Raw genomic sequence first — 197,233 nt, 5'->3', positions numbered from 1 at the left:
GATGGAAGCCCGCCTGCGTGGGGCGCAGCCGCCGGCCCCACCGAGCACGCCGCCCATTGGCCCGGCACCGCGCCCGACACTGCCAAATCCACCCGCAGGACCGGCGCCAACCGCTCCGCAGCAACCTGCTCAGGCTCTCCCAGACGGGAGCGGCGCAGCGGTGATGGAAGCCCGCCTGCGTGGGGCGCAGCCGCCGGCCCCACCGAGCACGCCGCCCATTGGCCCGGCACCGCGCCCGACACTGCCAAATCCACCCGCAGGACCGGCGCCAACCGCTCCGCAGCAGCCCGCTGAGGCTCTCTCAAACGGGAACGCCGCACCGGTAATGGAGGCGCGCTTGCGAGGGCCGCAGCCGTCGGCACCACCTACTGCGCCCACACCGCGCCCAACGCTGCCAAATCTACCCCAAGGACCGGTGCTGACCACCCCACAACAACCCGCGCAGGCTCTCCCCGACGGGGACGCCGAACCGGTAATGCAAGCCCGCCTGCGGGGAGCACAGCCGCCGGGCCTGCCGACGGCCACGCCCATCAGTCCGGCACCCTCCCCACCCTCGCCACCGGCCCCCTTGCGACACGGACAGAACCTGTCCGTGCGCATTCTGGCGGTGGCTGAGCCGGTTCTGGAGCAACTGCCGCCAAATGCCCTGCCCGCCACCCTGATGGGCAGCACCAGCCAGGGGCAACCGGTATTGTCCACCCCACAGGGAATGCTGGTGCTGAAAGGGCAGACGAACCTACCGCCCGGCACTGCGCTGACAGTGTTGCTGGATGTCCCGTCGACCGTAGAACCGGGGCCGGCTATGCTGCCACCGCTGGACCCGCGCCAGGGCCAGGATTGGCCGGCGATGAAGGAGGTGATGGCCATGCTGGCGGCAACCGATCCGGTGCTGGCCCGCCATCTGGCACAGACGATCCTGCCACAGCCGAACAAGCGGCTGACCACCAATCTGACCTTCTTTCTGGCGGCATTGCGTGGTGGCGATGCGGCCGGCTGGTTGGGGGGCGACGCGGTGGACAGCCTGGAACGGCGTGGCGGCGGCCGACTGCTGGCCCAGTTGCGGGAGGATTTCCAAGCCGTGGCCCGTCAGGCGGCGGAACCGACGCCGGAGGGCTGGCGCAGCATGGTCATCCCCATTGGCCCGCCCGAACAGATCAGCCGGATGCAGCTTGCCGTGCGCCATGCCCTGGATGGTGAGGAAAAGACGGGGGATGGTGGGGAGGAAAAGGGCAAGGCGCAGCGCTTCCTGCTGGATCTCAGCTTTTCCCGCCTGGGGCCGATGCAACTGGACGGGCTGGTCCGGCCCGGTCGTCTCGACCTGATGATCCGCACCCTGGATCTGCTGCCGGCCGAGCTGCGCCAGGGCATTGGCGAATTGTTCCGCGACAGCCTGGAAACCGTGGGCTTTGCTGGCACCATTGGCTTCCAGACCGGGGCGCATCGCTGGGCAAAGGTGCAGACGGGCCGGCAAGGCCCGTCCCGCCGGGTATGACCAACCCCGTCAAATCCCCTCGCCCTGCTCCACATAGTCATAAAGGCGGGTGCGGATTTCGGCCGCCGTATGGCGAGCGGCTTCATCATCGCGCTGGCGTGGGCGGGCGGACATGATCCGGTCGGCAGAACGCACGCCGGCCGGGCTGCCTGCCAGCAGCACCACCCGGTCGGCCAGATAAACCGCCTCCTCAATATCATGGGTGACGAACAGGATGGTCTTGCCTGTCCGCTGCCAGAGATCGATCAGCTCGTCCTGCAGCGACTGCCGGGTGATGGCGTCCAGCGCGCCGAACGGTTCATCCATCATCAGCAGATCGGGATCAACGGCCAGGGCGCGGGCAATGGCCACGCGCTGGCGCTGGCCACCGGAAAGCTGGTGCGGCCAGCGGTCAGCCTTGTCGGCCAGCCCGACCAGGGCCAAAGCCTCCGTGGCGCGGCGGCGTTTCTCCTCCGCTGTCAGGCCCAGCCCTTCCAGGCCGAACTCCACATTCTTCACCACCCGCCGCCAGGGCAGCAGGCGGGCATCTTGAAACACCATGGCATAGGGCCGGCGGCCCGGCCGTTCGGGACTGTCCCGCTTCACCGTGCCGGATGTCGGCCGTACCAGCCCTGCCACCACCCGCAACAGGGTGGATTTGCCGACACCCGAAGCGCCGACAATGGCAATGAATTCCCCATCGGCAATATCCAGATGGAAATCCTTCAGCACGATGGTGCGGCCGCGGTCGCTGTCGAAGGACAGGGTCAGATCGGAAATGGTGATCATGCTTTCCACGCCAGCAAACGGTCACGCACAAGAACGAAACTGGTATCGACGATGCCATAGAGCACGGCCATAGTGATCATGTAGACCACCACCACATCGGTCGCCAGCAGGGAGGATGCCTGCATCATCCGCTGGCCCAGGCCCGACACGCCAAACAGTTCTGCCGCCACCACCGCCATCCAGGCCTGTCCCAGGCCGGTACGCAAGCCCGACATGATGGGCTGGATGGAGGCCGGCAGCACCACCTTGAACAGGCGGGCGATGGGGGAGCGGTGGCCAAAGGCGTTGGCCAGTTCGATCAAATCGCGGTCAACCGCCTGCACCGCCCCCAGGGCGGCGAAGTAATTGATCCAGAACACGCCGATGATGATGATGAAATTGGCTGCCGCCGGGCTGACCCCGAACCAGATGATGGCGAACGGCACCCAGGCCAGACCGGGGATCGGGCGCAGCAGCCGGACCACCCAGTTGGTCATATCCTCCAGCACGCGCGACATGCCGGTTAGCACGCCCAGCGCCACCCCCAGAAAGGAGCCCAGCACCAGCCCGGTGACATAATGTTTCAGGCTTTCCTGCACGGCGGAAAGCCAGGCGCCCGACTGCACCTCCCGCCAGAAGGTGGCCGGAATCTCGCTGGGCGGCGGCAACAGCATAGGCTTCACCAGCCCAAACCGGGGCAGCGCCTCCCAAAGACCCAGGAACAGCACCACACCGGTGATCGCCAGCAGCAGGCGCTCGGCCTTGTTCGCTTGTTTCATCTCATCAAACCATAATGGCCGGGCACCCGTGATCCACGGCTACCCGGCCCAACGAAAACAATTGGAATGGAAACCAAGCTTCCAAAGACAGTTACTTACCGGCAACCGCCTTCTGGTAGTAGCTGAGATTGAAGATGTCTGCCACCGGCTGGGCTTCCTTCACCGTCCCCAGCTTCACCTGATAATCCTGCACCGTCGCGGTTTGTGCCACGATGGCATTCGGGTCGGTGGAGAACTGCACCGCCTTGGATGACAGGGCCTTGTCCAGAATGGCGCGGTCGATCAGGCCTTTGCCGATGGCGCTTTCCACCGCATCGATGGCGACCTTGCGGTCACTCTTCAGCACCTCGGTGGCCCTGGCGGTCAGTTCCACCAGCTTCTGGACAATCTCCGGGTGCTTGGCGGCAAACTCATCCGTCACCGCAACCACATTGCCGGGCTGATTCTTCAGAATATCGCCGCCATAGGCCAGCACCTTCACATCGGAATTGCGCCCGGTGATGATGGTCAGGGCCGGCTCCCGCAGGATGGCGCCATCAACGGCACCGGCCAGCAAGGCCTGCTGGGTGGCATCGATGCCCTGCGGCACCAGTTCCACATGGGCCTTGTCCACCTTGGCCACTTCCCACAGCCAATATTGCAGCATGGTGTTGGGCACCGAACCGGCCGGCTGGGTGGCCAGCTTCAGCGGGCGGCCTAGCTTTTTGGACAGGGCGGCAATGGACTCTGCCGGGCTGCCCGGCGTCTTGGCCAGTTCGGGACCGGCGGCAACCACCAGTTCTTCCACCGCTGTGGCGGCCACCACCTTGACGCCGATCCCCTTGCCGCGGGCCACGATCACCGGGGCGATGCCGGCGACATAGACATCCAGCGTGCCCGAGACCACCGCCTGAATCATGTTCGGCCCGCTGTCAAACTGCTTCAGCTGCAGGTCAAAGCCGTTCTGCTTGTCCCAGCCCTGGCTGTCAATGACGAAGGCCTGAGCGGCCCCCAGCACCGGGATATAGCCCGCCCGCACCACCACCGGATCGGCCGCCTGTGCGGCCCCGACGGAAGCGAGCGAGAGGAAGGCGACAGTCGCGGTGGCGGACAGGCGGCGGACAAAGGACATGGGGTTGATCCCTTATGTGAATGGCAGGAGCGGTTGCCCTGGACAGAAGGTTGGGCATTCGCTGAATTTCGTCAATCTGATTTGTTGTTTTCCTAAATTCACACCAACTATGCGTGATTAGCTGAACCAGCACCGGTACCAATTTACAGGAAATCAAAAAAACAGGGTTGACAGTGACCCCAGCAACACCAAATGATGGGTTCCAAGGCAGCAATGCCCCATTTTATCCAGCCACCCGCTGGGGGCCCGTCAGGGGTTCTTTCGGTGGGCGGACGGATACGCGGGAATTTGACGAACAGCAGCTTGCGCCGCGTCAACAAACGCTAAAGCGCCACGAAGTCCCTTCGTGGTTTGTCCGCAAACCTTGTTGAAGGAAGGGCTTGGGTCCATGAAGACCAGCATATCCAAACGAAAACCGGCTTCCCCCCGCAAAAACCAACAGCGCTGTTGTTGACGCGTCAACAGACGCTCTCAGCAGCCTTCGGTCCATTTTGATATTTCACACCCGGATGATGTTGTTCATCTGGGCAAGGGGTAAGCCATGTCCATTGCCTATAGCATCGAAACCCGTCAGCGCAGCGCCGGTATCGCCGTTTATGATGAAGGGGCCTATCGCTTCTTCGCTGCCGATAACCAATTCAGCAGCATGGAATCACGCCGTTATGCCAGCGTGGCGGCCGTGGAACGCGCGGCCCGCCTGCTGGAACAGACGGCCAGCCAGCGGCCCGGCAAACGCCGCCAGGACAGCCGGGGGGAGATATTCCGTTCCTGGGGGCTGGCCGCCCCGGCGCGCGAACTGGCCTGACGCTGTGGACCGGCCAGCCGGGATTGGGGGCGGGAAAGATCAGTCCCGCCCCTGAAAATACTGATCCTCGAAATCGGCGATCAGTTCCTTGGCATCGGCAATCAGGGCGCGGATGACCCGCCGGTCCGGCTCCGTGCACAGGGTTTCATTCACCGCTTTGCCCAATTGGGCCGATGCCTGGGCCAGCAGCTTCACGGCCAAACGGTCTTCCAGCTTCATCACCGCCTCGAACAGGGAAACATCGACAGATAGTCGGGTTTAGCCGATCAAGGCCCCCTGTTGCGAGGGTGAAGAAAATTTTCGACAGGTTTGTCGTTTTGGCCGAGGCTTCTTCGTCAGTGGGGGAGAGGGGGAATTCCAGCCCCCTCCACCGACCAGAGGAGCCGCGACCATGCCCACCTTCATCATGATGCTGCATGAAGACCCCGCCACCTTTGCCGCCATGTCGCCTGACGAAATGCAGGCCACCATCGCGCAATATATGGCCTGGGGACAGAAGATGGAGGCTTCCGGCCGGCTGCGCGGCGGGCAGAAGCTGAAGGATGAAGGCGGGCGCCGGCTGACGGCCCGGGATGGCAAGCTGCTGGTGACCGACGGCCCCTTTGCGGAAGCCAAGGATGTCATCGGCGGTTTCTTCATGATTGAAGCCGCCAGTTATGCGGAGGCCGAAGCCCTGATCGCCGACTGCCCCCATCTGCGCTATGGTGAGATTGAGCTGCGCGAAACGGATGAGTGCGGGGCCTGAGAACGGCCCCTTGTCGTGATGCCGCCGGGCGTGACCACGCCCGGCCCCCTCCCCGTCGGTCGGTGGCAAAAGGGGTAGTGGACGCATTCATGGCAGTGCCACCGATTAGGCTTGCGCGTGCGGCGCAACATCGCGTTCCCTATATCGGCCCGATGCGTCGATGCACGGGCCATCAGCCCAGCCGGGGAGGAGATCAGCGATGCATGTTTCCGTGATCCTGAAAACCAAGGGCTCTACCATCATTACCAGCAAACCGTCCGACACGATCGGCGCCATCGTCCATATCCTGCATGTCAACCGCATCGGCGCGGTAATGATTGTGGATGAGGCGGGGGGGATCGCCGGCATTCTTTCTGAACGCGATGTGGTGCGGGCTCTGGCCGTTCATGGGCCGGCGGCCCTGGAAAAACCGGCCTCTGCGGTGATGACCACCAAGGTGATCAGCTGCGACCCGCGTGACACAGTGGCATCGGTGATGACAAGGATGACGGAAGGCCGTTTCCGTCACATGCCCGTGGTGGATGAGGGCCGGCTGACCGGGGTGATTTCCATCGGCGACGTGGTGAAATCCCGTCTGGCCGAATATACACATGAGGTGGAAAGCCTGCGCGATTACGTCGCCGGCCGCGTTTAGTACCCATTGAATGCCCTGAACACCCCCCTGCCCGCGGAAAGACAGGAGGAAACCATGTTCATGAGCCTGACCGGTGCGTTTCGCGGCCGGCAAGATACTGTTGTGGCCAACGCCATTCAGACCAATCCCCAGGCGGTGGCAGCGCAAACCCTGGCAGCCCTTGACCGGGGGAGTGCGATCACAGGGCTGACCGCGCCACCAAAGGCGGCGCCGGGAACGGAACCGTTCAAATTCCTGGTCTGTGTCGATGGCAGCCCGCAATCCCGCGCCGCCTTGCGCTTTGCCGCCCTGCGGGCCCGCAATACCGGCGGTCTGCTGGCCCTGTTGCATATCAGCGAGCCCATTGATTGCCGGGAATGGATCAGCATTGCCACCGCCATGGAGGAGGAGCAGCGGGCGGAGGCGGAATTGCTGCTGCATGATCTGGCCGGGGAAGTGAATGGCTTGACCGGCCTGTTACCGGAAATCCAGATCCGGCGAGGGCCGATTGGCAGTGAAATCCTGGCGGCCATTCGGGAAGATGGCGACATTCACGCCCTTGTTGTGGGGGCAGCACCCCCGTCGCAGCGGCGCGGGCAGTTGATTTCCTGGCTGGCTTCCGAGCTGGCGGGCAGCCTGGATATCCCGCTGGTGGTGGTCCCCGGCAACCTCACGGCCCGGCAGATCGACCGGTTGGCTTGATCGCCACCGGTCACATGATCAACAGCCCCCAATCCGTCTCCGGCAGGGCTGCGGCAGCGCCGGGTGCGGCGGGAGAGGCCGCCACATCATTGGCCGTCTGCGCAACCGTCACCTCATAGGTGCCGACATAGGCATTATTGGCCTTGATGGAAACGTAAACCTCCTCGGCTTTCTGTGTATAAAAATCAATGGTGGCGTGGCCGTTCCGCAGGGCCGTGCTCACGATGACATCGTTCTTCTCATCGCGCAGCTCAACCAGGGCATTGCCGGCACCCGTGCCGCCGACAAGATCAACCTTCAAGGTAAGGCTGGTTCTGGCGTCAGCGCGGAACAGGTACCAATCCATGTCGCTGGCATTGAACAAACTATCCCGGTGTAGCTGATTGTGCGTCAGCAGATGTGCCTGTGGCGTGCCCTCAGTCGCATAATTGTCGGTCATTGTGGCGCCGGATGCGGCCTGGCGCACAAGTTTCTCCCGCCAATCCTGTCCGCTGGTGCCGGATACGCCCATGCTCATCGCCACCCCCACCACGTCCAGGAGATGGGTGGCGCGGCCCTCTGCATAGCCAAGGCTGAGATAGTGTGCGGTCCATGCCCGCGCATCGATGCCATAGACCCTGACGAGATCGGGGTTTGAGAGGGCATAGGAATAGGGGTCAAAGCCAACCTCCCGCCCCTCCGCCCGGCCAAAGCGGATATAATGCTGGGCCGCCAGCGTATCATCCGCCCCGAAAGCCTGGATCAGGTCGGCATAAGAGGCGGTGTAGGCCAGCGGATCGAACCAGACACGCCGTTCTTCTGGATAACCGAAGCTGAAATAATGCTGCATCCCGGCATCGGCATTGGGGCCGAAAGCCGCGCTTAAATCCGCATATGACGCGATGTAGGATAAGGGATTGAAGCTGATCCCTGCCCCCTTGGCATAGCCATCGCTGACATAATCCAGCATCCCGCCTCGGACGCTGAGCCCGATCGTATCCATCCGCACCGGGTCGCTGGCAATATAGGCCAAACCGTCAAAGCCGTCGGTCTTGCGCCCTTCCGACCAGCCATAGCGGATATAATGCAAGGTGGCGGCCGTGAAATCCTTGCCGTAGGCGGCGATCAGGTCCTTGTTGCTGGCCAGATAAGACAGGGCATCAAACCGGGTCAGGCTGCGCCCTTCCTGGCGGCCAACGGTCAGCCAATGCTGTTCAGCCGCCGCCAGATTATCGCCGAAAAGGGCGATGAGATCAGGGTTGGAGGCGAGATAAAACAGCCCGTTGAAGCCCGAACCCGCCAGCTGGTCCCGCGTCAAGCTGTCCCCACCGCCGGCGAAGCTGAATTGCTCAACATTGCTGACCAGCAGGTTCCCCGTCGGCCCAAGCAGTGACAGGGAACCGTCGGCATTGGCATTGACCAGATAATCGGCACGGCGCCCCAGCAGCACCAGCGTGTCATTGCCAGCCCCACCATTCACCGTGTCATTGCCACCGGCCCGCAGGGTGAACACATCATCCCCATCCCCGCCCGACAGCAGATTGGCCAGCGCATTATCAGTGAATTGATCAGCGGCGCTGCCCCCCACCGCCTCCTGCATGAAGGTGCCATAGGCGATGGAGAGGTTGCGCGTCAGCCCCGCCACATCGGAGAAGGAACCGGGCCGCAGATCGACGGAAAGCGCCATGCTGTAACCGGAAAGATCCAGCCGGTTCCAGCCGCCGCCGTCCCAGATGGTCACCACCGGGGTGCTGTTCTGGCTGAAATTGAACGCCTGCCGGTCAGCCGTGCTGTTAAAGCCATAGGTCGTATTGCCGCTGCGCGTGGTGTAATTGCGCCCATAGGCATCCTGAACAGCCAACACATCATAAAGCAAAGGGGTGGAGGCATAATTGCCCGCATGGCTTGCCCCGGTATTGCGGGCGCCGAAATAGGACATCACCGTATATTGCAGACTGTCCTGCTGGAACTCCGCATTGGCAGTATAGCTTATGCTGCCATTATCGCTGGCATTATAGGCCCCTGGATGACTGAGGGAGAGGGTGTGGCCGATTTCATGAATAAGGGCCAGAAGATCATATTGGCCCGGTGCAGCATTCCAGCTGTCATTGGGCGCCTGGTTGACCCAGACCGGGCGATTGACCCCATCGGTGAACGCAAAACCCCAGACACCATTCTCTATCGTATTGGAATTGGCAAAGCTGATGCGTCCATCCACCCCGCTAATGCTGGTGGTTTCGACGAAGTTCAACCTTGTGACATCGGACCATAAAGACAGGGCCAGCCGGGCCGTTTCCTGTTGGGCCGGTGAGAAGCTGTTGAAGCCGGTATAATCCGCACCGACAGCGGAGGCCGGCTTGCTGGTTGGAAAGCTGAAGGCGATCCGGGCCCCCGATGACCAAAGGCCATTCATATAGACCAGCTGGTCCACAATCTGGCGATCAGTCCAGACCGGCTTGCTGCCACCGGCCGCGGCCGCGGCCAGTTCCGCGGCCGTCACCGCATGGGTTTCACCCGGAATTCCACAGAGAACGCACATTCAGCACCCCACGGCCCAAAACCGGATCAGCATAATCTCCTTTGCGCGGTCATGATCAAGGGAGATCGGTAAAGGTGGGCTTACTATCTGAAATCCACTATGAAATTTTACAGGTCCAGGTCAGGGCAAATTGTTTGTGCGAAATAATATAGAAATATCAACATTCCTCTCATCTCCACCATTTCGTATAAAACGCTTATGACTGCCAAAAATGCAACTTTTTTCGTGTGTGATCGCATTCAGGGCGTTATTATCCATCATCTGGACGGCATTCTCGCTTTCGTCCACGGTTTCATAGAAGGCGATTTTGTCTGGCAACCAACCCGAATTATTTAAAATGAAGACGCTGATCCAATGCATAAGCGTTGGTTTTTGTTCGGATTTCTGAATCTGTACTGGAACGGGACCGGTAAAGTCGGTTGAAGACGTAGACGCCGAATCCGGGTCACGACGCAATGCCACCGCTGCTCCACGGTAAAACCGCAGGCGCTAAACCCTATAACCCCAAAAGAAAAAAGGCCGCGTGAGCGGCCCGGTTCCTGGTCTCTATCAGGTAGATGGCGGAGGGGATGGGATTCGAACCCACGATACCAGTTTCCCGGTATGACGGTTTAGCAAACCGTTGCCTTCAGCCGCTCGGCCACCCCTCCGCACCGTGTGCCGCCCGTTCCCTTTCGGTCACTGGCGTCGTCGGTGGAGGCGTGTTTAAGGGTATGAAGCGGGCTTGTCAACGCCTCTAACTCACCCCATTGTAAAAAGATGTTCCGCACGGGCTTGCGGACCATGCCGGGACGGGGGCGACCCGGCGAAAAGCCGCCCAGAAGGCTGTTCGGCGGGGTTTCCGCCGCCAAATCATGGAGATCGAACGATGTTCGGACATCATGCCCCGGGTCCGGTAATGCCGGCCACCCCCATTCCTTCAACAATGATTCGTTCCGGCAACACCATGGCACGGCTCGCCGGGGTGCTGGGGCTGTCGCTGATGCTGCTGGCCGGCACGGCGGCACATGCCGCCAGCGCCTGGGATTCGGTGAAGTCAGAGAAAGCCCCGCCCCTGCCCAATGAAGGGTTGGTGGAACAGGACCATGATACGCTGGATAAGCTGATGGTGCGCCCCGGCGTTAATCTGGCTGGCTATGGCAAGGTGATGCTGGCGCCCATCGGGCTGGCCGTGGAACGGCGATTCGATGAGGTGCTGCTGTCCAACCGTGACCGCGACCACGCCATCGAGTATCTGACCGAGAAGCTGCAGAAGGCCATGGGGCCGGCCCTGGTGGATCAGGCGGGCCCTGGCGTGTTGAAGCTGGAGATCACCTTCACCGATTATGTGCCCAACCGCGCCTATAATGCCCGCAAGGCCAGCGGCACCATGGTGGACCGGGTCTATTCCGTCGGCAGTGCCGCTTTCCAGGCCGTTATCCGCGACAGCCAGTCCGGCCAGGTGCTGGCCACCATCGCCGATGCGGATATGGGGCTGCCTTTCCCCGATAATGTGAATACCTACACCTTCTATGGTGATGCGGACCGATTCAGCAGCCGCTGGGCCAAGCAATTGACCAAGTTGCTGGTACCGGCTGCCAACCAGGGCAGTTGATCCGTACGCATCCCCTGGATGCAGAAAAGGCCCCGGCGTCACCGCCGGGGCCTTTTTACTGAACCGACAGGGCTGACTGTTGATCAGCCTTTCAGCTTCTGCGCCAGAATGTCGTTCACCATGGCCGGGTTGGCCTTGCCCTGGCTGGCCTTCATCACCTGGCCGACGAAGAAGCCGAACAGCTTGTCCTTGCCGGAGCGATATTCTGCCACCTTGTCGGGGTTGGCTTCCATCACCTGGGCGATGACGGCATCAATGGCGCCGGTATCCGTCACCTGCCGCAACCCCTGCTCATCGACGATCACCGCCGCCGGCTTGCCGGTTTCCAGCATCAAGGCAAACACATCCTTGGCCAGACGGCCAGAGATGGTGTTGTCGGTGATCAGGTCGATCAGCCCGCCCAGATCAGCGGCGGAGATCGGCGATTCGCTGATATCCTTGCCGGTCTTGTTCAGGGCGCCCAGCAGATCGCCGATGACAAAATTGGCCGCCATCTTCGGGTCGCGGCCCTTGGCCACTTCCTCATAGAAATCGGCACGCACCCGCTCGGCCACCAGCACGCCGGCATCATAGGGCGTCAGCTTGTACTGGTCGATGAAGCGGGCCTTCTTGTCGTCCGGCAGTTCCGGCAGGGTGGCCTTGATCTGGTCGACAAAACCCTGTTCCAGCACCAGCGGCAGCAGGTCCGGATCGGGGAAATAGCGGTAATCATGCGCCTCTTCCTTGGAGCGCATGGAGCGGGTGATATTCTTGCCAGGATCCCACAGCCGGGTTTCCTGCACCACCGCGCCGCCTTCCTCGATCAGTTCCACCTGGCGCTGCGCCTCATACTCAATGGCCTGCTGCACATAGCGGATGGAATTGACGTTCTTGGTCTCCGTACGCGTACCCAGCGGGCCGCCCGGCTTGCGCACCGACACGTTGATGTCGCAACGCATGGAGCCTTCTTCCATGTTGCCATCACAGGTGCCGAGATAGCGCAGGATGGTGCGCAGCTTACGCAAGTAAGCCGCCGCCTCTTCCGGTGCCCGCATGTCGGGCTTGGAGACGATTTCCATCAGCGCCACGCCGGCCCGGTTCAGGTCGACATAGGTTTTGGACGGGTGCTGATCATGCAGCGACTTGCCGGCATCCATTTCCAGATGCAGCCGCTCAATCGCTACCTCCCGCGTGGCACCATCGGCCAGATCCAGGATGATGGTGCCTTCGCCGACGATCGGCTGCTTGAACTGGCTGATCTGATAGCCCGACGGCAGATCGGCATAGAAATAATTCTTGCGGTCGAAGACGCTGCGCAGGTTGATCTGCGCCTTCAGGCCCAGGCCCGTGCGGACCGCCTGTTCGACGCAATATTCATTGATCACCGGCAGCATACCGGGGAAGCCGGCATCAACGAAGCTCACTTGGCTGTTGGGCGCGGCACCGAATTCCGTGGCAGCGCCACTGAACAGCTTCGCCTTGGAAATGACCTGGGCATGAACCTCCAGCCCGATCACAACCTCCCACTCACCCGTCTCGCCCTGAATGCGGTAAGCCATCGTCTCTGCGCTCTGAGTAACGGAAATAGACAAGGTTGTTTTCTGGCGGGATTCGCCGCAAAGGGCAAGGGGCTTGCCACGCTTTATGGCTGTATCAGCGCTGCTGTGATGCCAATCAGACAGATATTTGCACCAGCGAACCCGCCGGCAAGGCGATCGTACCCGGGCCGGCGGCATCATTCAGCATCTGCTCCCCCTCCGCCATGTCGCGGGAGGCCTGATCCATCTGGGTTGCTGTCCCCGGCTCCCCATCACGCCGGGCCAGCCTTTTCATCTGATCCAGCAGGGACCGGAGCTGGGCCATGCTGCCGCGCACATCGTTATAGAATTCGCCGGCGGCCTTGCGCGCGGCACCTTCCTTCATGATGGCTTCGCGCTTGGCATCCAGCTCGGTCCGCGCGGCAGTGGTGGGATTATTCGGGGCGGCCGTGGCTCCCGCCTTCGCCCCATCAGCCGGCGCTTTATCCGTGGCCGCTTTATCGGTGGCCGCTTTATCGGTCGCCGCTTTACTGGCACTGGTGGGGTTACTCGCAGCGGCTGTGGCTCCCGCCTTCGCCCCATCAGCCGGCACTTTATCGGTCGCCGTTTTATCGGTTACCTCAGGGGCGGCTGTATCCGCACCCTTCGCTTCCGTGTCGGTATCGGCGGAGCTTTCACTTTCAGCGGTAACCGGCGCCTCCGCCCCTTCCGCCTCGGCGGTAGCCTTTTCCGAGGCCTCTGTCTGCGCAGGAGGCGGGGCAACCGCCGCCGTTGAAGCAGCAGCAGCCTGGGCCTTAGCAACGTCCCCGGCCGTTGCGGCGGGTGCTGTGGCGCCCGGCTGAACAGTGGCTGCAACAGGTGTTGCCGCAGTAGCCGCAGCGGCAGCCTCCCCTTTGGCCGCACCCGCTGTCGCGGCAGCCGCGGAATGGGCACCGGTAACGGCCGTTACCGCATCGGTACCGCCGCCGCCATAATCCTTGGCCGCCTGCCCCAACTCTTTGGCCAGCTGGGAAACCTCGCGCGCAATGCGGGCGGCGGCCTTTTTGTCACCAGAGGCAGCCGCCATCTGCGCTTGCAGTTTCAATGCCTTCAATTTGCGCTTGGCCTCATCAGCCTTGCGCGTGGCGGCTTCCTTTTTCGATTCCCCGCCGCTGTCAGAGAGTTTCTTGACCAGGGAATCGGTGTCATTCTGCATCGCCTGCAGCTTCTTCCGCGTGGCGGGGTCAACCCTGTCCAGGATCGCAGCGGTCGCGGCACTCTGCGGGGTTTGCTTATTTGCCGCACCTTGCAGGCTGGCCGCCTTGTTGGCGTCAGCGATCTGCTTCCACGCGGCCTGTGCCTTGGCCTGGAACAGTTTCTGGGTGGCACCCAGAATGCTGGAAACGCTTCCAGAAAGCGCCATGACAAAGCCCTCCCCTACCGGCCGCGCAGCCTAAATCATGCGACCGGCAGGGCATTTTGTCCAGAACCAATATATCCGATAGGGGTTACACCCGGATGTCATGCTACTTTCTATCGATGCGCACCAGCTTGCCTTCCGGCCCCGGTGCCTCGATCAACGCGTAAAGCCGGCCATCCGGCCCGACCGCCACATCGCGGGTGCGCGGCAATTCCGCCTCCAGCAGCCGTTCGGTGGCCACCACCTTGTCACCCTCGACATCCAGCCGGGCGATGCCACCCGCCAGCAGGCCGACAATCAGATCGCCACGCCAGAAGGGCAGTGTGGCCCCCTCATAAAACGTCATGCCCGAGAGGGCGAGCGAGGGCACGAAATACAGCACGGGCTGCGCCATGCCTTCCTTCTCCGTGCCTTCGCCGATCTTCATCCCCAGCCCATAGGTCTTGCCATAGGTGATGACCGGCCAGCCATAATTGGTGCCGGGGCGGATGATGTTGATCTCATCGCCGCCCTGCGGCCCATGCTCGCTTTCCCAGATCAGGCCGCTGCCCGGCTGGGTGGCCAGCCCCTGGGGATTGCGGTTGCCATAGGTGAAAATTTCCGGCAGCGCATCGGCGCGGCCCACAAAGGGGTTATCCGCCGGCACGCTGCCATCACGTTCCAGGCGGAAGACCTTGCCCGCCGCATCCAGCAGATCCTGCGCCCGATCCTGCTGCCCGCGTTCCCCAATCCCGAAATAGAGCCGCCCCTGCGGATCAAAGGCGAAGCGGCTGCCGAAATGCAGCCGGCTGCTGACCAGACTGCCACGGTACAGCACCTTCATATCGGTGAAGGATGCACCGTCATCGGTGAAACGCGCCACCACCGTACGATTGCCCTTGTCCTGATCGCGCGGCTTGGCGTCGGCACCCTTCTCTGCCTTTTCCATATAGGAAAGGTAGATATAGCGATTGCTGGCATAATCGGGGTCTAGCGCGATATCCAGCAGACCGCCTTGGCCAAACTCCTCAATCACCGGCAGACCCTTCACCGGGTCGGGCAACAGCTTGCCATCTTTGATCACCCGAAGATGGCCCGTCCGTTCCGTCACCAGAATGCGGCCATCGGGCGTGAAGGCGATGGCCCAGGGCGTATCCAGCCCTTCTGCAACCACCGTCACCTTCACATCATGCCGGGCCTTGGGGACGGGAAAACTGGTGAATTCCTGGGGCGCCGCCGAGGCGGTCAGGCTGAAAAGGGCAAGGGCACTGCCAAGCAAAGCGGCGCGGATGAACATGGGGTTCCCATCTCCGGCTGGATTATGATTGCAGGCCTAGATAGGGGGTAACCAGTGCCACACCAAGGGGCGAAGGCGGCAAAAAAGCCGCTCAGTCGCCCCGCAACCACATGGTCACGTGCGGAATGCCCCCATCATCATAGGGCGGCCCGTCGGTGACAAACCCGAAGCTGGCATAAAACCCTTCGAGATGAAGCTGCGCGCCGATACGGACGGGGTCAGCAGGATAATGCCGGGCCAGATGGTCCAGGCCAGCGGCCACCAGATGCCGCCCCAGCCCGGTGCCACGCCAGGAAGGGGCCACGACGATACGGCCGATAAAGGCCGGCTCCCCCTCAGCGGGACCACGGGCCCGCAGATAGGCCGCCAAATCCCCTGCCCCATCCGTCACCAGCAGATGGTCACAGACAGGGTCCAGCCCATCCAGATCAGCATAGGCGGAATTTTGTTCAACGATGAAAATATCCTGCCGGAACCGCAGCACCCGATAGAGGGAAGCTGCATCGAAGGCGGCAAAAGGTTGCCAGGCGAAACGCAACCCTGCCAGGGCGGGCGGGCTCAACGGCGAACCCCCAGCAGCACAGCCAGTTTGTCCCGCAGGCCAATAACGGTCACCGGCTTGGCGATGAAGGCGTTGACGCCCAGATCGCGGGCTTTCAGGACAATGTCCTTTTGGGCATGGTTGGTCAGGAAAATCACCGGCGTCCGCCGCCCCAGCTCTTCCTTCTGGCGCAACTGCTGCAGGAAGGTCAGCCCGTCCATCGGCTCCATCTCAATATCGCAGATGATGACATCGGGCCGCCGCTCCAACGCGATATCCAGCCCGGCTGTCCCCTCCTCCGCTTCCCAGATATTGTTGAAATCAAGCTGCTTCAGGATGCGGGATACGACGGTCCGAATGAAGGACTGATCCTCCACAATCAGGGCGTTCATGCGTGAGAAGCTGACAAAGCCGACCATCTACCCCTCGCGGCGCGTAATAGATCGCGCGGATACTAACGTGACAAGATTGATATGGCTATAATTGTGCAATCGCGCTGATCACCCGGCCAACCATATCGGGCAGCGCTGTGGCTAGGCGGGAGGCTTCCGCCCCATCGCCGGCCCGCAGCGCCTGTTCGATCCGGTCAGCTAAGCGGCCCAGCGGATCGGCCCCGCCATTCTTGGCCACACCGGCCAGCGCGTGGATGCGGGCGCGCGCCGTTTCCAGATCGCCCGTCGCCAGGGCCGACAGGCTCTCGTCCCGCAGCGGTTGCAGGCTGTCCACAAAGGTTGCCAGGAAATCCCGGGCATCGGCATCTAGGCAGCCGAACAGGGCCAGCGTCATGGCAGGATCGAAATCGGCATCCGGCAGCCGGTCATCGGCCGCCGCCGGTTCCTCCCCCCTCCGTCCCCAGCGTTCCAGGCATTCCTGCAGCTGTTTCAGGTCCAGCGGCTTGGACAGGAAACCATCCATACCGGCATTGATGCAGCGCTGGTCCTCCCCCGCCATGGCATTGGCCGTCAGGGCCACGATGGGCAGACGTTGACGGCCTTCCGCCACCTCCGCCGCGCGGATGGCAGAGGTCAGTTCGTACCCGTCCATCTCCGGCATGTTGCAATCGGTCAGCAGCAGGGCGTGGCCACCCTGGCGCCAAGCGGCCAGCGCCGAGCGGCCATCCGAATGCATGTCACAGGCATAGCCCAGCAGCGCCAGCTGCCGGCTGATCACCATCTGATTGACACGGTGATCCTCCGCCACCAGCACCAGCCGGCCGCTGGCCGCTGCCGCATCCCGCCCCGGCGGGGCCGTCGGGGCGGGCCTTGCCGGCTCCGCCACCTCCTCGGCATAGAGGCCCTGTGCCTTGGCCAACAGCCGATAAAGGGCCGCACGCCGCACTGGCCGGCTCAGAAAATAATCCACCCCCGCCGGCCGACCGGCTTCGCCATCCACCAGCAGAATGGCCTTGCCAGGGCCGGACAGGGCCGATGCCGTATCGGCGATGGTGATATCCGGCAGCGCCCGATCATCATCATTCAGCACCACCGCGCCGACATGCGTCAGATAGGTCTCCAGCGTCTGGCGCAACAAGGGATCAGACAGCCGCAGAGCGACACAAAGGCCGGGGAAGGACAGGGACTCCTCCCCCTCGCCCGGCCCTTCCTCCAATTCCAGTTCCACCCAGAAGGTGGAGCCCTGGCCGACCTGGCTTTCCAGGCCGATGCGCCCCTGCATCAATTCGGCCAGACGCCGGGTGATGGACAGGCCCAGCCCGGTACCGCCGAACCGGCGGCTGGTGGAACTGTCCGCCTGGGTAAAGGGCTGAAACAGCTTGGCCTTCAACTCATCAGGAATGCCGATACCGGTGTCAGTCACCGTCAGGCGCAGGGCCAGCCCCTTGGAAGCGGCACCCGCCACCCGTTCCAGACGGATGGCAACATGGCCCCGCTCGGTGAATTTCACCGCATTACCGGCCAGATTGAACAAAACCTGCCGCAGGCGGACCGGATCGCCCAGTAAAGATGGGGGAATGGTCGGGCAGATATGCAGGTGAAGGGCGATGCCCTTCTTGCGGGCAGCCGGGGCCAGGGTTTCCGCAACACCTTCCATCAGCGCATGGATATCCAGCGGCTGCCGCTCAATATCCATGCGGCCGGCTTCAATCTTGGAGAAATCCAGGATGTCGTCGATGATATGCAGCAGGGTGCCGGCCGAATCGCGCGCTGTTTCCAGCATTTCCCGCTGTTCAGCTGTCAGGCTGCTATGGCCCAGCAGTTCCAGCATCCCCAGCACCCCGTTCATCGGGGTGCGGATTTCATGGCTCATCGCCGCCAGGAAGGCAGATTTCAGACGGCTGGCGCTTTCCGCCTCCCGCGCGCTGCGAATATTGTCATAGGCACGCAGGCCGGTAACGATGGTGATGAACAGCTTTTCCGAGGTCAGTTCGGTCTTGGATTTGTAATCGTTGATGTCATAGCTGACGATCACCTCCCGCACCGGTGCCTGTCCGGGCTGGCCGGTGCGCAAGATGATGCGGATGTCGCTGTTAGCGATCTCATTGCGGATGCAGCGCGCAAGCCGCAGCCCGGCATCATCGGTTTCCATGACGATATCAACCAGGGCGACAGCGATGTCATCGCGCCGCCGCAGAATCGCTTCCGCCTCTGCGGCGGAACGGGCGGTCAGCAATTCCAGCGCCCTGTCCTTGTAACGCAGCCGGCCCAGCACCAGCCGCGTCATCACATGGACTTCCTCATCATCATCCACCACCAGGACAGGCCAGGGGGGCAAGGGGGCAAAGGAATCCGATCCATTGCCGGCAGGACCGGCATCCGGCTCCTCCGGCGCGAACAGATCGTCGCCGTCCTCCCCCTCCATCACAGGCCCCTTCCTCTTACCGGACTTCAGCCCTGTCGCCGGTATATTGGTGCTGTCTGGTCATCTGACCATTAAAGCATATCAAAGTAGCCACACAACTCAACCTTCACCCGTTCCTCGCTGCTTTCAACCGTCGCACGGCATAGCCACACAAAACAGGCTTGCCCTCCGGCCTCAGTTCGTTTAGGCGTTTCGGCCAACATCCGCATTGCCGGGCGATAGCCTGGGCGGCTGTGCAGGAAGAGTGGCCGAGTGGTTTAAGGCACTGGTCTTGAAAACCAGCGACGGTGCGAGCTGTCCGTGGGTTCGAATCCCACCTCTTCCGCCATCTCAGGCGCCTTTCCCGCGCCATATGTCGCGCCCTTGTCGCCAAAACAGCGCTGATTGCCACACGGTGCAACCGCACTGAGGCCGGCGATGTTTCAGCCTCCCCCTGACGCATTGCCGCAAGCCATCACTCTCCCTTTCCACCATAGACGGCGTCACGGATTTCGATGGGAAATGCGCCTGACATGCCTTCAAAGGCGGTATTGGTGAGGGCGATGACGGTTAGCTTTCGAGCTGGATCGACGAACCAGCTATGGCCATAGGCGCCACCCCACTGGATCGTGCCGGCGGATTGCGGTGTGCCGGCGCTTGCCGGGTCATTGAGGACCGCCCAACCATAGCCGAAGCCCCAGCCGGGGCCCTGTGTTTGTGCCTTTGGCCCAACCTGATCGCGCATCATCGCGGCGACGGTGGCCGGCAGAAGAATACTGCCGCCGCCGGTGCGGATCGTTTCCAGAAACCGCAACACATCGCCAGCGGTACCGACCATACCCGCACCACCCGACGCATATGACGCGAGATTGAGCGCCCGGCTCGGCGCAAAGTTGGCACCAGCATTCCACAGTGCCACGAAAATGCCGTCGGTCATCCGAATCGGTTCCGGCGCGCCATCCGCATAAGGTGTGGCCAGCCTCGATGGATCGGTGACGACAAAGCCGGTATCGCGCATCTCAAGCGGGCCTGTCACCCTCGCCCTTACCAAGTCTGGCAAGCGCTCTCCCGTCGCCTTTTCAATCACAGCGCCGAGCACGTCGATCCCCAATGAATAACGCCAGCCGTCGCCTGGATGAAAGGCGAGCGGTGCTTGGCCGAGACGGTGCAGATTTTCGTCGAGGCCAAGCCCTGGTTGATCCATACCGTCGGAGACGTTCAACCGGTGATAGGGGCTACCCGCCGGCTCCAGGAATCGGTAGCTGAGGCCGGACATATGCGTCAGCAACTGCCGCAGGGTGATTGACGGCTCATCCCCGTTCGCCATGCGCGGCCGAAAGTCCGGCAACCATTTCGTCACAGGATCGTCGAGATCGACGGTCTGGTCTTCGACCAACCGCATGAATGCCGCCGAGACGATCGGCTTGGAAATCGAGGCGAGGCGGAAGATCGCATCCTCACGCATTGACCTTGCTGCTTCGCGGTCAGCGAAGCCCGCAGCGCGATGATAGATGATCTCCCCCTCGTTTGCGACCAGCACGACCGTGCCAACAATTCGCTTGCTGGCTATGGCCTGGTTGATCGCCTGATCCAGTCGGGCCGTCATCGCCGGATCGGCAGCGGGTGCTGCCGTCGCGGCAAAGGCGAGGGTCAGGGAGAGAAGGCCAACAAAGGTCCTCCGCATGGCAGCTCTATTCCGATATATAATGAGTGATCGATCCTGAATACAGGATCGCCAGGAATATTTCTAGAGTGATCGATGTGATAAATAACAAATCTGCCGCTCCGCGCCCGCGCGGACGCCCACGGGCTTTCGATCGCGAAAAGGCGGTGGCTATCGCGGGGCATCTTTTTTGGCGGCTTGGCTATGAAGGCACATCCATTGCCGACCTGACGGCGGCAATGGGGATCACGCCCCAGAGCCTTTACGCCGCCTTCCGCTCAAAGGCCGACCTCTATGCCGAAGCGCTGCGCTGGTATCAGGCCGAGATCGGTGCGGCCACCGCCGAAGCCCTAAGCAATAGCGACATCATGGTTGCCTTCGAGCGTGTTCTGCTCGATTCGGCGCGGGAGTTCTGTAAGCCGGGCCGGCCGCCGGGCTGCATGATCTCAACAGCCGTTCTTACCTGCGCCATCGAGAATGATACGGTAGCGGAGATTGTCGCCGGTTTGCGGCGTGCGACACTGATCGCCTTCCGCGACCGACTGCAGCACGCTGTTGATGAAGGCGCGCTCCGACCGGATGCAGATGTCGCGGCACTTGCCCGTTTCATCGGCGCTCTGGTTCAGGGCATGTCGGTACAGGCGCGCGATGGCGCGACGGAAGCCGAGCTTACAGGCATCGCTCATCTTGGCATTGCGGAACTGCACCGCCATCGGATGGATGGTGGGCGGTGATCCCTCGCCGTGACGGATTGGTCGGTGTGCCTTCGTAGAGGGCTGTGGCTGGTTGCATAAAAACCTGTCGTCTGCCCGCACAGGCGGATGTAGCATCAGCCTCTGTGATGATTCGCTGGATGGAGGCCGGGATGCCTTTCCTGATCCGTTTCATGCTGCGCCATGCTCTGGCCGGTTTCACCCTGGGCGTGGTATCGGCGGCTATTGCTGTCGGCTTCGATTTTGCCCATCTGCGCAGCCTGGCCCAGGCGACCTCGCTGGGCTGGATCGGCCTCAGCGCCTTCTGCTTCCTGATCGGGTTGACCTTCGGCGGGCTGCAGATCGGTTTCGCCGTCATGCTGCTGCCCTATGATGATGAGGGGAAGCCGCCGCGCGGCCGGCCCCGGCGTGTGGAACTGGTGCCGGTTCCCATTGCTGTCCGCCGGCGCGGCTGAACCAACGCCCTTCCTTTAATCCGCGTAATGGATGGGGCCGGGTGGTCGCCATCGACAGTATGGGGCCGTGATGATAGGGGGAAGCATCCGTTCCCCGACAGGTCGCCCCATGTCCGACAAGGTGTTGTTGATCCGCCAAGCAGGGGGCATTGGCCGCCTGATCCTGAACCAGCCGGAAAAGCGCAACGCGCTGAGCCAGGAAATGTGGCAGGGCGTGGCGCTTCGCGTTGCGGAAGCCGAGGCCGATCCGGCCATCAAACTGCTTCTGGTGCAGGGGGCGGGCGGTTGTTTTGCCGCCGGTGCCGATATTTCCGAATTTGAGAGCGCCTATGCCACCCGGCAAAGCACGGCCGCCTATGCCAGCGACATTGCCGCCGCCATGGAAGGGCTGGCCGCCTGTACCAAGCCGACCCTGGCCATGATCCAGGGGGCCTGTGTGGGCGGCGGCATGGGGCTGGCGCTGGCCTGCGATCTGCGTTTTGCTGCCGATGATGCGAAGCTGGGCATCACCCCCGCCAAGCTGGGGCTGGTCTATCCGCTGGGCGATACAAAACGGCTGGTTGAGACGGTGGGCCCGGCCCATGCCAAGGATCTGCTGTTCACCGGCCGGTTGCTGGACGCAGCCGGGGCTCTGGCCATCGGGCTGGTGAACCGGGTGGTGCCGGCGGCTTCCCTTGAGCCCGCCGTGCTGGATTATGCCGCCCAGATCAGTGCCAACAGCCAATGGTCCATCCGCGCCATAAAGAAGATGGTGGCCCGCGTCCTGGCCGGGCAGCAGCAGGATGACAGCGAGAGCCTGGATGCGTTTCTGGATGCCGTGGAGTCAGCCGATTTCACGGAGGGGCGCAATGCCTTCCGCGAAAAACGCAAGCCGCATTTCCCCTATTCCTAACCCCGTTCCCGACAACAGAGGATGGAGGCTTGCGCCCGGTCGCCATCCTGGGGCATCTTCATGCCTGCGGTGGCGCCGCTCCCGACCTTGGGATAAATATCCATGCCCCTTATCCGTACAGGTGAACGGAAAACAGGGGATATGGATCATGCGCACGACCGAACAGGCCTCCCACGACCATCGCCAGACCAATATTGACGGTTATGACCGTTGGGCCGGCTTTTACGACCAGTATCCCAACCCAACCGTGGCGATGGATGAACTGGCCTTTCCTGACTTCTGGAAAGGGTTTCCGGGCCAGAACATATTGGAAATTGGCTGCGGTACCGGCCGCCACACCGCGCGGCTGCTGGCGGCTGGAAAACAGGTGACGGGGGTTGATCAATCCCCCGGCATGTTGGCCATGGCCCGGGCCAAGCTGGGACCCGCCCCCACCCTGCTGCAAGGCGATTTCCTGGCCCTGGAGCTGGCAGAAGCCGGCTTTGATGCCGCCCTGACGGCCCTGGTTCTGGAACATATCGCCGATTTGCCCCGCTTCTTCCGCCATCTGGCCAGAAGCTTACGGCCTGGCGCGCCTTTCTTCATCTCAGAGATTCATCCGGCGCGGACAGAAGCCGGCACCTTTGCCCATTTCAAGGATGCCGAAACCGGGATGGACGTGTCGCTGGCCAGCTATCCGCACACGGCCGAGCAACTGGCGGCAGCGGCCACAGGGGCGGGTTTTCAGGTGCGGGAGCGGCACGATGTGGCCGGCGATGACAGGCTGGCCGCCTTGAACCCGAAATGGGCCCGGTATCAGGGGCAACCGATGCTGCAGCTCTGGCAGCTTATCCGCCGCTGAACGCGGCCCCGATCATAGCATGAAGCCGCCGACACTGGTGTGTTCGGGGCGGACAAGCTGTCGAACACCACTATACGTTATGAGTAGCATGGTTAACGTACCCCTGCCGTAAGTCCTACCGGCTCGACCAAGCGGACGGCTTGCCCTTGATGCGGGTTTGGCGGTAACAGGTGGTCATGGGGCAACTGACAGCGGATGACCGGCCTTGGCAATCGGTTTCCGCAGCGGTCTCCTGCGCCCGTATTAAAACGGGCGTCCGCTGCAAATGAACCTGATTGGCTTTACCTGATGTCAGACACCGGTATCTCCGACGACAGGAACACCCAGGCAGCGCCCCTATCGGCCCTGCCCCCCCGGATTCTTGTGGTTGAGGATGATGCGCTGGTGGCCCTGGGTATCCGCCTGACGCTGCTGGAACTGGGGTATGAGGTGGTGGGAATCGCCGCATCGGAGTTGGAAGCCATCGCCCTGGCACAGGCGGAAAGACCCGATCTGGCCTTGATGGATATCCGCCTGCGCGGCCCCGTGGATGGGGTGGATACCGCCCGCCGCCTGCGGGCGGATTATGGTGTCCGCAGCGTCTATCTCTCCGCCTATGCAGATGAACAGACCATGGCGCGGGTGGCCCAGACCTATCCGCTGGGATTCGTGCAGAAGCCCTATGCCGCCAGCCAGTTGCGCGCCGCCCTTGATCTCGCCTGTCGGCGTTTGCACCAAAACACGGAAACGTCAGGCTGAGATCACGGCTTTGCCGCATTTGTGTCGTTAGGTGAAACAAAGATCGGGTCTTGAAAGACCGGAATGCTGAAATTAAGTGCTTTTTGGCTTTTCCTGACCCGAATGGACCCTTACTCTGTTGTTACAGGGGAAAACGGCCGTGCAACGGCCGGTTATGGGTGGAAAATCCACCCGCACCTGCGGGAATGGACCACCGGTTTATATGAAGGAGCGAAGAACATGCGCGTGCTTCCTTGGGTTTTCTCTGGTTTGATGGTGCTGGGGCTGGCCGCCTGCGGCGACAAGGCAAAGAACCAGTCGGAAACCACCCCGCCGCCGGCGACGTCCAATCCGCCGGAACCGTCGGGCACCACCGCGCCGCCGGCCACCCCGGCTCCGACCACGCCCCCGGCTGACAGCACGGCCACGCCGCCGGCTGACAGCACCACCACCACCCCGCCGACCGAGGGTGCAACCCCGCCGGCCGAAGGCACCACCACCACCCCGCCGCAGAGCGGCACCAGCAACTGATCGGTTGCCGGTCAACCGGGTTGAACGGTTGATGAAAAGGCCGGGGCATTGCCCCGGCCTTTGTCATTCAGTTGTGATCGTTGCGTTGGGAACTATTCTCAACGTGTCGCGCGCCATGCCTTGGCCAGCGCGACAAATCCGTCAATATCCACTTCCTCCGCCCGCGCGGTGGGGGCGATCCCAACCGACAGCAGCACGGGTTCCGGCTCCCGCATCAAGGTTTTCAGGCTGGCGCGCAACATCTTGCGACGCTGCCCGAAGGCGGCGGCCACCAACGTTTCCATGGTGGAGAAGTCCGGATCGTCCGCCGGTCGCACCCGCGGTGTCAGCCGGACAACGGCGCTGTCGATCTTGGGCGGCGGGGTGAAGGCGCGGGCCGGCAGATCCATGATGGTCCGGCATTCAGCCAGCCATTGGCACATAACGGACAACCGACCATAGGCCGATGTACGGGGCCGGGCGACAAGGCGATCGGCCACTTCCTTCTGGAACATCAGGGCCAGGAAACGATATTCGCTGATCCGCTTCAGCCAGCCGATCAGCAGCGGCGTGCCGACATTGTAAGGCAGGTTGGAAACCACGGCGCGCGGTGCGGGCACCAGATCGACCGGATCAACCGTCAGCGCATCGGCCTCCACCAGCTGCAACCGGCCGGCCGAGGCGGTAATCACATCGCCCAGCGCCGCCGCAAAACGCGGATCGCGTTCCACCGCCAGCACCTGCACAGCGGCACTTTCCACCAGCGCGCGGGTCAGGCCGCCGGGACCGGGACCCACCTCCACCACATGCAGATCGTTGAAATCCCCCGCCTCCCGCACGATGCGGCGGGTGACATTCAGGTCCAGCAGGAAATGCTGGCCGAACGCCTTCTTGGCGGCCAGATCATGGGTGGCGATGACATCCCGCAAGGGCGGCAGATGCGACAGGTCACGCCCGTCATTACTTTTCACGTCAGTCACAGGAAAGCCCTAAACGGCGGCTGGCAATGGATCGGGCGGCATGAAGGGCGGCGATCAGGCTGGTAGGGCTGGCCTTGCCCGTGCCCGCCAGCGACAAGGCCGTGCCATGGTCGGGTGAGGTGCGGACAAAGGGCAGCCCCAGAGTGATGTTGACACCCTGGTCAAAATCCAGGGTCTTCAATGGAATCAGCCCCTGGTCATGATACATGCAGACCACAACATCATAGGCGGCGCGCGCGCCGGCATGGAACAGGGTATCGGCCGGGAACGGCCCCTTGGCATTGATGCCTTCGGCCTGCAGTGCGGCCACAGCGGGGGCGATGATCTCCATCTCCTCCCGCCCCATGGCCCCGCCCTCCCCTGCATGGGGATTGAGCGCAGCGACGGCCAGCCGGGGGCTGGCAATGCCGAAATCGCGCCGCAGGGCGGCATCGGTGACGCGCGCGACATGCAGAATGGCATCGGCTGTCAGATGTGCTGCCACATCCTTCAGCGCCAGATGGATGGTGGCCAGCACTACCCGCAGCCCGCCGCCTTCCAGCAACATCACCGTTCCATCATCGGGCAGGCCGGCCAGATGGGCCAGATATTCCGTATGGCCGGGCCAGCGGAAGCCGGTGGCGTACAGCGCGCTTTTCTGAATCGGGTTGGTGACGACACCCGCCAGCAACCCGCGCCGCGACAGATCAACCGCCCGGTCAATGCTGGCAATGACAGCGGCCCCATTGGCCGGGTCTGGCTGGCCCAATTGCACCGGGTGCGACAGGGGCACCGGCAGCACCGGCAGGGCATCGGCGAACAGGGACGCAACCGAAGCCAGCTCCCCTTCCGCAACCACACGCATCGGGACTTTGAGCCCCAGCCGTTCCGCCAGGGCGGCAAGCCGCTGCGGATCGTCCAGCATGACAAAGGGCGGCACGGGCCGCCCTTGCCTTCCCGCCCAGGTCATCAGGGCAATGTCGCCCCCGATGCCGGCCGGTTCGCCCATGGTCAAACCAAGGGGGGCTGTCACCATCGCCTTACAGCCTCGTCTCGATCGTGGCCTGACGGCGCAGGTCGCGCAGATAGCGGCGCTGCTGCAGGTCCATCCGTTCCTGGAACAGGGCGGAGCGCACCTGATCGGGCGGCGGCAGGCTGCCTTCCGGCACCACCCGGTCGCAGACCATCAGCAGCATGGTGCCCTTGTCGGTCACCAGCGGCTGGGTGGCATTGCCCACGCCCAAACCCGCCACCAGACCGGCGATCTGTTCGGGAATGTCGCCCAGCTTGGTCAGCGGCTGGGTGAAGACCTGGGCGCCATGGATCTTGGAGGCCGCCTGCTGCAAAGCCTCACACCCCTTCACCCCTTCCCCCAGCTGCTTCACCGCATCGAACAGCGCGCCCTGCTGGTTGGGATCGGAAGGGGCCGGCACCACGAACTGGCCCAGGCTGATTTGGATATTCTTCGGGTCGCCGGCCGCCACCGTGCGCTGGTCGCGCAGCCAGAGGATATGATAACCGGCGGCCCCCCGGATCGGGCGGGAGAACTGCCCGGAATGCAGCTGTTGCAAGGCGCGATCCAGCGCCTCTTCCAACTGGCCCTGCTGAATCCAGCCCAGATCACCGCCGGTGGCCGCGCCGGCAGACTGGGAGAATTGCTGGGCAACGGCGGCGAAATTCGCCCCCTTGCCGATCTGGTCGACCAGCCGGTCCGCCAGATTCTGCACTTCCTGTTCATTGGCCGGGTTGTCCACCGCCAGGAAGATTTCCGCCACCTGATATTCCGGCTTACCGGCATTGGCGCGGATACGCTCGATATAGGCGTTCACTTCGCTGTCGGGGATATTCACCTGCTGGCGCACCACGCGCTGTACCACCTTGCTCCAGGCCAGCTGGGCCAGCATCTGCTGGCGCATGGTGCTCCACGGCACGCCGGCCTGCTGCAAGGCCTGCTGCAGCTGATCCCGCGTCATGCGGTTGCGTTCCGCCATGTCCGACAGGGCGTTGTTCAGCTCATCCTCGGTGACGGACAGCTTGCGTTCCCGCGCTTCCTGCACCTGCAGCGCCTCATCGGTGAGGATGCGGATCACCTGGGGCAGCAGACGCTTGCGCGTATCCGGCGTATCCGGCAGTCCCGAAGAGACGATGGCCAGCTGCAACCGGCCTTCGACATCGGCCTGGGTAATGGGCGATTCATTGACGACGGCGGCAATGCGGCCCAGCGGTGCCGCCTGTTGTGCATGGGCCAGCCGGCCCGCCGGAACCGTCACAGCAACAAGGGCGAAGGCGGTGGCACCCAGAAGGGCTTTGCGCAGGAAGCTGGTCATGGTCCGTCGGGTCAAAGAATGCATCATGGGGGCTTCTTATAGAGAAGGAACGGCGCGAAGGCAAAGCGTACCGGCAGAGGCCATCAGCCATCTTCCGTATGCAACAGGGCGGCGACGGACAGCATCACCGTCACCCCCGCCGGGGCCCAGGCCGCCAGCACCACCGGTACGGAGCCGGAGAGGCCCAGCGCATGGATCACGTCCTTGACGATGAACAGCACCAGGGCCGACACCACCCCCGCCCCCAGCAGCGCCAGCGTGCCGCCGCCGCGCATCTGCCGCAGGGAGAAGGCGGCCGCCAGCAGCACCATGGCGGCGAACAGCACCGGCTGGGACAGCAGCGTGTGCCAGTAAAGCCGGTGACGCAGCGGCGACAGACCGGTCAGTTCCAGCGTGCGGATGAAATCCGGCAGAGCCCAGAAAGAAAGCGTGTCGGGCGAGGAGAAACTGTCCTGAATCCGCTCTTCCGTCAGGTCGGTCGCCAGCCGGTAACGCGGCAGGAAGCGCGCCGGTTCCCCCGGCTGGTTATACCAGACTTCCGACAGATCCCAGAACCCGTCGGCCAGCACGGCAGAGGCGGCGTCCAGCCGGGCCGCCAATTTGCGTTCGGGGGTGGAGATCAGCACCATCACCCGCCGCATCTCCATCCGGCCCGGCACCAGGCTGTCGGCATGGATGCGATAGCTGCCATCCTTGTTCACCTGCCGCAGCCAGAGACCGGAGGAACCGATATCCAACGAGGAGACCTGACCGCGCAGATAGCGGTTTTCCAGCGTCTCATAGCGTTTCATCATGGCGGCGAAGATCGGGTTCAGCACCATGATCAGCACCAGCCCGATGATGACGGCCCAGCCCAGTACCGGCGTCATGAATTGCCAGACACTGATACCGCTGGCCCGCGCCACCACCAGTTCCTGGGTGCGGGTCAGCCGCCAGAATGTGTACATGCCGGCAAACAGGATGACGAAGGGGAACACCTCCTGCCCGATCTCCGGCAGTTTCAGCAACCCCATGGAAATGACGATATCGAAGGTCGCTTCCGGCCGGTTAGCGGCGCGGCGCAACAGTTCCACCGTATCCAGCAGGTAGATCAGTGCCAGCAGCGCCGCCAGCCCGGCCACGAACCAGAGCAGGAACTGCCGGCCGATATAATGGGAAAGGGTCGCGGAAAGGCGCATGGCTCACCCCCTTTCCGGCGCGGTGGCGACCGGCCGGCGGCCACCGATGCGGTTACGGTTCACGTACCAGAGCCCCAGCGGAATGGGCAGAATGGCCACGGCATAGAGCAGCGGCGTCATGGCCGGTAATTTGCTGATCAGGTTGGCTATACCCATGACGGACGCTTGCAGGACCAGGGCCCCGACGGCAGCGGCTGTGATGCGGCCGCCCCGCCCCCGGCGGGAAAATTCGCCCGGCAACAGGGCCGCAAGCGCGATGATGGTGAAGCTGAGCGCCAGGAACGGGCTGGCGAAACGGTTATGCAGTTCCGCCCGCAGGCGGCCGGCAAAACGGATATCTTCAGGCGAATTATTGGGGTGCAGCAGTTGGGTCAGCGTGCGCTCCCGCGGTTCGACCCAGCGATCCGTCAGTTCCTTGCGCAGGGACTGCAAATCCACCGCATAGCGTTCAAATTCCAGCCATTCGGTCTTGCCGGTGGCCATTGTGTATTTGCTCTGCGTGCCATCATGCACCAACACGCGCGGCTGGCCATCCAGGTCAGCCAGGGTTCCCCGCTCCGCCACCACCGTGTTGATGATGCCCGGCTGGCGAGCATCATGGATCAGCAGATCGATCAGGGTGCCGTCCGGCAGACGATCACGGACATAGACGGTCAGCCCGTCCCCCAGCTCGTTGAAGGTGCCTTCCCGCAGCAAGGCGGCAGACATGTCGCTGCGGACCGATTGCCGCAGGGCCACCAGTTCACGCTGCGCCGACGGCCCCAGGAACAGGGTCAGGGCAAAGCACGCCGCCATCACCCCGCCGCCCAGCAGCAAGGCCGGTTTGGACAGGGCCAGCGGCCCCAGCCCGGCCGCCCGCATCACCACCAGTTCGCTATCGATGGTGAGCCGGTGATAGGTGAACAACACCGCTGCCAGCAGGCCAAAGGGCAGCACCAGCGCCAGAAAGGTGGGGAAAGTCAGCATGGCCAGACGGAAGAAGGCCATCAGCGAGGCCCCCCCCTCCACCACCAGCGCCACCAGCCGCAGGGACTGGGTCAGCCAGATGGCAGCCGACAGCCCGCTGGTCACGACCAGCGTGGCAATCAGAAGGTTCCGGAACAGATAGCGGTTGATCTGGTTCATCTTGCCCTGAAACGATGGCGGGCCCGCCGGCCTGTCGCCCAAACTACCCTTTAGGGACGGCAAGCCCCCTGTCAAATGCCGAGGGGTAGCCGCTGATTGCGTCGCCATCGTGGCAGGCCGCTTTATCGCCTGCCATCCAAGTTTAATGTGCCACTGCCCTTGACACCACAACGCTGCTGTTCTTTATCGACTCTCTGCCATACACACAACCACCGGAACCGGTGGAGCAGGGTTCATCCTGCCCGGACAGCCAACCAGAGAGCCATATCCATGAAGATCGCCTTCTCCGCACCGGACCTGCCGAAATCGGGTCATCTGGCCATCACCGTTGCCGCCGACCGCGCACTGGGCAGCATCGGCGCCAGCCTGGACAAGGCCAGCGGTGGCCAGATCACCCGCGCCATGGAACAGGGCCGCTTCACCGGCAAGGCCGATGAAGTGCTGGCTCTGGTGGCCCCGGCAGGGCTGGAACTGGGCCGTCTGGTGCTGGTGGGCATCGGTGGGGCGCCGGGTGCGCTGGCCGCCAACAATGCCGGCGCTGCCGCCCTGGCCGCTGTGCAATATGCGGGCGAGTCTGAGCTGACCCTGGTGGTGGATGATCATGCCGGTCTGGCGATCGAGGCCGGGCCGTTTGCCGCCGAAGTGGCCTTCGGCGCGCTGCTGCGCAGCTACCGTTTTGACAAGTATCGCACCACGCTGGCCGACGACAAGAAGCCGTCGGTGAAGAAGGTCACCGTGCAGACCGCCGCCAAGGGCGCCAAGAAGGCCTGGGAACGGCTGGAAAAGATCGCCGACGGCATCTTCCTGACCCGCGATGTCGTGTCGGAGCCGCCCAATGTGATCTATCCGGAAACGCTGGCCGACCGCTGCGTGGAGCTGGAAAAGCTGGGCCTGGAAGTCGAGGTTCTCGACGAAAAGAAGATGAAGAAGCTGGGCATGGGCGCGCTGCTGGGCGTCGGCCAGGGCTCTTCCCAGCCGCCGCGTCTGGTGGTGATGAAGTGGAATGGCGGCAACAAGGGTGACGCCCCGGTTGCCTTTGTCGGCAAGGGCATCACCTTCGATACCGGCGGCATCTCCATCAAGCCGGCGGCCGGCATGGAGGATATGAAGTGGGACATGGGCGGTTCCGGCACCGTCATCGGCCTGATGGCCGCCCTGGCCGGCCGCAAGGCCAAGGTGAATGTCGTCGGCGTCGTGGCGTTGGCGGAAAACATGCCCGATGGCAATGCCCAGCGTCCGGGCGACATCGTTTCCACCATGTCCGGCCAGACGATTGAGGTGCTGAACACCGACGCCGAAGGCCGCTTGGTGCTGGCCGATGCGCTCTGGTACACGCAGGATCAGTTCAAGCCGCAATTCATGGTCAATCTGGCCACGCTGACCGGTGCCATCATCGTCAGCCTGGGCAATGAACATGCCGGCCTGTTCTCCAACAATGACGATCTGGCCGCCAAGCTGACCGAATCCGGTCTGGCGACGGGGGAGAAGCTGTGGCGTCTGCCGCTGTCGCCCGCCTATGACAAGGATATCGACAGCGACGTGGCCGATGTGAAGAACATTGGCCGCCCGATGACCGCCGGTTCCATCATCGGGGCGCAGTTCCTGCAGCGCTTCGTCAATGGCACGCCCTGGGCGCATCTGGACATTGCCGGCACCGCCTGGACCAAGGAAAACAAGGGCGTGGTGCCGAAGGGCGCCACCGCCTTCGGTGTGCGCCTGCTGGATCATCTGGTCGCCACCCATTACGAAGGGTAAGTTTAAGCCCTATATAAACAGGGGCTGGCGGGCAACCGCCGGCCCCGCCTTTATCGCTGACGGAGCCCGCCCGCCCATGGCCCAACGCCGCTTCTCCCTTCCGCTGGTCCTTGGCCTGCTGGCCGCCCCCCTGGCGCTTTCCACCCCCGTGGCCCTGGCGGCCCCGGCGCAGGAAGCCAAGGTCAACCGGTCGATGAGCAAGGCCCTGCCGGATGATCCGGATGGCTGGGAGATGGGGGAAATCCGTCCGGCGCGCGGCGCCCTGCCCATGTATTCCGTCGCCACGGCGGAGGCGGTCTATAAGAAGGGCAATGTGGAAGTGACGGTCGGTGCCGCGCGCAGCCCAACGCTTTTCAAGGCGGTGATGGGGTCGGTGAAGAATACCGGTACCCTGCCGCCTGACAGCAAGGTGGAAGTGATCGCCGATCATTACGCCATCGTTGCCCGCTTCCCCAATTCCACGCCCCCGCTCTACACGATCCAGTTGCTGGCCGGCACGGATGGCATTGTCATGCTGACTACCCGCAACGGCACCTATGAACATCTGGTGGAACTGGCCAAGCAGGTGGATTTCGACCATTTCCCCCTGCGTTGATCCGGCCAGCGGGCGAGAGGGACCATGACGGAACTCCGCTTTTATCACCTGACGCGCCGCACGCTGGAACAGACCTTGCCGGCGCTGCTGGAAAAGTCGCTGGAACGCGGCTGGAAGGCCCTGGTGCTGACCGCCAGTGATGAGCGGGCGGAGATGCTGTGCCAACATCTCTGGACCTACAAGCCGGACGGTTTTCTGCCCCACGGCACCCGCAAGGATGGCCATGCGGCGATGCAGCCGGTGCTGATCACCGAAACGGATGATCGCGCCAATGCGGCCCATGTGCTGTTCCTGACCGATGGGGCGACCAGCCCGCTGCTGGGTGATTATGAACTGGTCTGCGACCTGTTCGATGGCAACGACCCGGACGCCGTGGCCGCCGCGCGCGCGCGCTGGCGCCACGCCAAGGAAGGCGGCCACGCGCTGACCTATTGGCAGCAGAACGAAAAAGGCGGTTGGGAAAAGAAGGCCTGAGTGCTTTCTGGCCTTTGGGAGCGGTCATGAAAGTTATCTTGTTTTTTTCAACCTTGCTATCTCACCACCGTCATTCCCGCGAAGGCGGGAATCCAAAATCCGCGCTGTCGTATGGATTCCCGCCTTCGCGGGAATGACGGTTATCTTACTGAAAAATAATGAAAAATTCTGATCTTACATTTACGCCGCCGCCTGCCGCACCCGTTCCACATCCCTCGCCGGCGGCGCACCATAGAGCCGGCTGTAATCCCGGCTGAACTGCGACGGGCTTTGATAGCCGACGCGCAGGGCCGCCGTACCGGCATCCAGATTTTCCATCAGCATCAGGCGTCGCGCCTCATGCAGGCGCAATTGCTTCTGGAACTGGATCGGCGTCATTGCCGTCACCGCCTTGAAATGATGGTGCAGGCATGAAACGCTCATCCCCACATGGTCGGCCAGCATTTCCACCCGCAGCGCCTCGGCAAAATGGGTGCGCATCCAGGCCATGGCGCGCGGAATACGCCCGGCATGGTGGCCCGTTGACAAAGCCAGATGCAGCAGACGCGGCCCGTCCGGCCCCGTCAGCAGGTGGTAGAGGATTTCCTGGCGGAACAGCGGGGCCAGGGCCGGTATGTCCTGCGGCCGGTCGGCCAGCCGTACCAGCCGTGTGGCGGCATCCAGCAGGTCCGGCGTTGCGGGGGTGACGGCGACACTGCGCATCCCGTCGGCATCCAGGCCCGGCGGTGTGCCGATGCGGGCCAGCAGTTCCCCCATCGCCTCGGTATCGATGGGGATGAACAGGCAGAAATGCGGCGCCTCCGGGCTGGCCATTGTCACCTGCGTCACCACCGGCAGATGCAGGGACGTCAGTAAGTATTGGCCGGCGGCATAATCAAACCGCTCCGTCCCCGCCGTCAGCCGTTTCGCCCCCTGGATCACCAGGGAGAAACCGGGCCCGCATTCATAATGCTGCGGCAGGGTCGGCGTGTCGCGGCGATAAAGCCGCACCCCGCCGAAATCCAGCGGCCGGTCCCGGTCCTGTTCGGTGAAACGGGCAAACAGGTCCGACAGTTCCTGCAGCCTTCCTGTGATGCCCATCACACAAACCCCTTATCCTGCCTGATCTATTGCCGCAGCCCCAGGATAGGGGGCCTTGTCGGGCAAAACATCACCCAATTTGGGCATTTGCAGGATCAGGCAAGAAGCTTGCAGGATCGGTCTACCGGTTACGGCGTTACCTGGGGGATAGTCGGCCATCCCATTTCGCCGTTGCGAAGGAAAAAAGCCATGAGTCTCGCCAAAGCCTATGCCGTCCTGGACGCGCAATCCCCGCTGATCCCCTTCACCGTCGAACGGCGGGAGCCGCGCGAGGATGATGTGGTCATCGCCATCAAATATAGCGGCATCTGCCATTCCGACATCCACCAGGCCCGGAATGAATGGGGGGCGTCGCGCTATCCCATGGTGCCGGGCCATGAAATTGCCGGTGTCGTCACCGCCGTCGGTTCAAAGGTGACGAAGTTCAAGGTCGGCGATCATGTTGGTGTTGGCTGTTTCGTGCATTCCTGCACCCAATGTGAAACGCGTGACGAAGATCTGGAGCAATATCTGCCCGGTCTGGTGCAGACCTATAACGACGTCGAAGCCGATGGCGTGACGCCGACCTATGGCGGCTATTCCGACCATATCGTCGTGCGCGAAGGCTATGTCCTGTCCATCCCGGATAATCTGCCGCTGGATCGCGCCGCCCCGCTGCTCTGCGCCGGTATCACGCTCTATTCCCCCCTGCGCCACTGGCAGGTGGGGCCGGGCAAGAAGATCGCCATCGTCGGCATGGGCGGTCTGGGCCATATGGGCGTGAAGCTGGCCCATGCCATGGGGGCCGAGGTGACGGTGTTGAGCCAGACCCTGTCGAAGGAAGCCGATGGCCGCGCCTTCGGGGCCGACCATTATTACGCCACCCGCGATCCTGAAACCTTCCGGAAACTTGCCAGCAGCTTCGACCTGATCATCTGCACGGTCTCGAGTGATATCGACTGGAACGCCTATCTGAACCTGCTGAAGGTTGACGGTACCCTGTGCCTGCTGGGCGTGCCGGAAAAGGCGGTACCTGTCCATGCCTTCTCCCTGATCCCGACACGGCGCAACCTTGCCGGCTCGATGATCGGCTCCATCAAGGAGACGCAGGAGATGCTGGATTTCTGCGGCGCACACAATATCACTGCCGACATCGAGAAGATCGAGATGAAGGATGTGAATGACGCCTATGAGCGTGTGCTGAAAAGCGATGTGCGCTATCGCTTCGTCATCGATATCGACGCGTCGTTCTGATGTAAAAAAAGGGGGCCAAGACCGGCCCCCTTTTTCTTTAACCCAATGCCATCCGGGGGCGGTACGGCACCCGGTCACCATTTTCATCCGCTTCCAGATGCAGCAGCGGGGCATCTACGTGGCCCAGCACGCGGGCACCGGCAGGCGTCAGGCGGATCAGCTCCGCCTCTTCCGTCACCAGCGCTGCCTCCACCCCGGCCTCGCGGGCCAGACGGGCATGGGCCGTCAGGTGCATTTCCGTGCCATGCACCGGCAGGGCAAACCGCGGACGCACCAGTTCATAGAGTTCCCGCAGCTCATTGGCCCCGGGATGGCCGGAGACATGCAACGGCAAGCCGTTCAGCAGATCCGTGCCCATCAGGATTTCCACCCCGCGATGCCGCAGCTTGGAGACGACCTTTTCCACCGCCTCCTCGTTGCCAGGGATGATGCGGGCGGAGAGAACCACCGTGTCGCCCGCGCCGAAGGCGGGGAAACGACGGTCACCACGGGCCAGACGGGCCAGCGCCGCACGCTCTTCGCCCTGCCCACCAGTGCAGACCAGCGCCACTTCGGACTTGGCCAGACCCTTCAGATGGGACGGCTCGGCCAGGAAGTCCGGCACACCATCCAGCAGGCCCAGGGAACGGGCCACCGCCTCGGAATTGCGCATGGAACGCCCGGCCAGCGCCACCTTGCGGCCAGCGGCCACACCGGTGACGGCAGCAGAGGCCACGCGGGCCACATTGGTGGCAAAGCAGCAGATGGCGATCTGCCCCTTGCGGGTAGCGAACAACCGGGCGAAGGCGGCGCGGACCTGCGCCTCCGACGTGACCGGCATATCCTTGTGGGCGTTGGTGCTGTCGCACAGCATGGCCAGCACGCCGGCATCGCCCAGACGGCGCAGTTTTTCCTTGTCGGTCGGCTGGCCGATCATCGGATCGGGATCGAACTTCCAGTCGCCGGTATGCAGCACCGTGCCCACCCCGGTCTGGATGGCCAAGGCCACCGGCTCGGGAATGGAGTGGGTCAGCCGCACCGTATCAATGGTGAAGGGACCAACCTTGAAGCTGGAGCCGACAGTGAACACATGCCGGGTCACCGCATCCAGATTGTCCTGTTCTTCCAGCCGGCGGGAGATCATGCCCATGGCAAAGGGCGTAGCCCAGATCGGCACGTTCAGCGCAAAGGGCCACAGGCGGTCAATGGCGCCGATATGGTCTTCATGCGCATGGGTGACGATCAGGCCCAGCAGCCGGTCACGGATGGGGGCCAGGAAGGTGGGGTCGGGAACGATGGCGTCCACGCCCTCATGCCCTTCATCGGGGAAGCTGATGCCGGCATCCACCAGCAGCCAGGCCCCATCATGGCCATAAAGGGTCCAGTTCATGCCGATGCGGCCCAAACCACCCAGGGGCACAACCAGCACTTCGCCACGGCCGGGAACCGGCCAGCGCGAACCGAAATCAGTATATCGGTTTAAGGGAATAACCTTGGACGTGGTGGTCCCAACATCTTCCCGACGGTCCGCCACGGACCCGATGGGGGCGTTGGCGGTTTGGTCCGCATATGCGGAGCCTAGCAAATCTTTATTCATAGGTGGCTTAGGTATGCGGGACCGTCGGCGAACTGTCAATCAACCAAACGGTCCCGCATCCCTGCCCCGCCATGGGGGCGGGTATCACGCCGCGGAGGAGGCCACCGACCAGCAGACCCCGAACGGGTCGCGCAACTGGCCGTAGCGATCCCCCCAGAACTGCCGTTCCAGCGGCATGACCACTTCGGCCCCGGCGGCGACCGCCCGGTTCCACCAGCCATCCACATTATCGGCAACATGGATATGCAGGGTGAAGCTCTGCGGCGGCTGCAATGGATGGCCATATTCGGGGAAAGCATCGCACAACAATAAAGAGCCGCCATTGATGTAGAGATGGCAATGCATCAAGCGCTTGCCATCCTGGGCCGGCATCCGCGCCACCTCTTCAGCGGCAAAGGCCCGCTTGTAGAAATCGGCCGCCGCACTGGCATCACTGACCACGATATGCGGCACCACGCCCCCATATACAGGCGGGTTCTGCGGGGTTTTATCCTGCTCGCTCATCGATCCATCCTCCGGCTACGCCCCCTTCCCTTCGGGAGGCGTTCCAAGGACGGCAGACATCCTATCGGGCCGACAGGGTGCCGCAAATATTTTCAGGAAGTCGCCAACTGATCCAGATATTGCCGAATTTGCGCAGCCTCTGCCGGGGTACGGGCGCGGGCGATGGCGCGGTCGAAGGCGGTCCGCGCCTCCCCCCGCCGTTCAAGCTGCATCAGAAAGGCGCCCCGCACCCCGTGATAGTGGAAATAACTGTCCAGCCTTTCAGCCAGCGGGTCGATCAGGTCCAAAGCCGCCGCCGGCCCCGCCACCTTGGACAGGGCCACCGCCCGGTTCAGCGTCACCACCGGCGACGGCTGGATCTGTTCCAGCCCGCGGTACAGCAATTCGATCTGCGTCCAGTCGGTTTCCGGCGGGCTGGCGGCACTGGCATGAAGGGCGGCGATGGCCGCCTGAAACTGATAGGGACCGCGTCGGTGATGGCGCACCGCCTTGTCGATCAGCGCCGTCCCCTCGGTGATCATGGTGCGGTTCCATAACCGCCTGTCCTGTGCCTCCAGCAGGATGATACCGCCATCGGCATCGAACCGCGCTTTCTGGCGGGCATGTTGCAGCAGCATCAGCGACAGCAGCCCCATGATCTCCGGCTCGGCCGGGAACAGGCGCAGCAGCAGCCGGGTCAGGCGGATGGCCTCAGCACATAGCGGCGCCCGGTCGCGCAGTTGCTCCCCGCTGGCCGAATAGCCCTCGTTGAACAGCAGGTAGAGCATGGCGGCTACGCTTTCCAGCCGCTCCGCCCGTTCCAGCGGGCCGGGAGTCTCAAAGGGCGCATCACCGGCCCCGATGCGGCCCTTGGCGCGGGTGATGCGCTGTTCCATGGCGCTGTCGGACACCAGAAAGGCGCGGGCGATCTGGCTGACCGACAGGCCGCAGACAATGCGCAGGGCCAAGGCGATCTGCTGCGTGGCCGGCAAATCCGGATGGCAGCAGATGAACAGCAGGCGCAGCACATCATCCCGGTAATCGGCATTGTCCAGCCGGTCGGCCAGCGGCGTTTCCGCATCCTCCAGCTCCGACAGCAGTGCCTCATCCGGCAAGGGTTGCTGGCGGGCCTGGCGCCGCACATGATCCAGCGTGACATTGCGGCCCACCATGATCAGCCAGGCCACCGGGTCGCGCGGCGGTCCATGGCGCGGCCAGTGCCCCAATGCCCGCAGGCACGCTTCCTGAAAGGCTTCCTCCGCCTTTTCCAGATCGCGGAAATAACGCAGCAGTGCACCCACCACCTGCGGCCGGGCACAGACCAGGGTGCGGTCGATCCAGGCGGGATCGGGTGGTTCGGCGTTCATGGCCCGGCGACCGCCCCCGGCATGAACAAGGACAGCGGCCGCAGCTCATAGCAACCGTTGGTGCTGCTGGCGCGGGCCAGTTCCTGGGCGGTTTCCACCGCCTCTTCCAGCCCCTCGCAATCGACGATATAGACGCCCAGCAACTGCTCCTTGGTTTCTGCGAACGGGCCATCCAGCACCAGGGCTTCCTTGCCCTTGCGCACCGTGGTGGCCGCCGTGGTCGGCAACAGGCGGAAGACGGGGCCCAGCCGCCCGGCCTGGGCCAGTTTCTCTGTCACCACGGCAAGCTTGCCGATAACGGCATCGTCCTCCTCCTTGCTCCAGGAGCCGACCACATCCTCGTTATCGTAGCAAAGAATGGCGTACAGCACGGCGCAGCCTCCCTCGTTCTTGTCGCTTCCAAGGACGCTGGATTATGCCGGATGCCGACAGCAGGTTGCGGGATTTTTTATCGAAACAGGCCGCACACACCGCTGGCCTGCACATGGAAACGGCCCGATCCGCCAGGATCGGGCCGCATGAAGAAGCAATTGGGTAAGCTGCCGTCTCAGAACGGGATTTCATCATCCAGATCGGCGGCCGGGCTGGGCCGGCTGGCACCACCGCCCCCACCACTACGCGGGGTGGAGCCACCACGGCTGCCGCCACCATAGCCACCACCGCCGCCGCCACGATCCTCGTAGCCGCCGCCGTAACCGCCACCACCGCCAAAGTCGCCGCCACGGTCATCATAACCGCCGCCGCCAGCAGCGGCCCCCATGCCGCCGCCTTCACGGCCATCCAGCAGGGTCAGTTCACCACGGAACTGGCGCAGCACCACTTCCGTCGTGTACCGTTCCTGCCCCTGCTGGTCCTGCCACTTGCGGGTTTCCAGCTGGCCTTCGACATAGACCTTGCTGCCCTTGCGCAGATAGCGCTCGGCGATGCCGGTCAGGTTCTCATTGAAAATGACGACGCTGTGCCACTGGGTCCGTTCCTGACGTTCGCCGGTGGCGCGGTCTTTCCAGCTCTCCGACGTGGCGATGCGCAGGGTACAGACCTTGCCGCCATTCTGCAGGGAACGGACCTCCGGGTCTTTACCGAGATTGCCGATCAGGATGACCTTGTTGACGCTGCCCGCCATGTGTCGCTCTTTCGCAAAATAGGATCAGGCCCCGCATGACCGGGGCCGTTCGTGCCGCACACTATAAGACCAGCCCCGTTCATTGCCACTGGATTAAATGCAGAAAACGGCGAACAATACAAGAACATTGCATTGCGATGCGGAAGCGTGCATCCTGACCATCATCGTATGCCAACCGCCAGCGCGGAGGTTTAACCATGACCGGCACGCCCCCTTCCCCCGCCTTTCCGGAGGTGGAAAGCGCGCTCCTTGCCGCCGCTTTGGCCCTGCCGGAAGCGGCGGAGGATTTTCCCTGGGGCGAACGGGTCATCAAGGTACGGGGCAAGATTTTTCTGTTTCTGAACCAGCAGGAAGGGGCATTGCGCCTGTCGATGAAACTGCCCTTCTCCCGCGATTTCGCGTTGGAGCGGGCGGAGGCGCGCCCCACCGGCTATGGGCTGGGCAAGGCCGGCTGGGTCACCTTCATCTATGGTGACGGTACGGTACCGGATGCCGACCACCTGATCCATTGGATGAAGGAAAGTTACCGCGCCGTGGCGCCGAAGAAGCTGGTGGCCCAACTCAGCCTTCCCGCCTAGCAGCATCGCGGTGGCTGCACCTTGGCAAGCCGGCCAACTTCCTTATCTTCTCCGCCTGACATTGATCGTTGCCCGGCAAGCCACGGGCCTGGAGCCAGACCGACCGCCATGAACAAATATATCTCCGTCCGTGGTGCCCGCGAGCATAACCTGAAGAATGTCGATGTGGATCTGCCGCGCGACAGTCTGGTGGTCATCACCGGCCTGTCCGGTTCCGGCAAATCCTCGCTGGCCTTCGATACAATCTATGCCGAGGGGCAGCGGCGTTATGTGGAAAGCCTGTCGGCCTATGCGCGCCAGTTCCTGGAACTGATGCAGAAGCCGGATGTCGACAGCATCGAAGGGCTGTCGCCCGCCATCTCCATCGAACAGAAGACCACCAGCCGCAATCCCCGTTCCACCGTCGGCACGGTGACGGAGATTTATGATTATATGCGCCTGCTCTATGCGCGCATCGGCATCCCCTATTCCCCGGTTACCGGCCTGCCCATCGAAAGCCAGACGGTCAGCCAGATGGTGGACCGTATCCTGACCATGCCGGAGGGCACGCGGCTTTACCTGCTGGCCCCCATCGCGCGCGGCAAGAAGGGGGAGTTCAAGAAGGAACTGGCGGAGCTGCGCAAGCGCGGTTTCCAGCGCGTCAAGATCGATGGCGAGCTGATGGAGATCGAGGATGTGCCAGCGCTGGATAAGAAGCTGAAGCACGATATCGAAGTGGTGGTCGACCGGTTGAAGGTGCAGGCCGATCTGGGCAACCGCTTGGCCGATTCCATTGAAACCGGGCTGGAACTGTCCGACGGGCTGATCTTCGCCGAAAATGCGGATAGCGGCGAACGCACGGTGTTTTCCGCCAAATTTGCCTGCCCGGTCAGCGGCTTCACCATTGAAGAGGTGGAGCCGCGCCTGTTCAGCTTTAATAACCCGTTCGGTGCCTGCCCGGCCTGCGATGGTCTGGGATCGAAACATTATTTCGACCCGATGCTGGTGGTGCCCGACGAACGGTTGAGCCTGCGGGAAGGGGCCATCGCCCCCTGGGCCGGTTCCACCTCGCAATATTACCTGCAGACCCTGGAAAGCATCTGCCGCCATTTCAACAGCACTGTCGACCTGCCCTGGGAAAAGCTGCCCAAGGAAGTGCGGGACACGGTGCTGTTCGGGTCCGGCAAAAGCCCGATCACCATGCGCTATGATGACGGTATGCGCGCCTATGAGACCAAGAAGCCATTCGAGGGCGTGGTCAATAATCTGGAACGCCGCTGGAAGGAAACCGAAAGCGCCCTGGTGCGGGAAGAACTGGGCAAGTACCAGTCTTCCCAGCCCTGCGAGGTCTGTAGCGGCGCCCGCCTGAAGCCGGAAGCGCTGGCCGTGAAGGTACGCGGCCAGAACATCGCCGAAATCACCCGCCTGTCCATCCGCAAGGCAGGGGAATGGTTTGGCGAACTGGATGCGCACCTGACGCAGAAGGAACGCGATATCGCCACTCGCATCCTGAAGGAAATCAACGAACGGCTGGGCTTCCTCAATAATGTCGGGCTGGAATATCTGGCGCTCGACCGCGCGTCCGGTACCTTGTCAGGCGGGGAGAGCCAGCGAATCCGTCTGGCGTCGCAGATCGGTTCCGGCCTGACCGGCGTGCTGTATGTGCTGGACGAACCTTCCATCGGCCTGCACCAGCGCGATAATGACCGGCTGCTGGCTACGCTGAAGCGCCTGCGCGATATCGGCAATACCGTCATCGTCGTCGAGCATGATGAGGATGCCATCCGTGAGGCCGATTATCTGGTGGATATGGGGCCGGGGGCCGGCGTGCATGGCGGCACCGTCATTGCCCAGGGCAGCCCGGCGGAGGTGATGCAGCACCCGACCAGCCTGACCGCGCAATATCTTTCCGGCCGCCGTCAGATTGAGGTGCCGGCGGTGCGCCGCCCCGGTCATCCGGGCCAGTTCCTGGAGGTGGTGGGCTGCCGCACCAACAATCTGCGCGATGTCACCGCCCGCATCCCGCTGGGCACCTTCACCTGTGTCACCGGCGTCTCGGGCGGTGGCAAATCCACGCTCGTCATTGAAACGCTCTACAAGGCGCTGGCCAAGAAGCTGATGGGTGCGCGCGAGCATCCGGGCGACCATGATGCCATCCATGGGTTGGAAAATGTCGACAAGGTGATCGATATCGACCAGTCGCCCATCGGCCGCACCCCGCGATCCAACCCGGCAACCTATACAGGCTGCTTTACCCCCATCCGCGACTGGTATGCCGGCTTGCCGGAATCGAAGGCGCGCGGCTATGGGCCGGGGCGCTTCAGCTTCAACGTCAAGGGCGGGCGGTGTGAGGCGTGCCAGGGCGATGGTGTCATCAAGATCGAGATGCACTTCCTGCCCGACGTCTATGTCACCTGCGATGTCTGCCACGGCAAGCGCTATAACCGCGAAACCCTGGAAGTGCTCTACAAGGGCAAGAGCATCGCCGACACGCTGGATATGACGGTGGAGGAAGGGGCGGAGTTCTTCCGCGCCGTGCCATCGATCCGTGACAAGCTGGAAACGCTGGATCGGGTGGGGCTGGGCTATGTGAAGATCGGCCAGCCGGCCACCACCTTGTCAGGGGGTGAAGCGCAGCGCGTGAAGCTGGCCAAGGAACTGGCCCGCCGTTCCACCGGCCGCACCATCTATATCCTGGATGAGCCGACCACCGGCCTGCATTTCGAGGATGTGCGCAAGCTGCTGGAGGTGCTGCACACGCTGGTGGACCAGGGCAACACGGTGCTGGTGATCGAACATAATCTGGAGGTCATCAAGACCGCCGACTGGATCATCGATATGGGGCCGGAGGGTGGGTCCGGCGGCGGCCAAGTGGTGGCCGCCGGCACGCCGGAACAGGTGGCCCAGTCGGGCGCCAGCCATACCGGCCATTATCTGGCCCCCTACCTGAAGGCCAAGACCCAGGCCGCCAAAGCGCCGGCGACCAAGGGGCGCAAGAAGGCGGCGGTATAAAGCCTGCGCGCGTCACCACTGCAGAGAAAAAACCCCGCGCCACTGCTGGTGCGGGGTTTTTCTAAACTGCTCACCTTCGGGGCCGAGAACCGGCCCCGAAGGGACAGCGCCTGATATCAAGCGCCCTTGTTACCCAGCTTCGAGAGCGTGGTCTGCAGCTCTTCAATGCTTTCCTTGACGCGCTTGGACAGCACTTCAGCGGCTTCGGTATTGGACTTGGCCACCAGCTCCGACAGTTCCTTCATATTGGCAATCGCCTTTTCGAAGGAGCCCTTCACCAGTTCGGCCTGCTTGGCCACCTTGTCTTCCGGCGTGCCGGCGGAAACCAGTTCCTTAATCAGCACAGAGGCTTCTTCGAAGGACTGGCGCAGAATTTCAGCCTGACGACGGGCAATCGTCTGATAGCCTTCAACCGCCAACTGGTTGGCGGCAACCACCGCTTCCACATTGCGGCGCTGGGTGGCCAGCAGACCTTCAAAGTCCGGCGACAGCAGCTTCACGTCGCTGAAACCCTTCTGGAAGTCGGCGAAGCCCTTCTGAAAATCGGCAAAGCCCTTCTGCATATCCGTGAAACGGGAAGCATCGAAGAACTTGGACGGGTCGAAGAACTTGGACGGGTCGAAATCCAGGAACGGATTCTTGATCGGGCTGGCCATACGTCGAGTCCCCCAGGGGCTGTTCATCCATGGCACAGATTGGTGCCATTGGTGGTTATAAACTGGTTCTCGCCGCTATTGCATTGCAGCAAAACCGTGGATAACTATCGCATTTGCCCGTTTTTTCGTCAACTTTTTTGTTGCGCCGCACAAAATCACAATAAAATCAATTCGCTGGATGTTTCGATCCGATAGACGAGCGTAACGCGAGGGGCAAACTGTTCCACAGCTCATGCGCGCGTTTCAAATGGCGATCAAGGGCCGCCATGGTTGTGGACTTGTCCGGGCTCTCATCCTCCAGCCACACCCGCAGGGTCGCCAGCCAGACGGTGGCAAGCCCGCGTCGCTGCAACGCCCCTGCCACACCGCCGCGCCCCAGCCCGGCCGCTTCCAGCATCCATCCCATGGAACGAAGCAGGCCGGGGGCCAAGGCGGGGGCGGCCAGGATGGCAACCCCATTGCGGGCCAGCACACGCAATCCCGGCCGAAACGGCTCCAGCACATCGATCCGGCGCATCAACACGTCGAACAGCCGGTCATGCGGCGGATCGTCCGGATCGGGAACCGGTTGCGCCAGCACCAGCTCATCGGCATGGCGGTCCAGGGCGGCCAGCAAATGCAGCCGGCTGGGGAACAGGCGATAGAACTGGTCGAGCGGCAATCCCGCCTGATCCGCCATCGCCTTCAAACTGGTCTCCCGCCAGCCCTGGCGGGCAATCAGTTCCATCGCCGCCGCCAGGGCGGCCTGACGATCATCCCTGGTCGATACCGTCTGCGTGCCATTCGCGGTCTCGTCCGACATGTCGCGTTCCCTTCTCCACCACGTCAATATTCAGGGCCTGACGGCACAGGCCGCTCACCCCCTATCAATATGGAAATGGTCCTGATGCCGGGAATTGAAAGCCGGCCCCGGACTGGTGGGGAAAATTTCACGCCACACCCGCCAGGGGCATAGCGACCACCCCATCGGATGAGGCAGAAAACCCACAGGGCGGCCCCATGGCGCGCCCCGTCATACAGCCTTGTTGCGCTGCACTCCACGACGGGGAAACGAAAGCGATCCTTGCAAGGGGCAGACGGTCCTAAACTTTTGCACATGGCCATCGGGGATGGCGCTACGGACCCTCAGCCGCAAATGTCAAGCCATTCAATTGCAGATGTGACAGCCGCGTGATAGCTTGACTTCCGGATATGCATTAAAAATCAAAGACATAAGTTTATTGCCCAATTTTTGGGCAAAGAGGGGAAAGCCGCAGCTTCGCTAGGGTCGCACAGGAAAGCCCGGCACTTCCCCCCAGACTTATCCACAGATTCCGTGGAAGAATTCTCTGACCCAGCAAAAGCCGCAGGAAGCCGCCGCTCTCCTTTCCGTCAAGTGTGAAACGGCGCTGCCACATATCTCTTTCGGGCAGCGCCGAACGGGGAGATGCTGGCATCGACAGCAGCAAGATTGACCGGGACGGGCTTATGCGCCACATGCTGGGCCATGAGCGACCCATCCGACCAAAATCCGCTCGGCAGTTCCGCCGACGCCCAGCCGGTACCCAGCCGGCCGAAACGCACCGTGGCCGATCTCAACCGGGGTGTTGAGACGATCAAGGGCTATTTGCGCACCCTGCCCGACCGTCCCGGCGTCTATCGGATGCTGAATGATCATGGCGATGCGCTTTATGTCGGCAAGGCACGCAGCCTGAAACGGCGCGTGACCAATTATACGATGCCGGTCAAGCTGCCGATCCGGCTGCAACGGATGATCGCCGAGACGACGCAGATGGAGTTCGTCACCACCCATACGGAGGTGGAGGCGCTGCTGCTGGAATCGAATCTCATCAAGAAACTGATGCCGCGCTACAATGTGTTGCTGCGCGACGACAAGACCTTCCCGCATATCCTGATCAAAGGCGACCATGCCTTCCCGCAATTGACCAAGCATCGCGGCACCCGCAGCGAGCCCGGCCATTATTATGGCCCCTTTGCGTCGGCCGGGGCCGTCAATCGGGTGCTGACGGCGTTACAGCGGGCCTTCCAGCTCCGCACCTGCGCCGATACGGTATTTTCCACCCGCACCCGGCCGTGCCTGCAATATCAGATCAAGCGCTGCACCGCGCCTTGTGTGGAAAAGGTCAGCCCGCCCGAATATGCCGATCAGGTGAATGAGGCGCGCGCCTTCCTGGAGGGCAAGAGCCGGGATATCCAGGCTGAACTGGCCCAGGCCATGCAGGAAGCGGCCGAGAATCTGGAATTCGAACGGGCAGCCAAGCTGCGTGACCGTATCCGGGCGCTGACGGCCATCCAGGCCCATCAGGATATCAATATCGAGGGTGTGGATGATGCCGATATCATCGCCGCCCATCAGGATGGCGGCTTGACCTGCATCCAGGTGTTTTTCTTCCGCGGCGGGCGCAACTATGGCAACCGCGCCTATTTCCCCAGCCATGACAAGGCGCAGGAGATTGACGAGGTTCTGGCCGCCTTCATCGCCCAGTTCTATGACAATAAGGCCGCCCCCGGCCTGGTGCTGGTCAGCCACGAGCTGACCGAGCATGACCTGTTGCAGGAGGCCCTGTCGGTGCGGGCGGGGCACAAGGTGGAGCTGCACCTGCCCAAGCGCGGCGACAAGAAGCGGCTGATCGACCATGCCGTGACCAATGCGCGGGAAGCGCATGGCCGCCGGCTGGCCGAAAGCGGCAGCCAGACCAAGCTGCTGGCCGGGGTGGCGGAAGTGTTCGGCCTGAGCGAGCCGCCCAAACGGATCGAGATTTACGATAACAGCCATATCCAGGGCACCAACGCCATTGGCGCCATGGTGGTGGCGGGGCCGGACGGCTTCATCAAGAACGCCTATCGCAAGTTCAACATCAAGGTGCCCGGCGCCGCCGGCGACGATTACGCCATGATGCGGGAGGTGCTGACCCGGCGGTTCGAGCGCGTCATCAAGGAAGATCCCGAACGCGCCGGTGAGAATTGGCCCGATCTGGTGCTAATCGATGGTGGCGAAGGACAATTGGCTGTGGTGGCGGAAGTGTTCGCCGAACTGGGAATCGAGGATGTCTGTCTGGCGGCCATCGCCAAGGGACCGGACCGCGATGCCGGACGGGAACGTTTCTTCATGCCCGGCCGTCCCCCGTTCGGCCTGGATCATAAGAGCCCGGTTCTTTACTACCTGCAGCGGCTGCGCGATGAGGCGCACCGCTTCGCCATCGGCACCCACCGCGCCCGGCGGGAGAAGGCGATCAGCGCCTCACCGCTGGATGAGGTGCCGGGAATCGGCCCCCGCCGCAAGAAGGCCCTGCTGCTGCATTTCGGTTCCGCCCGCGCCGTCTCCCGCGCTGGGCTGGCGGATTTGGAGGCGGTGGAGGGCATCAACCGAACTGTCGCTAAAATCATCTATGATCATTTCCATCCCGAGGGCTAGGATGCGGCCCGCCTCCCCTGCCCGACCCGCCGGCAAAGAACACCCATCACAATGCTGACCAGCCTGCCGAATATCCTCACCCTGTCGCGCATCGCCATCATTCCCGTTGTGGTGGCCTTGTTCTTCTTTCCCGGCCCCTGGCCGGCCTGGGTGGCGGCCGGGCTGTTCGCTGCCGCCTGCATCACCGACTGGTTTGATGGCTATCTGGCCCGCGCCTGGCAGGAAGAAAGCCTGATCGGCAAGTTCCTGGACCCGATCGCCGACAAGCTGCTGGTGGCCGCCGTGCTGATCATGCTGGTGGCCAACCAGCATATCTCCGGGCTGGCGGTACTGCCGGCCGTGGTGATCCTGCTGCGCGAGGTGATGGTCTCGGGCTTGCGCGAATTCCTGGCGGGCTTGCGCGTTGGCGTGCCGGTCAGCCGGCTTGCCAAATGGAAGACCGGTATCCAGATGCTGGCCATCGGCTGGCTGATCGTCGGGGATCATGGGCCGGCCGCCTGGCCGGTGACCTTCATCGGGGAGGTCGGGCTGTGGATCGCCGCCGCCCTGACCCTGGTGACGGGGTGGGATTATCTGCGTGCGGGCCTGCGCCACATGCTGGCCCCGCAAGGGGGGAAGAGCGAATGATCAAGCTGCTGTATTTCGCCTGGCTGCGCAGCAAGATCGGGCAAGCGGAAGAGGAACTGGCCCTGCCCCCTGGCATCAGCGATGTTGCCGGCCTGATCGCCCATCTGCAGACGCGCGGCGGCGGCTATGCCGATGCCCTGTCCAATCTGGCCGTGGTCAAGGTGGCGGTGAACCAGGAATATGTGCCCTTCAGCCATCCGGTGGTGCCGGGTGACGAGGTGGCGCTGTTCCCGCCGGTGACGGGGGGCTGATGGCTGTCCGGGTTCAGCAGGCGGATTTCGATATCGGGGCGGAACTGACCGCCCTGACCCAGGGCAATCCCGGCATTGGCGGTGTCTGCTGCTTCACCGGGCTGGTGCGCGATCTGCACCCGCAGGCGGGCGAACAGGCCGGCACCGTCCGCGCGCTGACGCTGGAACATTATCCCGGCATGACCGAACGCCAACTGGCCGCCATCGAGGCAGAGGCGCGGGCGCGCTGGCCGCTGGAGGCCTGCCTGATCATCCACCGCCATGGCCGGATGGAACCGGGGGAAAAAATCGTGCTGGTCGCCTGTGCCAGCGCGCACAGGGAAGCCGCCTTCGATGCCTGTCGTTTCCTGATGGACTGGCTGAAAAGCAAGGCCCCCTTCTGGAAGCTGGAAGAGACAGGCCACGGCACGCGCTGGGTCGACAGCCGCCACAGCGATGAGGAAGCGGCCCGCCGCTGGGACCAGCCGGCGGGTTGAACAGTCAATAAACAGTGTCGGTGCTGGATAATTGTCCACCACGCGTCCCCTTCACTGTTTCGTCCCAATATAACGCCTATTCTGACAATCAGATGAAGGGATGAAGACGGCAACCGACGGTGTCGCCGACATACACCCTCACGCCATAAAATCTCAACATGTTGATATTGAATAAAATTTTTTCGCCCCACCTTTTCCAGTCAGGCATCGTGGAAACCAACTCGCATACAACTGATTAAAAATTAGGCAAATTGCCGAGACCCGCAGGGAACCGCCAACCAGCGGAGTTACCAGGGGGTTAATCACATACTTATCCACAGAATCTGGGGATTGGTCCCCGAACCAAATGCATCCTGCCTGTGCGGCAACGCACTTCCACCGAACCATTCTGTTGACTAGGTTTCACCCCATCCGGCCGGTTCTGAAAACCGGGCTGGCATCTTCCATTCCCAGAGGGATCCGGTAATGAGCATCGAACTCCATGTCTGGCCGACGCCCAACGGCTACAAGGTTTCCATCGCCCTGGAGGAAATGGGGCTGCCCTACACTGTACATCCGGTGAATATCGGGGCTGGCGACCAGTTCAAGCCTGATTTCCTGAAGATCGCCCCCAACAACCGGATGCCGGCCATCGTCGATCCTGACGGGCCGGGCGGCAAGCCGCTCAGCCTGTTTGAATCCGGCGCCATCCTGATCTATCTGGCGGAAAAGACCGGCCAGTTCCGCCCCAGCGACAGCGCCGAATGGTTCAGCCATCTGCAATGGCTGATGTGGCAGATGGGCGGGGTCGGCCCGATGTTTGGCCAGGCCGGACACTTCATCCTTTATGCCGCAGAAAAGGTGCCCTATGGTATCGAACGGTACCGCAACGAGGCCAAGCGCCTGTTGAAGGTGGCCAATACGCGGCTGACGGAAACGCAATATCTGGGCAGCGATGCCTATGGCATTGCCGACATGGCGACTTTCCCCTGGGTCCGCAATGCCGGAAAATATGATATCGATCTGGCGGAATTCCCCCAGGTGAAGCGCTGGTTTGACAGCATCGCCACCCGCCCCGGCGTGCAGCGCGGTCTGGCCCTGCTGGCCGACAAGGTCCGCCCGGCCGGTCAACCGATGAGCGACGAGGAGCGGGCCAATCTTTACGGCCGCAAGCCCTGACCAGGGCTGTTCGGTATCCGTAAAATGAGCCGGGAATAATTCCCGGCACCATGCGTTATCCCAGCATGTCCATCGCTCTGGCATCCACTGGCCCCAGGGATGCCGAAGCGGTGGACGGATGGGGCAGGCCCGCCGACGCGTGACGGCAAAGGGCCTGTGACAATCCCGCCCGGATGCCCCTCCGGGCGGGAATATCCGGGGCCGTGTGAATGAAGGCGGTGGGATGAGCGGGGATGGTTTCGCCAAGGGGCTGGAAAGCCACCTGGGATCGTTGCAGCGCTATGCGCTGCTGCTGACCCGCAACCGGGTGGAGGCCGAGGATCTGGTACAGGATTGCCTGACCAAGGCCATCGCCTCGTCCGGACAATGGCAGCCGGGGACCGATCTGCGGGCCTGGCTGTTCCGCATCCTTTACACCTGCCATGTCAGTGACCGGCGGAAATGGCAGGTGCGCGCCCGCTATGCCGAACAGGCCACCATGCCGGACAGTGTAGACGCCAATCAGATGATCCGGGTGGAAACCCAACAGGTATTGACGGCCCTGGATGAATTGCCGGAACCACAGCGGGAAGCGATCCTGGTGATCGCCCTGGATGATGTGAAATATGAGGAAGCGGCCCGGCGGCTGGGTGTGCCGCTGGGCACCTTCATGTCACGTCTGGCACGCGGGCGCGATGCGCTGCGGCGCCGGATGGAAGCGGGTGGGGATATCACCAAGCTGCGTCTGGTAAAGGGGGGACGCGATGCGTGACGATGGGGATGAACTGGACCTTCATGCCTTTCTGGACGGGCAACTGGACCCGCGCCAGGAAGCCCTGGTGCTGGCCCGGCTGGATGCTGATCCCGATCTGCGGGCACGGATGCGGGCCATGGCGGAACAGGATTTGCTGGTGAAAATCGCCGCCGCAGAGGGGGCCTTGCCCGTGGCCAACCTGCGGCCAATGCACCAGCGCCTTTTACAGGGGATGCGCCGCCATGCCATCTGGCGGCGCACCGGGCGGATGGCGGCGGCCATCGGCCTGTTCATCCTGGGCTGGGGGGCCCGGGATGCCAGCGACCATTGGCTGCAGACCCCCTTGCCCGGCTATGCGCGGGAAGCGCTGGCCAACCATGAGGTCTTTGCCGAGAACGGGCCGGCCAGCGTGGAGGCGGCGGGCAGCAGCCAGGATGATCTCCGCCGCCTGCTGGCCAGCCAGCTGGGCATGGCTATGGAACCGCCGCAGCTGCAAGCCATTGGCCTACGGCTGATCGGTGCCCGGCGGACCGTCACCGATGATGGCCCCGGCAGTCAGTTGATTTATGAGGATGGGCAAGGGCGCCGTATCACCCTGCTGGTCGCCCCCAGCGAGGATGAACCGGATGCCGAAACCCTGGCCGTGACAGAAGCGCAGGGCTATGTGATCGGCTTCTGGCGCGGCCAGCATTTCGGCTATGCCCTGATCGGGCGGGAACCGGAAGGCCAGCTGTTACAGGTGGCCGCCGCCCTGGGCGTGCCGCGGGAATAGAAAAGTCTTGATGCGGGGGGGCTCCACAGTGCCCGGAAATACCAAGGGTCATCTCCCATGACTCTTGGGGGCCAGCGACCACTGGCACGCTCACCCATGTGCGCGTAAGCCAAGTGGCCGGAGGCAGTGCCCGCCAACTGAGAAAGAGTGGTATCAGCGTCTGCTTTACCGGATCATATTGGGGTTCAGCAGCAGGTTGGTATTATCCGGCTTGCGCGTGCCCAACAGTTCGATGGTGAACAGCAGGGTGGCCCCGCCGGGGATGCTGCCCGGCTGACCCCGTGCACCATAGCCCAACTCCGACGGAACCGCCAATTCCCAGGTCTCCCCCACCTTCATCATCGGGATGGCTTCCTGCCAGCCGCGAATCAAGCCCGACAGCGGGAAGGAGGCGGGGCGGCCCCGGTTATAGGAACTGTCAAACACGGTGCCATCGATCAACACGCCGCGATAATGCACCGTCACTTCATCCGTCAGGGCCGGGCGGGGCGCGTTGCCCACCGCCTGCTTGATGACGCGGAACTGCAGACCGCTGGGGGTGGTCCGCCAGCCGGGCTTCTTGGCATTTTCAATCAGATACTGCTTCTGCGGATCAATGCGCGGCAGGGTCAGCGCCGCATCAGCGCCCGCAGCCGGGGCCGCCGGCTGCTGGGCAGCAACAGGCAGCGCCTGGAAGGTCAGCAGGGCAGCGGCAAGCAGGGCGGACTTGGACAGGACGGACATGTGGGCGACGGCTCCGTTCCGGCGACAACGGGGAAAGACAGACACTGCGCACGGGGTTAGCACGGAAGCGGGCGCAGAGCCATCCCCCTTGCCGCCGCAACCGCATCACCCCGGTATCAACCACCGCCACCGATCTCGCTGCTCAGCTTCGGTGCCTCCAGCCCCAGCAATTCGATGGTGAACAGCAAGGTGGAATCGGGCGGCACCTTGCCGGTGGATGATCCACGCGCGCCATAGCCCAGCTTGGCCGGCACGGCGATTTCCCACTTGTCGCCGACATGCATCAGGGGCAGCACTTCCTGCCAGCCGGCAATCACCCGCGTCAGCTGCAGACGGACAGGCTTGCGCCCCTTGGCCGTGTCGTCGAACACGGTGCCGTTCAGCAGGCTGCCACGATAATGCAGGGTGGCATAATCGGTCAGCAGCGGGCCCCTGCCCTTGCCGGGGCCCGCCTCCACCACCCGGTAGCGCACGCCGCCCGGCGTGGCCTTCCAACCGGCAGCATCAAGTGACAGGAGATATTCAGCCTCCGGCAAGGGGGCCGCCCGCGCCAGCGACGGCACCAGCGGGGACAGCAGAAAGGCGAACAGGGCCCCCAGAACGCGCAACATCCTCACTTCTTCTCCTCCTGGAAGGCGGGCGGCACCCGTCCCGCCTCCGGCCCCATGTCCATCATGCGCAGGCCGGGCGGCGGGGTGAACAAGGCGGCATCCTGCGGCCCGCGTTTAATGTCGGACAGGCGCATGGCCATGTCGATCGGGCCGGCCGCATCGCTGACCTTGCCTTCAATCCGCACATAGATGCCGTCAGGCGTGGACCAGACGGTGCCGTCAAAGGCGCCCCCTTGGGGAAAACTATCCTGCACACGGTAGCGCGTGACCTTTTCGCCGGCCAGCGTTTCAGTCCCCTGCGGCTTGGCCTCCAGCCGGGCGAGCGCGGCTGGCACCACGCCGACTTCCGGGTCGGTCAGGTCGATCTGCATGGCCATCCGGCTTTCCGGCTGAATGACGATGGCCTTTTCCTGATCCGGTCGCACGATCAGCAGATTGTTCAACCCATCCACCCGGCTTTCCCGGCGTTCCTTGCCATGGTCATGGTGGATCACCGCTTCCAGCACCGCGCCATTGACGGTCAGGCTCTGCCGCGCCTGATATTGCGCGGCAGGGGCCGGCAGATGGTCGGCCAGCGCAGGCGCCGCCGGCGCCAGCAACAGGCCGGCGGCAAGAAGCCACCCGATCCGGCGATTGCACATAGTCATGGTCACAAGCTCCCTGTCTCAAGCCCAGAGCGGGCAGCCCTTCCCGGCGCGAGGGTACGGCGGGGACGGAAGCGGGGCAAGCCGGATGAAGCGCCGCTTGTCGGCTTGACCCCTTATGCTCCACCGGAGCATAAGGGATTTGCCCGGCCCGATTCTCCATCCCAGCGGCCGGAACGGGACCGGAAGCAGAATGACCGATCAACTGACCATCGCGCTGGCGCAGATCAACCCCACCGTCGGTGCGCTTGACCATAATGCGGGGCTTATCCTGGCCGCCCGTGATGAGGCGGCGCGATCCGGCGCCGATCTGGTGGTTTATCCCGAATTGTCGGTCTGCGGCTATCCGCCCGAAGATCTGGTGCTGAAGCCCTTCTTCCTCGACAAGGTGGAAGATGTGGTGCAATCCCTGGCCGCCCGCACCGCCGATGGTGGCCCCGCTTTGCTGGTGGGGGCCCCCTGGCGGGTGGAAGGGCGGCGGCATAACGCAGCGCTGCTGCTGGATGGTGGCAAGATCCAGGCGATCCGCCTGAAACATGACCTGCCCAATTACGGCCCCTTTGATGAAAAGCGGGTGTTCGATGCCGGCCCCCTGCCCGGCCCTGTCAATTTTCGGGGCGTCAGGCTGGGCGTGCTGGTCTGCGAGGATATGTGGAAGCCAGATGTGGCCGAAACCCTGGCAGAGACGGGGGCCGAGCTGCTGGTGGTGCCCAATGGCAGCCCGTTTGAGCTGGGAAAGGCTGATAATCGCCTGTCGCTGGCCGTCGCCCGCGTCACGGAAACCGGTCTGCCGCTGATCTATCTGAATCAGGTCGGCGGGCAGGATGAGCTGGTGTTTGACGGGGCCAGCTTCGCCATCAATGCCGATAAGGGGCTGGTGGCGCAGATGCCGGCCTTTGTCGAATGTGTCGCCATAACCCGCTGGACACGCGGTGCCGATGGCTGGGTGGGCCGGTCCGATGAAATGGTGCCGCCGCCGGAATCACTGGCTGCCATCTATGGGGCCATGGTGCTGGGCCTGCGCGATTATGTCGGCAAGAACGGCTTTCCCGGCGTCATCCTGGGCATGTCGGGCGGCATTGATTCGGCCATTTCCGCGGCCGTGGCGGTGGATGCGCTGGGGCCGGAGAGGGTGCATTGCGTGATGATGCCCAGCCCCTATACCAGCCAGGACAGCCTGGATGACGCGGCGGAATGCGCCGGGCTGCTGGGCTGCCGCATTGATACCATCTCCATTGGCCCGGCCATGCAGGCCTTCGATACGATGCTGGCCCCCAGTTTCAGCGGCCGGGCGGCCGACATCACGGAAGAGAATCTGCAAAGCCGATCACGCGGGGTCACCCTGATGGCGCTGTCGAACAAGTTTGGCGGCATGGTGCTGTCCACCGGCAACAAGTCGGAAATGTCTGTCGGCTATGCCACGCTCTATGGCGATATGTGCGGTGGCTATTCCGTGCTGAAGGATGTTTACAAGACCACCGTTTACCGGCTGTCGCACTGGCGCAACCAGAATCACCCGGCCGGCGGACTGGGGCCGGCCGGCCGGGTGATTCCCGAACGCATCATCACCAAGGCCCCCACGGCCGAGCTGAAGCCTGATCAGAAGGATCAGGACACCCTGCCCGATTATGCCGTGCTGGACGATATCCTGGAATGTCTGGTCGAACGTGACATGGCGCTGGCCGATATCGTGGCACGCGGCCACGATGCCGAAACGGTCAACCGCGTCTGGCGGATGCTGGATCGGGCCGAATATAAGCGGCGTCAAGCCCCGCCGGGTGTGAAGATCACCTCACGCAGCTTCGGCAAGGACCGCCGCTACCCGATTACCAGCGGTTTGCTGTCCCTCCTGCGCCGCACTTGATGAAAAGGTTCAAAAGGTCAGTTCCACTAAGCTTGACAAGGGGCGGCACGGAAACCAAAGTGCGGCCTGATCCGCCGGTAGGGTTATGATTGTTGGCTTGTTTCAAACGATCAGTTACCCTCTGGTGGTATCATCATACGGTAGGTCAGGAAGACCCGATCAGGGTGGATCGACCATATGGTGAGTAATGTATTAAAACGATACATCTTGGCGCAACACGTTCAGGTGGGGGTTCCGCAGTGTCCTTGAACATTCAAGTGCTGGTTGTCGATGATTATGCGACGATGCGGCGTATCATCAGGAACCTGCTTACCCAGATCGGGTTCACGAAGATCGAAGAGGCGGCCGATGGCGCCGAAGCGCTGGCCAAGCTGCGTGCTGCCCAGTTCGGTCTGGTGATTTCCGACTGGAACATGGAACCGATGACCGGCCTGCAGCTTCTGAAGGAAGTGCGCGCCGATGTGCGGTTGAAGGCGACGCCCTTCATCATGGTGACAGCCGAATCGAAGACGGAAAATGTGATCGCCGCCAAGGAAGCCGGCGTGAACAATTATATCGTCAAGCCCTTCAACGCTGACACGCTGAAGAAGAAGATCGAAAGCGTCCTCGGCGCGCTCGGGTGATCGGCCGTGTCGGAGATCATTGATCTTTCCGACGCCGAGTTTGATCAGATCGAAGACGCGTTGCTGTCCAGTCCCCGTGGTCGCGCATTCCTTCGGGTGCGTGACCGCCGGCACCGGGCCGTATCGCTCGACGATCTCCGCCGCATCGTGCGGGAGCGGCGGGACCCTCCAGAGGTCGATCAGCGCTCGCATATCAAGATTCTGCGGCGGGAGCTGCAGGAGCTTTCCTCCCATATCGCGGAGACGCGGCGTGAAATCGCCGCCCTGAAGCCGGATGATCCGTCCGCCAATCGCATCATGCGGGCGACGGAAGAGCTTGACGCTATCCTGCAATCCACCGAGCACGCGACGACCGAAATCCTCAACGGGTCGGAGCGCATCCAGTCGGTCGCTGACCGGCTGCGGAAAGATCACCCTGACCTCGCCCAGATTCTGGATGCAGAGGTGACGGAGATCATGACCGCCTGCTCCTTCCAGGATATTACCGGCCAGCGAATGACCAAGGTGGTTAACACCTTGCGTTATATCGAACGCCGCGTCCATGCGATGATCCAGATCTGGGGTCTGGAAGGGGTGGAAGAAGGCGACCTGTCCGCCGTCTTGACGGAGGACAAGGATACCAGACCCGATGCGGACCTGATGCACGGCCCACCCCTGCGTGATGCCATCAATCAGGATGCGGTGGATATGCTGCTGGCCGGGGCTGCCTCGGCCTTAAAGCAGGTCAATGATCCCCTCACGGCTAAACCGGCTGTTGCAGTGGCATCGTCCCCTGCCCCGGTGGCGCGCCCGCCGGTGTCTGCCATGGCAGAAGAAGATGCGGTTGCCGGGGATGCAACACCCATGTCCCAGTCGGCCGTGGACGACCTCTTCCCCTGACGGGCCGCCCCCATCTGCGCACCCAGAGAACTCTGTCGATGCACAAAAGGCCCAGGTTTCACCCTGGGCCTTTTGCTTTATATACCCGCCGGCTCCAAGCCTTCAGCTGCCCTGCTGGGCCATCTGTTCGTCGCGGCGGCGCTGCCTTTCCTGCCTGGCATTATAGAAGCCGGCAGCAAGGATACCCAAAGCGACGATCGCCACCACAATCGTGGCCAGCGCATTGACCTTGGGGCTGAGGCCGAGGCGCACGCTGGAGAACACCACCTGCGGCAAGGTGGTGGAACCGGGGCCGGAGACGAAGCTGGTAATGACCAGATCGTCCAGCGACAGGGTGAAGGCCAGCAACCAGCCCGACACGATGGCCGGTGCGATCAGCGGTAGGGTGATGACGAAAAACACCTTGGCCGGCCGCGCGCCCAGATCCATGGCCGCCTCTTCCAGGCTGGCATCCATCGATACCAGCCGCGATTGCACCACCACGGTGACAAAGGACATGGTGAAGGTGATATGGGCCAGGATGATGGTCAGCATCCCGCGGCCTTCCGGCCAGCCGAACATCTGCTCCATGCTGACGAACAGCAGCAGCATGGCCAGCCCCATAATCACTTCCGGCATCACCAGCGGCGCCGAGACCATGCCGGAGAACAGGGCCCGGCCCTTGAACATGCCGAATCGCGCCAGCATCATGCCGGCCATGGTGCCCAGCACCACGGCAAAGCTGGCGGAAATGAAGGCGACCCGCACAGAGAGCCAGGCCGCCGAGAGCAGCTGATCATCGCGCAGCAATTCCCCATACCAGCGGAAGGAGAATTCGCTCCACACCGAAACAGACCGGTTGTCATTAAAGGACAGCACGATCAGCAGGGCGATGGGGATATAGAGGAACAGCAGCCCTGTCAGCAGGCCCGCCCGCAGAAACCAGGATTTCGGCATTACGGGTGCCCCCCCTGTTTGCCCTGCACATTCTGGAACAGCATGATCGGCACCACCAGGAACAGCAGCAGGGCCACCGCGACGGCAGAAGCCAACGGCCAGTCGCGGTTATTGAAGAATTCCGTCCAGAGCGTGCGCCCGATCATCAGCGTATCCGGCCCGCCCAACAGCTCGGGAATGACGAATTCACCCATGGCCGGGATGAAAACCAGCAAGGCACCAGCAATCATGCCGGGCACCGACAAAGGCAGCGTAATGGTCAGGAACGCCTTCCAGGGCGGGCAACCCAGATCGGCCGCCGCCTCCAGCAAGGTATTATCCAACCGCTCCAGGGTGGAATAGAGCGGCAGGATCATGAAGGGCAGATAGGAATAGGTGATGCCGATATAGGTCGCCATGGGCGTGTAGAGAATGTGCAGCGGCTGGTCGATGATGCCCAGCCACATCAGCACATTATTCAGCACCCCATTATCGGAGAGGATGCCGATCCAGGCATAAACGCGGATCAGGAAACTGGTCCAGAAGGGCAGGATGATCAGCATCAACAGCGGCGCACGCCATTTCGGATCGGCCTTGGCGATGGCATAAGCCACCGGATAACCCAGCACCAGACAGCACAGGGTGGAGATGAAGGCGATCTTCAGGCTGTTGAGATAGGCCAGAATATACAGATCATCCGCGACCATGCTGTGGAAATTATAGAAGGTCACGGTGATCTGGTATTTCAGCTCCTCCGTCATCTCCACCAGCGGGGTGAAGGGCGGGATCGCCATCTGGCTTTCGGCCAGGGCGATCTTCAGCACAATCAGGAACGGAATCAAAAAGAACAGCAGCAGCCAGGCATAGGGCACCGCCATGACCAGCGCCCGGCCGGACAGGCCGAGGCGCTGCAACAGGCCCAGAAAGCCGGTATGGCGCATTTCGCTCCGGGATATCTCCGCCATGCGTCAGCCCTCCGCTCAGCTGGTCAGCACGCTGCCGGCGAAGGGCCGCCAGCTGAGATAGACCCGGTCTTCCCAGGTGATGGGCATTTCGGTGCGGCGCGTCACCATCGGCGCCGTCACCCGCACCCGCTTGCCGGTATCCAATTCGATCTCATAGATGGAGACATCGCCCAGATAGGCGATTTCCTTCACCGTCCCCATCGCCTGATTGCGCCCACCCTCGGTGGCCGGCGGCTCCTTGGTGATGGCGATCTTTTCCGGACGCACGGCAACCCAGCATTCCGTCCCCGGCGCCACATGGCCCGGATGGCTGACATAAAGGTCGCAATTGGCCTCGTCAGAGCGGATCAGCGAATGATCAGGCTCCGATTCCAGGATGCGGCCATGGAACATATTGACCGAACCGATGAACTCCGCGGTGAAGCGGCTGTTGGGATATTCATAGATTTCCGTCGGCGTGCCGATCTGGGCGATGTAACCCCGGTTCATCACCGCGATGCGGGACGACATGGTCATCGCCTCTTCCTGGTCATGGGTGACCACGATGAAGGTGATGCCGACCTTTTCCTGAATATTCACCAGCTCGAACTGGGTCTGTTCCCGCAGTTTCTTGTCCAGGGCGCCCAGCGGTTCATCCAGCAGCAGCAGCTTGGGCCGTTTCACCAGCGCGCGGGCCAGGGCGACGCGCTGGCGCTGGCCACCCGACAGCTGGTGCGGCTTGCGCTTGCCGAATTGGGAGAGCTGAACCAGGTTCAGCGCTTCGGCCACCCGCTCCTTGATCTCCGCCTTGCCCACCTTGTCTTGATGCAGGCCAAAGGCGATGTTGTTTTCCACCGTCATATGCGGAAACAGGGCGTAAGACTGGAACATCATGTTCACCGGCCGCTCATAGGGCGGCACGTTGGACATATCGACGCCATCGATGAAAATCTTGCCCTCGGTCGGGCGTTCGAACCCGGCCAGCATACGCAGCAATGTCGTCTTGCCGGAACCGGAGCCCCCCAGCAGGGAAAAGAACTCCCCCCGATAGATAGAGAGGGAGACATCATCCACAGCGGTGAAGTCACCAAATTTCTTGGTGACCTTCTCGATGCGGACATAGGGCTTCTCATCCGGATCCCGCCAAGGTTCCAACCTCGTCTGGGTCCGCGAAGGCTGCGCAGTGGCCATGTCCGTATCTATTCCTGTCCGGTTGGCAATATCGGTTAGGGCGCGTGCTTGTTCACGCAACGCACAATTCTACACGCGGGACGGCGAAAAGGGATAGGGGGTGCATGTAAATCCAGCACGATTTTACGGCCCACGACCGACAGTTTACCTGTACCGAAGCATTTGATCAGGAAGCGGCCCTGCCACCCTGGATAATGAAAAAGCCCGACCATGCAGGCCGGGCTTTGCGGGTAGATCAGGCTGGTAACCTGACCCTGATTTTTGGCGACCCCTGCTGGATTTGAACCAGCGACCTACCGCTTAGAAGGCGGTTGCTCTATCCAACTGAGCTAAGGGGCCGTCATGCCGGGGCGCGTCTCCATGACGGCCCAGGCGTCAGTCAAAATCAGAAGCGGCCGATGCGCGGCCGGTCGGTGCGGAAATTATCCGCATAATTACGCGGGATCACCCGGCGCTCATGCAATTCAGCAACATCGGCGTCCCAGCCCTTCTTGGCGCAGAAGGCCAAAGCCTCTTCCTTGGTCGGGAAGGACACACGCACCTGATTGAGCGTATCGCCGGAGCTGGTCCACCCCATCAGCGGTTCCGGCCGGCGCGGGGTGGCCAGCTCATATTCCAGAACCCAGGCGCCCGTCTTGGCGCGGCCAGACTGCATCGTGGTCTTGGCGGGCTGATAGATGCGGACCTTCATGATGTGCCTGCTGTAATCAAGGGTGGCGTCCATCGGGGGGATGGTCGGAGCGAGAGGATTCGAACCTCCGGCCTGCTGGACCCAAACCAGCCGCGCTACCAGGCTGCGCTACGCTCCGTAACCAGGGGTGGGGAATACACCACCCTTTTGCCGGGAGCAAGCCCGGGATATCGCCTACGCGTCTTATGCATGGCCTTTTGCGGATTGTCGGGCAAACAAGCCGGGAGGGGCCATCACCAGCAGGTTGCCGGCCAGGGCAAGAACCAGCCCGGCGATCCCGGCGGGCGTCCAGTGATAGCCTTCGAACAGGGTGGAAATCAGCAGCGCCACCACCGGCGTCATAATCGAAACATAACCGGCCCGATCGGCCCCCATCCGCCCCAGCAGGGTGAAATAGCAGAGAAAGGCGGCGATGGAGCCAAACAGCGCCAGATAGAGCAGCGAGAGCAGATAGGGTGCCGTCAGGCTGACACTGAAATCAGCACCCCGCACCGCCGCCAGCCCCAGCATCAGCGCCGCCCCGGTCACCATGCCCCAGCCGGTCAGCGCAATCAGCGGCATCCCGCCACGGCGGGCGGTGGAGACCACCATATTGCCCAGCGACGCGCTGTAATTGGACAGCATCATCAATCCCAGCCCGGCCAGAGCACCGCTGACCAGCGCCCCACCCTCCAGTTCGGGGGAGAAGAGCAGCAGCACCCCGACCAGCCCCAGGCAGCCCCCCAGCAGCACGGCGGGGCGCAGGGGCTGTTTCAGGAACAGGCGGGAATTCAACACATTCATCAAGGACAGAGCCGACCCGGCCACGGCCACCAGACCGGAGGGCAGCAGCACCGTGGCCTTATAGACCAGCAGATAATTCAGGGAGAAATTCAGCAGCCCCGCACCGGCAATCAGCGGCCAGGTTTTGCGCGCCGGCCATAGCGGCTGCCGACGCAGCACCAACCATCCGAGCAGCACCGACCCCGCCAGCAGGAAACGATAACCGATGGAAACGGACGGATCGACCGCGCCCAGCTGAAAGGTGATGGCGTACCAAGTCGATCCCCAGATGAGAATCGTGGCAAGGAAAAGGGCAATGTTCAATGGCATGACAAGACAAGGTCCAAGCGGCACCGCCAGATCGCGGCTGCCCTGTCCTGGCTATAGACCCGGCCGCCGCCCGTACCAATCCGATACTTGTCGCCGGGACATTTTGCTTCAGGCTTCCAGAGTCAGCTGATGTGTCTCCGGCACCATGGCCTGCAGGGCATGGATATAGGAGGCGATCTTCTTCGCCTGCTCGGAATGCAGTTCCAGCAGCCGGCGCATCTGTTGGGCCAGCTTCACCGCCTCCGCATTGCCGGGGTTGCTGGCTTCGTCCCCATCGCTGATGGCGGACAAGGTAACCGCCAGCGGATCGGCCGGCGGTTGCGGCACGGGGGGCGACGATGGGGTGTCCGGCGGGGGTTGCTGGGATGTTTCCTGTTGCCCGCCGGGTGCGGGCTGCCGATCAGCAAAGCGGTCCAGATTGCCACGAATCCTGTCGCGCTGTTGCTGGGTGAGGTCGGGGAATTCCTCCACCTCATCCATCACCATGTCGATCAGACGCTGGCGCAGGCTGCGGCCCTGTCGGGCGTCACGCTCCCCCGTCGCCTGCGCTGCCACCTTGGATATACCGGCCACCCGCCGCTCCCGCGTCGGGGGCGTCGCACTGACCGGCAGGCGCTGGATCGGTGGCGTGTATAGAACCATAAGTGATTCTACCACGTCGCAAAGGGGCGCAGTTCCGCCCTTTCGAGTCAGATGCCCGCCATCCTTCCCTTATCCACGCATGGCAAGGGCCGGAATCAGCTGGGACGCTTCACCCCAAAGGCCGGGTGCAGCAGCCGGTCACCGGCACGGATACCCAGCCGGGCGCACAGGCCGCCATTCAGCTCCAGCACCGCCAAGGCCGGGCGGGAGGATGGCAGCGGCGTGGTATTGCGCGGCTTGCCATGCTGGATATTGATGATCACGCCTTTCTCATCAATGAAGATGATATCCAGCGGGATCAGCGTGTTCATCATCCAGAAGCTCAGCGGCTGTTCCACCTCGTAAAGGAACAGCATCCCGCGATCATCATCCATATGCTCGCGGTACATCAGGCCACGCGCCTGCTGTTGCAGGGTCAGCGCCAGTTCAACGGTGAATTTATGGCGGGTGCCGCCCGCTGTTTCCACCACCAGCGTATCTTCCTGCAGGCCGGTCTGCGGCCCCTGTTCCGCCAGGGCCGTGGTGGGCAAGCTCAAGACCGGCACAGCCAGCGCCAGCAGGAGGGCGGACAACAGGCGAAGAAGCAGACGCTGGATCATGGTGTCTTTCCAAAAAGGCGGCTTTCCCGCCTGATATCACAGATCGCGGGTCGCGGCTGCGACCATCCTGATCTCCTCGCGGACCGGCCCTTCGCGGGGGGCATCGTGCAACCGGTCGAACCAGTGGGCGGGCGGATTACGCCCTTCCCGCCGGTCCCAGGTCAGGCCCCGCAGCACCGATACCGCTTCCGGTGTCAGCGGCGTGCCGGCCGGATCAATCCCGCACAGCACCGCCCAGATGCCGGCCCAGGCCCGCCCCACCGACCAGGGGTTATAGCCGCCGCCGCCCACCACCAAGGTACGCGGTGCCAACCCCAACAGTTCCGATACCGCGTGCCAGAGCGCGCGGTTGGAGAGGCTGAGACGGGACAGCGGATCGTCCGCCAGCGCATCCGCCCCGGTCTGGATAACCATGGCCTGCGGACGGAAGGCGCACGCCAGCGGGATCAGCGCCTCTTCCACCAGATAGCGCAGCTCGCTGTCATGGAAGCCGGCGGGAACCGGCAGGTTGCGGGCCATGCCGCCGGCCCGATCCTCCAGCTTGCCCGTATAGGGCCAGCGCCCGCCTTCATGGATGGAGACGGTCAGCACCCGTTCGTCATCATGAAAAGCATCCTGCACCCCATCACCATGATGGGCGTCCAGATCGATATAAAGGATGCGGTCCAGCCCCTGATCCAGCAGGGACAGGATGCCCAGCACGGGGGCATTGAAGAAACAGAAACCACTGGCCCGGCCGGGCCGGGCATGGTGGGTGCCGCTGGCCGGGCTATAGACGACACCGCCATCGCGCAGCAGCTCAGCCGCCTGGATGGCGGCACCCACGGCGATGGCGGGACGGCGATACATTTCCGGGAAGACCGGGTTTTCCAGCTTGCCCAGCCCGTAACGCTGGGCGGTCTCCAGATCGACCCGCTGGTCGCGCTCCGCCTGCTGCACCGCCGCGATATAATCGCGCTCGTGAAAGCGGGCGAGCTGCGCCTCTGTCGCCATCGGGCTGTCCAGATAGCGGGATTCGTCCAGCCAGCCCATGGCGCGGGCCAGATCCATCGCCACCGTCACCCGGGGGATCGACAGGGGGTGTTTCTTGCCATAGCTGGAATGGCGATAAATCTCCCCACCCAGAAACAACGGACGCAACGCCGCCGAGGGTTTCGGCAGCGGTTCGGGCGCGGCATCAACAGCCGCAGGCGGGGCGACGGGTGCATCCAGCATCATGGGCATAATCCTATGCTGCGCCGCCGCAGGATGACAATGGTGGCCGTTACCCTGCCGCCTAGGCCTAGCCCATCGTTCAAGTCGCTTGTTCCCCTGTCACGGCAATGCAATAACCCAACATTCACTGGGGGGAGCCGATGGGCGGCTGAGAGGTTCCGTGCCGGAACGACCCCTGGAACCTGATCCGGCCAAGACCGGCGTAGGGACAGTGAGACAAGATGCCGCCGGGCGCCGATCCGCATTCTCCCCCCTCTCCCGCCATCCAGATCCGTCAGGCAAGCCTGGAACTGGGCGGACGTCTGCTGTTCGACGGGCTGGAACTGCACGTGCCGGCGGGCCGATTCTGTTGTCTGCTGGGCCCCAGCGGGGTGGGCAAGACCACGTTACTGCGGCTGGTGGCCGGGCTGTCGGCCCCTCAGGGCCGGACAAGCATCAACGCCGATGATGGCCAGCCGCTGGCCGGTCGCATCGCCTGGATGGGGCAGCAGGATCTGCTGCTGCCCTGGGCCAGCGTGCTGGACAATGTGATGATCGGCATCCGCTTGCGCGGGGGCCGGCCTGACAGCGCCGTGCAGGCGCGGGCCTTGTATCTGCTGCAACAGGTGGGGCTGGAAGACCGCGCCAGCGACCGGCCGGCCGCCCTGTCCGGCGGGATGCGCCAGCGGGTGGCCCTGGCCCGCACCCTGTTTGAAGATCGGCCAATCGTGTTGATGGACGAGCCTTTTTCCGCCCTGGACGCCCTGACAAGGCTGCGCCTGGGCGGGTTGGCCGCCCGGCTGCTGGCAGGTCGCACCGTCCTGATGGTGACGCATGACCCGATGGAGGCGTTGCGCCTGGGCCATCAGGTGCTGGTGCTGACGGGGCTGCCGGCCAGCCTGTCGGCCCCGATCACCCCCCCGGATGCCCCGCCGCGCCCGCCCGACCTGCCGGAACTGCTGCATTTGCAAGGACGGCTGCTGGCCGAACTGGCGCGGGAGGTCGGGCCATGAAGGCGGCCTTGCGCGCGCTGATCACCTTTGCCGGCCTGCTGCTGGCCTGGGCTTTCCTGGTCCGCTGGGCGGAACTGCCACATTACATCTTGCCCGGGCCGGATCGGGTGGCCGCCCGGCTCTGGTCCGACCGGGCGCTGCTGGCCGATCATGCGTTGATGACCCTGGCGGAGGTGGTACTGGGCCTGTTGCTGGGGACGGTGTGCGGGGTGCTGGCGGCCCTGGCGTTGATGGCCTCCACCGTGGCACGGCGCTGGCTGCTGCCGCTGCTGCTGGTCAGCCAGGCCGTGCCCGTCTTCGCCATTGCCCCGTTGCTGGTGCTGTGGCTGGGCTATGGCATGGCGTCCAAGGTGGCGATGGCGACGCTGATCATTTTCTTCCCCGTCACCGCCGCCTTTTACGATGGTCTGCGCCGGACCGATCCCGGCTGGCTGGATCTGGCACGCACCATGGGCGCCAGCCCCTGGATGCTGCTGCGCCATATCCGGGGGCCCGCCGCCCTGCCCGCCCTGGGGGCCGGGCTGCGCGTGGCCGCCGCTGTTGCCCCCATCGGGGCGGTGGTGGGGGAATGGGTAGGGGCGTCTTCCGGGCTGGGCTATCTGATGCTGCACGCCACCGCGCGGGTTCAGACCGACCTGACCTTTGCCGCCCTGTTCCTGTTGGCCCTGCTGGCTGTCGCCCTGTGGCTGCTGGTTGATCTTCTGCTGCGCCGGGCCCTGCCCTGGCTTCCCGATTCCCACGGTTTTGAAGGATGAGAACGATGCGACACTGGTTGCGCGGGGCGGCGATGGCCGCCGCCCTTTCCCTGGCCGCCCTGCCCGCCATGGCGCAGGATAAGATGACCGTGCTGCTGGACTGGTTCGTCAATCCGGACCATGGGCCGCTCTATGTCGCCCAGGAAATGGGCTACTTCAAGGATGCCGGTCTGGCGGTGGAGATGATCGCGCCGGCCGATCCCAATGATCCACCGCGTCTGGTCGCCGCCGGTCGTGGCGATGTCGCCATTTCCTATCAGCCGCAACTGCATTTGCAGGTGGATGCCGGCCTGCCGGTGGTGCGCATCGGCACCCTGGTGGCGACGCCGCTGAACAGCATCATCGCCCTGAAGGACGGGCCGGTGAAAAGCCTGAAGGATCTGAAGGGCAAGAAGGTCGGCTTCTCCGTCGGCGGGTTCGAGGATGCGCTGCTGGGGGCCATGCTGGAAAAGCACGGGCTGTCGCTGAAGGATGTGACGCTGGTGAACGTCAATTTCTCCCTGTCGCCGGCCTTGTTCGCGGGGCAGGTGGATGCCATCGTCGGCGGCTTTCGCAATTTCGAACTGAACCAGATGGCGATCGAGGGCAAGCCCGGCCGCGCCTTCTTCCCCGAAGAGGAAGGGGTGCCGGCCTATGATGAATTGATCTTCATCGCCGCCCGCGACCGTGCCAATGATCCGCGTCTGGGCCGTTTCCTGGACGCGGTGGAGCGTGGCACCGCCTATATGATCAACCACCCGGATGAAGCCTGGGCCCTGTTCATCAAGGGCCGCCCGGACCTGGATACCGACCTGAACAAGCGGGCCTGGCGTGACAGCCTGCCGCGCTTTGCCCACAGCCCCCGCGCCCTGGACCGTGCCCGCTATGCCCGCTTCGCCAATTTCCTGAAGGAGCGCGGGCTGGTGAAGACAACCCCGGACGTGGCGAGCTACGCGGTGGAATTGAAGTAACCGTATTCACGACAGGGGGCGGCGATCACCGCCGCCCCCCTTCCCTCTTCTCAAGCTGCCTGCGCCAGAATGGCCCCCAGACGGGAGCGCAGTGACTCCATTTCATCGGTCACCTGACGCGCCTTGTTCGCCAGATTATCCGCCAATGTCCGTGTCTCACTGGCATCGGCCGCCACAGTCTGGATGCGGTCAGACACTTCAATCGTGCCGCCAGCGGCGTTGGCGGCGCTGTGGCTGATGCTCTCCGTGGCGCTGCCCTGTTCCGTCACAGCAGCGGTGATGGCGCCCGCGATCTCATCAATGCGGGCAATCACCTCGTGCAATTGATGGATATCACCAATCACCCGTTCAGTGGCACGCTGCACGGCCGTGATCTGGGAACTGATCTCTTCCGTGGCCTGCCCCGTCTGGGTGGAAAGGTTTTTCACCTCTGCCGCGACCACAGCGAAACCACGACCGGCCTCACCAGCCCGTGCCGCCTCGATGGTGGCATTCAACGCCAGCAGGTTGGTCTGGCCGGAAATATCGCCGATCAGTTGGGCCGCCTGGCCGATATTCTGCGCCGCGTCGGCCAGTTGCGCGATCATGGCGCGGGTTTGTGCACCACGGGCCACCGCCTCATGCACCATATCCGCCACTTCGGTCACTTGCCGGCCGATTTCGCGGGATGAAGTGGCCAGTTCCTCCGTGGCAGCGGCCACCGTCTGCACATTGTTGGTGGCATCCTGGGCCGCACCGGCCACACCCTGGCTCTGTTCCCCGGTGCGCTGGGCGGCGGAATTCATCTTGCCGGCCAGATCGGAAATGCCTGCCGCCTCGGCCAGCACCACTTCAACGCGGCGCGTCACCTCCTGCTCCAACGCCTGGGCCAGACCGCCCAGCCGGTCGGCGAAGGCCTGCTTATGCGCACGTTCACGTTCCTGCTCTTCTACCTTCAGCCGGTCCATCTCTTCCGCATTGACGCGGAAGACATCGATGGCGCGGGCCATGTCACCGATCTCATCACGGCGGGCAGTGCCGGGGATGAAGGACAGCCGTTCACCCCGGGCCAATGTTTCCATGGCCCGTTCAATCTGCGCCAGCGGCCCGGTGATCGACCGTACCAGCAGCAGGGAAAGGCCGCAGAACATGGCCACCAGGGTACCGCCGATCAGCAGCGTCATACGCTGGGTCTGACGGCGGATGGTGGCCTCCGCCGCACGGGCCTGCTCCAGCCCGGCGGTGGTGAAGGTAAACAGCTCATCGATCAGCGGCGTCGTTTCAGCCACCACCTGGGCAAAGGCGCTGATCGCATTGCGCTGCGCCGTCGTCGCGTCGGCCAATGCCACCATATCCTGGCGATATTTACGCGACAGCGTGTCGATGGCCGTCTTGGTTTCCGGGTCCAGCTTGGATTCGGGAATGAAGAAGGAGAATTCGTTGAAGGCCTTGCGATGCTGGCCCAGATACTTGTCCTCCCCCGTCAGCAGGAAGGATTTCTCGGCATTACGCATCTCTGCCATGCCGATGAACAGCTCAGCCGCCTGGGCCGCTGGCCATTTCTTCAATTCGGTTTCGGTTGCCGTCACCGATTTGAACATCTGGCCGCGCAAGCCGTCCTCGTCGGTGAAGCCCACCGCGCGGGTGGCATCATCCACCTTGTTGAAGGCGTCGGCCAGCACCACCAGCTTGGCCTGGATGGCTTTGACCGTGTCAGCCTTGTCCGTCGCGGCAGGGTGGGCGGCGATGCGGGCGGCCGCCTCCTTCACCTTGGCCAGACTGGTGCGGAAGGCTTCCCCCTCGGCGGGGATACGTTCCCGCAGGAAGCGCGTGGCATGAAGCTGCAAGGCCGTGGTCTGGCGGTTCAGTTCGGCCGCCGTTTCGGCCACCACGGACAAACCTGTCATGCGGTCAGAGGCATCGCCCCGCCGTGCATCGCCCAGCAGGAACAGGCCCGCCGTCATTGTCACGGTTAACAGGGCCGCCCCCACCAGCAGACCGATACGGGTGACGATGGACAGCTGGGCCAAAACCCCGCCTTCCCCACCATCACCCCCACCTTCGCCCTTGCCGCGCAGCTTCTGCCACAATTCACCCAGGCCCCAACGCCCGGTCCCCGTTTCCAAATCGGCATTCAACGGGGCGGTCAGCGTAACATCGGTCATGCCAGTATCCCGGTGTCTGGAATTTATTTAAAATCCAACACATACGTGAGGCGCAGCGGCCGATAGCGGCACTGTTTCCACAACGCCCCACCGGCCTGTCCTGAAGTGATATGGGCCGCCGATATAAAGTCTGTGGGTCAGTTTTATTAATTTTGGGTGACGCTCGCTTTAGCTGCAAAATCACGTTTGCATATTCACCAGCGCCCATAGAGTTGTTAATCTGTATCCCCGCCGCCTTGGTGGAAGTTTTGCCAGGACATCATGGTCATTCTGACACCGGAATTATTGTTAAGGGCTTATGCCAATGGGGTTTTCCCGATGGCGGAGAATGCCCGTTCCACCGATTTGATGTGGTTTGACCCGCCGCATCGGGGGATTCTGCCCCTGAACGGCTTTCATGTACCCCGCCGGCTGCGCAAAACCGTGCGCCACTTCCCCTTTGATGTGCGGGTCGATACAGCCTTTCGGCAGGTCATGGCGGGCTGCGCCGGCGGTGGTCCGCAGCGACCGGAAACCTGGATCAATGCGGAGATTACTGACGCCTATTGCCAGCTCCATGCCGCCGGCCATGCGCATTCGGTCGAATGCTGGCAGGAGGGGCAGCTGGTGGGCGGGCTTTACGGCGTCTCCATCGGCGGCGCCTTTTTTGGGGAGAGCATGTTCTCCCGCGCCACCGATGCCAGCAAGGTGGCCTTGGTGCATCTGGTGGCGCGCCTGACGGCAGGCGGCTTCCGCCTGCTGGACACACAGTTCATCACGGAGCATCTGGCCCAGTTCGGAGCGATGGAAATTCCCCGCCACCGATACCGGGCGCAACTATCGCAGGCGACCCGGATTGAAGCCGATTTTTACTGTTTGGATGATGAACGGGCCTTGGTTTCCGACTTTTTGCAGTCCTTGACCCAGATATCGTAAACTGGGTGCTCCATAGCCGACAGCGCCGGGCTGGAGGCAAACATCCAGCCGACGAAAACCGGCACCGGCGCCGCACCGGCCGTGGTGGGGATTTCGGCGATATCCAGGAAGGCGGCTGATTCCGGCGGATCGATCGGCGGTGCCTTGCGGCAGGCCTTGACCTGGATCGACAATTGACCGAACTGCACCATATCGCCCACCTTGGCCTCGAAGGTGGAGGTACGCGCCGTCACCTTGTCCAACCCCTGCAGCACGACAACAGGCATCGCCTCGAAACTGCGTTGCGGGGCGGGCGGGGGGGCCGGGCGCTGCACGGCCGGGGCCCCGGCAGCGGGATCTTGTTGAACGTCTGGTGCCGACGATGGCTCCGGCACCGTCGGCACCGTGGCATCCTGTGCAGTGGCAACAGCAGCGGCGCCAACGCAGGCCCCCAGCAGCAGCGCACGAACGATCTTCTTCACCAGCATCGAACCTGTCCGGTCAGCGTAACATCATCCTGCCGATCAGGCCCACCGAAGCGGGCCCTTTCATGGCAGTCTCACTTACCGCCCAGCAGGCCACCGGGGGCCGGCGCCGGCGCACCCTGATTGGCGGCTGCAGGCGGGGTTTCCGCATTGCCACCGGAACCGGCTTTGGAACCGGAACCGCCGGAATTGAACATGAAGCGCCCCAGCAGATCCTCCAGATTGACGGCGGACTGCGTATATTCGATCAGATCGCCTTCCTTCAGCTTCTCCTCTTCCCCGCCGGGATCAAGCTGGAGATAGCGGCCGCCCAGCAAGCTCTCGCTGGCGATGACGGCAGAGGTATCACGGGGCAGCTGGATATTGCGGTCAATTTCCATCTGCACCACGGCCTGGAAGGTCTGCTTGTCCAGGAACTGGCTGGTGACGGTGCCGACCTTCACCCCGCTGATGCGCACATCCGACCCGGCCGACAGGCCGCCCGTGCTGCTGAACCGTGCTTCCAGCTTATAGCCGCCGACGGCCCGCACGGAACTGCTGGTATAGGCGAAGAACAGGAAGAAGCCGGCCACCACCAGCACCACCGCGCCCAGCACGGTCTCAATCACATTCCTGCGCATGGACAGAACCACTCCCGACTAAACCCCGAAACGGACATGGCGGCGCTGGATCAACGCCGCCATGACGATGATGAACCCTAAATGGTGCCGATCAGTTCGGAGTCCATGCCTCATAATCGCCGGTCGCCTTGTCGCGCTTGCCCCCTTCGAACAGGTGGCCGGGCGGACGATAGGCCTGCAACGTCCCGGTGGGGTTCGGCTGGTGTTCCTTGATCCACGGCTTGTGGAAAACGCTCTGCTCCGGCAGGGGGTCCGCCATCACATAATGCAGCCAGCCATGCCATTCCGGCGGCACATTGGTTGCCTCCGGCTCACCATTATAGATCACCCAGCGACGGGCCTTCAGGCCGGTGCGGGCTTTCTTCTCCTCGTAATACTTGTTGCCGTATTTGTCGGTACCGACCAGACGGCCCGCACGGGCGGTGAAGAAATTGATCTGGATGTTGGCCATCCAGGTGACCAGGGAGATGCGTTTGCTCATGATGGTCCGTTTCGGGACTGAAGGGACAAACCCCCGCGGCAACGGCGCGGGATACGGCAGTGCGGGGGACTATGGCATTGCCGCACAGCAAAATCCACCCCCGCGCGCAGGCTGAACCGGCTGCCCAGGGCGTTGCCGGTCTGCCCAAATCGCGCAACAGACTGTATCAGGGGGCCGGTGGCGGCTCCCCATGGCCACGCAGCCGGTCTGCCGCCCGGCCGATGCGGCCGGTATGGTGGCGGATTTCCCAGATGGCGATGGCGATGCCGGCCAGCAGCAGCGGCAGAATGTAATAGACGAAGCGATAGGCCAGCATCGCCCCCAGCAGCTGCCCGGCGGGAATGTCATCCGACAGGCCCAGGATGATGATGCTCTCAAACACCCCGATGCCGCCCGGCACATGGCTGAAAATCGCCACCACCAGGGCCGCGCAATAAATGCCCAGATAGGCGGTGAAGCCGATGCCATGGTCCAGCGGCAGCAGCGACCAGAGAACCCCGGCCGCCAGCACAATTTCCAGCGAACCAATGCCGATCTGCGAGATCACCCCCAAAGGCGACGGCAGTTGGATCGACCAGCGCCAGAGCTTGATCGGCTTGCGCGTCACCCCGGTGATAATACAGAGCGAGGCCAGCACCAGCAGGGTCAGCACCGCCAGACCCTGCACCAACAGTTCCGGCACTTTCAACATGGTGGCGACCGGATGCGGCCCCACCAGCACCCCCACCGCCCCGGTGAAGCTGATGCCCAGGGTAAAGGTGGTGGTGGAGAAGACAACGACGCGGGCGACATCGGCCGGCGTCAGGCCGGCGGCACCATAGGTGCGCAACCGCACCCCCGCACCGCTGAGCACCGCCCAGCCGATATTATTGGAGAAAGCGTAACCACACGCCGCCGCGAAGGCCGTGGTGCGATAGGGCACCTTCTTCTTCAGATAGATCAGGGCGGAGACGTCATAGAGTGTCAGCACCCAATAACCGAGCGCCGTGATCCCCACCGCCTGCAACAGGCGGGTATAAGGCAGCGCTTGCAGATAGGCCCAGACATCCTCGAACTTCACTTCCGACAGCACGTGCCGGATGGCGACCGCCAGAAGCACCGCCATGAAAAGGGCTGTGGCAATGCCCAGCCATTTTTTTCGCCGTTGGGCGGCGGCATCTTGTTCAGGCATGGGCTCTCGGAGGGAATCGGGAAGCTCTGACATTCACTCTTGGCGTCACTAACGCGGCCGGGAACCGATCGGAGGCATCCCCATCGGCGGCGGCACCCTGCCACTGATCCGGCCGAATGGAAACCCCCTGTCCGGATTGACTAGACCAATGCGCCAAAAGGTGGCAGCGGAATGTGCAAACAAGCTGGCAAGCCCAGCGACTCCGACTCCAGGCATGAACCGGGGAATCCCGGAATCCTGCCGCTTTAGGCCCCTCTCCACCCATCCCGGCGAATAACCCCGTCAACCACAATAAGCAGTATGAAGACGTTAATCCGTCACAAAATCTGGTTGATGTGGGGGGCCCTGTGGCCTAGCCTCCGCTTCGTCACCATATCTTATCTGTAGGCACCTGCCCCACTTGCCTGGGGCGGGAATGGGTTTTGTGCGCCTTTGTGGCGCCACCCGCCGCCGTACCAGGGAGAGGCCAGTACCATGCGGATCGAGCGCCGTTTCACCATCGAAGGTCAGGACGCTTACGCGGACATTCCCTTCCGAACGGCCAGCAGCGAGATCCGCAATCCCGATGGCTCCATCGTCTTCCAGGCCAAGGATGTGGAGGTGCCGGCGGAATGGAGCCAGGTGGCCTGCGATATCCTGGCCCAGAAATATTTCCGCCGCGCCGGTGTGCCCGCCGCCCTGAGGGCGGTGGAGGAGCATGATGTTCCGCCCTTCCTGTGGCGCCATGTGGCCGACGACAAGGTGCTGGCCACCCTGCCCGACTCCGAACGGCGCGGGGGCGAGACCTCGGCCCGGCAGGTCTTCGACCGGCTGGCCGGCACCTGGGCCTATTGGGGTTGGAAGGGCGGCTATTTCGATGGCGAATCGGACGCCGCCGCCTTCTATGACGAAATGCGCTACATGCTGGCCCGCCAGATGGCGGCGCCCAACAGCCCGCAATGGTTCAATACCGGCCTGCACTGGGCCTATGGCATTGACGGTCCCAGCCAGGGCCATTTCTATGTCGACCCGAAAAGTGGGGAGCTGGTGGCGTCCAACAGCGCCTATGAACATCCCCAGCCCCATGCCTGCTTCATCCAGTCCGTCGCCGACGATCTGGTGAATGAGGGCGGGATCATGGACCTCTGGGTCCGTGAGGCCCGACTGTTCAAATATGGTTCCGGCAGCGGAACGAATTTCTCCCGCCTGCGCGGTGAGAATGAAAAGCTCGCGGGCGGTGGCAAATCGTCGGGCCTGATGAGCTTCCTGAAGATCGGCGACCGCGCGGCGGGCGCCATCAAATCCGGCGGCACCACCCGCCGTGCCGCCAAGATGGTGACGGTCGATCTCGATCACCCGGATATCGAAGCCTATATCGATTGGAAGGTGGTGGAAGAGCAGAAGGTCGCCAGCCTCGTCACCGGGTCCAAGCAGGTGTCGCGTCATCTGAACATGATCATGGCCACCTGCAATGAGGGGATCGGACCGGATGCGGAACGGTTGGACCCGACGCAGAACCGCGCCCTGAAGCGGGCGATCATCGCCGCAAGGCGCGATCTGGTGCCGGAAAACTACATCCAGCGCGCCATCCAGATGGCGGGCCAGGGTTTCACCAGCTTCGATATGAAGAGCTTCGATACGGATTGGGATTCGGAGGCCTATCTCACCGTCTCCGGCCAGAATTCCAACAATTCCGTACGCGTGCCCGATGCCTTCCTGAACGCGGTGGAAAATGACGGTCCCTGGAACCTGATCCGCCGCACCGATGGCAAGGTGGCCAAGACCCTGCGTGCCCGCGACCTGTGGGACAAGATCGGGCTGGCCGCCTGGCAATCGGCCGATCCGGGTGTGCAGTTCGACACCACCATCAATGATTGGCACACCTGCCCGGCGGCGGGGCGCATCAATGCGTCCAACCCATGCTCGGAATATATGTTCCTGGACGATACGGCCTGTAACCTGGCGTCCCTGAACCTGATGGAATTCCGCCGGCCCGACGGTCGTTTCGATATCGAAAGCTTCAGCCATGCCTGCCGGCTGTGGACGTTGGTGCTGGAAATCTCCGTCCTGATGGCGCAGTTCCCCTCGCGCGAGATCGCCCGGCTGTCTTACGAATACCGCACGCTGGGTCTGGGCTTTGCCAATATTGGTGGCCTGCTGATGGCCGCCGGCCTGCCCTATGACAGCGAGGCCGGGCGCTCACTGACCGGGGCCATTACGGCGCTGATGACCGGTGTGTCCTATGCCACCTCGGCAGAGATGGCGGGCGAACTGGGCCCCTTCCCCGGCTTTGCCCCCAACCGCGACCCTATGCTGCGCGTCATCCGCAACCATCGCCGTGCCGCCCATGGCGCCGCCACGGGCTATGAGGGGCTGTCAGTGGCGCCGGTGCCGCTGAAGGCCGCCGAGTGCCCCGATGCCGATCTGGTGGAGGCGGCGCGCGCCGCCTGGGACCGGGCTTTGGCGCTGGGTGAAGAACACGGCTACCGCAATGCCCAGGCCACGGTGATTGCCCCCACCGGCACCATCGGGCTGGTGATGGATTGCGATACCACCGGCATCGAACCGGACTTCGCCCTGGTGAAGTTCAAGAAGCTGGCCGGCGGCGGCTATTTCAAGATCATCAACCGCGTGGTGCCGGAGGCGCTGTCCCGCCTGGGCTATAGCGACGAACAGATCACCCGCATTGAACGCTATGCCGTGGGCAATGGCACGCTGGTCGGCGCGCCGGGCGTCACCCATGCCCGGCTGCGCGCCAAGGGCTTTACCGACGCGGAGATCGCCAAGGTTGAGGGTGCCCTGGAATCGGCCTTCGATATCAAGTTCGTCTTCAATAAATGGACGCTGGGCGTCGATTTCTGCCGCGACGTGCTGGGCGTATCGGAACAGGATCTGGATGCCTTAAGCTTCGACCTGCTGGCCCATCTGGGCTTCAGCCGGAAGGAGATTGAAGCCGCCAATGTCTATGTCTGCGGTGCCATGACCCTGGAAGGGGCGCCGGGACTGCGCGAAGAACATCTGCCGGTGTTCGACTGTGCCAGCCCCTGCGGCAAGATCGGCAAGCGGTACCTGTCGGCAGAGGCCCATATCCGCATGATGGCCGCCGCCCAGCCCTTCATTTCCGGCGCCATCTCCAAAACCATTAACATGCCCAACCAGGCCCCGGTGGAGGCTTGCAAGGAAGCCTATATGCTGTCCTGGCGCTTGGGCGTGAAGGCCAATGCGCTCTACCGCGACGGTTCCAAACTCTCCCAGCCGCTGAATGCCCAGGTGCTGGAGGAGGATGAGGAGAGCTTCGACAGCGACGAGCAGACGCTGGTGGAAAAGATCGTGGAGGCGCCCGCCGCCGCCCGCGTGCCGCTGGTAGCGGAAAAGGTCGTCGAACGGGTTGTTGAGCGGGTAGTGGAAAAGGTCGTCCGCGCCCATGACCGGGAAAAGCTGCCGCAGCGGCGCAAGGGCTATACCCAGAAGGCCATGGTCGGCGGGCACAAGGTGTATCTGCGCACCGGCGAATATGAAGATGGGCGGCTGGGCGAGATTTTCATCGACATGCATAAGGAAGGCGCTGCCTTCCGGTCGATGATGAACAACTTCGCCATCGCCATCTCGCTGGGCCTGCAATATGGCGTGCCGCTGGAAGAATATGTCGAGGCCTTCACCTTCACCCGGTTCGAACCGTCGGGCATGGTGACGGGCAACGACGCCATCAAGATGTCCACCTCCATTCTGGATTATGTGTTCCGGGAACTGGCCATCTCCTATCTGGGTCGCAACGATCTGGCCCATGCCACGCCGGAGGATCTGTTGCCCGACACGATGGGCCGGGGCGATGCCCAGGCCGATCTGGCGGGCTTGCCGGAGGCCGCCAACCGCGCGCCGGAACTGCCGGACAATGCGGCGCGGATGACGCAGGAAACACTGGCCGCCGTGGCCCGCATCGCGTCCACCGGCTATGTCCGCTCCAACCTGCGCGTCGTGCCGGGCGGCCAGCAGGGGCGCATCGTCGCCGGCTTCCAGAACGCCACCACCGCCTATGCCGCCACCGGCACCGATGCGCCGACAGGCTATAGCAACGGGTCGGTTCACAGCGACGCCCTGTCCGGCACCAGCCTGCGCAGTGGTACGGTGGGCCGGAGCGACGCGCGGTTCGAACGGATCAAGGAAGCCCGTGCGCGCGGCTATGAGGGCGACCCCTGCCCCGAATGCGGCAATATGACCATGGTGCGCAACGGCACCTGCCTGAAATGCGACACCTGCGGCGGCACGACGGGGTGTAGCTAAACCGGGGCGGCGGGCTTATATTGTTCTCATGGATGGAGCTGCCGCCGATTGGATGATTGTTCCGGCGGATTACCCGGAACTGTCGTTTCTGGTCTGGAATCGGGACGCCAAGCGCCCGATTCCAGCTTCGGAGGTTTTTGCGCTTTACGAACGCAACTGGCGGCACGTGCACAAGGCGGGCATTCAGCCCGTTGAGGCCGCGTTGATCCAGTGTTTGAGCGATGTTTTCGGTCAGGGTCGTATGCTCACACCGTGAGTTCTTCCTCTCGCACCCGCCCGCGCATCCCCGCCAGATCACCGCACAGCCTTTCATAATCCGCCACCACGCCGCGCGCCCATTCCAGCAGGCGCTCGCCCTCCGGCGTCAACCCCTCGAACCGGCGGCCGCGGCGGACCAGGGGGGTGGACAGGTCGGATTCCAGCCGCGCAATGGCAGCGGACAGGGTGGGCTGGCTGATGGCGCAGGCATTGGCGGCGCGGGCAAAATGCTGCTCACGCGCAAGCGCGACAAAATAGGAGAGATGGCGTACCAGCATGGTGTGATCGCTCCCCAATGAACGTTATGTTCATATGGATATAGCGAATCCCCCCAGCGATCCAGCCTTTCGGCACGAACCGAACGCCAAAGAGGACCAGATGTTCGACATCACCAAGCCGGCCGCCGACAGTGACAAGCCCACGCTCTATGCCGATCTTGCCAGCATGGCCGCCGGCATCCTGACGGGGGAGCGTGACCGCATCGCCAATTGCGCCAATATCGCCGCCCTGATGTTCAACACCCTGCCGGATCTGAACTGGGCCGGCTTCTATCTGCTGCAAGGGGCGGAACTGGTGCTGGGCCCGTTCCAGGGCAAGCCGGCTTGCGTGCGCATCCCGCTGGGGCGCGGGGTCTGCGGCACGGCGGGGCAACAGATGCAGTCGGTGCTGGTGCCCGATGTCCATGCCTTCCCCGGCCATATTGCCTGCGATGCCGCCTCACGTTCTGAACTGGTGGTGCCGCTGATCAAGGACGGCCGGCTGCTGGGCGTGATCGATCTGGACAGCCCGCTGCCCAACCGGTTCGATCCGGCCGATCAGGCGGGGATCGAGACGCTGGCCAGCCTGCTGGCGGATGGGTGCGACTGGTAAGGTCGCGTCACCCCTGCCGCGCCGGCATCCGCGTCACCAGCCAGATGCCGGCGCAAACCAGGATCAGGGCGCTGAGATAGCTCCAGCGCAGCAGCGATTCGCCCAGGAAAATAGCGGAAAGCGAAACGCCAAAAACCGGGATCAGGAAGTTGAAGGGGGCGACCATCCCCACCGGATTATGCTTCAGCAGCAGGCTCCAGACCGAAAAGGCGACGGCGGAGAGCAAGGCCAGATAGGCCAGCAGGGCACCCGCCTGCATCCCCATCGCTTCCAGATGACCACCACCGATCATCCCGATTCCGGTCAGCACCAGCCCACCGATCAAAAGCTGCCAGCCGGTCATCACCATCGCATCCATGCCGCGCGACAGGCCTTTGCCATAGATGGCCGCCGCGGCCAGGATGAAGGCGGAGAAGGCGACGAATCCTTCGCCCGTCAGGGTGAAATCAAAGGCCAACACCCCTGCCCCACCCTTTCCCAGATTGACCACCACCACGCCGGCAAATCCGATCAGGCAGCCCAGCGCGCGCACCCCGTTCAGCCGGTCGCTGGCATAGATGAAATGGGCCAGCACGACGCTGAAAAACACGCCGGTAGCATTCATGATGGATGATTTGATGCCGCTGGCATGGGCGACACCGATATAGAAAAACACATATTGCAGGGCCGTCTGCACCAGACCCAGCAAAACCACCTGCCCCGCCTGCCGCCGGCTGACCGGCAACAGCCGCTTGCGCAGGCCCAATGCGGCCAGCAGCAGGATCAACCCCGCCAGGGTGAAGCGCCAGCCAGCAAACAGCATCTGCCCGGCCAGATCGGCGGGCGTGATCTGCAGCAACGCATAGCCATTTTTGATGGCCGGATAGGAGCTGCCCCACAGGGCGCAGCAGAGGGTGGCCAGGGCATAAACGCCGGGCCGGGTCTGGTAAAGGGCGGGTTTCACGGGAGATCAAGGACCAATTGGGCGAACGAAAACCGGGGCATGGCCCCACGAACACCCCCCTATATACCCCCCGCCCGCCGGGGGCAATCACCGCCCCGGTGCCACCCGTCGGTAAGACAGGGCTTCGGCCACATGCAGCCGGCGCACCCCGTCCGCCCCCTCCATATCCGCCAGGGTGCGGGCCACGCGCAGCACGCGGTGATAACCACGGGCCGACAGTTTCAGCCGTTCCGCCGCCTCCGTCAGCAAAGCGCGGCCTTGCGCCTCGGGGGCGGCAACCTTTTCCAGCACCTCCCCATCCGCTTCCGCATTGGTGCGGATGGCGGGTTGGCCGCGCGGCACCAAGGCGGCATAGCGCTCCCGCTGGATATCGCGCGCCTGGGCCACGCGGGCCGCCACCTCCGCCGTGCCCTCCCGCGGCGGCGGCAGGGACAGGTCGGATGCTGACACCGCCGGTACGTCGACATGCAGATCGATACGGTCGAACAGCGGGCCGCTGATCTTGGCCTGATAATCCGCCGCGCATTTCGGTGCCCGCCCGCAGGCGAGCGAGGGATCATCCAGATGGCCACAACGGCAGGGATTCATCGCCGCCACCAGTTGGAAGCGGGCGGGATATGTCACATGATGGTTGGCCCGGCTGACGGTGGCGCGCCCGGTTTCCAGCGGCTGACGTAGTGCCTCCAGCGCGCCACGGGCAAATTCCGGTAATTCATCCAGGAACAGCACGCCCTGATGCGACAGGCTGATTTCGCCGGGCCGTGCCCGGCTGCCCCCGCCCACCATGGCCGCCAGGGTGGCGGAATGATGCACCTCTCTGAAAGGTCGGGTGCGGATCAGCTTGCCGCCCTCCAGCGATCCGGCGATGGAATGGATCATGGAGACTTCCAGCGCCTCCGCCGCATCCAGCGGCGGCAGCAGGCCCGGCAGGCGGGCGGCCAGCATGGATTTGCCCGATCCTGGCGGCCCCAGCATCAGCATGTTATGGCCGCCGCTGGCCGCCACCTCCAGCACACGCTTGGCCGTTTCCTGGCCTTTCACATCGCGCAGATCCTTATGGCTGCCCGCCTCCTCCAGCCCGGCCAGCTTCGGCTCCGGCCGGGTCAGCACCTGGGTGCCCTTGAAATGGTTGATCAGGGCCAGTAGCGAGGAGGGGGCCAGAATATCCAGCCCATCGCCGGCCCAGGCCGCCTCACCCCCGCAGGCGGCCGGACAGATCAGCCCCTTGCCATTGGCCGAGGCATTGATGGCGGCCGGCAGCACCCCGGCGACGGGCGAGATGGAGCCATCCAGCCCCAATTCCCCCAGCGCCTGATAATCCGCCATGGCATCGCCGGGCAGCACGCCCATCATCACCAGCAGGGCGAGTGCGATGGGCAGATCGAAATGAGACCCCTCCTTCAGCACATCGGCGGGGGCCAGATTGACGGTCAGCCGCTGCGGCGGCAGGGCGATGCCAAGGGCGTGCAGGGCGCCGCGCACCCGTTCCCGGCTTTCCCCCACCGCCTTGTCGGGCAGGCCGACCACGGTGAAGGCCAGCGGCCCACCCGTCATCTGCACCTGCACATCGATATCCAGCACCTCAATGCCTTGAAAGGCCACCGTTCCTACACGCGCCGCCACGCCCCACCCCCGGCTGTTACCCTTTATAGGTAGCACAACAGCCGGGATATTCAGGTGAATTCTCTTCAATGCCTTGATAGGCGCCTTCGATCAAAAGGGTCATTTTCTGCAAGACGGGAATGGTTTCACCCCTTCATGATGGCATCTGAAAAAGGCCCCGGCATCCAACCGCACCACCCGTCAGGGTCGGCCGCGGGGAATGCCGACCCCCGAACGCCTTTCGATTAGGACTGAAGAGATGATCCGGCTCAACATCAATGGGCAGGTCCGTGACGTGGACGTGCCGGAAGACATGCCCCTGCTCTGGGTGCTGCGTGACGAACTGAACATGACCGGCACCAAGTTCGGCTGCGGTCAGGCCCTGTGCGGGGCCTGTACCGTGCATGTCGATGGCGTGCCCACCCGGTCCTGCCAATTGCCGGCCTCTGCCGCTGCAGATGCCAAGATCACCACCATCGAAGGCATCCAGGGCAAGGCGGCCCAGGCGGTGCAGAAGGCCTGGGCCGATCTGGATGTGGTGCAGTGCGGTTACTGCCAGTCCGGCCAGATCATGGCTGCCACGGCGCTGATCGCCGAGAACCCGAACCCAACGGATGCGGATATTGAGGCGGCAATGGATGGCAATGTCTGCCGCTGCGCCACCTATGTGCGGATCAAGGCGGCCGTGAAGCAGGCCGCCACACTGGCGAGGACATGACGCCATGAGAAATCTGCCGCAAATCCTGCGCGCCGCCGCCGCCGATGTGGTGGAGGCCGCCCCCTCCCGCCGTTCCTTCCTGAAGGGTGCCGCCGGGGCCGGTGGGGCGCTGGTGATTGGTGCCGTGGTGCCGCTGGGCGCCATGGCCGCCCGCCCCACCCCGGCCCTGATGGGCCCGCCCGACCCGCGCCCGAACGTGTTTGTCCGCGTGGCGCCGGATAGCAGCGTTACCGTGCTGGTGAAGCACCTGGACAAGGGCCAGGGCATCATGACCGGCCTGACCACCATCGTGGCGGAGGAGCTGGACGCCGACTGGGCGCAGATGCGTGGGGAATTCGCCCCCGCCGACAGCAAGCTCTACGCCAACCATGCCTTTGGAATGCAGGGCACCGGCGGTTCCACCGCCGTCTTCAATAGCTGGGATGAGCTGCGCATGGCCGGGGCCGCCGCACGCGCCATGCTGGTGGAGGCGGCAGCGGCTGAATGGAAGGTGCCAGCCGGCGAAATCACCGTCGCCAAGGGCGTCATCAGCCATCAGAAATCCGGCAAGAGCGGGCCGTTCGGCCCGTTTGCCACGGCCGCGGCCAAGCTGCCAGTGCCGGCCAGTGTTAAGCTGAAGGACAAGGCCCAATATACCCTGATCGGGAATGAGGCGCTGCACCGTCTGGATCACATCTCCAAGACCAATGGCACGGCGATCTTCGCCATGGATATCCGCCGCCCCGGTCAGGTGACGGCGGTGCTGGCCCGCGCCCCGCGCTTTGGCGCCACGGTAAAGAGCGTGGATGACAAGGCAGCCCGCGCCATTCCCGGCGTGCTGGAGGTGCTGAGCCTGCCCATCGGCGTGGCCGTGGTGGCCAAGAATACCTGGACCGCCATCAAGGGCCGCGAAGCGCTGAACATCACCTGGGATGACAGCCAGGCGGAAAAGCGCGGCACCGACCAGATTCTGGCCGATTACCGCGAACTGGCCAAAAAGCCCGGTGCCGTGGCAACGGCCAAGGGTGACACGACCGCCGCCATCAAGGGTGCCGCCAAGGTGATCGAGGCGGAATACAGCTTCCCCTATCTGGCCCATGCGCCGATGGAACCGCTGAACGCCGTGGTGGAACTGACCGAGGATGGCGGGGCGGAATTCTGGGCCGGTTCCCAGTTCCAGGGTGTGGAACAGCGGGTTGCCGCCGGCATCCTGGGCACCACCCCGGACAAGATCAAGATCAACACGGTCTGGGCCGGCGGCAGCTTCGGCCGCCGCGCCACCCCGACCGCTGATTACATGGCCGAAACGGTGATCATCGCCAAGGCGCTGGCGGCGAAGGGCAAGAAGGCCCCCGTGCATCTGGTCTGGACGCGGGAAGACGACATCAAGGGCGGCCGTTACCGCCCGCTGGTGCTGCATAAGCTGCGGGCCGGGCTGGATGCCAAGGGCAATATTGTCGGCTGGGAACAGCGCATCGTCACCCAATCCTTCATGGCCGGCACCGGCTTTGAGGCTGTGGCGATCAAGAACGGGGTGGACAATTCCGCCACAGAGGGCGTGGCCGATCTGGCCTATAAGGTGCCCAACCTGGCCGTCGATATGCATATCGCCAAGTCACCGGTGACGACGCTCTGGTGGCGGTCAGTGGGCCATACCCACACGGCCTATGCCAAGGAAGCCTTCATTGACGAGCTGGCCGCCGCTGCCGGCAAGGATGCCGTGGCCTATCGCATGGCCTTGCTGGAAGAACATCCGCGCCTGCGGGGCGTGCTGAAACTGGCGGCCGATAAGGCCGGCTGGGGCAAGCCGCTGGCCGCCGGTCCAGCCGGGACCAAGCGGGGCCGGGGCGTGGCGGTGCATGAAAGCTTCAGCACCTATGTCGCCCATGTGGCGGAGGTGACCATCAATGCTGATGGCAAGGTGAAGGTGGATCGCGTGGTGGTGGCGGTGGATTGCGGCATCGCCGTCAATCCCAATGTCATCAAGGCGCAGATCGAAGGCGGCACCGGCTGGGGCATCGGCCATGCCCTGCGCGATGCCATCACCATGACCGATGGTGTTGTCGATCAGGCCAATTTCGACACGTTTGAGCCGCTGCGCTATGCCGACATGCCGGCGGTGGACGTGCATATCGTCGATAGCGCCGAACGCCCGACCGGCGTGGGGGAACCGGGCGTGCCCGGTGCCGCCCCCGCCGTTGCCAACGCCATTGCAGCGGCCGGCGGCAAGCGCCTCTATGATCTGCCCTTCAGCAAGGCGGGTATCGTCTAATACCAACCCGCCTAAAGGTGGACTTTTAGGCGGGTTGGAGGTCGGCGCCTGAGGGAACAAAAAATCTCCCTGGATCGGTCACGATCCAGGGAGATTGGTCCAGCGCGAAAGTGGTAATGCTGTCGGGCGCTGGAATGCCCGCCCGGCAGCGCCCCATCATTGTCACCAGGGCTTCCAACAAGGACCGGGGTTTGAGCTCCGGTGGTCACAGGGGACAATGATGATAAAGAGCAGGCTGATCCTGTCTGGCATGGTATTGGGCGCGCTGGTTCTTCCCAGCACGGCACCAGCCCAGCCGATCATCGGCAATGCCGAGGCCGGCAAACAAACCTTCGAGGCCCGCTGCGCCAGCTGCCACGCCCTGGAGCCAGCGGGGGCGACAAAGAAGGGACCGCATCTGCAGGGCATTTTCGGCCGTACTGCCGGCACCCAAAAGGGCTTCCGCTACTCCAAAACCATGCGGCAGAGCGCCCTGGTCTGGGATGCCTATACGCTGGATAACTATCTTTACGACCCGCCCCACACGATGAAGGGCACCAGCATGGTGCTGAAAACGCCGGAGCCCAAGGACCGGGCCGATCTGATCGCCTATCTGAAAACCTTGTGAATTGAGGGACGGCGCCCGGTCGATCCGGGCGCCGTCAGCGCTTATTCCACTCTCCCTGAAGACCAAGCTTCAGGGAGAGTGTCATTATCAGGGCTGGCGATCCTGTTTCAGCAGATCGCGGATTTCCGTCAGCAGCAGTTGGTCCTTGGTGGGGGCCACCGGGGTGGCGGCATCCTTCCTGTGCAGGCGGTTCACCTGTTTGACCAGGATGAACACAGCCCAAGCAACAATGAAGAACTTGATCACTGCATTGATGAACAGACCATAATTGATGGTCGCAGCCCCGGCGTCCTTGGCAGCGGCCAGCGAAGCATAGTCACCCCCCGACAAGCTGATGAAATAGTCGGAAAAGTCGATCCCGCCCATCACATAGCCGAGTGGCGGCATCAGCACATCATTCACCAGTGAGGTGACAATAGCGGTAAAGGCAGACCCGACAATGATACCGACCGCCAGGTCGATAACGTTGCCGCGGCTGATGAATTTCTTGAATTCCTCAAGCATGAGGGCTCCCCCGAATCACAAATGACGGCGCTATGGCGCCGTCCCGGTCGGCCGAGATTGCTGTATCGCGGGGGAATTTACCAGCCTGTACAAGGATATAAAACTTTAAGCTGCCAACATGCCCGGGATCACGGATGGGGTGGCGCTCTGGCCGGAAGCAGCACCGGTCGGGCCCTGTTCCTTTTCCTGCTTCTCACCCCGGGTGCCACCGCCGGTGGCGCGCTTCTTCTCCTCCTCATCAGCGCTGGGCGGGGCCAGGCTATCCAGCATCATGATGGTGAAGGTGGAGATCGGTTCACGCCCCGATGCGCCAGAACGATAGCCGGTCAGCCAGGGCTGGGCAGTTTCGTCCGTCGCCTGCTGGGTGCCCAGGTTGGAACTGTCGGCAAATTGTGCCGGGGCATCATCGAACTTGGCGGAGAAGCGATCGAAAATCTGGCCGACGGTCAGCGGCCGGGTGCCATCATAGAAGACATTGAGATTGGCCTTGGCGGCATCCGGCAGCAGGTTGGCAGCGATCTGGTTGGGGTTCTTCTCCATCGCCTTCAGGAATTTGGTGGCCCCGCCGGCGCCCAGGAAATGCGCCATGTACATCTCCGTGTTGCCGACGGGGCGACCCAGCTTCCCTTCCAGATGATCCTTGTTGTCGCTGGCCAGTTCGGCCGCCAGCAGGGCGGAATAGCGCGGATCCTTGCGCAGATTCAGGATTTCCTTGCGCATGGCCGGGTCGGAGACCTGTGGCTTGCCATTGGCCCCGGTGGTGATCTGGTTGGCATATTTGCCCAAACCATGTTCGGCGCCATGCTGCTGCACCATGTTAAGCCAGGTGCCCTCGGTGAACTGGAACAGGCCGGTGGCGCTGCTGGTCTTGGCCTTCACGTCGGTTCGGTATCCGCTCTCCACATTGGCCTTGTCCATCAGGTAGGAGAAATCCACGCCCGTGGCGCTGCTGGCCTGCTGCACCGCCTTGATCACCTGGGCCGGGGCGTTACGCGTCGCACCGAGAGATTCGGTGGCGTTGCTGCGGTTCAGGGCATTGAAGAAGGCGGTCACGGCCAATCTCCCAAAAATAGGTCTGCCCCTTCTTAAGCAATCAGCGTGCCAAACATAGCGATAGACTTTTAGTCACATCATTCCGTTGCGTAAGTCCGCAACCCCTTCACAAAACGGGCAATCCGTCCCATTTTTATAAGAATTTTAGCCTGTTTTACCGAAAAACATAGGCCCATAATCAGATGCCTCATTGATTTCCGCACGGCAAGGCTTGCCGGGTTGGGAAGATCGCGCCATGTTGTGGCGGCGGACGGACGCTGGAACCGCCGCCAATGCCAATGCGCTGGGAAGGAACAGGCCTGATGACCGCTTACAACGCCCCGATCCGGGATATGCGTTTCACCCTCAACCATGTTGTCGGCCTGCCCCAGGTGGCCAGCCTGCCCGGTTTCGAAGAGGTGACGCCTGATCTTGCCGATACCGTGCTGGAGGAGGCGGGCAAGCTGGCGCGCGATGTATTGGCGCCCCTGAACTGGGTGGGTGACCAGGAAGGGGCGACGCTGGAAAATGGCTCGGTGCGCACCGCCACCGGCTTCAAGGATGCTTACTGGAAATATGTCGACGGTGGCTGGAACGCCGTGCCGTTCGACCCGGAATTTGGCGGCCAGGGCCTGCCCTGGACGCTGGCCCTGCCGATCCAGGAAATGTGGACCTCGGCCAACATGTCCTTTGCCCTCTGCCCCATGCTGAATCAGGGGGCGGTGGAGCTGCTGCAGGCCCATGGCTCGGCGCAGCAGAAGCAAACCTATCTGGAAAAGCTGATCAGCGGTGAATGGGCCGGCACCATGAACCTGACGGAACCGCAGGCCGGTTCCGATGTCGGTGCCGTGCGCACCAAGGCCGTGCCGGGCGAAAATGGCACCTGGCTGATCACCGGCCAGAAGATTTTCATCACCTATGGTGAGCATGATTTCACCGACAATATCGTGCATCTGGTGCTGGCCCGCACCCCCACCGCCCCGGCGGGGATCAAGGGCATCAGCCTGTTTGTGGTGCCGAAATTCCTGGTGAATGAAGATGGCTCGCTGGGTGCCCGCAATGATCTGCGCTGCGCCGGGCTGGAACATAAGATGGGCATCCATGCCAGCCCCACCGCCGTCATGGCCTATGGCGATCATGGCGGGGCCATCGGCTATCTGGTGGGCGAGGAAAATCGCGGTATCGAATATATGTTCACCATGATGAACAATGCCCGTCTGGGCGTGGGGCTTCAGGGTGTCGCCATTGCCGAACGCGCCTATCAGCAGGCGCTGGACTATGCCAAGGGCCGTATCCAGAGCCGGGCGCTGACCGGCAAGGATCCCAACCCGGTGGCCATCATCAAGCATCCGGATGTGCGCCGGATGTTGCTGAGCATGAAATCGCAGATCGAGGCGGCCCGCGCCCTGGTCTATTACACGGCCGCTGCCCTGGATAATGCCCATCGTCACAATGATGCCGATGCGCGTCGCAAGGCAGCCGCCCTGAACGACCTGCTGACGCCGATCACCAAGGCCTGGTCCACCGATCTGGGCGTGGAGCTGACCAGCCTGGGCGTGCAAATTCATGGCGGCATGGGCTTCATTGAAGAGACGGGGGCGGCCCAGCATTATCGTGACGCCCGCATCGCCCCCATCTATGAAGGCACCAACGGCATCCAGGCCAATGATCTGGTCTTCCGCAAGGTGCTGCGCGATGGCGGGGCAGCGGCCGGGGAACTGATCGCAGAGATGAAGGAGATTGCGGCGGCCGCCAGTGCCGGGGCCGGCGACGATCTGGCCACCATGGGCGCCAACCTGTCGGCCGCCCTGCAGGCACTGGAACAGGCAACCGCCTGGGTGGTGCAAACCGGCAAGGCCGATCCGACCGCCGTTGCCTCTGGGGCCGTCAATTATCTGCGCCTGTTCGGTGTCACCATCGGCGGCTTCCTGACCGCCAAGGCGATGCTGGCGGCCCAGGAACAGTTGATGCAACCGGGTGCCGACGCTGCCTTCCTGGACGCCAAAATGATCACCGGCCGTTTCTATGCCGACCAGATCCTGCCCACCACCGCCGGCCTGCTGCAGCCGATCCTGGCCGGCCATCGCAGCGTGATGGCGCTGGCGGAGGATCAGTTCTGATCGGGTCGTTTGATCGGCCCTGTTAAGGAAAAGGCCGCCTACCCCTGCGGGTGGCGGCCTTTTTTACGGGGCAACGCTTTCTTACTGCTGTGTGATCGTTCCTTCTTCGGGATTGATCATCACCGTTACCCACTGGCCTTCGCTGGTCTTGGCCTCGGTCTTGTAAACACCGGAATCGCGGGTGAATTCCTTCACCTCGGCAAAGCCCAGCGTGTTGAACCGGTTCAGCAGCTGGGTGGTCAATTGGGCATTCTTCTGCCGGCCACTGCCGGAAATGCTGTCCGGATCAATCTCCGCCAGCACGCGCGGACCCTGCTGTGCAGACATGCCCTCTGCTGACATCTGGTTGCCGGTGGCGGCTGTATCAGGCGCGGGAGTCGCCATAGGATCGGTGGAAGGCAGCGGTGTTGGGGGTGCCTCCGGGCCAACACCGGTGGTGGGGCTGGTCATCCCGGCGGTGCCATCCGTCCCCATGCTGGACTGGGCCAGGGCAGTGCCCCCCAGGCTGCTGCCCACCAACAGACCGGCGGTCAACAGGGCGTAACAGGTCTTCATGACGGTAATCCTCCTTCATGGCCGGCGTCATCGCCTTTACAACCCTGAAAACACGCCAACGGATGCAGTGGTTCCGCTTTCCGTTTTTATACCGACGAATGTCATAGGTCGAATTTCCACAATATCCCCGTGCAGGATTGATGGACATTGCCGGGCAGGCGGTTGACATTAAGGGAACCTGTTATTGTGGAGAGATGGCGATGAGTGACGTTTCCTCACCGGCCCTTTATGCCCTGGCTGCCAAGATCGCCACCTCCTACGCCCGCACCCATACGGTACCGGTGGATGCGCTGCCCGGCGTCATCCAGCAGGCTTTCCAGGGGTTGGCGCGTTGTATGCAGCCGGTGGCCGCCGCCCCGGTACCGGCGAAGAAGACGCCGGGCCGCGTGGGCCGGCCCCGTAAATCCTGATCCGGGTCTTTTCGGGAACAACCCCCGTATCGGCTCTGTTGCCCATGGGATAGCGCGGACATCTCCGTTCACGCTTCACACTATCGGGAGGGACAGATGCTGTATTGGGCACTGATTTTCTTCGTTGTTGCCCTGATCGCGGGTGTCTTGGGCTTTGGGGGTATCGCCTCGGCGTCAGCTGGCATTGCCCAGGTGCTTTTCTTCGTCTTCCTGGTGATTTTCATTGTGTCGCTGATCATGGGCGCCATGCGGCGCCGCTGACCGGGCACATCGTTACCAAAGCGGCTAACATCAATCTCCCTGGATCGTGCCCGATCCAGGGAGATTGGTTTTATACACCGCGCTTGGGCGCCCATTCGGTCAGGAATGCCTTGATCTTGGCGCTGTCATGGCCCTTGCCCTGCTCCTTGGGCAGTTCCAGCAGGGACGTATCCTGGCTCTGCAGCAGCTTGCCATTGCTGTCCAGCACATAAAGGTGCGGATATCCCGCCGCCTTGGGATAGTGCGACAGGAAGGCTTCGTTCTGGTTCACCTTCTTGTCGTAATGCACCTTCAGCACCACGAAATTGGCGTCGCGCAACTGGCGCAGCTCGGCCTCCTGTTCAAACTTGGCGTCCAGCAGCTTGCACCAGATGCACCAGTCGCCGCCGACATCGATCAGCACCCGCTTGTTTTCCGCCTTGGCCGCCGCCAGCGCCTGCTTCAGGTCGGCCGCCGGGTCGCGCGCGGGATCAAAGCTGTGCGACCAGATGGGGGCCGCGCCAGGGGCGCCGTCATGCGCCAGGGCGGGTGTGGTGGACAGCAGGGTCAGGGCCAGCGGGGCAGCCAGAACAAGGCGGGAAAGACGCATCATCACATCCTGGTTGGGAGAATAGAATATAGCGGCGTCATCAGCCCTTCAGGCTGACCGTCAGATCGCAGGTGCTGGAGCCCAGACCCCGGTTGAAGAAACGGATCACCATGCCGCCGGCATCCCGCACGGTCAGCGTCTCCGTCTGTCCGGCCCCCAGCGACAATTGGCGGCCGGTGGCCGCCAGCGTGCTTTCGGAGATGGAATATTCCAGGGTGCAGCGCTTATTGCCATCATTCTGGAACACGACATCGCCCGGCCCGGGAATCTTGAATTCAAAGCTCTTGCCCTTGGCGAAATCCACCTTCCCCTGACAGGGCGTGTCGCGCTGCACCTCGCACCCGAACTCCCCCTGCGGCTGGCTGTTGCGCACCGCCGCCGGCTGGGCCTGGGCGGCAAGGGGGAGCGACAGCAACGCCACAACAAGGCCGGAAAGCGGCAAAGGACGGATGAAGGGCATGGAAAAAACTCCTGGTCCCGCGATTGATCCCTGAAATAGACCGGCCGGCGCGGGCACGGCAAGGCCCTGTCGTGATTAACACGCGGGGCCCCAGCCCCCTCAGTCTATACGTACCGGGGTAAAATAGTCCGACGGGCGGACAAGTTCATCCTGGGCGGCAATGATCTGCAGCTCCCGCTGCCCGCTCTGCATCGTACGCCGGAACACGGCATAGATGGCGGAGGCCGCATGGCCCAGGGCGGCAGCGCCATCGCCGCCGCTTTCCAGGAATTTGGCCAGGAACAGAGCTGCCACGCAGTCCCCCGCGCCATTGGGCAGCGGGTCCAGCGCCAAACGCGGGGTGGAGACCAGGTAGGCGCCGGTCGGCCCATCCAGCAGCATTTCAATCCGGTCATCCGGCGCATCCAGCCTTGTCAGGCTGGTCACCATCACCCAACGCGGCCCCAAGGCCCGCGCGGCACGCGTGGCGCTAAGGGCTGAGGCCAGATCGCCCACCTTCAGCCCGGTCAGATATTCCAGCTCAAACTGGTTGGGGGTGATGATGTCGGCCAGGGCCAACGCCTGATCGCGGAAGAATTCCGGGATGCCGGGACGGACGAAGAAGCCCCGACCCACATCACCCATCACCGGATCGCAGCAATAAATGGCCGCCGGGTTACCCTGCTTCACCCGCTTGACCGCCGCCAGCACCACCTCGCCCAGCGCCGCATCACCCAGATAACCGGTCAGGGCCGCCGCCGCCCCATCCAGGGCGCCGCGAGTCTCAATACCCCGCAACACATCGGCGATATGTTCAGGCGGAAAGACCATGCCGGTCCAGGCGCCATAGCCGGTATGGTTGGAAAATTGCACCGTATTGACGGCAATGGCATCAAAGCCCAGCCGTTCCAAGGGGAAAACCGCCGCCCGGTTGCCAACATGGCCAAAGGCGACATGGGACTGGATGGTCAAAATGGTCTTCATCGGGGCATCCGGGGCCGTGGCAGCACCTATCAGCTACGCCCAACCGGCGGCCGGCGGCAATCGGAAATCGCGGGGCGGGGATGTTGGATCGACTGTGCTCCCAATCACTTCCAAATTTATACGTAAGCGCAAGCAATAAGGTCTTATCTTCGTGTTATGCCGTCACATGTTCTTTCGGCAACCAACCCTTCCCCTGAGTGCCACCCCATGCGCAGCATCAAAGACGCAAAAATCAAAACGCGAGTATTGGTCGGTTTCGCCACCGTCCTGGCCTTGATGACCCTGCTGACCGGTATCGGTATGCAGAAAGTGGCACTGATTGATGAGGGGCTGACCCAGATCAACGAGGTGAACGGCGTCAAGCAGCGCTACGCCATCAATTTCCGCGGCAGCGTGCATGACCGCGCCATCGCCTTGCGCGATGTGGTGCTGGTGAAGCCTGACCTGCTGGACACCGTGGTGGCGGATATCCGCCGCCTGGAAGGCTTCTACACGGAAGCCGCCCGCAACATGGATACGCTGTTCGCCCAAGATCCGGATGATATCCGGCCGGAAGAACGCACCATCCTGGCCCGGATCAAACAGATCGAAGCCGAGACCCTGCCCCTGATCAACAAGGTGATTTCCCTGCGTCAGGCCGGCGACACCGCCGCCGCCCAGGAACTGATCCTGGCCGACATCCGGCCACGGATGAATGATTGGTTGAAGACCATCAACCAGTTCATTGATTTTCAGGAAAAAGAAAGTGGACTGATCGGTGCGGAAACCCGCGGTCAGGCCAGCGGCTTCTCCACCTTGATGCTGATCGTTGCCGGTATCTGTCTGCTGATCGGTGGGGCTTTCGCCTGGTGGACCGTGCAGTCCATTCTGCCTTTGCGCGCCCTGACCGACTCCATGCTGCGGCTGGCCAATGGCGATCTGAAGACACAGATCCCGGTCGCCACGGCACAGAACGAGGTGGGGGAGATCACCGGCGCCGTTGAAGTGTTCAAGCGCAATGCCATAGAGGCCGACCGGCTGCGCCGCGAACGGGCGGAAAATGAGGAGCAGGCCCGCAAGGCCCGCAAGGCGGAGATGGAAGCCCTGGCCCAGCGTTTTGAAAACGACGTTCAGGCCGTGGTGACTGCTGTGGGCAGTTCCGCCACCCAGATCGGGCAGGCCGCCGATGCCCTGCGCTCCAACGCCATCGCCAATCAGAAGCGCATTGACGTCACCCAGCAATCCACCAGCCTTGCCAATGAGGAAGTGGAATCGGTGGCCACCGCCGCCGAGCAGTTGGCTGCCTCCATCCGCGAAATCAGCCGCCAGATCAGCGACAGCGGCACCCGCACCCGCCGCGCAGCAGAACAGGCCGTGCTGACCAACGGCATCGTCGATGGCTTGGCAGAAAAGGCCCAGCGGATCGGCGAGGTGCTGGACCTGATCGCCGAAATTGCCAGCCAGACCAATCTGCTGGCGCTGAATGCCACCATTGAGGCGGCGCGTGCCGGCGAGGCCGGCAAGGGTTTTGCCGTGGTGGCGTCGGAGGTGAAGAATCTGGCCGGGCAGACGGAACGCGCCACGGGCGACATCGCCCAGCGCATCGCCGAAATCCGCACCGCCACCGAACAGGCCGTCACCGCCATCAAGGAGATCAGCCTGACGGTCGCGGAGGTTGATCAGATCGGCGGGTCCATCGCCGCCGCCGTTGAGCAGCAGAATGCCGCCACGGCGGAAATCGCCCGCAGCGCACAAAACGCGGCCGAAGGCATGACCACCGTGTCTGAAACCGTGGCCGATGTCCGCCAGGGGGCCGTGCAGGCCGGGGAAGCCGCTGCCCAGCTGACCGGTGCTTCCGGCCAACTGTCCGAACGGGCCGGCGCGCTGGCCACCCAGGTTGACCGTTTCCTGGCCTCTGTGCGCAGCGCCTGATACCACCGCTGCACGGTTTGACCTGAAGGGGCGGGATGGACGGCGGCGGCCTGCTTGGCTAGGCTGCGGTCCATCCCGCCCCTTCTGTTTTTCAGGACACGAGAAGATGACCACCCGCCCCCGCCGCTCCGCCCTTTATATGCCCGGTGCCAATCCCCGCGCGCTGGAAAAGGCCCGGACCCTGGGGGCGGACGTACTGCTGCTGGATCTGGAAGACTCTGTCGCCCCCGACGCCAAGGAACAGGCCCGCGCCCAGGTGGTGGCCACCATTGCCGCCGGTGGTTATGGATACCGGGAACTGGTGATCCGCACCAACGGGCTGGATACGCCCTGGGGCCATGCCGATCTGGTCGCCGCTGCCACCAGCGGGGCCGATGCCGTGCTGATCCCCAAGGTGGACAGCGCGGAGGGGGTGCGCATGGCCGACCGCGTGTTGCGGGCTGCCGGTGCGCCGGAAAGCCTGCGCCTGTGGGTGATGATGGAAACCCCGCGTGCCATGCTGGCCGCCGCAGACATTGCCGGGGCCTGCCCCCGGCTGGAATGTCTGGTGATGGGCACCTCTGACCTGACCAAGGATCTGGGTGCGCTGAACACGCCCGACCGGCTGCCGATGATCACCGGCCTGGGCCTGACCCTGCTGGCCGCCCGTGCCTTTGGCCTGAGCGTGCTGGATGGGGTGCATGTCGATCTGGAGGATGAGGCCGGCTTTGCCGCCGCCTGCCGCCAGGGCCGCGAACTGGGTTTTGATGGCAAAACCCTGATCCATCCCAAGCAGTTGGCCGCCGCCAACAGCGCCTTTGCCCCCACGGCCGACGAAATGGCCCGCGCCCGCCGCATCATCGCCGCCCATGCCGAGGCGGTGGCGGCGGGCAAGGGTGTCACCCTGGTGGATGGCAAGCTGGTGGAAGCCCTGCATGTGGAAACCGCCCGCCGCACCGTCGCCCTGGGCGACGCGGTGGCGGCGCGCGCCTAATACCCACGGTCATAAATCATGACCGTGGGTACGGCGGCGACCGCCGCCGCGCCGCACGTGCGGCGTAGCCAAGCCAGCGGATGCTGGCGCCGGCGATTGAGGAGCATGAAATCTTGACCATCGGTCATGATTTCATGCCGCCGGTACAACCCCTCAGCCCTTGCGATAATAGCGATAATTATACAGCGGTGTGAAACCCAGCCGGCGATACAGCGCCAGCGCCGGCTGGTTGCCCACCCCAACCTGCAGATAGGCCTTGGTGGCCCCCTGCCCCGCCGCCTCAGCATAAAGCGCGCGAATCAAACGGCCGGCATGGCCCTGGCCACGCGCCTGCGGATGGGTGGCGATCTTGTAGAGCCCGACCCACCCCCGGTCGATCACCCCCAAACCGGCGGCCACCGGCCGCCCATCGCTCCACAGCGTCAGATAGCGGGTCGATGCGGCGATGCCGGCCAGAATGGATCGCAGCGCCGGCATCTCCGCCTCCGCGATCGGGACCATGCTGCGATAGGCTGCCAGCCATGCGTCATCAGCATTGTTCTGTAGGCGAACGGAGGGATCGGGGACACAGCCAGCGGGTATTTCCGCTACCATCACATGGCTTTCATCATCGGCCAGATAGCCTTCATCCAGCAAAGCGGCTGAAAAACCGGATGGGCAAAGCGGGGTTTCACGGAAGGTTGGCCGCAACCCACGGCGGCGATATTCACGTTCCACCAGGGGGAAAAGATCGCCCGAAATTTCCTGCTGCAGCGCCACCGCATTGGTGGAATTGGCCCTTCCCGTATGGCCGGCAGCAAAGCGCAGCACCCAGCCGGCATGGTGCAGCTGCTGCGGCGCCGGCCAGGCGGAAAGGCAAAGATCTTCCAGTGATTGTATCCGGCCGATATCCAATTCCATAATAAGCGGCTTCCCTGACAGACTATTTGCGAACTATTCGCAACTTAAGCAATCATCTTACAATAAAGCTGATCAAACCTGCACCGCATCGCACCAAAATAGGGGGTGGGGAGCGTTGACGCAGGCAAGGCTTCGGCGTAATTGAACCCCCAGCATTTCTTGTGACAATTCCCGCTGCCGGTTTTGATCCGGCGGGTGTCGTCGCCGGCAGGCGCGGCACGGATGCATCCCGGTTCAGCACCTAAGGACGCCTGAGAGATGACCGATACGCCTGCGGCAAAGCGGCAACGACCGCTGTCCCCCCACCTTCAGGTCTACCGGCTACCCCTGCCGGCGTTGACCTCCATTACCCATCGCATCACTGGCATCGGCCTGTGCGTCGGCACCTTGCTGCTGGTCTGGTGGCTGGTTGCTGCGGCCGCCGGGCCGGAAGCCTATGCCACAGCAGCAGGCTTCATTGCCTCGCCCATCGGGTTGATCCTGATGTTCGGCTGGTCGGCCGCCCTCTGGTACCATTTCTTTAATGGGCTGCGCCATCTGGCCTGGGATTTCAGCGCCAAGATGCTGTCCCTGCAACAATCCTACAGCAGCGCGAACCTGGTGATCGGCGCCTCCATCGGTGCGACGATCGTGACCTGGGTTCTGGTCTTCGCGCTCTGATCCGGGGGAAGAGAGATATGGCCAATCCCACCAATAGCTTCCGCACCCCCCTCGGCCGCGCGCGCGGTCTGGGCTCCGCCAAGCTCGGCGCCCAGCACTGGCTGGCCTACCGCGTGGCCTCTGCCGGTCTGGCTGTGCTGACCGTGCTGTTCGTCATCCTGGTCCTGAGCCTGATCGGCGCCTCTTATGAAGAAGTGGTCGCCACCTTCAAGAAGCCCTGCCCGGTCATCCTGACCATCCTGTTCCTGGGTGCGACATTCCATCATGCCGCCTACGGTTTGCAGGAAGTCTTCGAGGACTATCTCCATGGCAAGCTGACCAAGCTGGTCGCCATCGGCCTGACCAAGGCAGCGGCGCTGGTTTTGTTCCTGCTCGCCTCTTTCGCCGTCCTCAAGATCGCTTTCGGAGCCTGATAACATGGCGACCGCCTACAAGATCATCGATCACGAATATGACGTCGTCGTCGTCGGCGCCGGTGGCGCCGGTCTGCGCGCCACTTTCGGCATGGCCGAAAAGGGCCTGAAGACGGCCTGTATCACCAAGGTGTTCCCGACCCGCTCCCACACGGTGGCAGCACAGGGCGGCATCTCGGCAGCGCTGGGCAATATGGGCCCGGATGACTGGCGCTACCACATGTACGACACCGTGAAGGGGTCGGACTGGCTGGGCGACCAGGACGCCATTGAATATATGGTGCGCGAGGCCATCCCCGCCATCATCGAGCTGGAACACCAGGGCGTTCCCTTCAGCCGCACGGCGGAAGGCAAGATCTACCAGCGTGCCTTCGGCGGCATGACCACCGAATATGGCAAGGGCCAGGCCTACCGCACCTGTGCGGCGGCTGACCGTACCGGCCATGCCATGCTGCATACGCTGTATCAGCAGAGCCTGCGCCATAATGCCGAATTCTTTGTGGAATATTTCGCCCTCGACCTGATCATGGACGAGGAAGGCGCCTGCCGTGGCGTGTTGGCCTGGAACCTGGACGATGGCACCATCCATCGCTTCCGTGGCCACCAGACCGTGCTGGCCACCGGCGGCTATGGCCGCGCCTATTTCTCCGCCACGTCGGCCCATACCTGCACCGGTGACGGCGGCGGCATGGTGCTGCGCGCCGGCCTGCCCCTGCAGGACATGGAATTCGTGCAGTTCCACCCGACCGGCATCTACGGCTCCGGCTGTCTGATCACCGAGGGTGCGCGCGGTGAAGGCGGCTATCTGACCAATTCCGAGGGTGAGCGCTTCATGGAGCGCTATGCCCCCTCGGCCAAGGATCTTGCCAGCCGCGACGTGGTCAGCCGCTCCATGACCATCGAAATCCGCGAAGGCCGTGGCGTGGGTGAGCATAAGGACCACATCCACCTGCATCTGGAACATCTGGCACCGGAAGTCATCCATGCCCGCCTGCCGGGCATCGCCGAAAGTGCCCGCATTTTCGCCGGCGTGGACGTGACGAAAGAACCGATCCCGGTGCTGCCGACCGTGCATTACAACATGGGCGGCATCCCCACCAATTATCATGGTCAGGTGATCCGCCCGACCGCCGACAACCCGGACCAGATCGTACCGGGCCTGATGGCGATCGGTGAGGCTGCCTGCGTGTCCGTGCATGGGGCCAACCGTCTGGGCTCCAACTCCCTGCTCGATCTGGTGGTGTTTGGCCGTGCGGCGGCCATCAAGGCCAACGAAATCGTCGAGAAGGGTGCCCCGCACAAGACCCTGCCCAAGGACAATGCCGACAAGGCGCTGTCCCGTCTGGACAAGGCCCGCTATGCCAAGGGCGGCACCCGTGTTGCCCATCTGCGCCTGGAAATGCAGAAGATCATGCAGAATAACTGCGCCGTCTTCCGCACCGGCGAGGTGCTGGATGAAGGCGTGGAGAAGATGAAGGCCGTGTGGGCCAAGCGCCCGGACGTGGCTGTCAGCGACAATTCGCTGATCTGGAACAGCGATCTGGTGGAAGCGCTGGAACTGGACAATCTGATGTACCAGGCCGTCGCCACCATCAATTCCGGCGCCAACCGCACCGAATCCCGTGGCGCCCATGCCCGCGAGGATTACAGCGAGCGTGACGACGTCAACTGGATGAAGCACACGACCGTCTGGGTGGATGAGACGGGCAAGCCGACCATCGGTGACCGCCCCGTGCACCTCTACACTTTGACCAATGAGGTTGAGGTGTTCCCGCCGAAGAAGCGCGTGTACTGATCCCGCGACGTTTGAGAAGGCCTTCGACCCATGGCTGAATTTTCCCTCCCCGCCAATTCCAAGGTCAAGCCCGGCAAGACGATTCGCTCTGCCGGTCCTGATGCCAAGCGCACGCGCAAGTTCCGTATCTATCGTTACGATCCGGACTCGGGCGAGAACCCGCGTGAGGACACGTATGAGATCGATCTGGACAAGTGCGGTCCGATGATCCTGGACGCGCTGATCCACATCAAGAACGATGTGGACAGCACGCTGACCTTCCGCCGCTCCTGCCGTGAAGGCATCTGCGGTTCCTGCGCCATGAATATTGACGGGCGCAACACGCTGGCCTGCCTGAAGGCGATCGGCGATGTGAAGGGCGACGTCAAGATCTACCCGCTGCCGCATCAGCCGGTGGTGAAGGATCTGGTGCCGGACCTGAACCAGAACTATGCCCAGCTCGCTTCCATCAAGCCCTGGCTGCAGACGCAATCGACGGCCCCCTCGCGCGAACGGCTGCAAAGCCCGGAAGAGCGGGAGAAGCTGGATGGTCTGTATGAATGCATCCTCTGCTTCTGCTGCACTACTTCCTGCCCCAGCTATTGGTGGAATGGCGACCGTTACCTGGGCCCGGCGGTTCTGCTGCAGGCCTATCGCTTCATCGCCGACAGCCGCGATGAAATGACCGGTGAACGTCTGGATGCGCTGGAAGACCCGTTCCGTCTCTATCGCTGCCATACGATCATGAACTGCACCCAGACCTGCCCCAAGGGTCTGAACCCGGCCAAGGCCATCGCCGAAATCAAGAAGATGATGGCTGAACGCGCCGCGTAAGCGGGGCAGCGGTTGATGTGACAGAAAAGGCCGCCGGATCGCTCCGGCGGCCTTTTTTCATGTGGATGAGGCTTACTCCGGTACCACCTGGGTCAGTGCGCCGCCATCCACCGTACAGCGCAGGGAACGGCGCTGTGGCGGTTCGAAATTATCTTTGCGCAGTGCCAGGGTGAAACGCTGCACCACGATCTGGGTGCTGCCGCTGCTGCTGAGTTCCGGCAAATCATAGGCGACGCGATAGCGGTCGCCATAGGTACGCTCCACCTCCCGCCGGCATTGGTCGGTGGCGGTGCGGGGATAGGCGTAGCGGCCAGGCTCCACGCCATCGTCATTGACATTGATGGAGCAGGCTGACAACAGCCCCGCCCCCGTGATGACGATCGCCCCCAGCAGAAGGCCGCGCGACATGCTTACCATAAGAACCCCCGGTTTAAACTGACCAGGGGAAGATGCGACGGCGCGGAATGTGACAGCAATGGCCGTAACCGCGCCGTAACCTTTTGTGCTAATGGCGCAATGCAGGGCCTTCCCGGTAACCGGATTGTATCAGCCGGCCTTGTCGCCCTTCTCCTCCGCCGGCGGGTTCAACTGATGCTTCATGATCACCGGCACCTGCAACATGCTGAACAGGATCGAAATCGGCATGATGCCGAATACCTTGAAATTGACCCAGGTATCGGTATCGAAGCTGCGCCAGACAATCTCATTCGCCACGGCCAGGAACAGGAAGAACCAGGCCCAGCGGATGGTCAGGATACGCCAACCCTCTTCCTTCAGTTCCAGGGCCGCACCCAGCACCACCTTCAACAGGTTGCGCTTCAGGGACAGGCCGACGAACAGGGTGCAGGAGAGCAGCAGATTGACCACGGTGGGTTTGATCTTGATGAACAGATCATTGTCCAACCATAGGGTCAGCCCACCAAAAACCAGCACGAAGACACAGCCGACCAGCGGCATCACTGGCAACCTGCGTTCCAGCAGCCAGTTGACGATCAGCGCCACCGTGATGGCAGCCATGAAAACGCCAGTACCGACCATCAGGCCGGCCTTGGCGTTGAACAGGAAGAACAGGCCCAGCGGCCCGGCTTCCAGCAAAAGGCGAAGCAACGGGTTCATGGGGCCATGCATTTACAGGCTGCTGCGACAGCTTGCCAGCCTGCTCTTATCACGATGCGGAGAAAGTTCGCTTTCCCCCGGCGCGCAGGCGGGTTAAATGCGGGGTATCCCAATGACCCCAGCGGGGGAGACAGCGCATGATCCGCGCCTACCGCACGATCGACGGCCGCAATGAAGCAATGGATGGAATGCCATCCACTGAGATCTTGCGCCATGCCTGCTGGGTTGACCTGAACGCGCCCGGCCCGGCTGAACGCCAACTGGTGGAACAGACCTTCGGCATGGAACTGCCGACGCGGGAGGAAATGCGGGAGATCGAGCTGTCCAGCCGGGTCTATCGCGACGAAGGCGGCGCCTTCATGACCGCCACCGTGCTCTGCCGCGCCGATGCGCCGGTGCCGGAGACGATGGACATTACCTTCGTGCTGACCGGCAATACGCTGATCACCCTGCGCTTTGACGATCCCAAGCCGTTTTACGGCTTCCATCACCAGATCAGCCGCCAGGGGCTGAAGCTGGAAAACGGCCCGTCCACCCTGCTCTATCTGCTGGATGCCATTCTGGACCGGATCGCTGACGTGCTGGAAGGCGCGGGGCGGGATGTCAATGCCGTGGCACGGGAACTGCTGATCGAAGGGCACCAGGGTGCCTTGGGATCGGACACGCAGCACCAGTTGCTGAAACGCATCGCCCGCGCCCATGACCTGACCGCCAAGGCGCGGGAAAGCCTAGTGACGCTGACCCGCATCATCGCCTTTGGCGGCACGGTGAAGGAAATCGCCGCCGACAAGGGATTGCGCGCCCGGCTGAAGACATTGGGCCAGGATGCCCAATCGCTGGCCGATTATACAGCTTTCCTGTCCAGCAATATCGCCTTTCAGCTGGATGCGCTGCTGGGCGTGGTGGGCATCGAACAGAATAATATCGTCAAGATTTTCTCGGTGGCTGCCGTGGTCTTCCTGCCGCCGACCCTGGTGGCCAGCATCTATGGCATGAATTTCCACAATATGCCGGAACTGGACTGGCCCTTTGGCTATCCGCTGGCCCTGATGCTGATGGTTGTCTCCGTCATCGTCCCCTATCTCTTCTTCAAGAGTCGCGGCTGGTTGTGAGACCGCGGGCCCCTGACGCTGGCATGGGGCTTCACAACCAACTGAACAGCTGTACCGAGGACGTATGACAGCTTCCATTCGTCCGGTTTGTGCCGCTTTGGCTAGGCCGATCGGGCGATGGCGCAAGTGGAATGGAAATCGCTGCGTAAAGCCTCAAAATGTCCCGGATTTTTAAATAGCCCAGACCATCCGCCGGTATCGCCGGCATGGTTTGTCGGCCCCTTCTGGGACGTCACCATGGACGCGCATTCCCGTCAGCTCCTCTATCACCTGCCCTATCTGCGCCGCTACGCAAGGGCACTGACCGCCGACGCGGTGCGGGGGGACGATCTGGTGGCGGAGGCGCTGCCCATCGCGCTTGCCGATCCCGGCACTTTTGGCCTGGAAACACCCAGTCGGCTGAAACTCTACGGCCTGTTGAACGGGCTCTGCGATGCCGATGCGCCACAGCCCGCCGACCTTGGCGGGCGCCATCCGATGGAAATGGCCCTGGCCGGCCTGCCAGAGCTGGAACGCCGGCTGTTCCTGCTGGTCAGCCTGGAAGAACTGACCGTATCAGAGGCCGGCAGCGTGCTGGGCCTGGATATGGCCGGTGCGGAAGCGGCCATGACCCGCGCACAGAGCGGGCTGGGCAGTGCGCTGACCGCCCGCATCATGATCGTGGAAGATGATGCCATCATCGCCTTCGATCTGGAGGAGACGGTGCAGCGCATGGGCCATATTGTCTGCGGCACCGCTGCCAATACCCAGATGGCCCTGGCCACGGCGGCAGAACAGCAACCGACGCTGGCCCTGATGGATCTACGGCTGGCCGGTGGGGATAGCGGCATCACCACCGCCCAGATTCTGCGACGCCAAAGCGCCCTGCCCATCATCTTCGTCACCGCGTTTGGGGATGAGCTGAGTCGGCGGGGGCTGGACCATCTGGGACCGGTGATCCGCAAGCCATTCAGCCGAATTGACATCGAACGCGCCATCACCCAGGCGGTTTTCACCCCCAGCGGTGAATTTCCCAGCGACGCCCTGACCAAGGCAGCGGCAAAATCCCCCTGATCGCCTGCCGCCTGTTGAGGCGGTGCAACAGAAAGGACCGACAAGGGGATGATGAACAGGTTTCTGTTGCGCAACGATTCCGAGGGGTCCAAAGATAGGCCCAGCTGGAAGGCCCGCGCAGGCGCGGGCCGGATGATGGTCTGATCGATGAATCGTCGGGATTTGCTTCGTTTTGCCCTGGCTGTGCCGGCCCTTGCCCCGTTCATCTCCGTGACCGTGCGGGCGGGTGCGGCGTCGCCGCAGGACGGCACGCGCGCACCGGGCAAGCGGCCGCGGGGGCCGCGCCTGTTGATGATTGATCCCGGTCATGGCGGGCGCGATCCCGGTGCCGTCGGGGTGCATGGCACCTACGAAAAGGATGTAGTGCTGGACATCGCCAAAGAGGTCACCCGCCTTGTCGGTCGCAATGGCGGCATCAATGTCAAGCTGACACGGGAAGACGACACCTACATCGATCTGCGGGAGCGGATGGAGCTGGGGCGCCGCGCTGGGGCCGACCTGTTCCTGTCCATCCATGCCGACAGCGCCCCCAACCGCAAGGCGCGGGGGCTTTCCGCCTATACCCTGTCGGAGAAGGCCAGCGATGATTTCGCCGCCGCCATCGCCAAGCAGGAGAATTTTGCCGGTGGCCTGGGGGTGGATGTGGGCGATCTGGACAAGAATGTCGCCGCCATCCTGGTCGATCTCGCCGCCCGTCATACGCGCACGGCCGCACTTCACGCCAAACAAACCATCGTCACCGGTGCCGGCAAGGATATCCAACTGCTGGATAATCCCATGCGGGCGGCGAATTTCGCCGTGCTGAAGGCACCGGATGTGCCATCCCTGCTGATCGAAACCGGATTTCTGTCCAATGCCCAGGATGAAAAATTGCTGCGTGACCCGGCGGCGCGCAAACGCATCGCCGGCATCCTGGCGCGGGAGTTGACGAGGGTGATGACAGCCTCGCCCTTTGCCTGAACCGGGTATGGCCGGACCGGATGTTCCGGCCTGCAGCCCGCGAATGACCATATTTCACCCGTAAGATGCCGACCGTGATCGATAGCAACATTATCAACGGCCGGCAGGAGGCAGAAACGATGTTGATCGGGCGCCTGATGGCGCAGATGGGCGGAAAGGTGGCAAACACCACCGCCCCTTCCCTTTCCCGGCGGTTCTCCCGCACCCTGGCGCTGGCAGGTCTGGCGGCGACACTGGCGCTGGCCGGCTGTGCGTCGGGTGGCGGTTCCGGCAAGACCGGCCCGGCCGACCCGGTGCTGGCCCATGCGGTGGAGGCCCAATGGGCCACCGTCAACGGCCTGAATGACCGGCTGGACGTCACGGTACGCGATGGCCGCGCCCTGCTGACCGGCCGCGCCGCCACCGCCGATGAGCGGGTGGAGGCGGTGCGCCTGGCCTGGCAGGTCAATGGCGTGAAGGAAGTGATCAACGAGATCGGCATTGGTGACGAGTCGAGCCTGTCCGACAAGGCGACCGATGCCTGGATCACGGCGCAGCTTCGTACCAAGCTGCTGACCGACAGCGACATCACATCGGGTAATTACACGATCGAAACGATCAATCAGACCATTCACCTGATGGGCCGCGCGCGCTCGCAGGTGGAGTTGGACCGTGTGCGTGACTATGCCCGTAATATCGCTCGGGTCCGCCAGGTGGTGAGCCATGTCGTTGTGCCTTACTGAAAGCTGGGCGCTGCCGGCCCTGCGGCCGGTGACGGGCCGGGGCGGTATGCTGGCCGTCTGGTCGGCGGTGCGCGCGCCCTTCTGGCTGGTGGCGCTGGCCCTGCTGTCGCTGCTGCTGCTGCTGGCCCCGGCAGCGCGGGCGCAGGCCGACCAGAACGCGGCGGCCAACCGCCAGTTCGTGCTGGCGATGCAGGCCATTCAGCGCGCCGACCAGACCTATAATGCCGATGAACAGACCAAACTGCTGCTGGAGGCGGATCGGCTGCTGACCGATATCATCACCCGCCTGCCGGAAAGCGCGCTGGCGGTGCAGTTGGTCACCAACCAGTTCATCGGTGATTTCGATTATGCCCAGTTCAAGACCAAGCTGCGCAGCCTGGTCTGCAGCGATCCGAAATCCAGCCGCTGCCTGCTGCACCGGATTGAGGGGCTGATTCCGCCGGTGGAATATCCCATCGCCACACCGCGTTGGGACTGGCTGTCCTTTGCGGTGGCGAATTACCACATTGGCGACAAGGAACGGGTGCGCCCCATCGTGGCCCCCTTTCTCCAGGCCATGCGCAATGGCAGTGCCTCCAGCGATATCAGCCAGGATCTGTTTGTCGGCCGCACCCTGGCTCTGACGGGGGAGATCGACCTCGCCCTGCAGATCACGCGCGGCTTCGCCGATTGCTCCACCCGCATCTATAACCTGTCCGACATTGTGGAATCGCTGGTCTGGCAGGGCAATATGGGCACCGCCACCCAGGTGGCGGAAGAGGCGGTGGAGTTCGCCCGCACCCAGGGCTGCGCCTGGGAACTGGGGCTGGTCGCCCAATCCCTGCTGCGGGTGGGGCTGGAGGCGCGGGCGCGCACCCTGTTCCTCAACACGGTGGAAGAACAGTTCAGCCGGTTCAAGGATAAGCGGGGCAATTGCTGCCCGCCGGAACTGGCCGTGGCCGCCGGCGATCTGGGCGATGCCAATCTGGCCCTGGGCCTGTTGCGCACCGTGCAGGAAGAAAGCCCCTGGGTGATCCCGCAGGTGCTGGGCAAGCTGGAGGCACGGGGCGAAAAGGCCCTGACCCTGACCTATGCCGACCAGTTGCAGGATATGGACCTGAAGGCGGAAACCTATGTCGAGCTGATCGGCGGTGCGCTGCGCGCCAAAGATCGCAGCCAAGCCGATCTGTTGTCCGCCCGGCTGGACAAGGTGGTTAATGATATGCGCAGCCCCGTGGTGTTGGTGCAACGCGCGCGGGCCGACAAGCTGATGTACAGCGATCAGCGCTGGCGCGGCAGTTTCCAGACCGCGCTGAGCGAGGCGGAACGCGGGGCCGGGCAGCGGCGCGACTTGGCCGTGCCCTTCCTGGCCGCCCTGGTGCAGATCGAAACTGGCCGCCCGATGCTGGAATAGCAGCGCCGACATCCCGTCCGGGTTTCGCGACGGGATGTAGGATCACAAGGCGCGGGCCGGGTCTTCCACCCGATGCAGACGACCCATCGCCGCCAGCGCCACCCGCAGAGTCAAGGCCTTGCGGCGGGCGGCCGGCACGGGGCGGGCCACGGCAGGCCGCACGATTTCTGCCCCGAAGGCATCGGCAACGATCAAGCCGCATTCAGCCGGGATGAGTTCCTGCGGAAAATCCGGTGCGACCGCGAAATAGAAATAATCACAGAACTCCAGATAATCCTGCCATTTCTGGTCGGTCTTGAAGTCCGTCGGGCTGCTTTTCACCTCGACGATACTGACCTCCCCCTTCTCCGACAGGCACAGCAAATCGGCCCGGCGGCCATTGGCCAGGCAAAATTCCACCATGCCCTGGATACCGTGATCGGCCAGGTAACGGCGCACACCCCGGGTAATCGCCGCCGCCGGGTCAGAGGCGGGGCGGGGCAATGTGGGCGTCACCAGGGCCGCGGCACCTGTCGGGATGTTCATGGGTGTGGCATTCATGGGTACATACCATGAACATATTTCACCCATGACGCAAGGGCCCTGCTGATCCCAATAGCGGAACCACCGGGATCAGCAGGGGAAACCCGATCAGGCGCGAACGGTGAGGATCGACTGGCCGACAATGCTGGAGGGGCGAACATTGGGCCGCAGGCCCGCCTGTTCCAACCGGTAACGGACCCCTTCCACCACGTCCGTCGGACGGGTCAGGCTGACACGCGGCTCCCGATGACCCAGGGCCCGGCAGCGGGCCACAGCAGTCAGGATTTGTTCCGCCAGCGCATCGGCCCCGTAATGCGGGGATTGTTGCGGCGGCGGTAGAGCCGTGGAAAAGTTTTTTTCGAGAATATCGGTGGAGAGAACGGCCGCCACCATGCCTGTCGCCGGATTGGGGGCTCCGGTAGCCACTGCGGGATACATGCAAGGTCCCTGGGTTCGAAATAGCCAACGACTTCGCCGTCAGCAAAACGAATATAGGGGCAGACCTTGTTAAAATAGTGTCAATTAACTATTGCATATTTGCGCATCAAAAATGCGCCTAGCGCATGGGCAAACTGCTTGCTGCTCAGACATCCAAGGATCGGTTTTACCACCCGATTCCCCTGTCCCCGAACCGATGTCTCGGGCACCTCCCGTGCCGGCAAGGGCTTCAAAGGCGTCCAAATGGCTGTGACATTACGCCTGCGATATAAAGTTTGGGGCGGAAATGCCCCGCAACGTTATTGAACGATTAAACCATTCCCGGCTACGCTCAGGATGACAAAGGGGGCGGCCTGTGCCTCTCCAGCGAACCGGTATTTTATAAGGTGACGCGCGTGGAACTGGTGCGGTGGTGGCGGCAGCCAAAGTCGATCCCGATGGTCCTTTTGTCTGTACTGCTGGCAGGATCGGCCCTGGCGCAAACGGCGCCCAGCCCCGTCGAAAACACCATGGCCCGTTACCTGACCGGCCGCGTGGCCCAGAATGCCGGCGATTGGGCCGCGGCGGCGCGCAATCTGGGAACCGTGCTGCGCGACGATCCGGAAAATGCCGGCCTGCTGCGCCGGACCTTCCTGCTTAATCTGGGTGAAGGCAATTATACGGAGGCCGTCGCACTGGCGCGCCGCGCCCGGGAACAGGAAAGCCAGAGCTATATTGCCAGCCTGATGGTCATTGCCGATGATCTGAAACAGGGCAAGGCAGCCGATGCCGCCGCCCGGCTGGAGACGTTGCCCGCCGATGGGCTGTCACAATTCGTTACCCCCCTGCTGGGCGCCTGGGTCGATGTGGCCAGGGGCGACAAGGAGGCGGGGCTGAAACGGCTGCGCGCCCTGAATGCCAATGACGGCTTTGCCATCATGCAGCAGCTGCAAATCGCGCTGATCGAGGATTTACGCGACAATCGGGAAGCCGCCGCCTTGCATTACACGGCCGCGACGGAGCGCGGAGCGCCGTTGCGCCTGACCATGCTGATTGGCAATTTCCATGAAAGAGCCGGCAACAAGGAAGCGGCACGCCGCATCTATCAGCGTTACCAACGGGAAAATCCCGGCACCCTGGCGGTGGATGAGGCGCTGGCCCGGTTGGACAAGGGGGCGCCGGCCCCTGCCCGGCTGGTCGCCAACGCCAGCGATGGGCTGGGGGAGGCGCTGTTTGAGATGTCGGCCGCCCTCTACCAGGAAAACGCCCAGGAAATGGCCCTGCTCTATGGCCGCCTGTCCCTGTTCCTGGACCCAGGCCAGCCTTTGATGCGGCTGACCCTGGGCGATACGCTGGCCGCGCGGCAGCGTTATGCTGACGCATTGACGGAATTCGCCGCTGTAAAGGGTTCCAGCGGTCTGACCTGGGCATCCCGCCTGCGTCAGGCCGAAATGCTACGCCAGTTGGGCCGCCGGGATGAAGCTATCAAGCTGCTGACCGCCATGGCGGCGGAGAAGCCAACGCGGGTGGATGCGCTGCTGCAACTGGGCGACATGCACCGCATGGCGCGCGAACCGAAGCCGGCGCTCGCAGCCTATGAACAGGCGGTGTCCCGCATCGCCAAACCCGCCGCCGCTGACTGGGCGGTTTTCTATGCCAGGGGCATGGTGTTGGATACGCTGGGGGACTGGAAGCGGGCGGAAACGGACCTGAAAACCGCCCTCAGCCTCAGCCCGGAACAGGCCAGCGTGCTGAATTATCTGGGCTATTCCTATATTGACCGGGGCATCAGCCTGGATGAGGGGCGCGGGCTGATCGAAAAGGCGCTGGCGCTGCGCCCGCATGATGGTTTCATCATGGACAGTCTGGGCTGGGCCAAGTTCAAACAGGGAGATTTCCACGGCGCCGTGGAACTGCTGGAACAGGCCGTTGAGCTGGAGCCGATGGACCCATCGATCAGCGATCATCTGGGCGATGTCTATTGGGCGCTGGGCCGCAAGCAGGAAGCCCGCTTCCAATGGACCCGCGCCGCGCAGCAAGCCGATAATGAGGGGCTGCGCAAATCCGCCCAGATCAAGCTGAAGGACGGGCTCGCCACGCCGATTACGGCTGCAGCACCGAACTGATTTCAGTCAGGACAGGGCCGGAAGGGATTGGGGTGGACACCGCATTGCCCCCTCCCGGCCCTGTCACCCCAGCCCGGATGGGCCGGACCGGGGATGTCGGTCAGCGACGATAGGGCTCGTCATAGCCGAAAGCACGGGCGTAGCGGTCATAGCGGGCCACCGGACGGTTGCTCAACACCAGGGCCGCCACGAAATAGGCGATCAGGGTCGGGCCGGTGAGGAAGATCAGGCCCAGTATGGCGATCAACCGCACCGCCCAGCTTTTCAGTCCCAGCCAGTCGGACAGGCCGGCGCAGACGCCGCAGACCATGCCATTCGCGCTGTTCTTATAGAGCTTGCTGCTGCGGATATTATGCGCATAGCGGTCAAAGCGGTTCACGTTGCTCTCCTTATTTCAGTATGTTCCCTCAGGCGCCGGGCGGCGGCATACGCCGCCTTGGCTTACGCGCCACGTGGCGCGGGCCAGCGGTCGCTGGCCTCCAAGAGCCATGGATAATGGCTCTTGGGTGTTATCCGTTCTCTCAAGCGGCAAGCGGCATATGTCGCCTTGGCTCAGGCGCGGTCAGCGCGTTCCGCCAGGCGTTTCTTCAGGGCAGCCAGCTCCTCATCCACCTTGCCCTCACTTTCCAGGGCAGCGATTTCGGCGGAGAGGTCGCGGGGGCGCCCCTGGCTCAGCGTTTCGCCCTTGGCCTCCACCCAGTCGATCTCCCGATCGATCTCGGCGCAGCGGGCCATGGCTTCGTCCAGCCGGCCGTCATACAGGGTGGTACGGGCCCGCAGCCGGTCAACAGCGCCGCGATAGCGGGCCGCCAGGGCGCGACGGCGGGCATGGGCCTCGGCCAGCTTCCCCTCCAACTGCCGCGCATCCTCGGTCATGCGGCCGATGGCATCGGTCAGGGCCTTCAGCTCGGCCTCGGCCGGGACGGTGGCGCGGCGGATTTCCTCCCGCGCGGCCAGTGCCGCCCTGGCCAGATCCTCCCGCCCATGGGTCAATGCGGTTTCGGCCTTGCGCTCCCATTCCAGCATCTCGAACTCGGCCGCCCGCCAGCTTTCCGACAGGCCCTTGCGCTCGGCGATCATGCGGACGGTGCCGCAGCGCAGTTCGGACAGCGTGTCCTCCATCTCCCGGATCGCCTGGTTCAACGCGATCTCCGGGTCTTCCGCCCGATCCAGCAGGCTGGACAGGTTGGCATTGATCACATCGCCGATACGGTCGATCAGGCCCATGATGGGGGCTCCTTCAGGCGGGAAAACGGGGTGCTGGCAGGGGCGTTGATCAGAGCAGGCTGTTGATGATCAGCATCACCACCAGGGCGATGGTCATGACAGGCACCATTTCAATCAGCGCCTGACGATCGGCCTTGTCATTGGCCTGGGTGAAGCGGCGGGAAGCGGTCATCGTGGTCATGGTCGGTGTCTTTCGTCTGGATTTCGCTGGCCGTCTTGGCCATGCCAGCTTAAAAGCAACCGCCGTGCCAAGTTTGAAAATGGCGGAATTCCGCCATTTCCCTGACAGTCCCTTGGCACCAGATAGCGAAAAACACCACCAGATCGCAAAATATTCTATTCATGATGGTGAAATTCACCACCGCGCCAGAATGCGCTGAAATTTTCCCGTCGCGGCCGGACGCTGGCCGATTGACCAGGGCCCCGGAACCGGTTAGGCAAGGCCTTACGATGGCTGTCTATACAGAAATATCCGATGAGGATGTGCGCACGTTCGTTGCCCAGTATGATCTGGGCGATGTAATTTCGTGCAAGGGCATCGCCGAAGGGGTGGAGAATTCCAACTTCCTTCTGGTGACTGATCGCGGCCCTTTCATCCTGACCCTGTATGAAAAACGGGTGAACCCGGCCGATCTGCCCTTTTTCCTGGGCTTGATGGACCATCTGGCCGCGCGCGGCCTGTCCTGCCCGCAGCCGGTGGCGGGGCGTGATGGGGTGGCCCTGCGGGAATTGTGCAGCCGTCCGGCGGTGATTGTCACCTTCCTGGCCGGCATGTGGCCGCGCCGTATCCAACCTGAACATTGCGCCCAGTTGGGCGAAGGCATGGCCCGGCTGCATCTGGCCGGTGACGGTTTCGGGCTGACGCGCCGCAACGCCCTGTCGGTGGATGGTTGGCGCCCGCTGTTCGAGGCCAGCCGCGCCCGCGCGGATGAGGTGAAGCCCGGTCTGGCCGATATTCTGGCCACCGAACTGGACCTGCTGGAGGCCAGCTGGCCGCGTGACGGGCTGCCCGCCGGCATCATCCATGCCGATCTGTTCCCCGATAATGTGTTCTTCAAGGATGGGGCGCTGTCGGGCCTGATCGATTTCTATTTCGCCTGCAATGATCTGCTGGCCTATGACGTGGCCATTTGCCTGAATGCTTGGTGCTTTGAGGCCGACGGCGCCTTCAACGTTACCAAGGCCCGGCTGCTGCTGGATGGCTATACCAAGGTACGACCGTTGAGCGCGGCAGAGCGTGACGCCCTGCCACTGCTGGCGCGCGGCAGCGCCATGCGCTTCCTGCTGACCCGGCTTTATGACTGGCTGAACACCCCAGCCGGCGCGCTGGTAAAGCGCAAAGACCCGCTGGAATATCTGCACAAGCTGCGCTTCCACCAGCAAATCCGGACGCTGAACGATTATGGCCTCTGAGCCGGCGACGGAAAGCGAGTCGGAAGAGGATGTCGTGGACATTTTCACCGACGGCGCCTGCAGCGGCAATCCCGGTCCTGGCGGCTGGGGGGCCATTTTGCGCTGGCGGGGCGTGGAAAAGGAACTGAAGGGCGGGGAGCCCGATACCACCAACAACCGGATGGAATTGATGGCCGCGATCAGCGGTCTGGAGGCGTTGAAGCGCCCCCTGCCCATTCGGCTGCATACGGACAGCCAATATGTGAAGAACGGCATCACCACCTGGATTCACGGCTGGAAGCGCAATGGCTGGCGCACAGCAGCCAAGGATCCGGTGAAGAATGCCGATCTGTGGCAACGGCTGGATGCCGCCGTTGCCCGCCATCAGGTGGAATTCCACTGGGTCAAAGGCCATGCCGGCCATCCAGAGAATGAACGCGCCGACCAGCTGGCGCGCGATGGCCTGCGCGAAGCGCGCGAGAAAACCTAGCCCACCATTAGAAGTGGAATTGCACCCTTATGGCGAATTGATGTAAAGTGTGAGCAATTCCATCCTTAACAGCGGCGGCGAAGAGTGAACCGTTTTTTGAACGGGTTAGATAATCTATCGTATCGTCTGCGACGTCGCTGCTTCGTCATCAAGGGGCGGTCACACAATGCCTGCGTTTCGGAAGAATGTTGGCAGGCATTGGAGGACATATGCAGCTATGAAGGTATTTCATTACAACAACTTGTCGAACAGGTCTTGAGCCAGGGGGGGCAGCGCAGCCTTTCCGTTGAGCTGGATTTATTTGCACTCGCTTATTTTCAGGCAGCCTGCGAGCCCACCAGCCTGCATAAAATGGTACCGGCGAATTTATTGCCCTGTTAGGCGGGCAGGCTGTTAAAACAGCGTCAATTGATCCCTTCAGCATCTGACGCGCCATGACAGCCCCACAAGCGACCGCCCTGCGCCTGATCGCCATCGACGACCTGACCCTGGATCAGGCCCGCCAGGACCATGAAGCCCTGTTGACGGAAATCCGCCACCATCGGGAACTTTACTATACCAAGGACGCCCCCGCCCTGTCGGATGCCGACTATGACCGGCTGGAACAGCGGTTAGGCCTGCTGGAAGCGCGCTTCCCCGAACTGATGACGGCGGACAGCCCAACCCAGACTGTGGGTGCTGCCCCTGGCAGCGGCTTTGGCAAGGTGAAGCACAAGGTGGCGATGCTCAGCCTCGCCAACGCGTTCGAGGATGAAGATGTGGCCGATTTTGTCGGCCGCATCCGTCGCTTCCTCAATCTGGCCGAGGATGCGCCGGTTCGCTTTGTTGCGGAGCCCAAGATTGACGGGCTGTCGCTGTCCCTGCGCTACGAACAGGGGCGGCTGGTACAGGCTGCCACGCGCGGCGATGGGGCGGAAGGGGAAGACGTTACCGCCAATGTCCGCACCATCCAGGATATCCCCCACCAGCTGAGCGGCGATGCGCCGGCGGTGGTGGAAGTGCGGGGCGAGGTCTATATGACCCGCGCCGAGTTCCTGGAACTGAACCGCGCCCAGGCGGAAAAGGGGGAGAAGATTTTCGCCAACCCGCGCAATGCTGCCGCCGGCAGCCTGCGCCAGCTGGATGCGAAGATCACTGCCACCCGACCCTTGCGCTTCTTCGCCTATGCCTGGGGCGAATTGTCGGAGCCGCTGGGCAAGACCCAGTGGGAAAGCCGGCAGCGGCTGGAAGCATTTGGCTTCACCCTCTCCACGCCGTCGCGCTGCTGCACCGATGCGGGCGAATTGCTGGATTATTACCGGGAGATCGGCACCCAGCGCCCCACGCTGCCGTTTGATATCGATGGGGTCGTCTACAAGGTGGATGATCTGGCCCTGCAGGAACGGCTGGGCTTCATCTCCCGCTCACCCCGCTGGGCGACGGCGCATAAATATCCGGCTGAACAGGCCATGACCCGGTTGAAGGAAATTTCCATCCAGGTCGGCCGCACCGGGGCGCTGACCCCGGTGGCGGAGCTGGAACCGGTGAATGTCGGCGGCGTGGTGGTCAGCCGCGCCACCCTACATAACAAGGATGAGATTGAGCGCAAGGATGTCCGCGTCGGCGATATGGTGATCGTCCAGCGCGCCGGCGATGTGATCCCGCAGATTGTGGGTTTTGTGCCCGATAAACGCCCGGAAGACGCCCTGCCCTTCGCCTTCCCCGACCATTGCCCGGAATGCGGATCGCTGGCCGTGCGGGAGGAAGGGGAGGTTGTCACCCGCTGTACCGGCGGCCTGATCTGCCCGGCGCAGGCGGTGGAACGGCTGCGCCATTTCGTCTCCCGCAACGCCTTTGATATCGAGGGCTTGGGCATGGAGCGTATCCAGCTGTTCTTTGAACAGGGCCGCATCCGCCAGCCGGCCGATATTTTCACCCTGGAAGCCAAGGAGGCCACGCGGCTGGACAAGCTGGTCAGCATGACCGGCTTTGGCAAGAAATCGGTGGAGAAGCTGTTTCAGGCCATTGAGGCTCGGCGCAGCATCGCCCTGGACCGTTTCATCTTCGCGCTCGGCATTCGCCAGATCGGCGAGGCCACGGCCAAGCTGCTGGCCCGTTCTTACCGCACCGTGGAGAACTGGCAGGCCCGCATGGTGCAGGCCGCATCCGAACGGGCGGAGAAGCGGGAGGAGAAGAAGGCCGAACTGGTGGGGGAAGCCTATGCGGAGCTGTGCGCGATTGAACAGATCGGCATGAGCGTGGCCGACGACCTGACCGATTTCTTCCGCGAACAGCATAATCTGGACGCCCTGGCCGCCCTGCTGGCGCAGGTGAAGCCGGCGGAATATGTGCCGCCTGTGGTGGCCAGCACCTCCCCTGTGGCCGGCAAAACGGTGGTGTTCACCGGCACGCTGACCACCATGGGCCGGTCGGAGGCCAAGGCCAAGGCGGAAGCCCTGGGGGCCAAGGTGGCCGGTTCCGTCAGTGCAAAAACTGATTATCTGGTGGCCGGCGCCGATGCCGGCTCCAAGGCGGCCAAGGCGCAGGAATTGGGCGTCACCATCCTGTCGGAAGAGGAATGGAAGGCGCTGATCGGCGGGTAACTGCTCATCAACGTGTAGCGAAAATGGCGAAGGTGTGGCGCCCTGCCCCACAGCTTCGCCAGTCTGGCGACAGGTTTTTTCTGAGATTCCAGCGTTTCCGCCATTGGCATGGCCATTGCTATTCCCCGCTGGAAACAAGCCAGCCGGGGGATGCTGAAAAATGTCGCCAAGGAACTTACTGCTCGCCACCGCCCTTTGCCTGCTGCCGCTGCCGGCCTTTGCCTTTGGTCCGCAGGGCTATGATGCCAGTGCCGTCAAGATCGATGGGGTCTATGGCAAGCTGGATGTCACGGTCGCCAACACGGATAAGGTGACGGTAGAGGTGACGGGCCCGGAAAAACGGTTGGCGGAAGTAACCGTGAATGCCAGCGGCGGCACGCTGGTGATTGAACAGAAAAACAGCCGCAATGGCCGGGACTGGCGGGACAAGGATGACCAGATCCAGGTAACCATCCGCCTGCCCGCCGGGACGGGGCTGGAGATTGAGGATTTCATCGGCGACGGCAAGGTTGGCGATTTGCGCGGCCCGCTGGAGGTGGATGATATTGTCAGCGGCAGCCTGACAATCGGCCATGTCACGACGGCAAAACTGTCGGTTTCCGGCTCCGGCAAGATCAAGGTTGGCGATATTGACCGCACGCTGGACGTGGAAATCAACGGCAGCGGATCGGTGGCCACCGGCAGCACCCAGGGGGAGGTGAAGCTGGAAATCAATGGCAGTGGTGATATCGATATCGCCCGCGTCAATGGCCCCGTCGCCGCCAGCGTGAATGGCAGCGGCGATATCCATCTGCGCGCCGGGACCGCCGACCCGCTGGCCGCTTCCATTGCCGGCTCCGGTCAGGTGACGCTGGATGGGGTAGCCCGCAATCAGGCCATCAATAATAACGGTTCCGGTTCGGTGAAAGTGACGGGCCGTGCCAGCTGAGCAGCACCCGAAAGCCTCACTTTCATAAAATGATCCTGATGGGGAATATAATGCGCCGTCTTCGCGCCACACTTTTGGCCGCCCTTTTCACCGCTGCAGCCGCCCTGCCCGCCGCCGCCATGACCATCGATCCACAAACCCTGCCCGGCAACCAATTGGTGCTGCGCAATGTCGTCGGCACCATCCATGTCCAGACGAATGGCCAACCGGGACAGATTGAAGTGCGCATCTCTGGGGAGAAAGAGCAGGAACTGCGGAAAATCGAGGTTCTGCGGGAACAGGACAACGTGGTCATCGCCCGCGCACCCTATGTGAAAAAGGAAGGCACCTCCTGGAAGCTGGAGGCAGACGATGTGCACATCGACATCATCATGCCGCGCCAGGGGGGCGTGACCGTGGAAGATATGATCGGCGAATTGAAGCTGGACGACCTGGATGGGCCGCTGAATGCCACCATCAAGACCGCCGCCGATATCAAGACCGGCGATCTGAAACAGGCTGACCTGACGGTGGCGGGGGCGGCCAGCATCAAGACCGGTGCCATTGCCGGCCCCCTCGCCGCCTTGGTCAGCGGGGCTGCGGATATGGAGCTGCATTCCGTCGGCCAGGGGGCCAAGTTCACCATCACCGGCTTTGGCAATGTCAATGCCGACCGGGTGGATGGGCCGGTGGATATCAAGGTCAGCGGCGTGGGCGATGTCGATATCCATGATGGGAATACCGACATGCTGCGCGTCACTATTTCCGGCCTGGGTGGGGTGGAGTTCAAGGGCAAGGTGCGCGATCAACAGATCAACCGCTCCGGCCTCGCCTCCGTCACCATCAATGGCAAGTCGGTGGATTGATGCAGGCTGCCTTATGCAGGGCGGCGGAACACTACAAATTTCGACATGGCGAAGTTAAACACCAATCCCGACACACTGCCGGCGGCAACGCCGGCATAGGGCAGCAACGGCCCCAGCACCTGATCCAGACCCAACGCCGCCAGAATGCCGGGGCCAACCTGCAACACCAACACATAAGTCCCGTAATTCACCAGCGCGCCAATACTGTTGGCCGCCGTGAATTTCGCCCATTGTTTCAAGGCAGCCCGGCGGCTGATACCGACAAAGGTGAAGCGCCGGTTCATGTACCAAGTGAACGTGACCGCAATCAGATAGGAGAAAAGGCGGCCACCGTAAAAATCTAGCCCCAGCCCATGCAATGCAAAAGCCAGTGCCGCCATGTCAACGAACAGCCCACCAATACCGATCAGGCCAAAGGTGAGCAATTCGCGCGAAACAGGGCGGGGCATGGTGGCATCCGTCATGGCGGGTTCCGGCATCGGTCTCTCTTATACCCGTGTCAGTAAATTCTGACTTGTCAGAATCTACTGACTGCAGCACGATCCTGTCCCGCTCTTCTGTGGGATGGGGGGAGCGGGCGCGATTGATCGCGCCCGCTAGCGCCGTTAGCCAGGTGAAGCGGCAGTGCCTGCGAGCAGGCCACCATCAATGTTCACCTCCGTGCCGGTCACATAGGTCGCTTCATCCGAGGCGAGTGTAACAACGATGGCGGCGACTTCCTCAGGCATCCCGAACCGCCTCAACGGCGTATCCGCGACAAAGGCCTGCATCTTAGCATCCCGATCCGGACCGTTACCCAGCATAGGCTCCCAAATCGGGGTAAGGATGGCGGCCGGGTGGATCGAATTGCAGCGTATCCGCCAACCCTGCTGCGCGCAGTAGAGCGCGACCGTCTTGGTGTGGTTGCGAATCGCGGCCTTGGACGAGGCATAAGCCGCAGCGCCGGGGATGCCGACCAGACCCGAACGCGAGGATATGTTGATGATCGATCCTGCCCCCGCCTCCTTCATTGCGCCTATTGCATAGCGACAGCCGAGGAACGTGCCATCAAGGTTGACCCGGTGAACTTCGCGCCAATCCGCAAGGCTGGCGTGTTCTGGGTCGTGAGGTGCCATGCCCGCTTCGAACCCCGTCACGCCGGCATTGTTGACCACCACGTCGGCCACAGGAACGATGCCGGCTAACCGCAACCAATCGGCCTCTTCGCGCACGTCGAGAGGTTCGAATCGACAGCCAATTTCGGCGGCAGTTGCTGATCCCATGGCTTCGTCAATGTCGGTGACGATAACCACGGCACCTTCGTCATGGAAACGGACAGCGATAGCGCGCCCAATGCCACGCGCAGCGCCGGTGACGACGCACGTCTTATTTTTCAGTCTTTGCATGATGTTCTCGAAATCAGGGTGCAGTCGGCGGATTACTCCGCTGGCGTATGCCTTGCCGCTTTAGCGGTGACGCTAGATCATTTCGAAAAACTCCCGAGAACACACTGATGCTACGTCAAGGATCGATCAGCTGCAATCCCCAACCTTCGATCCTCGGCGGGAACGGCGTACCCGAGCAACGGTGGCATTTACCGCTGACAGCCGCGTGCCAATTGGCGCTGATATCTACACCGATTGCTTAAGGAGTGTCGTCGTTTAGGGGATTCCCAAAGCAAGAAATCGGTGATTCATAGGGTGTTGGCCGAAAGGAGGGCCGACCAATGCGCCGATAAGGTTTGCATGATGACCAATGGGAACGGATCAAGGAATTTCTGCCGGGCCGGCCTGGTTCGGTTGGTGTAACGGCGGTGGACAACCGGGTTTTTGTCGAGGCGGTTCTGTATCGTTATCGCGCGGGCATTCCCTGGCGTGACCTTCCTGAGCGGTTCGGCGACTGGAAAAATACCCACCGACGGTTCCGGCGATGGTGCCGAAGTGGTATTTTCGAGTGTATTTTCAAGGCATTGTCGGAAGACAGCGACAACGAATACATGATGCTCGACTCTACTTTTGTCCGCGCCCATCAGCACAGTGCCGGGGCGTAAAAAAGGGGGTGCCGACCAAGCCAGTCGAACGATTCTTCAACATGATCAAAGGCTTTCGTGCCATCGTCACCCACTACGATAAGCTCGCAGCCACTTTTCTAGCCGCTGTGCAACTCGTAGCCGCCTCAATCCGGCTGAATTGACGACACGCCCGAGGGTGGACGGCCCCCGGCTCTGGCATTACGGCTTCAGGAAGCCGCTGTCGAAATCCGGTGCCGGAATTTCCAGATAGCGCAGCCGCTTCATCTCCCGCCGGCCCCGCGTCACCGTATCCAGGATCAGCCCGCAGGTGAGCGACAGGAAGGAGAGCAGACCCAGCCCCGTCGCCAGCACGGCCGTGGGGAAACGCGGCACCAGCCCGGTTTCATAATAGGTGATGAACAGCGGTACCGCCGTAATGATGGAAATCAGCGCCAGCAACAAGGAGACGATACCGAAGGACTGCATCGGCCGTTCCTCCTTGATCAGCTTGCCGATCATCCAGAGGATGCGGAAACCGTCGCGGAAGGTGGAGAGCTTGGAGACAGAACCGGGCGCGCGATCCTTATAAGGGGTTTCCACCTCGCCCAGCGGCATGGACATTTCCAGCGCGTGCACCACCAGTTCCGTCTCAATCTCAAACCCGCCGGCCAGCACCGGGAAGCTTTTCACGAAACGGCGGGAGAAGACGCGGTAGCCCGACAGCAGGTCGTCCGTGCGCTTGCCGAACACCATGGTGACCAGGGTGGTCAGCATGATGTTGCCGAAACGGTGACCAGCCCGGTACGTCTCCCAATCGGTGACGCGGGCGCCGTTCACCATATCCAGCTTGTCATCCAGCAGCTTGGAGACCAGGGCCGGGGCAGAGGGCGCGTGATAGGTATCATCGCCATCCACCATCACATACACGTCCGCCTCAATATCGGCGAACATGCGGCGCACGACATTGCCCTTGCCCTGCAACGGCTCCCGCCGGACCACGGCGCCGGCCGCACGCGCAATCTCCGACGTGCGGTCCTTGGAATTATTGTCATAGACGTAGATGGTCGCCGTCGGCAGGGCCGCCTTGAAATCGCGGATCACCGCCGCGATGGAGGCTTCCTCATTATAGCAGGGCACCAGCACAGCAATGCGCGGCGCGGTCTGGACATTTTCAAGGATGGACATGGAAGCAGCAGCCCGAAGCGAGGTTGGAACGCATTGATAACACGGCCAATGGGGAAAAGATGCAGCGGAAACTGGCCCCTTTTATGACGGTTGCGCAGAGGTATCCTGGCGCACCACCCGGCACAGCATCATCGGTTCATCCAGGTTGGAGGTGACCAGCTGGCAATGATCCATATCCGCAGCCAAGCCATAGCGGGGCAGAATATCTTTGGCTGTCCACACTTCCCAATGCGCGACCAGCCAATAGAAATCGCCCTGATGCTGGGCGATGCGTTCCCGCATCACTTGGTTCAGCTTGATATCGCCATGGTCGGGATGGATGAAATAGCTGTGCAGGCGCAGGAACGGGATCTGCTTGGGGAAGCCGGTGATCAGGAAGCTGGTGGGGGCGTAGCCGGTTTGCAGGATGATTGTGTGATCCGGGTCCGGCAGTGCCGGCGCCTTCACCTCCACAAACCGGTCGGCAAACGGCACCCGCGCCCAGGTGCCGGGCTTGCCGGTCACCGAAACCAGCACCAGCAGCGCCAGCATGATGCCGCCCCGCGCCTTCACCGGCAGCGGCCAGAGCGCCACGGCCGCCAGCATCACAATGGGGGCCAGCATTTCCAGGGGGATCAGATAACGGTAAATGGCGAACAGTTTCAGCCAGACCAGATAGGTGATGGCCGACCCGACAATCACGTAAAGGGCGGCCCGCCGATCCACCAGCGCCGCCACCTTGCGCCCGCGCAGGGCCAGCATGATGATGGGCGTGGCCAGCAGCACGACATAGGCCAGCGGCACCCGCAGATCGCGGAAAATGATCTCCCCCACCTTCTTCGGGTCCATCACCCAGGTGAAGGGGAACAGCAGGCTGGCGACCAGACCATGGGGGATGAACTTGTCATCCCGATACGCCTCCGGCACGCCCCAGGGGGAGCGGAAAACATCATTGAAATAGGGGAAGAGCGGGTTCTGGTAATAGGTCCAGAGATGCCACATCCAATGGCCGGAGAACAGCGCCATGCCGGCAATCACCCCGATGCCGAAGAAGAAGGACAGAAACAGCCGCCGCCACAGCCCGCCGGCGATGAACAGGAAGGCAAAGCAGGCGCCGACCGCAAAGGGCAATGTGGGCTGTTTCAGCCCCACGGCACTGCCCACCAGCAACCCGGCCAGCCCCACCACGCTGTAAGCAGCAACCGGTCGGCCCTGCCACACCGTATCGGCCCTGGCCACCACCAGCCAGGCGGCCCCCAGCACGAACAGGCTGATCACATTGTCATAGAAGGTAGCGCCCAGCAGGCCCAACTGCCCCGCCCCGCAGAAGCCGACCACGGCCAGCAGCAGGGCCGCCAGGGTGCGCAGCCGTGCGCCGGCCGCCAGCGGGGCCAACAGAGCAAAGGCCAGCCCGAACAGCGGCAGAATATTCAGCCCCTGCACGAAGGACAGCACGAAGGAGACACCGCGCGCCGGCAGCACCTGTGCCAGCAGATATACGGGCAAATCCAGCGTGGGATTATAGAAGCTGGCCACCTGCCCCGGCGCCACATCCATGGTCAGTTCACGGCCATTCAGGAAGGCATAGGCATTGTACCAATGGTAATTGCGCAAATCCCAATTCCCGTCCTGCCCCAGGGACAGCGACCAGAAACCAACCAGCACCGGAAACAGCGCCAGAACCAGGGTGGAGATCAGACGCCAGCGGCGGGCATCGGCATCAAGGCTGTGGGGCGACATGGGGGCAGATCACCAGGGATGCAGGGCCGAAAGGGCCGGGGTTATTGCCTTCTGATAGGCGGGGTGTGGGGCAAGATCAAGGCGGGCCTGTACAGCCATAACACAATCGGGTACAGCCCGATCCCATGACGACGATCAAAGCCCTGCTCTACCCCTTCGCCACCGGTATGCTTGCCCTGCCGGCCCAGGCCCTGATGCTGCGCGCCCGCGCTGATGCCGCACTGGAGGCGGGGTGGCAAACCCGGCTGGCCTGCGTTACCGGTTTCAAGCCGGATCATGACGCGCTGGCCAATGCCGGGTTCCGGGTGACACAAACCGTGTCCGACGGCCCCTATGATGCCGCCCTCTGCCCGCTGAGCAAGCATAAGGCCGACAGCCTGGCCGCCATTGCAGAGGCCTGGGCGGCGCTGCCCGTGGGCGGGCTGCTGCTGGCGGCTGGCGATAATGATACCGGGGCGGCCAGCCTGCAAAAGGACGTGGCCAAGGCGTTGGGACCGGTGGAAACCGCGTCCAAATTCCATGCCCGCATCTTCTGGACCCGCAAGCAGGCAGGGGCCATGCCGGACCTGCTGCAATCCTGGCTAGCCGGCGGGCGCACCAGGCTGGTGAATGAGACCGGCTTTCATGCCGGGCCGGGGATGCATGGCTGGAACAAGATTGATCGGGGTTCCAAGCTTCTGACCGACCATCTGCCGGGGGAGGTACGCGGCCGCGTCGCCGACCTGGGGGCCGGTTGGGGCTATCTGTCGGCCATGCTGCTGAAGACCGGTCGCCACCTGAAGGGGCTGGACCTGTTCGAGGCGGATGCCGCGGCATTGGAGGCGGCGAAGCTGAATGTGGAACCGCTGGCCGGCGAAACACCGTTGCGCTTCCATTGGGCCGACGTGACCCAGGGCCTGCCGCGCCAGCGCTATCACAGCGTCATCATGAATCCACCCTTCCACAGCGGCAAGGCCACCGACGTGGAACTGGGGGCGGCTTTCATCGAGAAGGCGGCTTATTGCCTGGAAAAGGGCGGATTGCTGCTGATGGTGGCCAATCGCCAGCTTCCCTATGAAGCGGTGATCGACGCCCATTTCAAGGAACGCCGGCTGGTGGCGGAGGCCGATGGCTTCAAGCTGATTGAGGCGCGGGCGTAACGAGAGGCCGCAGGGCCGAATGGTGGCGCGTTGCTATCAGCCTTATGATCGCTTAGATTAATCGCGGCCGGATACGCATCAACATAGGTGGGGCAAGCGCGACAGGTTGCCCCGCTTCATGAGAGGTATCGCCCATGAGCGACCCGACCTTGTACGACCACGACTTCTACGCCTGGGCCAATGAACAGGCGGCTTTGCTGCGTGCCGGGAAGCTGGACGTGGCGGACATCGCCCACATCGCCGAGGAAATCGAGAGCATGGGCAAGACCGAGAAGCGCGAACTGATCAGCCGCCTTGTCGTTCTACTGCTGCATCTCCTGAAATGGCAGTACCAGCCGGAGCGGCGCGGTGCCAGTTGGGAAGCGACCATCCGCAACCAGCGGTTGGATATTGAAGAGCATCTTGCGGACAATCCCAGCCTGAAAGCCAAGCTTCCGGAAGCCATCCAGGCGGCTTACGAACGGGCCCGCAACAGCGCAACGGCGGAAACCGGCCTTGCCCGTTCGACCTTCCCAACCGCTTGCCCCTGGGGTTTTGACGCGATCATCAATGCTGAGTTCTGGCCGGGGGATGGGCAACGCTGAACGCGGTCTGAGAGCTGCCATCATCAAAAATGAAGTGCCGCCCTCATCCTGATTTGTCGACCCCATCCCCCTGCCCCACGCATTCCCGCCCCTGGCGGGACGGCCATTTACCTCTGCCCCCGGATCGCCATATAAAGCCGCATCATGATGATCGACTTTCTCAAGATGCACGGGCTGGGCAATGACTTTGTCATTGTGGATGGCCGCACCCGACCGATCCGCTTTTCGGCTGCGCAGGCGCGCGCCATTGGCGATCGGCGAAAAGGGATCGGTTACGACCAGTTGATCGTCATTGAACCGCCTGTCGATCCGGCCGCCGATATCTTCATGCGCATCCTCAACCCCGATGGCAGCGAGGCTGGGGCCTGTGGCAATGCCACGCGCTGCGTCGCCTCCCTGGTGGCGGGCGATCTGGGGCGGGATCACCTGACCATCCAGACCATTTCCGGCCTGCTGGCCTGCCGCATCCGCGCCGATGGGCTGGTGACCGTGGATATGGGGCCGGCCCGGCTGGACTGGCAGGCGATCCCGCTGGCCCATGCCAGCGATACCGCCCATGTCGATCTGGCGGAAGGGCCGCTGGCCGATCCGGTCTGTGTCAATATGGGCAACCCCCATGCCGTGTTCTTCGTGGATGATGCGGACGCGGTGGACCTGCCGCGCTTCGGCCCGGTGCTGGAAACCCATCCCATCTTCCCCAACCGCGCCAATATTGAGGTGGCACATGTCACCGGCCCGGCAACGGTGCGGATGCGGGTATGGGAACGGGGCGCCGGCATCACCCAGGCTTGCGGGTCGGGTGCCTGCGCCGTCGGCGTGGCCGCCATCCGGCGCGGGCTGGTGCAGGGCCGCCGTGTGACGGTGACGCTGGATGGCGGCGCATTGATTATTGAATGGCTTGAAAATGGCCATGTACTGATGACCGGCCCGGTGGCGACATCCTTCCGGGGCACCTTGGGGCCGGAATTGCTGGGCGTGCCGGCATGAGCGTGGAAACCAACCTGCCCGACGCCGCCGACCTGCATGACCATGCGCATGAGGGCGGCGAAGGCGGACCGGCGGAGGTCACCGGCGGGGCCGGGGAACCCACACTGGTTACTTTCGGCTGCCGGCTGAACGCCTATGAATCAGAGGTGATGCGTACCCATGCCCGTCAGGCCGGGCTGGCGGATGTGGTGATCGTCAATACCTGCGCCGTGACGGCAGAGGCGGAGCGTCAGGCCCGCCAGACCATCCGCCGGATGCGCCGCGAACGGCCCGAGGCCAAGATCATTGTCACCGGCTGTGCCGCCCAGGTAAACCCGGAAAAGTTCGCCGCCATGGGCGAGGTCGATCATGTGCTGGGCAATGATGCCAAGCTGACCGCCACCCCCTGGGCCGATTTCGGCACCGGCACGGCGGAACGGGTCGCCGTCAACGATATCATGAGCGTGACGGAGACGGCGGGCCATCTGATCCAGGGGATGGAAGGCCGGGCGCGTGCCTTCGTGCAGGTGCAGAATGGCTGCGACCATCGCTGCACCTTCTGCATCATCCCCTTTGGCAGGGGCAATTCCCGCTCCGTCCCCATGGGGGAAATCGTCGCCCAGGTCCGCGCCCTGGTCGCGTCCGGTTATAATGAGGTGGTGCTGACCGGGGTGGATATCACATCTTTCGGGGCTGATCTGCCGGGCAAGCCGACCCTGGGCCAGATGACCCGCCGCCTGCTGGCCGCCGTGCCGGAACTGCCGCGCCTGCGCCTGTCTTCCCTGGATGCGGTGGAGATGGATGAGGATCTGTGGCGGCTGATCGCCGAAGAGCCCCGCCTGATGCCGCACCTGCATTTGTCGCTGCAGGCCGGCGACGACATGATCTTGAAGCGCATGAAGCGCCGGCATAGCCGCGCTGACGCCATCGCCTTTGCCGAAAAGGCACGCTCCCTGCGCCCCGATATTGTCTTCGGTGCCGATATCATCGCTGGTTTCCCGACAGAAACCGAAGAGATGTTCCAGAACAGCCTGCGCATTGTTGAAGAATGCGGGCTGACCTGGCTGCACGTCTTCCCCTACAGCCCCCGCCCCGGCACGCCCGCCGCCAAGATGCCTCAGGTGCCTGGCCCCATCCGCAAGGAACGCGCAGCCCGGCTGCGCGCGGCGGGGGAGGCACAGGTAGCCCGCTATCTGGCGTCCCAACTGGGTCGTTCCGTCAGCGTATTGGTTGAAAAGCCGGGCCTGGGCCGGAATGAGGGCTTTGCCGAAGTGCAAGTCCCCGATCATTATGAAGCCGGAACGATCCTGCGCGCCCATATTACCGGCATTGCCGGCCATCAACTTACCGCCACGGTCCTTGACTGATGCTGAACTGGTTCAAGAAGAAAACCCCGCAGCCCGCACCTGAAAATGATCTGCGGCGGCGCGGCCCTGTCACCGAAACGGAAACGGTGGTGGCACCGGTGCCGGCGGCGACGGTGCCCGATGAACCGGTGAAGGAAGCGGCGGCGGAAACGCCGGCCCCCGTTCCGGTACCCCCGCCGCCGGTCGAACAGACAGCGGTTGAGCCAGCGCCTGTTCCCGCCCCTGCCCCACCGGTGCCGGCACCTGAACCGGCCCCGGTGGAAGTGGCGCAGGAAGAACCGGTGGCGAGCCTGCCTCCGGTCCCCGTCGCCCCGCCCCCGCCGCCCCCGCCGGCTGTATCGCTGGTGGATGAGCCGCTGCCGGAGCTGGAGGACAAGCCGGAACGGAAAAGTTGGTTCTCCCGGCTGAAGGACGGCCTGTCCAAATCCACCGCCCGCCTGACAGATGGCATTACCGGCATCTTCACCAAGAAGAAACTGGATGATGAGGCGCTGGAGGAACTGGAAGAATTGCTGATCCGGGCCGATCTGGGGCCGGTGACGGCGGCACGCCTGGCCAACGGCTTGGCCAAGACCCGCTTCGGCAAGGAAGTGTCGGCCGAAGAGGTGAAGGATTATCTGGCCGGTGAAGTGCAGAAAATCGTGGAGCCGGTGGCGCAGCCGCTGGTGATCGATGCCAGCAAAAAGCCGCATGTCATCCTGCTGGTCGGTGTCAATGGCACCGGCAAGACGACGACCATCGGCAAGCTGGCCCGCCAGCTCCGGGCGGAGGGCAAGAATGTCTGGATGGCTGCAGGCGACACGTTCCGCGCCGCCGCCGTCTCCCAGTTGCAAATCTGGGGTGATCGCACCGGCTGCCCCGTCATCTCCAAGCCGACCGGCGCCGATGCTGCCGGTCTGGCCTATGAGGCGCTGGAGCGGGCCACCGCCGCCGGGGCCGATGTGCTGCTGATCGACACGGCCGGCCGCCTGCAGAATAAGGCCGGCCTGATGGAAGAGCTGCGCAAGATCGTTCGCGTCATCAAGAAGCTGCAGCCCGACGCGCCCCACACCACCCTGCTGACGCTGGACGCCACCACCGGCCAGAATGCGCACAGCCAGGTGGAGGTGTTCAAAGACATGGTCTCCATCAATGGCCTGATCCTGACCAAGCTGGATGGCTCCGCGCGCGGTGGCGTGCTGGTGGCGCTGGCGGAAAAGTTCAAGCTGCCGGTTCATGCCATCGGTGTGGGCGAAGGCGTGTACGATCTGCGCCCGTTCGAGGCCCGTGCCTTTGCCCGCGCCCTGGTGGGGCTGGAAGGCTGAACCCAATCTGAACGGCCCATTCAGGGCCGGTTCAGGGATAAGGGATTATTGCTGATGGTGTGAGGGCGGAACCCCGTCCTCCCCTTTCAGGAATATCCCCATGAATTACGGCAAATTCTCCGCCGTGTTCCTGCTGCTGGGCGCCGTCGCCGTTGGTGGCTATGCCCTGCTCGCGCAGGCCGGCGCCATCCCCCGCCCTGCCGGTGCCGGCGACGCCCCGTCCCCCCAGCATCATGAGTCCGATCATGATGAGAAAGGGGAGGATTGACGCCATGAGCACGCTTGATATCCCCCACAACGCCGCCGCCATACCAGTCTGGGACCGGCTGATCCGGGCACTGCACTGGACCCTGGCGGGTGCCTTCCTCATCAGCTGGCTGACAGCGGAAGAGATAATGCTGCCCCATATGGCGGCGGGCTTCACCATCCTGGCCATCATCGCCATCCGGGCTTTCTGGGGGCTGACCGGCCCGGCCCACGCTCGGTTTGCCGGATTCGTTCCCTCACCGGGTACGCTTTTCGCCTATCTGGGCGATCTGCTGCGGGGACGTGCGGCCCGTTATGTCGGCCATAATCCCGCTGGCGGTGCCATGATCGTGGCCCTGCTGGTGGGTCTGCTGTTCACCACCGCCAGCGGTGTGGCCTTGAAATTCGGGGTGCCCGGCCTGCCCCTGACCCATCATCAGGTGGAAGAACTGCATGAGGCGGCGGCGACGGGTACCCTGATCCTGGTTTGCCTGCATGTGACCGGCGTCCTGCTGTCCAGCCTGCTGCACCGGGAAAATCTGGTGCGTTCCATGGTGACCGGCCTCAAGCGTCCGTGATGATACCGGTAGGGCCGCCTTGGCGGCCCTACCCAAACAGCGCCATGCGCCTGTGTCACAAGCGCCACCCGCTTCCGCTTTCGTCAAGTCTTCACAAAATGCCCTCTTCCCAAAGCACCCCGAACGGGCGCATAAAAAAGTGCAAACTCATAGGAGCTTGCACAGTGAACTCACCCAAAAATTTTGTAACTGACCATTCGGTGGAAAGCTTCACCGACGCCGAGGCCGCTTACGCCCGTGTCCGGGCGCTTTATGATGAGGCGGTGGCGTATCTGCGCGGGCGTTTTTCCGCCTTTGCGCATGGGGAAGATCTGGGCGGCCGTGTCCGCGCCTGCTACCCGTTCATTCAGCTGCGTATGGACAGCGAACCCCGCGTCGATAGCCGCCTGTCCTATGGTTTCGTGCATGGCATGGGCACATTCCGCACCACCATCACGCGGCCGGACCTGTTCGACCATTATCTGCAACATCAATTTTCCCTGCTGCTGAAGAATCACGGCGTGCCCTTGGAAGTAGGCATCAGCGATACGCCGATCCCCATCCAGTTCGCCTATCCGGAGGGGATGCATGTCGAAGGCGATCTGACACCGGAGCGGCTTTACCAGCTGCGCGATTATTTCGACCTGCCCGATCTGGTTTACATGGATGACAGCATCGTCAACGGCACCCATGTCACCCCACCCGGTGCCCCGCGCCCGCTGGCGCTGTTCACCGCCCCGCGCGTGGATTACAGCCTGCACCGGCTGAAACATTACACGGCCACCAAGCCGGACCATTTCCAGAATTACGTGCTGTTCACCAACTATCAGTTCTATATCGATGAATTCGTGCGGCGCGGGCTGGAGATCATGGAGCCGTCGGACGATCCGGCGACCCAGCATTATCGCAGCCAGTATGAGGCGTTCGTGGAGCCGGGCGACCATGTCACCTGGAACCAGCATTTGTTCCCCGGCAAGGAGTGTGACGGCACCAAGGTGGCCCGCCTGCCGCAGATGCCGGCCTACCATCTGAAGCGCAAGGACGGGAACGGCATCACCATCGTCAATATCGGCGTCGGCCCCTCCAACGCCAAGACGATCAGCGACCATATTGCCGTGCTGCGCCCGCATGTCTGGCTGATGCTGGGCCATTGCGCCGGCCTGCGCGACACCCAGCGCCTGGGTGATTATGCGCTGGCCCATGGTTATGTGCGTGAAGACAAGGTGCTGGATGCCGACCTGCCCACCTGGGTGCCGATTCCGGCCCTGGCAGAAGTGCAGGTGGCCCTGGAAGGGGCGGTGGAGAAGGTGACGGGCCTGAAGGGCTGGGAGCTGAAATCCATCATGCGCACCGGCACCGTCGCCACCATTGATAACCGTAATTGGGAGCTGCGCGACCATAGCGAGCCGGTACAGCGCTTCAGCCAGTCCCGCGCCATCGCGCTGGATATGGAATCGGCCACGGTGGCCGCCAATGGCTTCCGCTTCCGCGTTCCCTACGGCACCTTGCTCTGTGTTTCGGACAAGCCGCTGCATGGGGAATTGAAGCTGCCCGGCATGGCCAACCATTTCTACCGCGCCCGTGTGGATCAGCATCTGGCCATCGGCATGCTGGCAATGGAAATCATGCGCGATTACGGGCTGGCCCGCCTGCATAGCCGCAAACTGCGCAGCTTCGCCGAGGCGGCCTTCCAGTAAACGCCAAGGGAGCGGAAGCGCCCGCCCGGCGTCTGAGGGAGATTAATATCGATGAGGAAGGGGCCTGTTCCGGCGGGAGGAACAGGCCCCTCTCTTCCAAATGGCCCCTGGCAGGGGCCGCAGGATGGTGGATGCGGGAACCGGGCCGGATGGCAGTCCAGCGCTGATTTTATCCCGCCCGTGCCACCCTGTTGGATTTCTTGACCTGATACATGGCGGCGTCTGCCCGGCGAATGACCTCTTCCTCCCGGTCATTGGCGCCATAGGCTTCCACCCCGAAACTGGCCCGCAGGGGCAGATCCAGCATCTGCCAGCGACAGGTCAGCGCATTGAAGCGGCGCGACAGGGCTTTGGCCCGCTCGGCCCCCTGGCCCGCCTCCACATCCGTCAACAGCACGGCGAATTCATCGCCGCCGAACCGGGCCACCACATCATGGGCCCGCACATTATCGGCCAGCGCCCGCGCCACCTGGCGCAGATAATGATCGCCGCAGAGATGGCCATGCACATCATTGATGGCCTTGAACCCGTCAAGATCGACAATTGCCAGCACCCCGCCCTTGCCGCTGCGGCGCGCGCTGGCCAGTTCGCGGCGGAACGCATCAACAAAGCCGCGCCGGTTCGGCAGCCCCGTCAGCTCATCCGTCATGGCCAGGGCTTCCAGATGCTCAATCCGTTCTTTCTGCTCGGCAATGCGGGCTTCGGCCGCCCGCAGCCGCAGCATGGCATCCTGAAGCAGCTTGCCATAGGCCGCATCATCCGGGGGCAGGCGCCGGGGGGCCGGGAAAGGCAGCCCGCGTTCAACACCAACCGCCAAGCCAAGGGCGGAGGCCGCAAGCGGAACGGCAAGGTTGGTATCAAGCAGGGTCATCGGTTAGCTCCATTGCACGGAGACGCTGGTTGCCCATACAACAGCAACCGACATGCCAACCGATACGTCATGTCAGATCAGTGACTTATGGCCGTAGGTGCCGGAGGCACTTCCCGCCCCCCGGCAAATTCTGCCCCTGCTGACGGGCCGATATCGGCAGAAGCTGCCGCCCCGCCCCCTTTGGTCCATCCCCCTGAAAGTCCATTGCAGCGCCTTGCTGCAAAGCGCAAGATAGGGGCCCCTATCCGTTCCAAGGGTTGACCTGCAACGTGTCCGCTCCCGTCGCCGCCCCCCGTTCCGCCCATCGCCGCCCCGTTGCCCTGCTGCTGTCGCTGCTGATGTTGGGCGGGGCGGTTGCCCCTGCCGGGGCCGGCACCGCCAACATCGCCCCGCACAAGGCCACCTATAAGCTGAGCCTGGATCATGCCCGCCTGCAAAGCGGCATTTCGGATGTCAGCGGGCAGATGAGCTTCGCCTTCAACGATGCCTGTGATGGCTGGACCATCAACCAGCGTTTCCAGGTGAAATTCGCCTATAGCGAGGGGGAGGAGACCGAACTGGTCACCAACTACGCCACCTGGGAGGCCAAGGACGGCTCCGCCTATCGCTTTAATGTGCGCAAGCTGGTGAATGGGGAGGTGGATGAGGAACTGTCCGGCGGCGCCAATCTGGACAAGGCCAAGGGCGGCAGCGCGCGCTATGACAAGCCGGAGGCCAAGACGGTGGCGCTGAAGCCCGGCACCATGTTCCCCTCGGCCCACACGTTACGGGTTCTGGCGCAGGTCGGCACCGATGACAACCTGTTCTCCGTCCCCATTTTCGATGGGGCGGAGGCGGAGGGCGCCAGCGAGGTGAACACGGTCCTGGGCAAGCTGCGCCCCCCTGCCCCGGCGCAGATCAAGGTGAAGGACAAGGATTTGCTGGCCGCCAAGGCCTGGCAAGTCTCCCTGGCCTTCTTCCCCACCGCACCGGGGGAGCCGCTGCCGGAATATGAAACCAGCATGGAACTGCTGGAAAACGGCGTCATGCGTTCCATGCTGGTGGATTACGGCGACTTCCGGGTGCGGATGGAGCTGGAGAATCTGGAGAAGGTCTCAAGCCCCGCCTGCTGATGCATAATGCAATGCTATCAGCAAAGAAATGTGCAGCCAAGTATCGTTGCACTATGCAAATAGCGACATGGAAATCAGCTCCCAGATGCTGATTTCCATGTTTTTTATGGCGATACCAGCAGATTCCAATAATGGCACGAAATTTGCTAAAGACCTGAGACCGGTTTAAAAACCGGATAAGGCCGAAAAGGCCACCAGGAACCGAGGTAGTGCCATGACCCGTTTTTTTGCCAAGAAGGCCATCGCCTTCATCGCCCTCCTGTTGCCTGTTCTCGTCGGCCTTACCGGCACGGTGTCGGCCCACAGCCTGAAGCTGCGTGGCAAGATGGAGACGGTGTGCGAGTTGAAGATCAACGATCTGGCGCGCGGCCTGAACCTGGGCAAGGGTGAAACGGCGGTCACCGTCGGCACGGTGAATGAACAATGCAACCAGTTCGGCTTTGTCGTCGGCATCAGCTCGGCCAATCGCGGTGCGCTGGTGGATCAGCGTGGCAACCGCATTCCCTATCAGGTGCAATATGATGGGTCCGGCCTGCTCTCGCTGAGCGGAGAATGGATGTGGCTGCGTTTCTGGCCCAGCGTGGGCGACAATAACAAGGATTTGCAGGTCACGGTGCCCGCCCGCCCGCAGGCCACGGCCGGCGATTACAGCGACACCATCATGATCACCATCGCCGCCCTTTGATGAAAAGGGCTACCGGATCGCCCCGGCGGCCTCCAAGGGGTGCCCTCGTACCTCTTGGTGTAAAATTCACCCCCGCCCCTGCCGGCGGCGCTGCCAGCGCCGCCATTTCCGCTCCCCCCAGATGATCAGGCGGCAGACGGGCTTTTGCAGCGGCGGCACCTCAAAGGCCAGCAGGGCAATCCCCAGCGGCAGCATCCATAAACCCAGCACTGGCAGGAACCACAGGCAGCCGCCGGCAATCAGCAGCAGCGCCATGGGGATGCGCAGCCAGCGCCCACCCGGACGGCGCAGCCAAGCCAGCGGGCGGGCAACCCAGCCGGGCAAATCCCGCTCCAGCCGGGAAAAACAACGGTCCAGCCGTTCCTGATGCGGATTGTGCGACAAGCGCTCTCCTGTCCTGGTCAAGTCCCCCAAAACGAAACCGCCCGGAACAGGGTTCTGTTCCGGGCGGCTCGAACACTTCATCAGCAGGGGCCAGACGGCACCCGGAACCCTTAGTCGTTGCGCTGGCCCATCAGGGACAGCAGCATCTGAAACAGGTTGATGAAGTTCAGGTACAGCGACAGCGCACCCATCACCGCCATCCGGCTATTGGCCTCATCACCATAGGAGGAGGCATAGCCTTCCTTGATGGCCTGGGTATCCCAGGCGGTCAGACCGGTGAAGACGATGACGCCGATGATGGAGATGGCGAACTGCAACGCCGAGGAACCGACGAAGATATTCACCAGACCGGCAATGACGATACCGATCAGGCCCATCATCATGAAGCTGCCCATCTTCGACAGGTCAGCCTTGGTGGTGTAACCCCACAGGCTGGTGCCGGCGAACATGGCAGCCGTGATGAAGAAGACCCGCGCGATGCTCTGCCCGGTGAAGACCAGGAAGACGCTCATCATCGACAGGCCCATCAGCACGCTGAAGACCATGAGTGAGGTGCGCAGGGCCGAGGCCGACATCCGATCCGGCCGGAAGCCGAAGAAGATGAAAGCCAGCGGAGCCAGCATCACCACCCATTTCAGCGGCGTGCCATAGATCAACTGTACCAGGGCTGGAATCTGGGAGCCCACAAAAGCGGTCACACCCGTGATCGCCAACGCCAAGCACATGTAGTTATAGACGCGCAGCATGTGCGTACGCAAACCGGCATCAAACTGTGCCTGGTCCATTGCACGCCCAGATGACGCATACGGATTATAGGGTCCGTTTACCATTGAAGTGTCCTCGACACGGGATGTTGGACATACGTGTCAGTATATTGGGAGGGTCACCGTCCCAATCAATGGGTAATCGACGCGATCAGGATGCGGCTTTATCGCTGGGCCGGGTGAAACGGCCACCGATGCGGAACTTGTCCAGATATGTCGGCACGATCACCTCGATCGCCTTGGCCTCGATCCCCAGATCGGCCAGACCGGGCAGCGTGCCGCCGGCCACATTATCCACCTTCAGCAACTCCACCTGATCGGCGGTCAGCGGCTTGCCCGGCAGAAGCTGCAGGAAGCTGCCCAGCAGGCTGGACAGGCCGAAGCCCAGCGAGATCATGCACTTGTTGGGGCGGCCGATCTGGTTGACCGTGAACTGCATCAGTTCCTTGAAGCTGTAGCGGCGGGGGCCGGCCAGTTCATAGGTGCGGCCCTGGGCCCCCTCCCCTTCCACCGCCGCCAGCACGGCGTCGGCCACATCACCGACATAGACCGGCTGCATCAGGGTGCGGCCACCGCCAATCAGCGGCAGGCAGGGCAGACCGGCCCCCATGGCGGCGAAGCGGTTGAAGAACTGGTCATCCGGGCCGAACACCACCGACGGCCGCAGGATGGTGGCTTCCGGGAAAGCGGCCAGCACGGCCTTTTCCCCCTCAGCCTTGCTGCGGGCATAGGTGGAGTTGGAGCCGGCATCGGCCCCCAGGGCGGAGACCTGGACGAAGCGCTTGGCCCCGGCGGCCTTAGCGGCGCGGGCAATGCGGGCGGCGGCCTGATGCTGCACGGCATCAAAGCTGTTGCGGCCGCTGGGGGCCAGAATGCCGATCAGGTTCACCACCAGATCGGCACCGGCCACGGCCGTGGCCACCGACTGGTCATCATTGATATCAATGGCGATCGGCAGCACCTGACCGACATCACCTGCGGAACGCAGATATGCCGCCTGCCCCGGATGGCGCGACGGCACCACCACGCGGGCGCCGGTCTTGGCAAGGCGGCGGACGATGTAGCGGCCGATGAAGCCCGAGCCACCAAACACCACGGCGTTGCTGTACCGATTGCCCATCACACATTCTCCAACATTTAGGAAACGCGGCCGAGAAGGCCAAATAAGGGGGGTACGACGGGGATCTAATGGGATACCCCGCGCGCTCACCTGCTGGTTATAGCGCAAGGGCAGTCGAGTGTGAAAGCACAGCCGCTGCAGCGCCCTGCCGCATTGCACGCAAGGGCCGGCGATAAAAAATGAAAATGCCTGTTGACAGGGGGCGGATACCTCTCTAAAAGCCCCCTCCACGATGCGACGGCGGCCGCAACAAACGGCAGACTACGCAGCGGGAAACGCCCAGATGGCGGAATTGGTAGACGCGCAGGTTTCAGGTACCTGTACCGCAAGGTGTGGAAGTTCGAGTCTTCTTCTGGGCACCATCCGCATATAACGCTCAACAGGCCGCCGGTTCTTCCGGCGGCCTGTTGCGTTTCTGGCCCCTGCCCGACGCCATCGGGAAAAAATCATCACCCCCTGAAAATAGCTGTTGACGCCCACGGCGCCGACCATTAAAAGCCCCCTCCACGACGCGACGGCGGCCGCCACAAACGGCAGACGACGCAGCGGGAAACGCCCAGATGGCGGAATTGGTAGACGCGCAGGTTTCAGGTACCTGTACCGCAAGGTGTGGAAGTTCGAGTCTTCTTCTGGGCACCATCCGCATGTAACGCTCAACAGGCCGCCGGTTCTTCCGGCGGCCTGTTGCGTTTCTGGCCCCTGCCCGACGCCATCGGGAAAAAATCATCACCCCCTGAAAATAGCTGTTGACGCCCACGGCGCCGACCATTAAAAGCCCCCTCCACGACGCGACGGCGGCCGCCACAAACGGCAGACGACGCAGCGGGAAACGCCCAGATGGCGGAATTGGTAGACGCGCAGGTTTCAGGTACCTGTACCGCAAGGTGTGGAAGTTCGAGTCTTCTTCTGGGCACCATCCGCATGTAACGCTCAACAGGCCGCCGGTTCTTCCGGCGGCCTGTTGCGTTTCCGGGCCTGGCTTTCACGCCCGCCTGCTGCTCATCCGACCCTTGCGGCATCGGCCCTTGTGGCGGGGCACGGCACAGCGGATAAATGATCCGCATTTCCGCATTCAATTCATGGCTCAGGAACAAGGGTCCGATGTCGATCGATCTTTATGATGGTGATTTGCCCGCCGGTCTGGATCTGGGCCCGGTGGTGGCGGTCGATACCGAAACCATGGGCCTGAACCCGATCCGCGACCGGCTGTGCCTGGTGCAGCTGTCGGGCGGTGATGGCAATGCCCATCTGGTGCAGATCCGCCGGGGCCAGAAAAGCGCCCCCAATCTGGCCCGGCTGCTGTCGGATACCAATACGCTGAAGCTGTTTCATTTCGCCCGTTTCGATGTGGCGGTGCTGCGGCATGGGTTGGGCATTGTCTGCCAGCCCATTTATTGCACCAAGATCGTCTCCAAGCTGGTCCGCACCTCCACCGACCGGCATGGGTTGAAGGATCTGTGCAAGGAACTGACGGGCGTGGAACTGTCCAAGCAGCAGCAATCCAGCGACTGGGGTGCGGATGAGCTGAATGAGGAGCAGTTGAAATACGCTGCCTCCGACGTGCTCTATCTGCACGCCATCAAGGAAAAGCTGGATGCGCTGCTGGCACGCGAAGGCCGGCGCGAACTGGCGCAGGCCTGCTTTGATTTCCTGCCCGCCCGTGGCCAGCTTGATCTGCTGGGCTGGGACGAGCCGGATATTTTCGCCCATTGATTTTTTGCAGCCGGACGGGATGGCAGGCCTGACCTGTGCGTCCCGTCACAGAATTGCCGTCAAGAACGGGCAAGACCTGAGAAGGGTGTCGGTTTATCTCTGAAACGACGCCCGATCCGTTTTGCTGTGCCCGTCGTTCTTTCATCAATATCGAGTATTCCTGACACCCATGACCACCCCTCCCCCCACCCCAGCCGGTGCGATCCGGCCGCGCGAAGCCCAGCCGGGCCCCGGCCGGGGCGGCAATGGCACGCGCGATCCCTTCGCCCATACCCGCGTGGTGCGTACCGCCCGGGTGGCGTTGCCGGTGGTGGCGGGGCTGGTGTTGCTGCTGATCGTGATCTGGCCGCTGTTCGGCGGTTCGGGCGATGGCAGCAAGGCGGGGCCGGATCAGGGCGATCTGGAAATGACCAAGGCCCGCTATCTGGGCACGGACACCACCGACCGCCCCTTCGAAATCCGCGCCGACCGGGTGATGCAGTTGGGCGATACCGGTTCGCAGGTCGATCTGAGCGCACCGGAAGCCGATATCACCATGAAGGGTGGCGACTGGCTGTCCATGGCCGCCGACAGCGGCCATTATGATCAGGACAAGAATGTGCTGACCCTGCAGGGCAAGGTCTCCATCTTCCATGGCGCCGGGTACGAATTCCGTACCAACGAGGCGGCCCTGGACGTGGACAAGGGTATCGCCTGGGGCAACAAGCCGGTGGAAGGCCAAGGCCCACTGGGCATGGTGGAGGCCGGGGGCTTCCGCGTGCTGCAGGATGGTGATGTGCTGGTCTTCACCGGGGCCGCGCGCCTGCGTGCCATGGCGGCGGGCGGTGACAAGAACAAGCCGGAAGGAACGGCGCCATGAGCATGATGAACGAGCATTTCCGCCGCTGGCGCCGCCCGCTTGCCATCACCGCCATCGGTCTGGCCCTGGTGATCGGCCGTCCCGTGCCGGCACAGAGCCCATCGCTGGAAATGGGTGGGGAAAAGCCGATCGATGTGGTGGCCCCCGGCGGGTTTGAATTCCATGAGAAGGAAAATGTCGCCATCGCGCGCGGCGGTGCCACCGCCACCCAGGGCGACATGACCTTGAAGGCCCAGACCCTGGCCGCCTATTTCCGCAAGAATGCCCAGGGCACGAATGAGATTTACCGCCTGCTGGCCGAAGGCGATGTGGAGCTGCATGGGCAGAGCCAAAGCGCCTATGGCACGCGCGGCATCTATGATCTGGACCGCTCCGTCGCCGTGCTGACCGGCGAAGGGCTGCGGCTGGTCACAGAGCAGGATACCGTCACCGCCACCGATTCCCTGGAATATTGGCGGACGGAGAATCTGACGGTGGCGCGGGGCAATGCCGTGGCCATCCGGGAGAATAACCGGGTCCGCGCCGACCGTCTGGTCGGACTGTTGACCACGGACAAGCAGGACAAACAGAGCCTGAGCCGGGTGGATGCCACCGGCAATGTCGTCATCACCACCCCGCAGGAGGTGGCGCGCGGCGACAAGGGCACCTATGACCTGGATACGGAAATGGCGCTGCTGACCGGCAATGTGAAGGTCACACGCGGCCAGAACCAGTTGAACGGCCCGGCCGCCCAGGTGGACCTGAAATCCGGCGTCAGCCGGATGTTGTCGCAGGTTCCGGGCGCTTCCCCCGTACAAGGCAGTACGCAGCAGCCGACCGGCGATGGCCGCGTCCGGGGTCTTTTCATCCCGGACAGCCAGGGCCGGGGCGGTCAACCGCAGCAACCCGCCACCCCGCCGCCAAGCGGGCAGCAGACGCAACCCGGCCAAGGGAGCAAGAAGCCATGAGCCGTGCGAGCAAGCAGACCCAGACGACCACGCCCAATGGGGACGCCCCCAAGGGCCCGCATCTGGTGGCGGATAATGCCGGTCTGGTGGCCAGCAATATCGGCAAGTCCTATAAGGGCCGGCCGGTGCTGCGCGATATCAGCCTGTCGGTGCAACGCGGGGAGGCCGTGGGCCTGCTGGGCCCCAACGGTGCCGGCAAGACCACCTGCTTTTACATCATCACCGGCCTGATCCTGCCCGATTACGGCAGCATCACCCTGGATGGGTTGGGCATGACCGACCTGCCCATGTATCGCCGCGCCCGCATGGGCATCGGCTATCTGCCGCAGGAAGCCAGCATTTTCCGCGGCCTGTCGGTGGAGGCCAATATCCGCGCCGTGCTGGAGGTGGTGGAGCCCGACCGCGATGTGCGCGAGCAGCGGCTGGATGAGCTGCTGGCCGAATTCTCCATCACCCATCTGCGCCGCACCCCGGCGCTGGCCCTGTCGGGTGGCGAACGTCGCCGCGCCGAAATCGCCCGCGCCCTGGCCAGCAACCCGCATTTCATCCTGCTGGACGAACCGTTCGCCGGCGTGGACCCGATTGCGGTGAATGATATCCGCGAACTGGTCAGCCACCTGCGCGAACGCGGCATCGGCGTGCTGATCACCGACCATAATGTGCGCGAAACGCTGGATATCGTCGACCGCGCCTATATCCTGCATGATGGCGTGGTGCTGATGGAAGGCAAGCCGTCAGAGATCGTCGCGCACAAGGATGTGCGCCGGGTTTATCTGGGTGAACGGTTCAGTTTGTGAGGGGGGGTTATTTACAGCCTGCCGCCTTCATGAAGCCGATTGATATCAGACATTAAGCTGCCCCCCTGCCCAAACGTGCCTCCCCCGCGAAAGCGGGGGTCCAGGGCCGCAGGGATAATGCGTCGGTGCCTTGGCCCCTGGACCCCCGCTTTCGCGGGGGAGGCAACAAGATGCTCATTCGTTGGCTTAGCCAACCAGTCCGCGCCTTCGCCGGTATTGCGGTAGAGGCCCCCCTCCCCCAGCCCGGACCCCGCGCTTGGAACATCACGTCGATATTACCGGCATCGCCATCGTCACCTCTGTGGCCCTGTTGTGTGGGCTGGTGCTGTCGCGGCTGAAACAGCCCTCCATCGTCGGTTATATCGTGGCCGGCATCGTGCTGGGGCCGGGCGGGTTCGGGCTGGTCAGCCAGTCGGACAGTATCCGTACCCTGGCGGACCTGGGCGTGCTGATGCTGCTGTTTCTGGTCGGCATGGAATTGTCGGTCAAGGCGTTTCAGGCCGTCTGGCGGGTGGCTTTGCTGGCCGTGGCGGGACAGGTGGGCCTGTCGCTGGCCGTCACGGCGCTCGCCGGGTTGATCCTGGGCTGGCCGATGGAACGATCCATCGTCTTCGGCTTCATCGTCGCCCTGTCCGGCACGGCGGTCGCCATCAAGATGCTGGACGATATTGGTGAGCTGAAGACGGAGACGGGCCGCGTCACCATTGGTGTGCTGATCGCGCAGGATCTGGCCTTCGTGCCGTTGCTGCTGATCACCAATGGCATGGGCAGCGGGGCCGGGCTGGATATCGCCATCTTCCTGAAACTGGGTGCTGCCGTCGCCGCCCTGGGTGGGCTGGTCTGGTTCCTGTCGCGGCGGGAACGGCTGATCGTGCCCTATGGCGCCTGGTTCCGCCGCAACCATGATGTGGTGCCGCTGGCAGCCCTGGCGCTCTGCTTCACCATGGCGGCGCTGACCGGCCTGCTGGGCCTGTCCACCGCATTCGGTGCCTTCATGGCCGGCTTTGCGCTGGGCAATTCCGACGGGCGCACCCTGGCCCTGCGCGCTACCCACCCGATTCAGTCGGTGCTGGTGGTGGTGTTCTTCCTGTCCATCGGGCTGCTGATCGACCTACGTTATGTCTGGGACCATCTGGGGGAGGTGCTGCTGCTGCTGTTCGTGGTGACGCTGGTAAAGACGGCCATCAATGTCGGCACGCTGCATTTTCTGGGTGAACCCTGGGAACGCGCCTTCCCCGCCGGGGTGATCATGGGATCGCTGGGGGAGTTCAGCTTCGTGCTGGCCGCCGCCGGCCTGTCCATCGCCGCCATCGACCCACAGGGTTATCAGTTGGCCGTAACGGTGATCGCGCTGTCCTGGCTGGCCAGCCCGCTCTGGCTGGATGCCGCCAAGCGCTTCCACGGGCTGGCGGCCGGCACGGTGGTATCGCTGCGGCCCGCCTTGCAGCAGATTTACAGCGGTGAGATTGCCGTCGTGAATCGCTTCTTCGCCATCACCCTTCACGCCGCCAGCGCCGCCGTAGACACCATCCGCCGCCTGACGAAGCGCGACGAAAAGCCCTAACGCCTTACCGCAGCCCAGGATTGTCTGTTTGCCGCTGGTGACGGAACACGGCATCCTTCCCACTATCCACGCTGGTAGGGGAATGGGGCCGATGGTTGAAATCCATGTCATCCCGGTATTGAACGATAATTACGTCCATCTGTGGCACGATGCGGCCGCCGGGGTGACCGCCATTGTTGATCCCGGTGAGGCCGGGCCGGTACAGGCCTTTCTGGAAGAACGCGGCTGGCACCTGACCCATATCCTGAACACCCATCACCATGGTGACCATATTGGCGGCAATGCCGGGCTGATGGCCTGGTCGCACGCCACCCTGATCGGGCCGCGGGCGGAGATCGACCGCATCCCCGACATGGCGGAGACCTATGGCGATGGCGACCGCTTCACCCTGGGCAGCCAGACCGTCACCGTGTTCGACACACCGGGCCATACGCGCGGCCATGTCGCCTTTTATCTGGAACCGGCCGGCCTGCTGTTCAGCGGCGATACGCTGTTCTCCCTCGGCTGTGGCCGGCTGTTTGAGGGCACGCCGGCGCAAATGTGGCACAGCCTGTTGAAGCTGCGCGCCCTGCCGGACGACACCCTGGTCCATTGCGGCCATGAATATACAGCCAGCAACCTGCGTTTCGCCCTGTCCATCGATCCGGATAACCCGTCGCTGGCCCTGATGGCGGATCAGGTGGCCCGATCCCGTGCCGCCAACCGGCCCACCGTGCCGTCACGCCTGGGGCTGGAAAAGGCGGCCAACCCGTTCCTGCGCGCCGATGATGCGGCCCTGGCCGCCGCCATCGGGCTGGCCGGGGCCGACCCCGTTGCCGTCTTCGCCGAGATCCGCCAGCGGAAGGATCATTTCCGCGGCTGATCCATTGCCTTTCCCCCTCCTCTCTCCCCCACCCCGACCGGGATGCATCATCGTGATGAAACTGCGTTACAGCCAGACCTCCCCCTATGTCCGCAAGGTATTGATGGTGGCGCATGAAACCGGGCTGGCCGACCGTATTGAGCTATGCCCCGTCAATGTCTGGGGGCCGGACAATCCCATCGTGCGGGAAAATCCGCTGGCCAAGATCCCGACCCTGCTGACCGAAGATGGCATGGTGCTGTTCGACAGCCCGGTCATCGCCGAATATCTGGACAGCCTGCATGGGGGCCGCAAGCTGCTGCCGCCGGGGGCGGGGAAGGATCGCTGGATCGCCCTGCGTCAACAGGCGCTGGGTGATGGCATCTGTGATGCCGCCGTGCTGCGCCGCATGGAATCGCTGCGGCCGGAATCGCTGCGCTCCGCCGACTGGGACAGCCGCCAGCGCGCCGCCATGGTCCGCGCCTTTGACCGGCTGGAGGAGGAGGCGGGCGACCTGCCGCCCCCCGATGCCCCCACCATTGGCGGGCTGGCCGTGCTGTCGGCCATGGCCTATCTGGATTTCCGTTTCGGCCATGAACCCTGGCGCCCCGGCCACCCGACATTGGCCCGCTGGTTTGAGGCGGCGACCAGGCGGCCCAGCTTCCTGGCCACCGAGCCCCCGACGGAGTGAACATGGACCAGACGCTAAGCGCCCAACAGATCATCGACCGGCTGGGGATGCGTCCCCACCCGGAAGGCGGCCATTATGTGGAAACCTGGCGCCACCAGCCGCCCGATGGCGGGCGGGGCGCCCATACCGCCATCTATTTCCTGCTGGCGGCGGGGGATTATTCCCACTGGCACCGGGTGAAGGATGCGGATGAGGTCTGGCATTATTATGCTGGGGCGCCCTTGGTGCTGACCATCTCCCCCAACGGGCATGATGCGGCAGCCTATCATCTGGGCAGCGACCTGCTGGCCGGCCAGCGCCCGCAGATTGTGGTGCCGGCCAACCAATGGCAAACGGCGGTCAGCCTGGGCGCCTGGACCCTGGTGGGCTGCACCGTGGCCCCGGCCTTTGAGTTCAGCCAGTTCGAACTGGCCCCGCCGGACTGGCGGCCAACACCGCGCCATCCGGTGGGGTGACAGCAAGCCCCGGTGGGTTCTTCCCACCGGGGAAGGGTTTAAGCCCTTAATCGTACCGCAATTCCCCCGCCTTGCCCCGGAACACCCGATAGGCGAACACGGTGTAGCCCAGAATGACCGGCAGCACGACGCAGGCCCCGATGAAGATCACCATCAGGCTTTCCGGGGCCGCTGCTGCCTCCCATACCGTCAGCTTCTCCGGCACCACGAACGGATAGAAACTATAGGCCAGCCCGTGGAAGCCCAGGGTGAAGATGCCGATGGCCCCGGCGAACGGCACCCAGCACCAGCGATCATCCGCCGCCGGCAGGTGGCGCAGGGCCAGCCAGACAGCGACGAACAGCCCCACCGCCACCAGCGGAATGGGCGCCAACAGGAAGAATTGCGGCAGGTCGAACCATTTGGCGGCGATGCGGTCGCTGACCAGCGGGGTGACGACGGAGATGGCCACCATGCCCAGCGCTGCCAACCACAACAGGCTGCGGCAACGCGCCGCCGCCTTGGCCTGCAACGCGCCATCGGTTTTCAGCACCAGCCAGGCGGCCCCGATGAAGCCATAGGCTGCCGTCAGGCAAACCCCCGTCAACAGACCAAAGGCCATGGCGGCCCAGCCGGTCTGCAGCCCCAGAATATAGACACCCAGCATATAGCCCTGTGACAAGGCGGCCAGCAGCGACCCGGCGACAAAGGCCCGGTTCCACCAGACCCGGTGCACCCCATCCGTTTTGGCGCGGAATTCAAAGCTGACACCGCGCATGATCAAGCCCAGCAGCAGGGCCAATACCGGCAGGTACAGCGCGCTGAGGATCATGCCATGGGCCAGCGGAAAGGCCACCAGCAGCAGCCCCACCGCCAGCACCAGCCAGGTTTCATTGGCATCCCAGAAAGGGCCGATGCTGGCAATCATCCGGTCGCGTTCGGCATCATCGGCATCGGCCATCAGGATGCCCACCCCCAGATCGTACCCATCCAGGATGACATAGGCCAGGATGGCGATCCCCATCAGGGCGGCAAAGGCGATGGGCAACCAGTGGGCCGCATTGGCCATGATCAGGTCCGTCATGTCTCCACTCCCCTCCCGGCTCAACCGGCGGCCTGCGGCAGGGCCGGGCCGTTCAGCCCCGCCTGCTTGCCAGCCTTCACGGCCTTGCCGGCCAGCTTGAAAATCACGGTGATGTAGGCAACCAGCAGCCCGGCATAGAGCGCCAGATAAAGCGCCAGCGACAGGCCGATGGCGCTGGCGGGTACCGGCCCCACCGCATCGGCGGCGCGCAGCACGCCGGTCACCAGCCAGGGCTGGCGCCCGATCTCCGTCACATACCAGCCGGCCAGCGTGGCCACCCAGCCGGAAAAGGTCATGGCCACCAGGGCACGCGCCAGCCAGACAGAGGGCTGCCCGCGCCGCCGCAGCATCCAGACCCCCGCCCAGGAAACGGCCAGCATGGCCATGCCGGTGCCGACCATGATGCGGAAGGAGAAGAAGACCGGGGCCACCGGCGGGTGCTTGCCCTCAAAATCATTCAGCCCCTGGATCACGCCGGCCGGATCATGCCGCAGGATCAGGCTGGCAGCGGACGGGATACCCAGTTCGAAATGGTTGGTGCGCGCCTTTTCATCCGGCAATGCAAACAGCAGCAGCGGCACATGGCCCCCCGTCTCCCAATGGCCTTCCATGGCGGCCACCTTGGCCGGCTGATGTTCCAGCGTGTTCAGCCCGTGCATGTCGCCGGCCAGGATCTGCAGGGGGATCAAAGCGGCGGCGGCATAGACACCGGTGCGCAATGCCGCCAGCACGGCGGGCGCCCGGTCGCCCTTCAGCCAGCGCCAGGCCGACACGCCCGCCACCAGGAACGTCGCCGTCAGACCGGAGGCCAACAGCATATGCACCAGCCGATAGGGCATGGAGGGGTTGAAGACGATCGCCAGCCAGTCGGTGGCATGGGCCACACCATCGCGCATCTCATACCCGACCGGGGTATGCATCCAGCTATTCAGCGCGATGATCCAGAAGGCGGATACGGTGGTGCCAAAGGCGACCAGGAATGTGGCCGTGGTGTGCAGCCAGTTGGGCACCCGGCGAAAGCCGAACAGCATCACGGCGATGAAGGTCGCCTCCATGAAGAAGGCCGTCAGCACCTCATAGGCCAGCAGCGGACCGGCAATATTGCCCACTGTTTTCATGAAGCCCGGCCAGTTGGTGCCGAACTGGAAGCTCATGGTGATGCCGGACACCACCCCCAGGGCGAAGGTGAGTGCAAAGACCTTCACCCACTGGAAATAGGCATCCATCCATTTCTGATCGCCGGTGGCGTTGAAGCGCAGCTTGAAGAACAGCAGCACCCAGCCCAGCGCGATCGTGACGGTGGGAAACAGGATGTGGAAGGAGATATTGGCCGCGAACTGGAGTCGGGCCAGGATCAGGGCGTCCATGGTTCAGCCCTCCTTTTCCGCAGATGCCTTCGAACGGCCGCCCGGCAGGGCGAACAGCCGGTCCTTCACCTCCAGGATTTTCTGCACCTTGGCGCCCAGGCTGAGCAGTTGGATCAGCCGATCCGTTTCCAGCCGGCGCACATCGTCGTACCAGCCGCACAGCATCTCGATCATCTCGTACATCTCGCGCATCTTGTCCTGCGCGTGCTGTTCATCGGCCATGGCGGGGTTTTGCATCAGCAGTTCGCGCAAGACCGACAAGGTGGGGTCCACCTCCCGCTTCTTGCGCTCTTCCACCAGGGTGCGGACGATCTGCCAGATATCGCCCAGTGTGGTGAAATAATCCTTGCGGTCGTCCGGCTTGTGCATCAGCCGGACGAGGTTCCAGGATTGCAACTCCTTCAACCCCATGGAAACGTTGGAGCGTGACATGCCCAGCCTGTCCACCATGTCATCGGCGCAGAGCGGTTCCGGGGAGACATAGAGCAGGGCATAGATCTGCCCCACCGTGCGGTTGATGCCCCATCGGCTGCCCATCTCCCCGAAATGCAGCACAAAGGCCTGGATGACTGGCGGCAGGTTCATGATTTCCTCAACTTTCAGAAATTTCTGAAATATGTGGAGGAAGAATGGTTCGGCGGAAATGCGCCCGGTTGCCGCAGTGCGGGATGATATATCGGGCGGCCCTTCGTTGCGGCACGCTTGGCGGGCAAGCCATGATCGGGCTAAAAGACAGGTTGTACCCAAGCCCCGCAGCAAAGGCCGCCCCGCCCGATGAACCCGTCCCTGGCCGATATCCTGTCTTCCCTGGCCGGCGCCCGTGTCGCCATCATCGGTGATGTAATGCTGGACCGGTTCATTTATGGCGATATCGCGCGGATTTCCCCCGAAGCCCCGGTGCCGGTGCTGAAATATGACCATGCACGGGAAATGCTGGGCGGGGCCGGCAATGTGGCGGCCAACGCCCGCTCATTGGGCGCTGATGTGGTGCTGATCGGGCTGGTGGGGGAGGACGCGGCGGGTGCCACGGTGCGCCGGCTGGCCGGGCCGGCGGCCCGGCTGCTGGCGCGGGCAGATGGGCCGACCACGGTGAAAACCCGCATGATCGCCCGCCAGCAGCAGATGTTGCGCCTGGATGAGGAAAAGGTGGGACCGGCGACAGCGGCGGAGGCGGCCGGCCTGCTGGCAGCCCTGGACGCCGCCCTTCCGGATAGCGATGTGATTTTGTTATCCGATTATGCCAAGGGCGTGCTGGCCGGCGACCTGCCGCAACAGATCATCGCCACCGCAAAAGGGGCCGGCAAACGGGTGATCGTCGATCCCAAGGGGCGGGATTTTGCCCGCTATCGCGGGGCCGATCTGGTCACCCCCAATCTGAATGAGCTGCGGCTGGCCAGCGGTGCCGACTGTGAAGACGATACCGGCGTGGTGGATGCCGCCCGCAACCTTCTGACGCGGCACGCACTCGGCGCCCTCATCGTCACCCGCAGCGAACAGGGCATGTCGGTGGTGACTGCCGATGCAGCCGTGCATCTGCCCACCATGGCGCGGGAGGTGTTCGACGTTTCCGGGGCCGGTGACACGGTGGTGGCCATGCTGGCCTGTGCCCTGGCCCGTGGTGCATCGCTGCCTGATGCGGCACGGTTGGCCAATGCGGCGGCAGGCATTGTGGTGGGCAAGCTGGGCACGGCCCAGGTGACACCGGGGGAGGTGGCGCTGACCCTGCGCCAGCAGGATGCCGGCGATATCGACGCCAAGATCGCCACCCAGGACGAAGCATCCGCCATCGCCGCCCAGTGGCGCGAACGCGGCCTGCGCGTCGGCTTCACCAATGGCTGTTTCGATCTGCTGCATCCTGGCCATCTGTCGCTGCTGCGCCAGGCGCGGGCGGCCTGTGACCGGCTGATCGTCGGCATGAATGATGATGCCTCAGTTCGCCGGCTGAAGGGGGAAAGCCGCCCGATCCAGCACCAGGATGCCCGCGCCGCCGTGCTGGCCAGCCTGCAACTGGTCGATCTGGTGGTTCCCTTCACGCAGGACACGCCATTGGAGCTGATCCAGCTGGTGCGGCCGGATGTGCTGGTAAAGGGGGCGGATTACCGCATTGATCAGGTGGTGGGGGCCGATTTCGTGCAGGGGCTGGGCGGGCGGGTGCTGCTGGCCAACCTGAAGGAAGGTTTCAGCACCACCCGCACCGTGGCCCGCATCACCGGCCAGTGATGCCTCAGAACTCCACCCCGACGCGGATGCCGACTTCCCGCGGGGGGCCATAGAACTGGTTGCTGGAGGAAGAGGCCATGCCGGAGACATAGGATTTGTCGGTCAGGTTGGTGGCATAAAGTTCCACCCGCCAGCTATCCCGGTTCAGCGTGATGCGCCCAGACAGCAGACCATAGGCCGACAGGCGGTCAGAGATCGGTGAATAGCCGATATAGCTGTAGCGCGAACCGAGATAGGCATAGTTCAGGCGCGGCACCAGGGTGGTCCGCTCATCCAGCTTGAACGTATATTGCGCGCCGATATTGCCGCTCCAGCGCGGGGAATAGAGGTTGGGGCCCGCCTTGGTCACAGCCTGGAAGGGTGTGTAATTGAAGCAGACCGGCGGGGCAGAGGGGGCACCCGGCGGGCATTGTGCGCCCAGCGTGCCGGGCGGCAAGGGCCGTGTATTGACATAGCCGACCCCGCCTTTGAGTTCGGAATCGACAAAGGAAAGCCCGCCATCGAACTTGAAATCACCGAACTGCCCCTCCAGCTGGGCTTCGAACCCCTTGATGGTGGCGTCGGTGATGTTCTGGATACCGGCCTGGCCCGTGGCCGTATTCAGGATATCGAACTGGAAGTTCGAATAATCATTATAGAAGGCGGCCAGCTGGGTGCGGATATGCCCGGCAAACAGGGTGGACTTCCAGCCCGCCTCATAATCCCACACGGTTTCCGGGCTGAAGGTCGATTCCGTCGAATTGAAGCCGCCGGGCTTATAGCCACGGGCGGCGAAGACATAGAGCAGATTATCGTCATCCAGGTAGAAATTCACATTGGCCTTGCCGGTATAGACCGTCTCCTTATAGGAGCCCGACAGGTCGGTCACCGGCAGGCCGCCGGGCGGGAAGCCGGGGATGCCGGCACCGATGACGACATCGCCCTTGCCATCCGTCTTATAGTGGGAATAGCGCCCACCCAGTTGCAGCTCCACCTTCTCGGTCAGGTGATAATTGCCCTGGGCGAACAGGCCGGTGGTGGTGCGCTTGTTCTGCGGCGTAATATGGGTGGGAAAGCCGCCCGCTGTCTCATGGATGCGCACATCAATATCGTTGCGCTGGAAATACCCGCCGAGGATCCAGTTGAACCGATCCTCTTCTGGGGAGATCAGGTTCAGTTCCTGGCTATATTGCTTTTCATTGGCGTAATAGTCCCAGACGATTTCGCCACCGAGACGGGCCGGTGCCTGCGAACCGTCAATATCATCCAGGCTGTTGATGGTCTTGCTCTGATAGCCGGAAACCGAACGCAGCAGGATATCGTTGGCGAAGGTCTTTTTCAGTTCCAGGCTGGTGATGAAGGCCCGCTCGCGGTGAGAGGTCGGGGTATCAAAGCTCAAACTCTCCCGATCACGCGGCGCATAGGAGGCGAAATAGGTGCCGGGGATGGGCTGATAGGCATAGCCGCCCGTCTGCATATCGTTGAACTGCACCTTCAGCAGGGCCTGGAAACCGTCGGTCTGGTGCAGCAACCCGACGCGCCCGCCCTTTTCATCCAGCTTGCCAGCCTTGTTATGGAAGGGGCCGGTATCCTTGTAATAGCTGTCATGGCCGCGCATGAAGCCGGCAACACGCAGCGCCATGGTGTCGCTGATCGGCGCGCCGGTGGCCGCCTCCACGGCATAATTATTGTCGGTGCCATAGGAGGCGGTGGCATAGCCGTTCTGGCTGCCCAGTTCCGGGCTGCGGGAGGTAAGGAAGATGGCGCCACCGGTGGAGTTCGACCCGACCAGCGTGCCCTGGGGCCCGCGCAGCACCTCCACCCCCGCCAGATCGTAGAAGCTGTTGAACTGCACGATGGGGGGCTGGAAAAGCCCGTCGACATAAGTGGCCACGCCGGCCGTGGCATTGGGGGAATTGCTGGCCAGCCCAATGCCACGAATATTCACTGACTGGGTCTGCCCGGCATTGGTGATGGACAAGGAAGGCGAGGCGCTTTGCAGATCGGCCATCTGCACAACGGCCTTGGCCTCCAGTTGCGCGGGGTCCAGCGCCGTAATGGCGATGGCCACCTTTTGCAGGTTCTCCGACCGCCGCTGGGCGGTCACCACAATTTCTTCCAGCGCGAACGCTTCCGGTTCGGTGCTGGCCGGTGCCGCCGTTTGGGCCAGCGCAGCGGTATTGATGGCCGTCGTGGCCAGCAAACCCAGAACAAGAACCTTTCCATTAATACGTTTCATGGTCCCGTACTCCCTGTCTTCTTGATTTTATCTTGATTTATTGGGGCTTTCCGCCCCTTGGGGGCGCTCCTTTCTGGAGCAGCCCCCGCTTGACACAACCCTCCCGCTCAGCGCGGCTTCCAGGCCGACACCGCCTCCAGGAAGGCGCTGGTTTCCTCATGCGGGCCCATATCGTCATTGGGGAAGTAGCTGAGCTTCACCACAACAGTGCGGGTCGCCCGGTCGACGAAGATATACTGGCCCTGCAGCCCGATGGCCTGGAAGGCATGATCATTGGGAATCCACCATTGATAGCCATAGCCCGGCCCCGGCCCGCCGGTGGCCTTGGTGGATTCGCGCACCCATTCGGGGGAGACGATCTGATGGCCGTTCGCCTGCCCGTCCTGCAGCATCATCTGGCCGATACGGGCGAAATCCCGCGCCGTGGCGTTGAAGCCGGCCCCGTTGAACTCGCGCCCCACGCCGGGCTCGCCATCCATGATGAAGAATCCGTCGCGCTCCGCCCCCAGCGGCTCCCACAGGCGCTGGGCGGCATAGGCGGCAACGGTGCTGCCGCCGCTGACCCGTTCCAGCAGCCAGCCCAGCACGGCCGTATCCAGGGTCTTATAGGCCCAGACCTCACCCGGCTTGTGCTGGCGCTTGATGGTGCGCGCCGCGTCGGCAAAGCGGACGACATTGCGCACCAGCGCCTGTTCATGGTTGCGGGCGGCCGCCCCCGGATTGGCGAAATCGTAGCGTTCCTCGTACTCCACGCCGGAACGCATCTGCAGAACCTGCCGGACGGTGACGCCATCATAGCCGCCGCCCTTCAGCTCGGGCAGATAGGTGGTGATGCGGTCATCCAGCGACTTGATGCGCCCTTCCTGCACCGCACAGCCGATCAGGATCGCCGTGATGGATTTGGTCACCGACCAGGCCATGAAGCGCGTCTGCTGATTGGTATTGTTGCGGTAGATTTCAGAGACGATGCGCCCATCCTTCATCACCAGCAACGCGTTGGTGTAGGTGCGGTCCAGGAACTGTTCCGCCGTATATTGCTGGCCCTTGTAGGAATAGCTGAGATCCAGCGGATGGTCCGCCTTGGGCAGCTCCCAGACCGCACCCGACCGCGCCACCGTGCGGGTGGTGAACAGCTGGTCCATGGAATGGAAGGTCAGAGCGTTGACATCCGCATCATTCATCTTGCGCCGCAGATCCTGCACCGGGCCCGGCACGGTGGAGGGCGGCAGCGACGGGTCCGGGGCCGGTGCGGGATAGGCCAGGGCTAGGTAAGGCACACAGGCGACTGCCAGCGCCACGGCACCCCGACGCAGAATTCGACCAGCTCTCATAACTCCCCCTTGATTGGCGGCAACAGGTTTGACGGAAGGCAGGGGCCGGCGCTGCCAGCGCGCCGGCCCCTGCTTCGGTACCTGTATTGTTGGGGACGTTACGGATCGGTCGCGGCTCCCATATGGGATACTATCGCGATGATATTCGGGAAAATCGGTGGCGGCCGTTCTGAATGGCCACCCACCCATCTATTGCATCATGCTGACCGCCAGGGAGGTGCAGACGCGCCGCACCAGTTCGGCCTGACGGGGACAGCCAGTCTTGGCCAGGGCGCGCTTCAACTGGATGCGGGCAGTTCCCTCTGTAATGCCGCGCTGCTGGGCATAATCACGCAGTGACAGCCCATCGCAGAGCCCGACCGTCAGCCGCGCCTCCGCCGTCGACATGCCGAACAGGGCCGCCACCGCAGCAGGGGAAATATTCATCGGGCGGCCCGGTTCGCGCAGTACCAGGGCCACAGTGCGCGATGTTTCCCGCCCCCACAGCATCGGGCCAGCTTGCAGGCCGGTGGCCATGACCTGCACCCCCCCTTCCCCGTCCATCCGGCCCAGGGTCAATTGCGTGGATTGCACCGGCCCACCGGCCCCGGCCTGCGACAGCAGGGTCCGCAACGACCCGGCATCGGCCGGCTGCACCGCCCGGATATACCCCCCCATCTCCCGAACGGCCGGGGAGCGGTGCAGGATGGTGCGGGCGGGATTGTTCATCCAGATGATCCGGCCGCCCGTGTCACACAGCACAAGGGCAGCCCCCAGCACCTCCCCCGCCTCTGCCAGCAGATCGGCCTGCAGGCGGGTGGATTGCAACTGATCCCCCAGATCAATCGCCTGCCGCAGATGCGGCAGCAATTGCATGGTCAGGTCTTCTTCAGCTCGCCCGAAGGGCTGATCCATCATGACCGATCGGTGCAGCACCAGAACCAGGAAGCGACCGGGCGACAGTTCCGTGAGGCCACAGAGATTGCAGCCCAACTGCAACATCTGCCGCCGCTGCTTAAGCTCCAGCAGCTCCGGCGATCCGGGCGGGAACACATCCTCATCCCGCGTCACCACCGGCTGGCGGGCAACCCTTTCACTGGGGCAAATGCGCAGACGGGGATTATCGCCATTATTCAGCACCCTGTCATGTTCCTGCCGATGCGCGTGGGAATAGGAATCCCGCACATCCCATACCGGGGTGAAGCGCCCGCCCCTGTAATCCAGTACCTGGATCACAGCGCTGCGCACCGACATGAAATCACAAACCTGATCCAGCACCGTGCTCCAGCGATCTGGCGCTGACGGGCACGCATAGATATTCAGCAACATCTCCTGCATATCACCCTCCCCTGTACTTTGTTTTCTTTATCGGGCAGCGTTTTTGATGCCCGTGCCGATGGTCGGCCCGTCCCAGGAGGGTGATCAGGACATTATCGCCCTTTACCGGCCAAGGTCGCCATGGCGGCATAACAGTACTGTATCATAATAATTCAGTACTGGGAGGGCTTCTTCAGAAGGGTGGGAGGCTGCGACTTCTTTCACAAGGAGGCTGGGCTGGGGCGGCCTTGCCGTCGGCCGCCCCGCCCCCTTGGGCTCAAACAGCCTGTTTCAGCCAAGCGGCCAGATCGGCGCGCGGCACGCTGGCCTGTTCGCCGGACACCATGTCCTTCACCAGCACCTCGCCCTTGGCCTTTTCATCCGTGCCCATGATGATGGCATAGCGGATGCCGGCCTTGTCGGCATAGGCGAACTGCTTCTTGGGCTTGGCCGGTTCCAGCTGGATTTCGGTATTGATGCCGGCGGCGCGCAATTCCGCCCCGATGGCCAGATAGTCGGGCAGCAGATCAGCATCAAACTGCGTCACAAGGGCCTGCACGGTGGACGGACCATCGGCCACAATGCCCGCCTGTTCCAACGCATAGAACAGGCGCGTCAGCCCGATGGAGATGCCCACGCCCGGCAGCTTGGACTTGGTGTAAAGCCCGGCCAGATTCTCATACCGCCCGCCGGAACAGACGGAGCCAAAGCCGGGATGATCGGTCAGGAACGTCTCGTACACCGTACCGGTATAGTAATCCAGGCCACGGGCGATGGCGAGATTGACACGCCAATGCGTCTCCGGCACGCCGAACGCCGTCAGCGCGCCGATCACCTGGCGCAGTTCGTCAACCCCTTCCAGGAAGGTGGCATTATCCAGCCCCAGCCGGTCCAGATGGGCCAGCGTATCCGCCGCCGGGCCGGAGAAGCCGATCATGTCCAGCACGCGGGCAGCATTATCCGCCGACAAGCCGATCCCGTCGCCCTGCAGCAGGGCCAGCACCTCGTCCCGCGACAGCTTGTCCAGCTTGTCCACCTGCCGCAGTACCAGCACGCGTACGCCGGGATCGGTGATGCCCAGCGCCTCGAACATGCCCAGCAGGATCTTGCGGTTGTTGAAATTGATCTGGAACGGCCCCACCGCCAGTTCGGTGAACACGGTATAGATCACCGCCGGCATTTCCGCATCATAGACAACCGACAGGCTGTCCTTGCCGATCACATCGATATCGCACTGATAAAATTCCCGATACCGGCCCTTCTGTGCCCGCTCGCCGCGATAGACGCGCTGCATCTGATAGCGGCGGAAGGGGAAAGCCAGTTCCCGCTCATGCTGGGCGACATAGCGGGCGGTTGGCACCGTCAGGTCAAAGCGCAGCGCCAGATCAGGCTTGTGCCCCTGTTCGATGGCGCCGGTGGACTGCACGAAATAGACCTGCTTTTCCGTCTCCCCGCCGGATTTGGACAGCAGCACATCCGCCACTTCGAACACCGGGGTTTCCAGCGGCAGAAAGCCGAACCGCTCATAGGTGCGGCGGATGGTGTCCAGCATCCGCTGGAAGGTGATCTGCCGGCGCGGCAGCAGTTCCATCGTGCCGGGCGGGGTGCGGGGGGTGATCAGGGCCATCGGAACAATCCAGCAATAAGGAAAAGCGCCTGGGGTTTTAGCCGCTGTCACGCCCCACCACCAACATTGTTATGGCTGGGGAGCCGTTCAGCCGGAACAAGCCGGCTTACCGCAGGGGCAGATGGATGGCCGACCCCGGCCCCAGCGGCAGATCCAGGATCACCCAGCCGGAGAACAGGGCGACGGCGGCAAAGCCCATCCACAGCGCCAGCGGCAGCATGGTGGCGATCAGCGAACCGATGCCAAATCCTGGCACATAGCGCTGGCACATGATCAGGATCAGCGGGAAATAGGGCAGCAGCGGCGTGATCGGGTTGGTGAAACTGTCCCCCACCCGATAGGCGGCCTGTGTGGCTTCCGGGCTGACGCCCACCAGCATCAGCATGGGCACCAGCACCGGCCCCAGAATGGCCCATTTGGCCGACGCACTGCCGATCAGAATATTGATCAGGGCCGACACCAGGATCAGCGCCAGCATCAGCGGCAGCCCGACAATGCCGGCGGATTTCAGCATCTCCGCCCCTTCGATGGCCAGGATCACCCCCAGATTCGACCAGCCGAACAGGGCGATGAAGACCGCACAGCAGAAGGCCAGCACGATATAGCCGCCCATATCGGCCATGGATTGGCCCATCATCCGCACCACATCCTTGTCATTACGGATGATGCGGGCGCCGATGCCATAGGCGATGCCGATGATCAGGAAGACGGCGAACAGCATCGCCACCAGCCCCTTCAGGAACGGTTCAACCGTACCCTTGGCATCACGGAAGATGGCCCCTTCCGGCAGCACGGCGGCCAGCATGGCCAGGACACACAGCAGCAGCGCCCCGCCGGCAAAGCGCAGGCCCCGCCTTTCCGCCGCCTGTTGTGCCTCTGTCACCGTTTCCACCGTCACCACATGGCCGGCGGGAACGGGGGCGGTGGCCAGCAGGCGCGGTTCCACCAACCGATCCAGCACGATGGTGCCGACGATGCTGAACAGCGGCACAAAGGCCATCATCAGGTACCAATTGGCGGTCACCGGCACCTCATAGGCGGGATCGACCAGCCGGGCCGCCGCCTGGGTGATGCCGGCCAGCAGCGGGTCCAGCCCGGTGATCAGCAGGTTGGAGGAGAAGCCCGCCGCCACACCGGCAAAGGCCGCGGCGATGCCGGCAACCGGATGCCGCCCGACGCTGTGGAACATCAGCCCGGCCAGCGGGATCAGCACCACATAGCCGGCATCGGTGGCCAGACTGGATTGCACGCCGGCGAAAATCACCGTGAAGGTCAGCAGGCTTTTCGGCATGGCCCGCACCAGCGCCCCCAGCGACGCCCCGATCAGCCCTGTCTTCTCTGCCACACCCACGCCCATCATCACCAGCAGCACCATGGCCAGCGGCGGGAAGCTGGCGAAAATGGTCGGCATGTCGGTGAACAGGCGACGGATATTCTCCGCCGACAGCAGGCTGACCGCCGCCACCTCCTTGCCCGTCGCCGGATGGAGGGCCGACACACCCATGCCGGCCAGTGCGGCCGACAGGGCAATCAGGATGATGATGGCGATCAGGAACAGGCTGGCCGGGTCAGGCAGGCGGTTGCCCACCCGTTCGATCGCGCCCAGAATGCCGCCCGAGGATTGCCCGATAGGTTGGTTTGCCATACTGCCTTCCTTGTCCGTTTTTCGGGGCCGGTCTTGCCGCCGGCACCATCGCTTCAGTGCTAACCGCAGAGCTGGGTTGCGGCAAGCGGGAAGCAGCCTTGCAGCCCCTGATCCGTGTTTGCGTGCCGCCCGGCGCGGGGGCATTCTCCGCCGCAAAGCAGGAGAGACAGATGCAGGACTTCCTTTCCATCCATCCCGAGGTCGCCCAGGCGTTGAAGCAGGGCCGGGCCGTGGTGGCACTGGAATCGACCGTGATCAGCCATGGCCTACCCTATCCGGCCAATGTGGAGACTGCCCGCGCCATCGAGGCGGCGGTCAGGGCTGAAGGGGCGATCCCCGCCACCATCGCCGTGCTGGACGGTCGCATCCGCGTCGGCCTGGATGATGAGGATCTGGAACGGCTGGCCCAGCCGGGCGTGCGCAAGGTCAGCCGGCGGGATCTGCCGCTGGCCCTGGCCCAGCAGGCCGATGGCGCCACCACCGTGGCCTCCACCATGATTGCCGCCCATCTGGCCGGCATTGCCGTGTTTGCAACCGGCGGCATTGGCGGCGTGCATCGCGGCATGGAAACCACGCTGGATATCTCCGCCGATCTGGAAGAACTGGCCGGCACCGACGTGGCCGTGATCTGCGCCGGGGCCAAGGCCATTCTGGACCTGCCGCGCACGCTGGAATATTTGGAAACCAAGGGCGTGCCGGTGATCGGCTATGGCACCGACCGGTTCCCCGCCTTCTACACCGCCAGCCTGCCGCTGCCGGTGGATGGGCGCTGCGACACGCCGGACGAGGTGGCGCGCGTGCTGCGTGCCAAATGGCTGCTGGGTCTGGGCGGCGGCGTGGTGGTGGGCGTGCCGATCCCCGATGCTGCCGCCCTGGATGCCGAAGCGGTGGAAGCCGCCATTCAGCGCGCCGTGGCTGAGGCGGACGCCCAGGGCGTGCGCGGCAAGGCACTGACGCCGTTCCTGCTGAAGCGGATGGAGGAACTGACCGACGGTGCCAGCCTGACCGCCAACCGCGCCCTGTTGTTGAACAATGCCGCCGTGGGCGCCCGCATCGCCGTGGCCTATGCCAAGCAGAAAGGCGAACTGACCCTGCCCAAGAAGGTACAGACGGCCAAGCGCCCGCCGGGTTACTGAGCCATTGGCACGACCGGCGGGAAGGGAAGACGCTCCCGTCCCGCCGGCATAATTTCCTTTCAATCCGGCCAGCGGCGATGTTGCCACATCCACTGGCCGGGGTCTTCACGCACCCAGTCGCCCAGCAGATCGTTAAGCTGGTGCATCACCACGGCCGCATCTGCCCGCATGTCGCCACTGCGGGCAAAACGCAGCGGCGGCAACGCCTCCACCCGGAATCGCGCCGGCCCCAGCCGGATCACCCGCAGCGGCACCGCCGGAATGTCATAGCGCAGGGCCAGTTCGGCCAGCAGCGTGCCCGTCATCGCGTCCCGCCCCAGGAAGGGCACGGGAATGCCTTCGTTCAGTTTCTGGTCGATCAGCAGGCCGATATGGTTGCCGGCGCGCACGGCATCCACCAGACCGCGCGCCGCCTCCTTGCCCTTGGGCACCATATGCCCGCCCAGCGCGGCACGGGCGCGGGCCAGCATCTTGGCGACATAGGGATTGTTGGGCCGGCGGAACACATAGGTCAGGTCCAGCCCGAAGCGGGATGCAGTGATGCCGCACATTTCCCAGTTGGCAAAGTGACCGGTGAAGACGATGCCGGCCCGCCCATCATCGGCCAGCGCCTGCAAATGCTCCGCCCCCACCAGATCGACATGATCGGCATAATGGGCGGCGATATGATCCAGATGCACATATTCGCCGAAGGTGCGGCCCAGATTGTCCCAGGCCTGCCGCACCACCTTTTCCACCGCCGGCCCGTCCAGTGCCGGCAGGGCACGGGCAACGGCACGCCGCATCCGCGCCGAGGAGGGCAGCAGCGGCCCCAGCCTACGCATGATGAAGCCGCCGGTATTGGACGCCGCCACCGGCCCCAGCAGCCGCATGGATTTGATGAAGATCCAGGCCAGCACCGCTTCCAGCCGATAGAGCACCAAGCGGTTGAGTTTTCGCCGCAATTGGCTATGCGTCGCCATTGCCTACCCCGATCACAGCATCCAACAGACGATCCAGCGCCGCCGCATCGCCCAGCGCCACCTGCACCGGCAGGATTTCCACCTGCGCCCGCAGCGCTGGCGGCAGCCGCATGGCATCCTTTTCCGTCGTCACCGGCAGCGCGTCCAGCGCTGCCGCCCGGCGCAGCAGCGCCGACAGCTCGTCCGCCATGTAAGGGTGATGGTCAGGAAAAGGAAGGGTGGCGACCGGCATGGCGCCGATGCAGCGCAGCGTATCGAAGAATTTTTCCGGGCGGCCGATGCCGGCAAAACCCAGCACCCGCCGCCCGGCCAGCCGGCTGACCGCCACCGCATCGGGCACCAGCGCGGCGGTCAATAAAGGCAGCCCGGCAACACCCGCCGCCGCCCGCACCGCCCCCGCCGCCGGCCCTTCCTGGCCCATCAGCAGCACGGCCTGGGCGCGGGCCAGCCCGGCCGTGACCGGCTCCCGCAGGGGGCCGGCGGGGATCACCCTTCCATTGCCGAATCCGGCCCCGGCATCGGCGACGATCAGGGAAAAATCCTTGGCCAGGGCTGGATTCTGGAAACCATCATCCATGATGATGGCCTGCACCCCGGCATCGAGCATCGCCCTTGCCGCCGCCACCCGGTCCCGGCCAATCCAGGCCGGGATATGCCGCGACAGCAAAAGCGGCTCATCCCCCACATCGGCAGCCGTGTGGCGATCCGGGTCAACGCGCAGCGGCCCCGTGAGCCGCCCGCCATGCCCGCGTGACAGGGCAGCGGCATCCAAGCCGCGCGCGCGCAGCCGTTCCACCAGATACCGCACCAGCGGGGTCTTGCCGGCCCCGCCGGCCACCAGATTGCCGACGCAGATCACCGGCACACCCGCCTTGACCGGCACACCCTGTCGCAGCCGCCGGGCCGTCACGCCCGCCCACAGGCAGGCCAGCGGCGCCAGGGCGGCAGCCGCCAGCCCTGGTGGGCGATACCAGAATCCCGGCGCCTTCATCGGCCGATCCCGGCTTGCCGCAGCAGCGGGGTCAGGGCTTCCATCACCCGGTCGATGGCCGTTGCATTGGCCTCTGCCACAGCGCGGGCAGCATCGGCCAGGGTCTGGCGCGCAGACCCATCCTCAAGCAAGGCTGCCACAGCCGGCGCCAGCTCGTCCGGTCCCGCCAGACGCCGCGCCCCGCCGGCCCGTTCCAGCGTCGCCGCGATTTCCGCGAAATTATGCATATGCGGGCCATAGAGCACGGCACTGCCCAGCAGCGCCGGTTCAATCGGGTTATGCCCGCCCACCGGCACAAAGGAACCACCAACCACACTGACCGGACAGAGCCGGAACACCAGCCCCAATTCCCCCAGCGTATCGATCAGAAACACATCCGTATCCGGCCCCGGCCGTTCCCCCCGCGACCGTCGCGCCACGCGCAGGTTGGTCGCCGCCAGCAGATCGGCCACCGCATCGCCGCGCGGCGGATGGCGCGGCACCAGCACCAGCAGGGCCTTCGGATGGCTGGCGCGCAAGCGCAGCTGGGCGGCAATGGCCGCTTCCTCCTCCCCCGCATGGCTGGAGGCAAAGCACCAGGGTTGCCGCCCCACCAGCCGCTCGGCCAGCAGGGCCTGTTCCCCCGCATCGGCCGGCAGCGGAGCAGCGGAGTATTTCAGATTGCCCAGCGCCCGCACATCGCCGATGCCCAGGATGCTGAGATAATCCGCCTCCACCTGCGTCTGCGCCAGGGCCAGCTGAAATACCGACAGCAGGCGCCGCGCCGCTGCCGGGGCGCGGCGCCAGTTGCGAAAGCTGCGGACACTCAGCCGCGCATTGACCAAAGCACAGGGAATCGCGCGCCGGCGGATGCCGGCCAGCAGGTTGGGCCAGAATTCAGACTCGATCCACAACACCAGATCGGGGCGCCAATGGTCCAGAAACCCATCCACCGCCACCGGCAGATCGACCGGCACATATTGGTGGAAGGCGCGCGGCCCTGGCAGCCGCTTGGCCATCAGGTCGGCCGAGGTAACCGTACCCGTCGTCACCAGCACATGGCAGGCCGGATCAACCGCCAGCAGCCGTTCCACCAGCGGCAGCACCGCCAGCGATTCCCCCACGCTGGCGGCATGAACCCAGACCAGCGGCCCCATTGGCCGTGCCCGTCCGGGCCGGCCCAGCCTTTCGCCCCGGCGGGCTGTATCTTCCTTGCCCCGCAGCGCCCGCCGGTCCAACAGCCGCCGCACGGCCGGGCCGGCCAGATGGGTCAGGGCGCGATAAATCAGCTCAAGCATGGAACAGGGAACTTCTCCGGGGCCAGGGGCCTGCCTGTGTAGCATGGGCGATGCCGCCGCCGCCATGCCGGCCATCCGGGGAGGGTGCGACCCAAACTTGTCACGGGCTCTGGCGCTTTCCGCCGCCCGGCCGCCGCAATCCCGCCCAGATGCCGGGTCAGCCTGTACCCATCCCCCAGGCAGTGGATCGGATAGGAACGACAATGAAAAACACGCTTTCCCTCGCCGCAGTGGCGGCCACAATGATGGCCCTGGCCCCGATGGGCGAAGCCTTTGCCGGCGACGATCACCGTCGCGGCGGCCGCCACCATGACCATCACCATCATCATTATTATGACCGCGACGGGTATCGCGGCCGGCCGCAGCATCACCATCACCACCATTACGATCGGCCGCCCCCGCCGCCCGTGGTCTATCACTATTACGCGCCGCCGCCGCGCCCGCCCGCCACGGTGATCTATCGGGACATTTATCGGGATTACCCGACCGGCAATTCCTTCAACCTGAAAGTCCATATCGACGGACGTCGCTAGAGCGGATCGCGGAAAAGCGGAATCGCTTTGGAGCGTGAATCCGCTCGCTGAATAAGGAATTAGAGCCGGGTGCGTTTCCGTTTAAACGCACCCGGCTCTAAAACCACCAGAAAGACTTGACGCGGGGGCCCGTCGGCACGACCTTATAGGTCTTGCTGGCGGGGCCTGTTCCCCGTCTCGACAGGCTATGGAGTTTGCCATGAACGTCGTTCCAGCCCATGGGCTGCGCGCCACCGCGCGCCGTGCCGCCGGAATTGCCACCCTGCTGGTCCTGGTTTCCACCCCCGTTCTGGCGGAGGAAGCGGCACCGAAGGTGAATGGCTTCAAACCCATTGAACGGTCGATGACGCCGGGTGAGCGCGCCGCCGCCCAATCCTATGCGCGTCCGGGCAGCAATCCGGGCGGTTCCACCCTGGGCATTACCGGCGACAGCGACAGCCAGGAGCGCAACGGCGTCCAGTTTTATATGAGTGGTGGCAGCCGGGCCGGCTGGGGCAATGTCAATTCCATGGGCTCCCGCCGTTCCAATGAACTGCTGGGTGACGGTGTTACCGTCTATAATGCGGAGCCGTTTTATTCCAACAATCGCGGCTATTATAGCCCCTATAGTGGTTACCGCCCGCCGCCGCCGACCATTCAATATAACCAGTCCTTCCTGCGGCACATGTATGGCGGCAATATTGCCGGTGTGCCGTCGGTTTCCGCACCGATGGAATTCTGGGACGGCCGCCGTTAAGACGGCTGCCCGCCTAATGCTAAAGGCCCGCCCTGTTCAGAAAACAGCGGCGGGCTTTTTTGTACACAACCGCAGCACATAACAGGAATACTGCATCAGTCCCGCCTGTACTGCACAGCAACTATTCTGCTGGCGATCATCTGCTGTGATATGGATCAAGGACATTCGGACGCTGCCGGGATGAAGTGGCGCAAATCCACTTCGCAGGAGCAGCAGAGATGTCGGAAACTGCCGACCATTTCCATATCCATCTTCCCCCCTCCGACCAGTTGCGCCAGCGCACGCAGGAGGCGCGGGCCCGGGTCCGTCAGGCGCGTCACCATGTGGAAAATGCGGAAACCCGCCGCGCCGCGCTGGAGGCGGAGCGCAAGCGCCGGCTGGCCCCGACTGAAATCCGCCAGCGCCTGACCGGGCTGGAAGAGGTGGTGGAGCGCGGCGAATATCAGCTGCTGCTTGAGCGTTTCCCCAGCGATATCTGCGTCGATCGCGGCCGTGCCATCAACAATAATGAGGATTCATGGCCGGCGACACTGGCCGGTGTCGCCCTGCAGCTTTACCTGTTCTGGCAGACCGAACTGCGCGATCTCGGCTATGGCATCACTGCCCGCATCCTGGATTTTCCCGATGGCATCCCCGGCGATGCCGGCCTGTTCCTCACCTGGCAGTGAAAGCGGTATCGACCGGGCGGGCGGTTGCGCCTACTATGGGTGCCGAATTCCCTGGCCGGGTATAATCCGGCAGGATTCAAGCAGTTTATCCACCCGCCGTGACCGGTTTGGCCGGCGGGTGATTCGGGTCCGCCGCCGCCAGAGGAAGATTTGAGGATCGCGCCGTTCGCTTTCTGTCTGCTGTCACTGGCCGTGGCCAGTGCCGCCCCCGCGCAGAACAAACCGGACGAGGCGCAGAAGCAGCTGCAGGAGGTGCAGCGCGACCTGAAGCAGGCCGACAGCCGCAAAAGCGCCCTGGATGCCAAGGCCGAAGCGCTGGAGAAGGAGCTGGCCGACCTGCGCGCCCGGTCGATTGAGGCCGCCGAACAGCAGCGCACCCAGGCTGATGAGCTGGCGCGGCTGGAGGCGGCATTGGCCGATCTGGGCCAGCAGGAACAGGAACGGCTGGCCAAGATCGAAGCGGACAGGGCCGCCCTGGCCGATCTGCTGGGCGCCTTGCAACGCCTGTCCCGCCTGCCACCGGAAGCGCTGATCGCCCGGCCGCAACCGCCCGGCGACACGGTGAAGACGGCCCTGCTGCTGCGCAGCGCCGTGCCGGAACTGAAGGCGCGCGCCGATGCGCTGGCCAACCAGTTGACCGACCTGTCCAGCCTGCGCGCCAAGCTGGCCGCCCAACGGGCCAAGACGGAAAAGGCAACCGCCAGCCTGGCCGTGCGCCAGAAGGATCTGGCCAATCTGGTGGCGCGGCGGGAAGAAATCTCCCGCGCCACCGATGCCGAGCGCGAACAATTGACCGGCACGGTCACCGCGCTGGCCGGCCGGGCCAGCGACCTGAAAGACCTGATCGAGAAGCTGGAGGCGGAGCGCAAGGCCGCATTGGCCCGCCAGCGCGCCGAAGAGGCTGCCCGCCGTCAGGCGGCGGAGGCCGAGCGCGAACGCCGCGCCAAGGAGAAGGTGGCCACCCTGAAACGCGCCCCCACCCCGCCGCAATTAGGGGGTATGGTGGCACCGGTCGGTGGAACGGTTGTTGTCCGCTATGGGGAGGCGGACGAGGTGGGGGCGGTCAGCCGTGGCCTGACCTATCGCGGCCGCGCCAGCGGCCCGGTGGTGGCCCCGGCCGATGGCTCCGTGATGTTCGCTGGTCACTTCAAGGGCTATGGCCTGCTCTTGATCCTGGAACATCCCAACGGATATCATTCGCTGTTGGCCGGGATGGGGCGGATTGACGCCAAGCTCGGCCAGCGTGTGCTGGGCGGGGAACCGGTGGGTCTTTTGTCGGGGGATGGGGCCCCGACGCTTTATTTCGAACTGCGGCGTGGTGGTCAGCCAGTCAACCCCACACGCGGCCTTTCAGGCTCCGACGGCAAAGGGCATGGTTGATGATGAAGAAGCTTCTCTCCTCGGCCGCGCTGGCGGCCCTTCTGGCCTTCTCTCCGGTGGCACTGGCGCCCCACGCCGCCACCGCGCGGGAGCCGCTGAAGTCGGAGACCTATAAGCAGCTTGACCTGTTCGCCGATGTGTTCGAACGGGTACGCTCCGAATATGTGGAGGAGGTCTCCGACGAGGATCTGATCTCCGCCGCCATCAACGGGATGCTCACCTCGCTGGACCCGCATTCCAGCTATCTGGACAAGAAAAGCTTTGCCGACATGCGGGTGCAGACCAAGGGCGAGTTTGGCGGCCTTGGGATTGAGGTGACGCAGGAAAACGGCGTCGTCAAGGTCATCTCCCCCATGGATGACACGCCCGCCGCCAAGGCCGGTGTGCAGGCGGGTGACTACATCACCCATCTGAATGATGAATCCATCATGGGTATGGGCCTGAACGAGGCGGTGGAGAAGATGCGCGGCCCGGTGGGCAGCAGCCTGAAGGTCACCATCCGCCGGGGTGACCTGTCCCAGCCGATCAACCTCACCCTGGTGCGGGCCAGCATCAAGGTGCAGTCGGTCCGCTTCCGGGTGGAAGATAATGTCGGCTATGTCCGCATTTCCAGCTTCAATGAACAGACCCAGCCGGGGCTGGACAAGGCCATCGCCAGCATCAAGACTCAGTTGGGCGACAAGCTGATCGGCTATGTGCTGGACCTGCGCAACAATCCCGGCGGCCTGCTGGATCAGGCGGTGTCGGTCTCTGACACTTTCCTGGAAAAGGGACGGGAGATTGTCTCCACCCGGGGCCGGGGTGGCAAGGAAGGCGACCGTTATGTCGCCAAGCCGGGCGATGCCGCCAACGGCCTGCCCCTGGTGGTGCTGATCAATGGCGGTTCGGCCTCGGCCTCGGAAATCGTTGCCGGTGCCCTGCAGGACCATAAGCGGGCCATCATCCTGGGCACGCAGAGCTTTGGTAAGGGCTCGGTGCAGACCATCATCCCGTTGCAGGGCAACCAGAGCGCCATGCGCCTGACCACGGCGCGTTATTACACGCCGTCCGGCCGCTCCATCCAGCAATTGGGCATCACCCCGGATATCGAGGTGCAACCCGCCAAGGTGGAAGAGCTGGCCCAGGCCGGCCGTCGTCGTGAAGCGGACCTGCCCAAGGCCTTGCGCAACACCGACCCGGCCGCCCAGCAGCGCCAGGCCAATCCGCAGGGTACGCCGACCACGCCGCCGGCGGCCCCCGCCCCCGGTAATAATGACAGCGCGCCGCAGGTACAGGCCCCAGTCCCGCCGCCGGCAGCCAATGGCGCACCCCCGCCCGCCCCCGCAGCCGCCAACGCCAATGGCCAGCCGGAAGCAGCACCGGTTGATTACCAGTTGCTGCGCGCCATCGATCTGTTGCGCGGTGTTTCCATGTTCAACCATGCCAAGCAGGCGGCGGCCACCCCCGCCGCTTCCAACGCCAACTGATCGCTTCCTCCTTGTCCTTTCCCGTCCCGCTGAAACGAAACCGCTGAACCGTGGCCCTCTCCCTTCTCAGAAAGAAGCCCAGTTCGGGCACCGAAAAGGCGAAGGACGACAGCGCAGCCGTGCTGGCGGCCCGTTTCGGCGTGGACAGGAAGGGTGGGAAGAAAGACAAGGCCAAGGCTGATCCCTTCATCAACCTGGATGCAGCATCCGATGGCGACAGCTTGCCCGCCCCCAAAAGGCGCGGCAAGGCTGGGGCAGCGGCGAAGGGGGATCGGGCACCGGCATCCAAGCCGCTGATCGCCGCCGGGGCGGTGGCGGGGGTTTTTCTGCTGGGGCTGGCCGGCACGGCCGTCTGGCTGGCGGTAACGGCGCATGACACGGCCGACCGGCTGACCGCGTCGCGCCAGGTGGGACCGAAACTGGCCGTGCTGCTGCCTGACGGAACCCCCCGTTTCCCCGACGCCCCGGCGGCGGAGGCCCCCCCCAAGGCAGAGGAAGCCCCGCTGGACCCGGTGGATATGCCGGTGACGTTACAACCATCGCGCAACGACCTGCTGCTGGAACGGCTGCGCGTGGGGCTGGTGCCCAAGGTGGCGGCGGACGGCACCGCCCCATGGCAGCATTATGCCCGCCCCTTCCCGCAGGATGACAAGCGCCCGCGCATCGCCATTGTGGTGACGGGCATGGGCCAGTCCGCCGCCGCCACCCAGACGGCCATCGCCCGTCTGCCCGGTGCCGTCAGCTTCGCCTTCGCCCCCACCACCCCACAGCCCCAACCCCTGGTGGATGCGGCGCGGGAAAAGGGGCATGAGGTGCTGCTGGCCGTACCGATGCAGCCCCAGGGCTATCCCGCCAGCGACCCCGGTGCCAACACGCTGCTGACCAGCCTGTCGGACGAGGAAAATGTGAAGCGGCTGGAGGCGACGCTGGCCGCCTTCACCGGCTATGTCGGCCTGACCAGCCGCACCGACAGCGGCACCGCCTTCCTGACCCAGCGGGACAATCTGCGCGCCGTGCTGCAACAGGTGCAGCGGCGCGGGCTGGTCTATCTGGACCTCTGGCAGGTGCAGGGCAGCAAGGTGGCCCCGCTGGCCAAGGAACTCTCCCTGCCCCGCGCCTTCAGCGATTTGCAGATCGACCGGATGCCATCGGCCATCGGCATTGATGAACAACTGGCCCAGTTGGAACGGCTGGCCCAGGCCAATGGTGTGGCCGTGGGCTTTGCGGAGGCGCAGAACCCGGTGGTGATCGACCGGCTGGCGCTCTGGGCCGGCACCTTGCGCGACCGGGGCATCGTGCTGGCCCCGGTGACGGCGGTGGTGAACCGGCAGGCGGATCGGTGAGCAAGAAAGGGGGATTTCCGTTCTCAGACACCCGTATCACTTGCCTCTGATAAAGCGCATTATCGCTAAAAGAAGAAACAAAAAGATCGAGATAAATATAAGTGAAAAAACAAAAACAACCAAGAACTCATAATCCGCGACCAACTCACAGCAACCAGCCCCATAATCAACAATTAAATTTACGATAAAGTTCGGCATTATGAAAAAAAGCTCAGGGTAGCGCACCCAGAAAAATGACATCAGCAGCGCCCCTACCATAACACCCAAAATCATGAGAATTTTCCTGGCCCAGAAATTCATCTCAGCCCCCATCCCCACAGATAACCTCAACCTTTCCATAGGCCAGGAACTCCCGGTTCCTGATGGCAAAGCGCGGGGAAGCCATGATCATGTTTCTCACAGTGTAGAAATCATGTCGGTTCTCAATGGTGATACATCCCTGACTGATGCCAAGAACACCTTTCGGGTGCAGCCGAAAATTTCCCCGTTTCACTTCCTGGCACAGTGTCCAATCATCAATGTCCTGATCGTCCGCAAAAAGGGCCAACCAATCCGACTTATTGCTCCACCAATCGCGCACACGCCCCAATAACCCGCCTGTAGGTCGATCAACGATGAAATAGGTGCCGGGCGGGATCGGTCCCTGCTTTAATAAGCAGGCGGCCGAACATTTATTCATGTTTCCTGGCCGGTCGGAAAAGGCAGGAACAGAAAATCCCAAATGGGAGAAGCGGCTCATCTCCTTATCGTTCAGCATGAATTTCCAATTCATCGAACCCGCCTACCAGATGCCTGAAACCATCAAGTAGATTAGGGCAGAAAAATTCACGCCTCCTCTGCGCTTGCGAATAAGCGACCAAACCCCAAGCATTACCCCTTGCGCGGCGCCCGCATCAGCACGCCATCCACCAGCCCCGGCGGCAGCACGCCCAGCAGCCAGGAGACGGCATAGGTGGGCCAGGGGAAGGCGATGCGGGCGGGGTTGTGGGTCAGGCGCTGGCGGATCAGCCGGGCCGCCGGTGCGGCCTGCATCAGGAAGGGCATGGGGAAGCGGTTCTTGGCCGTGATGCGGCTGACCACGAAGCCGGGGCAGATCACCGTCACGCCGATACCTTGCGGGGCCAGGTCCAGGCGCAGCGCCTCCCCATAGACCCGCACCGCCGCCTTTGACCCGCAATAAGATGCCGCCCCCGGCAGGCCCCGGAAACTGGCGAGCGAGGCCATCAGGGCAATCTGTCCCCTGCCCCGCGCTGTCATGGCCGGGATCAGCGGATGGATACTGTTCAGCACCCCATCCAGATTGACGGCGAAAATCTCCCGCGATTGTTCAGCACTTTCCACCGCCCCGCCGCTGCCCGCCGAAATGCCGGCATTGGCGATGGCCAGATCAATGGGGGCTTCGCCATCGCGGGCGGCCAGCCAATCCGCCATGGCGGATTGGCTGGCCACGTTCAGCACATCCGCCGTCACCAGCGCCCCCTTGGCCCGGCAGGCATCGGCCACCGAGGCCAACCGCCCGGCATCCCGCCCGGTCAACGACAGGCGGATACCGGGGCCGGCATAATCCAGCGCCAGGGCCTCCCCAATGCCGCTGGAAGCGCCGGTGATCATGATATGGGCGGGGTTGCGCATGGGGTGCCATCCTGAAAAACGGAAACGTCATAGGAGCAAATCACACCGCCCACGTCACCCTTTCCCTGCCGGCATCCCTTGTTGAGGACGGCCAAGGGCGATATAAACCGCCGCAATCCTTTTACTTTTCCTGTCCCCCGCGCCCAAGGGTTCCGCATGAACGCCCAAGCCCCCCGTAACAGCGCCAAGGGTGCTGTCACCAGCATGACCGGATTCGCCCGCGCCGATGGCGCGGCCCCCCGTGTGCAATGGGTGGTGGAGGCGCGCAGCGTCAACGGCAAGGGCCGCGACCTGCGCTGCCGCCTGCCCCAGGGGCTGGATGGGCTGGAGCCCGCCATCCGCGCGGCGGTGGAAGCCCGCATCACCCGTGGCAATGTGAATGTGGCACTCAACCTGACGCGAACGGAAACCACCGGTGCCCTGCGCATCAACCGCGACCTGCTGGCCCAGGTGCTGGAACTGGCGCGGGAGATTGCCGGGCCGGACGCCCCGCCGCCTTCCATCGACACGCTGCTGTCGGTGCGCGGCGTGATCGACAGCGGGGAGACGCAGGAGACGGAGGAGGAGCGCGCCGCCCTGGAAAAGTCCATCGCCGCCACGGTGACGATCGCCATCGACCGGCTGGTCACCGCCCGCACGGCGGAGGGCGCGCATCTGGCCATAGTGCTCACGAACCATCTGGCTGAGATTGAGCGGCTGACCGATGCCGCCGCCGCCACGGCCTGCCTGCAGCCCGAGGCCCTGCGCGGCCGCCTGCGCCAGCAAATCGCCGCCCTGTTGGATGCCGTGCCGGCCCTGGCGGAAGAACGGCTGGCGCAGGAGGCCGCCTTGCTGATCGCCAAGGCCGATGTGCGGGAGGAGCTGGACCGGCTGCGCGCCCATATCGCCCAGGCCCGCACCATGCTGGCCGATGGTGGCGCCATCGGCCGCCGGCTGGATTTCCTCTGCCAGGAATTCAACCGGGAGGCCAACACGCTCTGTTCCAAATCCGCCGACGTGGATCTGACCCGCATCGGCATGGACCTGAAAGCCGTGATCGAACAGTTCCGCGAGCAGGTGCAGAATATTGAGTGAGGGGGTTCTACCCGTTCACCTCTTGCCCGCCGTTTCTCAAGACTACAGCGTCTTTCTTCTTCACCGACGTCGCCATCTTCTTCACCGTCATTCCCGCGAAGGCGGGAATCCAGCAAACGCTTCAATTTGAAAGCGCTCGGATGATGGTGCTGTTGTATGGATTCCCGCCTTCGCGGGAATGACGGTGAAGGCGGGCGCTGAGAATGTATCCCCCCAACCAAAGGCCCCCTTCCCCCATGTCCACCCCGTCCGCCGCCCCCGTCACTGCCCGTTCCCAGGTTCGCCGCCGGGGTTTGATGCTGGTGCTGTCCTCCCCCTCCGGTGCCGGTAAATCCACCATTTCCAAGCGGATGCTGGCGCTGGACGCCAACCTGTCCATGTCGGTTTCCGTCACCACCCGCCCGATGCGGCCGGGGGAAGTGGACGGCAAGGATTATTACTTCATCGACAAGGCCGCGTTTGAAGCGCGGGTGGCGCGTGGGGAGCTGCTGGAACATGCCCAGGTCTTCACCAACTATTACGGCACGCCCAAGGGGCCGGTGGAAGACGCGCTGCGCGCCGGGCGCGATGTGCTGTTCGACATTGACTGGCAGGGCACCCAGCAGCTGAGCGAATCCGCCGGCGATGATCTGGTGCGCATCTTCATCCTGCCGCCCAGCGCGGCGGAACTGGAGCGCCGGCTGACCAACCGGGGCCAGGATACGGCCGAGGTGATCGCCCACCGCATGGCCAAGGCCAATGACGAGATGAGCCACTGGTCCGAATATGATTATGTGATCGTGAATGAGGATGTGGAGGTCAGCGTGGCAGCCGTGCAGGCCATCCTGACCGCCGAACGGCTGAAGCGCCGCCGTCAGGTGGGCCTGACGGAATTCGTCCGGGCGCTTCAGGTGGGCCAGGGCTGAAAGCTACAGATGACCCGTTAGGCACGCCTGAAAAATCTCTATCTCTCTCTTTCACGCTGACCTTTGTCAGCGTGATCTTTCCATTCCCCTCACCGTCACCCCGGCCTTCGCCGGGGTGACGGTGAGGATGCAGTAAGATTTTGATAATAAATAAAAACCATCAGCCGGTCACTGAACCGCTGGGAGCCCCTCCCGCCGGCCGCCGATCAGGAACTCCTTGTTCCCCTCCGGCCCGGTGATGGGGCTTTCGGCGATGCCCAGCACGGTCCAGCCGGGCTGGGCGGCCAGCCAGGCGCTGATCCGGTCGCAGACTTCCTGGTGCAGTTCCGGTTCGCGCACCACCCCGCCCTTGCCCACGCGGCCCTTTCCCACCTCAAACTGCGGTTTGATCAGGGCAACGAGAAAGGAACCGGGCCGCGTCAGCGCCATGGCCGCCGGCAGCACGGTTTCCAGCCCGATGAAGCTGGCATCGCAGACCACGATATCCAGCGGATCGGGCACCTGTTCGGCGGTCAGATGGCGGGCGTTGGTTTTCTCCATCACCACCACGCGGGCATCCTCGCGCAGCTTCCAGGCCAATTGGCCATGGCCGACATCGACGGCATAGACCTTGGCGGCGCCGCGCGTCAGCAGCACATCGGTGAAGCCACCGGTGGAGGCGCCGACATCCATCGCCACCATGCCGGTGGGATCGATGCCGAACTGGTCCAGCCCCTTCACCAGCTTCAACCCGCCCCGGCTAACCCAGGGATGGTCCTGGCCCTTGACATGCAGGGCTTGATCTTCGGGCACCTGATCGCCGGCCTTGTCGATGCGGCGCGTATCGGCATAGACCAGCCCGGCCAGGATCAGGGCCTGGGCCTTGGACCGGCTTTCGGCTAATCCGCGATCAACCAAAGCCTGATCGACCCTCACTTTTGGCACTTTGGACATAGGCTTGGACTTCGTGGTAATCATTCTGCCACAGGAATAGTCTTATCGAGCTGGATAAGCCACATGAAGCGCGTCATTCTCTTCGCATCTCTGACCATCGCCGCCCTTTCCCTTTCCGGCTGCAATACCGTGGAAGGCGTGGGCAAGGACATCAAAAGCGCCGGCAAGGCCATCGAAAGTGGCGCCAACGGGGCGAAGTAAGGCCCTTACGCCGTGAGGACCGGGGGAGAGGCGGCGAAAATCTTCGTCACCTCATCCGCCGTCAGTTCCCGCCATTCCCCCTCTGCCAGATCGCCCAGAACCAGCCCGCCGACGGCGTGGCGGTGCAGGCTTTCCACATGGTTGCCGACAGCGGCGAACATGCGGCGGATCTGGTGGTAACGCCCCTCCTGAATGGTCAGCCGCGCCCGCTTCTCCCCCAGCACTTCCAGGCTGGCCGGCAGCAGGGGCGTCTTTTCCGATTTCAGCATCAGCGTGCCGCTGGCAAACACCGCTGCCTCCTCCCCCGTCAGCGGGCGGGCCAGTTCCGCCTCATAGACCTTGGGCACATTGGCCTTGGGCGAGATGATGCGGTGCAGCAACTGGCCATCATCGGTCAGCAGCAACAGGCCCGTCGTGTCGCGGTCCAGCCGGCCGACAGGGGCCATGATCGGGTTGCGATATTCAAACCGCTCCGGCAACAATTCATAGACGACGCGGCCCGGATCGCTGGTGGAACAAGTGTAGCCGGCCGGTTTGTGCAGCATCAGCACCGTGCCCTGCGGCGGGTCCAGCGGCTCATCATCAATCAGGATATCGCCATGGTCGGCCTTGTCATCGGCCGCCAGTGCGGTGCCGTCGCGCCGGGTGACACGCCCCTCCCGCAGCAGCATTTTCACATCGCGCTGGCTGCCATAGCCCAGATTGGCGATCAGCCGGACGAGACGCATAGGGGTATTCCTTGGGGGTGATGATGGTAAAAATCGCTGCTCTCTCTACCGTCACCCCGGCGCAGGCCGGGGTCCAGGGGCCACAAGCGCTTTGCTCTACGAACCTGGACCCCGGCCTGCGCCGGGGTGACGGTGGTATTTGGCAGAAATGGCGCGCGCCCTCAAACCGGGGCCGGCTCCAGCGCCTCACCGGGTTTCAGCCACCAGGAGGCCTCGGCCAGCTTGCCTTCAAACAGTTCCAGCATCGGGCGCTTCATGCGGTCGATCAGGCCCCAATCATGGGTGGCGACCACCACCGTGGTGCCCTGCTTGTTCAACTCAATGAACAGCCGCATGATTTTCAGCGACATGTCGCGGTCGATATTGCCGGTGGGCTCGTCCGCGACAATCAGTTGCGGGCTGTTGATGACGGCGCGGGCCACCGCGACCAACTGTTTCTGACCGCCCGACAGGGTGGGCGGCAGGGCGTGCAGCTTGTCGGCCAGCCCGACCCAGGCCAGCAGGTCGCCCACCCCTTCCCGCACATGTTTTTCATCATGCCCGGCAATGCGCAGCGGCAGTGCCACATTGTCGAACACGGTCATATGGTCCAGCAGGCGGAAATCCTGGAACACCACGCCAATGCGCCGGCGCAGGTCCGGCAGCTTGGCGCGCGGCACCTTGGAAAGCTGTTCGCCAAACAGTGTGATCAACCCGCGCGACGGGCGCTCTGACAGGTATAACAGCTTCAACAGGCTGGATTTGCCGGCCCCGGTGGGGCCGGTCAGGAACTGGAATGAACCGGGGGCCAGCTCAAAACTCAGGTCGCGCAACACCTCCGGCCCATTGCCGTAGCGCAATCCCACATTCTCGAAACGGACCACCCGGCACGCTCCCTTGCTTCAACCCTGGAAAAACAGGGCGAATATTAAACGCAGCCGGCGCCGACCGCTTCAACCGGCGAGCCAGCGTGAACGCTTTCGCGCACCGGCACCAGCCCCACCCGTTCAAACGAAGCCAGCGTCTCCTCAGCCCAGGATTTCAGGTCGGTCAGGCCGCTATGGCCGGTCCAGACATCAATGCCGAACCGCTTTTCCAGGTCATTCTCGGTCAGCTTCAGCGCGTCGCGGACAGAAATCAGCTCCCGCTCCAGCAGGGTCCAGATATCGCTTTCGCAGCGCTTCATGGTGACGATATGCACGCCCATGTTCTGGAACGCCTTCAACCGCTTGAAGGCGCTGTCATTTTCATAGGCACCGAAGCCGCCCGCCACCTCGTTCAGCACCACATAGCGGCGACCGATGGGCAGCCACTCATTCTTGTCGAAGCTGTACTGGATCAGGGCGCGCGCATCCTCGATCGCCTGCCCCTCGGCCTTGGTGGTCACCACCAGATCGATGGGCGGGGAATTGCGGCGGCGCAGCAGGGAACCGGCGTTGCGCGCCTCTGCCCAGGCAAACAGTTCGGCGGCCACATTGGCGCCGACATCGATGATATAGCCGCCTTCCAGCACGGTGCGGCCGAACTCATCCCAATATTTGATGGCCAGATTCGGGTCGGTGGAGCTTTTCACCTTGGTCAGGTCTTCGCCGATTCCCAGTTCCTTCACATGGTGGAACAGGCGGCCGAACTTGGACCGGTTGTTCAGGCTGTCGCTATCCGCGGCGGCGAGCTTGACCGGCACGCCCTTCTGCTCGTGCTGCAGCACAAGCAGTTGCGCCGTCAGGGTCTTGCCCTGACCACCCGTCTTCGCCATCGAGATGAAGGTCCGCGTCATTCCAGTAATCTCCTGCGCCCAGCCTTGATCTTGTTGCAGATCGCACCCCGGTTCCGGTCCCCCTGGCGGGGTGCGGCCCGCGAGCGCGGAATCGTTACCCGTTTTCAGCGGCCCCTTCAATGGCGGTGGCCGTCGCTTGCCCGTTTTTGCCACAGCTACTCCCGCTTTCACACTTCCGTCAGTCGCGGCATCAGCTCCACAAGGTTGCAGGGACGATGCCGATTGTCCAACTGCCATTTCAAAATCAGGTCCCAGCCATCGCGGCAGGCGCTGGGGCTGCCCGGCAGGGCAAACAGATAGGTACCGCCGGCCAGCCCGCCGGTGGCGCGCGATTGCAGGGCCGAGGTGCCGATCTTCTCAAAAGACAGCCAGCGGAACATCTCGCCAAACCCGTCGATCTTCTTCTCAAACAGGCTTTCAAAGGCCTCCGGCGTCACGTCGCGGCCGGTCAGGCCGGTGCCGCCGGTGGAGATGACGACATCGATCTGCGGATCGGCGATCCAGCGGCGCAGATGGTCGACAATGGCGCGCACATCGTCGCGCACGATGGCGCGGTCGGCCAGATTATGCCCATCGGCCGTCAGCCGCTCCGCCAGCGTGTCGCCGGATTTGTCGGTCGTCAGGTCGCGCGTGTCCGACACGGTCAGCACGGCGATATTCACGGGCAGGAAGGGGCGGCTTTCATCAATACGGGCCATGGCGGCACCTCCGGTCAAACGGGCGGACAGGGGCAGGATCAGGCTTCCACCCGCTCCACATCAGAAACATCATTCACCAGCCCTGCCGCCTGCACCCACCAGTGCGGGCGGGCGCGGGTGATCAACTGCGCGGCCAGCATGGCCGTTTCCGCATCGGCATAAAGCCCGAAGCAGGTGGCCCCGCTGCCCGACATGCGGGCCAGCAGGCTGCCCGGCGTGGCATCCAGGGCTGCCAGCACCTCCGCCACCGCCGGGCACAGGCTTTGCGCGGCCAGCGTCAGGTCGTTGCGGCGCTGCTGCAGCGCGCGGGCCAGTTCAACCACATCATCCGGCATGGGGTCCAGCCGGTCAGCATTGGAATAGGCCCCGGTGCGGGCGCCGAACACTTTGGCCGTATGCAGCCCGGCGCCGGGATTGACCAGCACCACCCAGGCTTCCGGCAGGTCGGGCGCTGGGGTCAGCACCGTGCCGGTCTCCGCGAAATAGGCGGTGCGCCCGGCCAGACAGACCGGCACATCGGCCCCCAGTTTCGGCGCCACCGCCGCCAGGGCCGGATGATCAGCGGGCAATTCCCACAAGTCCGCCAGGGCGCGCAGGGCGGCGGCGGCATCGGCCGACCCGCCGCCGATGCCCGATGCCACCGGCAGGTTTTTCACCAACGTCACCGCCACATCGGGGGCCCGGCCCAGTTCCGCCGCCAGCGCCTTCACCGCCTTTGCCACCAGATTGCTGTCCGTATCCTCCATCAACAAAGGCAGGGCAAAGGGCCCCTGGATGGACAGGCTAAAATAGCCGGATGGGGCCACTTCCACCACATCATGCGCGCTGGCAAAGGCCACCAGACTGTCCAGCCGGTGATAGCCATCGGCGTTACGCCCCAGCACATGGAGATAGAGATTAAGCTTCGCGGCGGCGGCGGCACGGATCAACGGCATGGCGGGCGGACCCATCGAATGGCTGTTGCAAACTGTTTACTTGGTACTTCCAATAGGGCGCGATATCCAGGATTGTCACCACGCGGGATGATACGCCATGGACCTGAAGCCTTTCATTCCCTATCTCGCCATCGGTCTGGCCATTTTATTGCTGGCCCGCCGCACCCGCAGCGCGCGCCGGGTACGCGGCTGGGCCATTTTGCTGGTGCTGGGCCTGCTGACCCTTGCCATCGCCTTCTATGTCTATGGCCATATCATGGTCGGGCCGCATGTCAGCGGCCTGGGTGGGCTGGCGATTATCGCGGCCCTGCTGGGTGGCATCGGCTGCGGCCTTTATGCCGTCCGGCATATCCACCTGTTCCGCGATCCGGAAACCGGCCAGCCCATGTCGCGGCTGACCGTCACCGGCTTGCTGTTCATCGTCGCTCTGGTGGTGGTGAAACAGGGGGCGCGGCATCTGGGGCTGGAAAGCCCGGATGAACATGGCTTCGGCCTGCTGTCGGACAGCCTGTTCGCGCTGGCCATGGGCACCGTCTTCACCCGTCAAATTCTGTTGCTGCGCCGGGCACGGGCGCTGCCCCCGCACGGCGCCACCGCCTGAAACCACCTGAAACCATAAGGGGCTGCGGCAAACGCGACCCCGCTTTTCGTTCAGCCTTTCCAGCCGACAACCAGAAAAAGAGCAATCCCATGCACAGTCACACCCGTTTGCGGACCCGTCTGGCCGGGGCCGCCGCCATTGCCCTGTTTGCGGCATGTGCCCCCCTCAGCTTCGCCCAGGCCCAGCAGGCACCCGCCGCCGCCGCCAGTACGGCCAAGGTGGATGAACGCTATGTCTGGGATTTGACGACCCTCTATAAGGACCGCGCCGCCTGGGATGCGGAGCGCAAGGCCATTGCCGCCGAACTGCCCTCGCTGGCAGCGCTGCAGGGCACGCTGGGCAAGGATGCCGCCAGCCTGCGCACCGCCCTGGACAAACTGTCCGCCATCCGGCTGCGCATGAACCGGCTGTCGGTCTATATGTCCACCCAGTTCAGCACCGATGCCCGCGATCAGGCCGCCCAAGAGGGCAGCAATCTCGTGCGTCAGCTGAACGCTGATATCGGTGCCGCCACCGCCTGGCTGGACCCGGAAATCCAGGAACTGGGGGCCGAGAAGGTGGAGGCCTTCATCAAGGCCGACAAGGGGCTGGAAAAACACGCAGTCGGCCTGCGCGACACGTTGCGCATGAAGGCCCATACCCTGGGCCACGAGACAGAGGCCGCCCTGGCTGCCGTGGGCCCTGCCATGTACAATGCGGGCTCCACCTATCAGCTGCTCACCAGCTCCGATATTGACTGGCCCAGCGTCACCCTGCCTGACGGGTCGAAGGTGAAGGTCAATCAGGTGGGCTATTCCAAGCTGCGGGAAAACCCCGACCGGGCCGTGCGCAAGCTGGCCTTTGATACGTTCTGGGGCAAGTTCGGCCAATACACCAACACCGATGGCAGCCTGCTGGCCAACCGCATCCAGGCCGGCGTGGCCATGGCCAAGCTGCGCAACTATCCCAGTGCGGTCGCCGCCTCCCTGGCCGCCAACGACATCCCGGAAAGCGTTTACCGCACCCTGGTGGCAGAGGCAAACAAGGGTCTGCCGACCCTGCACCGCTATCTGAAGATTCGGCAGAAGATGCTGAACCTGCCCGATCTGAACTATTACGATATCTATCCGCCCATCGTGGCGCTGGACCGCAAGTTCCCGATTGAAGAGGCCAAGAGCCTGACCCTGGCCGCCACCAAGCCGCTGGGCAAGGAATATGCCCGCAATCTGGAAGAGGCGCTGAAGGGCCGCTGGATGCATGTCTACCCGTCGGATACCAAGCGCCCCGGCGCCTATCAGACCGGTGTTTACGGCGTGCATCCGTTCGTGTTCCTGAACCATCAGGATACGTTCGACAGCGTGTCGACCTTCGCCCATGAATGGGGCCATGGGATGCACACCAAGCTGGCCGATGCCGCCCAGCCCTATGAAACCTCCGACTATTCCCTGTTCGTGGCCGAAGTTGCCTCCATCACCAACGAGGTGCTGCTGGCCGACTACATGCAAGGCCGGGCCAAGACGCGGGAAGAAAAGCTGTTCTTCCTGGGCCATGAGCTGGACAGCATCCGCAGCACCTTCTTCCGTCAGACCATGTTCGCCGAATTCGAACTGGCCACGCATGACGCCATGGAACGTGGGGAAGCCCTGTCGGGCCGCAAGATGAATGAGATCTATTGCGACCTGCTGAAGCGCTATCACGGCGACAAGGAAGGGGTGATGAAGATCGACCCGGCCTATTGTGCCGAATGGCAGATGGTCAACCATTTCTACCGTCCCTTCTATGTCTACCAGTACGCCACCTCCATGGCGGCGGCGGCCTATTTTGGCGAACAGATCGGCAAGGGCGGGGAGAAGGAGCGGGATCGTTACCTGTCGGTGCTGAAGGCCGGCGGTTCGCAATATCCCTATCAGTTGCTGAAGCAGGCGGGCGTGGATCTGGCCACCCCTGTGCCCTATCAGGCCCTGATCCGTCGCATGGACAAGATCATGGATGAGGTTGAGAAGCTGTTGGCGGAAAAGAAGTAACAGGGGTCCACTTACCCCCGCCGGTGTCTTTGCCGGCGGGGGTAAGTGTCTTCCCCCTTGGCCCGGTGCCGCCCAGCCGGCTATCATCCCGGCTATCATGAGCGATTTCCTCCCCGATCCCCCCCGCCCCGGCAGCAACCTGCCCGAACTGTCCGTCAGCGACCTGTCGCGCGCCCTGAAGCGCACGGTGGAGGAGGCGTTCGGCTATGTCCGCGTGCGCGGAGAGATCAGCCAGCCCAAGCGCCACACCTCCGGCCATCTCTATCTGCGGCTGAAGGATGATGCGGCGGTGATTGAGGCCGTCTGCTGGAAGGGCGTGGTCGCCCGGCTGGCCATCCGCCCGGAAGAGGGGATGGAGGTCATTTGCACCGGCAAGCTGACGACATATCCCGGCCGCAGCCAATATCAGCTTGTCATCGACAGCATGGATCTGGCGGGCGAAGGCGCCCTGCTGAAAATGCTGGAGGAGCGCAAGCGCCGGCTGGCCGCCGAAGGCCTGTTCGCGCCGGAACGCAAGAAACCCCTGCCCTTCCTGCCGCGCACCATCGGCGTCATCACCAGCCCGACCGGTGCCGTCATCCGCGATATTCTGCACCGGCTGGCCGACCGCTTCCCCCGCCATGTCCTGCTCTGGCCCGTGGCCGTGCAGGGCGAAGGGGCGGCGGCCCAGGTGGCCCGCGCCATCCAGGGCTTCAACAGCCTGGAGGCGGGGGGCCGCGTGCCCCGGCCCGATCTGCTGATCGTGGCGCGCGGGGGCGGCAGCCTGGAAGATCTGATGGCCTTTAATGAGGAAATCGTGGTGCGGGCGGCCGCCGCCAGCCAGATTCCGCTGATTTCCGCCGTGGGCCATGAAACCGACACCACCCTGATCGATTTTGCCGCCGACCGCCGCGCCCCCACCCCCACCGCTGCCGCCGAAATGGCCGTACCGGTGCGCAGCGAATTGCTGGCCCAGGTGCTGGATGACAGTCGGCGTCTGCACGGCTGCATGACCCGCGCGCTGGAATTGCGCCGCCAGCATGTGGCCGGGCTGGCGCGGGGCCTGGGCGATCCGCAAGCCCTGCTGGAGGGGCTGGTGCAGCGGCTGGATGACCGGGCCGAACGGCTGGAACTGGCCATGCGCGGCGGGCTGGAACGCCGGGGCGTGGCCGTGCGCCAGCTGGCACTGAAGCTGCGCCACCCGCGTGAAGTACTGCAAATGGCCCGGCTGCGGCTGGAAACCGGCGGGCGTGGGTTGCGCGCCGGGCTGGCCACCGCCAACAGGCTGGCCGATGGCCGTTATCAGGCGCTGGCCCAGCGGCTGAACCTGGATTATCTGCGCCGCGATCTGGGCAAGGCGTCCGAGCGGCTGGCCGATCTGCCGCCCCGGCTGGACCGCGCCTATGCCGCCCGCCTGCGCGCGGGCGGGGATAAATTGGCCAACCTGTCGCAATTGCTGGAGAGCTATTCCTATCGCGGGGTGCTGGCGCGCGGATTCGCCCTGGTCACCGATGGGGATGGCGCGCCCGTCACCAGGGCAGACAGCACCCACCCCGGCATGGCGGTGGCTATCGCCTTTGCTGATGGCAAGGTGGCAGCACTGATCGGTGAGGCCGGGACCTCTCCCCCACCGGCCGAAGCGGAGGGAGACCAACGCGTGCCCGCACGCAGGCGCAGCACCCGCTCCGCCAAAGAACAGGGCAGCCTGTTCTGACCAATTCATCCTCACGCGGGCAAAACGCCCCATCACAGCAACCTAACCCAAAGGGTGGCCTTCTCCCGCTGTGCGGTGCAAACAGGCATGGTAAGCTCCGGCCAACATCGCTTCTCCTTGAGCGTCAGGCGCAGGATGCCGATCAGAACCGGAAATTTCGCAGCCAGACTATATATTTGGCTCGCCACGTTTCTTGCCGTGGGTCTGTTATCCATCATTCTGGGCCAGCTGGTCGAGGATAGGGGGAAGACCCGCGCTGCTGCCGTGGCATCCGCCAGTAATGTCGGCAATGCCCTGGCCACCGATATTGCCGGTTCCATCGCCACGCTGGAACGGATGCTGTTGGGCGTGCGCGGTGCCATCGCCGCCGGTGACAAACAGCTCGCGCGCGAACGGCTGGATATGTTGCTGCTGGCCATGCCCGACGCGGTGAAGCTGAGCGGGGCCACCGATGCCGGCGGCCATATCGTGCTGGGTAATGCCGGCAGTGATTACGAACAGCAGAGCCTCAACTGGCGCCCCTATTTCATCCGCCATCAGGCGAATCCGGATCGTGGGCTCTATATTTCCGGCCCCTATGCGTCACTGTCCGACGGCACCCCGATGATCGTCGCCAGCCTGCGGCTGGATGATGCGCAAGGGCAGTTTGCCGGGGTGCTGGTTGCCGGTATCCAGCTGAGTTATTTCAACAAGCTGTTTGACCGTATCGCGGTGGAATCCGGCGGTTCCATGACCCTGTTCACCGACAAGGGGGTTGTCATCGGGCGCCGCCCCTATGATCCCCAGGTGATCGGGCGCGATCTTTCGAAATTTCCGGGGGTCAAGCGCGCCCTGGCGGGTGAGCGGACATTTGAAGATGTGGCCGCCATCGATAATGTTGAACGGCTTTATGTTTCCACGCCGATCGGCGGTTACCCGCTCTTCATCAATGTCGCCCAGTCAACCGAAACCATCTTTGAACATTGGACCGCCAAGACCATCACCATCGGTTTGACCACCGCCCTGCTGGTGGGTGGGATGATCCTGCTGGTCTGCCTGTTCTATTGTGAAAATGGCCGCCGGGGGGAGGTGCAGATGCAGCTGGCGGAGGCCAACCGGCAATTGCATCAGGCCGCAGAAACCGATGCCCTGACCGGCATTGCCAACCGCCGCCAGGTGGAACGGCTTCTTGCCCAATATGGCAAGGCCGGGTCGAAGGATTTCAGCGTGCTGATGCTGGATATCGACCTGTTCAAACATTTCAACGATCAGTACGGGCATGAGGCGGGGGACAAGGCCCTGCATCAGGTTGCCCAGACCCTGGCCGATTCCCTGCCCGGCGACCACGATCTCGTTGCCCGCTATGGCGGAGAGGAATTCATCATCCTGCTGCCCGGCAGCAGCATCGGCAATGCCCAGACCGTGGCGGAGCATCTACGGGCGCGGGTGGCCGCCCTGCAAATCCCCCACGCAACCAGCCCGTTCCACAATGTCACCGTCAGCATCGGGCTGGCCGGCACCAGCAACCTGAACGATCTGCCGCCCGAAGAACTGGTGCGGCTGGCCGACAAGGCGCTGTACCGCTCCAAGCAGACCGGCCGCAACCGGGTGACCGTCAGCCCTTTTGTCCAGCCCAAGGCCAATGATTCCTACCAAGCTGCCTAAAGCTTCACCTTTAAGCAGCTTGGTGGCCGGCGACCGCCGGCCCGGCACCTGAGGAAGATTAAAGTATCAGACAGCGCCCGCGACGTGGCGTAGGAACAGGATGCGCGCCTGGGTATAGGCGCGTTCATCCAGCATCGCAAAACCCGGCGGAACGGTCAGCGGGTCACGCTCCCCCACCTCCACACAGACCAGGGCACCGGGCGCCAGCCAGCCCGCCGCCGACAGGGCGGTGAGTGCTGGCGGGGCCAGATCCTGCGCATAGGGCGGGTCCAGAAAGGCCAATGTCGCCGCCGCCGGGGCCACCGGCGGCTTGCCGGCATCCCCCAGGATGAAGCGGCAACGCGCCGTCACCCCCAGGCTTTCGGCATTGCGCCGCGCCATATCCAGCGACGGGCGGGCCTTGTCCAGCAGCAGGGCGCTGGCACCCCCGCGTGACAATGCCTCCAGCGCCAGGGCACCGGTGCCGCAAAAGGCATCCAGCACCACGGCGCCGTCCAGCACATCGCCGCCATCGGCCGCCCAATCGCCATGGGCCAGAATGTTGAACAGGGATTGCCGGGTCCGGTCGCTGGTGGGGCGCACATCGCGCCCCGTCGGTGCCTCCAGCCGCCGGCCGCGCAACTCACCGCCGACGATTCGCACCCTTGCCCCCTGCATCACCGCGCGGCCCCTTGGCCGGGGTGGGTTTATCACTGGCGGGCTTGGCTGCAGCCGCCGGCTTGGGCGAGCGACGCGGCGCCGCCGGCCCATCCGCCGGGATATCGCCCTTGGACAGTGCCCGGTCCATCGCCGCCACCGCCTTGCGGGCCGAATCGCTCAGGCCCGCCGCGGCGGCGCGGCGCTCGGCGGCATTGGCCGGGCGGGCTTCCGCCGTCGGCTTGGCTGCGGCCCCCGCTGTGCGGGCCGGCTTAGGCTTGCCGCCCAGCATCCGTTCCACATTGTCGCGCGCCTTGGCCGCCGACGGGCGGGCGGCTTGCCTGGGCCCGCCCTTGGTGGCGGCGGCCGGGGCCTGTTCCGCCATGGCCTTGGGCAAGCGGTCATAGCGCATACGCGGCGCAGGCTTTGGCGCCGCACCGGGGGCGGGCGGCTCCACCGCATCGGCGGGGAAGAAATCGGGGATCTGCTCACGCAGCACGCGGCGCGGCACTTCTTCCACCTGGCCGCGATCCAGCTTGCCCAACTGGAACGGGCCATAGGCGACGCGGATCAGCCGGCTGACCGGCAGGCCCAGATAATCGAACACGCGGCGAACCTCTCGGTTCTTGCCCTCGCGCAGGCCCACGGTCAGCCAGGAATTATAGCCGACGGTGCGGTCGATCACCGTTTCGATGGGGCCATAGGCGATGCCATCCACCACCACCCCTTCGGCCAGCCGGCGCATGGTTTCCGGCGTCGGCGTGCCATGCACGCGGATGCGGTAACGACGCAACCAGCCGGTGCTGGGCAGTTCCAGGAAGCGGGCCAGCTCCCCATCATTGGTCAGCAGCAACAGCCCTTCGGACGACAGATCCAGCCGGCCCACCGACACCACGCGCGGCAGGTCGCCCGGCAGATTGTCGAACACGGTGGCGCGGCCCTGTTCATCGCGGGCCGTCGTCACCAGCCCCTCGGGCTTGTGGTAGCGCCACAGGCGCGTCGGCTCCGGCTCGGCCACGGCCTTGCCATCCACCACGATGCGGTCGCCATCGCGCACCAGAAAGGCGGGGCTGTCCAGCACCCGCCCATTCACCGACACGCGGCGGTCGGCGATCAGCTTTTCAGCGTCGCGCCTGGAGCAGACACCGGCACGGGCAAGACGTTTGGCAACGCGTTCACCCCCCGGCAGGGGGGCGGCATCGGTCGTTTCGGCATCATCGGCGACGTCTTCGACGGCCACCTGATGCAAGGGATCATACGGAATACGGGACATGGTGGCGGACTTTACGCGGGAGCCTGCCCCAGGTAAAGCGCCGCCACCCCTGCACCCTCACAGGTCAGGCGTTCCAAGTACGCCGGTCAGCATCGACCGATGTTGTACCGGTATTGCCCAGCTTCTCATTCTCACCCGGATGGGGCGGTTCGCCCGTCAACAGGGCCTTGGCATAGCCATAGAGGAAAACCATGCTGGCGGATGGGCTGTCCCAATATTCCGCCGCTTCTGCGGTGACGGTGATCAGCGCCATGTCGGGATCGTCGGTGCCTTTGGGGAACCAGGTGCGCATCGGCTCCCGCCACAATTCCTTCATCAGCCCGCGATCGGTCACCACCCGCGCATGGCCGGAAACAGAGACATAGTTCTGGTCTCCGGGCTTGGCGAAGGCCAAGCCGACATGGGTATCCCGCCCGATCTCCGCCACCTTGGAGGAGGAGCGGCGGGTGAAGAAATACAGGCTGCCATCAAACAGGTCATTGCTGCACCACATGGGCCGGGCGCGAAGGTGGTCGCCATCGAATGTGGTCATCATCGCCACATCGATATCCTTGATCATGCTCCACAGCTTGTCGGCCTTGGGGTCAGTGCCGGGGGTGATACGCGCGGGCTGGCGGAGATCGTCGCTCATGGGGCATTCCTTAGCGTTTGGCTTTCGGGGATCGTCCCTTTGCCAACGCCCTGCCCGCCCGCCGGTTCCCCCGCTTGACGCGCCGGGCCCCACCAGGGCAGCCTTGCCCACATCATGTCACAGCCGCCCCCTGCACCCCCGTCCGCCAGCCCCATGGACCTCGCCTTCGCCGAAGCAGCAGCCGCCGCCGCCCGCGGCGAGGTGCCGGTGGGTGCTGTGATCCTGGACCCGCGCGACGGCCGCATCCTGGCCAGCGCCGGTAACCGGACGGAGGAACTGGCCGACCCCACCGCCCATGCCGAAATCCTGACCATCCGCGCAGCAGCGGCCAGCCTGGGCAGCGCCCGCCTGCCCGGCCTTGACCTGTATGTAACGCTGGAGCCGTGCGCCATGTGCGCGGCGGCGATCAGTTTCGCCCGCCTGCGCCGGGTCTATTTCGGCGCTTATGATCCCAAGGGCGGGGCCGTGGATCACGGCCCCCGCTTCTTCCAGCAGCCCACCTGCCACCACGCCCCGGAAACCTATGGCGGTTTCCAGGAGCGCCGGGCGGCGGAACAACTGCGCGCCTTCTTCAAGGAACGGCGCTGACGGTCACACCACCTGATGGGCCTGCAGCTTCTCCATCAACGGCCCCTGCCATTCCGCCGGCACCGGCTCGGCTTTGGTGATCCAGTTATAGATGTCAGGGTCTGGATTCTCCATCAGCGCCTCATAGGCATCCACTTCCGCCTCGCTCATCCCGGCCAGATATTGCCGGGCGAAGCTGCCCATCAGCAGGTCCATTTCCTTGGTGCCGCGATGTTCGCTGCGGAAAATCAGGCGCTTGCGACGATTATCCAGTTCCATCTCGCTCATCTCTGCCATCATCGGGGTTCCAGTTCCAATTAACGGTAGGATATAGAGCCCCCACGGCTTTCTGTCAGCCACCCCGCTTCGTTTCGCCCTACGAAGCCAGATGTTCCTTGAACGCCTCTCCCATCAGTAACGCCCAACCAGCCCCGGCTGAGCCCACCGCGTCGGCAAAAGCACCCAACAATGTGCCCCGACCCCACGGGGTTATGGATGGTTCCCGATAGCAATTTTCTTATGTTTTACTGTTTTGATCGCATGAATACCGTACTTGCTTTCCATCTTTCCACTATGCACCATGAAAAAAGGGGGCCGAAGAACGGCCCCCTTGCGGTAAAGTCCCGCGACTAACTCTTGTGCTGATTATTCGGGCCGCTTGAACAGTTCCTTTACCTGAGCCACCCCCGTTTCCGTGGTCGAGTAATAGGCCCAGATATATTCGCCGCCCGCACCTTCATTGAGATCACAGCCGACATGCTGAAGGCCGGGGATCTGCGGGGGTACGGATTGATTGGTCACGACAAAGGCCAGAGACTGGATCGGCGGCTGACCAACATCATAATTCCAATACATGTAAATGTACTTCCCGCCAGCCCCGCTATTCAAATCCGCCGGAGACCAGAACCAACCTGGAATGCTGTTCTTCTGCTCAGAACTGTAGGCAATGAAGTTCACGTTTGTAATCGGCTGGCTACCGTTGGTCTGATAGCCGACATAGATGTATTTTCCACCAACGGTGCTGTTCAGGTCCGTCAGATAGAAATCCCAGCCCGGCTGATAGAGGGGGCCGCGCTCGCTATCGACCTGTACAGTGAGGTTCGTCAAAGCCATTTTGATCTCCGTTAATTATCATTAACACATCAAAATCGATGCGTTAGTGATATGATTAACGCCTAAAAAATTGCAACGTCAACCTGTATTTTAATATCAATTTTGATTTTTTCGTTAAAATTGTGACACGAACGGAGAGCCATACAATTCAAAATTGTCTCCTGTCGCCATATGGGGGCCGGCGCAAGCCTCCCATTTTCTATTGAAAACCCCAATAGATACATATTGTTATGATATTAAGCGACTTTAAGTTTCGTATTTTTTTACATTATGCGCGGGGCGTGGGGCACGGCCGGCGATGGTCCATGGATGCAGATGCGCCCGGTCCAATGAATTCAGCCTATCGGTATTTTCCATTCGAGCGCATTGCTGAGCCGCGCCGCCGTCGGACAGGACCAACAGCCCGTCGACCATTTCAACACGGCTGTCCTGGGTCTGCGGTCCCGCCCGCAACACCCCCGCCGCCGCTGATACGAACAATCAATCTGGGCTTCTGGCCGCTGCGTGCGATATAGACGCTATGGTCAGCCACCCCGCTTCGTTTCGCCCTACCGGAGCCCGCCCTTTGCGCCCCGTCATCCTGTTCCCCCTTTTCGCCCCCATCACCAGCCTGCCGGGCCTGGGGCCGCGTCTTGGCAAGCTGGCGGAGCGGCTGGCCGGCCCGCATGTGGTGGATTTGCTGTGGCACAAGCCGGTCGGCATCGTCGACCGCATCGCCGTGCCGTCGATCAGCGAGGCGCCGGAGGGGCGCAATGTGGTGCTGACCGTACGGGTGGATGGGCATATGCCGCCGCTGGCCCCCAACCGGCCCTACCGCATCCGCTGTATGGACCATACCGGCCTGATGGATCTGGTTTATTTCCACATCAAGGGCGACTGGCTGAAGGAAAAGCTGCCCGTCGGCAGCCTGATCACCGTCTCCGGCAAGGCGGAATATTATAATAACCAACTTCAGATCGCCCACCCGGACCATGCCGCCCCGGTGGAGGATGGCGCCCCCGCCACCTCTGCCGTTGAACCCACATATCCCCTGACCGGCGGCCTGAACCCCAAGCCGCTGCGCAACGCCATCCAGGCGGCCCTTGCCCGCGCCCCACAACTGCCGGAATGGCAGGATGCGGCCTGGCTGAAGCGGCGCGACTGGCCGGATTGGCACAGCGCGCTCACCCGCCTGCACAACCCGGTGGATGAGGCGGATATCAACCCGCTTGGCCCCGTGCGCCAGCGTCTGGCCTATGATGAGTTGTTGGCCAACCAATTGGCGCTGGCCCTGGTGCGCGCCGCGCAGAAGAAGCTGGCCGGCCGCGTGGTGGAAGGTGATGGTCGCCTGCGCGCCCAGATCACAGCCGCCCTGCCCTATCAACTGACCCACGCCCAGGCCCGCTCCCTGGCGGAGATTTACGCCGACATGGCCCAGCCATCGCGCATGTTGCGGCTGTTGCAGGGCGATGTCGGCAGCGGCAAGACCGTGGTGGCGCTGATGGCGCTGCTGAACGCGGTGGAAACCGGGGCGCAGGGGGCGCTGATGGCCCCCACCGAAATCCTGGCCCGCCAGCACGCCGAAACCCTGGCCCCCTTGTGCGAAGCCGCCGGCGTTCGGCTGGCCGTGCTGACCGGGCGCGACAAGGGCAAGGCGCGGGCGGCCCTGCTGGAAAAGCTGGCGGCGGGGGAGATCGACATCCTGATCGGCACCCATGCTTTGTTTCAGGAGGAGGTGGCCTTTGCCGATCTGGCGCTGGCGGTGATCGACGAACAGCACAAGTTCGGCGTTCACCAGCGCCTGCAACTGGCGGCCAAGGGGCGCGGGGTGGATACGCTGGTGATGACGGCGACACCGATTCCCCGCACCCTGACCCTGACCGCCTATGGCGATATGGATGTCTCCCGCCTGGATGAGAAGCCGCCGGGCCGCCAGCCGGTGAAAACCGTAGTGATGCATTCGGATCGGCTGGAAGAGGTGGTATCCGGCCTGCCCCGCGCCATCGGGTCCGGCCAGCGCATCTATTGGGTGTGCCCGCTGGTGGATGAAAGCGAACAGGTCGATCTGGCCGCCGCCACCCATCGCCACGCCACCCTGCTGGAACGGTTCGGCGACCGGGTGGGCCTGATCCATGGCAAGATGAAGGGGCCGGAAAAGGATGCCGTGATGGCCGCCTTTGCCGAGGGGCGCCTGGATATTCTGGTGGCCACCACGGTGATTGAGGTTGGCGTGAATGTGCCGGAAGCCACCATCATGATCATTGAACATGCCGAACGCTTCGGCCTGGCCCAGCTGCACCAGTTGCGCGGCCGGGTGGGCCGCGGTTCCGGTGCCTCCACCTGCCTGCTGCTCTATTATCAGCCATTGGGCGAGGTCGCTCGCCAGCGCCTGCAGGTGATGAAGGAGACGGAAGACGGCTTCCTGATCGCCGAAAAAGACCTGGAACTGCGCGGTGCCGGCGAAATGCTGGGCACCAAGCAATCCGGCATCCCGGAATTCCGGCTGGCCGATGTGGCCGTGCATGGGGAATTGCTGGCGGTCGCGCGCGATGACGCCAAACTGATCATCGAGCGCGACCCGGAACTGGCATCCGAACGCGGGGTGGCGCTGCGGACGCTGCTTTATCTGTTTGAGCGGGATGCAGCGGTGAAGTATTTGCGGTCGGGGTAATCTTCTATGAATTGTTTATAAGTTCATAAATTTTTCTTATCAATGAAATATTGTATTTTTCCTCCATTGATCTAATAAAAGAAGGATCAACTGAATTAATATAGGCTATTTTTCCTACCAACGACATCATATCCTCTGGTGATAATTTTCCATTTAGACAATGATGAATTTCAGATCTTATTTTTCTCTTTCTTTGATGCCCAATTGAAATAAAACCGCTATCTGAAATAACTAGACCGGTAACCTCTCGATGGTATTTTTTTGTCGAAAATACCGTTTTTTCTTCATTTATTTTCAATTTTGGAGACTTAATTTCTTTAATTACATTAGAAAAAATGTTTTTTATTTCTGACAAATTTCCTGCTCTTTTTGCGGAAAAAGTCATATCATCAGCATAGCGAGTGTATGATACCTTATGTTTTTGAACTTCTCTGCATATTCTATCGTCAAAATTGAACATGAGTATATTAGATAAAATGGGAGAAGATGGCGCTCCAATTGCTAGGCGCAAAATAGAACCACGCGACTTTCGACGAAATAAGATATTTGAGGTAATATCTATATCTTCTTGTTTATTAAAAATATTATTAGCTTCACAGTATAAGCGCCAGTCATTTGACGTTATTGAAGGAAAAAAATCTGAGAAATCAAGTTTTAATATTGCCCCTGATTTTGCATGAGGCGTCGCGTTGGAGAGAATAGAAAATCCAGCACGATATGCAGTAGCACAATCATGAATAGGTAGATTAGCTAAAAATTTAGCTACTATTATTCTCTGCAGAACCTTCAGTTCTTTAGCCGGCTGTGATATTTCTCGCAAACCACCATTTCGCTTCGGTATATTATAAGTCTTGTACCGAAACGGGGCATTAGAAACAATTATCTTTACATCAGACTCACTTAAGCCTGATTCATCTGATAAAATTTTATAAATATTAGACAAATTAAACTCCATTATTTGATTTTCTTAACGCAGAATACCGAACTTCATCTTGACTTTTCCAGCAATCTCTAATCATCACTCTTCTTCTCATTTTATTTTTTTCTTTCGAATCTGATTTCATTGAAAAAACCGCAGCATCTTTGCCAGATTCCGACACCTCATTAGTGGGCAAATAATAGTCTTCAATACCCTTGGATACAATAAAAATCCAATTCACAGCACAAGCGCATAGCAAATAACCCTTTATTTCTTTTTCCTCTTTCTCAACCCCAAAAAACTTTAAAGCATGAATTATTTCGCGCTCAGTTAAAGCACCATACTCCTGTGTTAAACCGACTATTAATTTAATGATATGACCGGCATAATTTTTGTTAAATGTTCTAGGAGAAGATTTTACTTCAAGCCTTACCTTAAGGGAATTTTCCACAACCCTAACCAACTCAGACTTATTCACCTGAGCAAGTGACTTACCATTCTTCCCAAAATCCTCATCAGATATAACATGTATAGCATGTCTACCTACTTTATTGACTATTCTTCGAAGAGGCCCCAACTTAATAAAAGAATCATGACTCCAGTAATTTTCATCTATAATTACAAATAACCTATTCATTATTTCATCGATAACAGAAAATGCCCCTAATTCCGTGAGAGCGCCCTGGCTTTCACAGAACAAAATTATTAGATGAACTATCTGGGCGATATCAGTTTCAAATTTTAGAATATCATCATAAAAATTCGAAAAATTGAACTGTTGCGTAATTTCTTCAGCCTGAATTAATTCGTATTCTTTCATAATACTTGGAGGAGGAACTGCATTAAGAAATGCATCCCGGAGAGATAAAGGGGGACCATCATTATTTTGCTTGTACTGCCCCCCACATAGAAGAACGACATTGATAGGTTCATGAACATGAACTCTTTCAACATCGAAATCTTCTAAGTGAGGAAGCGATACCAAAGCTTTGCTTACCTTTAAGGACTCGGAAGATGGCTTTGGGCCATCGAGCGGAGCGGTCGCCCGGACGATGGCCCAAAGCCATCTTCCGAGGCAACAAATGTACACAATCACATTAGACCCAGCGAAACGCTAGGCCAAGCACCCTTCAAAGAAAGGCACTTTACGCGTAAGCATCCCTAAATTAGACCCTCAATCGGAGAAAATCAACGTAATTAGACGTAAAACTAACAAGATCACACCATAGCAAGCTTGCCTTCTCATTCGTGGTGGAGACACAGACGCTAATCAAAACCCCTCACCAACCGCACCCCCTCCCCCTTATCGCCAGCCGCCGGGATGAACTCGATCCCGGCGGCTTCCAGGGTGCGCCAGAGTTTCAGGTAAACATCCACGCGCACGGCCACGCCCCGTTCAAGCCGTTGAACGGTGTTCCCTGACACGACGGCCCGATCCGCCAATTCCTGCTGTGTCCAGCCCAGGAGCGAGCGTGCGGCCCTTATTTGACGCGGTGATATTCCAGTCATGCTGACAGCCCAACAGGAAATAACGCTCCCGGTTGCCCCGAACCCATGATATCAAATGGGTAAGAATTCCCAAACCAGAACCAGTCCCTACGCAACACTTCCTGTTAAACTGTTGCGTAGTGTTGCGCAGGCGGTGGTGCCGGGGCGGATGCTACGCCCTGACGATGGACTGGTTTTTCCTGCCCCTTGCCCCCATTTGTTGAAGATGGGACAATCCGACAGGTTGGGTTTACAATAGCGGGGCGACGATGACGCAAGGTGGATTGGTTCTGGAGATCAGACTGGACGCACAGGCCAAATCTGCCCCGCCCAGCCGTTCCCGCGTGGCTGCCTTCCTTGAAGGTTTCGCACGCGCTTTTGACCCCGCCCCTGTTGAGCCAGCCAATCACTTCATCCGTGATGACGCCGCCGCAATGCGGCGCGACGTGCAGGCAATGGCGGCGGGCTTTGCCAATAACAGCAAACAGCGCGCTGCAGGTTGAGTCCTCGGTCAATGGGTTCGACAGACGCTGAAAAGCCGGATGGTCAACCGATCCAGGTGACCATACCGCCTGAAATGGTGGAGGAGGTAAGGCGCGCCGGGGGCGACCCCAGCGATCCGCGTCAATGGTTGCTGGCGATCCAGAATAATTTAACCTTCCATAACGCCACCTTGCTTCCGGCAGAATTGCTGCACGATCTGGCCCGGCTGGATGAAGGGGCACGCGCGCGTCTGATCGACTCCTATCAGGCGCAACAAGCGCACCGCCATGCGCTGGAAAGCCAGGAAGCCGCCGCCAATATCCGCATCCGGGAACGGGCGCAACGCTACGCCTTGGTGATCGGCGTTTTGGGGCTGGTGCTGGCCGCCACTCTGGTGCTGCTGAAAGAAAATGCCACGGCTGGCACCGTGGCGGGATTGATCGCGCTTGTTGCCATCGGCGGGCCGGTCACGGCCAATATCCTGGCCCGCCGTATCGGCAAGGACGGGGCAACCGCCCCCAATACTTAGAATTTCTCGTCGCGTGAAACGGCCCCGGCACTCACCGGGGCCGCGCTCACCTCACCCTTTCACCGGGGTGGCGTAAAGCTGCTGGTCGGGCTTCACGCCGGCGGGCTGGCCCACCACCACGGTGGTCAGTTTGGCCGGGTCCAGCAGACGGGCGGCGACCCGCTTCACGTCGGCCAGCGTCACCGCATTGATCAAGTCATTGCGCTTGTTCAGGTAATCGATGCCCAAGCCATCCTGCTGCACCGACAGCAGCAGGCCGGCAATGGCCGCGTTATTGGTGAATTGCAGCGGGAAGCTGCCGGTCAGATAGGTTTTGGCGTCGTTCAGTTCGGCCTCGGTAATGCCGTTTTTGCCCACCTCGCCCCAAATCTGCTTGATCAGGTCGATGGCCTGGCCCGCCTTCTCGTTCATGGTGGAGCCGCTGACGCTGATCAATGCCGCATGATCATAGGGTGCCAGGCCGGAGCCCACACCATAGGTCAGCCCGCGCTTTTCCCGCACCTCGTCCATCAGGCGGGAGGAAAAGCCGCCGCCGCCCAGCGCATAATTCAGCACCGTGGCCGCGTACCAGTCCGGGTCATTGCGGCGCAGGCCTTCCTGTGCCATCACCATGATGGTCTGGGGAATCGGGCGGGGCACGGCGATGGTGCGACCCGCATTGGCCGGGCTGATATCAGCCACCGGGGCACGCTCACCCTTAGCCGGCAGGCTGCCGAAAATCTGGTCCAGCACCGGGGCCAGTTCGGTGGCACTGATATCGCCAGAAACCGCCACTTTCAGCCCGTCACGCACCAGCCGGGCACGCGTCAAGGCCAGCAGATCGTCACGGGTGATCGCCGGCAGGGTTTCCAGGGTGCCGCGCTGGGGCCGGCCATAGGGATGGTTGGGGAAAAGGCTCTCCGACAGGGCCAGTTGCGCCCAATAACCGGGGTCGGCCTGGGACCGGCGCAAGCCCGCAACCATCTGGCCGCGCACCCGCTCCACCGCCTCGCTATCGAAACGCGGTTTGGTCAGCGCCAGACGCAGCAGATCAAACGCCGTCTCCTTCGTCTCCCGCAGGGTGGTGAGGGAGCCGCCGAACTCATCCCGACCGGCACTGAAACCCAGGGAGATGGAGTTATCCTCCAGCTTGCCCTGGAAGGTCTGGGAATCCAGATCGCCCGCCCCTTCGTCCAGGGTGCTGGCGGTCAGCATGGCCAGCCCCAGCTTGTTGGCCGGGTCCAGTTCCGTGCCGCCCTCAAAAGAAAACTGGATGGCGATGATGGGGTTCTTGGTGTCGCGCACCAGCCAGGCTTCCACGCCCGACGGGCTGACCACCTTTTCGATATCGATGGCGGCGGCCGGCAGCGCCAAGCCGACAAACAGGGCGCAGGCACCGGCCAACGCCAGGGCTGTGCGACGGAACAGCATGGTGATCCTCATGGCGTGACCTCCCGACCCAGCATGTCGCCGATCAGGCTGTCCGGGCTGTATCCGGTGCTCATCGTGGGCTTGCCCAGCGCCGGGGCGGCACCACCCGGCATCGGGGGTGCATTGGGGTCGGGCAGCAGGATGCCGGTGACATGGTTATCCTGCGCCAGCACGGCGCGGGCCGCCGCATTCACCTGCTCCACCGTCACCGCCGCGATACGGTCGGGCCAAGCCTCCACATCTTCCACTGTCTGGCCGGTGGTCATGGCCTGGCCAAAGGCATAGGCGGGGCCCTGCAAGCTGTCACGGGCGAAGATGGCATCGCGCTTCAGGCGGGTTTTGGCATTCTCCACCTCCTGCGCGGTGACGCCATCCTTCAACAGCTTGGCAACTTCGGCTTCCAGCGCCTGTTCCACCACCTCCACCTTGCCGCCGGCAACCGGCGATGCGGAAAGCCCCATGGTCCCCAGGTTCAGCGCTGTCGGCTCGTACCACATGGAGGCACTGGTGGCGACGCGCTGATCCACCACCAGCGACTTGTAAAGCCGGCTGGTGGCCCCACCGCTCATGATGGTTTCCAGCACCTGCAGGGCATAGGCGTGCTGCTTGCCGCCCTCACTATAGCTGGGGGCCTTCCACAGTCGCATCCAGCTTGGCTGGCGCACCTGGGCGTCGGTCAGGCTGATACGGCGTGCCCCTTCCGTCGGCGGTTCCGTCACCCGCACGCGCGGCGGGATATCCTTCACCGGCTTCAGCTTGCCATAGGTCTTTTCAGCCAGCGGCTTCAACTGGGCGGCGGTAATATCGCCCGCCACCACCAGGATGGCATTGTTGGGGGCGTAATGGATCTTGTAGAAATCCAGCGCATCCTGGGTGGTCAGCCCCTGGATCTCATGCATCCAGCCGATGATCGGCGTGCCATAGGGGTGATGCACGAACAGCAGCGGTGCCAACTGTTCATACAGGCGCGCTGACGGGTTGTTATCCGTCCGCTGGCGCCGTTCCTCCTTGATCACATCGCGTTCCGGCAGGGTGATGGCGTCGGTCAGTTTCAGGCCGGTCATGCGATCGGCCTCCATCGACATCACCAGTTCCAGCCGGTCGCGCGCGATATTCTCGAAATAGGCTGTGTAATCGGTGGAGGTGAAGGCATTGTCCCGCCCGCCATTGCGGGCCACGGTACGGGAGAATTCCCCCGGCTTCAGCTTGGACGTGCCCTTGAACATCAGATGTTCAAGATAATGCGCAATGCCGGATTTGCCGGCATGTTCATCGGCCGACCCGACCTTGTACCACACCATATGGCTGACCACGGGGGCGCGCGGGTTGTTGATGACAACCACCTGCATCCCATTGGACAGGGTAAAGGTCTCCGGTTCGTAGACGCGGGCCATGGCAGGGGCAGCGATACCGGCGGACAGCAGGCAAAGCGCTGCACCGGTGGCCAGCGCCCGCAGGCGCCGCCCGGCCCCGCGCCGGGCCAGGGTGACGGGATGGGTTCTCACTCTACTGCGACCTCCCAGCAACGGGCGTGACCGGGAAGGATGGCCCGGTCACGAATGGGTCGCAGTGTGCCGCCGGGGAGGCGAGGCGCCAAGCGATTCCACGCCCGCCACGCATTAAATCCCGTTCACACAAACAAAAAGCCGCCGGGCGGACCGGCGGCTTTCAGGAACCAGTTAGCAGCAGCGCTTACTTCGCCGTGCTTTCCTTGCGGGTGATCGTCGGCTCCTTACCGGGCTGCACGATCTCCGGATTCGGGGCGCTGTCCTTCCAGAACAGCAGCCGGTCAACCAGGCCCTTATCCGCCACCACGACGCCCGGATTCTCCCGGTCGACGATGGCGCGGATATCGCGATTGGCCTGATCGGCACCGGCCAGCGACAGCAGGGCGCCCTCGCCCTTGCTCTGTGCCGGGTTGGTACGCGGATCGACCAGGGCACCCGTGCCGGCGCTGCTGGCACCGAACATGGAGGACTGGGCGCGGGTATCGCGCTCCAGCTCCTGCGGGCGCGGGCTACCCGGCTGCGGCGGACGCAGGTTGAAATCGGGCGGCACCTCCAGCGGGGCCCGCGACACCACCTGGAACTCATCCGGCGCACCGCGATTGCCGAGGAGGCCGCAACCGGAGAGCGACCCTGCAACGGCGATCAGCGCCAGGGCCGGGACGGCGTTACGTATCTGCTTGTACACACCCATGGTCCGATCCGTACCTTTTCAAAGCGCAAGTAACGTAGATTAACGCGGCTGCGACGGCGACAACAGCCCGTCGAGCAAAAGCAGCCCCACGCCGACAACGATGCAGGCATCCGCAACATTGAATGCCGGCCAGTGCCAGCCCGCGAGGTGAAAGTCAAGGAAATCGGCAACCGCCCCGAAACGCAGCCGGTCGATCACGTTCCCCATGGCACCGCCAACCACCATGCCAACCGCCAGGGCGGCCAGCCGCGTGGCCCCCCGCCAGACCCAGGCCACCAGCAAACCGCTGATCAGCAGGGACACGGCGATCAGCACGTAAGGCATCAGGTCCGCCCCGCTGGCGAACAGGCCGAAGCTGACGCCAAAATTCCACACCATGACGATGTTGAAGAAAGACGTCAGCTCAATGAACGGCGAATTGACAGCGCATCCGGGCCCCGTCGGACCCGACAGGCACGGCAGCACAGCGGACAGCACCCATTGCTTGGATGCCTGATCCAGAATGAAGGCAACCAAAGCCACCAGCCCGATCAGCCGCATCACCTGTGCCCGCGGCAGAACCGCCGCTGCCCCAACAACCGCCATCAACCCACTCCCAACCGGCCTGCATGACCGGCCTTCTATGCCTTAAACACGGCGGAAAGGCGGCAACCTGCCGCGACGCCCGACGAAATTCCGCCGGATGGTAGCAGCGGACACCATGGCGTCAACAATTCTGCGGTCCCCCGGCAAAACAACCGCCGCAGAACCGGCTGCCCCGCCATCGCCGACGCCCCGTTGGTTCGAATTTCGACGGTACAGGGATTGCTTGTCAGCGGACATAAAATGTCTTGTGCGGAAGGACATGCGCCATGAACATCAACTCCCTGTTTTCGCCCTCGGCAATCTTGTCCCGCTTGCAGGTCAAGCCAACCGCCGGAAGCAGCGGCACACCTGCCGCAACCACCAAGACCGCTGCTGCTCCACCGGATCTCGCCAGCCAGCAACGGGAGGAAATGGCCGCCCTGAAGCAGGAACGCGCCGCCTATGACACGCAGCGGAACAGCGAAATTCAGAAGCGACAACAGGAGTTTGAGCAGACACATGGCCGCCCCTACGGGCAGCGAGGCGATCCGCCCCTGGCTTTCCAGATGGCCCTGCCCGCCAACGAACGCGGCTACATGCCCTTTGTCAGTGCGGACCAGCAGAAGACGATTGATAATATTACTGATAAGTACCTTCAGCAGGCAAATCCTGCTGCCATGTGGGCAGAACTTACCGCACTGGGCCTGAATTCCGATCAATTGGTGAAATCAGCGAAGTATTTTACCACCCTGGACGGACATATGGCGACGCGGGAAGAGGCGACGAAGGGCGTCAACATCAAGGTCTGACGACGCAGCCATATCAAGCCACCGGATGCTGTCCATCAGAACTTCAACAACCGCCGATCAGGACCAATCCGCAGCCTCAATGAGTAGTTTTGGATATTCTTGTAATTTTACGCCTTAAGCTGCCCATATATGCTCGTAAAAATTTTAAAAATTATATCTTCGTGCATTGAATTCATCTCAATGTGCCATAGATCACCCCCTCAGATGGCATGGAACGTATACACATTCTAGAATTCCTAGCCGTCTGGTGGATCGTTCTCCGTAATAAGTGGATACGGCAATTTTAATTGCCATATCCAGAAACCATTGCCTGAACTCAAATCAACGGAGCGTAAAATGCTAAAAATAACATTCCGCGTTGTCGGTCTTTACTGCTACCTGCCCGTCCTTTATCTGGACGATGTCACTCCTTCCAGCACCGTTAAAGAGGTGATGGATTCTATCGCCAAAAAATATCCAGCCTTCAGCTATGAAGGCGGTACTGACGTTCACACGATCAGTTATGACTACACCAACAATTCCGTCCGCCCGCCCAACACAATGAAGACGCCGGATGATGGTCCGCGGGATCTGTCGGAATCATTGGGGAAGACCTCCCTGGTCTGGCAATATTATCGGTCGGTAACGGTGCCGATCAACGGCACCAATTTCGAAATCAAGATCATCAGCCCGGGCCAACCGCCTTTCGCTCAACAGCCCCTGAACGCCGATCTTATTCTGCCACCGGGGTCAAGCAGCGATATCTGCTACAACCTCACCTGGCGGCTCGTGCAAATCCAGGTCGCGCCGGAGGCGTTGAAGAAGCGGCTGGAACGTCGCCAGCAGTTCCTGGCCAAGCAGGGGATTTGACGGCCGCAATCGGCCTGCCTGAACTCTATTTGCACTCTTATACCTGCGGCATGGGCCGCACGGCGGAGACGCGATTAGTGTGAAGCATCGCCAATAATAAAAAGCCCCACCCCGATCATCCGGGGTGGGGTTTGAACGCTGTCCGCCATCGCTGGCAACAGCCGGAGATCAGCGCGTGCTGGTCGCCGTGGAGGTCGACGTGCTGGTCGGCGGGCCGGCCTCATCATCGCCGCCGCCCAGCGTCGCGGCCAGGGCACCGACGGCCGCAACACCGGCCACACCCAGCGCCGGGTACAGCCGGCCGGCCGAGAACACCGAGGCCCGGTTGCCGGCAGCACTGCCGGTGGCTTTCTGCCCCTTCTTGCCAGCCTGGGCCACCTGCATATCTGGGGAAGCCTGGGTGCTGGCAACCGGCTCCGCAGCGGACTGCGCCAGGGCGGCAGAGGGAACGGCGACCAACGCCGCAGAGATAATCAGAAGACGGGTAAAGCGGATCATCATCACATTCCACAGATAAGCACGGTCGCCCCAATGGCGCACAAGCTACCGCTCAGCGCCAGGAAGGGAAAGCGCAAAAGCACGCGGGTCAGGGATGGCCCCAATGAAGAAGCCCCAGCACTGGGCCGGGGCTTTCAACATCATACAGGCCAAGGCAGGCGACAGCCGGTCAGGCCGGATTGGCCGCCAGCCGGGTGCAGACATTGGCGATCAGGATCTGGCGGGCACGCTCCACAATCTCATCCATGCTGGGGGTACGGACAAACATGTTGGCCGCACGCTGGCGCATTTCCTCCGTCGTCGGGATATGCGGCAGATGGATATTGGCCACCAGTGCCTCCACCCGCGTCTTCGCATTTTCCGACGCCTGGCGCATCTTTTCTTCGATCTCCGCCAGGGTGGGGGTGTGGGCCAGGGCGTCGCGTACCTGGGCGGTCAGTTTGTCGATCTGAAAGCTGGCGGCCAGTTGGGCAGCCGCCGTTTCGATCACCTTGGTGCCCAGACGCTGTTCGTTGCGCACCACCGACGCCGGCGGCTCGTGCACATCCCAGACCAGGCGCAGGCCCTGCATGATCTTGATGATATAGTAGGAGGTATCCACCTCCCACCAGCGGAAGCCCTGGCGGGCGGCCGACTGATAGGCATGGTGGTTATTGTGCCAGCCCTCCCCCATGGTGGCGATGGCCAGCGCCCAGTTATTGCGGCTGTCATCGCCAGTCAGGTAACGGCGGCGGCCGACCACATGGGCCAGGGAGTTGATGCAGAAGGTAGCGTGATACAGCGCCACCGTGCTCCAGAAGAAGCCGACGATCAGGCCCGACCAGCCGAACAAGGCCCAAGTGGCAAAGCCCATCACGATGGCCGGCACATAATAATGCCGGTCCAGCCAGACCAGTTCCGGATATTTGGTCAGGTCGCCGATGGTGCGGTAATCGGCCGTGTCATGCTTGGGCGTGAAGATCCAGCCCAGATGCGCATAGAAAAAGCCCTTATGCTTGGGCGAATGCACATCCATCGGCGTATCGGAATATTTGTGATGATGCCGGTGCTTGGCCGCCCACCAGAGCGCCCCACGCTGGGCGGAGGCTTGCGCCAGGAAGGCCAGCAGGAACTGCATGACCCGGCTGGTCTTGTAGGCGCGGTGGGAGAAATAGCGGTGATAACCGCCGGTGATGCCGAACATGCGGGCACCGTAAAGCACCAGGGCCAGCGCCACATCCTGCCAATGCACGCCCGTCCAGATCGCGCCCAGGCAGGCGAGATGGACCAGCAGAAAGGGGATCATGGCGGGGTAGACAATATCGTCCGACTGGGCCGCGGTATCGCCGCGGTCGAGATCGCTGGGGGCAGTCACGTGTGAACCAGGCTCCAAAACAAGGCCATCAGGGCCGGCGGCGCACCAGCGCCACTTCAGACGAAAGTGATAATAGCATGTCACCCCCGCGATAGGGGGCAACAAAAACCGCTCCTGACCGGATGCGCGTAAGCGTCGCGGGAATAATGCACCAGCCGGATCAGGCGATCGGCCTTTCCGGTGCGGCCTGATCCGGCGCCACTGTCCGGCCCTGACGGGGCTTAGGTGAGGGGCGGGTGGCCACAAAGGTGCCGGTGCAGCAGAGAATCAGCCCCACCACGATGGGGGCGGCCGGATGGGGTGCGGTCAGATAAACAATGACCCAGGACAGCGCCATCACCCCAACAGCGGCGATCTTGGCGCGGGTGGGAATGGCCCCCTGCTCCCGCCAATCCCGCAGGGCGGG

At 63.1% G+C, this 197,233-nt stretch carries 200 protein-coding genes, 7 tRNA genes, 1 pseudogene and 1 riboswitch (1 of these 209 cut by a window edge); of the genes and pseudogenes, 103 read left to right on the top strand and 105 right to left on the bottom strand.

Features of this window, described 5'->3' with window-relative positions:
• Positions 1-475: 475 nt before the first annotated feature.
• Positions 476-1,492 (top strand): hypothetical protein, encoded by a 1,017-nt coding sequence (locus PCJ49_RS10490; protein WP_269910873.1) that lies wholly within the window; start codon positions 476-478, stop codon positions 1,490-1,492.
• 9 nt (positions 1,493-1,501) lie between these two features.
• Here the strand turns inward: PCJ49_RS10490 and PCJ49_RS10485 are convergent, their stop codons facing one another.
• The 3 genes from PCJ49_RS10485 to PCJ49_RS10475 all read right to left on the bottom strand — a co-directional run bounded on the left by PCJ49_RS10485 (position 1,502) and on the right by PCJ49_RS10475 (position 4,129).
• Entirely contained in the window at positions 1,502-2,260 is a 759-nt protein-coding gene (locus PCJ49_RS10485) for an ABC transporter ATP-binding protein (RefSeq protein ID WP_244559622.1), read from the bottom strand.
• Positions 2,257-3,018 carry an ABC transporter permease gene (locus PCJ49_RS10480; RefSeq protein ID WP_269910872.1) on the bottom strand — a complete coding sequence of 254 codons (762 nt, stop codon included), beginning with the start codon at positions 3,016-3,018 and terminating at the stop codon, positions 2,257-2,259. The genes PCJ49_RS10485 and PCJ49_RS10480 overlap by 4 nt, the downstream gene beginning before the upstream one ends.
• Positions 3,019-3,109: 91 nt before the next feature.
• On the bottom strand, positions 3,110-4,129 hold the full coding sequence (locus PCJ49_RS10475; protein WP_269910871.1) for an ABC transporter substrate-binding protein: 1,020 nt from the start codon (positions 4,127-4,129) through the stop codon (positions 3,110-3,112).
• 541 nt (positions 4,130-4,670) lie between these two features.
• On the opposite strand from PCJ49_RS10475, the gene PCJ49_RS10470 reads away from it, so the two are divergent.
• Positions 4,671-4,934, top strand: a complete 264-nt coding sequence (locus PCJ49_RS10470) for a hypothetical protein (RefSeq protein ID WP_089289700.1) — start codon at positions 4,671-4,673, stop codon at positions 4,932-4,934.
• A gap of 39 nt (positions 4,935-4,973) precedes the next feature.
• Here PCJ49_RS10470 and PCJ49_RS10465 read toward each other — a convergent pair whose 3' ends face one another.
• Positions 4,974-5,153 carry a hypothetical protein gene (locus tag PCJ49_RS10465; RefSeq protein ID WP_089289701.1) on the bottom strand — a complete coding sequence of 60 codons (180 nt, stop codon included), beginning with the start codon at positions 5,151-5,153 and terminating at the stop codon, positions 4,974-4,976.
• 172 nt (positions 5,154-5,325) lie between these two features.
• Here PCJ49_RS10465 and PCJ49_RS10460 point away from each other — a divergent pair, with 172 nt between their 5' ends.
• The 3 genes from PCJ49_RS10460 (at position 5,326) to PCJ49_RS10450 (ending at position 6,994) form a co-directional block, all read left to right on the top strand.
• The gene (locus PCJ49_RS10460; protein WP_269910870.1) at positions 5,326-5,679 is read left to right on the top strand and encodes a YciI family protein; all 354 of its coding nucleotides are present in this window, start codon (positions 5,326-5,328) and stop codon (positions 5,677-5,679) included.
• 199 nt (positions 5,680-5,878) lie between these two features.
• Positions 5,879-6,313 (top strand): CBS domain-containing protein, encoded by a 435-nt coding sequence (locus tag PCJ49_RS10455; protein WP_089289703.1) that lies wholly within the window; start codon positions 5,879-5,881, stop codon positions 6,311-6,313.
• A 54-nt stretch (positions 6,314-6,367) separates the two neighbouring features.
• Entirely contained in the window at positions 6,368-6,994 is a 627-nt protein-coding gene (locus tag PCJ49_RS10450) for a universal stress protein (protein WP_269910869.1), read from the top strand.
• 10 nt (positions 6,995-7,004) lie between these two features.
• On the opposite strand, the gene PCJ49_RS10445 is transcribed toward PCJ49_RS10450, so the two are convergent.
• The 3 genes from PCJ49_RS10445 to PCJ49_RS10435 all read right to left on the bottom strand — a co-directional run bounded on the left by PCJ49_RS10445 (position 7,005) and on the right by PCJ49_RS10435 (position 10,162).
• Positions 7,005-9,512 (bottom strand): M10 family metallopeptidase C-terminal domain-containing protein, encoded by a 2,508-nt coding sequence (locus PCJ49_RS10445; RefSeq protein WP_269910868.1) that lies wholly within the window; start codon positions 9,510-9,512, stop codon positions 7,005-7,007.
• Between the two features lie 120 nt (positions 9,513-9,632).
• The gene (locus PCJ49_RS10440) at positions 9,633-9,974 is read right to left on the bottom strand and encodes a hypothetical protein (RefSeq protein WP_269910867.1); all 342 of its coding nucleotides are present in this window, start codon (positions 9,972-9,974) and stop codon (positions 9,633-9,635) included.
• Positions 9,975-10,070: 96 nt separating this feature from the next.
• Positions 10,071-10,162: transfer RNA gene (locus PCJ49_RS10435), tRNA-Ser, on the bottom strand.
• Positions 10,163-10,458: 296 nt separating this feature from the next.
• On the opposite strand from PCJ49_RS10435, the gene PCJ49_RS10430 reads away from it, so the two are divergent.
• The gene (locus PCJ49_RS10430) at positions 10,459-11,106 is read left to right on the top strand and encodes a DUF3313 family protein (protein ID WP_269910866.1); all 648 of its coding nucleotides are present in this window, start codon (positions 10,459-10,461) and stop codon (positions 11,104-11,106) included.
• A gap of 83 nt (positions 11,107-11,189) precedes the next feature.
• Here PCJ49_RS10430 and gatB read toward each other — a convergent pair whose 3' ends face one another.
• From gatB to PCJ49_RS10400, 6 genes are all read right to left on the bottom strand, one after another.
• Positions 11,190-12,644 (bottom strand): Asp-tRNA(Asn)/Glu-tRNA(Gln) amidotransferase subunit GatB, encoded by a 1,455-nt coding sequence (gatB, locus tag PCJ49_RS10425; RefSeq protein ID WP_269910865.1) that lies wholly within the window; start codon positions 12,642-12,644, stop codon positions 11,190-11,192.
• 115 nt (positions 12,645-12,759) lie between these two features.
• Positions 12,760-14,025 (bottom strand): hypothetical protein, encoded by a 1,266-nt coding sequence (locus tag PCJ49_RS10420; protein ID WP_269910864.1) that lies wholly within the window; start codon positions 14,023-14,025, stop codon positions 12,760-12,762.
• 103 nt (positions 14,026-14,128) lie between these two features.
• A complete protein-coding gene (locus tag PCJ49_RS10415) occupies positions 14,129-15,298 on the bottom strand; it encodes a PQQ-dependent sugar dehydrogenase (protein ID WP_269910863.1) in 1,170 nt (389 codons plus the stop codon).
• A 91-nt stretch (positions 15,299-15,389) separates the two neighbouring features.
• Positions 15,390-15,860 carry a GNAT family N-acetyltransferase gene (locus PCJ49_RS10410; protein WP_269910862.1) on the bottom strand — a complete coding sequence of 157 codons (471 nt, stop codon included), beginning with the start codon at positions 15,858-15,860 and terminating at the stop codon, positions 15,390-15,392.
• Entirely contained in the window at positions 15,857-16,231 is a 375-nt protein-coding gene (locus PCJ49_RS10405; protein ID WP_160105736.1) for a response regulator, read from the bottom strand. Before PCJ49_RS10405 ends, PCJ49_RS10410 begins: the two co-directional genes overlap by 4 nt.
• An 85-nt stretch (positions 16,232-16,316) precedes the next feature.
• Positions 16,317-18,656 carry a response regulator gene (locus tag PCJ49_RS10400; RefSeq protein WP_269910861.1) on the bottom strand — a complete coding sequence of 780 codons (2,340 nt, stop codon included), beginning with the start codon at positions 18,654-18,656 and terminating at the stop codon, positions 16,317-16,319.
• A 238-nt stretch (positions 18,657-18,894) separates the two neighbouring features.
• Between PCJ49_RS10400 and PCJ49_RS10395 the strand changes: the two genes are divergently transcribed.
• Positions 18,895-18,984, top strand: a tRNA-Ser gene (locus PCJ49_RS10395).
• A gap of 126 nt (positions 18,985-19,110) precedes the next feature.
• Here PCJ49_RS10395 and PCJ49_RS10390 read toward each other — a convergent pair.
• The gene (locus PCJ49_RS10390) at positions 19,111-20,319 is read right to left on the bottom strand and encodes a serine hydrolase domain-containing protein (protein WP_269910860.1); all 1,209 of its coding nucleotides are present in this window, start codon (positions 20,317-20,319) and stop codon (positions 19,111-19,113) included.
• Positions 20,320-20,345: 26 nt separating this feature from the next.
• On the opposite strand from PCJ49_RS10390, the gene PCJ49_RS10385 reads away from it, so the two are divergent.
• The 6 genes from PCJ49_RS10385 (at position 20,346) to PCJ49_RS10360 (ending at position 24,447) form a co-directional block, all read left to right on the top strand.
• Positions 20,346-21,032: a TetR/AcrR family transcriptional regulator gene (locus PCJ49_RS10385; protein ID WP_269910859.1), complete on the top strand. Its 687-nt coding sequence runs from the start codon at positions 20,346-20,348 to the stop codon at positions 21,030-21,032.
• A 131-nt stretch (positions 21,033-21,163) separates the two neighbouring features.
• On the top strand, positions 21,164-21,466 hold the full coding sequence (locus PCJ49_RS10380; protein ID WP_269910858.1) for a hypothetical protein: 303 nt from the start codon (positions 21,164-21,166) through the stop codon (positions 21,464-21,466).
• Positions 21,467-21,575: 109 nt separating this feature from the next.
• Positions 21,576-22,358, top strand: a complete 783-nt coding sequence (locus PCJ49_RS10375; RefSeq protein WP_269910857.1) for an enoyl-CoA hydratase-related protein — start codon at positions 21,576-21,578, stop codon at positions 22,356-22,358.
• Between the two features lie 148 nt (positions 22,359-22,506).
• On the top strand, positions 22,507-23,199 hold the full coding sequence (locus tag PCJ49_RS10370) for a class I SAM-dependent methyltransferase (protein WP_269910856.1): 693 nt from the start codon (positions 22,507-22,509) through the stop codon (positions 23,197-23,199).
• Between the two features lie 288 nt (positions 23,200-23,487).
• Positions 23,488-23,937 carry a response regulator gene (locus PCJ49_RS10365; RefSeq protein ID WP_269910855.1) on the top strand — a complete coding sequence of 150 codons (450 nt, stop codon included), beginning with the start codon at positions 23,488-23,490 and terminating at the stop codon, positions 23,935-23,937.
• 219 nt (positions 23,938-24,156) lie between these two features.
• The gene (locus PCJ49_RS10360; RefSeq protein WP_269910854.1) at positions 24,157-24,447 is read left to right on the top strand and encodes a hypothetical protein; all 291 of its coding nucleotides are present in this window, start codon (positions 24,157-24,159) and stop codon (positions 24,445-24,447) included.
• A gap of 98 nt (positions 24,448-24,545) precedes the next feature.
• Here PCJ49_RS10360 and rsmA read toward each other — a convergent pair whose 3' ends face one another.
• From rsmA to lptF, 5 genes are read right to left on the bottom strand one after another with little or no spacing between them, the layout of a single operon-like run.
• Positions 24,546-25,406 (bottom strand): 16S rRNA (adenine(1518)-N(6)/adenine(1519)-N(6))-dimethyltransferase RsmA, encoded by an 861-nt coding sequence (rsmA, locus tag PCJ49_RS10355; protein WP_269910853.1) that lies wholly within the window; start codon positions 25,404-25,406, stop codon positions 24,546-24,548.
• Positions 25,399-26,421 carry a 4-hydroxythreonine-4-phosphate dehydrogenase PdxA gene (gene pdxA / locus PCJ49_RS10350; RefSeq protein WP_269910852.1) on the bottom strand — a complete coding sequence of 341 codons (1,023 nt, stop codon included), beginning with the start codon at positions 26,419-26,421 and terminating at the stop codon, positions 25,399-25,401. The genes rsmA and pdxA overlap by 8 nt, the downstream gene beginning before the upstream one ends.
• Positions 26,422-26,425: 4 nt before the next feature.
• Entirely contained in the window at positions 26,426-27,739 is a 1,314-nt protein-coding gene (locus PCJ49_RS10345; protein WP_269910851.1) for a peptidylprolyl isomerase, read from the bottom strand.
• Positions 27,740-27,795: 56 nt separating this feature from the next.
• Positions 27,796-28,890 (bottom strand): LPS export ABC transporter permease LptG, encoded by a 1,095-nt coding sequence (gene lptG, locus PCJ49_RS10340; RefSeq protein WP_089287794.1) that lies wholly within the window; start codon positions 28,888-28,890, stop codon positions 27,796-27,798.
• 3 nt (positions 28,891-28,893) lie between these two features.
• Positions 28,894-30,015: an LPS export ABC transporter permease LptF gene (gene lptF / locus PCJ49_RS10335; RefSeq protein WP_269910850.1), complete on the bottom strand. Its 1,122-nt coding sequence runs from the start codon at positions 30,013-30,015 to the stop codon at positions 28,894-28,896.
• A 270-nt stretch (positions 30,016-30,285) separates the two neighbouring features.
• Between lptF and PCJ49_RS10330 the strand changes: the two genes are divergently transcribed.
• From PCJ49_RS10330 to PCJ49_RS10320, 3 genes are all read left to right on the top strand, one after another.
• Entirely contained in the window at positions 30,286-31,770 is a 1,485-nt protein-coding gene (locus tag PCJ49_RS10330; RefSeq protein WP_269910849.1) for a leucyl aminopeptidase, read from the top strand.
• A gap of 76 nt (positions 31,771-31,846) precedes the next feature.
• Complete coding sequence (locus PCJ49_RS10325; RefSeq protein WP_269910848.1) at positions 31,847-32,365, top strand: hypothetical protein; 519 nt, start codon at positions 31,847-31,849, stop codon at positions 32,363-32,365.
• A gap of 24 nt (positions 32,366-32,389) precedes the next feature.
• Entirely contained in the window at positions 32,390-32,839 is a 450-nt protein-coding gene (locus PCJ49_RS10320) for a DNA polymerase III subunit chi (protein ID WP_269910847.1), read from the top strand.
• A 180-nt stretch (positions 32,840-33,019) separates the two neighbouring features.
• Here the strand turns inward: PCJ49_RS10320 and PCJ49_RS10315 are convergent, their stop codons facing one another.
• Positions 33,020-33,919, bottom strand: a complete 900-nt coding sequence (locus PCJ49_RS10315) for an AraC family transcriptional regulator (RefSeq protein ID WP_269910846.1) — start codon at positions 33,917-33,919, stop codon at positions 33,020-33,022.
• A 189-nt stretch (positions 33,920-34,108) separates the two neighbouring features.
• Here PCJ49_RS10315 and PCJ49_RS10310 point away from each other — a divergent pair, with 189 nt between their 5' ends.
• Entirely contained in the window at positions 34,109-35,152 is a 1,044-nt protein-coding gene (locus PCJ49_RS10310) for an NAD(P)-dependent alcohol dehydrogenase (protein WP_269910845.1), read from the top strand.
• A gap of 37 nt (positions 35,153-35,189) precedes the next feature.
• Here the strand turns inward: PCJ49_RS10310 and PCJ49_RS10305 are convergent, their stop codons facing one another.
• The 5 genes from PCJ49_RS10305 to ssb form a co-directional block, all read right to left on the bottom strand.
• On the bottom strand, positions 35,190-36,560 hold the full coding sequence (locus PCJ49_RS10305; protein WP_160105561.1) for a ribonuclease J: 1,371 nt from the start codon (positions 36,558-36,560) through the stop codon (positions 35,190-35,192).
• 252 nt (positions 36,561-36,812) lie between these two features.
• The gene (locus PCJ49_RS10300; RefSeq protein ID WP_269910844.1) at positions 36,813-37,232 is read right to left on the bottom strand and encodes a VOC family protein; all 420 of its coding nucleotides are present in this window, start codon (positions 37,230-37,232) and stop codon (positions 36,813-36,815) included.
• Between the two features lie 92 nt (positions 37,233-37,324).
• Entirely contained in the window at positions 37,325-38,578 is a 1,254-nt protein-coding gene (locus PCJ49_RS10295; protein ID WP_269910843.1) for an RNA polymerase sigma factor, read from the bottom strand.
• Positions 38,575-38,949 (bottom strand): YciI family protein, encoded by a 375-nt coding sequence (locus PCJ49_RS10290; RefSeq protein WP_269910842.1) that lies wholly within the window; start codon positions 38,947-38,949, stop codon positions 38,575-38,577. The genes PCJ49_RS10295 and PCJ49_RS10290 overlap by 4 nt, the downstream gene beginning before the upstream one ends.
• Before the next feature lie 176 nt (positions 38,950-39,125).
• Positions 39,126-39,701 (bottom strand): single-stranded DNA-binding protein, encoded by a 576-nt coding sequence (gene ssb / locus PCJ49_RS10285; protein WP_269910841.1) that lies wholly within the window; start codon positions 39,699-39,701, stop codon positions 39,126-39,128.
• 197 nt (positions 39,702-39,898) lie between these two features.
• Here ssb and PCJ49_RS10280 point away from each other — a divergent pair, with 197 nt between their 5' ends.
• A complete protein-coding gene (locus tag PCJ49_RS10280; RefSeq protein WP_269910840.1) occupies positions 39,899-40,279 on the top strand; it encodes an MmcQ/YjbR family DNA-binding protein in 381 nt (126 codons plus the stop codon).
• A 108-nt stretch (positions 40,280-40,387) separates the two neighbouring features.
• Positions 40,388-43,270 (top strand): excinuclease ABC subunit UvrA, encoded by a 2,883-nt coding sequence (gene uvrA, locus PCJ49_RS10275; RefSeq protein WP_269910839.1) that lies wholly within the window; start codon positions 40,388-40,390, stop codon positions 43,268-43,270.
• A 116-nt stretch (positions 43,271-43,386) separates the two neighbouring features.
• Here uvrA and PCJ49_RS10270 read toward each other — a convergent pair whose 3' ends face one another.
• Together PCJ49_RS10270 and PCJ49_RS10265 are read right to left on the bottom strand one after the other, a co-directional pair.
• Positions 43,387-43,926, bottom strand: coding sequence for a phasin family protein (locus tag PCJ49_RS10270; RefSeq protein WP_269910838.1), 540 nt, complete (start codon positions 43,924-43,926; stop codon positions 43,387-43,389).
• Between the two features lie 166 nt (positions 43,927-44,092).
• A complete protein-coding gene (locus tag PCJ49_RS10265; RefSeq protein WP_269910837.1) occupies positions 44,093-44,728 on the bottom strand; it encodes a TetR/AcrR family transcriptional regulator in 636 nt (211 codons plus the stop codon).
• 684 nt (positions 44,729-45,412) lie between these two features.
• Here PCJ49_RS10265 and uvrC point away from each other — a divergent pair.
• From uvrC to PCJ49_RS10230, 7 genes are all read left to right on the top strand, one after another.
• Positions 45,413-47,341: an excinuclease ABC subunit UvrC gene (uvrC, locus tag PCJ49_RS10260; protein WP_269910836.1), complete on the top strand. Its 1,929-nt coding sequence runs from the start codon at positions 45,413-45,415 to the stop codon at positions 47,339-47,341.
• Between the two features lie 51 nt (positions 47,342-47,392).
• Entirely contained in the window at positions 47,393-47,968 is a 576-nt protein-coding gene (gene pgsA, locus PCJ49_RS10255; protein WP_269910835.1) for a CDP-diacylglycerol--glycerol-3-phosphate 3-phosphatidyltransferase, read from the top strand.
• Positions 47,968-48,219, top strand: a complete 252-nt coding sequence (moaD, locus tag PCJ49_RS10250; RefSeq protein ID WP_269910887.1) for a molybdopterin converting factor subunit 1 — start codon at positions 47,968-47,970, stop codon at positions 48,217-48,219. The genes pgsA and moaD overlap by 1 nt, the downstream gene beginning before the upstream one ends.
• Entirely contained in the window at positions 48,219-48,695 is a 477-nt protein-coding gene (locus PCJ49_RS10245) for a molybdenum cofactor biosynthesis protein MoaE (protein ID WP_269910834.1), read from the top strand. Before moaD ends, PCJ49_RS10245 begins: the two co-directional genes overlap by 1 nt.
• A gap of 465 nt (positions 48,696-49,160) precedes the next feature.
• Positions 49,161-49,853 carry a glutathione S-transferase N-terminal domain-containing protein gene (locus tag PCJ49_RS10240; protein WP_269910833.1) on the top strand — a complete coding sequence of 231 codons (693 nt, stop codon included), beginning with the start codon at positions 49,161-49,163 and terminating at the stop codon, positions 49,851-49,853.
• Between the two features lie 223 nt (positions 49,854-50,076).
• A complete protein-coding gene (locus PCJ49_RS10235; protein WP_269910832.1) occupies positions 50,077-50,604 on the top strand; it encodes a sigma-70 family RNA polymerase sigma factor in 528 nt (175 codons plus the stop codon).
• Entirely contained in the window at positions 50,597-51,358 is a 762-nt protein-coding gene (locus tag PCJ49_RS10230; protein ID WP_269910831.1) for a hypothetical protein, read from the top strand. Before PCJ49_RS10235 ends, PCJ49_RS10230 begins: the two co-directional genes overlap by 8 nt.
• Positions 51,359-51,523: 165 nt before the next feature.
• Here PCJ49_RS10230 and PCJ49_RS10225 read toward each other — a convergent pair whose 3' ends face one another.
• From PCJ49_RS10225 to PCJ49_RS10215, 3 genes are all read right to left on the bottom strand, one after another.
• Positions 51,524-52,081, bottom strand: coding sequence for an FKBP-type peptidyl-prolyl cis-trans isomerase (locus tag PCJ49_RS10225; RefSeq protein ID WP_269910830.1), 558 nt, complete (start codon positions 52,079-52,081; stop codon positions 51,524-51,526).
• Positions 52,082-52,197: 116 nt separating this feature from the next.
• Complete coding sequence (locus PCJ49_RS10220; RefSeq protein WP_269910829.1) at positions 52,198-52,692, bottom strand: FKBP-type peptidyl-prolyl cis-trans isomerase; 495 nt, start codon at positions 52,690-52,692, stop codon at positions 52,198-52,200.
• Positions 52,693-52,694: 2 nt separating this feature from the next.
• Positions 52,695-53,339 (bottom strand): hypothetical protein, encoded by a 645-nt coding sequence (locus PCJ49_RS10215; protein WP_269910828.1) that lies wholly within the window; start codon positions 53,337-53,339, stop codon positions 52,695-52,697.
• A gap of 190 nt (positions 53,340-53,529) precedes the next feature.
• On the opposite strand from PCJ49_RS10215, the gene PCJ49_RS10210 reads away from it, so the two are divergent.
• The 3 genes from PCJ49_RS10210 to PCJ49_RS10200 all read left to right on the top strand — a co-directional run bounded on the left by PCJ49_RS10210 (position 53,530) and on the right by PCJ49_RS10200 (position 56,702).
• Positions 53,530-55,200, top strand: coding sequence for an NAD+ synthase (locus PCJ49_RS10210; RefSeq protein WP_269910827.1), 1,671 nt, complete (start codon positions 53,530-53,532; stop codon positions 55,198-55,200).
• Positions 55,201-55,439: 239 nt separating this feature from the next.
• Positions 55,440-55,823 carry a chemotaxis response regulator CheY gene (locus tag PCJ49_RS10205; RefSeq protein ID WP_269910826.1) on the top strand — a complete coding sequence of 128 codons (384 nt, stop codon included), beginning with the start codon at positions 55,440-55,442 and terminating at the stop codon, positions 55,821-55,823.
• Positions 55,824-55,829: 6 nt separating this feature from the next.
• Positions 55,830-56,702: a protein phosphatase CheZ gene (locus tag PCJ49_RS10200; protein ID WP_269910825.1), complete on the top strand. Its 873-nt coding sequence runs from the start codon at positions 55,830-55,832 to the stop codon at positions 56,700-56,702.
• A 102-nt stretch (positions 56,703-56,804) separates the two neighbouring features.
• Here PCJ49_RS10200 and PCJ49_RS10195 read toward each other — a convergent pair whose 3' ends face one another.
• The 10 genes from PCJ49_RS10195 to PCJ49_RS10150 form a co-directional block, all read right to left on the bottom strand.
• Complete coding sequence (locus tag PCJ49_RS10195; protein WP_269910824.1) at positions 56,805-57,638, bottom strand: ABC transporter permease subunit; 834 nt, start codon at positions 57,636-57,638, stop codon at positions 56,805-56,807.
• Positions 57,638-58,582 carry an ABC transporter permease subunit gene (locus PCJ49_RS10190; protein ID WP_269910823.1) on the bottom strand — a complete coding sequence of 315 codons (945 nt, stop codon included), beginning with the start codon at positions 58,580-58,582 and terminating at the stop codon, positions 57,638-57,640. The genes PCJ49_RS10195 and PCJ49_RS10190 overlap by 1 nt, the downstream gene beginning before the upstream one ends.
• Before the next feature lie 15 nt (positions 58,583-58,597).
• The gene (gene potA / locus PCJ49_RS10185) at positions 58,598-59,752 is read right to left on the bottom strand and encodes a polyamine ABC transporter ATP-binding protein (protein WP_269910822.1); all 1,155 of its coding nucleotides are present in this window, start codon (positions 59,750-59,752) and stop codon (positions 58,598-58,600) included.
• A 262-nt stretch (positions 59,753-60,014) separates the two neighbouring features.
• A tRNA-Arg gene (locus tag PCJ49_RS10180) sits at positions 60,015-60,091 on the bottom strand.
• Positions 60,092-60,137: 46 nt separating this feature from the next.
• Positions 60,138-60,443, bottom strand: coding sequence for an ETC complex I subunit (locus tag PCJ49_RS10175; RefSeq protein WP_089288101.1), 306 nt, complete (start codon positions 60,441-60,443; stop codon positions 60,138-60,140).
• Positions 60,444-60,484: 41 nt separating this feature from the next.
• Positions 60,485-60,561, bottom strand: a tRNA-Pro gene (locus PCJ49_RS10170).
• A 65-nt stretch (positions 60,562-60,626) separates the two neighbouring features.
• Positions 60,627-61,535: an EamA family transporter gene (locus tag PCJ49_RS10165; RefSeq protein ID WP_269910821.1), complete on the bottom strand. Its 909-nt coding sequence runs from the start codon at positions 61,533-61,535 to the stop codon at positions 60,627-60,629.
• 108 nt (positions 61,536-61,643) lie between these two features.
• The gene (locus PCJ49_RS10160) at positions 61,644-62,177 is read right to left on the bottom strand and encodes a hypothetical protein (protein ID WP_269910820.1); all 534 of its coding nucleotides are present in this window, start codon (positions 62,175-62,177) and stop codon (positions 61,644-61,646) included.
• Positions 62,178-62,272: 95 nt separating this feature from the next.
• A complete protein-coding gene (locus tag PCJ49_RS10155; RefSeq protein ID WP_089287841.1) occupies positions 62,273-62,776 on the bottom strand; it encodes a DUF192 domain-containing protein in 504 nt (167 codons plus the stop codon).
• A 36-nt stretch (positions 62,777-62,812) separates the two neighbouring features.
• Positions 62,813-63,994 (bottom strand): acetoin utilization protein AcuC, encoded by a 1,182-nt coding sequence (locus PCJ49_RS10150; protein WP_269910819.1) that lies wholly within the window; start codon positions 63,992-63,994, stop codon positions 62,813-62,815.
• Between the two features lie 117 nt (positions 63,995-64,111).
• Positions 64,112-64,217: riboswitch (TPP riboswitch) on the top strand.
• Here PCJ49_RS10150 and PCJ49_RS10145 point away from each other — a divergent pair.
• The 3 genes from PCJ49_RS10145 to PCJ49_RS10135 all read left to right on the top strand — a co-directional run bounded on the left by PCJ49_RS10145 (position 64,213) and on the right by PCJ49_RS10135 (position 66,688).
• On the top strand, positions 64,213-64,983 hold the full coding sequence (locus tag PCJ49_RS10145; protein WP_269910818.1) for an ABC transporter ATP-binding protein: 771 nt from the start codon (positions 64,213-64,215) through the stop codon (positions 64,981-64,983). Its footprint overlaps the riboswitch before it by 5 nt.
• The gene (locus tag PCJ49_RS10140) at positions 64,980-65,738 is read left to right on the top strand and encodes an ABC transporter permease (RefSeq protein ID WP_269910817.1); all 759 of its coding nucleotides are present in this window, start codon (positions 64,980-64,982) and stop codon (positions 65,736-65,738) included. The genes PCJ49_RS10145 and PCJ49_RS10140 overlap by 4 nt, the downstream gene beginning before the upstream one ends.
• Before the next feature lie 5 nt (positions 65,739-65,743).
• Complete coding sequence (locus tag PCJ49_RS10135; protein ID WP_269910816.1) at positions 65,744-66,688, top strand: ABC transporter substrate-binding protein; 945 nt, start codon at positions 65,744-65,746, stop codon at positions 66,686-66,688.
• 50 nt (positions 66,689-66,738) lie between these two features.
• Here PCJ49_RS10135 and PCJ49_RS10130 read toward each other — a convergent pair whose 3' ends face one another.
• Positions 66,739-68,832 (bottom strand): methyl-accepting chemotaxis protein, encoded by a 2,094-nt coding sequence (locus tag PCJ49_RS10130; protein WP_269910815.1) that lies wholly within the window; start codon positions 68,830-68,832, stop codon positions 66,739-66,741.
• Positions 68,833-69,093: 261 nt separating this feature from the next.
• On the opposite strand from PCJ49_RS10130, the gene aat reads away from it, so the two are divergent.
• Positions 69,094-69,747, top strand: coding sequence for a leucyl/phenylalanyl-tRNA--protein transferase (gene aat, locus PCJ49_RS10125; RefSeq protein WP_269910814.1), 654 nt, complete (start codon positions 69,094-69,096; stop codon positions 69,745-69,747).
• On the opposite strand, the gene PCJ49_RS10120 is transcribed toward aat, so the two are convergent.
• The 4 genes from PCJ49_RS10120 to PCJ49_RS10105 form a co-directional block, all read right to left on the bottom strand.
• Positions 69,681-70,208 (bottom strand): DUF2155 domain-containing protein, encoded by a 528-nt coding sequence (locus PCJ49_RS10120; RefSeq protein ID WP_269910813.1) that lies wholly within the window; start codon positions 70,206-70,208, stop codon positions 69,681-69,683. The two genes, aat and PCJ49_RS10120, sit on opposite strands and share 67 nt — an antisense overlap.
• A gap of 77 nt (positions 70,209-70,285) precedes the next feature.
• Positions 70,286-70,831, bottom strand: a complete 546-nt coding sequence (gene mlaD, locus PCJ49_RS10115; protein WP_269910812.1) for an outer membrane lipid asymmetry maintenance protein MlaD — start codon at positions 70,829-70,831, stop codon at positions 70,286-70,288.
• Between the two features lie 91 nt (positions 70,832-70,922).
• Positions 70,923-71,312 carry an NADH:ubiquinone oxidoreductase subunit NDUFA12 gene (locus PCJ49_RS10110; protein ID WP_089287848.1) on the bottom strand — a complete coding sequence of 130 codons (390 nt, stop codon included), beginning with the start codon at positions 71,310-71,312 and terminating at the stop codon, positions 70,923-70,925.
• Between the two features lie 166 nt (positions 71,313-71,478).
• On the bottom strand, positions 71,479-72,483 hold the full coding sequence (locus PCJ49_RS10105; protein WP_160105744.1) for a lysylphosphatidylglycerol synthase domain-containing protein: 1,005 nt from the start codon (positions 72,481-72,483) through the stop codon (positions 71,479-71,481).
• Between the two features lie 474 nt (positions 72,484-72,957).
• Here PCJ49_RS10105 and PCJ49_RS10100 point away from each other — a divergent pair, with 474 nt between their 5' ends.
• Both PCJ49_RS10100 and PCJ49_RS10095 read left to right on the top strand, forming a co-directional pair.
• Entirely contained in the window at positions 72,958-76,743 is a 3,786-nt protein-coding gene (locus PCJ49_RS10100; RefSeq protein WP_269910811.1) for a vitamin B12-dependent ribonucleotide reductase, read from the top strand.
• A 28-nt stretch (positions 76,744-76,771) separates the two neighbouring features.
• Positions 76,772-76,999 (top strand): hypothetical protein, encoded by a 228-nt coding sequence (locus PCJ49_RS10095; protein ID WP_269910810.1) that lies wholly within the window; start codon positions 76,772-76,774, stop codon positions 76,997-76,999.
• Here PCJ49_RS10095 and PCJ49_RS10090 read toward each other — a convergent pair.
• On the bottom strand, positions 76,989-77,279 hold the full coding sequence (locus tag PCJ49_RS10090; RefSeq protein WP_269910809.1) for a LysR family transcriptional regulator: 291 nt from the start codon (positions 77,277-77,279) through the stop codon (positions 76,989-76,991). The genes PCJ49_RS10095 and PCJ49_RS10090 overlap by 11 nt on opposite strands.
• A gap of 166 nt (positions 77,280-77,445) precedes the next feature.
• Here PCJ49_RS10090 and PCJ49_RS10085 point away from each other — a divergent pair, with 166 nt between their 5' ends.
• A complete protein-coding gene (locus PCJ49_RS10085) occupies positions 77,446-77,871 on the top strand; it encodes a GAF domain-containing protein (protein WP_269910886.1) in 426 nt (141 codons plus the stop codon).
• 7 nt (positions 77,872-77,878) lie between these two features.
• Here PCJ49_RS10085 and PCJ49_RS10080 read toward each other — a convergent pair whose 3' ends face one another.
• Together PCJ49_RS10080 and PCJ49_RS10075 are read right to left on the bottom strand one after the other, a co-directional pair.
• Complete coding sequence (locus PCJ49_RS10080; protein WP_269910808.1) at positions 77,879-78,814, bottom strand: DMT family transporter; 936 nt, start codon at positions 78,812-78,814, stop codon at positions 77,879-77,881.
• A gap of 87 nt (positions 78,815-78,901) precedes the next feature.
• Positions 78,902-80,437: a YifB family Mg chelatase-like AAA ATPase gene (locus PCJ49_RS10075; RefSeq protein ID WP_269910807.1), complete on the bottom strand. Its 1,536-nt coding sequence runs from the start codon at positions 80,435-80,437 to the stop codon at positions 78,902-78,904.
• Positions 80,438-80,675: 238 nt separating this feature from the next.
• Between PCJ49_RS10075 and PCJ49_RS10070 the strand changes: the two genes are divergently transcribed.
• The 3 genes from PCJ49_RS10070 (at position 80,676) to PCJ49_RS10060 (ending at position 83,992) form a co-directional block, all read left to right on the top strand.
• Positions 80,676-81,134, top strand: coding sequence for a (2Fe-2S)-binding protein (locus tag PCJ49_RS10070; RefSeq protein ID WP_269910806.1), 459 nt, complete (start codon positions 80,676-80,678; stop codon positions 81,132-81,134).
• 4 nt (positions 81,135-81,138) lie between these two features.
• Complete coding sequence (locus PCJ49_RS10065; RefSeq protein ID WP_269910805.1) at positions 81,139-83,385, top strand: molybdopterin cofactor-binding domain-containing protein; 2,247 nt, start codon at positions 81,139-81,141, stop codon at positions 83,383-83,385.
• 217 nt (positions 83,386-83,602) lie between these two features.
• On the top strand, positions 83,603-83,992 hold the full coding sequence (locus PCJ49_RS10060) for a c-type cytochrome (protein WP_269910804.1): 390 nt from the start codon (positions 83,603-83,605) through the stop codon (positions 83,990-83,992).
• Between the two features lie 87 nt (positions 83,993-84,079).
• On the opposite strand, the gene mscL is transcribed toward PCJ49_RS10060, so the two are convergent.
• Both mscL and PCJ49_RS10050 read right to left on the bottom strand, forming a co-directional pair.
• Positions 84,080-84,496: a large conductance mechanosensitive channel protein MscL gene (gene mscL / locus PCJ49_RS10055; protein WP_269910803.1), complete on the bottom strand. Its 417-nt coding sequence runs from the start codon at positions 84,494-84,496 to the stop codon at positions 84,080-84,082.
• 105 nt (positions 84,497-84,601) lie between these two features.
• Positions 84,602-85,549, bottom strand: a complete 948-nt coding sequence (locus tag PCJ49_RS10050; protein WP_269910802.1) for a hypothetical protein — start codon at positions 85,547-85,549, stop codon at positions 84,602-84,604.
• A gap of 302 nt (positions 85,550-85,851) precedes the next feature.
• Here PCJ49_RS10050 and PCJ49_RS10045 point away from each other — a divergent pair, with 302 nt between their 5' ends.
• A complete protein-coding gene (locus PCJ49_RS10045) occupies positions 85,852-87,648 on the top strand; it encodes an acyl-CoA dehydrogenase (RefSeq protein WP_269910801.1) in 1,797 nt (598 codons plus the stop codon).
• An 81-nt stretch (positions 87,649-87,729) separates the two neighbouring features.
• Here the strand turns inward: PCJ49_RS10045 and PCJ49_RS10040 are convergent, their stop codons facing one another.
• Positions 87,730-88,203, bottom strand: a complete 474-nt coding sequence (locus PCJ49_RS10040; RefSeq protein WP_269910800.1) for a hypothetical protein — start codon at positions 88,201-88,203, stop codon at positions 87,730-87,732.
• Between the two features lie 200 nt (positions 88,204-88,403).
• On the opposite strand from PCJ49_RS10040, the gene PCJ49_RS10035 reads away from it, so the two are divergent.
• Both PCJ49_RS10035 and PCJ49_RS10030 read left to right on the top strand, forming a co-directional pair.
• Complete coding sequence (locus PCJ49_RS10035; RefSeq protein WP_269910799.1) at positions 88,404-88,613, top strand: hypothetical protein; 210 nt, start codon at positions 88,404-88,406, stop codon at positions 88,611-88,613.
• 96 nt (positions 88,614-88,709) lie between these two features.
• Positions 88,710-88,874, top strand: coding sequence for a DUF1328 domain-containing protein (locus tag PCJ49_RS10030; protein WP_089287862.1), 165 nt, complete (start codon positions 88,710-88,712; stop codon positions 88,872-88,874).
• 70 nt (positions 88,875-88,944) lie between these two features.
• Here PCJ49_RS10030 and PCJ49_RS10025 read toward each other — a convergent pair whose 3' ends face one another.
• The 3 genes from PCJ49_RS10025 to pdxY all read right to left on the bottom strand — a co-directional run bounded on the left by PCJ49_RS10025 (position 88,945) and on the right by pdxY (position 90,886).
• Positions 88,945-89,466 (bottom strand): thioredoxin family protein, encoded by a 522-nt coding sequence (locus tag PCJ49_RS10025; protein WP_269910798.1) that lies wholly within the window; start codon positions 89,464-89,466, stop codon positions 88,945-88,947.
• A 37-nt stretch (positions 89,467-89,503) separates the two neighbouring features.
• Positions 89,504-89,923: a hypothetical protein gene (locus PCJ49_RS10020; RefSeq protein ID WP_089286698.1), complete on the bottom strand. Its 420-nt coding sequence runs from the start codon at positions 89,921-89,923 to the stop codon at positions 89,504-89,506.
• A 99-nt stretch (positions 89,924-90,022) separates the two neighbouring features.
• Complete coding sequence (gene pdxY / locus PCJ49_RS10015) at positions 90,023-90,886, bottom strand: pyridoxal kinase PdxY (protein WP_269910797.1); 864 nt, start codon at positions 90,884-90,886, stop codon at positions 90,023-90,025.
• Positions 90,887-91,093: 207 nt separating this feature from the next.
• Here pdxY and PCJ49_RS10010 point away from each other — a divergent pair, with 207 nt between their 5' ends.
• Positions 91,094-92,797: a methyl-accepting chemotaxis protein gene (locus tag PCJ49_RS10010; RefSeq protein ID WP_269910796.1), complete on the top strand. Its 1,704-nt coding sequence runs from the start codon at positions 91,094-91,096 to the stop codon at positions 92,795-92,797.
• 106 nt (positions 92,798-92,903) lie between these two features.
• On the top strand, positions 92,904-93,770 hold the full coding sequence (locus PCJ49_RS10005; protein ID WP_269910795.1) for a CoA ester lyase: 867 nt from the start codon (positions 92,904-92,906) through the stop codon (positions 93,768-93,770).
• 153 nt (positions 93,771-93,923) lie between these two features.
• Here the strand turns inward: PCJ49_RS10005 and PCJ49_RS10000 are convergent, their stop codons facing one another.
• Complete coding sequence (locus PCJ49_RS10000) at positions 93,924-94,670, bottom strand: GNAT family N-acetyltransferase (RefSeq protein ID WP_269910794.1); 747 nt, start codon at positions 94,668-94,670, stop codon at positions 93,924-93,926.
• Positions 94,671-94,928: 258 nt separating this feature from the next.
• Between PCJ49_RS10000 and sdhC the strand changes: the two genes are divergently transcribed.
• The 4 genes from sdhC to PCJ49_RS09980 are packed head-to-tail and all read left to right on the top strand — an operon-like array spanning position 94,929 to position 98,351.
• Entirely contained in the window at positions 94,929-95,330 is a 402-nt protein-coding gene (gene sdhC / locus PCJ49_RS09995) for a succinate dehydrogenase, cytochrome b556 subunit (protein ID WP_153203472.1), read from the top strand.
• A 17-nt stretch (positions 95,331-95,347) separates the two neighbouring features.
• On the top strand, positions 95,348-95,743 hold the full coding sequence (sdhD, locus tag PCJ49_RS09990) for a succinate dehydrogenase, hydrophobic membrane anchor protein (protein ID WP_269910793.1): 396 nt from the start codon (positions 95,348-95,350) through the stop codon (positions 95,741-95,743).
• A gap of 4 nt (positions 95,744-95,747) precedes the next feature.
• On the top strand, positions 95,748-97,538 hold the full coding sequence (gene sdhA / locus PCJ49_RS09985) for a succinate dehydrogenase flavoprotein subunit (RefSeq protein ID WP_089286691.1): 1,791 nt from the start codon (positions 95,748-95,750) through the stop codon (positions 97,536-97,538).
• Between the two features lie 30 nt (positions 97,539-97,568).
• Positions 97,569-98,351: a succinate dehydrogenase iron-sulfur subunit gene (locus tag PCJ49_RS09980; RefSeq protein WP_089286690.1), complete on the top strand. Its 783-nt coding sequence runs from the start codon at positions 97,569-97,571 to the stop codon at positions 98,349-98,351.
• 72 nt (positions 98,352-98,423) lie between these two features.
• Here PCJ49_RS09980 and PCJ49_RS09975 read toward each other — a convergent pair whose 3' ends face one another.
• The gene (locus tag PCJ49_RS09975; protein WP_089286689.1) at positions 98,424-98,759 is read right to left on the bottom strand and encodes a hypothetical protein; all 336 of its coding nucleotides are present in this window, start codon (positions 98,757-98,759) and stop codon (positions 98,424-98,426) included.
• Between the two features lie 138 nt (positions 98,760-98,897).
• Positions 98,898-99,467 carry a septation protein A gene (locus tag PCJ49_RS09970; RefSeq protein ID WP_269910792.1) on the bottom strand — a complete coding sequence of 190 codons (570 nt, stop codon included), beginning with the start codon at positions 99,465-99,467 and terminating at the stop codon, positions 98,898-98,900.
• 137 nt (positions 99,468-99,604) lie between these two features.
• On the opposite strand from PCJ49_RS09970, the gene PCJ49_RS09965 reads away from it, so the two are divergent.
• The 5 genes from PCJ49_RS09965 (at position 99,605) to PCJ49_RS09945 (ending at position 104,707) form a co-directional block, all read left to right on the top strand.
• Positions 99,605-100,579, top strand: a complete 975-nt coding sequence (locus PCJ49_RS09965; RefSeq protein WP_269910791.1) for a magnesium transporter CorA family protein — start codon at positions 99,605-99,607, stop codon at positions 100,577-100,579.
• Between the two features lie 237 nt (positions 100,580-100,816).
• The gene (locus PCJ49_RS09960) at positions 100,817-101,632 is read left to right on the top strand and encodes a response regulator (protein WP_269910790.1); all 816 of its coding nucleotides are present in this window, start codon (positions 100,817-100,819) and stop codon (positions 101,630-101,632) included.
• 147 nt (positions 101,633-101,779) lie between these two features.
• Positions 101,780-102,592 (top strand): N-acetylmuramoyl-L-alanine amidase, encoded by an 813-nt coding sequence (locus tag PCJ49_RS09955; RefSeq protein WP_269910789.1) that lies wholly within the window; start codon positions 101,780-101,782, stop codon positions 102,590-102,592.
• Positions 102,593-102,711: 119 nt separating this feature from the next.
• On the top strand, positions 102,712-103,314 hold the full coding sequence (locus PCJ49_RS09950; protein WP_269910788.1) for a BON domain-containing protein: 603 nt from the start codon (positions 102,712-102,714) through the stop codon (positions 103,312-103,314).
• Positions 103,295-104,707, top strand: coding sequence for a hypothetical protein (locus tag PCJ49_RS09945; protein WP_269910787.1), 1,413 nt, complete (start codon positions 103,295-103,297; stop codon positions 104,705-104,707). The genes PCJ49_RS09950 and PCJ49_RS09945 overlap by 20 nt, the downstream gene beginning before the upstream one ends.
• Positions 104,708-104,749: 42 nt before the next feature.
• On the opposite strand, the gene PCJ49_RS09940 is transcribed toward PCJ49_RS09945, so the two are convergent.
• Complete coding sequence (locus PCJ49_RS09940; RefSeq protein WP_269910786.1) at positions 104,750-105,232, bottom strand: MmcB family DNA repair protein; 483 nt, start codon at positions 105,230-105,232, stop codon at positions 104,750-104,752.
• A 105-nt stretch (positions 105,233-105,337) separates the two neighbouring features.
• Positions 105,338-105,622, bottom strand: a complete 285-nt coding sequence (locus tag PCJ49_RS09935) for a hypothetical protein (RefSeq protein ID WP_089286683.1) — start codon at positions 105,620-105,622, stop codon at positions 105,338-105,340.
• Between the two features lie 482 nt (positions 105,623-106,104).
• On the opposite strand from PCJ49_RS09935, the gene PCJ49_RS09930 reads away from it, so the two are divergent.
• On the top strand, positions 106,105-107,772 hold the full coding sequence (locus PCJ49_RS09930; RefSeq protein ID WP_269910785.1) for a tetratricopeptide repeat protein: 1,668 nt from the start codon (positions 106,105-106,107) through the stop codon (positions 107,770-107,772).
• A gap of 100 nt (positions 107,773-107,872) precedes the next feature.
• Here the strand turns inward: PCJ49_RS09930 and PCJ49_RS09925 are convergent, their stop codons facing one another.
• The 3 genes from PCJ49_RS09925 to PCJ49_RS09915 form a co-directional block, all read right to left on the bottom strand.
• Positions 107,873-108,151: a PspC domain-containing protein gene (locus PCJ49_RS09925; RefSeq protein ID WP_269910784.1), complete on the bottom strand. Its 279-nt coding sequence runs from the start codon at positions 108,149-108,151 to the stop codon at positions 107,873-107,875.
• Positions 108,152-108,324: 173 nt separating this feature from the next.
• A complete protein-coding gene (locus PCJ49_RS09920; RefSeq protein ID WP_269910783.1) occupies positions 108,325-108,999 on the bottom strand; it encodes a PspA/IM30 family protein in 675 nt (224 codons plus the stop codon).
• Between the two features lie 49 nt (positions 109,000-109,048).
• Positions 109,049-109,180 carry a hypothetical protein gene (locus PCJ49_RS09915; protein ID WP_256387115.1) on the bottom strand — a complete coding sequence of 44 codons (132 nt, stop codon included), beginning with the start codon at positions 109,178-109,180 and terminating at the stop codon, positions 109,049-109,051.
• Between PCJ49_RS09915 and PCJ49_RS09910 the strand changes: the two genes are divergently transcribed.
• The 6 genes from PCJ49_RS09910 (at position 109,173) to PCJ49_RS09885 (ending at position 115,236) form a co-directional block, all read left to right on the top strand.
• The gene (locus tag PCJ49_RS09910; protein ID WP_269910782.1) at positions 109,173-109,379 is read left to right on the top strand and encodes a hypothetical protein; all 207 of its coding nucleotides are present in this window, start codon (positions 109,173-109,175) and stop codon (positions 109,377-109,379) included. The genes PCJ49_RS09915 and PCJ49_RS09910 overlap by 8 nt on opposite strands.
• Positions 109,380-109,449: 70 nt before the next feature.
• On the top strand, positions 109,450-110,412 hold the full coding sequence (locus PCJ49_RS09905) for a homoserine kinase (protein ID WP_269910781.1): 963 nt from the start codon (positions 109,450-109,452) through the stop codon (positions 110,410-110,412).
• Complete coding sequence (gene rnhA / locus PCJ49_RS09900) at positions 110,402-110,881, top strand: ribonuclease HI (RefSeq protein ID WP_089286678.1); 480 nt, start codon at positions 110,402-110,404, stop codon at positions 110,879-110,881. The genes PCJ49_RS09905 and rnhA overlap by 11 nt, the downstream gene beginning before the upstream one ends.
• Positions 110,882-111,315: 434 nt before the next feature.
• Positions 111,316-113,463 (top strand): NAD-dependent DNA ligase LigA, encoded by a 2,148-nt coding sequence (gene ligA / locus PCJ49_RS09895; protein ID WP_269910780.1) that lies wholly within the window; start codon positions 111,316-111,318, stop codon positions 113,461-113,463.
• A gap of 160 nt (positions 113,464-113,623) precedes the next feature.
• Positions 113,624-114,391, top strand: coding sequence for a DUF2807 domain-containing protein (locus tag PCJ49_RS09890; protein WP_269910779.1), 768 nt, complete (start codon positions 113,624-113,626; stop codon positions 114,389-114,391).
• 50 nt (positions 114,392-114,441) lie between these two features.
• Positions 114,442-115,236 (top strand): hypothetical protein, encoded by a 795-nt coding sequence (locus PCJ49_RS09885; RefSeq protein ID WP_269910778.1) that lies wholly within the window; start codon positions 114,442-114,444, stop codon positions 115,234-115,236.
• 11 nt (positions 115,237-115,247) lie between these two features.
• Here the strand turns inward: PCJ49_RS09885 and PCJ49_RS09880 are convergent, their stop codons facing one another.
• The gene (locus tag PCJ49_RS09880) at positions 115,248-115,715 is read right to left on the bottom strand and encodes a GtrA family protein (protein WP_269910777.1); all 468 of its coding nucleotides are present in this window, start codon (positions 115,713-115,715) and stop codon (positions 115,248-115,250) included.
• A gap of 126 nt (positions 115,716-115,841) precedes the next feature.
• Positions 115,842-116,621, bottom strand: a complete 780-nt coding sequence (locus PCJ49_RS09875; protein ID WP_269910776.1) for an SDR family oxidoreductase — start codon at positions 116,619-116,621, stop codon at positions 115,842-115,844.
• Between the two features lie 335 nt (positions 116,622-116,956).
• Here PCJ49_RS09875 and PCJ49_RS09870 point away from each other — a divergent pair.
• A pseudogene (locus tag PCJ49_RS09870) lies at positions 116,957-117,408 on the top strand (IS5 family transposase).
• A 37-nt stretch (positions 117,409-117,445) separates the two neighbouring features.
• Here the strand turns inward: PCJ49_RS09870 and PCJ49_RS09865 are convergent.
• The gene (locus PCJ49_RS09865) at positions 117,446-118,411 is read right to left on the bottom strand and encodes a glycosyltransferase family 2 protein (RefSeq protein WP_269910775.1); all 966 of its coding nucleotides are present in this window, start codon (positions 118,409-118,411) and stop codon (positions 117,446-117,448) included.
• An 81-nt stretch (positions 118,412-118,492) separates the two neighbouring features.
• Positions 118,493-120,130 (bottom strand): hypothetical protein, encoded by a 1,638-nt coding sequence (locus PCJ49_RS09860; protein ID WP_269910774.1) that lies wholly within the window; start codon positions 120,128-120,130, stop codon positions 118,493-118,495.
• Between the two features lie 125 nt (positions 120,131-120,255).
• On the opposite strand from PCJ49_RS09860, the gene PCJ49_RS09855 reads away from it, so the two are divergent.
• The 8 genes from PCJ49_RS09855 (at position 120,256) to PCJ49_RS09820 (ending at position 127,990) form a co-directional block, all read left to right on the top strand.
• Positions 120,256-121,269, top strand: a complete 1,014-nt coding sequence (locus PCJ49_RS09855) for a class I SAM-dependent methyltransferase (protein ID WP_269910773.1) — start codon at positions 120,256-120,258, stop codon at positions 121,267-121,269.
• A gap of 134 nt (positions 121,270-121,403) precedes the next feature.
• On the top strand, positions 121,404-121,853 hold the full coding sequence (locus PCJ49_RS09850; RefSeq protein ID WP_269910772.1) for a DUF29 domain-containing protein: 450 nt from the start codon (positions 121,404-121,406) through the stop codon (positions 121,851-121,853).
• Positions 121,854-121,997: 144 nt separating this feature from the next.
• Positions 121,998-122,840: a diaminopimelate epimerase gene (gene dapF / locus PCJ49_RS09845; protein ID WP_269910771.1), complete on the top strand. Its 843-nt coding sequence runs from the start codon at positions 121,998-122,000 to the stop codon at positions 122,838-122,840.
• On the top strand, positions 122,837-124,186 hold the full coding sequence (gene mtaB, locus PCJ49_RS09840) for a tRNA (N(6)-L-threonylcarbamoyladenosine(37)-C(2))-methylthiotransferase MtaB (RefSeq protein ID WP_269910770.1): 1,350 nt from the start codon (positions 122,837-122,839) through the stop codon (positions 124,184-124,186). The genes dapF and mtaB overlap by 4 nt, the downstream gene beginning before the upstream one ends.
• Positions 124,187-124,527: 341 nt before the next feature.
• Positions 124,528-125,490: a signal recognition particle-docking protein FtsY gene (gene ftsY, locus PCJ49_RS09835; protein WP_269910885.1), complete on the top strand. Its 963-nt coding sequence runs from the start codon at positions 124,528-124,530 to the stop codon at positions 125,488-125,490.
• Positions 125,491-125,590: 100 nt separating this feature from the next.
• The gene (locus PCJ49_RS09830; RefSeq protein WP_160105551.1) at positions 125,591-125,758 is read left to right on the top strand and encodes a hypothetical protein; all 168 of its coding nucleotides are present in this window, start codon (positions 125,591-125,593) and stop codon (positions 125,756-125,758) included.
• Positions 125,759-125,762: 4 nt separating this feature from the next.
• Complete coding sequence (locus PCJ49_RS09825; RefSeq protein WP_269910769.1) at positions 125,763-126,314, top strand: cytochrome b/b6 domain-containing protein; 552 nt, start codon at positions 125,763-125,765, stop codon at positions 126,312-126,314.
• Positions 126,315-126,478: 164 nt separating this feature from the next.
• Complete coding sequence (locus PCJ49_RS09820) at positions 126,479-127,990, top strand: AMP nucleosidase (RefSeq protein WP_244559379.1); 1,512 nt, start codon at positions 126,479-126,481, stop codon at positions 127,988-127,990.
• A gap of 169 nt (positions 127,991-128,159) precedes the next feature.
• Here the strand turns inward: PCJ49_RS09820 and PCJ49_RS09815 are convergent, their stop codons facing one another.
• The gene (locus PCJ49_RS09815) at positions 128,160-128,861 is read right to left on the bottom strand and encodes a GGDEF domain-containing protein (RefSeq protein WP_089286664.1); all 702 of its coding nucleotides are present in this window, start codon (positions 128,859-128,861) and stop codon (positions 128,160-128,162) included.
• A 269-nt stretch (positions 128,862-129,130) separates the two neighbouring features.
• Here PCJ49_RS09815 and PCJ49_RS09810 point away from each other — a divergent pair, with 269 nt between their 5' ends.
• Both PCJ49_RS09810 and PCJ49_RS09805 read left to right on the top strand, forming a co-directional pair.
• Entirely contained in the window at positions 129,131-129,973 is an 843-nt protein-coding gene (locus PCJ49_RS09810; RefSeq protein ID WP_143270703.1) for a cell envelope integrity EipB family protein, read from the top strand.
• Positions 129,974-130,187: 214 nt separating this feature from the next.
• Positions 130,188-130,658 carry a hypothetical protein gene (locus PCJ49_RS09805; protein ID WP_269910768.1) on the top strand — a complete coding sequence of 157 codons (471 nt, stop codon included), beginning with the start codon at positions 130,188-130,190 and terminating at the stop codon, positions 130,656-130,658.
• Positions 130,659-130,724: 66 nt separating this feature from the next.
• On the opposite strand, the gene PCJ49_RS09800 is transcribed toward PCJ49_RS09805, so the two are convergent.
• The 3 genes from PCJ49_RS09800 to PCJ49_RS09790 form a co-directional block, all read right to left on the bottom strand.
• Positions 130,725-131,042, bottom strand: a complete 318-nt coding sequence (locus PCJ49_RS09800; RefSeq protein ID WP_269910767.1) for a hypothetical protein — start codon at positions 131,040-131,042, stop codon at positions 130,725-130,727.
• Positions 131,043-131,152: 110 nt separating this feature from the next.
• Positions 131,153-131,827, bottom strand: a complete 675-nt coding sequence (locus PCJ49_RS09795) for a Bax inhibitor-1/YccA family protein (RefSeq protein ID WP_269910766.1) — start codon at positions 131,825-131,827, stop codon at positions 131,153-131,155.
• Between the two features lie 130 nt (positions 131,828-131,957).
• On the bottom strand, positions 131,958-132,926 hold the full coding sequence (locus tag PCJ49_RS09790) for a complex I NDUFA9 subunit family protein (protein ID WP_269910765.1): 969 nt from the start codon (positions 132,924-132,926) through the stop codon (positions 131,958-131,960).
• Positions 132,927-133,203: 277 nt separating this feature from the next.
• Between PCJ49_RS09790 and PCJ49_RS09785 the strand changes: the two genes are divergently transcribed.
• The 11 genes from PCJ49_RS09785 (at position 133,204) to PCJ49_RS09735 (ending at position 140,793) form a co-directional block, all read left to right on the top strand.
• A tRNA-Leu gene (locus PCJ49_RS09785) sits at positions 133,204-133,288 on the top strand.
• Between the two features lie 192 nt (positions 133,289-133,480).
• Positions 133,481-133,565: transfer RNA gene (locus PCJ49_RS09780), tRNA-Leu, on the top strand.
• Positions 133,566-133,757: 192 nt separating this feature from the next.
• Positions 133,758-133,842 (top strand) — tRNA-Leu (locus PCJ49_RS09775).
• 185 nt (positions 133,843-134,027) lie between these two features.
• Complete coding sequence (locus PCJ49_RS09770; RefSeq protein ID WP_089286521.1) at positions 134,028-134,639, top strand: ribonuclease H-like domain-containing protein; 612 nt, start codon at positions 134,028-134,030, stop codon at positions 134,637-134,639.
• A gap of 169 nt (positions 134,640-134,808) precedes the next feature.
• Positions 134,809-135,498 carry an LPS export ABC transporter periplasmic protein LptC gene (gene lptC, locus PCJ49_RS09765; protein WP_089286520.1) on the top strand — a complete coding sequence of 230 codons (690 nt, stop codon included), beginning with the start codon at positions 134,809-134,811 and terminating at the stop codon, positions 135,496-135,498.
• Positions 135,495-136,445, top strand: a complete 951-nt coding sequence (locus PCJ49_RS09760; protein ID WP_269910764.1) for an LptA/OstA family protein — start codon at positions 135,495-135,497, stop codon at positions 136,443-136,445. Before lptC ends, PCJ49_RS09760 begins: the two co-directional genes overlap by 4 nt.
• The gene (gene lptB / locus PCJ49_RS09755; RefSeq protein ID WP_269910763.1) at positions 136,442-137,242 is read left to right on the top strand and encodes an LPS export ABC transporter ATP-binding protein; all 801 of its coding nucleotides are present in this window, start codon (positions 136,442-136,444) and stop codon (positions 137,240-137,242) included. The genes PCJ49_RS09760 and lptB overlap by 4 nt, the downstream gene beginning before the upstream one ends.
• Positions 137,243-137,498: 256 nt before the next feature.
• Complete coding sequence (locus PCJ49_RS09750) at positions 137,499-138,806, top strand: cation:proton antiporter (protein WP_269910762.1); 1,308 nt, start codon at positions 137,499-137,501, stop codon at positions 138,804-138,806.
• A gap of 91 nt (positions 138,807-138,897) precedes the next feature.
• Positions 138,898-139,668, top strand: a complete 771-nt coding sequence (gloB, locus tag PCJ49_RS09745) for a hydroxyacylglutathione hydrolase (RefSeq protein WP_269910761.1) — start codon at positions 138,898-138,900, stop codon at positions 139,666-139,668.
• A gap of 55 nt (positions 139,669-139,723) precedes the next feature.
• On the top strand, positions 139,724-140,338 hold the full coding sequence (locus PCJ49_RS09740) for a glutathione S-transferase N-terminal domain-containing protein (protein WP_269910884.1): 615 nt from the start codon (positions 139,724-139,726) through the stop codon (positions 140,336-140,338).
• 2 nt (positions 140,339-140,340) lie between these two features.
• Positions 140,341-140,793 (top strand): cupin domain-containing protein, encoded by a 453-nt coding sequence (locus tag PCJ49_RS09735; RefSeq protein WP_269910760.1) that lies wholly within the window; start codon positions 140,341-140,343, stop codon positions 140,791-140,793.
• A 46-nt stretch (positions 140,794-140,839) separates the two neighbouring features.
• On the opposite strand, the gene PCJ49_RS09730 is transcribed toward PCJ49_RS09735, so the two are convergent.
• The 3 genes from PCJ49_RS09730 to PCJ49_RS09720 are packed head-to-tail and all read right to left on the bottom strand — an operon-like array spanning position 140,840 to position 143,808.
• Positions 140,840-141,856 carry a cytochrome d ubiquinol oxidase subunit II gene (locus PCJ49_RS09730; protein WP_269910759.1) on the bottom strand — a complete coding sequence of 339 codons (1,017 nt, stop codon included), beginning with the start codon at positions 141,854-141,856 and terminating at the stop codon, positions 140,840-140,842.
• A gap of 20 nt (positions 141,857-141,876) precedes the next feature.
• Complete coding sequence (locus tag PCJ49_RS09725; protein ID WP_269910758.1) at positions 141,877-143,223, bottom strand: cytochrome ubiquinol oxidase subunit I; 1,347 nt, start codon at positions 143,221-143,223, stop codon at positions 141,877-141,879.
• Positions 143,224-143,226: 3 nt separating this feature from the next.
• A complete protein-coding gene (locus tag PCJ49_RS09720) occupies positions 143,227-143,808 on the bottom strand; it encodes a GbsR/MarR family transcriptional regulator (protein ID WP_089286511.1) in 582 nt (193 codons plus the stop codon).
• Positions 143,809-143,997: 189 nt separating this feature from the next.
• On the opposite strand from PCJ49_RS09720, the gene hldE reads away from it, so the two are divergent.
• Positions 143,998-145,443: a bifunctional D-glycero-beta-D-manno-heptose-7-phosphate kinase/D-glycero-beta-D-manno-heptose 1-phosphate adenylyltransferase HldE gene (gene hldE / locus PCJ49_RS09715; RefSeq protein WP_269910757.1), complete on the top strand. Its 1,446-nt coding sequence runs from the start codon at positions 143,998-144,000 to the stop codon at positions 145,441-145,443.
• 4 nt (positions 145,444-145,447) lie between these two features.
• Here the strand turns inward: hldE and PCJ49_RS09710 are convergent, their stop codons facing one another.
• From PCJ49_RS09710 to PCJ49_RS09690, 5 genes are all read right to left on the bottom strand, one after another.
• The gene (locus tag PCJ49_RS09710) at positions 145,448-147,661 is read right to left on the bottom strand and encodes a TonB-dependent receptor (protein ID WP_269910756.1); all 2,214 of its coding nucleotides are present in this window, start codon (positions 147,659-147,661) and stop codon (positions 145,448-145,450) included.
• Positions 147,662-147,768: 107 nt separating this feature from the next.
• Positions 147,769-148,992 carry a serine hydrolase gene (locus PCJ49_RS09705; RefSeq protein ID WP_269910755.1) on the bottom strand — a complete coding sequence of 408 codons (1,224 nt, stop codon included), beginning with the start codon at positions 148,990-148,992 and terminating at the stop codon, positions 147,769-147,771.
• 189 nt (positions 148,993-149,181) lie between these two features.
• Positions 149,182-150,309, bottom strand: a complete 1,128-nt coding sequence (locus PCJ49_RS09700) for a hypothetical protein (RefSeq protein ID WP_269910754.1) — start codon at positions 150,307-150,309, stop codon at positions 149,182-149,184.
• A gap of 256 nt (positions 150,310-150,565) precedes the next feature.
• Complete coding sequence (hisS, locus tag PCJ49_RS09695; protein ID WP_269910753.1) at positions 150,566-151,915, bottom strand: histidine--tRNA ligase; 1,350 nt, start codon at positions 151,913-151,915, stop codon at positions 150,566-150,568.
• A 106-nt stretch (positions 151,916-152,021) separates the two neighbouring features.
• The gene (locus tag PCJ49_RS09690; RefSeq protein WP_269910752.1) at positions 152,022-153,560 is read right to left on the bottom strand and encodes an AbgT family transporter; all 1,539 of its coding nucleotides are present in this window, start codon (positions 153,558-153,560) and stop codon (positions 152,022-152,024) included.
• A 170-nt stretch (positions 153,561-153,730) separates the two neighbouring features.
• Here PCJ49_RS09690 and PCJ49_RS09685 point away from each other — a divergent pair, with 170 nt between their 5' ends.
• Entirely contained in the window at positions 153,731-154,696 is a 966-nt protein-coding gene (locus tag PCJ49_RS09685; protein ID WP_269910751.1) for a pseudouridine-5'-phosphate glycosidase, read from the top strand.
• 59 nt (positions 154,697-154,755) lie between these two features.
• Here the strand turns inward: PCJ49_RS09685 and PCJ49_RS09680 are convergent, their stop codons facing one another.
• The 3 genes from PCJ49_RS09680 to PCJ49_RS09670 are packed head-to-tail and all read right to left on the bottom strand — an operon-like array spanning position 154,756 to position 157,926.
• A complete protein-coding gene (locus PCJ49_RS09680) occupies positions 154,756-155,658 on the bottom strand; it encodes a lauroyl acyltransferase (protein WP_269910750.1) in 903 nt (300 codons plus the stop codon).
• On the bottom strand, positions 155,645-156,649 hold the full coding sequence (lpxK, locus tag PCJ49_RS09675) for a tetraacyldisaccharide 4'-kinase (RefSeq protein ID WP_269910749.1): 1,005 nt from the start codon (positions 156,647-156,649) through the stop codon (positions 155,645-155,647). Before lpxK ends, PCJ49_RS09680 begins: the two co-directional genes overlap by 14 nt.
• Positions 156,646-157,926, bottom strand: a complete 1,281-nt coding sequence (locus PCJ49_RS09670) for a 3-deoxy-D-manno-octulosonic acid transferase (RefSeq protein WP_269910748.1) — start codon at positions 157,924-157,926, stop codon at positions 156,646-156,648. Before PCJ49_RS09670 ends, lpxK begins: the two co-directional genes overlap by 4 nt.
• A gap of 203 nt (positions 157,927-158,129) precedes the next feature.
• Between PCJ49_RS09670 and PCJ49_RS09665 the strand changes: the two genes are divergently transcribed.
• The 6 genes from PCJ49_RS09665 to PCJ49_RS24755 all read left to right on the top strand — a co-directional run bounded on the left by PCJ49_RS09665 (position 158,130) and on the right by PCJ49_RS24755 (position 164,052).
• Positions 158,130-158,459 (top strand): hypothetical protein, encoded by a 330-nt coding sequence (locus PCJ49_RS09665; protein WP_143270834.1) that lies wholly within the window; start codon positions 158,130-158,132, stop codon positions 158,457-158,459.
• Between the two features lie 199 nt (positions 158,460-158,658).
• Entirely contained in the window at positions 158,659-159,195 is a 537-nt protein-coding gene (locus tag PCJ49_RS09660; protein ID WP_269910747.1) for a hypothetical protein, read from the top strand.
• 218 nt (positions 159,196-159,413) lie between these two features.
• Complete coding sequence (locus PCJ49_RS09655; RefSeq protein WP_269910746.1) at positions 159,414-159,863, top strand: hypothetical protein; 450 nt, start codon at positions 159,414-159,416, stop codon at positions 159,861-159,863.
• Positions 159,864-160,013: 150 nt separating this feature from the next.
• Positions 160,014-161,243 (top strand): peptidoglycan DD-metalloendopeptidase family protein, encoded by a 1,230-nt coding sequence (locus tag PCJ49_RS09650; protein WP_269910745.1) that lies wholly within the window; start codon positions 160,014-160,016, stop codon positions 161,241-161,243.
• A gap of 2 nt (positions 161,244-161,245) precedes the next feature.
• The gene (locus PCJ49_RS09645) at positions 161,246-162,709 is read left to right on the top strand and encodes a S41 family peptidase (protein WP_269910883.1); all 1,464 of its coding nucleotides are present in this window, start codon (positions 161,246-161,248) and stop codon (positions 162,707-162,709) included.
• 50 nt (positions 162,710-162,759) lie between these two features.
• Positions 162,760-164,052, top strand: a complete 1,293-nt coding sequence (locus PCJ49_RS24755; protein ID WP_269910744.1) for a divergent polysaccharide deacetylase family protein — start codon at positions 162,760-162,762, stop codon at positions 164,050-164,052.
• 36 nt (positions 164,053-164,088) lie between these two features.
• Here PCJ49_RS24755 and PCJ49_RS09635 read toward each other — a convergent pair whose 3' ends face one another.
• The 3 genes from PCJ49_RS09635 to PCJ49_RS09625 form a co-directional block, all read right to left on the bottom strand.
• Positions 164,089-164,352 (bottom strand): hypothetical protein, encoded by a 264-nt coding sequence (locus PCJ49_RS09635; protein WP_269910743.1) that lies wholly within the window; start codon positions 164,350-164,352, stop codon positions 164,089-164,091.
• 1 nt (position 164,353) lies between these two features.
• Positions 164,354-164,809: a DUF2778 domain-containing protein gene (locus PCJ49_RS09630; protein WP_269910742.1), complete on the bottom strand. Its 456-nt coding sequence runs from the start codon at positions 164,807-164,809 to the stop codon at positions 164,354-164,356.
• Positions 164,810-164,922: 113 nt separating this feature from the next.
• A complete protein-coding gene (locus PCJ49_RS09625; protein WP_269910741.1) occupies positions 164,923-165,684 on the bottom strand; it encodes an SDR family NAD(P)-dependent oxidoreductase in 762 nt (253 codons plus the stop codon).
• 156 nt (positions 165,685-165,840) lie between these two features.
• On the opposite strand from PCJ49_RS09625, the gene PCJ49_RS09620 reads away from it, so the two are divergent.
• Positions 165,841-166,758, top strand: a complete 918-nt coding sequence (locus tag PCJ49_RS09620) for a YicC/YloC family endoribonuclease (protein WP_269910740.1) — start codon at positions 165,841-165,843, stop codon at positions 166,756-166,758.
• A gap of 236 nt (positions 166,759-166,994) precedes the next feature.
• Positions 166,995-167,663: a guanylate kinase gene (gene gmk / locus PCJ49_RS09615; RefSeq protein WP_089287996.1), complete on the top strand. Its 669-nt coding sequence runs from the start codon at positions 166,995-166,997 to the stop codon at positions 167,661-167,663.
• A 168-nt stretch (positions 167,664-167,831) separates the two neighbouring features.
• Here the strand turns inward: gmk and PCJ49_RS09610 are convergent, their stop codons facing one another.
• Positions 167,832-168,587 (bottom strand): TlyA family RNA methyltransferase, encoded by a 756-nt coding sequence (locus PCJ49_RS09610; RefSeq protein WP_269910882.1) that lies wholly within the window; start codon positions 168,585-168,587, stop codon positions 167,832-167,834.
• A gap of 72 nt (positions 168,588-168,659) precedes the next feature.
• Here PCJ49_RS09610 and PCJ49_RS09605 point away from each other — a divergent pair, with 72 nt between their 5' ends.
• Positions 168,660-168,797, top strand: a complete 138-nt coding sequence (locus PCJ49_RS09605) for an entericidin A/B family lipoprotein (RefSeq protein WP_089287997.1) — start codon at positions 168,660-168,662, stop codon at positions 168,795-168,797.
• Between the two features lie 5 nt (positions 168,798-168,802).
• Here PCJ49_RS09605 and PCJ49_RS09600 read toward each other — a convergent pair whose 3' ends face one another.
• The 5 genes from PCJ49_RS09600 to PCJ49_RS09580 all read right to left on the bottom strand — a co-directional run bounded on the left by PCJ49_RS09600 (position 168,803) and on the right by PCJ49_RS09580 (position 172,914).
• Positions 168,803-169,525, bottom strand: coding sequence for a 16S rRNA pseudouridine(516) synthase (locus tag PCJ49_RS09600; RefSeq protein WP_269910739.1), 723 nt, complete (start codon positions 169,523-169,525; stop codon positions 168,803-168,805).
• Positions 169,526-169,686: 161 nt separating this feature from the next.
• A complete protein-coding gene (gene ftsE / locus PCJ49_RS09595; protein WP_269910738.1) occupies positions 169,687-170,388 on the bottom strand; it encodes a cell division ATP-binding protein FtsE in 702 nt (233 codons plus the stop codon).
• A 44-nt stretch (positions 170,389-170,432) separates the two neighbouring features.
• The gene (locus PCJ49_RS09590; RefSeq protein WP_269910737.1) at positions 170,433-171,281 is read right to left on the bottom strand and encodes a hypothetical protein; all 849 of its coding nucleotides are present in this window, start codon (positions 171,279-171,281) and stop codon (positions 170,433-170,435) included.
• Positions 171,282-171,448: 167 nt separating this feature from the next.
• A complete protein-coding gene (gene moaB / locus PCJ49_RS09585; protein WP_269910736.1) occupies positions 171,449-171,979 on the bottom strand; it encodes a molybdenum cofactor biosynthesis protein B in 531 nt (176 codons plus the stop codon).
• Between the two features lie 38 nt (positions 171,980-172,017).
• Positions 172,018-172,914: a 4-(cytidine 5'-diphospho)-2-C-methyl-D-erythritol kinase gene (locus tag PCJ49_RS09580; RefSeq protein WP_269910735.1), complete on the bottom strand. Its 897-nt coding sequence runs from the start codon at positions 172,912-172,914 to the stop codon at positions 172,018-172,020.
• Positions 172,915-173,011: 97 nt separating this feature from the next.
• Here PCJ49_RS09580 and PCJ49_RS09575 point away from each other — a divergent pair, with 97 nt between their 5' ends.
• The 4 genes from PCJ49_RS09575 to PCJ49_RS09560 all read left to right on the top strand — a co-directional run bounded on the left by PCJ49_RS09575 (position 173,012) and on the right by PCJ49_RS09560 (position 178,855).
• Positions 173,012-173,515, top strand: a complete 504-nt coding sequence (locus tag PCJ49_RS09575) for a hypothetical protein (protein WP_269910734.1) — start codon at positions 173,012-173,014, stop codon at positions 173,513-173,515.
• A gap of 89 nt (positions 173,516-173,604) precedes the next feature.
• Positions 173,605-175,518, top strand: a complete 1,914-nt coding sequence (pepF, locus tag PCJ49_RS09570) for an oligoendopeptidase F (RefSeq protein ID WP_269910733.1) — start codon at positions 173,605-173,607, stop codon at positions 175,516-175,518.
• Between the two features lie 97 nt (positions 175,519-175,615).
• Positions 175,616-177,211: an exodeoxyribonuclease VII large subunit gene (xseA, locus tag PCJ49_RS09565; protein ID WP_269910732.1), complete on the top strand. Its 1,596-nt coding sequence runs from the start codon at positions 175,616-175,618 to the stop codon at positions 177,209-177,211.
• A gap of 198 nt (positions 177,212-177,409) precedes the next feature.
• Positions 177,410-178,855, top strand: a complete 1,446-nt coding sequence (locus PCJ49_RS09560) for a diguanylate cyclase (RefSeq protein WP_269910731.1) — start codon at positions 177,410-177,412, stop codon at positions 178,853-178,855.
• Between the two features lie 66 nt (positions 178,856-178,921).
• On the opposite strand, the gene PCJ49_RS09555 is transcribed toward PCJ49_RS09560, so the two are convergent.
• The 3 genes from PCJ49_RS09555 to PCJ49_RS09545 all read right to left on the bottom strand — a co-directional run bounded on the left by PCJ49_RS09555 (position 178,922) and on the right by PCJ49_RS09545 (position 181,395).
• Entirely contained in the window at positions 178,922-179,512 is a 591-nt protein-coding gene (locus PCJ49_RS09555; RefSeq protein ID WP_269910730.1) for an RsmD family RNA methyltransferase, read from the bottom strand.
• Positions 179,478-180,764: a pseudouridine synthase gene (locus tag PCJ49_RS09550; RefSeq protein WP_269910729.1), complete on the bottom strand. Its 1,287-nt coding sequence runs from the start codon at positions 180,762-180,764 to the stop codon at positions 179,478-179,480. Before PCJ49_RS09550 ends, PCJ49_RS09555 begins: the two co-directional genes overlap by 35 nt.
• Positions 180,765-180,828: 64 nt before the next feature.
• A complete protein-coding gene (locus PCJ49_RS09545; protein ID WP_269910728.1) occupies positions 180,829-181,395 on the bottom strand; it encodes a pyridoxamine 5'-phosphate oxidase family protein in 567 nt (188 codons plus the stop codon).
• Positions 181,396-181,509: 114 nt separating this feature from the next.
• Between PCJ49_RS09545 and PCJ49_RS09540 the strand changes: the two genes are divergently transcribed.
• On the top strand, positions 181,510-181,983 hold the full coding sequence (locus PCJ49_RS09540; RefSeq protein ID WP_269910727.1) for a nucleoside deaminase: 474 nt from the start codon (positions 181,510-181,512) through the stop codon (positions 181,981-181,983).
• Positions 181,984-181,986: 3 nt separating this feature from the next.
• On the opposite strand, the gene PCJ49_RS09535 is transcribed toward PCJ49_RS09540, so the two are convergent.
• Both PCJ49_RS09535 and PCJ49_RS09530 read right to left on the bottom strand, forming a co-directional pair.
• Positions 181,987-182,262 (bottom strand): succinate dehydrogenase assembly factor 2, encoded by a 276-nt coding sequence (locus PCJ49_RS09535; RefSeq protein WP_200819892.1) that lies wholly within the window; start codon positions 182,260-182,262, stop codon positions 181,987-181,989.
• Positions 182,263-182,607: 345 nt separating this feature from the next.
• Positions 182,608-183,075 carry a hypothetical protein gene (locus PCJ49_RS09530; protein ID WP_269910726.1) on the bottom strand — a complete coding sequence of 156 codons (468 nt, stop codon included), beginning with the start codon at positions 183,073-183,075 and terminating at the stop codon, positions 182,608-182,610.
• 565 nt (positions 183,076-183,640) lie between these two features.
• On the opposite strand from PCJ49_RS09530, the gene recG reads away from it, so the two are divergent.
• Positions 183,641-185,725 carry an ATP-dependent DNA helicase RecG gene (recG, locus tag PCJ49_RS09525; RefSeq protein ID WP_269910725.1) on the top strand — a complete coding sequence of 695 codons (2,085 nt, stop codon included), beginning with the start codon at positions 183,641-183,643 and terminating at the stop codon, positions 185,723-185,725.
• 4 nt (positions 185,726-185,729) lie between these two features.
• Here the strand turns inward: recG and PCJ49_RS09520 are convergent, their stop codons facing one another.
• From PCJ49_RS09520 to PCJ49_RS09510, 3 genes are all read right to left on the bottom strand, one after another.
• Positions 185,730-186,680 carry a retron St85 family RNA-directed DNA polymerase gene (locus PCJ49_RS09520; RefSeq protein ID WP_269910724.1) on the bottom strand — a complete coding sequence of 317 codons (951 nt, stop codon included), beginning with the start codon at positions 186,678-186,680 and terminating at the stop codon, positions 185,730-185,732.
• The gene (locus PCJ49_RS09515) at positions 186,670-187,629 is read right to left on the bottom strand and encodes a retron St85 family effector protein (RefSeq protein WP_269910723.1); all 960 of its coding nucleotides are present in this window, start codon (positions 187,627-187,629) and stop codon (positions 186,670-186,672) included. Before PCJ49_RS09515 ends, PCJ49_RS09520 begins: the two co-directional genes overlap by 11 nt.
• Positions 187,630-187,910: 281 nt before the next feature.
• Positions 187,911-188,153 carry a helix-turn-helix domain-containing protein gene (locus tag PCJ49_RS09510; protein WP_269910722.1) on the bottom strand — a complete coding sequence of 81 codons (243 nt, stop codon included), beginning with the start codon at positions 188,151-188,153 and terminating at the stop codon, positions 187,911-187,913.
• A 263-nt stretch (positions 188,154-188,416) separates the two neighbouring features.
• On the opposite strand from PCJ49_RS09510, the gene PCJ49_RS09505 reads away from it, so the two are divergent.
• Together PCJ49_RS09505 and PCJ49_RS09500 are read left to right on the top strand one after the other, a co-directional pair.
• On the top strand, positions 188,417-188,635 hold the full coding sequence (locus PCJ49_RS09505) for a hypothetical protein (protein ID WP_269910721.1): 219 nt from the start codon (positions 188,417-188,419) through the stop codon (positions 188,633-188,635).
• A 56-nt stretch (positions 188,636-188,691) separates the two neighbouring features.
• On the top strand, positions 188,692-189,144 hold the full coding sequence (locus PCJ49_RS09500; RefSeq protein ID WP_269910720.1) for a hypothetical protein: 453 nt from the start codon (positions 188,692-188,694) through the stop codon (positions 189,142-189,144).
• A 51-nt stretch (positions 189,145-189,195) separates the two neighbouring features.
• On the opposite strand, the gene PCJ49_RS09495 is transcribed toward PCJ49_RS09500, so the two are convergent.
• The 4 genes from PCJ49_RS09495 to lspA all read right to left on the bottom strand — a co-directional run bounded on the left by PCJ49_RS09495 (position 189,196) and on the right by lspA (position 193,338).
• Entirely contained in the window at positions 189,196-190,566 is a 1,371-nt protein-coding gene (locus PCJ49_RS09495) for a pitrilysin family protein (protein ID WP_269910719.1), read from the bottom strand.
• Positions 190,563-192,059 carry a pitrilysin family protein gene (locus tag PCJ49_RS09490; RefSeq protein ID WP_269910718.1) on the bottom strand — a complete coding sequence of 499 codons (1,497 nt, stop codon included), beginning with the start codon at positions 192,057-192,059 and terminating at the stop codon, positions 190,563-190,565. The genes PCJ49_RS09495 and PCJ49_RS09490 overlap by 4 nt, the downstream gene beginning before the upstream one ends.
• Before the next feature lie 187 nt (positions 192,060-192,246).
• Complete coding sequence (locus PCJ49_RS09485; RefSeq protein ID WP_269910717.1) at positions 192,247-192,753, bottom strand: DUF3035 domain-containing protein; 507 nt, start codon at positions 192,751-192,753, stop codon at positions 192,247-192,249.
• A 39-nt stretch (positions 192,754-192,792) separates the two neighbouring features.
• A complete protein-coding gene (gene lspA, locus PCJ49_RS09480) occupies positions 192,793-193,338 on the bottom strand; it encodes a signal peptidase II (protein ID WP_269910716.1) in 546 nt (181 codons plus the stop codon).
• 266 nt (positions 193,339-193,604) lie between these two features.
• Between lspA and PCJ49_RS09475 the strand changes: the two genes are divergently transcribed.
• Together PCJ49_RS09475 and PCJ49_RS09470 are read left to right on the top strand one after the other, a co-directional pair.
• Entirely contained in the window at positions 193,605-194,126 is a 522-nt protein-coding gene (locus tag PCJ49_RS09475) for a hypothetical protein (RefSeq protein ID WP_269910715.1), read from the top strand.
• Between the two features lie 306 nt (positions 194,127-194,432).
• On the top strand, positions 194,433-194,975 hold the full coding sequence (locus tag PCJ49_RS09470) for a hypothetical protein (protein ID WP_269910714.1): 543 nt from the start codon (positions 194,433-194,435) through the stop codon (positions 194,973-194,975).
• 168 nt (positions 194,976-195,143) lie between these two features.
• Here the strand turns inward: PCJ49_RS09470 and PCJ49_RS09465 are convergent, their stop codons facing one another.
• The 3 genes from PCJ49_RS09465 to PCJ49_RS09455 all read right to left on the bottom strand — a co-directional run.
• Positions 195,144-195,476, bottom strand: coding sequence for a hypothetical protein (locus tag PCJ49_RS09465; RefSeq protein ID WP_269910713.1), 333 nt, complete (start codon positions 195,474-195,476; stop codon positions 195,144-195,146).
• A 166-nt stretch (positions 195,477-195,642) separates the two neighbouring features.
• Positions 195,643-196,827 (bottom strand): fatty acid desaturase, encoded by a 1,185-nt coding sequence (locus tag PCJ49_RS09460; protein WP_269910712.1) that lies wholly within the window; start codon positions 196,825-196,827, stop codon positions 195,643-195,645.
• 160 nt (positions 196,828-196,987) lie between these two features.
• Positions 196,988-197,233 carry the 3' portion of a YbaN family protein gene (locus PCJ49_RS09455; RefSeq protein WP_269910711.1) on the bottom strand. The gene runs 216 nt beyond the window's last position, so 246 of the gene's 462 nt are visible here — the last part of the coding sequence; its start codon lies off the right edge, out of view — the gene reads right to left on this strand; its stop codon occupies positions 196,988-196,990.

Origin of the sequence: Niveispirillum sp. BGYR6 (assembly GCF_027568365.1) — a bacterium.
In the GTDB taxonomy this organism is placed as follows: domain Bacteria; phylum Pseudomonadota; class Alphaproteobacteria; order Azospirillales; family Azospirillaceae; genus Niveispirillum.
Note: the sequence above shows the minus strand (reverse complement) of the source record. Positions and strands in the feature narration are given on the sequence as shown.

What these genes read in the sequence shown, in the direction of transcription:
- PCJ49_RS10295 (WP_269910843.1), bottom strand. Translation starts at nt 38,578, where the DNA reads ATGAACGCCGAACCACCCGATCCCGCCTGGATCGACCGCACCCTGGTC.
- PCJ49_RS09545 (WP_269910728.1), bottom strand. Translation starts at nt 181,395, where the DNA reads ATGAGCGACGATCTCCGCCAGCCCGCGCGTATCACCCCCGGCACTGAC.
- PCJ49_RS09980 (WP_089286690.1), top strand. Translation starts at nt 97,569, where the DNA reads ATGGCTGAATTTTCCCTCCCCGCCAATTCCAAGGTCAAGCCCGGCAAG.
- PCJ49_RS10235 (WP_269910832.1), top strand. Translation starts at nt 50,077, where the DNA reads ATGAGCGGGGATGGTTTCGCCAAGGGGCTGGAAAGCCACCTGGGATCG.
- PCJ49_RS10300 (WP_269910844.1), bottom strand. Translation starts at nt 37,232, where the DNA reads ATGAGCGAGCAGGATAAAACCCCGCAGAACCCGCCTGTATATGGGGGC.
- PCJ49_RS09520 (WP_269910724.1), bottom strand. Translation starts at nt 186,680, where the DNA reads ATGGAGTTTAATTTGTCTAATATTTATAAAATTTTATCAGATGAATCA.
- PCJ49_RS09510 (WP_269910722.1), bottom strand. Translation starts at nt 188,153, where the DNA reads ATGACTGGAATATCACCGCGTCAAATAAGGGCCGCACGCTCGCTCCTG.
- PCJ49_RS09885 (WP_269910778.1), top strand. Translation starts at nt 114,442, where the DNA reads ATGCGCCGTCTTCGCGCCACACTTTTGGCCGCCCTTTTCACCGCTGCA.
- PCJ49_RS10265 (WP_269910837.1), bottom strand. Translation starts at nt 44,728, where the DNA reads ATGTCGGACGAGACCGCGAATGGCACGCAGACGGTATCGACCAGGGAT.
- gloB (WP_269910761.1), top strand. Translation starts at nt 138,898, where the DNA reads ATGGTTGAAATCCATGTCATCCCGGTATTGAACGATAATTACGTCCAT.
- PCJ49_RS10165 (WP_269910821.1), bottom strand. Translation starts at nt 61,535, where the DNA reads ATGCCATTGAACATTGCCCTTTTCCTTGCCACGATTCTCATCTGGGGA.
- mscL (WP_269910803.1), bottom strand. Translation starts at nt 84,496, where the DNA reads ATGCTTGAGGAATTCAAGAAATTCATCAGCCGCGGCAACGTTATCGAC.
- lptG (WP_089287794.1), bottom strand. Translation starts at nt 28,890, where the DNA reads ATGCGCCTTTCCGCGACCCTTTCCCATTATATCGGCCGGCAGTTCCTG.
- lspA (WP_269910716.1), bottom strand. Translation starts at nt 193,338, where the DNA reads ATGGCGGTTGTTGGGGCAGCGGCGGTTCTGCCGCGGGCACAGGTGATG.
- PCJ49_RS10030 (WP_089287862.1), top strand. Translation starts at nt 88,710, where the DNA reads ATGCTGTATTGGGCACTGATTTTCTTCGTTGTTGCCCTGATCGCGGGT.
- PCJ49_RS09475 (WP_269910715.1), top strand. Translation starts at nt 193,605, where the DNA reads ATGAACATCAACTCCCTGTTTTCGCCCTCGGCAATCTTGTCCCGCTTG.
- PCJ49_RS10310 (WP_269910845.1), top strand. Translation starts at nt 34,109, where the DNA reads ATGAGTCTCGCCAAAGCCTATGCCGTCCTGGACGCGCAATCCCCGCTG.
- PCJ49_RS09735 (WP_269910760.1), top strand. Translation starts at nt 140,341, where the DNA reads ATGGACCAGACGCTAAGCGCCCAACAGATCATCGACCGGCTGGGGATG.
- PCJ49_RS09830 (WP_160105551.1), top strand. Translation starts at nt 125,591, where the DNA reads ATGAATTACGGCAAATTCTCCGCCGTGTTCCTGCTGCTGGGCGCCGTC.
- PCJ49_RS09710 (WP_269910756.1), bottom strand. Translation starts at nt 147,661, where the DNA reads ATGAAACGTATTAATGGAAAGGTTCTTGTTCTGGGTTTGCTGGCCACG.
- lptF (WP_269910850.1), bottom strand. Translation starts at nt 30,015, where the DNA reads ATGAACCAGATCAACCGCTATCTGTTCCGGAACCTTCTGATTGCCACG.
- PCJ49_RS10155 (WP_089287841.1), bottom strand. Translation starts at nt 62,776, where the DNA reads ATGATCCAGCGTCTGCTTCTTCGCCTGTTGTCCGCCCTCCTGCTGGCG.
- PCJ49_RS10430 (WP_269910866.1), top strand. Translation starts at nt 10,459, where the DNA reads ATGGCACGGCTCGCCGGGGTGCTGGGGCTGTCGCTGATGCTGCTGGCC.
- PCJ49_RS09930 (WP_269910785.1), top strand. Translation starts at nt 106,105, where the DNA reads ATGGTCCTTTTGTCTGTACTGCTGGCAGGATCGGCCCTGGCGCAAACG.
- dapF (WP_269910771.1), top strand. Translation starts at nt 121,998, where the DNA reads ATGATGATCGACTTTCTCAAGATGCACGGGCTGGGCAATGACTTTGTC.
- PCJ49_RS09690 (WP_269910752.1), bottom strand. Translation starts at nt 153,560, where the DNA reads ATGGCAAACCAACCTATCGGGCAATCCTCGGGCGGCATTCTGGGCGCG.
- PCJ49_RS10315 (WP_269910846.1), bottom strand. Translation starts at nt 33,919, where the DNA reads ATGGGCATCACAGGAAGGCTGCAGGAACTGTCGGACCTGTTTGCCCGT.
- PCJ49_RS09555 (WP_269910730.1), bottom strand. Translation starts at nt 179,512, where the DNA reads ATGCAGGGGGCAAGGGTGCGAATCGTCGGCGGTGAGTTGCGCGGCCGG.
- PCJ49_RS10460 (WP_269910870.1), top strand. Translation starts at nt 5,326, where the DNA reads ATGCCCACCTTCATCATGATGCTGCATGAAGACCCCGCCACCTTTGCC.
- ssb (WP_269910841.1), bottom strand. Translation starts at nt 39,701, where the DNA reads ATGGCGGGCAGCGTCAACAAGGTCATCCTGATCGGCAATCTCGGTAAA.
- PCJ49_RS10045 (WP_269910801.1), top strand. Translation starts at nt 85,852, where the DNA reads ATGACCGCTTACAACGCCCCGATCCGGGATATGCGTTTCACCCTCAAC.
- PCJ49_RS09860 (WP_269910774.1), bottom strand. Translation starts at nt 120,130, where the DNA reads ATGTCGCCCCACAGCCTTGATGCCGATGCCCGCCGCTGGCGTCTGATC.
- PCJ49_RS09955 (WP_269910789.1), top strand. Translation starts at nt 101,780, where the DNA reads ATGAATCGTCGGGATTTGCTTCGTTTTGCCCTGGCTGTGCCGGCCCTT.
- PCJ49_RS10415 (WP_269910863.1), bottom strand. Translation starts at nt 15,298, where the DNA reads ATGTTCATCCGCGCCGCTTTGCTTGGCAGTGCCCTTGCCCTTTTCAGC.
- PCJ49_RS09730 (WP_269910759.1), bottom strand. Translation starts at nt 141,856, where the DNA reads ATGACGGACCTGATCATGGCCAATGCGGCCCACTGGTTGCCCATCGCC.
- PCJ49_RS10380 (WP_269910858.1), top strand. Translation starts at nt 21,164, where the DNA reads ATGCCTTTCCTGATCCGTTTCATGCTGCGCCATGCTCTGGCCGGTTTC.
- PCJ49_RS10220 (WP_269910829.1), bottom strand. Translation starts at nt 52,692, where the DNA reads ATGTTGCGCGTTCTGGGGGCCCTGTTCGCCTTTCTGCTGTCCCCGCTG.
- PCJ49_RS09720 (WP_089286511.1), bottom strand. Translation starts at nt 143,808, where the DNA reads ATGAACCTGCCGCCAGTCATCCAGGCCTTTGTGCTGCATTTCGGGGAG.
- PCJ49_RS10330 (WP_269910849.1), top strand. Translation starts at nt 30,286, where the DNA reads ATGAAGATCGCCTTCTCCGCACCGGACCTGCCGAAATCGGGTCATCTG.
- lptC (WP_089286520.1), top strand. Translation starts at nt 134,809, where the DNA reads ATGACCACCCCTCCCCCCACCCCAGCCGGTGCGATCCGGCCGCGCGAA.
- lptB (WP_269910763.1), top strand. Translation starts at nt 136,442, where the DNA reads ATGAGCCGTGCGAGCAAGCAGACCCAGACGACCACGCCCAATGGGGAC.
- PCJ49_RS09945 (WP_269910787.1), top strand. Translation starts at nt 103,295, where the DNA reads ATGTCGTTGTGCCTTACTGAAAGCTGGGCGCTGCCGGCCCTGCGGCCG.
- PCJ49_RS10455 (WP_089289703.1), top strand. Translation starts at nt 5,879, where the DNA reads ATGCATGTTTCCGTGATCCTGAAAACCAAGGGCTCTACCATCATTACC.
- PCJ49_RS10175 (WP_089288101.1), bottom strand. Translation starts at nt 60,443, where the DNA reads ATGAAGGTCCGCATCTATCAGCCCGCCAAGACCACGATGCAGTCTGGC.
- PCJ49_RS09685 (WP_269910751.1), top strand. Translation starts at nt 153,731, where the DNA reads ATGCAGGACTTCCTTTCCATCCATCCCGAGGTCGCCCAGGCGTTGAAG.
- PCJ49_RS09620 (WP_269910740.1), top strand. Translation starts at nt 165,841, where the DNA reads ATGAACGCCCAAGCCCCCCGTAACAGCGCCAAGGGTGCTGTCACCAGC.
- PCJ49_RS09815 (WP_089286664.1), bottom strand. Translation starts at nt 128,861, where the DNA reads ATGACCCTGCTTGATACCAACCTTGCCGTTCCGCTTGCGGCCTCCGCC.
- PCJ49_RS09935 (WP_089286683.1), bottom strand. Translation starts at nt 105,622, where the DNA reads ATGGTGGCGGCCGTTCTCTCCACCGATATTCTCGAAAAAAACTTTTCC.
- lpxK (WP_269910749.1), bottom strand. Translation starts at nt 156,649, where the DNA reads ATGAAGGCGCCGGGATTCTGGTATCGCCCACCAGGGCTGGCGGCTGCC.
- PCJ49_RS10060 (WP_269910804.1), top strand. Translation starts at nt 83,603, where the DNA reads ATGATGATAAAGAGCAGGCTGATCCTGTCTGGCATGGTATTGGGCGCG.
- PCJ49_RS10480 (WP_269910872.1), bottom strand. Translation starts at nt 3,018, where the DNA reads ATGAAACAAGCGAACAAGGCCGAGCGCCTGCTGCTGGCGATCACCGGT.
- PCJ49_RS09590 (WP_269910737.1), bottom strand. Translation starts at nt 171,281, where the DNA reads ATGACGCGGACCTTCATCTCGATGGCGAAGACGGGTGGTCAGGGCAAG.
- PCJ49_RS09865 (WP_269910775.1), bottom strand. Translation starts at nt 118,411, where the DNA reads ATGTCCATCCTTGAAAATGTCCAGACCGCGCCGCGCATTGCTGTGCTG.
- PCJ49_RS09790 (WP_269910765.1), bottom strand. Translation starts at nt 132,926, where the DNA reads ATGGGCAATCGGTACAGCAACGCCGTGGTGTTTGGTGGCTCGGGCTTC.
- PCJ49_RS09975 (WP_089286689.1), bottom strand. Translation starts at nt 98,759, where the DNA reads ATGTCGCGCGGCCTTCTGCTGGGGGCGATCGTCATCACGGGGGCGGGG.
- xseA (WP_269910732.1), top strand. Translation starts at nt 175,616, where the DNA reads ATGAGCGATTTCCTCCCCGATCCCCCCCGCCCCGGCAGCAACCTGCCC.
- pdxY (WP_269910797.1), bottom strand. Translation starts at nt 90,886, where the DNA reads ATGAAGACCATTTTGACCATCCAGTCCCATGTCGCCTTTGGCCATGTT.
- mlaD (WP_269910812.1), bottom strand. Translation starts at nt 70,831, where the DNA reads ATGCGCAGGAATGTGATTGAGACCGTGCTGGGCGCGGTGGTGCTGGTG.
- PCJ49_RS09575 (WP_269910734.1), top strand. Translation starts at nt 173,012, where the DNA reads ATGGACCTGAAGCCTTTCATTCCCTATCTCGCCATCGGTCTGGCCATT.
- PCJ49_RS10025 (WP_269910798.1), bottom strand. Translation starts at nt 89,466, where the DNA reads ATGATGCGTCTTTCCCGCCTTGTTCTGGCTGCCCCGCTGGCCCTGACC.
- PCJ49_RS10020 (WP_089286698.1), bottom strand. Translation starts at nt 89,923, where the DNA reads ATGCCCTTCATCCGTCCTTTGCCGCTTTCCGGCCTTGTTGTGGCGTTG.
- PCJ49_RS09635 (WP_269910743.1), bottom strand. Translation starts at nt 164,352, where the DNA reads ATGAATTTCTGGGCCAGGAAAATTCTCATGATTTTGGGTGTTATGGTA.
- pepF (WP_269910733.1), top strand. Translation starts at nt 173,605, where the DNA reads ATGCACAGTCACACCCGTTTGCGGACCCGTCTGGCCGGGGCCGCCGCC.
- PCJ49_RS09760 (WP_269910764.1), top strand. Translation starts at nt 135,495, where the DNA reads ATGAGCATGATGAACGAGCATTTCCGCCGCTGGCGCCGCCCGCTTGCC.
- PCJ49_RS10490 (WP_269910873.1), top strand. Translation starts at nt 476, where the DNA reads ATGCAAGCCCGCCTGCGGGGAGCACAGCCGCCGGGCCTGCCGACGGCC.
- PCJ49_RS10485 (WP_244559622.1), bottom strand. Translation starts at nt 2,260, where the DNA reads ATGATCACCATTTCCGATCTGACCCTGTCCTTCGACAGCGACCGCGGC.
- potA (WP_269910822.1), bottom strand. Translation starts at nt 59,752, where the DNA reads ATGGCCACTGCGCAGCCTTCGCGGACCCAGACGAGGTTGGAACCTTGG.
- PCJ49_RS09825 (WP_269910769.1), top strand. Translation starts at nt 125,763, where the DNA reads ATGAGCACGCTTGATATCCCCCACAACGCCGCCGCCATACCAGTCTGG.
- PCJ49_RS09905 (WP_269910781.1), top strand. Translation starts at nt 109,450, where the DNA reads ATGGCTGTCTATACAGAAATATCCGATGAGGATGTGCGCACGTTCGTT.
- moaB (WP_269910736.1), bottom strand. Translation starts at nt 171,979, where the DNA reads ATGGCCCGTATTGATGAAAGCCGCCCCTTCCTGCCCGTGAATATCGCC.
- PCJ49_RS10420 (WP_269910864.1), bottom strand. Translation starts at nt 14,025, where the DNA reads ATGGCGCTTTCTGGAAGCGTTTCCAGCATTCTGGGTGCCACCCAGAAA.
- PCJ49_RS10280 (WP_269910840.1), top strand. Translation starts at nt 39,899, where the DNA reads ATGACCGGCACGCCCCCTTCCCCCGCCTTTCCGGAGGTGGAAAGCGCG.
- PCJ49_RS09940 (WP_269910786.1), bottom strand. Translation starts at nt 105,232, where the DNA reads ATGAACATCCCGACAGGTGCCGCGGCCCTGGTGACGCCCACATTGCCC.
- PCJ49_RS10110 (WP_089287848.1), bottom strand. Translation starts at nt 71,312, where the DNA reads ATGAGCAAACGCATCTCCCTGGTCACCTGGATGGCCAACATCCAGATC.
- PCJ49_RS10090 (WP_269910809.1), bottom strand. Translation starts at nt 77,279, where the DNA reads ATGCTGGTACGCCATCTCTCCTATTTTGTCGCGCTTGCGCGTGAGCAG.
- PCJ49_RS09880 (WP_269910777.1), bottom strand. Translation starts at nt 115,715, where the DNA reads ATGCCGGAACCCGCCATGACGGATGCCACCATGCCCCGCCCTGTTTCG.
- PCJ49_RS10035 (WP_269910799.1), top strand. Translation starts at nt 88,404, where the DNA reads ATGAGTGACGTTTCCTCACCGGCCCTTTATGCCCTGGCTGCCAAGATC.
- PCJ49_RS10270 (WP_269910838.1), bottom strand. Translation starts at nt 43,926, where the DNA reads ATGGCCAGCCCGATCAAGAATCCGTTCCTGGATTTCGACCCGTCCAAG.
- PCJ49_RS10240 (WP_269910833.1), top strand. Translation starts at nt 49,161, where the DNA reads ATGAGCATCGAACTCCATGTCTGGCCGACGCCCAACGGCTACAAGGTT.
- PCJ49_RS09625 (WP_269910741.1), bottom strand. Translation starts at nt 165,684, where the DNA reads ATGCGCAACCCCGCCCATATCATGATCACCGGCGCTTCCAGCGGCATT.
- PCJ49_RS10010 (WP_269910796.1), top strand. Translation starts at nt 91,094, where the DNA reads ATGCGCAGCATCAAAGACGCAAAAATCAAAACGCGAGTATTGGTCGGT.
- sdhC (WP_153203472.1), top strand. Translation starts at nt 94,929, where the DNA reads ATGACCGATACGCCTGCGGCAAAGCGGCAACGACCGCTGTCCCCCCAC.
- gatB (WP_269910865.1), bottom strand. Translation starts at nt 12,644, where the DNA reads ATGGCTTACCGCATTCAGGGCGAGACGGGTGAGTGGGAGGTTGTGATC.
- PCJ49_RS10320 (WP_269910847.1), top strand. Translation starts at nt 32,390, where the DNA reads ATGACGGAACTCCGCTTTTATCACCTGACGCGCCGCACGCTGGAACAG.
- PCJ49_RS09680 (WP_269910750.1), bottom strand. Translation starts at nt 155,658, where the DNA reads ATGGCGACGCATAGCCAATTGCGGCGAAAACTCAACCGCTTGGTGCTC.
- PCJ49_RS09920 (WP_269910783.1), bottom strand. Translation starts at nt 108,999, where the DNA reads ATGGGCCTGATCGACCGTATCGGCGATGTGATCAATGCCAACCTGTCC.
- PCJ49_RS09770 (WP_089286521.1), top strand. Translation starts at nt 134,028, where the DNA reads ATGTCGATCGATCTTTATGATGGTGATTTGCCCGCCGGTCTGGATCTG.
- PCJ49_RS09485 (WP_269910717.1), bottom strand. Translation starts at nt 192,753, where the DNA reads ATGGGTGTGTACAAGCAGATACGTAACGCCGTCCCGGCCCTGGCGCTG.
- PCJ49_RS10130 (WP_269910815.1), bottom strand. Translation starts at nt 68,832, where the DNA reads ATGACCGATGTTACGCTGACCGCCCCGTTGAATGCCGATTTGGAAACG.
- PCJ49_RS10405 (WP_160105736.1), bottom strand. Translation starts at nt 16,231, where the DNA reads ATGAACGCCCTGATTGTGGAGGATCAGTCCTTCATTCGGACCGTCGTA.
- pgsA (WP_269910835.1), top strand. Translation starts at nt 47,393, where the DNA reads ATGCTGACCAGCCTGCCGAATATCCTCACCCTGTCGCGCATCGCCATC.
- PCJ49_RS09805 (WP_269910768.1), top strand. Translation starts at nt 130,188, where the DNA reads ATGACCCGTTTTTTTGCCAAGAAGGCCATCGCCTTCATCGCCCTCCTG.
- PCJ49_RS10135 (WP_269910816.1), top strand. Translation starts at nt 65,744, where the DNA reads ATGCGACACTGGTTGCGCGGGGCGGCGATGGCCGCCGCCCTTTCCCTG.
- PCJ49_RS10095 (WP_269910810.1), top strand. Translation starts at nt 76,772, where the DNA reads ATGGATGGAGCTGCCGCCGATTGGATGATTGTTCCGGCGGATTACCCG.
- PCJ49_RS09700 (WP_269910754.1), bottom strand. Translation starts at nt 150,309, where the DNA reads ATGCAGGAGATGTTGCTGAATATCTATGCGTGCCCGTCAGCGCCAGAT.
- aat (WP_269910814.1), top strand. Translation starts at nt 69,094, where the DNA reads ATGGTCATTCTGACACCGGAATTATTGTTAAGGGCTTATGCCAATGGG.
- PCJ49_RS09875 (WP_269910776.1), bottom strand. Translation starts at nt 116,621, where the DNA reads ATGCAAAGACTGAAAAATAAGACGTGCGTCGTCACCGGCGCTGCGCGT.
- PCJ49_RS09915 (WP_256387115.1), bottom strand. Translation starts at nt 109,180, where the DNA reads ATGACCACGATGACCGCTTCCCGCCGCTTCACCCAGGCCAATGACAAG.
- PCJ49_RS10000 (WP_269910794.1), bottom strand. Translation starts at nt 94,670, where the DNA reads ATGGAATTGGATATCGGCCGGATACAATCACTGGAAGATCTTTGCCTT.
- PCJ49_RS10450 (WP_269910869.1), top strand. Translation starts at nt 6,368, where the DNA reads ATGTTCATGAGCCTGACCGGTGCGTTTCGCGGCCGGCAAGATACTGTT.
- uvrC (WP_269910836.1), top strand. Translation starts at nt 45,413, where the DNA reads ATGAGCGACCCATCCGACCAAAATCCGCTCGGCAGTTCCGCCGACGCC.
- PCJ49_RS10190 (WP_269910823.1), bottom strand. Translation starts at nt 58,582, where the DNA reads ATGGCGGAGATATCCCGGAGCGAAATGCGCCATACCGGCTTTCTGGGC.
- PCJ49_RS10195 (WP_269910824.1), bottom strand. Translation starts at nt 57,638, where the DNA reads ATGCCGAAATCCTGGTTTCTGCGGGCGGGCCTGCTGACAGGGCTGCTG.
- PCJ49_RS10390 (WP_269910860.1), bottom strand. Translation starts at nt 20,319, where the DNA reads ATGCGGAGGACCTTTGTTGGCCTTCTCTCCCTGACCCTCGCCTTTGCC.
- PCJ49_RS10360 (WP_269910854.1), top strand. Translation starts at nt 24,157, where the DNA reads ATGCGCGTGCTTCCTTGGGTTTTCTCTGGTTTGATGGTGCTGGGGCTG.
- PCJ49_RS09890 (WP_269910779.1), top strand. Translation starts at nt 113,624, where the DNA reads ATGTCGCCAAGGAACTTACTGCTCGCCACCGCCCTTTGCCTGCTGCCG.
- PCJ49_RS10145 (WP_269910818.1), top strand. Translation starts at nt 64,213, where the DNA reads ATGCCGCCGGGCGCCGATCCGCATTCTCCCCCCTCTCCCGCCATCCAG.
- PCJ49_RS09655 (WP_269910746.1), top strand. Translation starts at nt 159,414, where the DNA reads ATGTCGGAAACTGCCGACCATTTCCATATCCATCTTCCCCCCTCCGAC.
- PCJ49_RS10100 (WP_269910811.1), top strand. Translation starts at nt 72,958, where the DNA reads ATGCGGATCGAGCGCCGTTTCACCATCGAAGGTCAGGACGCTTACGCG.
- PCJ49_RS09535 (WP_200819892.1), bottom strand. Translation starts at nt 182,262, where the DNA reads ATGATGGCAGAGATGAGCGAGATGGAACTGGATAATCGTCGCAAGCGC.
- hldE (WP_269910757.1), top strand. Translation starts at nt 143,998, where the DNA reads ATGAACCCGTCCCTGGCCGATATCCTGTCTTCCCTGGCCGGCGCCCGT.
- PCJ49_RS09665 (WP_143270834.1), top strand. Translation starts at nt 158,130, where the DNA reads ATGAAAAACACGCTTTCCCTCGCCGCAGTGGCGGCCACAATGATGGCC.
- PCJ49_RS10140 (WP_269910817.1), top strand. Translation starts at nt 64,980, where the DNA reads ATGAAGGCGGCCTTGCGCGCGCTGATCACCTTTGCCGGCCTGCTGCTG.
- PCJ49_RS10105 (WP_160105744.1), bottom strand. Translation starts at nt 72,483, where the DNA reads ATGCCTGAACAAGATGCCGCCGCCCAACGGCGAAAAAAATGGCTGGGC.
- pdxA (WP_269910852.1), bottom strand. Translation starts at nt 26,421, where the DNA reads ATGGTGACAGCCCCCCTTGGTTTGACCATGGGCGAACCGGCCGGCATC.
- PCJ49_RS10070 (WP_269910806.1), top strand. Translation starts at nt 80,676, where the DNA reads ATGATCCGGCTCAACATCAATGGGCAGGTCCGTGACGTGGACGTGCCG.
- PCJ49_RS09670 (WP_269910748.1), bottom strand. Translation starts at nt 157,926, where the DNA reads ATGCTTGAGCTGATTTATCGCGCCCTGACCCATCTGGCCGGCCCGGCC.
- PCJ49_RS10365 (WP_269910855.1), top strand. Translation starts at nt 23,488, where the DNA reads ATGTCAGACACCGGTATCTCCGACGACAGGAACACCCAGGCAGCGCCC.
- PCJ49_RS09705 (WP_269910755.1), bottom strand. Translation starts at nt 148,992, where the DNA reads ATGAGAGCTGGTCGAATTCTGCGTCGGGGTGCCGTGGCGCTGGCAGTC.
- PCJ49_RS09660 (WP_269910747.1), top strand. Translation starts at nt 158,659, where the DNA reads ATGAACGTCGTTCCAGCCCATGGGCTGCGCGCCACCGCGCGCCGTGCC.
- PCJ49_RS10150 (WP_269910819.1), bottom strand. Translation starts at nt 63,994, where the DNA reads ATGATGCTGGATGCACCCGTCGCCCCGCCTGCGGCTGTTGATGCCGCG.
- PCJ49_RS09795 (WP_269910766.1), bottom strand. Translation starts at nt 131,827, where the DNA reads ATGGACCAGGCACAGTTTGATGCCGGTTTGCGTACGCACATGCTGCGC.
- PCJ49_RS09740 (WP_269910884.1), top strand. Translation starts at nt 139,724, where the DNA reads ATGAAACTGCGTTACAGCCAGACCTCCCCCTATGTCCGCAAGGTATTG.
- PCJ49_RS10475 (WP_269910871.1), bottom strand. Translation starts at nt 4,129, where the DNA reads ATGTCCTTTGTCCGCCGCCTGTCCGCCACCGCGACTGTCGCCTTCCTC.
- PCJ49_RS09630 (WP_269910742.1), bottom strand. Translation starts at nt 164,809, where the DNA reads ATGCTGAACGATAAGGAGATGAGCCGCTTCTCCCATTTGGGATTTTCT.
- PCJ49_RS10400 (WP_269910861.1), bottom strand. Translation starts at nt 18,656, where the DNA reads ATGGAGGGGGAGGACGGCGACGATCTGTTCGCGCCGGAGGAGCCGGAT.
- PCJ49_RS10465 (WP_089289701.1), bottom strand. Translation starts at nt 5,153, where the DNA reads ATGAAGCTGGAAGACCGTTTGGCCGTGAAGCTGCTGGCCCAGGCATCG.
- PCJ49_RS10225 (WP_269910830.1), bottom strand. Translation starts at nt 52,081, where the DNA reads ATGTCCGTCCTGTCCAAGTCCGCCCTGCTTGCCGCTGCCCTGCTGACC.
- PCJ49_RS10245 (WP_269910834.1), top strand. Translation starts at nt 48,219, where the DNA reads ATGGCTGTCCGGGTTCAGCAGGCGGATTTCGATATCGGGGCGGAACTG.
- PCJ49_RS09950 (WP_269910788.1), top strand. Translation starts at nt 102,712, where the DNA reads ATGTTGATCGGGCGCCTGATGGCGCAGATGGGCGGAAAGGTGGCAAAC.
- uvrA (WP_269910839.1), top strand. Translation starts at nt 40,388, where the DNA reads ATGAACAAATATATCTCCGTCCGTGGTGCCCGCGAGCATAACCTGAAG.
- mtaB (WP_269910770.1), top strand. Translation starts at nt 122,837, where the DNA reads ATGAGCGTGGAAACCAACCTGCCCGACGCCGCCGACCTGCATGACCAT.
- PCJ49_RS10215 (WP_269910828.1), bottom strand. Translation starts at nt 53,339, where the DNA reads ATGACTATGTGCAATCGCCGGATCGGGTGGCTTCTTGCCGCCGGCCTG.
- PCJ49_RS09855 (WP_269910773.1), top strand. Translation starts at nt 120,256, where the DNA reads ATGACGACGATCAAAGCCCTGCTCTACCCCTTCGCCACCGGTATGCTT.
- PCJ49_RS09540 (WP_269910727.1), top strand. Translation starts at nt 181,510, where the DNA reads ATGTCACAGCCGCCCCCTGCACCCCCGTCCGCCAGCCCCATGGACCTC.
- PCJ49_RS10065 (WP_269910805.1), top strand. Translation starts at nt 81,139, where the DNA reads ATGAGAAATCTGCCGCAAATCCTGCGCGCCGCCGCCGCCGATGTGGTG.
- hisS (WP_269910753.1), bottom strand. Translation starts at nt 151,915, where the DNA reads ATGGCCCTGATCACCCCCCGCACCCCGCCCGGCACGATGGAACTGCTG.
- PCJ49_RS10445 (WP_269910868.1), bottom strand. Translation starts at nt 9,512, where the DNA reads ATGTGCGTTCTCTGTGGAATTCCGGGTGAAACCCATGCGGTGACGGCC.
- PCJ49_RS09850 (WP_269910772.1), top strand. Translation starts at nt 121,404, where the DNA reads ATGAGCGACCCGACCTTGTACGACCACGACTTCTACGCCTGGGCCAAT.
- PCJ49_RS09970 (WP_269910792.1), bottom strand. Translation starts at nt 99,467, where the DNA reads ATGAACCCGTTGCTTCGCCTTTTGCTGGAAGCCGGGCCGCTGGGCCTG.
- PCJ49_RS10375 (WP_269910857.1), top strand. Translation starts at nt 21,576, where the DNA reads ATGTCCGACAAGGTGTTGTTGATCCGCCAAGCAGGGGGCATTGGCCGC.
- PCJ49_RS09530 (WP_269910726.1), bottom strand. Translation starts at nt 183,075, where the DNA reads ATGGCTTTGACGAACCTCACTGTACAGGTCGATAGCGAGCGCGGCCCC.
- PCJ49_RS09580 (WP_269910735.1), bottom strand. Translation starts at nt 172,914, where the DNA reads ATGCCGTTGATCCGTGCCGCCGCCGCCGCGAAGCTTAATCTCTATCTC.
- PCJ49_RS10325 (WP_269910848.1), top strand. Translation starts at nt 31,847, where the DNA reads ATGGCCCAACGCCGCTTCTCCCTTCCGCTGGTCCTTGGCCTGCTGGCC.
- PCJ49_RS10470 (WP_089289700.1), top strand. Translation starts at nt 4,671, where the DNA reads ATGTCCATTGCCTATAGCATCGAAACCCGTCAGCGCAGCGCCGGTATC.
- PCJ49_RS09465 (WP_269910713.1), bottom strand. Translation starts at nt 195,476, where the DNA reads ATGATGATCCGCTTTACCCGTCTTCTGATTATCTCTGCGGCGTTGGTC.
- PCJ49_RS09725 (WP_269910758.1), bottom strand. Translation starts at nt 143,223, where the DNA reads ATGGACGCCCTGATCCTGGCCCGACTCCAGTTCGCGGCCAATATCTCC.
- rnhA (WP_089286678.1), top strand. Translation starts at nt 110,402, where the DNA reads ATGGCCTCTGAGCCGGCGACGGAAAGCGAGTCGGAAGAGGATGTCGTG.
- sdhD (WP_269910793.1), top strand. Translation starts at nt 95,348, where the DNA reads ATGGCCAATCCCACCAATAGCTTCCGCACCCCCCTCGGCCGCGCGCGC.
- PCJ49_RS10230 (WP_269910831.1), top strand. Translation starts at nt 50,597, where the DNA reads ATGCGTGACGATGGGGATGAACTGGACCTTCATGCCTTTCTGGACGGG.
- PCJ49_RS10005 (WP_269910795.1), top strand. Translation starts at nt 92,904, where the DNA reads ATGACCACCCGCCCCCGCCGCTCCGCCCTTTATATGCCCGGTGCCAAT.
- PCJ49_RS09600 (WP_269910739.1), bottom strand. Translation starts at nt 169,525, where the DNA reads ATGCGTCTCGTCCGGCTGATCGCCAATCTGGGCTATGGCAGCCAGCGC.
- PCJ49_RS10085 (WP_269910886.1), top strand. Translation starts at nt 77,446, where the DNA reads ATGGCCGCCGGCATCCTGACGGGGGAGCGTGACCGCATCGCCAATTGC.
- PCJ49_RS09550 (WP_269910729.1), bottom strand. Translation starts at nt 180,764, where the DNA reads ATGTCCCGTATTCCGTATGATCCCTTGCATCAGGTGGCCGTCGAAGAC.
- PCJ49_RS10040 (WP_269910800.1), bottom strand. Translation starts at nt 88,203, where the DNA reads ATGAAGACCTGTTACGCCCTGTTGACCGCCGGTCTGTTGGTGGGCAGC.
- ligA (WP_269910780.1), top strand. Translation starts at nt 111,316, where the DNA reads ATGACAGCCCCACAAGCGACCGCCCTGCGCCTGATCGCCATCGACGAC.
- PCJ49_RS09960 (WP_269910790.1), top strand. Translation starts at nt 100,817, where the DNA reads ATGGACGCGCATTCCCGTCAGCTCCTCTATCACCTGCCCTATCTGCGC.
- PCJ49_RS10370 (WP_269910856.1), top strand. Translation starts at nt 22,507, where the DNA reads ATGCGCACGACCGAACAGGCCTCCCACGACCATCGCCAGACCAATATT.
- PCJ49_RS09605 (WP_089287997.1), top strand. Translation starts at nt 168,660, where the DNA reads ATGAAGCGCGTCATTCTCTTCGCATCTCTGACCATCGCCGCCCTTTCC.
- PCJ49_RS10345 (WP_269910851.1), bottom strand. Translation starts at nt 27,739, where the DNA reads ATGATGCATTCTTTGACCCGACGGACCATGACCAGCTTCCTGCGCAAA.
- PCJ49_RS09495 (WP_269910719.1), bottom strand. Translation starts at nt 190,566, where the DNA reads ATGAGGATCACCATGCTGTTCCGTCGCACAGCCCTGGCGTTGGCCGGT.
- sdhA (WP_089286691.1), top strand. Translation starts at nt 95,748, where the DNA reads ATGGCGACCGCCTACAAGATCATCGATCACGAATATGACGTCGTCGTC.
- PCJ49_RS09645 (WP_269910883.1), top strand. Translation starts at nt 161,246, where the DNA reads ATGAAGAAGCTTCTCTCCTCGGCCGCGCTGGCGGCCCTTCTGGCCTTC.
- PCJ49_RS09965 (WP_269910791.1), top strand. Translation starts at nt 99,605, where the DNA reads ATGATCCGCGCCTACCGCACGATCGACGGCCGCAATGAAGCAATGGAT.
- PCJ49_RS10210 (WP_269910827.1), top strand. Translation starts at nt 53,530, where the DNA reads ATGACCGATCAACTGACCATCGCGCTGGCGCAGATCAACCCCACCGTC.
- gmk (WP_089287996.1), top strand. Translation starts at nt 166,995, where the DNA reads ATGTCCACCCCGTCCGCCGCCCCCGTCACTGCCCGTTCCCAGGTTCGC.
- PCJ49_RS10160 (WP_269910820.1), bottom strand. Translation starts at nt 62,177, where the DNA reads ATGGTTCTATACACGCCACCGATCCAGCGCCTGCCGGTCAGTGCGACG.